Source organism: Pseudomonas yamanorum (assembly GCF_900105735.1).
Taxonomy (GTDB): Bacteria; Pseudomonadota; Gammaproteobacteria; order Pseudomonadales; family Pseudomonadaceae; genus Aquipseudomonas; species Aquipseudomonas yamanorum.
The window spans coordinates 5513962-5744647 of the sequence record NZ_LT629793.1 but is presented as its reverse complement, the minus strand read 5'-3'; the positions used below and the strand labels follow the sequence as shown (position 1 = coordinate 5744647).

Annotated in this window: 173 protein-coding genes, 2 tRNA genes, 3 rRNA genes and 1 pseudogene (2 of these 179 running past the window's edge); 106 read left to right on the top strand and 73 right to left on the bottom strand. The window is 61.4% G+C overall.

The genetic code is table 11. From position 1 onward, the window contains the following. Together BLU46_RS27000 and BLU46_RS26990 are read left to right on the top strand one after the other, a co-directional pair. Positions 1-447, top strand: partial view of a TRAP transporter large permease gene (locus tag BLU46_RS27000; protein ID WP_093207948.1) — the 3' portion only. Its footprint begins 834 nt before the window's first position; only the last 447 of its 1281 coding nucleotides appear in the window; its start codon lies off the left edge, out of view; the stop codon is at positions 445-447. A gap of 128 nt (positions 448-575) precedes the next feature. After that, a complete protein-coding gene (locus BLU46_RS26990; protein ID WP_093207945.1) occupies positions 576-1433 on the top strand; it encodes an aldose 1-epimerase in 858 nt (285 codons plus the stop codon). Positions 1434-1568: 135 nt separating this feature from the next. Here BLU46_RS26990 and BLU46_RS26985 read toward each other — a convergent pair whose 3' ends face one another. From BLU46_RS26985 to ercA, 5 genes are all read right to left on the bottom strand, one after another. Further along, positions 1569-2714: an HlyD family secretion protein gene (locus tag BLU46_RS26985; RefSeq protein WP_093207942.1), complete on the bottom strand. Its 1146-nt coding sequence runs from the start codon at positions 2712-2714 to the stop codon at positions 1569-1571. After that, positions 2711-4369 (bottom strand): MFS transporter, encoded by a 1659-nt coding sequence (locus tag BLU46_RS26980; RefSeq protein ID WP_093207939.1) that lies wholly within the window; start codon positions 4367-4369, stop codon positions 2711-2713. Before BLU46_RS26980 ends, BLU46_RS26985 begins: the two co-directional genes overlap by 4 nt. Before the next feature lie 572 nt (positions 4370-4941). Next, positions 4942-6420, bottom strand: coding sequence for a DASS family sodium-coupled anion symporter (locus tag BLU46_RS26970; protein WP_093207934.1), 1479 nt, complete (start codon positions 6418-6420; stop codon positions 4942-4944). Positions 6421-6499: 79 nt separating this feature from the next. Further along, complete coding sequence (locus BLU46_RS26965; protein WP_093207931.1) at positions 6500-7870, bottom strand: ATP-binding response regulator; 1371 nt, start codon at positions 7868-7870, stop codon at positions 6500-6502. Next, on the bottom strand, positions 7854-9017 hold the full coding sequence (gene ercA, locus BLU46_RS26960; RefSeq protein ID WP_093207928.1) for an alcohol dehydrogenase-like regulatory protein ErcA: 1164 nt from the start codon (positions 9015-9017) through the stop codon (positions 7854-7856). Before ercA ends, BLU46_RS26965 begins: the two co-directional genes overlap by 17 nt. Positions 9018-9254: 237 nt before the next feature. Between ercA and BLU46_RS26955 the strand changes: the two genes are divergently transcribed. Further along, positions 9255-9920, top strand: a complete 666-nt coding sequence (locus tag BLU46_RS26955; RefSeq protein ID WP_093207925.1) for a response regulator transcription factor — start codon at positions 9255-9257, stop codon at positions 9918-9920. A 12-nt stretch (positions 9921-9932) separates the two neighbouring features. Here BLU46_RS26955 and BLU46_RS26950 read toward each other — a convergent pair whose 3' ends face one another. The 3 genes from BLU46_RS26950 to BLU46_RS26940 are packed head-to-tail and all read right to left on the bottom strand — an operon-like array spanning position 9933 to position 12390. Then, positions 9933-10748, bottom strand: a complete 816-nt coding sequence (locus BLU46_RS26950; protein ID WP_093207922.1) for a sulfite exporter TauE/SafE family protein — start codon at positions 10746-10748, stop codon at positions 9933-9935. Between the two features lie 9 nt (positions 10749-10757). Continuing rightward, the gene (locus tag BLU46_RS26945; RefSeq protein ID WP_093207919.1) at positions 10758-12002 is read right to left on the bottom strand and encodes an FAD/NAD(P)-binding oxidoreductase; all 1245 of its coding nucleotides are present in this window, start codon (positions 12000-12002) and stop codon (positions 10758-10760) included. Positions 12003-12054: 52 nt separating this feature from the next. Further along, positions 12055-12390: an ArsR/SmtB family transcription factor gene (locus tag BLU46_RS26940; RefSeq protein ID WP_010166774.1), complete on the bottom strand. Its 336-nt coding sequence runs from the start codon at positions 12388-12390 to the stop codon at positions 12055-12057. A gap of 86 nt (positions 12391-12476) precedes the next feature. Between BLU46_RS26940 and BLU46_RS26935 the strand changes: the two genes are divergently transcribed. Further along, positions 12477-13340 carry an MBL fold metallo-hydrolase gene (locus tag BLU46_RS26935; RefSeq protein WP_093207916.1) on the top strand — a complete coding sequence of 288 codons (864 nt, stop codon included), beginning with the start codon at positions 12477-12479 and terminating at the stop codon, positions 13338-13340. Between the two features lie 136 nt (positions 13341-13476). Here the strand turns inward: BLU46_RS26935 and bkdR are convergent, their stop codons facing one another. Then, entirely contained in the window at positions 13477-13962 is a 486-nt protein-coding gene (bkdR, locus tag BLU46_RS26930; RefSeq protein WP_003212855.1) for a Bkd operon transcriptional regulator BkdR, read from the bottom strand. A gap of 195 nt (positions 13963-14157) precedes the next feature. Here bkdR and BLU46_RS26925 point away from each other — a divergent pair, with 195 nt between their 5' ends. The 5 genes from BLU46_RS26925 to BLU46_RS26905 all read left to right on the top strand — a co-directional run bounded on the left by BLU46_RS26925 (position 14158) and on the right by BLU46_RS26905 (position 20388). Beyond that, the gene (locus tag BLU46_RS26925; protein WP_063028550.1) at positions 14158-15393 is read left to right on the top strand and encodes a 3-methyl-2-oxobutanoate dehydrogenase (2-methylpropanoyl-transferring) subunit alpha; all 1236 of its coding nucleotides are present in this window, start codon (positions 14158-14160) and stop codon (positions 15391-15393) included. Position 15394: 1 nt separating this feature from the next. Next, the gene (locus BLU46_RS26920; protein ID WP_010166768.1) at positions 15395-16453 is read left to right on the top strand and encodes an alpha-ketoacid dehydrogenase subunit beta; all 1059 of its coding nucleotides are present in this window, start codon (positions 15395-15397) and stop codon (positions 16451-16453) included. Next, positions 16454-17743 (top strand): dihydrolipoamide acetyltransferase family protein, encoded by a 1290-nt coding sequence (locus BLU46_RS26915; RefSeq protein WP_093207914.1) that lies wholly within the window; start codon positions 16454-16456, stop codon positions 17741-17743. A gap of 3 nt (positions 17744-17746) precedes the next feature. After that, positions 17747-19126 (top strand): dihydrolipoyl dehydrogenase, encoded by a 1380-nt coding sequence (gene lpdA, locus BLU46_RS26910; protein WP_093207912.1) that lies wholly within the window; start codon positions 17747-17749, stop codon positions 19124-19126. Between the two features lie 242 nt (positions 19127-19368). Next, positions 19369-20388, top strand: coding sequence for a branched-chain amino acid aminotransferase (locus tag BLU46_RS26905; RefSeq protein ID WP_093207909.1), 1020 nt, complete (start codon positions 19369-19371; stop codon positions 20386-20388). Positions 20389-20527: 139 nt separating this feature from the next. On the opposite strand, the gene BLU46_RS26900 is transcribed toward BLU46_RS26905, so the two are convergent. Next, on the bottom strand, positions 20528-21424 hold the full coding sequence (locus BLU46_RS26900) for a GNAT family acetyltransferase (protein WP_093207907.1): 897 nt from the start codon (positions 21422-21424) through the stop codon (positions 20528-20530). A gap of 288 nt (positions 21425-21712) precedes the next feature. Between BLU46_RS26900 and ctlX the strand changes: the two genes are divergently transcribed. From ctlX to BLU46_RS26865, 7 genes are all read left to right on the top strand, one after another. Beyond that, positions 21713-22639, top strand: a complete 927-nt coding sequence (gene ctlX / locus BLU46_RS26895) for a citrulline utilization hydrolase CtlX (RefSeq protein ID WP_093207904.1) — start codon at positions 21713-21715, stop codon at positions 22637-22639. An 11-nt stretch (positions 22640-22650) separates the two neighbouring features. Further along, positions 22651-23697: an ornithine cyclodeaminase gene (locus tag BLU46_RS26890; RefSeq protein ID WP_063028540.1), complete on the top strand. Its 1047-nt coding sequence runs from the start codon at positions 22651-22653 to the stop codon at positions 23695-23697. 355 nt (positions 23698-24052) lie between these two features. Next, positions 24053-24832, top strand: a complete 780-nt coding sequence (locus BLU46_RS26885) for an ABC transporter substrate-binding protein (RefSeq protein ID WP_063028538.1) — start codon at positions 24053-24055, stop codon at positions 24830-24832. A 160-nt stretch (positions 24833-24992) separates the two neighbouring features. Next, entirely contained in the window at positions 24993-25694 is a 702-nt protein-coding gene (locus tag BLU46_RS26880; protein WP_093207901.1) for an ABC transporter permease, read from the top strand. After that, positions 25691-26404 (top strand): ABC transporter permease, encoded by a 714-nt coding sequence (locus tag BLU46_RS26875; RefSeq protein ID WP_063028534.1) that lies wholly within the window; start codon positions 25691-25693, stop codon positions 26402-26404. Before BLU46_RS26880 ends, BLU46_RS26875 begins: the two co-directional genes overlap by 4 nt. A gap of 3 nt (positions 26405-26407) precedes the next feature. Then, on the top strand, positions 26408-27253 hold the full coding sequence (locus BLU46_RS26870) for an ABC transporter ATP-binding protein (RefSeq protein WP_207198363.1): 846 nt from the start codon (positions 26408-26410) through the stop codon (positions 27251-27253). Between the two features lie 12 nt (positions 27254-27265). Then, positions 27266-27763, top strand: coding sequence for an Lrp/AsnC family transcriptional regulator (locus BLU46_RS26865; protein WP_003208571.1), 498 nt, complete (start codon positions 27266-27268; stop codon positions 27761-27763). Positions 27764-27880: 117 nt separating this feature from the next. On the opposite strand, the gene BLU46_RS26860 is transcribed toward BLU46_RS26865, so the two are convergent. The 4 genes from BLU46_RS26860 to BLU46_RS26845 all read right to left on the bottom strand — a co-directional run bounded on the left by BLU46_RS26860 (position 27881) and on the right by BLU46_RS26845 (position 31949). After that, positions 27881-28714, bottom strand: a complete 834-nt coding sequence (locus tag BLU46_RS26860; RefSeq protein ID WP_093207898.1) for a TIGR03915 family putative DNA repair protein — start codon at positions 28712-28714, stop codon at positions 27881-27883. Further along, positions 28711-29931 carry a putative DNA modification/repair radical SAM protein gene (locus tag BLU46_RS26855; protein ID WP_017476886.1) on the bottom strand — a complete coding sequence of 407 codons (1221 nt, stop codon included), beginning with the start codon at positions 29929-29931 and terminating at the stop codon, positions 28711-28713. The genes BLU46_RS26860 and BLU46_RS26855 overlap by 4 nt, the downstream gene beginning before the upstream one ends. A 68-nt stretch (positions 29932-29999) precedes the next feature. After that, positions 30000-31337, bottom strand: coding sequence for a lysine N(6)-hydroxylase/L-ornithine N(5)-oxygenase family protein (locus BLU46_RS26850; protein ID WP_063028530.1), 1338 nt, complete (start codon positions 31335-31337; stop codon positions 30000-30002). A 129-nt stretch (positions 31338-31466) separates the two neighbouring features. Next, complete coding sequence (locus tag BLU46_RS26845; protein ID WP_093207894.1) at positions 31467-31949, bottom strand: sigma-70 family RNA polymerase sigma factor; 483 nt, start codon at positions 31947-31949, stop codon at positions 31467-31469. Between the two features lie 323 nt (positions 31950-32272). On the opposite strand from BLU46_RS26845, the gene BLU46_RS26840 reads away from it, so the two are divergent. The 3 genes from BLU46_RS26840 to BLU46_RS26830 are packed head-to-tail and all read left to right on the top strand — an operon-like array spanning position 32273 to position 36836. Then, entirely contained in the window at positions 32273-33439 is a 1167-nt protein-coding gene (locus BLU46_RS26840) for an efflux RND transporter periplasmic adaptor subunit (protein WP_063028526.1), read from the top strand. Further along, positions 33440-35413, top strand: a complete 1974-nt coding sequence (locus BLU46_RS26835; RefSeq protein ID WP_093207892.1) for a MacB family efflux pump subunit — start codon at positions 33440-33442, stop codon at positions 35411-35413. It abuts the gene before it with no gap. Between the two features lie 7 nt (positions 35414-35420). Next, positions 35421-36836, top strand: a complete 1416-nt coding sequence (locus BLU46_RS26830; RefSeq protein ID WP_093207889.1) for an efflux transporter outer membrane subunit — start codon at positions 35421-35423, stop codon at positions 36834-36836. A 46-nt stretch (positions 36837-36882) separates the two neighbouring features. Here BLU46_RS26830 and pvdP read toward each other — a convergent pair whose 3' ends face one another. Further along, the gene (gene pvdP / locus BLU46_RS26825) at positions 36883-38508 is read right to left on the bottom strand and encodes a pyoverdine maturation tyrosinase PvdP (protein ID WP_063028520.1); all 1626 of its coding nucleotides are present in this window, start codon (positions 38506-38508) and stop codon (positions 36883-36885) included. Positions 38509-38706: 198 nt separating this feature from the next. On the opposite strand from pvdP, the gene pvdM reads away from it, so the two are divergent. The 6 genes from pvdM (at position 38707) to BLU46_RS26795 (ending at position 56333) form a co-directional block, all read left to right on the top strand. After that, positions 38707-40077: a pyoverdine-tailoring dipeptidase-like protein PvdM gene (gene pvdM / locus BLU46_RS26820; protein ID WP_093207886.1), complete on the top strand. Its 1371-nt coding sequence runs from the start codon at positions 38707-38709 to the stop codon at positions 40075-40077. A gap of 23 nt (positions 40078-40100) precedes the next feature. Beyond that, a complete protein-coding gene (gene pvdN / locus BLU46_RS26815; protein WP_093207883.1) occupies positions 40101-41414 on the top strand; it encodes a pyoverdine-tailoring periplasmic protein PvdN in 1314 nt (437 codons plus the stop codon). A 111-nt stretch (positions 41415-41525) separates the two neighbouring features. After that, on the top strand, positions 41526-42386 hold the full coding sequence (gene pvdO, locus BLU46_RS26810) for a dihydropyoverdine dehydrogenase (protein WP_093207880.1): 861 nt from the start codon (positions 41526-41528) through the stop codon (positions 42384-42386). A gap of 151 nt (positions 42387-42537) precedes the next feature. Continuing rightward, entirely contained in the window at positions 42538-44193 is a 1656-nt protein-coding gene (locus BLU46_RS26805; RefSeq protein ID WP_017476876.1) for a cyclic peptide export ABC transporter, read from the top strand. A gap of 45 nt (positions 44194-44238) precedes the next feature. Next, positions 44239-47628: a non-ribosomal peptide synthetase gene (locus tag BLU46_RS26800; RefSeq protein ID WP_093207877.1), complete on the top strand. Its 3390-nt coding sequence runs from the start codon at positions 44239-44241 to the stop codon at positions 47626-47628. 11 nt (positions 47629-47639) lie between these two features. Continuing rightward, positions 47640-56333, top strand: a complete 8694-nt coding sequence (locus BLU46_RS26795; RefSeq protein WP_093207874.1) for a non-ribosomal peptide synthetase — start codon at positions 47640-47642, stop codon at positions 56331-56333. Positions 56334-56458: 125 nt separating this feature from the next. On the opposite strand, the gene BLU46_RS26790 is transcribed toward BLU46_RS26795, so the two are convergent. The 3 genes from BLU46_RS26790 to BLU46_RS26780 form a co-directional block, all read right to left on the bottom strand. Further along, on the bottom strand, positions 56459-58882 hold the full coding sequence (locus BLU46_RS26790; RefSeq protein ID WP_093207873.1) for a TonB-dependent siderophore receptor: 2424 nt from the start codon (positions 58880-58882) through the stop codon (positions 56459-56461). Between the two features lie 186 nt (positions 58883-59068). After that, positions 59069-62230: a non-ribosomal peptide synthetase gene (locus BLU46_RS26785; protein ID WP_093207870.1), complete on the bottom strand. Its 3162-nt coding sequence runs from the start codon at positions 62228-62230 to the stop codon at positions 59069-59071. Continuing rightward, complete coding sequence (locus BLU46_RS26780) at positions 62227-72528, bottom strand: non-ribosomal peptide synthetase (RefSeq protein WP_093207867.1); 10302 nt, start codon at positions 72526-72528, stop codon at positions 62227-62229. The genes BLU46_RS26785 and BLU46_RS26780 overlap by 4 nt, the downstream gene beginning before the upstream one ends. 175 nt (positions 72529-72703) lie before the next feature. Between BLU46_RS26780 and BLU46_RS26775 the strand changes: the two genes are divergently transcribed. Continuing rightward, positions 72704-72991, top strand: coding sequence for a type II toxin-antitoxin system HicA family toxin (locus BLU46_RS26775; RefSeq protein WP_093207864.1), 288 nt, complete (start codon positions 72704-72706; stop codon positions 72989-72991). Beyond that, complete coding sequence (locus tag BLU46_RS26770; protein ID WP_093207861.1) at positions 72988-73344, top strand: type II toxin-antitoxin system HicB family antitoxin; 357 nt, start codon at positions 72988-72990, stop codon at positions 73342-73344. The genes BLU46_RS26775 and BLU46_RS26770 overlap by 4 nt, the downstream gene beginning before the upstream one ends. Here the strand turns inward: BLU46_RS26770 and BLU46_RS26765 are convergent, their stop codons facing one another. After that, positions 73345-74517 carry an MFS transporter gene (locus BLU46_RS26765; protein ID WP_093207858.1) on the bottom strand — a complete coding sequence of 391 codons (1173 nt, stop codon included), beginning with the start codon at positions 74515-74517 and terminating at the stop codon, positions 73345-73347. Positions 74518-74651: 134 nt separating this feature from the next. Here BLU46_RS26765 and BLU46_RS26760 point away from each other — a divergent pair, with 134 nt between their 5' ends. Beyond that, entirely contained in the window at positions 74652-75236 is a 585-nt protein-coding gene (locus BLU46_RS26760; protein WP_093207854.1) for a TetR/AcrR family transcriptional regulator, read from the top strand. 636 nt (positions 75237-75872) lie between these two features. Here the strand turns inward: BLU46_RS26760 and BLU46_RS26745 are convergent. From BLU46_RS26745 to BLU46_RS26725, 5 genes are all read right to left on the bottom strand, one after another. Then, positions 75873-76814 carry an IS110 family RNA-guided transposase gene (locus BLU46_RS26745; RefSeq protein WP_093200084.1) on the bottom strand — a complete coding sequence of 314 codons (942 nt, stop codon included), beginning with the start codon at positions 76812-76814 and terminating at the stop codon, positions 75873-75875. Positions 76815-77169: 355 nt separating this feature from the next. Beyond that, positions 77170-78681 (bottom strand): MDR family MFS transporter, encoded by a 1512-nt coding sequence (locus BLU46_RS26740; RefSeq protein WP_093207851.1) that lies wholly within the window; start codon positions 78679-78681, stop codon positions 77170-77172. After that, positions 78671-79801 carry an HlyD family secretion protein gene (locus BLU46_RS26735; protein WP_093207848.1) on the bottom strand — a complete coding sequence of 377 codons (1131 nt, stop codon included), beginning with the start codon at positions 79799-79801 and terminating at the stop codon, positions 78671-78673. The genes BLU46_RS26740 and BLU46_RS26735 overlap by 11 nt, the downstream gene beginning before the upstream one ends. After that, positions 79798-81246 carry an efflux transporter outer membrane subunit gene (locus BLU46_RS26730; protein WP_093207845.1) on the bottom strand — a complete coding sequence of 483 codons (1449 nt, stop codon included), beginning with the start codon at positions 81244-81246 and terminating at the stop codon, positions 79798-79800. The genes BLU46_RS26735 and BLU46_RS26730 overlap by 4 nt, the downstream gene beginning before the upstream one ends. 114 nt (positions 81247-81360) lie before the next feature. Further along, positions 81361-82104: an AraC family transcriptional regulator gene (locus tag BLU46_RS26725; protein ID WP_063028491.1), complete on the bottom strand. Its 744-nt coding sequence runs from the start codon at positions 82102-82104 to the stop codon at positions 81361-81363. 161 nt (positions 82105-82265) lie between these two features. Here BLU46_RS26725 and BLU46_RS26720 point away from each other — a divergent pair, with 161 nt between their 5' ends. From BLU46_RS26720 to BLU46_RS26710, 3 genes are all read left to right on the top strand, one after another. Next, on the top strand, positions 82266-83066 hold the full coding sequence (locus BLU46_RS26720) for an SDR family oxidoreductase (RefSeq protein WP_093207840.1): 801 nt from the start codon (positions 82266-82268) through the stop codon (positions 83064-83066). Further along, positions 83059-84885: a glycoside hydrolase family 15 protein gene (locus BLU46_RS26715; RefSeq protein WP_093207835.1), complete on the top strand. Its 1827-nt coding sequence runs from the start codon at positions 83059-83061 to the stop codon at positions 84883-84885. Before BLU46_RS26720 ends, BLU46_RS26715 begins: the two co-directional genes overlap by 8 nt. Positions 84886-85083: 198 nt before the next feature. Then, the gene (locus tag BLU46_RS26710; protein WP_093207832.1) at positions 85084-85545 is read left to right on the top strand and encodes a cysteine hydrolase family protein; all 462 of its coding nucleotides are present in this window, start codon (positions 85084-85086) and stop codon (positions 85543-85545) included. 79 nt (positions 85546-85624) lie between these two features. On the opposite strand, the gene BLU46_RS33395 is transcribed toward BLU46_RS26710, so the two are convergent. Beyond that, a complete protein-coding gene (locus tag BLU46_RS33395) occupies positions 85625-85759 on the bottom strand; it encodes a hypothetical protein (protein ID WP_257626732.1) in 135 nt (44 codons plus the stop codon). 113 nt (positions 85760-85872) lie between these two features. Between BLU46_RS33395 and BLU46_RS26700 the strand changes: the two genes are divergently transcribed. Continuing rightward, positions 85873-86781, top strand: a complete 909-nt coding sequence (locus BLU46_RS26700) for an alpha/beta fold hydrolase (protein WP_093207829.1) — start codon at positions 85873-85875, stop codon at positions 86779-86781. On the opposite strand, the gene BLU46_RS26695 is transcribed toward BLU46_RS26700, so the two are convergent. The 3 genes from BLU46_RS26695 to BLU46_RS26685 all read right to left on the bottom strand — a co-directional run bounded on the left by BLU46_RS26695 (position 86759) and on the right by BLU46_RS26685 (position 90638). Next, positions 86759-88954 carry an ATP-binding protein gene (locus BLU46_RS26695; protein WP_093207826.1) on the bottom strand — a complete coding sequence of 732 codons (2196 nt, stop codon included), beginning with the start codon at positions 88952-88954 and terminating at the stop codon, positions 86759-86761. The genes BLU46_RS26700 and BLU46_RS26695 overlap by 23 nt on opposite strands. Further along, on the bottom strand, positions 88951-89538 hold the full coding sequence (locus tag BLU46_RS26690) for a biliverdin-producing heme oxygenase (RefSeq protein ID WP_093207823.1): 588 nt from the start codon (positions 89536-89538) through the stop codon (positions 88951-88953). The genes BLU46_RS26695 and BLU46_RS26690 overlap by 4 nt, the downstream gene beginning before the upstream one ends. 131 nt (positions 89539-89669) lie before the next feature. Beyond that, on the bottom strand, positions 89670-90638 hold the full coding sequence (locus tag BLU46_RS26685) for a GlxA family transcriptional regulator (RefSeq protein ID WP_093207820.1): 969 nt from the start codon (positions 90636-90638) through the stop codon (positions 89670-89672). Positions 90639-90729: 91 nt separating this feature from the next. On the opposite strand from BLU46_RS26685, the gene inhA reads away from it, so the two are divergent. Beyond that, positions 90730-91410: an isonitrile hydratase gene (gene inhA / locus BLU46_RS26680; RefSeq protein WP_063028476.1), complete on the top strand. Its 681-nt coding sequence runs from the start codon at positions 90730-90732 to the stop codon at positions 91408-91410. On the opposite strand, the gene BLU46_RS26675 is transcribed toward inhA, so the two are convergent. Together BLU46_RS26675 and BLU46_RS26670 are read right to left on the bottom strand one after the other, a co-directional pair. Next, the gene (locus tag BLU46_RS26675; protein ID WP_093207817.1) at positions 91407-91748 is read right to left on the bottom strand and encodes an antibiotic biosynthesis monooxygenase family protein; all 342 of its coding nucleotides are present in this window, start codon (positions 91746-91748) and stop codon (positions 91407-91409) included. The genes inhA and BLU46_RS26675 overlap by 4 nt on opposite strands. A gap of 27 nt (positions 91749-91775) precedes the next feature. After that, positions 91776-92405: a LysE family translocator gene (locus tag BLU46_RS26670; RefSeq protein WP_063028472.1), complete on the bottom strand. Its 630-nt coding sequence runs from the start codon at positions 92403-92405 to the stop codon at positions 91776-91778. 94 nt (positions 92406-92499) lie between these two features. On the opposite strand from BLU46_RS26670, the gene BLU46_RS26665 reads away from it, so the two are divergent. The 17 genes from BLU46_RS26665 (at position 92500) to BLU46_RS26585 (ending at position 114427) form a co-directional block, all read left to right on the top strand. Further along, a complete protein-coding gene (locus BLU46_RS26665) occupies positions 92500-93825 on the top strand; it encodes an aminotransferase-like domain-containing protein (RefSeq protein WP_093207815.1) in 1326 nt (441 codons plus the stop codon). A 304-nt stretch (positions 93826-94129) separates the two neighbouring features. Beyond that, positions 94130-94432 carry a DUF6124 family protein gene (locus BLU46_RS26660; RefSeq protein ID WP_017476852.1) on the top strand — a complete coding sequence of 101 codons (303 nt, stop codon included), beginning with the start codon at positions 94130-94132 and terminating at the stop codon, positions 94430-94432. 129 nt (positions 94433-94561) lie between these two features. Next, entirely contained in the window at positions 94562-95077 is a 516-nt protein-coding gene (locus BLU46_RS26655; RefSeq protein ID WP_093207812.1) for a sigma-70 family RNA polymerase sigma factor, read from the top strand. Then, a complete protein-coding gene (locus BLU46_RS26650) occupies positions 95064-96023 on the top strand; it encodes a FecR domain-containing protein (RefSeq protein ID WP_093207809.1) in 960 nt (319 codons plus the stop codon). Before BLU46_RS26655 ends, BLU46_RS26650 begins: the two co-directional genes overlap by 14 nt. 105 nt (positions 96024-96128) lie before the next feature. Then, positions 96129-98615, top strand: coding sequence for a TonB-dependent siderophore receptor (locus tag BLU46_RS26645; protein ID WP_093207807.1), 2487 nt, complete (start codon positions 96129-96131; stop codon positions 98613-98615). Positions 98616-99060: 445 nt separating this feature from the next. Next, entirely contained in the window at positions 99061-100500 is a 1440-nt protein-coding gene (locus tag BLU46_RS26640) for an undecaprenyl-phosphate glucose phosphotransferase (RefSeq protein WP_093207804.1), read from the top strand. Then, complete coding sequence (locus tag BLU46_RS26635; protein WP_063028460.1) at positions 100500-101960, top strand: mannose-1-phosphate guanylyltransferase/mannose-6-phosphate isomerase; 1461 nt, start codon at positions 100500-100502, stop codon at positions 101958-101960. The genes BLU46_RS26640 and BLU46_RS26635 overlap by 1 nt, the downstream gene beginning before the upstream one ends. After that, complete coding sequence (locus BLU46_RS26630) at positions 101960-102871, top strand: glycosyltransferase family 2 protein (protein ID WP_093207801.1); 912 nt, start codon at positions 101960-101962, stop codon at positions 102869-102871. Before BLU46_RS26635 ends, BLU46_RS26630 begins: the two co-directional genes overlap by 1 nt. Before the next feature lie 29 nt (positions 102872-102900). Beyond that, on the top strand, positions 102901-103665 hold the full coding sequence (locus BLU46_RS26625) for a polysaccharide biosynthesis/export family protein (protein ID WP_017476845.1): 765 nt from the start codon (positions 102901-102903) through the stop codon (positions 103663-103665). 14 nt (positions 103666-103679) lie between these two features. Next, a complete protein-coding gene (locus BLU46_RS26620) occupies positions 103680-105671 on the top strand; it encodes a GumC family protein (protein ID WP_063028456.1) in 1992 nt (663 codons plus the stop codon). Then, positions 105671-106861, top strand: a complete 1191-nt coding sequence (locus BLU46_RS26615; RefSeq protein WP_063028454.1) for a glycosyltransferase — start codon at positions 105671-105673, stop codon at positions 106859-106861. The genes BLU46_RS26620 and BLU46_RS26615 overlap by 1 nt, the downstream gene beginning before the upstream one ends. Then, a complete protein-coding gene (locus tag BLU46_RS26610; RefSeq protein WP_093207798.1) occupies positions 106851-108179 on the top strand; it encodes a GH39 family glycosyl hydrolase in 1329 nt (442 codons plus the stop codon). Before BLU46_RS26615 ends, BLU46_RS26610 begins: the two co-directional genes overlap by 11 nt. 8 nt (positions 108180-108187) lie before the next feature. Continuing rightward, positions 108188-109405: a glycosyltransferase family 4 protein gene (locus BLU46_RS26605; protein ID WP_093207795.1), complete on the top strand. Its 1218-nt coding sequence runs from the start codon at positions 108188-108190 to the stop codon at positions 109403-109405. Then, on the top strand, positions 109396-110499 hold the full coding sequence (locus BLU46_RS26600; protein WP_093207792.1) for a glycosyltransferase family 4 protein: 1104 nt from the start codon (positions 109396-109398) through the stop codon (positions 110497-110499). The genes BLU46_RS26605 and BLU46_RS26600 overlap by 10 nt, the downstream gene beginning before the upstream one ends. A gap of 2 nt (positions 110500-110501) precedes the next feature. After that, the gene (locus BLU46_RS26595; RefSeq protein ID WP_093210199.1) at positions 110502-111929 is read left to right on the top strand and encodes an O-antigen ligase family protein; all 1428 of its coding nucleotides are present in this window, start codon (positions 110502-110504) and stop codon (positions 111927-111929) included. A 2-nt stretch (positions 111930-111931) separates the two neighbouring features. Continuing rightward, the gene (gene murJ, locus BLU46_RS26590) at positions 111932-113347 is read left to right on the top strand and encodes a murein biosynthesis integral membrane protein MurJ (protein WP_093207789.1); all 1416 of its coding nucleotides are present in this window, start codon (positions 111932-111934) and stop codon (positions 113345-113347) included. 15 nt (positions 113348-113362) lie between these two features. Beyond that, a complete protein-coding gene (locus BLU46_RS26585; protein ID WP_167410152.1) occupies positions 113363-114427 on the top strand; it encodes an acyltransferase family protein in 1065 nt (354 codons plus the stop codon). A gap of 113 nt (positions 114428-114540) precedes the next feature. On the opposite strand, the gene BLU46_RS26580 is transcribed toward BLU46_RS26585, so the two are convergent. Next, entirely contained in the window at positions 114541-115122 is a 582-nt protein-coding gene (locus BLU46_RS26580; protein ID WP_093207786.1) for a DUF4174 domain-containing protein, read from the bottom strand. Between the two features lie 164 nt (positions 115123-115286). Beyond that, a complete protein-coding gene (locus BLU46_RS26575) occupies positions 115287-115907 on the bottom strand; it encodes a glutathione S-transferase N-terminal domain-containing protein (RefSeq protein ID WP_063028440.1) in 621 nt (206 codons plus the stop codon). A 70-nt stretch (positions 115908-115977) separates the two neighbouring features. Between BLU46_RS26575 and BLU46_RS26570 the strand changes: the two genes are divergently transcribed. After that, the gene (locus BLU46_RS26570) at positions 115978-116193 is read left to right on the top strand and encodes an AbrB/MazE/SpoVT family DNA-binding domain-containing protein (RefSeq protein ID WP_003208231.1); all 216 of its coding nucleotides are present in this window, start codon (positions 115978-115980) and stop codon (positions 116191-116193) included. Here the strand turns inward: BLU46_RS26570 and BLU46_RS26565 are convergent. After that, positions 116190-116768, bottom strand: coding sequence for a GNAT family N-acetyltransferase (locus BLU46_RS26565; RefSeq protein WP_093207783.1), 579 nt, complete (start codon positions 116766-116768; stop codon positions 116190-116192). The genes BLU46_RS26570 and BLU46_RS26565 overlap by 4 nt on opposite strands. 72 nt (positions 116769-116840) lie before the next feature. Continuing rightward, a complete protein-coding gene (locus tag BLU46_RS26560; protein WP_093207780.1) occupies positions 116841-119198 on the bottom strand; it encodes a DNA polymerase II in 2358 nt (785 codons plus the stop codon). A 230-nt stretch (positions 119199-119428) separates the two neighbouring features. Here BLU46_RS26560 and BLU46_RS26555 point away from each other — a divergent pair, with 230 nt between their 5' ends. The 6 genes from BLU46_RS26555 to BLU46_RS26530 all read left to right on the top strand — a co-directional run bounded on the left by BLU46_RS26555 (position 119429) and on the right by BLU46_RS26530 (position 127207). Further along, the gene (locus tag BLU46_RS26555) at positions 119429-121663 is read left to right on the top strand and encodes a TonB-dependent receptor (protein WP_093207777.1); all 2235 of its coding nucleotides are present in this window, start codon (positions 119429-119431) and stop codon (positions 121661-121663) included. Positions 121664-121857: 194 nt separating this feature from the next. After that, on the top strand, positions 121858-122739 hold the full coding sequence (locus tag BLU46_RS26550) for a LysR family transcriptional regulator (protein WP_003208237.1): 882 nt from the start codon (positions 121858-121860) through the stop codon (positions 122737-122739). Positions 122740-122859: 120 nt separating this feature from the next. Then, positions 122860-123966: a tartrate dehydrogenase gene (locus BLU46_RS26545; RefSeq protein ID WP_093207774.1), complete on the top strand. Its 1107-nt coding sequence runs from the start codon at positions 122860-122862 to the stop codon at positions 123964-123966. A 2-nt stretch (positions 123967-123968) separates the two neighbouring features. After that, positions 123969-125417, top strand: a complete 1449-nt coding sequence (locus tag BLU46_RS26540) for an aldehyde dehydrogenase family protein (RefSeq protein ID WP_093207771.1) — start codon at positions 123969-123971, stop codon at positions 125415-125417. Between the two features lie 32 nt (positions 125418-125449). Next, on the top strand, positions 125450-126208 hold the full coding sequence (locus BLU46_RS26535; protein ID WP_008434578.1) for an SDR family oxidoreductase: 759 nt from the start codon (positions 125450-125452) through the stop codon (positions 126206-126208). Positions 126209-126235: 27 nt separating this feature from the next. Then, positions 126236-127207: a cyclase family protein gene (locus BLU46_RS26530; protein WP_063028426.1), complete on the top strand. Its 972-nt coding sequence runs from the start codon at positions 126236-126238 to the stop codon at positions 127205-127207. A 49-nt stretch (positions 127208-127256) separates the two neighbouring features. Here the strand turns inward: BLU46_RS26530 and BLU46_RS26525 are convergent, their stop codons facing one another. The 3 genes from BLU46_RS26525 to BLU46_RS26515 form a co-directional block, all read right to left on the bottom strand. Then, positions 127257-127724 carry an SRPBCC family protein gene (locus tag BLU46_RS26525; protein ID WP_063028424.1) on the bottom strand — a complete coding sequence of 156 codons (468 nt, stop codon included), beginning with the start codon at positions 127722-127724 and terminating at the stop codon, positions 127257-127259. A 92-nt stretch (positions 127725-127816) separates the two neighbouring features. Next, positions 127817-129709 carry a penicillin-binding protein 2 gene (mrdA, locus tag BLU46_RS26520; protein WP_010166602.1) on the bottom strand — a complete coding sequence of 631 codons (1893 nt, stop codon included), beginning with the start codon at positions 129707-129709 and terminating at the stop codon, positions 127817-127819. A 196-nt stretch (positions 129710-129905) separates the two neighbouring features. Then, on the bottom strand, positions 129906-131321 hold the full coding sequence (locus BLU46_RS26515; RefSeq protein ID WP_093207769.1) for an aldehyde dehydrogenase family protein: 1416 nt from the start codon (positions 131319-131321) through the stop codon (positions 129906-129908). A 101-nt stretch (positions 131322-131422) separates the two neighbouring features. On the opposite strand from BLU46_RS26515, the gene BLU46_RS26510 reads away from it, so the two are divergent. Further along, on the top strand, positions 131423-132313 hold the full coding sequence (locus BLU46_RS26510) for a LysR family transcriptional regulator (protein ID WP_093207766.1): 891 nt from the start codon (positions 131423-131425) through the stop codon (positions 132311-132313). A 77-nt stretch (positions 132314-132390) separates the two neighbouring features. On the opposite strand, the gene rrf is transcribed toward BLU46_RS26510, so the two are convergent. The 5 genes from rrf to BLU46_RS26485 form a co-directional block, all read right to left on the bottom strand. Then, positions 132391-132506: ribosomal RNA gene (rrf, locus tag BLU46_RS26505) — 5S ribosomal RNA — on the bottom strand. A 170-nt stretch (positions 132507-132676) separates the two neighbouring features. Continuing rightward, positions 132677-135570 (bottom strand): 23S ribosomal RNA (locus tag BLU46_RS26500). A gap of 236 nt (positions 135571-135806) precedes the next feature. Next, positions 135807-135882, bottom strand: a tRNA-Ala gene (locus BLU46_RS26495). 30 nt (positions 135883-135912) lie between these two features. Further along, positions 135913-135989, bottom strand: a tRNA-Ile gene (locus BLU46_RS26490). Between the two features lie 82 nt (positions 135990-136071). Next, positions 136072-137608 (bottom strand): 16S ribosomal RNA (locus BLU46_RS26485). Together the 16S, 23S and 5S rRNA genes with 2 tRNA genes alongside form the textbook arrangement of a ribosomal RNA operon. 699 nt (positions 137609-138307) lie before the next feature. Here BLU46_RS26485 and rhtA point away from each other — a divergent pair. Further along, a complete protein-coding gene (gene rhtA, locus BLU46_RS26475) occupies positions 138308-139195 on the top strand; it encodes a threonine/homoserine exporter RhtA (RefSeq protein ID WP_063028418.1) in 888 nt (295 codons plus the stop codon). A gap of 167 nt (positions 139196-139362) precedes the next feature. Then, a complete protein-coding gene (locus BLU46_RS26470) occupies positions 139363-139644 on the top strand; it encodes a hypothetical protein (RefSeq protein WP_017476825.1) in 282 nt (93 codons plus the stop codon). Between the two features lie 12 nt (positions 139645-139656). Here BLU46_RS26470 and BLU46_RS26465 read toward each other — a convergent pair whose 3' ends face one another. Further along, positions 139657-140217, bottom strand: a complete 561-nt coding sequence (locus BLU46_RS26465) for a TetR/AcrR family transcriptional regulator (protein ID WP_063028416.1) — start codon at positions 140215-140217, stop codon at positions 139657-139659. Positions 140218-140304: 87 nt separating this feature from the next. Here BLU46_RS26465 and BLU46_RS26460 point away from each other — a divergent pair, with 87 nt between their 5' ends. Next, the gene (locus tag BLU46_RS26460) at positions 140305-141036 is read left to right on the top strand and encodes an SDR family oxidoreductase (protein ID WP_076016655.1); all 732 of its coding nucleotides are present in this window, start codon (positions 140305-140307) and stop codon (positions 141034-141036) included. 35 nt (positions 141037-141071) lie between these two features. Then, positions 141072-141662, top strand: coding sequence for a 2-hydroxychromene-2-carboxylate isomerase (locus BLU46_RS26455; RefSeq protein WP_093207764.1), 591 nt, complete (start codon positions 141072-141074; stop codon positions 141660-141662). Here BLU46_RS26455 and BLU46_RS26450 read toward each other — a convergent pair. The 3 genes from BLU46_RS26450 to BLU46_RS26440 form a co-directional block, all read right to left on the bottom strand. Beyond that, on the bottom strand, positions 141659-143467 hold the full coding sequence (locus tag BLU46_RS26450) for an aminopeptidase P family protein (RefSeq protein WP_093207761.1): 1809 nt from the start codon (positions 143465-143467) through the stop codon (positions 141659-141661). The genes BLU46_RS26455 and BLU46_RS26450 overlap by 4 nt on opposite strands. Before the next feature lie 36 nt (positions 143468-143503). Continuing rightward, positions 143504-144664 (bottom strand): cysteine desulfurase family protein, encoded by a 1161-nt coding sequence (locus BLU46_RS26445; protein ID WP_063028407.1) that lies wholly within the window; start codon positions 144662-144664, stop codon positions 143504-143506. Positions 144665-144892: 228 nt separating this feature from the next. Beyond that, positions 144893-145162, bottom strand: coding sequence for a DUF547 domain-containing protein (locus BLU46_RS26440; protein ID WP_076016660.1), 270 nt, complete (start codon positions 145160-145162; stop codon positions 144893-144895). A 397-nt stretch (positions 145163-145559) separates the two neighbouring features. On the opposite strand from BLU46_RS26440, the gene msuE reads away from it, so the two are divergent. The 4 genes from msuE to BLU46_RS26420 are packed head-to-tail and all read left to right on the top strand — an operon-like array spanning position 145560 to position 149628. Further along, positions 145560-146123: an FMN reductase gene (gene msuE, locus BLU46_RS26435; RefSeq protein WP_063028405.1), complete on the top strand. Its 564-nt coding sequence runs from the start codon at positions 145560-145562 to the stop codon at positions 146121-146123. 9 nt (positions 146124-146132) lie between these two features. Next, complete coding sequence (ssuD, locus tag BLU46_RS26430) at positions 146133-147278, top strand: FMNH2-dependent alkanesulfonate monooxygenase (protein WP_003210130.1); 1146 nt, start codon at positions 146133-146135, stop codon at positions 147276-147278. Between the two features lie 47 nt (positions 147279-147325). After that, positions 147326-148513, top strand: a complete 1188-nt coding sequence (locus BLU46_RS26425; protein ID WP_063028403.1) for an acyl-CoA dehydrogenase family protein — start codon at positions 147326-147328, stop codon at positions 148511-148513. 11 nt (positions 148514-148524) lie between these two features. Beyond that, positions 148525-149628: a sigma-54 interaction domain-containing protein gene (locus BLU46_RS26420; RefSeq protein ID WP_010166567.1), complete on the top strand. Its 1104-nt coding sequence runs from the start codon at positions 148525-148527 to the stop codon at positions 149626-149628. Here the strand turns inward: BLU46_RS26420 and BLU46_RS26415 are convergent. Next, positions 149620-149982, bottom strand: a complete 363-nt coding sequence (locus tag BLU46_RS26415; protein ID WP_063033929.1) for an antibiotic biosynthesis monooxygenase — start codon at positions 149980-149982, stop codon at positions 149620-149622. The genes BLU46_RS26420 and BLU46_RS26415 overlap by 9 nt on opposite strands. Before the next feature lie 90 nt (positions 149983-150072). On the opposite strand from BLU46_RS26415, the gene soxR reads away from it, so the two are divergent. Then, positions 150073-150522 carry a redox-sensitive transcriptional activator SoxR gene (gene soxR, locus BLU46_RS26410; RefSeq protein ID WP_093207759.1) on the top strand — a complete coding sequence of 150 codons (450 nt, stop codon included), beginning with the start codon at positions 150073-150075 and terminating at the stop codon, positions 150520-150522. A 125-nt stretch (positions 150523-150647) separates the two neighbouring features. On the opposite strand, the gene BLU46_RS26405 is transcribed toward soxR, so the two are convergent. The 3 genes from BLU46_RS26405 to BLU46_RS26395 are packed head-to-tail and all read right to left on the bottom strand — an operon-like array spanning position 150648 to position 153340. Then, positions 150648-151418, bottom strand: coding sequence for a MetQ/NlpA family ABC transporter substrate-binding protein (locus tag BLU46_RS26405; protein ID WP_076016645.1), 771 nt, complete (start codon positions 151416-151418; stop codon positions 150648-150650). A 29-nt stretch (positions 151419-151447) separates the two neighbouring features. Beyond that, a complete protein-coding gene (locus tag BLU46_RS26400; RefSeq protein ID WP_063028397.1) occupies positions 151448-152113 on the bottom strand; it encodes a methionine ABC transporter permease in 666 nt (221 codons plus the stop codon). Between the two features lie 3 nt (positions 152114-152116). After that, positions 152117-153340: an SfnB family sulfur acquisition oxidoreductase gene (locus BLU46_RS26395; protein WP_093207756.1), complete on the bottom strand. Its 1224-nt coding sequence runs from the start codon at positions 153338-153340 to the stop codon at positions 152117-152119. 235 nt (positions 153341-153575) lie between these two features. Between BLU46_RS26395 and BLU46_RS26390 the strand changes: the two genes are divergently transcribed. From BLU46_RS26390 to BLU46_RS26375, 4 genes are all read left to right on the top strand, one after another. Next, positions 153576-154037, top strand: coding sequence for a VOC family protein (locus BLU46_RS26390; protein WP_063028393.1), 462 nt, complete (start codon positions 153576-153578; stop codon positions 154035-154037). Between the two features lie 238 nt (positions 154038-154275). Next, positions 154276-155151, top strand: a complete 876-nt coding sequence (locus tag BLU46_RS26385) for an alpha/beta fold hydrolase (RefSeq protein WP_093207753.1) — start codon at positions 154276-154278, stop codon at positions 155149-155151. Between the two features lie 98 nt (positions 155152-155249). Next, positions 155250-156554, top strand: a complete 1305-nt coding sequence (gene dctA / locus BLU46_RS26380) for a C4-dicarboxylate transporter DctA (RefSeq protein WP_003207293.1) — start codon at positions 155250-155252, stop codon at positions 156552-156554. 172 nt (positions 156555-156726) lie between these two features. After that, a complete protein-coding gene (locus BLU46_RS26375) occupies positions 156727-157641 on the top strand; it encodes a LysR substrate-binding domain-containing protein (RefSeq protein WP_197680870.1) in 915 nt (304 codons plus the stop codon). On the opposite strand, the gene BLU46_RS26370 is transcribed toward BLU46_RS26375, so the two are convergent. The 3 genes from BLU46_RS26370 to leuC form a co-directional block, all read right to left on the bottom strand. Continuing rightward, positions 157622-158857 carry an MFS transporter gene (locus tag BLU46_RS26370; protein WP_093207749.1) on the bottom strand — a complete coding sequence of 412 codons (1236 nt, stop codon included), beginning with the start codon at positions 158855-158857 and terminating at the stop codon, positions 157622-157624. The genes BLU46_RS26375 and BLU46_RS26370 overlap by 20 nt on opposite strands. 214 nt (positions 158858-159071) lie before the next feature. Then, positions 159072-159686 carry a 3-isopropylmalate dehydratase small subunit gene (gene leuD, locus BLU46_RS26365; RefSeq protein ID WP_063028386.1) on the bottom strand — a complete coding sequence of 205 codons (615 nt, stop codon included), beginning with the start codon at positions 159684-159686 and terminating at the stop codon, positions 159072-159074. Beyond that, complete coding sequence (gene leuC / locus BLU46_RS26360; RefSeq protein WP_093207746.1) at positions 159683-161104, bottom strand: 3-isopropylmalate dehydratase large subunit; 1422 nt, start codon at positions 161102-161104, stop codon at positions 159683-159685. Before leuC ends, leuD begins: the two co-directional genes overlap by 4 nt. A 251-nt stretch (positions 161105-161355) precedes the next feature. Here leuC and BLU46_RS26355 point away from each other — a divergent pair, with 251 nt between their 5' ends. From BLU46_RS26355 to BLU46_RS32945, 9 genes are all read left to right on the top strand, one after another. Further along, entirely contained in the window at positions 161356-162558 is a 1203-nt protein-coding gene (locus BLU46_RS26355; protein WP_093207743.1) for a PepSY-associated TM helix domain-containing protein, read from the top strand. Continuing rightward, on the top strand, positions 162555-163094 hold the full coding sequence (locus BLU46_RS26350; RefSeq protein WP_063028380.1) for a hypothetical protein: 540 nt from the start codon (positions 162555-162557) through the stop codon (positions 163092-163094). The genes BLU46_RS26355 and BLU46_RS26350 overlap by 4 nt, the downstream gene beginning before the upstream one ends. Then, entirely contained in the window at positions 163091-163420 is a 330-nt protein-coding gene (locus BLU46_RS26345) for a hypothetical protein (protein ID WP_063028378.1), read from the top strand. Before BLU46_RS26350 ends, BLU46_RS26345 begins: the two co-directional genes overlap by 4 nt. Then, on the top strand, positions 163417-163977 hold the full coding sequence (locus BLU46_RS26340) for a DUF6162 family protein (protein ID WP_093207740.1): 561 nt from the start codon (positions 163417-163419) through the stop codon (positions 163975-163977). The genes BLU46_RS26345 and BLU46_RS26340 overlap by 4 nt, the downstream gene beginning before the upstream one ends. 25 nt (positions 163978-164002) lie before the next feature. Then, the gene (locus tag BLU46_RS26335; protein WP_093207737.1) at positions 164003-164923 is read left to right on the top strand and encodes a metal ABC transporter substrate-binding protein; all 921 of its coding nucleotides are present in this window, start codon (positions 164003-164005) and stop codon (positions 164921-164923) included. Beyond that, entirely contained in the window at positions 164920-165666 is a 747-nt protein-coding gene (locus tag BLU46_RS26330) for a metal ABC transporter ATP-binding protein (RefSeq protein ID WP_093207731.1), read from the top strand. The genes BLU46_RS26335 and BLU46_RS26330 overlap by 4 nt, the downstream gene beginning before the upstream one ends. After that, positions 165663-166562 (top strand): metal ABC transporter permease, encoded by a 900-nt coding sequence (locus BLU46_RS26325; RefSeq protein ID WP_029300631.1) that lies wholly within the window; start codon positions 165663-165665, stop codon positions 166560-166562. The genes BLU46_RS26330 and BLU46_RS26325 overlap by 4 nt, the downstream gene beginning before the upstream one ends. Then, a complete protein-coding gene (locus tag BLU46_RS26320) occupies positions 166562-167509 on the top strand; it encodes a metal ABC transporter solute-binding protein, Zn/Mn family (protein ID WP_093207728.1) in 948 nt (315 codons plus the stop codon). Before BLU46_RS26325 ends, BLU46_RS26320 begins: the two co-directional genes overlap by 1 nt. Positions 167510-167642: 133 nt before the next feature. Continuing rightward, complete coding sequence (locus BLU46_RS32945; RefSeq protein ID WP_373568948.1) at positions 167643-167792, top strand: hypothetical protein; 150 nt, start codon at positions 167643-167645, stop codon at positions 167790-167792. A 149-nt stretch (positions 167793-167941) separates the two neighbouring features. On the opposite strand, the gene BLU46_RS26315 is transcribed toward BLU46_RS32945, so the two are convergent. The 5 genes from BLU46_RS26315 to BLU46_RS26295 all read right to left on the bottom strand — a co-directional run bounded on the left by BLU46_RS26315 (position 167942) and on the right by BLU46_RS26295 (position 172693). Then, positions 167942-168166 (bottom strand): MbtH family protein, encoded by a 225-nt coding sequence (locus BLU46_RS26315; RefSeq protein ID WP_003209001.1) that lies wholly within the window; start codon positions 168164-168166, stop codon positions 167942-167944. Between the two features lie 80 nt (positions 168167-168246). Further along, a complete protein-coding gene (locus BLU46_RS26310; protein WP_093207726.1) occupies positions 168247-169647 on the bottom strand; it encodes an aspartate aminotransferase family protein in 1401 nt (466 codons plus the stop codon). 150 nt (positions 169648-169797) lie between these two features. Further along, positions 169798-170571, bottom strand: coding sequence for an N-acetylmuramoyl-L-alanine amidase (locus BLU46_RS26305; protein ID WP_093207723.1), 774 nt, complete (start codon positions 170569-170571; stop codon positions 169798-169800). A gap of 122 nt (positions 170572-170693) precedes the next feature. Then, on the bottom strand, positions 170694-172013 hold the full coding sequence (locus tag BLU46_RS26300) for an ATP-binding protein (protein WP_017479473.1): 1320 nt from the start codon (positions 172011-172013) through the stop codon (positions 170694-170696). Next, entirely contained in the window at positions 172013-172693 is a 681-nt protein-coding gene (locus BLU46_RS26295; RefSeq protein WP_003209011.1) for a response regulator, read from the bottom strand. The genes BLU46_RS26300 and BLU46_RS26295 overlap by 1 nt, the downstream gene beginning before the upstream one ends. A gap of 175 nt (positions 172694-172868) precedes the next feature. Between BLU46_RS26295 and dsbD the strand changes: the two genes are divergently transcribed. The 3 genes from dsbD to dsbG are packed head-to-tail and all read left to right on the top strand — an operon-like array spanning position 172869 to position 176205. Beyond that, positions 172869-174599: a protein-disulfide reductase DsbD gene (gene dsbD, locus BLU46_RS26290; protein ID WP_063028364.1), complete on the top strand. Its 1731-nt coding sequence runs from the start codon at positions 172869-172871 to the stop codon at positions 174597-174599. Continuing rightward, positions 174599-175468 carry a TlpA disulfide reductase family protein gene (locus tag BLU46_RS26285; RefSeq protein ID WP_063028362.1) on the top strand — a complete coding sequence of 290 codons (870 nt, stop codon included), beginning with the start codon at positions 174599-174601 and terminating at the stop codon, positions 175466-175468. The genes dsbD and BLU46_RS26285 overlap by 1 nt, the downstream gene beginning before the upstream one ends. Continuing rightward, positions 175444-176205, top strand: coding sequence for a thiol:disulfide interchange protein DsbG (gene dsbG, locus BLU46_RS26280; RefSeq protein WP_093207721.1), 762 nt, complete (start codon positions 175444-175446; stop codon positions 176203-176205). Before BLU46_RS26285 ends, dsbG begins: the two co-directional genes overlap by 25 nt. An 873-nt stretch (positions 176206-177078) precedes the next feature. Here the strand turns inward: dsbG and BLU46_RS26265 are convergent. Together BLU46_RS26265 and BLU46_RS26260 are read right to left on the bottom strand one after the other, a co-directional pair. After that, positions 177079-190023 carry a non-ribosomal peptide synthetase gene (locus tag BLU46_RS26265; protein ID WP_093207718.1) on the bottom strand — a complete coding sequence of 4315 codons (12945 nt, stop codon included), beginning with the start codon at positions 190021-190023 and terminating at the stop codon, positions 177079-177081. A 62-nt stretch (positions 190024-190085) separates the two neighbouring features. Beyond that, on the bottom strand, positions 190086-190844 hold the full coding sequence (locus tag BLU46_RS26260) for a thioesterase II family protein (protein WP_093207715.1): 759 nt from the start codon (positions 190842-190844) through the stop codon (positions 190086-190088). 277 nt (positions 190845-191121) lie between these two features. Here BLU46_RS26260 and BLU46_RS26255 point away from each other — a divergent pair, with 277 nt between their 5' ends. Continuing rightward, entirely contained in the window at positions 191122-191673 is a 552-nt protein-coding gene (locus BLU46_RS26255) for an RNA polymerase factor sigma-70 (protein ID WP_017479481.1), read from the top strand. An 848-nt stretch (positions 191674-192521) separates the two neighbouring features. On the opposite strand, the gene BLU46_RS26245 is transcribed toward BLU46_RS26255, so the two are convergent. The 3 genes from BLU46_RS26245 to BLU46_RS26235 form a co-directional block, all read right to left on the bottom strand. Then, the gene (locus BLU46_RS26245) at positions 192522-193535 is read right to left on the bottom strand and encodes a GNAT family N-acetyltransferase (RefSeq protein WP_093207712.1); all 1014 of its coding nucleotides are present in this window, start codon (positions 193533-193535) and stop codon (positions 192522-192524) included. 66 nt (positions 193536-193601) lie between these two features. After that, on the bottom strand, positions 193602-194390 hold the full coding sequence (locus BLU46_RS26240) for a substrate-binding periplasmic protein (protein WP_081253104.1): 789 nt from the start codon (positions 194388-194390) through the stop codon (positions 193602-193604). A gap of 99 nt (positions 194391-194489) precedes the next feature. After that, entirely contained in the window at positions 194490-195113 is a 624-nt protein-coding gene (locus tag BLU46_RS26235) for a TetR/AcrR family transcriptional regulator (protein ID WP_017479484.1), read from the bottom strand. Between the two features lie 155 nt (positions 195114-195268). Here BLU46_RS26235 and BLU46_RS26230 point away from each other — a divergent pair, with 155 nt between their 5' ends. The 8 genes from BLU46_RS26230 (at position 195269) to ppnP (ending at position 205275) form a co-directional block, all read left to right on the top strand. Next, positions 195269-197047, top strand: coding sequence for an acyclic terpene utilization AtuA family protein (locus BLU46_RS26230; RefSeq protein WP_093207709.1), 1779 nt, complete (start codon positions 195269-195271; stop codon positions 197045-197047). Between the two features lie 12 nt (positions 197048-197059). Continuing rightward, on the top strand, positions 197060-197932 hold the full coding sequence (locus BLU46_RS26225) for an SDR family oxidoreductase (protein ID WP_063028348.1): 873 nt from the start codon (positions 197060-197062) through the stop codon (positions 197930-197932). A 3-nt stretch (positions 197933-197935) separates the two neighbouring features. Beyond that, positions 197936-199552: a geranyl-CoA carboxylase subunit beta gene (gene atuC, locus BLU46_RS26220; RefSeq protein ID WP_093207706.1), complete on the top strand. Its 1617-nt coding sequence runs from the start codon at positions 197936-197938 to the stop codon at positions 199550-199552. A gap of 71 nt (positions 199553-199623) precedes the next feature. Beyond that, positions 199624-200781: a citronellyl-CoA dehydrogenase gene (atuD, locus tag BLU46_RS26215; RefSeq protein ID WP_093207703.1), complete on the top strand. Its 1158-nt coding sequence runs from the start codon at positions 199624-199626 to the stop codon at positions 200779-200781. After that, positions 200778-201551 carry an enoyl-CoA hydratase/isomerase family protein gene (locus BLU46_RS26210; protein ID WP_093207700.1) on the top strand — a complete coding sequence of 258 codons (774 nt, stop codon included), beginning with the start codon at positions 200778-200780 and terminating at the stop codon, positions 201549-201551. Before atuD ends, BLU46_RS26210 begins: the two co-directional genes overlap by 4 nt. Before the next feature lie 842 nt (positions 201552-202393). After that, complete coding sequence (locus BLU46_RS26200) at positions 202394-204328, top strand: acetyl/propionyl/methylcrotonyl-CoA carboxylase subunit alpha (RefSeq protein ID WP_093207697.1); 1935 nt, start codon at positions 202394-202396, stop codon at positions 204326-204328. A gap of 71 nt (positions 204329-204399) precedes the next feature. After that, complete coding sequence (locus BLU46_RS26195) at positions 204400-204942, top strand: exonuclease domain-containing protein (RefSeq protein ID WP_063028338.1); 543 nt, start codon at positions 204400-204402, stop codon at positions 204940-204942. A gap of 48 nt (positions 204943-204990) precedes the next feature. Next, positions 204991-205275, top strand: a complete 285-nt coding sequence (gene ppnP, locus BLU46_RS26190) for a pyrimidine/purine nucleoside phosphorylase (protein WP_003183665.1) — start codon at positions 204991-204993, stop codon at positions 205273-205275. A gap of 65 nt (positions 205276-205340) precedes the next feature. On the opposite strand, the gene BLU46_RS26185 is transcribed toward ppnP, so the two are convergent. Together BLU46_RS26185 and BLU46_RS26180 are read right to left on the bottom strand one after the other, a co-directional pair. After that, positions 205341-206147: an MOSC domain-containing protein gene (locus BLU46_RS26185; protein ID WP_063028336.1), complete on the bottom strand. Its 807-nt coding sequence runs from the start codon at positions 206145-206147 to the stop codon at positions 205341-205343. A gap of 39 nt (positions 206148-206186) precedes the next feature. Further along, positions 206187-207122, bottom strand: a complete 936-nt coding sequence (locus BLU46_RS26180) for a chemotaxis protein CheV (RefSeq protein WP_017479493.1) — start codon at positions 207120-207122, stop codon at positions 206187-206189. A gap of 552 nt (positions 207123-207674) precedes the next feature. Here BLU46_RS26180 and BLU46_RS26175 point away from each other — a divergent pair. From BLU46_RS26175 to BLU46_RS26165, 3 genes are all read left to right on the top strand, one after another. Then, positions 207675-208121 carry a hypothetical protein gene (locus BLU46_RS26175; RefSeq protein WP_063033928.1) on the top strand — a complete coding sequence of 149 codons (447 nt, stop codon included), beginning with the start codon at positions 207675-207677 and terminating at the stop codon, positions 208119-208121. A gap of 320 nt (positions 208122-208441) precedes the next feature. Next, positions 208442-209335, top strand: coding sequence for a sensor histidine kinase (locus BLU46_RS26170; RefSeq protein WP_093207694.1), 894 nt, complete (start codon positions 208442-208444; stop codon positions 209333-209335). Continuing rightward, positions 209332-209991 (top strand): response regulator transcription factor, encoded by a 660-nt coding sequence (locus BLU46_RS26165; protein ID WP_093210198.1) that lies wholly within the window; start codon positions 209332-209334, stop codon positions 209989-209991. Before BLU46_RS26170 ends, BLU46_RS26165 begins: the two co-directional genes overlap by 4 nt. Here BLU46_RS26165 and yegS read toward each other — a convergent pair. Then, positions 209953-210877 (bottom strand): annotated as a pseudogene (yegS, locus tag BLU46_RS26160) (lipid kinase YegS); the annotation flags it as partial. The gene BLU46_RS26165 and the pseudogene yegS sit on opposite strands and share 39 nt — an antisense overlap. A gap of 176 nt (positions 210878-211053) precedes the next feature. Between yegS and BLU46_RS33090 the strand changes: the two are divergent. The 3 genes from BLU46_RS33090 to BLU46_RS26150 all read left to right on the top strand — a co-directional run bounded on the left by BLU46_RS33090 (position 211054) and on the right by BLU46_RS26150 (position 214860). Next, positions 211054-211230, top strand: coding sequence for a hypothetical protein (locus BLU46_RS33090; RefSeq protein WP_003219760.1), 177 nt, complete (start codon positions 211054-211056; stop codon positions 211228-211230). Positions 211231-211302: 72 nt separating this feature from the next. Next, on the top strand, positions 211303-213462 hold the full coding sequence (locus BLU46_RS26155) for a mechanosensitive ion channel family protein (protein ID WP_093207692.1): 2160 nt from the start codon (positions 211303-211305) through the stop codon (positions 213460-213462). 51 nt (positions 213463-213513) lie between these two features. Next, positions 213514-214860: an amidohydrolase gene (locus BLU46_RS26150; RefSeq protein WP_063028326.1), complete on the top strand. Its 1347-nt coding sequence runs from the start codon at positions 213514-213516 to the stop codon at positions 214858-214860. A 755-nt stretch (positions 214861-215615) separates the two neighbouring features. Here BLU46_RS26150 and BLU46_RS26140 read toward each other — a convergent pair. Both BLU46_RS26140 and BLU46_RS26135 read right to left on the bottom strand, forming a co-directional pair. After that, positions 215616-216791, bottom strand: a complete 1176-nt coding sequence (locus BLU46_RS26140; protein WP_093206837.1) for an integrase core domain-containing protein — start codon at positions 216789-216791, stop codon at positions 215616-215618. A gap of 224 nt (positions 216792-217015) precedes the next feature. Beyond that, positions 217016-217729, bottom strand: a complete 714-nt coding sequence (locus BLU46_RS26135; RefSeq protein WP_010166446.1) for a UTRA domain-containing protein — start codon at positions 217727-217729, stop codon at positions 217016-217018. A 351-nt stretch (positions 217730-218080) separates the two neighbouring features. Here BLU46_RS26135 and BLU46_RS26130 point away from each other — a divergent pair, with 351 nt between their 5' ends. The 6 genes from BLU46_RS26130 (at position 218081) to BLU46_RS26105 (ending at position 223440) form a co-directional block, all read left to right on the top strand. Beyond that, positions 218081-219148, top strand: coding sequence for an ABC transporter substrate-binding protein (locus BLU46_RS26130; protein WP_093207688.1), 1068 nt, complete (start codon positions 218081-218083; stop codon positions 219146-219148). Between the two features lie 187 nt (positions 219149-219335). Next, the gene (locus tag BLU46_RS26125) at positions 219336-220142 is read left to right on the top strand and encodes an alkaline phosphatase family protein (RefSeq protein ID WP_093207685.1); all 807 of its coding nucleotides are present in this window, start codon (positions 219336-219338) and stop codon (positions 220140-220142) included. Then, entirely contained in the window at positions 220139-220984 is an 846-nt protein-coding gene (locus BLU46_RS26120) for an ABC transporter permease (RefSeq protein ID WP_003219748.1), read from the top strand. Before BLU46_RS26125 ends, BLU46_RS26120 begins: the two co-directional genes overlap by 4 nt. Next, positions 220971-221771, top strand: a complete 801-nt coding sequence (locus BLU46_RS26115) for an ABC transporter permease (RefSeq protein ID WP_063028323.1) — start codon at positions 220971-220973, stop codon at positions 221769-221771. The genes BLU46_RS26120 and BLU46_RS26115 overlap by 14 nt, the downstream gene beginning before the upstream one ends. Further along, on the top strand, positions 221768-222757 hold the full coding sequence (locus BLU46_RS26110) for an ABC transporter ATP-binding protein (RefSeq protein WP_003219745.1): 990 nt from the start codon (positions 221768-221770) through the stop codon (positions 222755-222757). Before BLU46_RS26115 ends, BLU46_RS26110 begins: the two co-directional genes overlap by 4 nt. 29 nt (positions 222758-222786) lie before the next feature. Further along, entirely contained in the window at positions 222787-223440 is a 654-nt protein-coding gene (locus BLU46_RS26105; RefSeq protein ID WP_003219744.1) for an HAD family hydrolase, read from the top strand. Between the two features lie 872 nt (positions 223441-224312). On the opposite strand, the gene BLU46_RS26090 is transcribed toward BLU46_RS26105, so the two are convergent. Then, positions 224313-225275 carry a zinc-binding dehydrogenase gene (locus BLU46_RS26090; protein WP_093207682.1) on the bottom strand — a complete coding sequence of 321 codons (963 nt, stop codon included), beginning with the start codon at positions 225273-225275 and terminating at the stop codon, positions 224313-224315. 138 nt (positions 225276-225413) lie between these two features. On the opposite strand from BLU46_RS26090, the gene BLU46_RS26085 reads away from it, so the two are divergent. Both BLU46_RS26085 and BLU46_RS26080 read left to right on the top strand, forming a co-directional pair. Beyond that, the gene (locus BLU46_RS26085; RefSeq protein ID WP_172834552.1) at positions 225414-227495 is read left to right on the top strand and encodes a carboxy terminal-processing peptidase; all 2082 of its coding nucleotides are present in this window, start codon (positions 225414-225416) and stop codon (positions 227493-227495) included. Between the two features lie 112 nt (positions 227496-227607). Continuing rightward, positions 227608-229386 (top strand): bifunctional diguanylate cyclase/phosphodiesterase, encoded by a 1779-nt coding sequence (locus tag BLU46_RS26080; RefSeq protein WP_093210197.1) that lies wholly within the window; start codon positions 227608-227610, stop codon positions 229384-229386. Position 229387: 1 nt separating this feature from the next. Here BLU46_RS26080 and BLU46_RS26075 read toward each other — a convergent pair whose 3' ends face one another. The 4 genes from BLU46_RS26075 to BLU46_RS26060 all read right to left on the bottom strand — a co-directional run. Then, a complete protein-coding gene (locus tag BLU46_RS26075; RefSeq protein ID WP_093207679.1) occupies positions 229388-229774 on the bottom strand; it encodes a tetratricopeptide repeat protein in 387 nt (128 codons plus the stop codon). Then, positions 229774-230145 carry a hypothetical protein gene (locus tag BLU46_RS26070; RefSeq protein WP_010166435.1) on the bottom strand — a complete coding sequence of 124 codons (372 nt, stop codon included), beginning with the start codon at positions 230143-230145 and terminating at the stop codon, positions 229774-229776. The genes BLU46_RS26075 and BLU46_RS26070 overlap by 1 nt, the downstream gene beginning before the upstream one ends. After that, complete coding sequence (locus tag BLU46_RS26065; RefSeq protein WP_063028315.1) at positions 230142-230480, bottom strand: helix-turn-helix domain-containing protein; 339 nt, start codon at positions 230478-230480, stop codon at positions 230142-230144. The genes BLU46_RS26070 and BLU46_RS26065 overlap by 4 nt, the downstream gene beginning before the upstream one ends. 97 nt (positions 230481-230577) lie before the next feature. Further along, positions 230578-230686 carry the end of a YkvA family protein gene (locus BLU46_RS26060; protein WP_093207676.1) on the bottom strand. 347 nt of this gene lie beyond the right edge of the window, so only the last 109 of its 456 coding nucleotides appear in the window; its start codon lies beyond the right edge, outside the window — the gene reads right to left on this strand; the stop codon is at positions 230578-230580.

Here is a 230686-nt window from a genome sequence, read left to right as displayed (position 1 = left end):
GTGATGATCCTGATCGCGTTCGCCGCCAGCTTCGGCTACATCATGACCCTGATGCAGATCCCGGCGAAAATCACCACGATGTTCCTGACCCTGTCGGACAACCGCTATGTGATCCTGATGTGCATCAACGCCATGCTGCTGTTGCTGGGCACGGTGATGGACATGGCGCCGCTGATTTTGATCCTCACGCCGATCCTGTTGCCGGTCGTGCTGGGCATCGGCGTCGACCCGGTGCATTTCGGCATGATCATGCTGGTGAACCTCGGGATCGGCCTGATCACCCCGCCGGTGGGCGCGGTGCTGTTTGTGGGGGCGGCGGTGGGCAAGGTCAGTATCGAGAAGACCGTGAAGGCGCTGCTGCCGTTTTATGGCGTACTGTTTCTGGTGCTGATGGCGGTGACCTACATTCCGGCGTTGTCGTTGTGGTTGCCCGGGCTGGTGTTATGAACTGATCGTTCCCACGCTCTGCGTGGGAACGCCGCCATGGACGCTCTGCGTCCGCTCTTAAAACCGTGACGCAGAGCGTCACAGGATGAATTCCCACGCAGAGCGTGGGAACGATCAAGGGTGCGCTGATGCTTGAACTCGAAGACAACCTCACCCACCTGACGCTGGCGCCAGCGTTGGGTGGCAGCCTCGTCAACTGGACCGTGCGCAGCAGCGGCGAACCCTTGCTGCGCCCTACCGATCAACAAGCACTGGCCACCGGTTTGCCGGGCAAGCTGGGGGGCTTCCCGCTGGCGCCCTGGTCGAACCGGGTGGCCGAGGGTGGCTTTGATAACCCGTCTGGGTGGTTGGCACTCGAACCCAACAGCCCGCTGGACCCGCTGCCGATTCATGGCAGCGCCTGGCAGCAGGCGTGGCACGTGGTCAGCCAGGCGCTGGATGAGGTGGTGCTGCAACTGGACAGCAGAACCCCCTTTGCGTATCGCGCCGAGCAGCGGGTTCAGTTGAAGGACGGCAGGTTGAGCATCACGTTGCGCGTCACCCATCTGGCGGAAAAAGCGGCGTGGCATGGGCTGGGATTGCATCCGTATCTGCCCCGCAAGCCCGGCACGCAATTGCAGGCCAAGGCTGGGCAAGTATGGATGAGTGATGCATCGAAATTGCCGACAGGCCTGGCTGCCGTGCCCGCCGAGTGGGATTTCCAACAACTCAAGTCGTTGCCCGAGGCGCTGGTGGACAACGGTTTTTGCCAGTGGGACGGGCGCTGCGTCATCCAGCAGCCAGACTTAGGTTACACCCTGGAATGCCAGGCCACCGGCAGCGACTACTACCTGCTGTACTGCCCGCCGGGGCTGGATTTTTTCTGCTTCGAGCCGGTGAGTCATCCGGTGAATGCCCATCACCTGCCGGGCAGGCCGGGGTTGAAGCTGTTGGAACAGGGCCAGTCGGCAGAACTGAGTTTCAGCCTGCAATACAGCTCCCTCTAGCGACACAAAACCCATGTGGGAGCTGGCTTGCCTGCGATGCAGGCAACTCGGTCTTTCAGGTACACCGAGGTGATGCCATCGCAGGCAAGCCAGCTCCCACATTGATTGCATTCCACAATGGAGACTTCCGGTGTGTCAGGGCGGGGTGTTTTTGAGGCGCCCCGCCGTGTCGATACTCACCACCACCGACAACCCCGGCCGCAGCCGTTCACTCTGCTCCTGCCCCGGGTCGACGGTGATCCGCACCGGCACTCGCTGGGCGATCTTCACAAAGTTGCCGGTGGCGTTATCCGCCTGCAACAGGCTGAACTCCGACCCGGTCGCCGGCGAAATACGCTGCACCGTGCCGTGAAACTTGCGATGGTCCAGGGCATCCACGGTGAAGGTCACCGGCTGGCCGACCTGCACGTTGTCCATCTGGGTTTCTTTCATGTTGGCAATCACCCACAGCTGGTTCGGCACCAGCGCCATCAACTGTGCGCCGCTGTTGACGTAGGCCCCGAGGCGCACGCCAATCTGGCCCAGTTGCCCGTCACGCGGGGCGATGATGCGGGTGTTCGACAGGTCGATACGCGCCAGTTCCACCGCCGCATCGGCATTGGCCACCGCCGCCTCCAACGAACCGCGATTGACGATCACTGTCTGCAAATCCTGCCGGGCGATTTCCAGGCTGGCCTGGGCCTGGGCCACGGCTGCGATGGTTTGCGCATTGGCGGCACGGGTCACGTCCAGATCGCGCTTGGACACCGAACCGTCGCTGATCAACTCTTCGTTGCGGCGCAGGTCAGCGGTGCTCTTGCGCGCCTGGGCCTGACTGTCGGCCAAGGCGGCCTGACGCAGCTTGATGGTCGCCTCGGCACTGTTGCGTTGCTGCACCACATTGGCCAGGGACGCCTGCTGCACCGCCAGTTGCGCCAGGGCCTGATCCAACCGCTGCTTGTAGATGCGGTCATCGAGGCGCACCAGCAAATCCCCGGCCTTGACGTACTGGAAGTCCGTCACCGGCACTTCATACACGTAGCCGCTGAGCTGCGGCCCGATGATCGTCACCTGGCCACGCACCAGGGCATTCTCGGTGGTTTCCACGGCGCTGCTGAAGGGCGGCAATTGCCAGGCGTAGAGCACGATCAGCACGCCGATAATCGCAATCGCGGCAAAGCCCATGGAAGAGATGATGCGCACCCGCAGGGAGCGCGGTTCGGTGGCCGGCATGCTCGGCGGCGCGGTGCCTTCCGGCGTGGAAGCGATGGCGTTGGTGGTGGTCGTCGTCGGTTCGGTCATGAAGAAAGTGCGCCGCTGGGTTGAACGGGAGGCGCTGCACTGGCGGCAGCTTTAGTGGTACTCATCAGCCAGAGGCTGCGGATAAAAATCCAGATCATGGTGAGTATGGCGATGATCGCGATCAGCATGAATACATCGTTATAGGCCATCACATTCGCCTCGCGAGTGGCCGCGGTGGCCAGGCTGCGAATCCCCATCAGGTTACGCAACTCAGGGTCGGCGATCACCCCGCCATAGGCCGAGCCGCCACTGGCTACACGCGCTGCCACACGCGGGTCGAGCAAGGTCAGGTGTTCGACGATCATGCTGGAATGGAATTTTTCCCGCACGATCTGGAACGTACCCAGCAATGCCGCGCCGATCAGGCCGCCGAGGTTCTGGCAGATCCCGAACAACACCGAGAAACTCACCAGGTTCCTGGGGTTGGTCAGCACGTTTTTCGTGCCCAACACCATGGTCGGCCCGAGGAAGAACGTGCCGCCAAAGCCTAGCAGGAACTGGCTGATGTACATGTTTTGCGGGCGCGTGAGGTTGCTGGAGAAGCTGTCCATTACCGACCCTGTGGCCATGAAAGCCAAGGAGATGATCAATGGCATCAACAGGTGCGCCGGGTTGATGGTCAACGCGCTGACGGCAAGGCCGGCAATCGCTCCCGCCAGCATCACCCAGTACAGCGTGCGCATCTGCTCGTTGCTCATGTTCAGCATCTGCATGAAGCCCACGGCGCCGGTGGACTGCTCCGAAAGCACCATGCGAATCAGCACCACCGCCAACGCCAGGCGAATCATTGCCCCGCTGCCGAGCCAACGGGTCATCAGCAACGGGTTGGAGCGGTTATGTTCGATGGCCAGGCCGGCCATGATCAGCACCAGCGAACAGGCCGATGCGACGCCGATCCACGGGGCTTCCAGCCACCAGTCGATACGCCCCAGGGACAGCACGGCGCAGAGCAAGGCGACGCCGGTGGCGAGGATGGCGAAGGTCAGGAAGTCGAGTTTTTCGAAGGTCTTGAAGCGGTCGCCCGGGGGCAACTTGAGCAGGAATACACAGCCCAGGCAGGTCAGGGCCATGCCCAGTTCGAACAGGTAGAGGCCGCGCCATTCGGCGATTTGCAGCAGGTCTTCGGAGAACAGTCGGGCCAGGGGCAGTGCCAGTTGCGCGGTGCCCAGGCCGAGGACCAGGGCCTTCATCCGCCATTTCGCAGGGAAGGCCTGGATCATGTAGTACAGGCCCAGGGAGCTGAGGGCGGCGCCGACCATGCCGTGGGCCGCGCGTACGGCGATGGCCGAGCTGAGGTCGTTGACGAACAGGTGGCCGAAGGTGACCAGGGCGTAGAGCACCAGGAACACTTCGGTGAAAGCGCGCAGACCAAATTGCTGGCGGAACTTGACCAGCAGCAGGTTCATGGAGACGTTGGTCATGACATAGGCGGCGGGGAGCCAGGCCATTTCTGCGGTGGTGGCGCCCAAGGCGCCTTGCAGGTACACCAGGTTGGCGATCACCAGCGAGTTGCCGAGACCGCCGGTGATTGCCACCAGCACGCCGACCAAGGCGTATGCCCAGCGTTTGCGGGTGGAATGCAGCGGCGTCGACGGCGAGCCCGGCAGGCTCGGGCGCTCGTGGGGCTGCCAGGTGTGGGGGGTGTATTTGTCCATTCGGTGGCCTTGATGACCGGCGTTCGGGGCCGGCGGAACGGTTACTCAGGGAGTAGTAAACCTGAGTGGAGTTCAACTTGCCATCTTGGGAGGGATTTGGGCGGTTGGGGTGTATATCCGTTGCTGCGGTAACGGCGGCTTATGGTTCCGCTCTTACAGCGGCTCACTTTTGAACAGCGCAAAAGTAAGCAAAACGCTCTTGCCCCATCACTCGGCACCTGGCTTAGGCTCGGTGTGCCCGCACTCCGGCATTACGAAGCGGGCACGGTCAAATGTGGGAGCTGGCTTGCCTGCGATGGCATCACCTCGGTGTGTCTGAAAAACCGAGTTGTCTGCATCGCAGGCAAGCCAGCTCCCACAGAAAAGCAGAGCTGCATCAGCTTCAGATTTGGCTTTCGCTCTGGATTTTGTCTTTGCTTTTAACACTCAAGCCGGCCGGGAGGCCGCTGTGCTCTTGCTTTTGATCTTGATCTGACTGCCCCAATAAGCCCGAGGCCGAACGCAGGCAGTGCGGAGCGGGTAAACCGGCAGGACGCCGTTACCTAAATAACGGATATGTACACCTACCCCCCTCAAACCCACCCCAACCAACTCCAATACGTAGCCGCAAACACCAACATCAACCCATACCCAATCAACGTCACCAAAATCCCGACCTTGGCAAACTGCCGCGCCGTAAACGTGCCGGTCCCCAAACACACCATGTTCTGCGGCGCATTGATGGGCAGGATAAACCCGTAGCTCATCACAAACCCCAGCAACATCGTCATCCCCAGCCGACTGAACTCCCCGGGCAGCGTCTGCAACACCGCAATCAAAATCGGCAACAACGCCGAGGTCAACGCCGTGGCACTGGCAAACCCCAAATGAATCACAATCAAAAACGCCCCCAGAATCGCAAACACCCCCAGCGGCCCCACCTGATCCAACCCGGTATGCGCCACCACCTGCGCACCCAGCCACTGCCCCGCCTGGGTCGTCAGCAACGCCGTACCCAGGCTGATACCCACCCCGAACACAATCACCGTGCCCCACGGAATCCGCGACTGCACATCCTTCCAGGTCATCACCCCAATCCCCGGCATCAGCAAAAACACCAACCCGGCGTAGGTCGTCGAAGTCGTATCAAAGCTGTGCAGTCGTCCCTCGGTGGCCCACGCCAGCAAGAGCAATACCGACACCGTCAGCAACCGCTTCTGCGGCCCCGTCATCGGCCCGATATCCACCAGCGATTGCGCCACCGCCTCCTTGCCCCCGGGAATGCTGTCACTCTCCGGCGGCAGCAGCTTCAACACCAAAAACAACAACACCGCCGACATGATCACTGCCCACGGCGCCCCGGCGATCAGCCAGTCGATCCACGACACCCGCTGCCCCAGCATCTTATCCATGAAGCCAACCGTCAGCAGGTTCTGCGCCGCCGCCGTCTGAATCCCGACGTTCCAGATGCTCGTGCCCTGAGCCACGACGATCATGATCCCGGCCGCGATATTCGAACGCTTGTCCACGCCGAACGCCGCAACCACCCCCATCATGATCGGCACCACACACGCACTGCGCGCCGTCGCGCTGGGCACCACCAGGCTGAGGAGGATGGTCACGGCAATTGCCCCGACGAGAATTCCCCGCGTGCTGGTCCCCACGCGCGTCAGGGTGACCAATGCGATGCGCCGGTCCAGGCCGGTATGGGTCATGGCTGCCGCGATAAACAACGCACCCGCCACCAGTGCCAATGCCGGGTTGGAAAACCCCGTCAACGCCATGCTGATGGCTGGGCTGGAGCCGATCAGGTGCGTGGGGTCTTGCAGCGACGGCGCAGTACCGAGCAAAAAAGCCATCAATGAGGTGATCATGATCGCGCTAGCCTCATAAGAGACCGCTTCGGTGATCCACACCACCACCGCAAACGCGAGGATCGCCAGCATCCGGTGCCCGGCCACCGGCAAGTCGGCCGGCAACGGCAACAGCAACACGCCGACCATCACCAGCACGCCGGCCACCAGGCCCAGGGGCAACTTGAATGAAGCAGCAGTTGTTGCAGGGGCACTCATGGGGTTCTCCGTCGGCCTTTAAATCAGGCCCACAGCATGAGGCAAAGCGTCACGCCCGGTGTTGACGGGTATCAAGTGGCTAGGCCAATAGCTGGGTCAACACCGCCCGCAACTTGCCGGGTTTGACCGGCTTGTTGAGCAATGGCGCATCCAGCCGCTGCAAGGCACGGCGGCATTGGTCGGTGCGGTCGGCGGTAATAATCACTGCCGGAATCCTGCGGCCAAAATGCTCGCGCAACTGGTGCACCACCTCACTGCCCACCACGCCATGGTCCAGGTGATAGTCCGCGAGAATCAGCTCCGGTGCCCTGCCCTGCAACGCAACCATTGCGCCTGCCTGATCGGTCGCAGTGACCACCTCGCAGCCCCACTGCCCAAGCAGCGCGCTCATGCTGTCGAGGATGCTGACTTCGTTGTCCAGCACCAGCAGGCGGCGCCCCGGCAGCGGGTTGCCGGTGCTCGGTTGCGCGGCCACCACGCTGATGGGCAGCGGCATGTCCTCGCTGATGGGGACTTCGATGCTGAACATCGAACCGCGCCCCGGCCACGAACGCACCGCCACCGGATAACCGAGGACCTCGGCGATACGCTCGACAATCGCCAACCCCAGTCCCACGCCCTTGCGGTCGGCGGCGCGGCCTACGTCCAGTTGATTGAACTCCAGGAAGATGGCGTCCAGACGGTCCGCCGCAATTCCGCGCCCGGTGTCCCACACCTCCAGGCGCAACCGCTCACCCCGGCGGCGGGCGCCCAGCAGGATGGTACCCGCGCTCGTGTAGCGGCAGGCGTTGCTGAGGAAGTTGCGCAGGATCCGCGTCACCAGCCGCAGGTCGGTGTTGATTGCGTAACGACCTGTATGCGCCCTCAGGTTCAGCCCGGACGCCGCGGCCACCGACTGGAATTCCGAGACCAGCGGTGCGAACAGTTCGTCGAGACGGTACAGGGCGATGTCCGGCTTGACCGCCGCTTGATCGAGCCGCGAAATATCCAGCAAGTCGGTGAGCAAATCCTCGGCGCCTTCCAGGGCCTGGTGGGTGCGCTCCACCAACACGTGTTCGACGCTGGGCAAGTTGCGCTCACGCAGGGTGGAGATCAGCAAGCGCGCGGCGTTGAGGGGTTGCAGCAGGTCATGACTGGCGGCGGCAAGGTATTTGTCCTTGCTGCGGTTGGCGGCCTGGGCGGCATCCCGGGCATCGCGCAGGTCCTGTTCGATCTTCTCGCGCTGGGCGATTTGCTGTTGCAGGTTGCGGTTGGCTTCCAGCAACTCGTCGGTACGCGCCGCGACCCGCTGCTCCAATTCGTCGTTGAGGCGGATGTAGCGATTGCGCTCGGCTTCCAGCTCGTCGAGGCGCGCGGTCAGTTCGGGGTAATGACTCTTGCGCGCCGAGTGGTTGCCCAGCCCCAGCAGCCCCGCGAGTGCCCGTTGCTGATCGTCAGAGAGCTTCGCCATAGACGACCTCGACGTCACGCTGGCTGGATTCACGCGGGTTGGTGAGGATGCACGGGTCGTGCATGGCGTGCTGCGACAGAAAGGGAATGTCCGCCACTCGAATCCCATGCAGGCCGAGGGTTTCATGGAAGCCGATCGCATGCTTCAAGGCGATCAAATGGTCCACCAGCCGGCCGCAGATTTGCCGGTGGTTGAGGCCCCGGCAATCAATGCCGAAGGTCTCGGCAATCACCTTGAAACGCTCCGGTGCCGCGCTGTAGTTGAACGCCACCACATGTTCCACCAGCACCGCGTTGCACAGGCCATGGGGCAGGTCGAGAAAGCCTCCAAGGCTGTGGGACATGGCATGCACGGCGCCGAGGATCGCGTTGGAAAACGCCAGCCCGGCCTGCATGCTGCCCAGCATGATTTTCTCCCGCAGGGCGATGTCGCCGGGGTTGGCGATCATCTGCACCAGGTTGCCATTGATCAGACGCATGGCTTCCAGCGCGTGGGGATCGGTCAGCGGGCCGTGGCCGGTGGACACGAAGGCCTCGATGGCATGCACCAGCGCATCGATGCCGGTACAGGCCGAGAGAAACGGGTCCATGCTCGCCGTGGTTTCCGGGTCGATCAGTGAGACATCGGGCACCACCGCCTTGCTGACGATGGAGAACTTCATGCGCTCCTGCTGGTTGGAAATGATCACGAACTGCGAGACATCCGCCGAGGAGCCAGCGGTCGTCGGGATCAGGATCAGCGGCGGGCTCGGCACGCGGATAGTGTCGACGCCTTCGAATTCGAGGATGCTGCAGCCATGGGCGACCACGATGCCGATGGCCTTGCCGCAGTCCATCGGGCTGCCGCCACCGACGGCGACGATCACGTCGCAATGGTTTTCACGGTAGACCTCGGCGCCGAGCATCACTTCTTCAACCCGGGGGTTCGGCGAAACGGCGGTGTACAGGCAGTAGTCGATGCCGATGGCTTGCAGGCTGGCCTCGACATCGGCCACCCAGCCGACAGCAACCACGCCGGGATCGCTGACCACCAGCACCTTGCGCGCGCCAAAGGTCTTGGCATAGTTGCCTACGTTGTGCCGGCAGCCGGCGCCAAAGATGATTTCAGGGGAAACGAATTTACGCAGGAGACTCAGGTTCGGGCTCATTGGTAAGCCTGTTTTTATTATTCTGGAAGATGCACTCCACACTAACCCATCCGGCACTGAATGCAATCAGACCAATGGGTAGCCCTGGAACCGCGACGCACGGCACGATCTACTACTTTGGTACTGATTCCCCTCTCTATCGTCGCATTCCCAAGGGATCGAGACTGGCATGTAATGGGCGCATGCCCCTATGGATCGGACCTGCTTGAATAAGCAAAAATAATAAGGCGAACGTCCATGTACAAAATTCTGATAGCCGACGATCACCCACTGTTTCGCGAGGCGATCCACAACGTCATCAGCGACGGGTTCCCGGGCAGCGAAGTGATGGAAACCGGCGACCTGGACAGCGCCCTGGCCCTGAGCCAGGAGCACGACGACCTGGATCTGATCCTGCTGGACCTGAACATGCCGGGCATGCACGGCCTCAATGGCCTGATCAACCTGCGCAACGAGTCGCCGACGATTCCGGTGGTGATCGTGTCTGCCGAGCAGGACAAGCAGGTCGTGCTGCAAGCCATCACCTATGGCGCGGTGGGGTTTATCACCAAGTCCTCGCCCAGGCTGCAGATGACCGAAGCGATCCAACAGATTCTCAACGGCAATGTGTATTTGCCGCCGGAGATTATTCGCAGCCAGAAAATCGGCGGGCAACGGCGCATGAATGATTGCCTGGGGCTTGCGCCGGAGCTGCTGCAAGCCCTGACCCGCAAGCAATTGCTGGTGCTGGAACGGATGACCAAGGGCGACTCGAACAAGCAAATTGCCTATAGCCTGGATATTGCCGAGACCACCGTGAAGGCCCATGTCTCGGCGATCCTGCGCAAGTTGAACGTGCACAATCGGGTGCAGGCGATTCTCAGCGCCGGGGACATCGACTTCGGTGCCTACCTGCGGCGCTGATACCCGTGCATTTCAAGGCACCTGCATGAGGGCCCGAAACAGCATGCCCGCCGCCACCAGTACACACAGGGTGGCAAAACCCACCTGCAAGGTGCGCGCGTTGATCACCGAGCACAGGCGCCGCCCCGCCAACATGCCGACAATGCTCGAACCGATAAACACCCAGCCCATCGGCTCGATATTGACCCCGGCATGAAACGCGCCGATCACACCGATCAACGAGATCAGGCTGATCACCATCAGCGAGGTGGCGACGATGCCGCGCATCTGCACATCGGTCAGTTGCTTGAACGCCGGCACGATCAGGAAGCCGCCGCCCACACCGAGCAAGCCCGAGACCGCACCGGTCACTGCGCCGAGGGCCGCCAGTGTGGCGGTGCATTTAGCGGTCCAGGAAAAGCGTCCGGTCTGTTGATTGAGCATGCAGTTCTTCTGGCCCCACGACGCGGTGCCATGGTCGCTCGGCCCGGCCTCAAGCTTCTCCCGTTGCAGCATGCGCCAGGCCACCAGCACCATCAGCGCGCTGAACAGGCCCATCAGGACTTTCTCAGACATCTGATGGGCGAAGAACACCCCCAGCGGCGAAAACAGTGCGCCGAGCAGCGCAATCAGCAGCGCCGCGCGGTAACGCACCAGGCCATGGCGCAAGCCATCGATAGCCCCCACGGCGGCGGCGGCACCCACCGCGAACAACGACACGGGTGCGGCCTGGGTCATGGTCAACCCCAGCCCCAATACAAGAGCCGGGACACCAAGAATGCCGCCCCCGGCGCCGGTCAGGCCCATGACCAACCCCATCAACACGCCCAGAAAACTTGCCAGCAGCATAGGGTTGCCTCAATCCACCTTGGCCAGACGGGTCAGCCACTCGCGGCCCTTGAGCATGCCGTTCCAGTAGAACCACGGCAGGAAGCTCGCCTTGAGAAACCACGCCGAACGCCGTGCCACGGTCGGGTCGAGGGGAAAGGTCGGCAGCAACTTGCCGCCATAGCCGAACTCTGCCAGCACCACCTTGCCCTTCTCCACGGTCAGCGGGCAGGAGCCATAGCCGTCGTACTTGAGGGGCAAAGGAGCCTGTTTGCGCAGGGCCAGCAGGTTTTCCGCCACCACCACAATTTGCTTGCGCACGGCCGCTGCGGTCTTGGCGTTGGTGGTGGAGCACACATCGCCGAGGCCGAAGATGTGCGGGTAGCGCAGGTGTTGCAGGCTATGGGGGTTGACTTCGCACCAGCCGGCGGCATCAGCCAAGGGGCTGTTGCGGATAAAGTCCGGGGCGACCTGCGGTGGGACGACGTGCAGCAGGTCGAAGGTTTTCTCTTCGACGCGCACATTGCCTTCGGCGTCCTTGATCTCGAACCAGGCCTTGCGCGCGGGGCCGTCGACCTTGATCAGGTTGGAGTTGAACGCCAGTTGTGCGGCGTACTTTTCAACGTACTTCATCAGCGGCGGGACGAAGGTGGCCACGCCAAACAAGGCGGCACCGGCCAGGTTGAATTCGACCTTGATGTTTTTCAGGTCACCCTGCCGGAGCCAGTGATCGCATGACAGGTACATGGCTTTTTGCGGGGCGCCGGCACATTTGATCGGCATGGCCGGCTGGGTGAACAGCGCCTTGCCATTTTTGAGTTGCTGCACCAGCTGCCAGGTGTAGGCGGCGTGCTCGTAGCTGTAGTTGGACGTTACGCCATGCTGGCCGAGGGTCTCTTGCAGGCCTTCGATCTTTTCCCAGGCCAGGCGCAGGCCCGGGCACACAATCAGGTTTTTCCAGGTCACTCGCTGGGCGCTGTCGAGCACCAGGGTGTGCTCGTCGGGCAGTAATTCGCTGACGGCCGCCTGGATCCAGGTGACGCCGTTGGGCAGCACGTCGGCCATGGGGCGCACGGTCTTTTTGACGTCATAGGCGCCGCCGCCCACCAAGGTCCAGGCCGGCTGGTAGTAGTGGTGGTCGCTGGGTTCGATCAGGATGATATTCAGGTGCGGGTCGCGCTTGAGCAGGCTGGCCAGCAGGCCGATGCCTGCCGAGCCGCCACCGATGACAACGATATCGCCACTGATGGTAGGTCCCCAGTGTTGGTCGTTCATGGTCTATGGCCTTTCTTTTAAAAGTGCACACAAGGGTCGTTGCCGTACGGCGTCACGCCCAGCTTTTTATCACGGCGCCGCAATACAGCCCGGACAGCGTCTTCATCACTTGAATCACTTCGTGGCTGGCAAGCCCGTAGAAAATGTATTTGCCTTCCCGACGGGTGGCCACCAACCCTTCGTCCCGCAGGATGCCCAACTGTTGAGACAGCGTTGGTTGACGCACACCGGTCATGGTTTCCAGCTCGCCAACGTTGCGCTCGCCCTGGGTCAACTGGCAGAGAATCAACAGCCGGTCTTCATTGGCCAGGGCCTTGAGCAAGGCGCAGGCCTTGGACGCGGAGGCACGCAATTGCGCGACTTCGCCTTCACTCAGGTTCGATTCCATTTGCGTGTGGCTCTCTCTGTCACTTAAGCTCAAAACATTATGTGTAAACGTAAAGTGATTGTAACTACTTATTTGGGACAACCGTCATGCCAGCGTTGATTCAATCCTTTCTGGACGAGGCGTCGTCGACCTACACCTACGTCGTCTATGAAACGGACGGTGGCCCGTGCGCCATCGTTGATTCGGTGCTCAATTACGACCCGGCCTCCGGACGCACCGGTACCGACCAGGCGGACAAGGTGGTCGCGTTTGTGCGCGAGCATGGCTTACAGGTGCAGTGGTTGCTCGAAACCCATGCCCATGCGGATCACTTGTCGGCGGCGCCGTATTTGCGTCGGCAGTTGGGGGGCAAGATCGCGATTGGCGAGTCCATCAGCAAGGTGCAGGGGGTGTTCAAGAACCTGTTCAACCTGGAACCGGAGTTTCGGGTGGACGGGTCGCAGTTCGACCATCTGTTTGCGCCGGATGAGGTGTTTCACATCGGCAACCTGAAGGCCCAGGCGCTGCATGTGCCGGGGCATACACCGGCGGACATGGCTTACCTGATTGATGACCAGTTGATTCTGGTGGGCGACACGCTGTTCATGCCGGATGTGGGCACGGCGCGCTGCGATTTCCCCGGTGGCGATGCGCGCCAGTTATACGCGTCGATGCGCAAGTTGTTGGCGTTCCCGCCGCAGACCCGGTTGTACGTGTGCCATGACTATCCGCCTGAAGGACGCGCCGCCAAGTGCCTGACCACAGTGGCTGAACAGCGGGCAGGCAATATTCATGTGCATGACGGGGTGGATGAGGCGGCGTTTGTCGAGATGCGCACCACTCGGGATGCCGGGTTGGGCATGCCGACGCTGTTGTTGCCGGCGATCCAGGTGAATGTGCGGGCCGGGGTGATGCCGCCGGCCGAAGCCAACGGTGTGGTGTATCTGAAGATTCCGCTCAACCAGCTTTGAAATGCACTGCCAATTGGGGGAGCTGGCTTGCCTGCGATAGCGGTGTGTCAGACAGCGCATCTGGTGACTGATACTCCGCCATCGCGGGCAAGCCCGGCTCCCACAGTTGAGCTGTGTTGTTTATGAACAGGGTGTATTAACCGAGATTGATGCCGTTGGCCGGTAGTGGCAGTGCGGTTTTGTAGCGCACTTGCTTGAGGGCAAAACTGGAGCGGATGTTGGCGACACCCGGGACCTTGGTCAAAAAGTCCATCATGAAGCGCTCCAGGGACTGGATGGTCGGCACCAGCACCCGAATCAAATAGTCGGGGTCGCCGGCCATCAGGTAGCACTCCATCACTTCTGGGCGATCCGAAATCGCCCCTTCGAATTGCTGCAATGCCAATTCGTTCTGCTTTTCCAGGCTGACGTGGATGAACACATTGACGTGCAGCCCCAGCAGGTCGGCGTCCAGCAGCGTCACCTGGTCGCGAATCAGCCCCAGTTCTTCCATCGCCTTGACCCGGTTGAAACACGGCGTGGGCGACAGGTTGACCGAGCGGGCCAGGTCGGCGTTGGTGATGCGGGCGTTCTCCTGAAGGGCGTTCAGAATGCCGATATCGATACGGTCCAGTTTGCGCATGAGACAAAACCACCTGTTTATTATGTTTATGCAGTTTTTTTATCCCCAAATGATCTCCAACGCAACGAAACAGAGATAAATATTCTCCTGAGCCGAGCCTATGATTGTTGTAGGACAAGATTTCTCCTATCCGGAGACGGATTGTCAGCTACCGCGCCCACTACAAGAAATTCACAAGATAGAGCGTAGAAAGCCATGACTCAGCAGTATGAACCACTGCGCCTGCACGTCCCTGAACCCTCAGGCCGCCCAGGCTGCAAAACCGACTTTACCTACCTGCGCCTGACTGACGCAGGCACGGTGCGCAAACCCCCAATTGACGTAGAACCCGCCGACACCGCCGACCTGGCCAAAGGCCTGATTCGCGTGCTCGACGATCAGGGCCAGGCCCTCGGCCCGTGGGCTGAAGGTGTGCCAGTCGAAATTCTGCGCAAGGGCATGCGTGCCATGCTCAAGACCCGGATCTTCGACAACCGCATGGTGGTCGCCCAGCGTCAGAAAAAAATGTCGTTCTACATGCAAAGCCTCGGCGAAGAAGCCATCGGCAGCGCCCAGGCCCTGGCCTTGAACATCGACGACATGTGCTTCCCCACCTATCGCCAGCAAAGCATCCTGATGGCCCGGGAAGTGCCGCTGGTGGACCTGATCTGCCAACTGCTGTCCAACGAGCGCGATCCGCTCAAGGGCCGCCAGTTGCCGATCATGTACTCGGTAAAAGACTTCGGCTTCTTCACGATTTCCGGCAACCTCGCCACCCAATTCGTACAGGGCGTGGGCTGGGGCATGGCCTCGGCGATCAAGGGCGATACCAAGATTGCCTCAGCCTGGATCGGCGACGGCGCCACCGCTGAATCCGACTTCCACACCGCCCTCACCTTCGCCCACGTGTACCGGGCGCCGGTCATCCTGAACGTAGTGAATAACCAGTGGGCGATCTCCACCTTCCAGGCCATCGCTGGCGGTGAAGCCACGACCTTTGCCGGACGCGGCGTAGGTTGCGGCATCGCCTCCCTGCGGGTGGACGGCAATGACTTTGTCGCGGTGTACGCCGCCTCCGCCTGGGCCGCCGAACGCGCCCGCCGCAACCTGGGGCCAACCCTGATCGAGTGGGTGACCTACCGTGCCGGCCCACACTCCACTTCCGATGACCCGTCCAAATACCGTCCCGCCGACGACTGGAGCCACTTCCCGCTGGGCGACCCGATTGCCCGCCTCAAGCAGCACCTGATCAAGATTGGTCAGTGGTCCGAAGAGGAACACGCGACGGTGAGTGCCGAGCTTGAAGCGGAAGTGATCAAAGCCCAGAAAGAAGCCGAACAGTACGGCACTCTGGCCGGTGGCCAGATTCCAAGCGCCGCGACCATGTTCGAAGACGTTTATAAAGAGATGCCGGAGCACTTGAAGCGCCAGCGTCAAGAGTTGGGGATCTGACATGAACGATCACAACAACAATATCCAGCTGGAAACCGCCATGACCACCACGACCATGACCATGATCCAGGCCTTGCGCTCGGCCATGGATGTGATGCTTGAGCGCGACGACAATGTGGTGGTGTTCGGCCAGGACGTCGGTTACTTCGGCGGCGTGTTCCGTTGCACCGAAGGCTTGCAGAACAAGTACGGCACCTCGCGGGTATTTGACGCACCGATCTCCGAAAGCGGGATCGTCGGCGTGGCGGTCGGCATGGGCGCCTATGGCCTGCGGCCGGTGGCCGAGATTCAGTTTGCCGATTATGTATACCCCGCCACCGACCAGATCATTTCCGAAGCGGCCCGCCTGCGTTACCGCTCGGCCGGCCAGTTCACTGCCCCACTGACCATGCGCATGCCGTGCGGCGGCGGCATCTACGGCGGCCAGACCCACAGCCAGAGTATTGAAGCGGTGTTCACCCAGGTCTGCGGCCTGCGCACGGTGATGCCGTCCAACCCTTACGACGCCAAGGGCCTGCTGATCGCTTCCATCGAAAACGATGACCCGGTGATCTTCCTCGAACCCAAGCGCCTGTATAACGGCCCGTTCGACGGCCACCACGACCGTCCGGTAACCCCGTGGTCGAAGCACCCGCAAGCGCAAGTGCCGGACGGTTACTACACCGTGCCGCTGGACGTGGCCGCCATCGCCCGCCCGGGCAAGGACGTGACCATCCTTACCTACGGCACCACCGTGTATGTGTCGCAAGTCGCCGCTGAAGAAACCGGCATCGATGCTGAAGTCATCGACCTGCGCAGCCTGTGGCCGCTGGACCTGGAAACCATCGTCAACTCCGTGAAGAAAACCCGTCGCTGCGTGATCGTTCACGAAGCCACCCGTACCTGCGGGTTCGGTGCCGAGCTGGTGGCGCTGGTGCAGGAGCATTGCTTCCACTACCTGGAAGCGCCGATCGAGCGCGTCACCGGTTGGGACACCCCCTACCCGCACGCGCAAGAGTGGGCGTATTTCCCTGGCCCGACCCGAGTGGGCGCGGCTTTGCATCGGGTTATGGAGGTCTGAATGGGCACGCACGTTATCAAGATGCCGGACATTGGCGAAGGCATCGCAGAAGTTGAATTGTCGGTATGGCACGTCAAGGTCGGCGACTTGGTGGTAGAAGACCAGGTGCTGGCGGACGTGATGACCGACAAGGCCATGGTGGACATTCCCTCGCCGGTGCACGGCAAGGTGATTTCCCTCGGCGGCGAGCCGGGCGAAGTCATGGCGGTGGGCAGTATTTTGATCAGTATCGAAGTGGAAGGCGCGGGCAATACCAGGGAGTCGGCGTTGTCGGCAGTGGTTGAAGAGGTCGCGCCTGCGCCTGCACCGGCTCCTGCACCGAAAGTCGAAGCCAAGGCCGCGCAGGTGGTTGAAACCAAACCGGCCGCCAAACCTGCGGTGGCGGCTGCGCAAGCGCCCGTGGCCCGCGAGGCCGATGACCGCCCGCTGGCCTCCCCGGCCGTGCGCAAACATGCGCTGGATGCTGGCATCCAGCTACGACTGGTCCAGGGCTCAGGCCCGGCCGGCCGGATTCTGCATGAAGATCTGGACGCTTACTTGCTCCAGGGTCCGGCGCAAAATTCCGGTGCCTCCAACCCGTACGCCGAACGCAACGACGAGCAACAAATCCCGGTGATCGGCATGCGCCGCAAGATCGCCCAGCGCATGCAGGACGCCACCCGGCGTGCCGCGCATTTCAGCTACGTCGAGGAAATCGATGTCACCGCCCTCGACGAGTTGCGCGTGCACCTCAACGAGAAACACGGCGCCACCCGCGGCAAGCTGACCCTGCTGCCGTTCCTGGTGCGGGCCATGGTCGTGGCGCTGCGGGACTACCCGCAGATCAACGCGCGTTATGACGACGAAGCCCAGGTCATCACCCGCCTCGGAGCGGTGCATGTGGGCGTCGCCACCCAGAGTGATGTCGGCCTGATGGTCCCGGTGGTGCGTCACGCCGAAGCCCGCAACCTGTGGGGCACGGCGGAAGAGATCAATCGTCTGGCGAATGCTGCGCGCAATGGCAAGGCCAGTCGCGATGAGCTGTCGGGTTCGAGCATTACCCTGACCAGCCTGGGCGCATTGGGCGGGATCGTCAGCACCCCGGTGCTGAACCTGCCGGAAGTGGCCATCGTCGGCGTCAACCGCATTGTCGAGCGGCCGATGGTGATCAAGGGCCAGATCGTGATCCGCAAGATGATGAACCTCTCCAGCTCCTTCGATCACCGGGTGGTCGATGGCATGGACGCGGCGCAATTCATCCAGGCCATTCGTGGCCTGCTCGAACAACCCGCCAGCCTGTTCCTGGAGTAACCCATGTCTCAAACATTGCACACCACGCTGCTGATTATCGGCGGCGGGCCTGGCGGTTACGTGGCAGCGATTCGCGCCGGCCAACTGGGCATCCCGACCATCCTGGTGGAAGGCCAAGCGTTGGGCGGCACCTGCCTGAATATCGGCTGCATTCCGTCGAAGGCGCTGATTCATGTCGCCGAACAGTTCCAGCAAACCGTGCACCACAGCCAGGGTTCGCCGCTGGGCATCGAAGTCGATGTGCCGACCCTGGACATCGGTAAAAGCGTGGAATGGAAAGACGGCATCGTTGACCGCCTGACCACCGGCGTCGCGGCGCTGCTGAAAAAGCATAAGGTCCAGGTCATTCATGGCTGGGCCAAAGTCGTGGACGGCAAGACCGTCGACGTCGGCGACCAGCGCATCCAGTGTGAACACCTGCTGCTGGCCACCGGCTCGAAAAGCGTCAACCTGCCGATGCTGCCGATTGGCGGGCCGATCATCTCCTCCACCGAAGCCCTGGCGCCAAAACGCATCCCTAAACGCTTGATCGTGGTGGGTGGTGGTTATATCGGCCTGGAGCTGGGGATTGCCTATCGCAAGCTCGGCGCCGAGGTCAGCGTGGTTGAGGCTCAGGACCGGATCCTGCCGGCCTACGACGCCGAACTGACCCAACCGGTGGCCGAATCCCTGAAGCAGTTGGGGGTGAAGGTGTTCCTGAAACACAGCGTCACCGGCTTTGAAAACAACACCCTGCAAGTGCGCGACCCCAGCGGCGAGACGCTGTCGCTGGAAACCGACCAGGTGCTGGTTGCCGTTGGTCGCAAACCCAACACCCAGGGCTGGAACCTTGAAGCCTTGAACCTGGACATGAACGGCTCGGCGATCAAGATCGACAGCCGTTGCCAGACCAGTATGCGCAACGTGTGGGCCATCGGCGACCTCAGCGGTGAGCCGATGCTCGCACACCGCGCCATGGCCCAGGGCGAAATGGTGGCGGAACTGATCAGCGGTAAATCCCGCGAATTCAACCCGGCCGCAATCCCGGCGGTGTGCTTCACCGACCCGGAACTGGTGGTGGTCGGCAAGACCCCGGACGAGGCCAAGGCGGCCGGGCTGGACTGCATCGTGTCGAGCTTCCCGTTCGCCGCCAATGGCCGGGCCATGACCCTGGAGTCGAAAACCGGCTTCGTGCGGGTAGTGGCGCGCCGCGACAATCACCTGATCGTCGGCTGGCAGGCGGTGGGCGTGGGTGTCTCGGAATTGTCCACGGCCTTCGGCCTGAGCCTGGAAATGGGATCACGCCTGGAAGACGTGGCGGGCACCATCCACGCCCACCCGACCCTCGGCGAAGCGGTACAGGAAGCGGCCCTGCGGGCCCTGGGGCATGCATTGCACCTTTGAGACCGCGGTGGCGCCATCGCAGGCAAGCCAGCTCCCACAAGGGATCGGCATTCGACAGGGCAACACGGTCGAATGTGGGAGCCGGGCTTGCCCGCGATGACGGTGGATCGGCCAACCAGGATGTCGAATGGTCCACCTACCCCGCTCCCACACAAGCCAAGAATGAAGTATTGTTGCGCCCATCCAGAAATAAACCATAAGCCTGCCTTCGACCAGGCGGTTGACAAAAGATAGAGGGTGTCATGGGTAACGAAAGCATCAATTGGGACAAGCTGGGTTTTGACTACATCAAGACCGACAAGCGTTTCCTCCAGACCTGGAAGGACGGCGCCTGGCAAGAAGGCACCCTGACCGACGACAACGTGCTGCACATCAGCGAGGGCTCCACCGCCCTGCACTACGGCCAGCAATGCTTTGAAGGCCTCAAGGCCTACCGCTGCAAGGACGGTTCGATCAACCTGTTCCGCCCCGACCAGAACGCCGCGCGCATGCAGCGCAGCTGTGGTCGCCTGCTGATGCCACAAGTGCCAACCGACGCCTTCATCGAAGCCTGTAAAGCAGTAGTCCGTGCCAACGAGCGGTTCATCCCGCCGTACGGCACCGGCGGCGCGCTGTACCTGCGCCCGTTCGTGATCGGCACCGGTGACAACATCGGCGTGCGTACCGCGCCGGAGTTCATCTTCTCGATCTTCTGCATCCCGGTGGGCGCCTACTTCAAGGGCGGCCTGACCCCGCACAACTTCCTGATCTCCGGGTACGACCGTGCCGCACCGAACGGCACCGGCGCAGCCAAGGTCGGTGGCAACTACGCCGCCAGCCTGATGCCTGGTTCCCTGGCGAAAAAAGCCAACTTCGCCGACTGCATCTACCTCGACCCGGCCACCCACTCGAAAATCGAAGAAGTCGGCTCGGCCAACTTCTTCGGGATCACCCACGACAACAAGTTCGTCACCCCGAACTCGCCGTCGGTGTTGCCAGGCATCACCCGCCTGTCGCTGATCGAGCTGGCCAAATCCCGCCTGGGCCTGGAAGTGGTTGAAGGCGACGTGCTGATCGACAAGCTGTCGGATTTCAAGGAAGCCGGTGCCTGCGGTACCGCTGCCGTGATCACCCCGATCGGCGGCATCGAGTACAAAGACAAGCTGCACGTGTTCTACAGCGAAAAAGAAGTCGGCCCGGTCACCCAGAAGCTCTACAAAGAGCTGACCGGCGTGCAGTCCGGCGACGTTGAAGCGCCTGCAGGCTGGATCGTCAAGGTATAAGCAACACTGCAAAACCAAACTGTGGGAGCGGGCTTGCTCGCGAATACGGAGTGTCAGTCGACAGATTTATTGACTGATACACCGCATTCGCGAGCAAGCCCGCTCCCACATTTGATTTCAGTGTTTGGAAAACCGACGTTCAGGCTTTATCCGTCGGGATGTTTTCCAGGATCTTCTTGCCCATGCTGATACGCGGCTCAGCGCCATAACCCAACGCCTCATAAAACCCCATCACCGCATCATTGCCGCTGGTGATCTGCAAGTTGATCTTCATGCAGCCCAACGCAGCCAGCGCCTGCTCCGCATGCCGCACCAGCGAAGCGCCCAGGCCCTGGCGACGGTAATCGTTATGCACCGCCACCGAATACAGCCAGCCGCGATGCCCGTCGTAGCCGGCGAGAATGGTGCCGATCACCGCTTTCTTGTCGGTAGCCACAAAGAACAACCCATCGTTGACCGCCAGCTTCTTGTCGATCGCCAGGCTCGGCAGGTTATGCGCCGCGTCATAACCAAACGCCGCCTGCCACAACGCCACCACCTGCGCCCGATGCGTACGGTCCCGATAGGCGCCGATGGGATGACGGGATGACAACCCCTTCTCCATCACCAGCGTGCGCTCATTGCCATGGTAGACATCGCGCACCGTGTGGAAACCCAGCTTGGTGTAGAACGGCTCGGCCGTGAGCGAAGACGGCACATGCAGCGTCGTCACTCCCGCTTCCCGGGCGCGCAACTCGAGTTCAATCATCAGCAAACGCCCGATGCCCTGCCCTTGCAGCGCCGGATTGACGAACACCGAGCGCACCACATTGCCATCGAGGGCCGCTGTCGCGACGATGACTTTATCTTGCGTCGCCACCAGCACCGTTCGGCGAGCAAGCAACCCCAGGACCGCCTCGGGGGTAAAGTTGCTCGCCACCCGCGCAATCACATCAGCCGGATAATCCCGGGCATTGCTGTCATGCAGGGCCGCCAGAATGACCTGGCTGATGCCCTCGGCATCGGAGGTTTGGGCGAGACGAACTTCAGTGGGCATGGGCACTCCTTAATGACGGACTCAATTCCTGCAGCGCCCCCATACTAATGTGGGAGCTGGCTTGCCTGCGATAGCGGTCTGTCAGTCAACGCTTGATTGGCTGATACACCGCTATCGCAGGCAAGCCAGCTCCCACATTTTGATCTCCACTCACCTCCACAGCCGATTCGGCTGCCCCACCCCACTTTTCAGCTTTCCCGGCTGAGCCGCCCCCTCACTTCAGCCGGGATTCTTCCTTCACACCGCACAAAATAGCTTCACTGCCCAACCCCATGGACCCGTGCACCCATGCAAACCACCAATACCGTCCTGATGATCCGCCCGGCGCACTTCGCCTTCAACCCGGACACCGCGATCAACAACCGCTTCCAGCGCGCGCCCCTCGACCCATTGGCGGCACAGCAGAAAGCGCTGGAAGAGTTCGACGGCTACGTCGACACCCTGCGCCACCACGGCGTGGAGGTGCTGGTGGTACAAGACACCCCCGCTCCCCACACCCCGGATTCGATCTTCCCCAACAACTGGTGGAGCAGCCACGCCGACGGCAGCCTGGTGCTGTACCCGATGGAAGGCCAGAACCGACGACTGGAGCGCGACAAGGGCGTGCTGCAAGTACTGGAGCAGCGCTTCGCAATCAAAAACACCATCGACTTCAGCCACCTCGAACAACAGAACATGTTCCTCGAAGGCACCGGCAGCATGGTCCTCGACCGCCAGCACCGCATCAGCTACGCCTGCCATTCCGGGCGTACTCATCAGGACGCCCTGCGCCAGTTCGCCGAACGCCTGGACTACCAACTCTGCGTATTCCACGCCGTCGACCGCTACCACGCGCCGATCTATCACAGCAACGTGATGATGAGCGTCGGCCGCGACCTCTCCGTGGTGTGCCTGCAAGCCGTGCCCGATGACCGCGAGCGCCAGGCCCTGGAACGCTCCCTGCGGGACACCGGCAAAGACATCGTCGCCCTGGACTTCGACCAGCTGGAAGCCTTCGCCGGCAACATGCTGGAAGTCCATGACCGCGACGGCCAGCCGCTGCTGGTGATGTCGGCCAGCGCCTGGGGCTCGCTCAAGCTCGCCCAGCGCCAGCATGTGGAACGCCACACCCGGCCGGTGGTGGTGAACATCGACAACATCGAACGCATCGGCGGCGGCAGTGCCCGCTGCATGTTGGCCGAAGTGCATCTGCCAACCCGCCCCTCATTTCAATAAGGAGTCTTCCCATGACCCGCTATATCGACGTCAACGACTTGAGCTACCTGGTTTCGCAAAAAGGCCTGCAAACCTGCATCACCGAGATGGCCGAGTACATCCGCGCCGACTACCTGCGCTGGCAGGACTTTGAAAAATGCGCACGCCTGGCCAACCACTCGCCCGAGGGCGTGATCGAGCTGATGCCGGTCTCCGACGCCTCGCTGTACGCCTTCAAATACGTGAACGGCCACCCGAAAAACACCCAGAGCGGCATGCTTACGGTGATGGCCTTCGGTGCCCTCGGCGATGTGGACACCGGCAAACCGGTACTGCTGGCGGAAATGACCCTGACCACCGCGATCCGCACCGCCGCCACCTCGGCCCTGGTAGCGCGCTACCTGGCCCGGGACAACAGCCGCAGCATGGCGTTGATCGGCAACGGCTCCCAGAGCGAATTCCAGGCCCTGGCCTTCCACGCCATGCTGGGTATCAATGAGATCCGCTTGTTCGACATCGACGCCAAGGCCACCGCCAAGCTGGCCGCCAACCTCAAAGCCTTCCCGGCGATCAAGGTGGTCCTGGCGGGCAGCGTCGCCGAAGCCGTAAAAGGTGCCGACATCGTCACCACCGTCACCGCCGACAAAGCCTACGCCACCATCCTCACGGACGAGATGATCGAGCCGGGCATGCACCTTAATGCCGTCGGCGGCGACTGCCCGGGCAAGACCGAGCTGGACCGACGAATCGTCGAGCGTGCCCGTGTGATCGTCGAGTACGAACCCCAAAGCCGCATCGAAGGCGAAATCCAGCACATGCCGGAAGATTCGCCGGTCACCGAGCTGTGGCAAGTGATCAACGGCCAGGCCCCGGGCCGTGAAAATGCGCGCCAGGTCACCCTGTTCGACTCGGTGGGTTTTGCCATCGAAGACTACTCCGCCCTGCGTTACGTGCTGGACGTGGCCAAGGCGCTGGACGTGGGCAGCGAACTGGAACTGGTACCGGACCTGGCCGACCCCAAGGACCTGTTTGCCCGCCTGGCACAAGCACCGGCCGCACAGCAGAAAAAGCGCGCCTGAGATCGCTCTGGCCTGCTGCTTTGCGTGAGCAGCAGGCCGGAAAAACCTCACCGACAAGCCGATTTAGCGGGTGCGACAGCCGTTTCCGCTGTAGCTCGCGTTTTAACAGCACATTCCGCGCGCCTCGGCGGGGGTAAACGACACAAAAAACGCACCATCTTGAAGCATTCTCTCTGACAACAAACAGCCCAATGTGGTTAGGGAGCTTGCTCCCGCTGGAGTGCGTAGCGCTCCCAGGATTTTGGGACCGCTGCGCAGCCCAGCGGGAGCAAGCTCCCTCGCCACAAAAGCCTCTACACCTTAGCGTCCCGTTTTCTACTGCCCTGACATCAATTACAAAATATAGGGAATACACATGACTCCGCTCCGATCACTTTTCGCTGCGCTGCTCCTGCCATTGGCCGCCACCGCTGCCCAGGCTCAGGAATGGAAAGAAATCCGCTTTGGGGTCTTCCCCGAATACCCACCGTTTGAATCCGTTGCCGCCGATGGCAGCCTGCAAGGTTTCGACATTGACCTGGGCAACGCCATCTGCGCCAAGCTTGAAGTCAAATGCGTGTGGGTCCACAACGAATTCGACGGCATGATCCCGGCCCTGCGCGCCCGCAAGTTCGACGCCATCATGTCCTCCATGGCCGTGACCCCGGCCCGCCAGAAAGTCATCGACTTCAGCGACCGCCTGTTCCTCAGCCCGACCTCGGTGATCACCCGCAAAAGCGCTGACTTCGGCGACACCCCGGAATCCCTGAAAGGCAAACAGGTCGGCGTGCTGCAAGGCTCGCTGCAGGAAGCCTACGCCCGTGCACACCTGGCCAAGCTCGGCGCGCAGATCAAGGCTTACCAGTCCCAGGAGCAGAACTACGCCGACCTGCAAAACGGTCGCCTTGACGCCACCCTGACCGACAAGCTCGAAGCCCAGCTCAACTTCCTGTCCAAGCCTGAAGGCGCCGACTTCAAGACCGGCCCGGCCTTCAAGGACCCGACCCTGCCGCTCGACATCGCCATGGGCCTGCGCAAGAACGACAAGGAGTTGGTGGAGCTGATCAACAAAGGCATCGCCGCCGTCCAGGCCGATGGCACCTACGCACAGATCCAGAAGAAATACTTCGGCGATCAGGATATCTACAACGAGTAACGCCTCATGTGGGAGCGAGCTTGTGTGGGAGCAGGCTTGCTCGCGAAAGCGGTGGGTCAGTCACACATGTATTGACTGAAACTCTGTCTTCGCGAGCAAGCCCGCTCCCACACAAGCTCGCTCCCACAGTAAAACTCTGCGCGCCATCGAGATACTTCCCATGAATGAATTCCTCAACTTGCAAGGCTTCGGCCCGTTGCTGGCTCAGGGTGCCTGGATGACGGTCAAGCTGGCGTTCCTGGCGCTGCTGCTGAGCCTGTCCCTGGGACTGATCGCCGCCGCTGCCAAGCTCTCCAGCGTCAAGCTGCTGCGGGTACCGGCCACGCTCTACACCACGCTGATCCGCAGCGTCCCGGACCTGGTGCTGATCCTGCTGATTTTCTACAGCCTGCAACTGTGGCTCAACGACCTGAGTGAAATGCTCGGCTGGGCTTACTTCGAAATCGACCCGTTTACCGCCGGTGTCATCACCCTCGGGTTTATCTACGGTGCGTATTTCACCGAGAACTTTCGCGGGGCAATTCTCAGCGTACCCGCCGGCCAACTGGAAGCCGCCACCGCCTACGGCCTGAGCCGCTGGCAGCGCTTTCGCCTGGTGCTGTTCCCGCAACTGATGCGCTTTGCCCTGCCGGGCCTGGGCAATAACTGGCTGGTGCTGCTCAAGTCCACGGCGCTGGTGTCGATCATCGGCCTGTCGGACCTGGTCAAAGCCGCGCAAAACGCCGGCAAGACCACCAACGACCCGCTGTATTTCCTGATCCTCGCGGGCCTGGTGTACCTGGTGATCACCACCCTCTCCAACCGCATCTTCAAACGCCTGGAACGGCGCTACAACTTGGGCATCAAGGGGATGGCGCGATGATCGAACTGATCCAGCAATACGGCCTGGCCTACCTGTTCACCGACGGCAACGGCTTTTCCGGGGTAGCCATGACCCTGTGGCTGTTCATTATCTCGGTGGTGCTGGGCTTCTTCCTGTCGATCCCGCTGGCGATCGCGCGGGTGTCGGAACACTTCTGGGTTCGCTGGCCGGTGGAGGTCTACACCTACCTGTTTCGCGGCACGCCGCTGTATATCCAGTTGCTGATTTGCTACACCGGCCTCTACGGCCTGGAGGTGGTGCAGGACAACGCCCTGCTCAACCAGTTTTTCCGCAATGCGCTGAACTGCACGCTGCTGGCGTTTGTACTGAATACGTGCGCCTACACCGTGGAAATCTTTGCCGGGGCGATCCGCAACATCCCCCACGGCGAAATCGAAGCTGCCAAGGCCTACGGCCTGCACGGCTGGCGCCTGAACCTGTTTGTGGTGGTGCCCGCCGCACTGCGCCGTGCACTGCCGGCCTACAGCAACGAAATGATCCTGATGCTGCACGCCACCTCCCTGGCGTTCACCGCCACCATCGCCGACATCCTCAAGGTGGCCCGCGACGCCAACGCCGAGACGTTCCTGACGTTCCAGGCCTTCGGCATCGCGGCCCTGTTGTACATGCTGCTGTCCTTTGCACTGGTGGGCCTGTTTCGACTGGCCGAACGTCGCTGGATGCGTTTTCTTGTTCCTACCCGAGGCTAACCCATGAATCAGTCCGCGCAGGCCCTGGCCGCTTATCCCACCGATGTACGCCCTGCCACCCAACCGGTCGCCGTGGCAGAAAACGCCAACGTCAAACTCCAGGTCGAAGGCCTGCACAAACGTTATGGCGAACATGAGGTGCTCAAGGGCGTCTCACTGAACGCGCGCAATGGCGACGTGATCAGCCTGATCGGTGCCAGCGGCTCCGGCAAAAGCACGATGCTGCGCTGCATCAACTTCCTCGAACAGCCGGACGCCGGGGTCATCACCCTCGACGGCATCAGCATCGAAATGCAACCAGGCCGCGCCGGCACGCGGGCGCCGCACCAGGCGCAATTGCAGAACCTGCGCACCCGCCTGGCCATGGTGTTCCAACACTTCAACCTGTGGAGCCACATGACCGTGCTGGAAAACATCACCATGGCCCCGCGCCGGGTGCTCGGCGTAAGCGCCGCCGAGGCGGAAAAACGCGCCCGCCTGTACCTCGACAAGGTCGGCTTGCCGGGCCGGGTGGCGGATCAATATCCGGCCTTCCTCTCCGGTGGCCAGCAACAGCGTGTGGCCATCGCCCGGGCCCTGGCGATGGAACCGGAGATCATTCTGTTCGACGAACCCACCTCGGCCCTCGACCCTGAACTTGTAGGAGAAGTCCTTAAAGTCATACAGACGCTGGCGGAGGAAGGTCGTACCATGCTCATGGTCACCCACGAAATGGGCTTTGCCCGTCAGGTGTCCAGCCAAGTGCTGTTCCTGCACCAGGGCCGCGTCGAGGAGCAAGGCGGAGCCGAAATCCTCGACCAGCCGAACAGCGAACGCTTGCAGCAATTTCTTTCCAACCGATTGAAGTGAACACCACACACCATGGATACCAAGGCCACCGGACCGAACGCCTCACCTGTGCTGGACCGCATCGATGAAGCCATCATCGATGTATTACGGCACCAGGGACGCATCACCTACGAAAAACTCTCGTCGCTGGTGCACCTGACGCCCAGGCCGTGCCTGGAACGGGTGCGCAAGCTGGAGCGACGCGGGGTCATCCGGGGTTATGGGGCGATCATCGACGTGCAGATGGTTTCGCCGGGGCTGTCACTGCTGGTACTGGTGGCCCTCTCCAACCAGAGCGGGCGCTCGGCGCAGAAGGCGTTCGAGGCCTGCGTCAAAGCCTGCCCGCAAGTGTTCGAGTGCCAGTTGATCAGCGGGCCGTTCGACTACAGCCTGCGCATGCGCTGCCGGGACATGGAGCACTATCGGGTGTTGACGGAAACCTGGTTGAACAATGATGAATTGCACATCGATAAGTTGGTGGCGCATCCGGAATTGGCGGTCGTAAAAAACACCGCCACCGAACTGGCCTAATCCTCACTTCCCGAAACACTGAAGATCAAATGTGGGAGCTGGCTTGCCTGCGATAGCATCACCTTGGTGTAACTGAAACACCGAGTTGTCTGCATCGCAGGCAAGCCAGCTCCCACATTAACCATGCCCGCTTGAGATTTTTTTACCCGGCTTGGCCCCAATCATCTTCGCCTGCCCATCCCGCTGCTTGCCCGTACGCGCCTCGCTGATCAACCCTGGAATCAACTTGCCCTCCGGCAGATTCTTCCAGAACCGGCTTGGCAAATGCCCTTCCATCACCTTGGGATTCAACCGCGCCGGGTTAAAGATATGGCTGTAGTACGTCAGCCACATCGCACTGTGGGGATCCTCGACATTTTGCGCCAACGCCTGCCATTCCAACGGGCATTGCCGCCGATGAATCAACTGCTCCCCGTCGTAATAAACCCCGTCCAGCGGCGTCGCGATCATCCAGCGATGACGCCCCATGCGCCCAACAAAATGCTGACTGGCCACCTTCAAGATGTCGTGGGCCGGCTCATGCCACGCCACGTACTCCGGCAACTCCGGCCCCGCCTCTGCCGGCAACGCGATAAACCGCACAAACGCATGCAGGTGATGAGCCTCGCGCTGCACCTGCTTGATCCGTCGCTGCAACTCGCTGCCCAGCTTGTCCCCCGACATCATCGCCGTGCGGTCCCCATAGCTGACGCGCCATAACACCTCATACAACAGGCTCCAGCGCTGTTCACCGTGATAACACGCGGCAGACTCCAGCAGCTCCAGCAGCGCCTTGGGAATCCGCGCCTGGAACGGCCCGCACTCGGCCGGGTACTGCTCGTCCGTGGCAAACAGGTCCGCCACCTCGGCCACGCCCCAACTCACATGGCTGGGATCAATCTGATGGCTGAGCAACCAGCGCGCCTGCTCGCGCCAGGTGCTGAACAGGTTGTCGCATTCCAGGCTGATCATCCCCACAGCCCCATTTGCTGCGGCTGCGGACGGTCGCGCAGTTGTTCGCGCAGCAGCACGCTGGTGCTTTCCGCTTGCTGCGGGTGATAGTCACTGGTGATGAAAAACGGCTTGGCCTTGGCGAGCACACAACGCATGCGCGCCAAATCCTCGAAGCGGATCTTGCGCTGGCGACGCAGGTCCACCAGCCGCTGAGTGGTGCGCAGGCCAATCCCGGGAATGCGCGCGATCAAGGTCGGCTCGGCGCGGTTCAGGTCCAGCGGGAACACCTCGCGGTGCTCCAGGGCCCAGGCCAGTTTCGGGTCGATATCCAGGGCCAGGTCACCCGGCCCTTCAAACAGCTCATTGGCACTGAACCCGTAGCTGCGCAGCAGGAAATCCGCCTGGTACAAGCGGTGCTCGCGCATCAGCGGCGGCGCGGCCAGGGGCACGCTTTTCGGGCTGTTGGGGATCGGGCTGAACGCCGAGTAATACACACGGCGCAGTTTGAAATTGCCGTACAACGCCTCGGCGCTGTGGAGGATAGTGCTGTCGTCGGTGTCATCGGCGCCGACGATCATCTGCGTGCTCTGCCCGGCCGGCGCGAAACGCGGCGCGCGGGGTTCGTTGAGCACGGTCTGTTCACCGGTGTAGATGGTCTGCATCGCCTGCTTGATCGAGACGATCTGCTTCTCCGGCGCCAGGGTTTGCAGGCTCTTGTCCGTCGGCAACTCGATATTCACGCTGAGGCGATCGGCATACCGCCCCGCCTCGGCAATCAGCGCCGGGTCGGCTTCGGGAATGGTCTTGAGGTGGATATAGCCACGGAAGTCATGCTCTTCCCGCAGGAGCTTGGCGACCCGCACCAGCTGCTCCATGGTGTAGTCGGCCGAGCGGATGATGCCGGAGCTGAGAAACAGCCCGCTGACGCAATTGCGCCGGTAGAAATCGAGGGTCAGGGTCACCACCTCCTCCGGGCTGAAGCGTGCACGGGGCACGTCGCTGGAGCGGCGGTTGACGCAGTATTGGCAGTCGTAGAGGCAGAAGTTGGTCAGCAATACCTTGAGCAAGGACACACAGCGACCGTCGGGTGTATAGCTGTGGCAGATGCCCATGCCATCGGTGGAACCCAGCCCCGCCTTGCCTTCCGAGCTGCGCTTGGGCGCGCCGCTGCTGGCGCAGGAAGCGTCGTACTTGGCGGCGTCGGCAAGGATGCTGAGTTTTTCGATCAACTGCATGGGGCTTCTACCGATACTGGTTTTTTGTACAGTATCAGCAGCCACCCCCGCGGTTCAAGTGCAGCCTGTCAGCTGGCGGTGGCCAGCAACAGGTCCTGCACCGAACGGCTCTTGCCGCGGCTGCGGTCGTGCTCGTACAGCGACGCGGCAATCTCGTCGGCACGGATCGGCAGGATCGACAGCAAGGTATCGCTCAAGCCATGGCTGGCCTGGCTGAAGCCCTGCATGTAGATGCCGGCCTTGCAGCGCTCGTCGGTAACAATGCGGTAGTCGCGGCTGACTTCAAAGTCGCCCATATAGTCCGCCAGCGGTGCCAGCAACTGCCGGTGCATCTGGCGCTCGTACCCGGTGGCCAGCACCACGGCGTCGTAGTGATTCAGACTGGTTTCGCCGGTGGCGTTGTTGCGCAACGCCAACTCCACACCCAGTGGCCCGGCCGTGGCTTTTTCCACGGTGGTGAGGGTACGGAACGCGTGACGGGCGATGCCGGAGACTTTCTGGCGGTAGAAGATCCCGTAGATACGCTCGATCAGGTCCAGGTCCACCACCGAGTAATTGGTGTTGTGATACTCGTTGACCAGGCGCTCGCGCTCGCTGCCGTTCTGCTGGAACACCAGGTCGGTGAACTCCGGCGAGAACACTTCGTTGACGAACGGGCTGTCATCGGCAGGCTTGAGGGCCGAGCCGCGCAGGATCATGTCCACCTGCACCGACGGGAAGCTGTCGTTGAGGTCGATAAACGCCTCGGCTGCGCTCTGGCCACCACCGATAATCGCGATGCGCATCGGCTTGCCGTCAACACACGGTTGCTGGGCCATGCGCTCCAGGTACTGGGAGTGATGGAACACCCGCCCGTCATCCTTGAGCGCCTTGAACGACGCCGGAATACGCGGCGTACCACCGGCGCTGACCACCACCGACCGGGTAGTGCGCACATGCTGTTCACCCTGGGCATCCCGGGAAATTACCCGCAGCGCCTCGACCTGCTGCTGATGCAGGATCGGCTCGATGGCCAGCACTTCCTCGCCGTAACGGCTTTGCGCCTGGAACTGCCCGGAGACCCAGCGCAGGTAGTCGTTGTACTCCATGCGGCACGGATAGAAGGTGCCCAGGTTGATGAAGTCCACCAGGCGGCCGTGGGCTTTCAGGTAATTGACGAAAGAATACGGGCTGGTGGGATTGCGCAGGGTCACCAGGTCCTTGAGGAAGGAAATCTGCAATTCACTCTGGGCCACGAGGGTATTGCCGTGCCAGCGGTAGTCGGCCTGCTTGTCGAGGAACAGCACGTCCAGTTTGCCCTGGGCTTTCTCGCGTTCCTGCAGGGCGATGGCCAACGCCAGGTTCGAAGGGCCGAAACCGATACCGATCAAGTCGTGAACGGCGGGCGATGCAATTGCCTGTGTCATTCCAGTGTCCTCTGGATAAGCCCCGTGGCGGTGTGGGGCGGGAAAGCCTCAGAGACCTGAAGGCTAAACAACAGGTCATGTGTTGATAGGAGACGAGGACAATGAAAAAAAATTTAGCTACCGCTGGAATCAGTGCGCATCCCACTCACGCATGCGCACCCGGCAATGCTTCATGGCATTGACGATATGTTTTTCCACCAGCGCGCGGGAAATATTCAGGCGCTCGGCGATTTGCACATGGGACAGCCCCTCCAGCTTGCGCAGCAGGAAGCTGTCGCGGCACAGCACCGGTAGCTCGGCCAGGGCACGCTCGAGCATGTCCAGGCGCTGACCGTGATCGTGGCTGTTATGAGGTGACGTCGTACAGTAACGCTCTTCGCTGTCGAGCACTTCCAGTGGCTCATCCTGGCGCAAGGCGTTGCGCCGGTGACCGTCGATCACCAGATTAAGCGCCGTGCGATACAAAAACGCCCGCGGCTGCTCAATCGGAGTCGTACTGGCACGCGCCAGTACCCGTACATAAGCGTCATGCACCACATCTTCGGCCACCTGACGGTTGCCTAGCTTGGCGTTAAGGAAACACACCAGCTCGCGATAGTAGTTTTCCAACATGACTCCCAACCGCCTGGAGGGCGGTTTGTCGTTACGCCATATCGAACGCCTCGCTGATACGATGGCGGCACGATGATGGCAAGTGCGAAGGTGCGTAATTTATAGTAGTTCTCATATAGATTTAAAGCGCCCCATGGATTTGTCGGAAAGTTTTTCTTGCTGCTATACCTGTAACCCTATGTGTCTTCACTTAAATTCCCATGCCGCTGCACCGTTTAATGGACAGTTTCCCGTGCCTGCCGCCTAAGAGGCAGTTTTGCGCTGCGGCCCTGTTTTGACCGCATCCTGAACCACGGGCCGATTTCCATTGGCCGGAATACTGCATGAAACGTCCCCGACAGACCCGCCGTGCTCTGCTTGTATCGCTTTGCCTGATTCCCGTTGTCGGCTTCACTGCCTGGCAATTCGTTCCGCCGGGCCGGGACAACCTCGCCACCGTTGAAGTCAGTCGAGCCGACATAGAAAGTAGTGTGACAGCCTTGGGCACCCTGCAACCACGACGCTACGTGGATGTCGGGGCGCAAGCGTCCGGGCAGATACAAAAGATCCACGTCGAAGTCGGCAGCGAGGTCAAGGAAGGCCAACTGCTGGTGGAAATCGACCCCTCTACACAAAAAGCCAAACTTGACGCCGGGCGCTTCTCCATAGAGAACCTCAAGGCCCAGTTGCAAGAACAACAAGCCCTGCACGACCTGGCACAGCAGAAATACCGCCGCCAACAGACACTTGCCAACGGGGGTGCGACCCGCGAAGAGGACGTGCAGACCGCCCGTGCCGAGGTGCGCGCCACCCAGGCGCGTATCGCGATGTTTCAGGCGCAGATCCGCCAGGCCCAGGCGAGCTTGCGCAGTGACGAAGCAGAACTGGGCTACACACGCATTTATGCGCCGATGTCCGGCACCGTGGTCGCAGTGGATGCCCGAGAGGGCCAAACCCTCAATGCCCAGCAACAAACGCCGCTGATATTGCGAATCGCCAAGCTATCGCCCATGACGGTCTGGGCCGAGGTCTCCGAGGCCGACATCGGTCACGTCAAACCTGGCATGAACGCTTACTTCACCACCCTGAGCGGCGGCACGCGGCGCTGGAAAAGCTCGGTACGCCAGATACTGCCGGTGCCCCCCAAACCACTGGACCAAAGCAGCAAAGGCGGCGCAAACCCATCAGGCAAAGGCAAGGGCGGCGTGGTGGTGCTGTACACGGTTCTACTGGACGTCGACAACGCTGACCACGCCTTGATGGCAGAGATGACCACCCAAGTGTTCTTTGTCGCCAACGAGGCGCGCAACGTGCTGACCGCTCCCATCGCCGCTCTGCAGGACGGCCAGCAAGCCGATCGGCCACAAGTGCGCGTAGTCGCCAGCGACGGCACGATCCAGACGCGCGAGGTGCGCACCGGCATCAGTGACCGGCTGCGGGTGCAGATTCTCGACGGCTTGAATGACGGCGACCATCTGCTGATCGGTCCTGCTGACGGCGCAGGGGGTTGAATGCGCACGCCTCTGATCGATCTGCGCGACATTCGTAAATCCTATGGTGGTGACGACAGCCCGCTGGTCGAGGTACTCCGGGGGATCGACATGTCGATCCACGCCGGGGAATTCGTCGCCATCGTAGGCGCTTCCGGCTCCGGAAAGTCGACCCTGATGAATATCCTCGGGTGCCTTGATCGGCCCACATCAGGCGACTACCTGTTCGCCGGGGAAAATGTCGCCCAGCTGGACAGCGATGAACTGGCCTGGCTGCGCCGCGAGGCATTTGGGTTCGTGTTTCAGGGCTACCACCTGATCCCCTCGGGCTCTGCCCAGGAAAACGTCGAGATGCCCGCGATCTATGCCGGTACCCCGGTGGCCGAGCGGCATGCCCGAGCCTATGCGCTGCTCGAACGCCTGGGGCTCGGCGAGCGGACTGGCAACCGCCCACACCAACTCTCCGGCGGCCAGCAACAACGGGTTTCGATTGCAAGGGCGCTGATGAACGGCGGCCATATCATTCTCGCCGATGAACCGACGGGGGCCCTCGACAGCCACAGCGGCGCCGAGGTCATGACACTGCTCGATGAACTGGCGAGCCAGGGCCACGTCGTCATCCTGATTACCCACGACCGCGAAGTCGCCGCGCGCGCCAAGCGCATCATCGAGATCCGCGACGGCCTGATCATCAGCGACAGCGCCGCCGACAATCCCGGCGTGCAGCACTCAGCCAACCCAGGCGCCCTTCAGGCCATTGACCTGCGCCGACGCCTGAGCGACGGCAGCGAGGCCAGCGGCGCCTGGAAAGGCGAATTGCTGGACGCGGTCAAAGCCGCGTGGCGGGTGATGTGGATCAACCGCTTCCGCACCGCCCTGACCCTGCTCGGCATCATCATCGGTGTTGCCTCCGTGGTGGTCATGCTGGCGGTGGGTGAAGGCAGCAAGCGTCAGGTCATGGCACAAATGGGCGCGTTCGGCTCGAACATCATTTACCTGGGTGGTTACGCCGCCACCCCGCGCGCACCCGAAGGGCAAGTGACCCTGGACGACGTTGCCGCCCTGGCCACCCTGCCCCAGGTCAAGATGATAATGCCCATCAACGGCCGCGAGACCATGGTGCGTTACGGCAATGTCGACCATGTGATGTACACCGGTGGCAACGGGGTGGATTTTTCGGCCATTTTCAACTGGCCGGTGGTCCAGGGCAGTTTTTTCACCCAGGCCGATGTCGACGCCGGGACCGCGGTGGCAGTGATCGGCAAGAAAGTCCGGGAAAAAGTCCTCAAGGATGTGGCCAACCCCATAGGCCAATACATCTTGATCGAGAACGTGCCATTTCAGGTCGTAGGTGTGCTCGCCGGCAAGGGCGCAAGCTCCGGCGAACAAGACAGCGATGAACGTATTGTGGTGCCCTACTCGGCAGCCAGCTTTCGGTTGTTCGCCACCCACACGCCTGAGTACGTGGTCATCGCCGCCGCCGACGCACGCAATGTCAAACAGACAGAACGAGCCATCGAGCAACTGATGCTGCGCCTGCACGGTGGCAAGCGTGACTTTGAACTGACCAATAATGCCGCGATGATCCAGGCCGAGGCCAGGACCCAGAATACCCTGTCGTTGATGCTAGGCTCGATTGCCGCGATTTCCTTGCTGGTGGGCGGTATCGGGGTGATGAACATCATGCTGATGACGGTACGCGAACGCACGCGTGAAATCGGCATTCGCATGGCCACCGGCGCTCGCCAGCGAGACATCCTGCGCCAGTTCCTGACCGAAGCCGTGATGCTCTCGGTCGTCGGCGGGATAGCCGGCATCGGCCTCGCCTTGCTGGTGGGCGGCATTCTGATTCTCAGCGAGGTAGCGGTGGCCTTCACCGGGCTGGCGGTACTCGGCGCTTTTGCCTGTGCGCTGGTGACCGGCGTTGTCTTCGGCTACATGCCGGCCCGCAAGGCTGCCCGGCTCGACCCAGTAACGGCACTGACCAGTGAATGATCAAACGATGAAAACGCCCCTGCACCTGTTTTCCCTTTGCCTGTTGCTCAGTGCTTGTTCGGCCACAGTGCCGCCAGCGCAGAACGGGGTGCAAGCCCCTGACAATTGGCATTCGCCGAGCACTCAAGGCACGGCCCTGCAGAGCGCCCAATGGTGGACCACTTTTGGTAGCCCGGAACTGGACCGCATCATCGCACAGGCACGCAGCACCAGCTTCGATCTGGCAGCCGCCGTCGCACGCGTTCGCCAAGCCCAGGCTGGTGCGGCCATCGCCGGCGGCCCGCTGCTGCCAGAACTGAAGGGCGCGCTGAATGCCAGCCGCGAAAAACTCCTGCGAGGCAAAGGCTACAGCCAACTCGATGCCACGGATGACAACAAGGCCGTGGACTATTTCGATGCGACCTTAAGCGCCAGCTATGAAGTCGACTTCTGGGGCGGCCGTCGCGCCGCCTTTGACAGCGCTGTGCTGGGCGTGCGCGCCAGCGAATTCGACCGGGTCACCGTGGAGCTGACCCTGCTCGGCAGCGTCGCCGATACGTATGCCCAAACCTTGTCGCTGCGCGAACGCAGCCGAATTGCGGCGCTTAACCTGGCCAATGCACAAGCCGTCCTGAAGCTGGTGCAGACTCGACATGACGCCGGGAGCGCCACCACCCTTGAGTTGGCGCAACAGAAAAGCCTGGTAGCCGCCCAACAACGCCAACTGCCACTGGTACAGCAACAAGCTGAGGGGGCCCTGATCACCCTGGCCGCCCTGCTCGGCCAACCGGTGCAAAACCTGACGCTGGAAAGCAAAGACCTCAATCAACTGAACTGGCCGAGCATCGGTGCCGGCCTGCCCAGTGAACTACTCAGTCGCCGCCCGGACATTGCCCGGGCCGAAGCCCAGCTCGCCGCGGCCCAGGCTGATGTTACCGTCGCCCGGGCAGCCATGCTGCCCACCGTGACCTTAAGCGCAAACCTCGGCTCGGGCGCCAGCACCGCCTCAGACATCCTGCGCAGCCCTTTCTATAACCTGACAGCCGGGCTGGTGGCGCCAATCTTCAACAACGGACGCCTGAGCGCTGAGCGCGACAAGGCCAGCGCCCGTCAGGAAGAGCTGCTTTACAACTATCGCGGGGCGATCATCAACGGCTTTGCCGATGTCGAACGCGCACTGACCGACATTCGCGGTATCGACCAGCAGCGACAATGGCAACAGGAAGAACTGAACCAGGCGCAGATCGCCTTCGATATTGCCCAGAACCGCTACCAGGCGGGCGCGGAGGACTTGCTGACCGTGCTTGAGACCCAACGCACGCTTTACGCAGCCCAGGACCTCAATGTGCAACTGCGCTTATCCCGCGTGCAAGCCAGCATCGGGCTGTACAAAGCCTTGGGGGGTGGGTGGACGGTACCGACGGAGCTGAGCAGCAACCGTTAGTACCGGAGGATCATCGGGTGGGATCCGCGCGCCCACCCTGTGCAGATCAGAGCAACCGCTGCGTGAGCTTCAGGTGCCGGGCGTACCAGGGTCGTTTCGGAACACGCTTGAACAGGTTCCCCAGGTTTTTTTCATCACCAAAGGTAATGCGCAGCGCGAGCTTCATGGTCTCTGGGTCCATTTCCATCGACTTGCCGGCCTGCAGGCCCGGTGTCGTACTGCAACCATGGGTCACCGGGCCCAGCCACGGATCACCCACGTCAACCCAACGTCCCTGGGCAAACCACGGCACGCCATTGACTTCCATCCGCGTAACTTCCCCGGGGTGAAAGCGCTCGTGGGCGCGGAACCAGTCTTCCACACGATCATCAATCCAGCCGTGGAAATGCCAGAACACCGGGCTGACATGGGATGAAAACGGGTCGCCGAGAAAATCGTTCTCAGGCCGGAACCAGCGCGCGGAAAAGTCCGCCGGATCACGTGCCATCGGTACCGGCGCACCATTGGAAGGATCACGGGGTACCGACGCCCAGCGCATGTGTAACCAGTCGTGCAAGCCCAGTTCAATTTCCGAACCAAACTGCCCAAGGCTCAATGTCGAAAGATAACGAGGGTCCCGATACTGCGACTCCCAGACCTGGAAGTTACTGTGATAGGTCTCGGCGGCTTTGATGTCGCTGACCCACTGGGTGTATTCATCATCACCCTCGGCCATCCAGGTCGGCGGCAAGGCAAAGCCATCATGGTTGTCGAAATACCGCGCAAAGCCCTGGCGATCACGCTCCAGCTCGGGCTGAGGCATCGGAAAACTCGGCCACGACGGGAGATCCTGCATTGATCTCGCGGTAGTGAGCATGTGCCGATGCATGAAAAAAAAGTCGACGCCTGATCCGTTGCGATCCTTGCGTGGACCACGGGCGTCACGCTCCTGGTCGCGTGGACCAGGCTGCCAGCCGATGCCTCGAAGGGCACCGCGCTTTTCTTCGGACAAGGTATGCCACTTGTCCCGCGAGGCATGCCACAACTGATGGAATAGCCGATGCTCCGGAGCGATCAGCCATGCCAGCAACGTCGGATTCAGGCCAATACGCTCGCGAGCTTCGGGGAATGTGCGCTTGATGGCGATAAAACGGTTCTCGCTCTCCGCAAGCATCAGTGGACGATGCAGGTCCATTATCACGCCGCTGAGGGTGCCGCTGCCGGCATTGCCGAAATCGGCCCAGACTTCGTCCAGGGTCACAATGAACTCATAGTCCGGCACGCCCCCGGCGCTGTCGCGATTGACCAGGCGCCAGCGAACCTGCGCCGGGTTTGCCGGCACCAGGTCGCCAACCACCCGATAGCGCGGCTGAGCGTCGGCCCGCAAGCCCTGCGCAGTGTCGAGAAAACCGCGCAAGCCACGACCACGATGCGCGACATCGAGAAACAGCTGTAAACCGTCAAGGGGCAAGCCGGCCAGGCCCGCATCGCGCCCTTCGAATCGAACGTCCCAGACCCCCCTCAGGTTGTTGGCAAGCTGCTGCCCCGCAAGCGTCGCCAGATCGACGGTGGCCTCACCTGGCGTGATCGGCTCGTCCACGCGCGTAAGCTCACGATGCCCGTAATAAGCTGCAGGAACGGCGGCACCGGTCAGCGCCAGGCCCGCGAGGAACCATCGTCGAGAAATCGTCATTGCCCTACCTGTTAACCATCAAGCGTGTCAGCCATGAAGCCGGCTTTATCCAAGCTAGAACGTTTGTTGCACGGCAAAATTTAGCGCCACCGTGACCGCGTGTTGGGGAGCCTAAATTTCCATCGCCCCGACTCGTTCTTCCCAGATAGCAAAGGCCCCGGTGCCTGCACTTCGAAGGCGAACCTGACTGAGATGGCAATGAAAAAACCTCGTTCGAAAAAGGCTCTCTACCTAGGCCTGCCCCTGGCATTGGCCGTGACCGCCGCTGCCGGCTTTTTCGTCTGGGACTACGGGTTCAGGAACAACCCCGGGTACCCTGTCAAAGTCATGAAGCAAGCCGATGAGCTGCAAGACCGGATCATTTCGTTCGATAGCCACATCACTTTACCGGTGACATTCGGCACCGCAGGAAATGAAGCCGATAAAGACGGCGGCGATCAGTTCGACCTGATCAAGGCCGCACGCGGACGCCTGTCGGGAGCCGCCTTGACGATCTTTGGCTGGCCGGAAATCTGGAACGGCCCCAACGCGCCGCACAAGCCCACCGCCGGCTTCGTCGACGGCGCGCGCAACGAACAGGAAGTACGCTACAAAATCATCAGCGCCATGGTGCGCGACTTCCCCGAGCGGGTCGGCATTGCCTACACACCCGACGATTTCCGCCGCCTGCATGGCGAGGGCAAGTTTGCGATCTTCATCAGCATGCTCAACGCCTACCCACTGGGCAACGACCTGAACCAGCTGGACCTGTGGACCGCCCGGGGCATGCGCATGTTCGGCTTCAGCTATATCGGCAACAACGAATGGGCCGATTCCTCGCGACCACTGCCATTTTTCAACGACTCGCCGGACGCCCTGGACGGCCTCTCCGAGATCGGGAAACAGGCAGTCAAGCGCCTCAACGACCTGGGTGTGATCATCGACGTGTCGCAAATGTCCACCAAGGCCCTGGTTCAGGTGAGCCAACTGAGCCGGGCACCGATGGTTGCCTCGCACTCGGCACCACGGGGCATCGTCGACATCCCGCGCAACCTCAGCGACAAGGAACTGCAACTGATCAAGAACAGTGGTGGCGTGGTCCAGGTAGTTGCCTTTCCGGCCTACCTCAAGCCGCTGAGCCAGGGCACCCAGGACAAGCTCAATACCCTTCGCGCCAAGTTCGACCTGCCACCCCTGCCCAACCTCGCCATGGCCTTGATGCCCGGTGACCCGGTAATTGCCGTGTGGCCCGAGCAGCGCTTTGGCGCATACGCAAAAGGCTTGTACTCGACCCTGGATGACGAGCCGCTGGCAACCCTCAAGGACTTCGCTGACGCCATCGACTACACCGTGAAGAAAATCGGCATCGACCACGTCGGCATCAGCTCGGACTTCAACGACGGTGGCGGCCTCAAAGGTTTCAAGGACGTCAGCGAGATCCGCAATGTCACCGCCGAACTGATCCAGCGCGGTTACTCCGAGGCCGATATCGCCAAGCTCTGGGGCGGCAACTTCCTGCGAGTATGGGGCCAGGTACAAGCCCTGGCGGCCAAACCCGGGCAAGCGTCCAACCCAGCGACCCAACCATGAATTCGCAACCAGGAAAACCCGCCGTGGACGATCGAAGAAGTTTCCTCAAGAAAGCCGGCCTGCTGGCCGCCGGACTGCAATTGCAGGGCTGCGTCTCGGCAACTGCCAGAACGGACGGGGCCGCCGCCATAACCGGTAGCACTCGCCCGGCAACCCCGGACGACTGGCAGCAGGTACGGGGTCAGTTCAACATCGATACCGATTGGACTCACCTCGCCGGTTTCCTGATCACTTCGCACCCTCGTATGGTGCGCGATGATATTGCCGCCCACCGGGACCGCATCGACCGCAACCCCGCCGAAGAGATGGACTACCTCAACATCTGGCGCCACGAAGATGACTCCCGGGCCTGGGCGGCGCGCTATCTGGGAGTCCAGACACCTCAGATCGCGTTGACCGGCAGCACCACCGAGGGCATCGGCCTGATCTACAACGGCCTGGTGATCCACCCTGGCCAGGAGGTACTGACCAGCGAGCACGAACACTACGCCACCAAGGGCGCCCTGAGTTTTCGCGCCGAACGGGACGGCACCCGAATCAAGACCATCCGCCTGTTCAAGGACCCGCACACCGTCACCGCCGACGAAGTGCTGGACACGCTCTCGCGCAATATCAGCGCCAAGACCCGAGTGCTGGCCATGACCTGGGTGCACTCGGGCAGCGGGATAAAAATGCCCATTGCCGAGATCGGCAAACTGGTGGATGAGCGCAACCGCTCGCGCGGCGAAAAAGACCGGATTATCTTCTGCGTCGACGGTGTCCATGGCTTTGGCGTGGAGAACGTCAACTTTGCCGACCTTAATTGCGACTACTTCATGGCCGGCACCCACAAGTGGATATTCGGCCCTCGCGGCACCGGTATCATCTGCTCGCGCAACCCGCAGGTGCAGGACCTGATCCCGACCTTTGAAAGCTTCTCGGCCAGCGAAGACTTCGGCACCACCATGACACCCGGCGGATACCATGCCTTCGAGCATCAGTGGGCGTTGCGCAAGGCGTTCGAATTCCACCTGCAATTGGGCAAGGATCGGGTCGCCACGCGTATCCATCAGCTCAACAGCGAGCTCAAGGAACATCTGCAGCAAGTTCGCGGGGTGCAACTGGTGACACCGGCAAGCACCGAGCTGTCAGCCGGATTCACCTTTTTCAGGGTCAAGGACGTGGCACCGGAAACCGTCGCGCACTACCTCAAGGCCAACAAAGTGATCGCCGACGCCACGGATCGCGATGTCGGCCCATTGGTGCGCACAGCGCCAGGCCTGCTCAATGACAGCGCACAGTTGCAACGTGTCGCACGACTGCTGGCCGAGGCGCCGTTCAATCGGAAGACGGCATAAGTCCAGAGCCCGGCCTACGGCGCAGCAGCTCGCGCATCAACCCGCCTGCTGCGCTAAATTTTACCTTGGCACTCTCGTTTCAATAGCACTTGTCGCTATCGGAAAGAGCCCATGCCCACACTTCGCGTCTACTTGCCCGCCGCCATTTTGAGCTGCCTGTTGCCACTGGCTGCACAGGCTGCCAGCCCACCGGCACCAGGGAGTACTTTCAAGGACTGCAAAGACTGCCCGGAAATGGTCGTGCTGCCAGCCGGCAGCTTCACCATGGGCACTCCGGAAGGCGAGGTCGGCCGGGAGCCGGACGAAGGCCCACTGCACACGGTAACCTTCGCCAGGCCCTTGGCCATGGGCAGGTTCCAGATTCTGGCCAGCGAGTGGGAAACCTATGTGCGCCAGTCCGGCAACCGCACTCCCGATGGTGACGCCAACGACGGCTCCGATTGCAAGGCCGGCAAGCCCGGCTACCCACAAAGCGCACGGCAACCTGCAGTGTGCATGGGCTGGGATGACGTGCAGCAGTATGTTGCCTGGCTGTCGAAAAAGACCGGCAAGCACTACCGCCTGCAATCGGAAGCAGAGCGCGAGTACGGCGCCCGCGCCGGCAGTACCGGCCCGTTCCCGTTTCCCTTCGACGCCGAAGGCCAGTACAGCATTGCCAAGCACGCCAACACCTACGGCCCGGCCGATGGCTTCACCTACACCTCGCCCGCCGGCAGTTTCCCGGCCAATGCCTTCGGCCTGTACGACATGCACGGCAACGTCTGGGAATGGACCCAGGACTGCTTCAACGACAGCTACAACGGCGCGCCCGCCGACGGCAGCGCATGGATGACCGGTGACTGCGAAGTCCACCAGATTCGCGGCAACGACTGGAGCAGTGCTCCAGTGTTCTCACGCTCCGGCAACCGCAACCACACCATCCCCAACGACCGCCAGAACTGGCTGGGCTTCCGGGTCGTCCGGGAGCTGTAACCCCTCCAGGTCGTCGACGTACAGGCGGCGACCTTCCCTCCCCCCAGTTCATCGATCGCCCGCCGCTAAATTCGGGCCCTTTCCCTTCGTTCCATAAAGGTTCGCCCCCCACGGGCCACTGCAAAACCCCCGACGCCGAGGAATGTTTCACATGACTGCCAAACCCCGCAGCGCCATCCGCGAAGTGCTCAGCCTGCTCAGGCCCTACTGGGTCACACTGAGCATCTCCATTGCCCTGGGCATCCTGGGTGGCTTGTGCGTTACCGCGCTGTTGGCCACGATCAATACCACCTTGCATACCGAAGGCGGGTTGAATTCCAGCATGGTCCTGGCCTTCGCCGGTTTCTGCGTACTGGGTCTGGTCAGCTCGATCATCTCCGACATTGGCACCAACTACGTTGGCCAACACGTGATCGCCCGGCTGCGCAAAGACCTGGGGGCCAAAGTCTTGTGCGCCCCGGTCGAGCAGATCGAGCGTTACCGTGCACATCGGCTGATCCCGGTACTGACCCACGACGTCAATACCATCAGCGACTTTGCCTTCGACTTCGCCCCGCTGGCGATTTCGTTCACGGTGACCCTCGGCTGCCTGGGCTACCTGGCCATGCTGTCCTGGGAGATGTTCCTGCTGACCACTGTGGCAATTATCCTCGGCAGCGCCGTGCAGTACCTCGCCCGGCAACTCGGTATCAAGGGCTTTTTTGCCGCCCGGGAATCTGAAGACGAACTGCAAAAGCATTACAACGCCCTGAGTGCAGGCGCCAAGGAACTGCGCATCCATCGCCCCCGTCGCTCGCGCATGTTCAGCCACCGCATCGAAGGCACCGCCAACAAAATCCGTGACACGCACATCCGCTCGATCAATATCTTCGTGATCGCCAAGACCCTTGGCTCGATGCTGTTTTTTGTGGTCATCGGCCTGGCACTGGCCCTGCAATCCTTCTGGCCCAGCGTCGACCAGAAGGTCATGAGCGGCTTTGTGCTGGTGCTGCTCTACATGAAGGGGCCGCTGGAACACCTGATCGGCACACTGCCCATCATCAGTCGCGCGCAGATCGCGTTCCGGCGGATTGCCGAGCTCTCGGAACAGTTTTCATCGCCGGAACCACACCTGCTGATCAATGACCAGCCGCAGGCCAGGCAGAGCGTCCAGAGCCTGGAACTGCGCAACGTCAGTTACGCGTTCCCGGCGGTGGAAGGCTTCGAACCGTTCAAGCTGGGCCCGCTGAACCTGAGCATCGAGCAAGGGGAAATCCTGTTCATCGTCGGCGAGAACGGATGCGGCAAGACCACCATGATCAAGTTGCTGCTGGGCCTGTACACCCCGCAGGAAGGTCAGATCGTGCTCAACGGCAAGGCCGTGGATGCACACAGCCGCGACGACTATCGCCAACTGTTCACGACGATCTTCTCCGACTACTACCTGTTTGACGAACTGGTTCAGGGCCAGCACGGGCAACAACTGCCCGCCGATATCGATCAGTACCTGGAGCGCCTGGAAATCGCTCATAAGGTCAGCGTCCGCGACGGCGCGTTCACCACCACAGACCTGTCCACTGGCCAGCGCAAGCGTCTGGCCTTGCTCAACGCCTGGCTCGAAGAGCGCCCGGTGCTGGTGTTCGATGAATGGGCTGCAGACCAGGATCCGACCTTCCGACGGATTTTCTATACCGAGCTTTTGCCGGACCTCAAGCGCCTGGGCAAAACCATCATCGTCATCAGCCATGACGACCGTTACTTCGATGTCGCCGACCAACTGGTGCGCCTGGAACTGGGCAAGGTGATTCAGGCCAGCAGCCTGGCCTGACCCAAACGCCAACACTCGACCCTGACTCAACGCCCGAGACACGCAATGACTGCCATTCATGATATTCAAGACGACGAACTGCTGGCCCTGCTGCTGGGCGATGAGTCCACCGACACCGCACGCATCCGCCCTCGCAATACAACAGAGCCGGCGCCACTGTCCTACGCGCAACAACGTTTGTGGATCGAACAGCAATACGATCCCCAGAGTAGCGCCTATAACCTGCCACGGGCATTCCTGCTCAAGGGCCAACTGCATGTCCAGGCCCTGGAAAGCGCCCTGTCGCAAGTGATGGAGCGCCACGCGGTGTTGCGTAGTCGTTTCATCGAAATCAATGGCCAAGCGTTCCAGCAAGTGGATCCCGAGGCACAGCTATGCCTCGACTATCAGGACCTGCGAGCCTGCTCGGCGGCCGAACGCCAGGCCTTGCTGGAGCAGCAGATTCAGGCCGAGACCACTCTGCCCTTCGATCTCAGCCAGGCACCCTTGCTCCGGGCGCGCCTGCTGCAACTGGGGGATCAGGAACATGCGCTGCTGATTACCCTGCACCATATCGTTTCCGATGCGTGGTCCAACGCGATCCTGGTGCAGGACCTGAGCGAGGCTTACCGTATCGGCACCGGCACCAGCGATCTGACAGCCTTACCCCCACTGGCGGTGCAATACGCTGATTACGCCCAATGGCAGCGCGACGGCCAAACCGGCGGGCTGGACCTGGAAAGCGGCATCGCCTACTGGAAAACCTACCTGGGGGATGACTTCCCCGTCCTGGAATTACCCACCGACCAACCCCGCCTGAAGACCACGGGGCAACCTGCTGCCTACGCCCATATCGACCTGCCCCAAACGCTTAAACAAGGGATCGACGCACTGTGCTCCCGGGAAGGCATTACGCCGTTCGTACTATTATTGGCCGCCTGGCAGATCTTGCTCAGCCGTTACAGTGGCCAGACAGATTTCTGTGTCGGTGTACCCAACGCCACCCGCCATCTGGAAGAAACCCAGGGGCTTGTTGGCTGTTTCGTCAGCACCCAGGTTTACCGGGTGCGCCTGGAGTCGCGCATGAGCGCACAGGAGTTGCTACGCCGCTTGCGCAAGGAATCCCAGGCGGCCTTGCAGCATGCCGATATTCCGTTTGAAGTGCTGCTGGACCATCTGTCCTTCGAACGCAGCGCCGAGCATGCGCCGATTTTCCAGACACTGTTCAACTGGCGGGTCGAGGACTACACCGCCGAGGCGTTACAACTGGGTGACCTGGCGTTGGAGTTTATCGACAGTGACCTGCCACTGGCCAAGTTTGACTTGTCGATCGACGCCGGCAGCCGCCGCGACGGTTATTACGCCAGCCTCGAGTACAACGCCGAGCTATTCGACGCAGCCACTATCGAGCGCATGGCGCTGCATTGGCAAAACCTGATCCTGGCCATCTGTCAGCAGCCAGAACAGGCCATTGGCGATCTCGCCCTGCTGGATAGCGCTCAGCGCAAGCAGATGCTGGTGGACTGGAACCCGCCCCACCTGACTCTCGACGCTCCCTCTGTGCAGGTGCGCATAGAAGCGCAAGCCGCCCTGGCACCGGATGCCGTGGCATTGCTGCTCGGTAGCAAGCGCCTGAGCTTTGCCCAACTGAACCAACAGGCCAATCGCCTGGCCCATCGGTTGATCGCCGAAGGCGTGGGCCCGGACGTGCGAGTCGGCGTGGCCTTCGAGCGCTCGATGGAAATGGTCATTGGCCTGCTGGGGATTCTCAAGGCGGGCGGTGCCTATGTCCCCCTGGACCCGGAGTATCCTGCAGACCGACTGAGCTACATGATGCAGGACAGCGGTATCAGCCTGCTGTTGACCCAGCCGGCCCTGCACGAACGTTTGAGTATCCCGGCCCACATCAACGTGCTGGACCTAAGGCTGGATGACCCTGCCCTCGCCGCCTTCAGCAATGACAATCCACCCGCCCGCGTGGCACCGCTGAACCTGGCGTACGTCATCTATACATCGGGTTCCACCGGCCAGCCCAAGGGCGTGGACATCAGCCACGAGGCGCTTGCCGGCCACACGGACGTCGCCATCGGCTACTTCCAGTTGACCTCGCAAGACCGTGTGCTGCTTTTCTCATCGTTGAACTTCGACGGGTTCATTGAACAACTGTTTCCCGCGCTGTGTGTCGGTGCCGGGGTGATCATTCGCGGCAACGAGGTCTGGGACAGCGAAAGTTTCTACCGCGAAGTGATCGACAACGGCATGACTGTGGCCGATCTGAGTACAGCCTACTGGTTCCTGATCGCCCAGGAATTTGCCCGCAAGGGCCCCCGTGACTATGGGCGCCTGCGCCAGGTCAGCGCCACCGGCGAGGCCATGCCCCCAGAAGGCGTGAAACTGTGGGCCCAGGCCGGGCTGCAGCAGGTGCGCCTGCTCAACACCTACGGGCCGACCGAAACCACCGTCACCGCAAGCTTCCTGGAATGTGCCGAGTACGTCGCAGGGACGCGGGCGTTGCCGGCGCTGATGCCTATTGGCAAACCGCTGGGCGGGCGCTGCATGTACGTGCTGGACGGCAATCTTGAGCCCGTGCCGGCCGGAGTCGTCGGTGAGTTGTACATCGGTGGTCCGTTGCTGGCTCGTGCCTACCACGATCGCCCGGCACTGACCGCCGAACGGTTTGTGGTGGATGCCTTGGGCGATCAACCGGGGGCTCGCCTGTATCGCACCGGGGACCTGGTGCACTACCGTGCAGACGGCGTTATCGAGTACATCGGCCGCGCCGACCATCAGGTCAAGATTCGCGGTTTCCGTATCGAACTGGGTGAGATCGAAGCGCGTTTGCTGCAGTGCGCCGAGGTGCGCGAAGTGCTGGTGGTGACACTCAACGGTGCCCATGGCAAGCAGTTGGCGGCGTACCTGGTACCCACCGATCCAACGCTCGCCGGCGCCGACCTCGACACCCAGAAAGCGCGCCTGGGCGAGGTTCGCGCCCAACTCAAGGCCAGCCTGCCGGACTATATGCAACCGACCTTCTGGGTACTACTACCCCGGTTGCCCCTGACCCCCAACGGCAAACTCGACCGCAAGGCCCTGCCTGCGCCAGACCCCGCCCAGGCACACAGCGACTACGTGACCCCGGCGACGCCACTGCAAAGCCAACTTGCCGGCATCTGGCAGGAAGTGCTGAAAGTCGAGCGCGTCGGCCTGCATGACAACTTCTTCGAGCTGGGCGGTCACTCGCTGCTGGCTACTCAGGTGGTGGTGCGGGTGCGCGAGCAGTTGGGGGTCGAGTTACCCGTTCGCGAGCTGTTCAGCGCGGACCACTTGCTGGACCTCGCCGAAAAGGTACTGGCCCTGAAGTCGGCCGCCAACCCACTGCAGGACGAACTCGCCCGAACCCTGGCGCTGCTCAAGAGCCTGTCCAGCGACGATATTGAAGACCTGATTGCTCAATAAGGAATTTTCGCGTGCAAGAGTTACTAGCGTCCGTCGGTTCGCTTTCGTCCAAAGAACGCAAAGCGCTGGCGACATTGCTCAAGCGCCAGGGCATCAACCTGTACAACGTCGCGCCGATCTTCAAGCGCAATGGCGAAGAACCAGCGGTGTTGTCCTATGCGCAACAGCGCCTGTGGTTTTTCTGGCAACTGGATCCTCACAACACCGCCTTCAATATTCCGGCGGCCTTGCAACTGGAGGGCGTGCTGGACGTTGAGGCACTGCGATGCAGTTTCGAGGCATTGATTGCCCGTCACGAAAGCCTGCGTACCACCTTCCGACAGGATCAGGCCCAAGCCGTGCAAGTGATCCATCCTGCCGCAAGGTTCACCTTGAGCGTGGAAAACGCCACCGCGTTACCCGCTGCCGGGCACGCGGAGCATATCCAGGCTTTTGTCGAGCGCCTGGCGAGCCAACCCTTCGACCTGGAACAAGGGCCCCTGTTGCGGGTCAGCCTGCTGAAGCTTGCCGACGACGACCACGTGCTGGTGGTCGCCATGCACCACATCGTCTCGGACGGTTGGTCGGTGCCAATCATGATCGAAGAACTGATCGCCCTCTATCAGGCCCATGTGAATGGAACCGAGGCCAACCTGCCGGCTCTCTCCGTTCAATACGCCGATTACGCCGCGTGGCAGCGCCAATGGATGGAGGCCGGCGAACAAGAACGTCAACTCGACTACTGGAAAGACCAACTGGGCACCGAGCAACCGGTACTGCAATTACCCGCAGACCGCCCGCGCTCGGCGGTGCAAAGCCAGGCAGGTGCCGACTGCGAAATCCTCGTCGAACCAGCACTGGCCAGGCAGCTCAAACAACTGGCAGCGCAGCACAATTGCACGCTGTTCATGGTGCTGCTCGCCTCGTTTCAAGCGCTGCTGCACCGCTACAGTGGCCAGGCGCAGATTCGCGTCGGGGTACCGGTGGCCAACCGTACCCGCGCTGAAGCAGAACGCCTGATCGGCTTCTTCGTCAACACCCAAGTGCTTCAGGCAGAGATGAACAGCCAGACGCGCTTCAGTGATTTACTGGCGCACGTCAAGGACGCGGCCCTTGGCGCCCAGGCTCATCAGGACCTGCCATTCGAGCAACTGGTGGAAGCCCTGCAACCGGAACGCAGCCTGAGCCACAGCCCGCTGTTCCAGGTCATGCTCAACCACCAATATGAAGACGCCGGCGTTGCTCCGGCGATTGCGGGCCTGAAGGTCAAGAACCTGAGCTGGGAACGCCGCACTGCCCAATATGAATTGACCCTCAACACCATCGAAAACGAGCAGGGCCTGAGCGCCACCCTGAGTTACGCCACCGACCTGTTCGATCGGACAACCGTCGAACGGATCACCGGCCACTGGCTGAACGTGCTGCAGGCTGTGTGCCGTGACCCCGCCCGCCCCATCGGTGAATTGCCGTTGCTCAGCGCCGCAGAGAAGCAGGTGCTGCTGCAGGACTTCAACCGCAGCCACTACCACGGCGGCCACCTTGAATGCGTTCATCAAACCTTCGAAGCCCAGGCCGCCCGTACCCCGGACGCCGTGGCACTGCTGTTTGGCGAGCACACCCTGAGTTTTGGCGAACTCAATCGCCGGGCCAATCGCCTGGCGCACAAACTGGTGGAGCTGGGGGTCAAGCCCGAGGTATTGGTGGGCATTGCCCTTGAGCGTTCGCTGGATATGGTCATCGGCTTGCTGGCGATTCTCAAGGCCGGTGGCGCCTACGTGCCGATGGATCCGGAATACCCTCGCGAACGCCTGGCCTTCATGATCGAAGACAGCGCGATCACCCTGCTGCTTACCCAAAGCCGGCTGCTTGAGGTGCTGCCGATTCCGCCAGGCGTCAACTGTGTGCTGCTCGACCAGGACAGCGGCTGGCTACAAGCCTTGAGTGACCGCAACCTGCCATGCCGGGTCCGACCCGAGAACCTGGCGTACATGATCTACACCTCCGGTTCAACCGGGCGTCCCAAAGCAGTGTGTGTCGCCCACGGCCCGCTGACCATGCACTGCCAGGCGATTGGTCAGTTGTATGAGATGACGGCCGAAGACTGCGAGCTGCACTTCATGTCGTTCGCCTTCGACGGTGCCCACGAGCGCTGGTTGACCACCCTGACCCACGGCGGCCGCCTGCTGATCCGCGACAACAGCCTGTGGTCGGTGGAGCAGACCTATGCCGCCCTGCACCAGCACCACGTCAGCGTCGTCGCGTTCCCGCCGGTTTACCTGCAACAGCTGGCGGAGTACGCCGAACAGTTCCCGGTACCGCCTCCGGTGCGCATCTATTGTTTTGGTGGCGACGCAGTGCCCAACGCCAGTTTCGAACTGGTCAAGCGCGTGTTGCAACCGCAGTTCATCATCAACGGCTATGGACCTACCGAAACCGTAGTCACGCCGTTGATCTGGAAGGCCAGCCGCGATGAAAGCTGCCAGGCCGCCTACGCGCCCATCGGCAAGATCGTCGGCGCACGCACAGCCTACGTGCTGGATGCCGATCTGAACCCGGTGCCCCTGGGCAGTGCCGGCGAGCTTTACCTGGGGGGCGAAGGCCTGGCCCGGGGTTACTACCAGCGCCCGGACACCACCGCCGAGCGTTTCGTCGCCGACCCGTTCAGCCGCGGCGGCCGCCTGTACCGCTCCGGCGACCTGGTACGCCTGCGTCCGGACGGTGTCACCGAGTACTTGGGCCGGGTTGACCACCAGGTGAAGATCCGCGGCTACCGTATCGAGCTCGGTGAGATCGAAGCACGCCTGCAAGACCACCCCGCCGTCGGCGAAGCCGTGGTAGTGGCAATGGACGGGCCCACCGGCAAGCAACTGGTAGGCTATATCCTGCCACTGGATGTGAAACTCAGCGTGGCGCCCACCAAGGATCAGGAGTTGCTGCGGGCCGATATCAAGGACCGTCTCAAGACCAGCTTGCCGGACTATATGCTGCCCAAGCACTTGGTGCTGCTGTCACGATTGCCGCTGACGCCCAACGGAAAGCTCGATCGCAAAGCCCTGCCTGCTCCAGACTTCAGTGTGACGCAACACGCCTATGTGGCACCGCAGACAGACACCCAGCAGCGCCTGGCGCAAATCTGGGAAGAGGTGCTCAAGGTCAAGCAAGTGGGTCTCACCGACAACTTCTTCGAGCTGGGCGGTGACTCGATCATCTCCATCCAGGTGGTCAGCCGTGCCCGCCAGGCCGGGATCCGCCTGACACCCAAGGACGTATTCCAACACCAGACCATTCACGGCCTGTCCAGCGTCGCACAGGCCGTTGATACCCGGACTCTGGAGCAAGGCCCAGTCACCGGGGCTTCGCCCCTGACTCCGATCCAACAGGTTTTCTTTGCCGAACCGGTGCCCGAGCGCCAGCACTGGAACCAGTCGATCCTGCTCAAGCCTGCATTGCCGGTGGACGTGACCGCATTGACCACGGCCCTGGCCCATCTGGTGGACCATCACGATGCGCTGCGCCTGGGTTTCGAATGCAACGACGGCACATGGCAGGCCACTCACCGCCCCCACCGCGAAACACCCCTGCTCTGGCAGCGCGAAGCTGAGAATGCCGAAGCCCTGCTCGCGCAATGCGATGAAGCCCAACGCAGCCTGGACCTGCAGCACGGTCCGCTGCTGCGGGCGCTTCTGGTGAACCTCGCTGACGGCAGCCAGCGCTTGTTATTGGTGGTCCATCACCTGGTGGTCGATGGCGTGTCCTGGCGGATCCTGCTGGAAGATCTGCAAACCCTTTACGCCGCCCTGCAGCAAGGCCAGGCTCCGAACATGCCGGGCAAGACCAGCGCCTTCAAGGCCTGGGCAGAACACTTGCAAGGTTATGCCCGTGGCACCGCCCTGCATCAGCAGATGCAGTACTGGCAAACGTTGCTGCAGGACGCCTCGGACGAGTTGCCAGGCGCCCGGCGTGATGCCGATATGGCCGGCAGCAACGGGCATTTTGTCAGCACACGACTCGACCCGCAGCTGACCCGTCAATTGCTGCAAGAAGCGCCGGCCGCCTATCGAACCCAGGTCAACGACTTGCTGCTGACTGCACTTGCGCGAGTGATCTGTCACTGGACCGGACATCCTTCGGCGCTGATCCAGCTCGAAGGCCACGGCCGCGAGGACCTGTTCGAAGGCCTTGACCTGACCCGCACCGTCGGCTGGTTTACCAGCGTTTTCCCGGTCAAGCTCACGCCGGCTCAGCGTTTGTCCGACTCCATCAAAACCATCAAGGAACAACTGCGCCACCTGCCCGACAAAGGCCTGGGCTATGGCGCACTGCGTTACCTTGGCGACGACAGCACTCAGCAGAAGCTGCGTGCCCTGGCCAGCCCGCGAATCACCTTCAACTACCTCGGGCAGTTTGACCAGAGCTTTGACGAACACGCCCTGTTCAGCCCGGCTGCCGAAGACAGCGGCGACAACCAGGACCCCAGCGCCCCTCTGGATAACTGGTTGAGCATCAACGGGCAGGTGTACGGCGGTGAATTGCAACTGAACTGGACGTTCAGCCGGGAGATGTTCGAGGAAGCCCAGATCCAGCAACTGGCGGACCACTATCGTGAGGAATTGCACAGCCTGGTTCGCCATTGCCTGGAGCCGCAGAACGGCGCCGTCACACCTTCAGACTTCCCGTTGGCGTCCTTGTCCCAGGTCCAACTGGACGCCTTGGCCCTGGACGCCCGACAGCTCGACGACGTCTACCCTCTGTCCCCGATGCAGCAGGGCATGCTGTTCCATTCGGTGTACGAGGGCCAGGACGACACTTATGTCAATCAGTTGGCCGTGGACATCCAAGGATTGGACGCTGAAAGGTTCATTCACGCCTGGCAAACAGTGGTCGAGCGCCACGATATCCTGCGTAGCGGGTTTCTCTGGAAAGATGGCTTGGCGCAACCGTTGCAGGTGGTTCACAAACACGTGAGTCTGCCGGTGAGCCAACTGGACTGGCGTAACCGCGCTATATCCCAGAGCGCATTGCAAGCCCTGGCCCGTGTTGATCGCGAACAAGGCTTCGACCTGCAGCAGGCGCCGCTGCTGCGCCTGACCCTGGTGCACCTGGAGGGCAACACCTGCCACCTGATCTACACCAGTCACCACATCCTGATGGATGGCTGGAGCAACTCGCAATTGATCGGCGAGGTTCTGCAAAGCTATGCCCGGCAACCGCTGGAGCCGCTGAACGGACGCTTCAAGGATTATATCGGCTGGCTGCAACGTCAGGATCACGCTGCCAGCCAGGCTTTCTGGACGCACCAGTTGCGTGACCTGAACGAACCGACCCGAGTGGCCGCTGCCTTTGGCCGCAAGCACCAGGATGTGACCCGGTCGCGGACTCACGCCGCGCACCTGCACCGCCTCGATGCCACCAGGACGCAGGCCCTGGAGCTGTTCGCCCGGGAACAGAAGGTGACACTCAACAGCATCATTCAAGCGGCATGGCTGGTTCTGCTGGCCCGCTACAGCGGCCAGGACACAGTAGCGTTTGGCGCAACGGTAGCGGGTCGCCCAACAGACCTGCCCGGTGTGGAAAACCTGCTGGGGCTTTTCATCAATACCTTGCCGATCGTCGCCAGCCCGCAACCGAACCAGAGCGTGGCTGCATGGCTGGCCGAGGTCCAGGCACACAACCTGAACCTGCGCGAGCACGAACATACGCCGCTGCACGAAATCCAGCGCTGGTCGCCGCTCGGCGCACAGGCCTTGTTCGACACTCTCCTGGTATTCGAAAACTTCCCCGTGGCCGAAGCCTTGCAGCAAGCCGCGCCAGAGGCGCTGGTGTTTGGCGAGGTCAGGGACTTCGAACAGACCAGTTATCCGTTGACCCTTGCAGTCTCCCTGGGTGAGCGGCTGTCGCTGAGTTTCGAATACAGCTGCGCCGATTTCGATCCGCAGACCATCACCCACATTGCCGAGCATCTGGACACGCTGTTACTGCGCATGCTCGCCGACCCGAACCAACCACTGGGGCAACTGCACGCCCTGCCCCATGAGCAGCATCAGACTCTGATCAGCCAGGCCCAGGGTGGCACCGTCGATTATTCGATGACGACCTGCGCCCATCAATTGATTGAAGCCCAGGCCGAGAAAACTCCCGGGGCGATAGCCATCGTCCTTGACGACCAGCACCTCACCTACGGCGCCCTCAACGCTCGCGCCAACCAGCTTGCCGGCAAACTGCGTGCACTGGGGGCCGGCCCCGACCGGCTGGTGGGCCTCGCGGTTGAGCGATCGCTGGACATGGCCGTGGGCTTGCTGGCGATTCTCAAGTCCGGGGCCGGTTACGTACCGCTAGACCCGACTTACCCGCCAGACAGGCTGAGCTATATGCTCGCCGACAGCGGCCTGCAACTGCTGCTGATCGAAGACCCGTTGCTGCAACGCATGAGCATTCCGGCGACGGTGCGTACGTCAAACCTGACCGATGATCTGGACACCTACAGTGCCGAGAATCTGGTGCACAGCGTCGCGCCGCAGAACCTTGCCTACCTCATCTACACCTCTGGCTCCACCGGCCAGCCCAAAGGGGTCGCGATTAGCCACGGAGCACTGGCCGAATTCTGTGCCATTGCCGGCGACTACTCACAACTGAGCGCCGAGGACCGCGTGCTGCAGTTCGCGACCTTCAGTTTTGACGGGTTCATCGAGCAGTTTTATCCACCGCTGTGCCGAGGCGCCCGCGTTGTCCTGCGAGGCAACAGCGTATGGGACACAGCCACCTTCTACGAACAGATCCTGCGGCATGGCATCAGCGTCGCCGACCTGCCTTCAGCCTACTGGCACCTGTTCGCGCTGGACTGTGCGGCAGCCGGACCACGCAACTATGGCCAACTGCGACAAATTCACGTCGGTGGCGAAGCCATGTCGGTGGAAGGTTTACGACACTGGCAAGCTGCCGGCCTTGGCGCTGTACGGCTGCTCAACACCTATGGCCCCACCGAAGCAACGGTGGTGTCGAGCACGCTGGAGTGTTCCAACCTGGACCTGGACAGCCTGTCCGAGCATGGCATTCCCATCGGTCGCGCCTTACCCGGCCGCAGGATGTACGGGATGGACAAAGACTTATGCGCCGCCGCCATCGGCACGGTCGGCGAACTGTACATTGGCGGCGCCACCGGGCAGGCGCGAGCCTACCATCAGCGTGCGGCCCTGACCGCCGAGCGCTTCGTGCCTGACCCGTTCAGCAGTGCGGGCGAACGCCTCTACCGTACCGGCGACCTGGTGCGCCATCGCGCCGACGGTAACATCGAGTATGTGGGACGCAGTGATCATCAGGTCAAGATTCGAGGATTCCGTGTCGAACCGGGCGAAATCGAGACGTGCCTGCAACGCTGCGAGGGGGTTCGCGAAGCGGTGGTCATCGCCGTCGATGCTGCGACCGGTAAACAACTGGTGGGCTACGTGGTGCCAACCGAGTCCGCAAGCGCTGCCGGCGATGGCGCCTTGCACGAGGTCCTGCGTGCGCACCTCAAGGCACACTTGCCGGCGTACATGACGCCGGGCCAGTTGGTGATCCTCGCCAGGCTGCCCCTGACCCCCAACGGAAAACTTGATCGCAAAGCCTTGCCGCCCGCACAAACCGCTGTCTCGTCTGCGCCACTGGCAACCCCACAGACCGCCTTGCAACAGCAAATGGCGTTGATCTGGCAGACCGTGCTCAAGATCGACCAGGTTGGCTTGCACGACAACTTCTTCGAACTGGGCGGCCACTCGCTGCTGGTACTGCAAGCGGTAAGCCTGATCAACCAGACCTGCGGCAGCCGTCTGAGCCTGCACGATTTCATGAGCCACCCTACCCTTGACGCGCTGTGCCAGAACCTGCAAAAACCGTCCAGGCAACTGGCGGTGCGCCTCAATCAGCATCAGGGCCCACAGCCACCGCTGTTCTGTTTCCATCCGATCTTCGGCATGGTTCATAGCTACCAGCCACTGGCGGCGGCACTGGGTGAACAGACGGCGGTATACGGCATTCTCTGCGAGGCCTTTGTCGATGGCGCCTGGAGCAACACCACCTGGGCACACCTGATCGAGTTGTATGTGCGCAACGTTCGCGAAGTGCAACCCCATGGACCCTATGCCCTCGCCGGTTGGTCGCTGGGGGGCAATCTTGCCATGGAGGTCGCCCATCGCCTGGAAGCCGAAGGTGAGAAGGTCGACTTCCTGGGCTTGATTGATGCGCCACCGCCGGCGGCCGTGCGTCCGTTCTGGCAGGCGGTTGAAGCACTGGAAACACCGCCCCTGGAGCGCAACGCCCTGGAGCTGTTCAAACGTTTGTCGCCGCAGCACGCGGACTCGGCTGAGCGCTGGCATCAACAGTTGCCGGCCGGAGAACGTGAAGCGTTGTTCATGGAATGGGCCAAGCGGCAATTGAAGGACGATCCCGAACAGTTAGCGAGCCTGCTGTTGGGCGAGCGCGAACTGAGGCTGGGGGAGCACGTCAGCGTGAAACTGGGAGAACTCGCGCACGACTTCGAGTACCGCCCACTGAAGGCTGCACTGCATTGCTGGTGGGCTGGCCGGGATAAATCGCCACAGCTGGTCGGCCTCCTGGAGGCACAACTCAAGGAGGCCTTCGGCGAACAATGCCTGGCGCTGTCGATGACCCTGGACAGCGATCACGAAGGCATTGTCGGTGCACCGTCGCTGCTCCAGTCCCTGAGCCAGTCGCTGCTCGACACGCGTTGACCTACAGCACACGGGCGGCATTGATTAAGCTGCCGCCCGTGTGTTCCCCCACTCTGACAGAGACTTTCCAGCCCACAAAAAAAAAGCCCCCGCACGGGTCGGTGCGGGGGCTTTTTGGTGGGTGCTTAGAACTGGTACTTGAGACCCACCATCACATTGCGTGGATCACCGCTGAAGTAGCTGTTATAGAGGCCATAACCGCTGTAGTACTGGCGATCGAATACGTTGTTGAGGTTGACCGATGCGCTCAGGTGTTTATCGATATCGTAGCGTGCCAGCAGGCCCACCACGGCGTAGCTGCCTTCCTTGGCTTCGGCTGGCAAGTCTTCATTGACGAAGTACGTCCGGCCCTGCCATGTGACGTTACCGCCCACGGTCAGGTCCTTGAGCTGCCCCTTGAGCTTGTAGCTTGTGGCCAGTTTGAACTGACGTTCCGGGCGCTCGGGACTGATGCGCTTGTGCTGCTCATCACGAGGCTGAGCGTAGGTATAACCGGCGAGCACTTGCCAACCTGGCAACACTTCACCGGAAGCCTGCAGTTCAAAGCCCTTGGTGGTATTGGTCACGCCTTCGTAAGCGTCCCTGCCGTCTTCGGTGCTGCCGACGTATTGGGCGAAGTTGTCCTGCTTGGTCTTGAACACCGCGATACTGGTATTGAGCGCACCGCCGTAGAACTCGGATTTCAGACCCGCCTCGTAGTTCTTGCCCGCCATCGGTTCGAGGACTTTACCGCTCATGTCGATGTTGCTTTGCGGTTCAAAGATGTCTGTGTAGCTGACATAGACCGAGTGCTGTTCGGTCAGGTCGTAGACAACGCCGGCGTAGGGGATGACCTTGCCGGTTTTCTTCGCGTCGTCACGGTCCGGGTTATCCGGGCTGGAGTTGGAACCCAACTCGCCTTCGCGTTTGTAATTGACGACGCGGGTGCCGAGGATCACCGAGAGTTCATCGGTAGGCTTGAACCGGGCCGCAGCGAAACCACCCACCTCCTTGATGTGGTAATCCTGGGTGCTCCAGCTGGAGTAAGACGTCGGCCGCGCCGGGTTATTGCCCCAGGTGTCGAAGTCCACGTAGATCCGGTCGGCGTTTTCCGAAAAATACTCGGAACGACGGTTGCTGACGTTCAGCCCCAGCATGAGGTCGTGAGAACGTCCGAACAGAGAGAACGGCCCGGTGGCGTACGCGTCCACGGAGTCAGTATTGATGGTGTAGGTCTTGTGGCTGCGGAACACCTGAGCCTGTCGAGTCTGCTGGTCAGGAAACGGCCCCCAGCCCACAAGGTTGCCCTGCATCTGTTCGGTGTCACCCTTCCAGTGGCTGGCTTCAACCCGCAGCATCCAATCATTGTCGAAACGCTGCTCGACACCCCCAAAGTACTTGGTGCTCTCACTGTCACCGTACGCCCATTTGGCCGCCGGGTTCTTGGAACGGGAAAAATCGGTGCGGTTGCCATCGGAATAGAACAGCGGCAGTTGGCCAAAGCTCGACCCGTTGGAGTTGATCTTCTGATAGTCGATCCCGCCGTAGACCATGGTGTTGTCGTTGAGGTCGGCCTCGCCAATGGCGTAGAACACGTTTTTCTTCGACGAGTAATAGTCGATGAACGAATTGGCATCGTCGTAGGCAGCCACCACCCGGCCGCGCAAGGCACCGTTTTCCGACAGCGGGCCAGAAAGATCCATCTCGGTACGGTAGCGATCCCAGGTTCCACCGCTGCCGGAGACATATCCCTGGAAATCCTTGGTCGGACGTTTACGCACCAGGTTGACGACACCCGCCGGGCTGCCGACTCCACTCATCAGACCGGTCGCGCCGCGGACCACTTCCACGCGGTCATAGATGGCCATGTCGCGCACACCCAGGCCATTGGTGTTGGTGGTGAAGTCAGAGGTCGGAACGCCGTCGTACTGGAAGTTGTTCAGGCCAAAGCCACGGGAGTAGAAGTTGTAACGCTCGGTGTCATCATGCATGACCGCCACACCGGGGGTTTGCTGCAACACATCAGAAATAGTGCCCAGCCCCTGATCCGTCATTTGTTGACGGGTGATCACCGTGACCGACTGCGGCGTTTCACGTAACGTCAACGGCAATTTGGTCGCGGTGCTGGTAGCGCCGGTGGTATATGAGCCCGAGTTCTCGGTGGTTTCACTCATGGCCACAGCGCCGATTTTCGTTGCGCCCAGCTGCAACGCACCGGTCTCGCCCGCACCGCTGAGCAGCACGGTATTGTCTTCAATCGTGTAGGAAATCCCGGTGCCGCTGAGTAGCTTCTGCAATGCCGATGACACATCCAGATCGCCGTGCAGCGCCGTGGCACGTTTGCCCTGAACCAGATCAGGGGAGTAGAGAATCTGCCGACCTGATTGCTGCCCCAGCTCGCGCAAGGCGCCTTCAAGCGATTGCGCCGGAATGTTCAGCTCGGCGGCAGCCAGCGAACCGGACATGCCCAGGGACAGGCTCAGCACCGCGGCGGTGAAGGGTTGCGGACGCCCCTTTAATAAGTCCAAAGCCCGCTGCAGCGAGGTTTTGTTGTGTCGTTCAACAGACATCGATATGCCCTTTCAGAGTAGAGAACTCAGCAGAAGTTAGCGCGAATGAGAATGCTACTTGTTTGATATCAGTCATAAGACGTGCCACCGCGACGAAACCGGAAGGTTTTTGCTGAAAAAATTCATTTAAGTTTTAGAGCGCTGAAAAGCTGCCTGGCCGTCTCCTTGACGGCCAGGCAGGACACGTCAGGCAGTGGCGGAAGGTCGCGACCTGGCGAGCAGCGCCTCGCGTTGTTGTGGCGACAGGCTGTTGAGTTTCATCCGTACCTGAGCGGTGCGTTCCAGTGCACCGGGAGCAGCTTCGTTGCGTGTCAGGGCAATCGCCAATTCGGAAACACTCGGATGGTCAAACACCACGCCGGGATGAACGTCCAGCTGCAATTGCTTGCGCAACGCCGACACCAGTTTGATCACCAGTAACGAGTGCCCGCCGAGGGAGAAGAAATTCTGCTCGATGCTGAGCCGCTCGACCCCCAACAACTGCGCCATGCCTTCCGCCAACAAGGTCTGCAACGCGGTACTTGGCGCCACATAGACCTGCGCCGCCAGCAGCGACTCGGGTGCCGGCAGGCCATGACGGTCCAGCTTGCCATTGGCCAAACGGGGCAGATGCTCCAGGGCAAAGAAATGCGCCGGTACCATGGCGCCCGGAAGGCTCGCATTGAGCTGCTCACGCAGCACGTCGAGCCAACCTTCGGCAGGCGTCCCTTGCGCCTGGACATACGCCACCAGTTGCACATTGGCCTCATCACCTTCGTACGCACGCCAGGCAGTAACCACTGCCTGGGCGACAACCGGCTGCGCCAGCAGCGCTTGCTCGACTTCCGCCAACTCGATACGGAAACCACGCACCTTAACCTGATGATCACGACGACCTACCAGTTGCACACCGCCTTGAGGCAAATAGCGCCCGAGGTCGCCACTGCGGTAAAGGCGCTCACCGGGACGGTACGGGTGCTGGATAAAGGCTTCGCTGCCATGCCCATTCAAATAGCCACGCGCCACTTGCTGACCGCCGATATACAACTCGCCCAACGCCCCCTGCGGCACCTCACGCAACTGCTCGTCGAACAGGTAGACCTCGCACCCGTCGAACACCTGTCGCAATGGCACACCGTGGCTCAGGTCGCTGGCACTGTCGAGGGGCTGATAGAGCACGCCCACGGTGGTTTCGGTGGGACCGTAGTGGTTGAACAGACGACACGTCGGCGCGACCTGGAAGATCAGCTCCACCAGACTCGGCGCAATGGCCTCGCCCCCCAGTATCAGGGTCGCCGGCAAATAACGACTGTGTTTGTCGAACAATGCACTGAGGTGCGACGGCACGATTTTCAGGCAGTCGATCTGATGGCCCTGCATAAACCCGGCAAAGTGCCCGGCTTCTTGCAGGTCTTCATCGCGGGCGATGTGCAGCGGGGCTCCGTGCAGCAAGGCGGCAAACAGCGTGGTGTGCCCCAGGTCGGCGGCCACCGTGGAAGTCATGGCAAATGACGTGCAATCAGCCAGCCCCAGCGCAGCGGTGGAAGCCAGCACGTAGTTGAGCAATTGCCGATGTTCGACCACTACGCCTTTGGGTGTACCGGTGCTGCCAGAGGTAAACAGCACATAGGCGGCCTGGTTCGCCGAGACCGGGGCCCAGTCAAAGACCACATCGCGGTCAATCTCAGGCAGTTGATCCACCAGCAGCACTGCCGCCGAATGCCCCTGCCCACGAGCCCGGTCAGTGACCGTCAACACCGCGCCGGCCTGCTCAATGATCAACGCCTGACGGGCTGCCGGCCATTGCGGATCAATCGGCACCCACGCCGCACCGGCGCGCCAGACAGCGAGCAACGCTACCACCAGGTCCAGCGAACGGGGCAACGCGAGGGCCACGACCTGTGTCGGCTGCACCCCGCTGAGGCGCAAGTGGCGAGCCAACTGTTCGACACGATCGGCCAGCGCCCGATGCGTCAGTTGCTCACCGGCAAAGCTCAAGGCCAGTGCTTGCGGCGTGCGCTCTGCCCACTGGGCAATCAACTGCGGCAGGCTCGGACCCTCCAGGGTCAATGGCAGGCCGATGCACTGTTGCTGGCGCGCGCGCTCTCGTGCACCGATCACCGGCAGATCGGCGAGCGCAGTATCGGGAGCCGCCGCCAGGCCGTGCAACAAGGCCTGGTACTGTTCCAGCAAGCCGTCTATCGATGCCTCGTCATAGAGCAGCGGATCAAACCGCAGTTGGATGGCGTGTACCTGCTCTTGCGCCTCCATCAGGCGCAGCTCCAGTTCAAACGGCGCCACCGCGTCGTCCACGGCCATGACCGCCCAGTTACCGTAGTGTGGCGATTCAGCCTCGCAAGCAACGCCAAACAACTGGTGCTGCGTGCTCGACGGTGCCTGCACCGACCAGTGCTCCTGCCAGGTCAGGTGCGCTTGCGCCTGCGCTTCAAGTTCCGGCAGCCAATGCCCGAGGCTGTGTTGCAGGGGTACGTCGATGACCAGGGGCAGGGTTTTCTCGAACACGCCCACGCACTCGGCGAAAAACTCGTAGTCCTGCCGGCAATCGTGACGCCAGCCCACCTGCATCTTTGTCTGCCCGCCAATACGTGCCAACAGAACCCACCAGGCCGCTTGCATGACCCGGGCAACCGGTTGCCCCAGCGCTTGAGCATAGCCGGTGAGAGCCCGTTGCAACGCTGGTTCAAGGGCAGCCCGTAACGTTTGCCCGGCCTGCAAGCGAGCCACACCGTTGTGTCGATAGGCCAGGGCCGGCGCGTTCGCCGAGCCCATTTGTCGCCAATAGTCGCGACCGCTCGCCGCGTCTTCGTCCTGCTCCATCTCCCCACGCCAATCAACGTACTGCGCGTACTGCCCGGCCTCCGGATCCAGCGCACACGATTGATCGGCCACATAAGCCTGATGCAACGCGGCGCAAAGCACCCGCAACCCGTTGCGGTCGCTGAGTAAGGCCGAAATGCGCAACGCCAGGCCATGGTGCTGTTCGCCAAACCGGCAGGCATGCAGCACCGCAAGCGTCGGCGCGTCTTCGGCAAAACCGAGTTGTTGCTCGGCGCGCATCTGCGCTTCGAAGGCCCCCCAGCCTTGGGCGGCGGGCTCGATCCGTAAAGGCCAGCCCGAACGTGGCTCCAGGGTCTGGCGCACGCCCCGATAGGTCGGCACCCGCAGTAAACGGGTCGCCAGAATGGGTTGGTCGACCAGCACTTGATCGGCGGCGCGCTGCAACCGCGCCAGGTCCAACGCCCCGCGGACCTCGATCAACAGCAGCAGCGCATGATGTTTATCGCCCACCGCGTCATTCAAGCACGCTTGCTGTTCCGGGCTCAGGGCCTGGCCGTAAGAGGTACTCATTGTCCGGCCTCCACTTCCAGTGCCCGAAGCAACGGTTGCTCCCGGGATGCTTGCAGCGCTGAACGATCGAACATGTCGCCCATCGCCACGACGATCTTGCGTGGGCCTTCGAACGGGTCACGGGCATGCGCTGCAAGCATATTGTCCATCAACACCACATCGCCTTTTTGCCAGTCGAAGCGCACCGCACATTCCTCGTAAAGCTCACCGATCAACGCCATGACCTCATCTTCAATTGGAGTGCCATCGCCGTAATAGACATGCCGGGGCATGTTGTCGATGCCGAACAGGCCGATCAGGTCGTCGCGCACATCCGCGTCCAGACAATAGATATGGTGCAACTGCACCTGATTGAAGAATGAGCGCGCCCCTGTCAGCGGGTGGGTGATGACCGCAGGGCAACGCGTGCGCGTCTGCAACTCATCGTTGTCCAGCCACACCCATTCGATACCGGCTGCCAGGCAGCGGGCCTCAACCTCCTGGCGGTCGTCAGTCTTGAAGAAATGCCGCCACGACACGTCGAGCTTGTCGGTGAAAGTGCGCACATACAGCAGGCCTTTTTCTTCGAACTTTTGCAGCAGTTCGGTCGGCAACCGGCGGCACATCTCCCGGCAATCGACAATCGGCGTGGCACCGCCCACCGGCGACGGCAGCTCGCAATAAAACATTTGCTTGCGCGGCCAACGGTCCTGGTGCGAACTCTCGTTGTGGAACAGGATCATTTTCTTTTCCGGGTACGGCGTGGAGCGGTAAGTGTTCTTGCCCCCGTCCTTTTTCGGCAGGTCGCCATAGTTGCCGTAAAGCCCCGGCTGCAAGGCTTCGGCAAACTGCTCGAATTCCTCGATGCCGTTCAATGCAAAACCACGGAACAGAATGCTCGCATGGCTGGCCAGCTTTTCCTCGACCAGGGCCCGGTTGGCTCTCACCCATTCGATAACGTCCAGGCCACTGTCCGCAGGCTGTGCCAGCAGCGGGAAAACCTGGCCTTCGCGTAACGCGCGAAATTGCACCTGAGGCCCGTTGGCCGGCGCCGTTGGTGGCCCCTTCTTGAGGAACTTATTGAGCTTGTCGAACTTCTTGCTCGCGACCTTTTCCGTGGCAGGCGCTGGTGGTGCAACAGACATGACGAATTCTCCGGACAGTGTGTGTCGGTCCTGCACCGCCTGCTCAAGAATGCCGATCCAGCTGCGCATCATCATTTCGATGCGTTCGCGCCGGAACAGGGCGACGGCGTACGACCAATTACAAACAAGGCTATTTCCAAGCTCTTCAACGAACAGGCCCATCTCGAATTTCGAGTGGCGCTCTTTTAGTTCCAGTGGTTCCAGCACCAGGTCGTCGACCCGCAAGGTCGCACTGGGCGTGTTGTTCATCACAAACAACACCTGAATCAGCGGATTGATACCTTTGATACGTTCCATGGCGCAGGCGTCGATGATCAGGTCGAGCGGCAGTTCCTGATGCTCGAACGCGGCCAACGCGTTGCGGTTAAGCGTCTGCACGTACTCGCTGAAAGGCTGCTGCGGTGTCAGGCGCGAGCGCATCGGCAAGACGTTGACGAAGAAGCCGATCAACCCTTCCAGGGCCTGTTGCTGACGCCCCGCCACGTCCGTGCCAATCACCAGGTCGGTGGTGTCACAGGTGCGGTGCAACATCAGTTGGAACGCAGCCAGCATCAACAGGTACGGGGTGCACCCCAACTGCTGGGCCAGCGCCTTGATCGGTTCGTAGAGCGGCGCTTCGAGGCGCAGTTCCACGCTGTCACCGTCATGGCTCGCTTGGGCAGGCCGTGGGTAATCCAGGGGCAACGGCAGGTGTGAAGGTGCACCGCTCAGGGTTTCCCGCCAGTAGTCGGTGTCTGCCGCAAGCCAACCATCACTCAGCAGGTGCTGCTGCCAGAAGGCATAGTCGAGGTATTGCACGGGTAAAGGCGGCAACGGTTCCGGGCTGCCGCCGTACAGCGCAATCAACTCCTGCACCAGCACCGCCATCGACCAACCATCGGAGATGATGTGGTGCATCGCGAACAGAATCAGGTGCTCCTGTGGGCCATGCCGCAACAAGTGCACCCGCAGCAACGGCACCTGTTCCAGGTCGATACGTTCGGCGCCGCAGTCAAGCAGCCATTGCTGCTGTGCCTGCGCACGTGCCTGGGAATCCAGGCTGCTGATGTCGAGCACGCGAATCGGCAAATCGACGTGTTCGGCCACCCGCACCAGCGGGTTACCGTCGTCGTCTTCGTGATAGCTGGTACGCAGAATCTCGTGGCGTTCGATCAATTGCGCAAAGCTGCGCTGCAAGCGTTGCAGGTCCAGTTCGCCGTGTACGGTCAGCGCTGCGGGCAAGTTATAGGCCGCGCTGTCTGCGGAAATACGCTCAACCAGCCACAACCGCTGCTGCGCCAGGGAAAGCGGCAACACCCCCACTCGGGGCACCGTCACCAGGGGCGGTAATACCCGTTGGGGTTGGGCCAGGGCGCGACGCTGCTCCAGGCGTTCAGCCAGGGCCGCCAGTTGCGCACATTCAAACAGGTCGCGCAGACGCAGGGTGTCGAGCCCTTCGGCATGTGCACAGGACACTACCCGCGTGGCCAACAGCGAGTGCCCGCCCAGCTCGAAGAAGTGATCCCCCAGGCCCACTTGCTCAACCTGCAAGACCTGCTCCCAGATACCCGCCAACTGCCGTTGCAGGGTCGTGACCGGAGCCTGGTACGCATCGCGCCCCTGATTCAGGTCCGGCACTGGCAGGGCCTTGCGGTCCAACTTGCCATTGGGGCTCAACGGCATATGTGACAACAGCGTCAGGTGTGTGGGCACCATGTAATCAGGCAGCAAAGCCTTGAGATGCTGACGCAGCCCATCGCGCCAGGCGCTCTGTATCTCCGCCTCGGCATGCACCAGCGCTGATTCGCGAGGCACCAGCCACGCCGCGACCTGCAAACCACCGGGGCCTTCCAGGGTCATCACCAACGCCTCGCGCACGCCGGGGTATTCCTGCACCCGCGCTTCGATTTCGCCGAGTTCAATACGGAACCCGCGAATTTTCACCTGATGGTCGGCGCGACCGACGTACTCGATCACCCCGTCCGCGCGATAGCGCGCCAGGTCGCCGGTACGGTACAGACGGCCAGCTCCGAATGGGCTCGGTACAAACTTCTCAGCACTCAAGGACGGGCGGTTGAAATAGCCACGCGCCAGCAACTCTCCGCCGATCAACAACTCACCAACCACGCCCACCGGCACCGGATTGAGGGCGTCATCCACCAGGTAAATCGAGCGTCCGTCGAGCACCTTGCCAATGGGCATCACCAGGGGCAAGGCCGCAGCGCCGGAAACATAGTCCGCACAGTCCAGTGCCGTGGCGGTGACGGTTGCCTCGGTAGGACCGTAGGTGTTGTACAGCGCCAAATGCCCCAGGCCAGCTTCTCGCCAGGCCAGCAAGCCTTCCGGCGGCATCGCTTCTCCGCCGGCGTGTACCTGGCGCAAACGCCCGTAGCTGCGGGGCCCCTGAGTGGCGAAATCGCGGGCCAGCATGTGCCAATAGGCCGTGGTCACGTCGACCACACTGATGCCATGGCGAATGACCTGCTGGTAGAACGTCTCGCTGTCCCACAGCTCACCACCACGCAGCACCACACACGCGCCTTCGCACAACGCCGGGTAAAGCTGTTCGACAAACCCGTCAAAGTTGAAGGTACCGAACTGCAAGACACAGTCGTCGGCGGTCAACTGGAACACCGCTTTCATGACCGCGGTGTGCCGCGCCACTGAAGCATGGTTGATCCCCACGCCCTTGGGCCGGCCGGTGGAGCCCGAGGTGAACATGACGTAAGCGAGGTTATCCGGATGAGCCAGGTTCGGCAGGTCCAGCGTGGGATATTCCGCCAGCCATTGCTCGCAGGTGTCCACGCACAACACCTCGACACCGGCCGGAATGGGCAAGTGTTCCCGCAGCGCAGTCTGGGTAAGCAACAACTGCAAGCCACTGTCCTCGATCATCCAGCCCAGGCGCTGGGCGGGATATTCCGGGTCCAGGGGCACATAGCCGCCGCCGGCTTTCAAAATCGCCAGCAGGCCGATGATCATGTCCAGCGAACGGCCCACGGCAACCCCGACCAGAACGTCCGGGCCAACACCCAGTTCACGGAGTTTGTGCGCCAAGCGGTTGGCACGCTGGTTCAGCGCCGTATACGACAGTCGCTGGTCATCCAGGACCAGCGCCGGCGCATCACCGCGCGCCGCCACCTGAGCCTCGAACGCCTGATGCACGCACAGTGCGGCAGCCGTCGTGTCGGCGGGGTTCCAATCGTGAATCATGACCTGATGCTCGCCGGCCAGTAGCGTCGGCACTGCCCCAAGGGGCTGCCGGGCATCACTGACAAACTGCTCCAGCACATGGCGCAGGTGGCCGAGCAAACCGTGGATACTCGGTTCGGCAAAGCGCTCGCGCTGATAGCCCAGGCTCAGTGACAGCCGATCACCGCTGTAGACGGTCAGCGCCAACGGGTAGTTGGTGTGTTCGTGGTTTTGCGCGCCACTGAAGCGCAGGCCACCAGTGGCACCTTGCTGCAAACTCTGGGCAACCGGGAAGTTCTCGAATACCACTATGCTGTCAAACAGGGCTTCACCGGCAGAACCCGCCCAACGCTGGATATCGTACAGCGGGGTGTGTTCATGTTCGCGCAAGCCCAGGTTGAGCGCCTGGACCTGCTGAATCCACTCACCCACCGATTGCTCCACGGAGGGCTCGGCAATCAGCGGCAAGGTGTTGATGAACAGCCCGACTTGCCGCTCGATGCCTGGCAATTCGGCCGGACGCCCCGATACCGTGGTGCCCAAGGTCACACAGCGCTGGCCGGTGTAACGCTGCAGCAGCAACAGCCAGGCGGCCTGCACCAGGGTATTGACGGTGACCTTCTGCTCACGGGCAAACTCGACCAAGCGCAACGAAGACGAGGCGTCCAGCAGCAGGTCGAGTTCAGCGTAGCCCTGTCCGGGGCATTCCTGGCGCGCCATGGCCGAGGCCAGCAGCGTCGGCCCGTCCAACCGGCCCAACCGCTCCATCCAGAAGGCCTGACTGGCCTCGGCGTCCTGGCGTTGCAACCAATCGATGTACTGGCGAAAGCGTACGGGAGGCGCGAGTGGGTGCTCGCCGGCGTACCGCGCGAGCATTTCAGCCAAGAGCTGGGCGTTGCTCCAGCCGTCCATCAGGATATGGTGGTTGGTGTAAACCAGGTGATACCGCTGCTCATCCAGGCGAATCAAGGTCAAGCGCATCAACGGCGCCTGGCTCAGATCAAAGCCTCGCAGGCGATCCTGTGCGGCGAACGCCTGAGTGTCCTGCACGGCGGCGTCGCGCCAGTCGAGGACCTCCAGCGGCAACCTGACCGTACGATGCACCACCTGCAGCGGCTGCTGGCTGCCGTTTTGCCAGATAAAACCGGTGCGCAGGATGTCATGGGCATCCAGGGTCGCCTGCCATGCCGCGCGAAAACGCTCTACCTCCAGGCCATCGACATCAACGGCCAACTGATTGACATAGGTGTCGTCCCCCTGCTCGTAGAGGGTATGGAACAGCATGCCTTGCTGCATGGGTGACAACGGGTAGATATCGTCGATGGCCGGCCCGGCCAGCGGCAGCCCGTCGAGTTGCTGCTGGGTCAGGTTCGCCAGCGGGAAATCAGACGGCGTCACCTGTCCGGCAGGGGTCCGGCAGCAATGGTCGATCAACGCCGTGAGTTCGGCGACGTAGTCGTCGGCCAGGCGCTGGATCGTCGACACGTTGAACATGTCGCGGCTGAAGCCCCATTGCAACGACAGCTCGCCGCCATACACCTGGCCTTCCACGGTCAGCCAATTGGCCAGCGGAGCCTGGGGATCCTGGGCCTGCCCACTGCCCTCCTCAGAGGGTATAAACAAAGCGTTCTGATCGAACTGACGATCAAACTGGCCGAGGTAGTTAAAGGTGATGCGCGGCTGCGGCAGGGCCGCTAACGCAGCGCCGACCCCAGGCTCGGCAAGGTAGCGCAGCACGCCGTAGCCAATGCCTTTGTCCGGCACCGCACGCAGTTGCTCCTTGACCGCTTTGATCGCGGCCGGCAGGTTTTCGCCCGGCGTCAGGTTGACCGGGAACAGGCTGGTGAACCAACCCACGGTACGGGTCAGGTCCAGGCCTTCGAACAGGTCTTCGCGGCCGTGGCCTTCCAGCTGAACAAGGGTGCTGCCCTGCCCGCTCCAGCGGCACACCACACGTGCCAATGCCGCCAGCAGCAGGTCGTTGACTTGGGTGCGATAGGCGGCGGGCGCGTGGGTCAGGAGCTGACGCGTCGTGTCGGCATCCAGGGTGCTACTGACTTTCTGCTCCAGGCAGTGATGCAGGGCGCCTTGAGGATTATCGCAAGGCAAGTCCACCGACGGAGCGTGCCGAAGGCGCGCCTGCCAATCTTCAAGCTGTGGCAGGAAGCGCGGAACGGCGTCTTGCAGTCGAGCGGTCCAGGCTTGATAGGACGTGGTCTTGCCCGCCACAGCCGGCACGCTACCGTCCCGCAAGGCGCGATACATCTGCTGCAAATCATCCAGCAACACACGCCAGGACACACCGTCCACCACCAGGTGATGGATCACCAGCAACAGGCGCTGGGTTTGATCGGGCATCTGTACCAACAGCGCCCGCATCAACGGGCCGCGGTGCAGATCGAGGCTGCGCTGGGCTTCGTCACACAGGCCGGCCAGGGCCTCATGACTGTCGGCCTGACGCTGCCATAACAGTGATGCGTCGTCAGGCCCGCTGTAATGCTGCTGCCATCCCTCGGCACCCGGCTGATAGCGCAGACGCAGGCCATCATGGTGGTTGACCAATTGCTCCAACGCAGCGTCCAGGTGCGCCGCCGCTATCGGCTCGCGCGGCACCAGCAACAACGACTGGTTCCAGTGCTGACGCTGGGGGATGTCCTGGGCGAAAAACCACTGCTGCACCGGGCTGAGAAAAGCCGGACCGTGGGCAGCGCCCTGGTCGATGGCGGTGTGCGTGCGCAGGCTGGCGACTTGCGCCAGGCTACGCAGGGTCTGGTGCTGGAACACGTCCTTGGGGCTCAGGCCGATCTCGGCCTGGCGTGCCCGGCTGACCACTTGCATGGAGACGATCGAGTCGCCGCCCAGTTCGAAGAAGTTGTCGTCCAGCCCCACGCGCGCAACCCCGAGCACCGCTTGCCAGATCGACGCGAGGGTTTTTTCCGTGTCGCTGCGGGGCTCGACGTGTTGCCGGGCCGGTTGTGAACTGTCGATGGCCGGCAGGGCCTTGCGGTCGAGTTTGCCGTTGGGGGTGAGTGGCAAGTGTTCCAGGAACAGCAAGTGGTTGGGCACCATGTAAGCCGGAAGCACCTGTTTGAGCGCAGCCTTGAGGGTTTCGCGCAAGGCTTCCTGAGCCTCGGCATCACCGGGCAAACGTGGGTCGGTGGGCACCAGATAAGCCACCAGTTGCTGGCCGCTCGGGCTGTCCTGGGCCAGTACCGCCAACTCGCGTATTGCGGGCTGGCGCAACAGCTGCGCCTCGATTTCCCCCAGCTCGATACGGAAGCCGCGCACCTTGACCTGATGGTCGATGCGCCCCTGGTACTCCAGCACGCCGCCGTCCTGATAACGTACCAGGTCGCCGGTGCGGTAGAGACGTTCGCCATCGTTGGAGAACGGGTTGGGTACATAGCGCTCGGCCGTCAGCGCGGCGCGTCCGAGGTAGCCGCGGGTGATCCCCGCGCCCGCCAGGTAGAGTTCGGCGCAAACACCCTGGGGCACAGCCTGCAACTGGGCATCCAGCAGGTAGCTGGCGGTATGGTTGATGGGCCGGCCAATACTCGGCTGGCCCCCGGCGGTACGCCGGGTGTAGGTGGAGTAGGTGGTGTCTTCAGAGGGCCCGTAAAGGTCGTAGACATGTTCGACGCCAGGCTGTTGATACAGCGCCTCCACCAAGGTCTGTTTCAGCGGCTCGCCGGCCAGGTTGATGATGCGTACAGAGGGAGGAATCTGCCCGGTGCGCTGGAGCGCGGCAATCGCCGATGGCACCGTGTTGATCAAGCGAACCCGGTCGCGGGCCGGCAGGTCGGGCAGCTCCAGGGCGTTGCGGGCGATGATCAGCGAGCCGCCGGCGGCCAGGGTCACAAACAGTTCCCACACCGACAGGTCGAAACACACCGAGGTCGAGGCCAATACACCCTGCACATCCTCACGGCTGTAGACCCGCTGCGACCAGTCGATCAGCGCCAGCACGTTGCGATGGGCAATTGCCACGCCCTTGGGCTTGCCGGTGGAGCCCGAGGTGTAGATCACATAGGCCAGGTTGTCCGGGGTTACCGCCGTGACCGCTTCGGTGACAGGCCATGGCGCCAGCAGCGATACCGGATCGTCGAGCAAAATCACTTGGGTATCGGGGATGATCGGCAGGGTGGCCGCCACCGCCTGTTCGGTCAGCAGCAGCAAGGCGCGGCTGTCTTCGAGCATGTAGGCCACGCGCTCGGGCGGGTAGTCCGGGTCCAGCGGCACATACGCGCCACCGGCCTTGAGCACTGCCAGCAGCGCCACCAGCAACGCCTCGGAACGGACCATCGCCACGCCGACGCGCACCTCTGGTCCCACTCCGTGCTTGATCAGCAGATGGGCTAACTGATTGGATTGCTGATCGAGTTGCTCATAGGTCAGCTCACGGACGCCAAAGGTGACCGCCAGTGCCTGCGGAGTTTGCCGCGCCTGCTCGGCAATGCGCTGATGGATGCACTGCGCCTCGGGGAAGCTGTCGTGACGGGGATTCCAGTCATGCACGATGCGCTGGTATTCGTCTTCGTCCAGCAGCGGCAAATCGCCGACCGCTTGACGGGGATCGGCCACCATCCCCTGCAACAGTCGCAACCAATGGCGCGCCATGCGCTCGATGGTGGCCGGGTCGAACAGGTCATCGGCGTAAGTCAGTGCGGCATGCAGGGTGCCGGACTGTTCATAGGTGTCCAGTGTCAGGTCGAATTGCGTAGTACGGCCTTGCCCTTGCACCAGGCTCAGTTCCAGACCTGACGCGGTGCTGACCGTGGAAATATCCGCCACCTGTGGCTGGTGGTTGTACATCACCTGGAACAGCGGTGTGTGGCTCAAGCTGCGCTCGATATTCAGCGCCTCCACCAGCCGTTCGAAGGGCAGGTCCTGGTGGGCCTGGGCGCCAAGGGCCGCTTCCTTGATGGCTGCCAGCAGTTCGTCGACAGGGGTTTGCCCGTTCAATTCAGTGCGCAGTACCTGGGTGTTGACGAAGAAACCGATCAGCCCTTCGATCTCGCTGCGGTTACGGTTGGCAATCGGCACGCCAACCCGAATATCGCCCTGACCGGTGTAGCGGTGCAGCAGCACGTTGAACGCGCCCAGTAGCAGCATGAACAGGGTCACTTGATGCTGCTGGGCACAGGCGCGCAATTGCTCTACCAGCCGGGCGTCGACTGCGAAGGCATGACGTGTACCGCGATAGCTGGGCATGGCCGGACGAGGGTGATCCGTGGGCAGTTCCAGCACCGGATGCTCATTACCCAGGCGCGCCTGCCAGTATTCCAACTGGCGGGCCTGCTCCCCCGCTTCCAGCCAGCGGCGCTGCCACAGGGCGTAGTCGCTGTACTGGATCGACAGGGCCGGCAACCGCGGCTGCTCATTGCGCTCATGGGCGTCATAGCAGCGAATGAACTCGTCGATCAGCACGTTCATCGACCAGCCATCGGAAACGATGTGGTGCAAGGTCAGCAGCAGCACGTGTTCCTGCTCGGCCAGCTTGAGCAAGTGCACCCTCAGCAAAGGGCCGTTGGCCAAGTCGAAGGGCAGCAGCGCCTGGCGGGTGGCGGCCTGTGTCACCGCCTGCTCGCGCTCGGCTGGCGCCAGGGCGCTGAGGTCTGATTGCTCGATGGCCAGCGGCGACTGTGCGGCCACTTGCAACAGACTATCATCCGCCTGGCGCTGGAACACCGTGCGCAAAGTCTCATGGCGGGCCACCAGGCTGGCGAACGCCTGCTCAATCGCCGGCAGGCTCAACGCCCCTTTCAGCCGCACCGCCCCCGGCAGGTTATAGGCGCCACTGGCAGGGTCCAGTTGCCACAGAAACCACATCCGCTGCTGCGCGTAGGACAGCGCCTGCCGGTCCTCGGCCTCCACTCCTGCAGGAATCGGAAACCGCGAGAACTCCACCCCTTCCCTCTGCAGCGCCTGGAGGAACATCTGGCGTTTTTCCAGGGGCAACCCGATAAACCGGCGAGCAAGTTTCAAGGAGTCTTCAGCGTTCATTTCTTGGGATCCGGGGCAATAGGCAGGAAGCACAAAGGCACGTCGTCCCTATAAAACGAATCTGGAGGGGAAAAATTAGCGGGGGATTTGGGGCGCAGGCAACGGTGTCATCAAGGGTTACATCAAACACCGAGCGGCTCGGCGAGGCTGTCCTATCATTGACTCAATCCATCAATTGCAACTACATTTAGTTACAGGCAAGGATCGCCGTGTCGAAAAAAATGAAAAGCTGCTGGCCAAACTGCTCAATGAACAATCGGCCTTTACCTGGCCCGAACTGGTAACGCTGCTGCGGCGACTGGGTTACACGCAAATCGAAGGGGCAGGTAGCCGGGTCAGGTTCGACATAGGCGACCCCAGTGCAATGATCACCCTGCACAAGCCTCACCCCGGCAACGAACTGAAACACTACATTCGGCGCCAAATCATCGAACAATTGAAATCAGGAGAACTGATTCAGTGAACAACCAGCTGAAACACAAAGGCTACATCGGCTCCATCGAAGCCAGCATCGAAGACAACTGCCTGTTCGGAAAGCTGCTTTTCATCAAGGCCCTGGTCAGCTACGAGGGCAAAACCGTCGCTGAACTGGAAGCCGCCTTTTGCACCGCCGTGGACGACTACATCGAGACCTGCCAGGCCCTTGGGCAAACACCGGAAAAGCCCTGCAAGGGTTCGTTCAACGTCCGTGTCGGCCATGACCTCCATTTGGCCGCCGCCCTCGCGGCGACCCGGCAAAAAGTCACGTTGAACGATCTCACGCGGCAGGCGCTGAACGAATTCCTGCAACATCGCGGCGCACTGGTGACAGGGTAATCACCCCAACCGCCGATATCCCAACACCGCCGCCCCCAGCACCACCGCCCCCGCCGCCAGCGCCACCCAGAACCCGCTGGGGGCGCCGAAGTTGTCGATCATCCAGCCGGAACTGGCGGCGCCAATGGCCACGCCGATGCTCAGGCCGGTGATCAGCCAGGTCATGCCTTCGGTCAGGCGGCTCGGCGGGACGATTTGCTCCACCAACGCCATGGACACGATCAATGTCGGGGCGAAGAACAGCCCAGAGATGAAGATCGCCGCCGCCAACCCGGGAATGTTCGTCACCAGCAGCAACGGCAACGTCGTGATCGCCGTGGCCACGCCGCAGTACAGGAACTGGCGCGGCAACGGGGCTTTCAACTTGAGTGCACCAAACGCCAGCCCGGCCAGGCACGAACCAATGGCGTACACCGACAGCACAATGCTCGCGGCGGCTGGCTGGCCTTGATGCTGGGCGAAGGCGACGCTGACCACATCCACCACCCCAACGATGACCCCCATGGCCATCAACAACACCATCAGGATCAACACCGAGGGCGAGGCAATCAGCCAACGGCCCTGTTCGTCGTGGTGTTCATGCACCGGTGGTTCGGTCTGGCGTTGCAGCACAAAGGCGGTCACGCCCACTGCCAAAAACAGCGCGGCAATCAACGGCCCGGCTTCGGGGAACAACAGCACGCACAAGCCCACCGACACCGGCGGGCCGATAATGAACACCACCTCGTCGAGCACCGACTCCAGGGCAAACGCGGTTTGCAACTTGGGCTGGCCGCGATACAGCTCGGTCCAGCGCGCCCGCACCATGGCCGACATGTTGGGCATACAACCGGCCAGGGCAGCGAAGATGAACAGCGTCCACGTCGGCGCCTGCAAGCGGGTGCAGAGCAACAGCAGCAACAACGCACCGCCGCCGATGGAAGCCGCCACCGGCAACACCCGGCCCTGGCCATAACGGTCCACCAGCCGCGAGACCTGAGGCGCACAAAACGCGGTGGCCAGGGCGAAGGTGGCCGTCACCGCACCTGCCAATCCATAACCGCCGTGCACTTGCGGCAGCATAGTGATCAAGCCGATCCCGGTCATGGAGATCGGCATGCGGGCGAGCATCCCCGCCAATACAAAAGCCCTGGAACCTGGCGCCTGGAATAGCTCGGCGTAGGGGTTTGCCATGGTGTGTAACCTCTTCCTGAGCGCCCTGAAATTTGCTATTCGAGGTATTCGGGGCAAAATACATACGGTGCGTATGTGAAAAATCATGCGCAACATACGCGCCGTATGTCAATCGTCTATTGTGAGCCTTACCCATGAGCCGAGCCCGTGCCGACATGATCGAAGACACCCGCGCCCGCCTGATCGCCAGCGCCCGTCACGCCTTCGCCACGCAAGGCTACGCCCAAACGTCGATGGATGATTTCACCGCCCGCGCCGGTCTGACCCGGGGAGCGTTGTACCATCATTTTGGCGACAAGAAAGGCTTGCTGGCGGCGGTGGTTGCGCAGCTGGACGGTGAAATGGACGCGAGCCTGCAGCGTATTTCGGAACAGGCCGATCACCCTTGGGAAGGGTTTTGCGAACGCTGCCGGGCCTATTTGCGTATGGCTCAGGATCCCGAGATCCAGCGCATTGTGCTGCAAGATGCACCGGCGGTGTTGGGCGCAACCGACCAGCAGCAATGCGTGGACTCGCTGCGCCAGCTGCTCGATGACCTGATGCAAGCGGGCCTCATCGAGCAGGCGTGCAGCCAGGCGTTGGCGAGGCTGATCAATGGCAGCTTGGTGAGCGCATCGTTGTGGATCGCCCAGGATGGAGACTCGGGTGCGCGGCTGGAAGAAGCCTTGCAAGGGCTGGAGTTGTTGCTGCGAGGTTTGAAGCCCAAAGCCGTTCGCTGAACAAGTGCGGGGGGAGTTGTCAGGATCAGATGGGGGGCATATCCGTTATTCAGGTAACGGCCACCTATGGTTCCGCTCTTACAGCAGCTCACTTTGGAAAAGCCCGAATGCCGGCCCAGCCCAAAGTAAGCAAAGGGCTCTGCCCCGCCTGTCGGCACCTCGCCTAGGCTCGGTGTTCCCTCACTCCGGCATCGGGCTGAATGGGGCAGTCAGATCAAAAGCAAAAGCACAGCGGCCTACCGGCCGGCTTGAGTGTTAAAAGCCAGATCAAAAGCCAGAGCGAAAGCAAAGCTGCTTTTCTGTGGGAGCTGGCTTGCCTGCGATGCAGACAACTCAGTACATCAGGTACACCCAGTTGATGCCATCGCAGGCAAGCCAGCTCCCACATTTTGACCGTGCCCGCTTTAGATTTTGATTTGGCTTTTGCTCTTCAACACTCAAGCCGGCCGGTAGGCCGCTGTGCTCTGGCTTTTGATCTTGATTTTGATCTTAGGCGCCCCGTTAAACCACGCTGGCCGAACGCAGGCTTTGGAGCGTGGGTAACCCGGCAGGACGCCGGGTTAGCCGTCCTGGGCCAGGGATGGCCCATGACGGCGGCCCACGGTCCAAAGCCGGAGTGAGCAACCGTGTCGAATCTCAAGCCATTTCAGCGAAATGTTTTTGATCTCGGACCATCGCATTCAGGATCGTCAGCAGCTTTCTCATGCATGCAACCAGCGCCACTTTCTTCGTCTTCCCTGCAGCAAGCAGACGGTTGTAGAACCTCTCGATCACCGGGTTATGGCTCTTCGAGGACAAGACAGCCATGTAAAGCACACTTCGCACCTCAGCTCGACCACCCCATATCCGTCTACGTCCTTTGTACAGGCCGCTATCGCAGTTAAAAGGGGCCACACCAACCAATGCAGCCACTTGTTTGCGATTCACTTTGCCTAGCTCAGGAACCATCGCCAGCAGCGAAAGTGCGAGCACATTGCCAACACCTGAGACCTCGCGCAGCAAATCATAATTGGCCTTCCAGGCCGGCGAAGCTTTGATCGCTTCGTGCAAGTCATCGTCTGTACTTTTAAGACGCTTTTGAAGCCAGACGATATGTGCCTTGATATCCCGTCGAAGCGCCTTGAATACCGCCTGTTTCAGTCGAGACTCCTCCGCCACGATCATATCGATAAGCTGACGGCGTCTAGTCAGTAGATCTGCCAGTTCACGAGCGTGTTCATCTGGCATCTCCCGAATTTCGGGTTTGACCGCCTGAGCAAACTCCGCAATCACCTGGGCATCCAGAGCGTCGGTTTTAGCCAGCCGTCCGGTAGCCTTAGCGAAATCACGGACCTGACGGGGATTGACAACAACGACTGGTAATCCAGCAGCGCAAAGCTCGGCAGCGGCAAGCCGCTCATATCCGCCAGTTGCTTCCAGCACCACTAAAGCGGGCATCTGAGCCTTGAGATGCTTAGCTAAACGCTGGATATCTTCTGGAGTATTGAAAAACTGCTCGACTTGGCCAGTAGTGCTGACGAATGAGTCGAGCTTGTTTTTGGAAACATCAATTCCGACGAACGCAGAGTCATGGTCCATGGCGTTTTCCTCACGTCCAACCTTGCAGAATCGGGCTTTACGCCCAGGCAACCGTTCGGACTAGTTTAGAAAAGAACCTGCTTCGACCCATGCTCACTCACGATCTTGAAATCTGAGGGCACCACGGTCTGAAGCAGGTGAAAATAATCTTACAAGGGCACACCGAGCCTAGGCGAGGTGCCGAGTGGTGGGGCAAGAGCGTTTTGCTTACTTTTGCGCTCTTCAAAAGTGAGCCGCTGTAAGAGCGGAACCCATATCAGCCATTACCCAAATAACGGATATGTACTCAGCCCCCCCAAACCATAAAAACAAACCCGAAACATTGCACTCACTTGAGTCAACCACAACATCGGCCCTAGGTACGCCGCAACATCAACGCCGCCACCGCACAGGCCGCCAACGCCACACAGGCCAGAAAGAACGCATCACTGTAGGCCATCAAAAACGCCTGATGGCGCACACTCTGGTCCAGCAGACTCAGCACCACCTGATGCTCCGGCAACTGCTCCTGCAGCACCCCGTGACCGGGAAGTTGCTGTTGCAGGGCCGAGTCAAACAGCGTCACCGACTCACCGATGCGCGCCGAATGCACCCGCTCACGCACCACCACCAACTGCGCCAGCAACGCTGTTCCAACGGCGCCCCCCAGATTGCGCAACATCGAGAACACCGCCGACGCCGACCCCGCCTGCGCCTTGGCCAGCCCATGCACGGCCAGCACCGACAACGCCACCATGATCAACGGCTGGCCCATGCCCCGCACCACGATCGACGGCACGATCACATTGCTGGCGCTGTCCGCCGACAGGTGTGCACCCATCCAGCAGCCCAAGGCCATGATCGCGAACCCTGAAGCCACCAGCATTTTTGCACTCACCCACTTCATCAACCGCGGCAGGAACGGCGCCATGATCAGTTGCACCAGCCCATACGCAATCAAGCTCACGCCAATTTCACTGGCGTTGTAGTGCTGCAATTGCGACAGGTAATTGGGCACCAGAAACACCAGTCCATAAGTGCTGGCGCCGAAGATAAACATCGCCACGCTGGCCACGCCAAAGTTGTAGTGCCCCAACAGCCGCAGGTTGATAAAGGCATGCTTGCCCCACAACTGACGCGCCACAAACCCGATCAAGCCAATCACTGCCAGCAGCGTCATCCACACGATAAAGGGCGAGCCGAACCAGTCCTTGCGCCCGCCCTCCTCCAGCACGATCTGCAACGCGCCCAGGCCCAGCACCATGCAGCCGATGCCCAGCCAGTCGCCCTGGCGCAACAGGCCCAGCTTCATCGGCTGGCGGTCGATGGACCATGCCACCGCCGCCAACAAAGCAATCCCCGGGAACAGTTGCAGGTAGAAGATCCAGCGCCAGGAATACGCGTCGGTCAGCCAGCCGCCAATCGACGGCCCGGCGGCCTGGGCCACGCTGTTGGCCAGGCTGAACAAGGCCATGCCCAGCGGGATCTTGCTGGCCGGCAGCTCAGTGATGATCAACTGGAATGACAACGGAATCAGCACCGCGCCGGCCGCGCCCTGCACCACCCGGATCAGGATCATCACTTGCAGGTTGGGCGACAGCGAACACGCCACCGACGCCACCAGGAATACCCCCGAGCCCCACAGCATCACCCGGCGCAGGGAAAACACCTGCACCAGCCACGCCGTGAGGGGAATCATGATGATTTCCGCCACCAGGTAAGCCGTGGAAATCCACGAGCCCTCCTCAAAGGTCGCGCCCAATGCGCCTTCGATTTCCGGCAGCGCGGCGCTGGTGACGTGCACGTTCATCCCGGCCATGAAGCAGCCGAACAGCCCGCCGATCACCGCAACCCAGGCGCGAAACGGCACACGCCCTTCAGCCTCCATGGACATGCTCCTGGCTCGCGGCAGGACGAGTGTCGACCGTGGCGATGACCGACATGCCCGGCAGAACCCGCGATTCGCCAGGCTCCAGGCGGATTTTCACCGGAAACCGCTGGACGATTTTGGTGAAGTTGCCGGTGGCGTTGTCCGGCGGCAGCAAGACGAACACGGCACCGGAGCCAGGGGCGATGCTTTCCACTTTGCCGTGCCACTGCGCGCCGGCAAAGCTGTCCACCGCGATCTCCACTGACTGCCCCGGCGCCATGTGCTGCAGCTGGGTTTCCTTGTAATTGGCAATCACATAGGCCTGCTCCACCGGCACCAACGCCAACAATGGCAGGCCGGGCATCACGTATTGCTGGCGACGAACCTTGCGCTGGCCCACCACGCCGTCGAAAGGCGCGCGAATCTCGGTGTCCTTCAACGCATTACCGGCCAGGGCGAGATTGGCCTGGGCCTCGCCGATGCGTGCCTGATGCTCGACGATTTGCGCCTGCGCCTGTTGCCGGCGCGCCTGCAACACCTGCAACTGCGCCTGCTGCCGCGCAACTTGGGCGCGGGCTTGTGCCAGGGCCGCCTGGGCTTTGGCCTGGCTGGCACTGACGGTTTCGAGGTGCTGGGCGCTGGCCACCTGTTGTGCGACCAACTCACGATAACGCTGATAATCGAGTCCCGCGCGCCGGGCCTCGGCCTCGCCACTGCTCAACGCCGCCTTTGCCTGGGCAATGCGTTGCTGCTGCTCACCCATTTGCGCATCGAGGGTTTGCAGCGAGGCCTGTTGCGCCGTCGCGGCCGCCTGTTCCTGCTGCAACTGCGCCTGGGCGCTGTTCAGGCGCTCGGTGAAATCCCGGTCGTCGATACGCACCAGCACATCGCCGGCCTTGACCGGCTGGTTGTCTTCCACCAGCACCTGGGCCACATACCCGGCGATCCGTGGGCTGATGGCGACCCAATCAGCGCGTACATAGGCATCATCGGTTTCTTCCAGAAAACGCCCCCACTGCCACCAATACCCGGCAAAGGCTGCCAGCCCCAGCAACGTAGCGAGGGAAGCCGTGGTCACCAGGGCGCGACGATGGCGTTGCATAACGGTCAGGCGAATCGGTTCAACAGCCTGGTTCATGGCTTGGCTCCATTGACAGCGACAGATAAGGGGGCGGTTGGATCGTCACGCTGCCAGCCGCCACCGAGGGCCTGGAACAGGTCGATCTGGCGATTGATCAGGCGCAGGTCGGACTCGGCCACGCGGGCCTCAAGGCCCACCAGGCTGCGCTCGCTGTCCAGCAGTTGCAGGGCGTCCAGCGCGCCGGCGTGGTAGCCACGGGAGGCCAGGTCGAAGGCGCGGCGGTTGTTGTCCAGCGCGGTGGCCAGGGCCTCGCGCCGCTGCTGTTCGCCCTGGTACAAGGCCATGGCCTGCTCGACCTGCTTCAACGCGTTGAGCACCGTGCCGTCAAACTGCGCCAGGGCCTGGCGTGCTTCGGCCTGGCTCTGCTTGACCCGCGCCTGGGCGATCTGCCGATTGGGAAAGCGCCAGGACACCAGCGGCCCGACGGAATACACCGTCGCGTAGCGGTCACCGAGTTTGCCCAGGCTGCTGGCGGATGAACCGAGCATCGCGCCAAAGGTAATTCGCGGGTAAAGCTCGGCCCGCGACAGGCCCACCGTCAAGGTCGCCGAGCGCAGTTGCCCCTCGGCACGGCGAATATCCGGCCGCCGCTGCACCAGTGACCAGCCCTCGCCCACCGGCAACGCGGCCTGCAACTGCGGGCTGTTGGCACAGCTGCGCGGTGTGACCTGCTCGGGCGGCAACCCGCTGAGCACGGCCAACTCATACAATGCGCTGCTGCGCCGGGCCTTGAACATCGGCAGCGGTGCACGGGTTTCTTCCAGCAGGCCTTGCAAGCGAGTCAGGTCCAGGTCCGTCGCCGCGCCAGCCTTCTGCAGCTTTTGCGTGACCGCGACGCTCTGCTCCAGCAACTGCACCGAGTGCACCTGCACCTGCTCCTGCAATCCATAAACACAGACCTGGGCATACGCGCGGGCCGTCTGCGCGGCCACCGTCACCCGCAACTCGTCTTCCAGCGCCCGCGCCACCTGGGCATCGGCCCGTGCGGCGGCAATGCGATAACGCACCTCGCCCCACAGGTCGAGGGTGTAGCTCAGGGAAAACTCAGGCGTGTGGCTCCATTCGGCACCGGCATGACCGTTGGTGGCCTGGGCCAGGGTCTGGTCATCCCGGCTGCGACCGTAGGCCAGGCCATAGTCCAGAGAGGTGGACGGCAGGCGCTCGCCGTCCACCTGCTCCAGCCGCGCCAGCAACGCGTCGACATGGGCGGCAGCGGCTTCAAGGTCTTTATTCTGGCGCAAGGCCCGCGCCATCAGGGCGTCCAGTTGCGGGTCGCGGTACAGCTGCCACCAGCGGGCGGGCAACGCCTCCGCCGACTCGACGGATAGCCTCGGCGCGGGCTGCGCCGTGACGGTCGACGGCTGGCCGGACACGCCACTGCACCCGGTCAGCACACTCAACAGGGCGATGGGCATCCATGGATGAAAAGATGGGCTGTGCATCACAAGGCTCGCTCAAGAAGGAGCCTTGCAGATTAGGCAGGTGGCCTGTCCGATTCGCCCGCGTCAGGGCCATGTATCGTCGCTAAACGGACAATAGCGTTACTCGACGCAACACTAAGCCCCCGGCCGGAAATGACTCGGCGGATACCCCAACGACTTGCGAAACATCGCACTGAACGCACTCGGGCTCTGGTAACCATGCTCCAGCGCCACCTCTAAAATCGACACGCCCTGGGCCAGCAGTTTCAAGCTCAAGGCCAACCGCGCGCGCTTGCGCCATTCACCGAAACTCATGCCCAACTCCCGCTGGAACACTCGGCTCAGGGTACGGGCGCTCATGTTCAGGCTGTCGGCCCAGGATTCCAGGCTGCTGTCGTCAGAGGGGTTGCGGATGAAATGCGTGCACAGCCTGGCTAGGCGTACTTCGCCGGGCACCGGCACGTGCATCGCCACCACCGGCGCGGCGAGCAGTTCCATGCGGATCAACTCGATCATGGCCTGCAGACGCGGGCTGTGGTGCCCGGCAATCTGCGTGGCGGCGACGATCAGCTCCCGCAGCAACGCCGACACTTCGATCACCTGGCAGGTGCGCCCCAGCCCCGGCTCGGCCTCGGGCAACAGGAACAGCGTGCGCATATGCACTTCGCCGGCCATGCGGATTTCGTGCGGGGTTCCGGCCGGCACCCACAGCGCATGCCCGGACGGCACCAGCCAACTGCCCTGGGCGGTGCTCACCACCATCACCCCGGACACGCCATGGATCAGCTGCGCCTGGGCATGGCAATGGGGGTGCACCACGTCGTCGTTGCGGTAATTGTCGGCATAGGCTTCAAGCCAGGGGCGGGGTTGGCGGTTCATCGGATCAGGTCTCGCATCAATCAGGCGTTGATTCTAGCGAAAAGTCCTGTGGCATAAACGATAGATATAGACAGCCATCGTCGCATTCCAGACAGCCGGTGAACTTGTGGCCCACCCTGTCAGTCAGCTAATTGGGCACTCTGAAAAAGGTTGGGTGGGCGATGCGCATTTCATTGGATCAACAGGTGGCGCTGGTAACCGGTGCCAGTTCCGGAATTGGCGCGGGGGCCGCCAAGGCTCTGGCGGAGGCTGGAGCTGCCGTGGTGCTGAACTACAACGCCCAGGCCGCGCCGGCTGAAGCACTGGCGGCGCAGATCAATGCCAACGGTGGCCGGGCGATTGCGATTGGCGCCGACGTGTCGAAAGAGGCGGATGTCGAGCGCCTGTTTGCGCAAACCCTTGAGGCGTTTGGGCACCTGGACATTCTGGTGGCCAACTCGGGCATGCAGAAAGACGCCGCTGCCGTCGACATGACCCTCGACGACTGGAACGCCGTGATCGGCGTCAACCTCACCGGCCAGTTCCTCTGCGCCCGCGCCGCCTTGCGCATCTTCAATCGCCAGGGCATCCGCGAAGGGGTGTCCCGGGCCGCCGGGAAAATCATCCACATGAGTTCGGTGCATCAGGTGATTCCCTGGGCCGGCCACGTGAATTACGCCGCGTCCAAGGGCGGTGTGGAAATGCTGATGCGCACCTTGGCTCAGGAAGTCAGCCAGCAGCGCATCCGCATCAACGGCGTTGCGCCGGGGGCGATCCGCACGGCCATCAACCGCGCCGCCACCGAAGGCACGGCCGAGGTGGAGCTACTCAAATTGATTCCCTATGGCCGCGTGGGTGACGTCGAAGATGTCGCCAATGCGGTGGTGTGGCTGGCCAGTGATGCCTCTGACTACGTGGTGGGCAGCACCCTGTTTATTGATGGCGGCATGAGCCTTTATCCGGAGTTTCGTGGCAATGGTTGATCTGAAAAACGAACCACAAAGTGCCATTGATGCCCACGGCATCATCGGCGACATGCGCAGCGCGGCGCTGGTGAACGATAAGGGCAGCATCGATTTTTTCTGCTGGCCGGAGTTCGACAGCCCTTCGATCTTTTGCTCGTTGCTGGACTCCCCCGCCGCCGGCATCTTTCAGCTCACCCCGGACCTGCCCGACGCCCGGCGCGAGCAAATCTACCTGCCGGACACCAACGTGTTGCAAACCCGCTGGTTGAGCAATGAGGCGGTGGTGGAAATCACCGACTTCCTGACGATTAGTGAGGAAGTCGACGACCTCCCCATCCTGATTCGTCGGGTACGGGTGGTCAGCGGCAAGGCGCACATCCATATGCGCTGCGCGGTGCGCCATGACTACGCCCGCGCCCAGACCCGGGCGACTCAAGATGACGGCGACGTGTTGTTCGAGGCCGCAGACCAACCCGGCCTGCGCCTGGCTGGCAGCCACGCCATGCAGCTGGAAGGTGATGCCGCCGTGGCAAGCTTTGACCTGGGCCAGGAAGAAGGCGCCGAATTTGTCCTCGGCGGCCTGGACGATGTACGGGTCAAAAACGACTGCACCGACCTGTGCCTGGAGCGCACCCTGAAGTTCTGGCGCGGCTGGATCGCCCAGTCCAACTACCGTGGGCGCTGGCGCGAGATGGTCAATCGCTCGGCCCTGGCCTTGAAGCTTTTGACCTCGCGCAAACACGGTGCAATCCTCGCCGCCGCCACCTTCGGCCTGCCGGAAACACCCGGCGGCGAGCGCAACTGGGACTACCGCTACACCTGGATCCGCGACGCCTCGTTTACCGTCTACGCCTTTATGCGCCTGGGGTTTATCGAAGAAGCCAACGGCTACATGCGCTGGTTGAAAGGCCGGGTGGGTGACTGCTGCGATCAGCCGATGAAAATCAACATCCTGTACGGCATCGACGGCCGCCAGGAATTGCCGGAAACCGAGCTGAGCCACCTCAGCGGCCACGGCGGCGCGCAACCGGTACGCATCGGTAACGAGGCCTACGACCAGGTGCAACTGGACATCTACGGTGAGCTGATGGACGCCGTATACCTGGTCAACAAATACGGCGAAGCCATCTCCCACGAGGGCTGGAAACACACGGTGGAAGTGGCCGACCAGGTCTGCGAAACCTGGAACCACAAAGACGTCGGTATCTGGGAAATGCGCGGCGAGCAGCATCACTTCCTGCACTCAAGGCTGATGTGCTGGGTGGCCCTGGACCGGGCGATTCGCCTGGCGTCCAAGCGCTCGCTGCCGGCGCCGTTTGCCCGTTGGGACCAGACCCGCCAGGCGATTTATGCGGATATCTGGAGCAACTTCTGGAACGAAGAACGCGGCCACTTTGTGCAGCATATCGGCAGCACGGCACTGGACGGCTCAATGCTGTTGATGCCACTGGTACGCTTCGTCGCGGCGACGGACCCGCGCTGGTTATCAACGCTGGAAGCGATCCAGAAAAGCCTGGTGCGCGATGGGATGGTTTATCGCTACCGCAACGACGACAGCCAGATTGACGGCTTGCAAGGCACCGAAGGCGCGTTCGCGGCGTGCTCGTTCTGGTACGTGGAATGCCTGGCCCGGGCCGGGGAAGTGGAGAAGGCGCATCTGGAGTTTGAACAGTTGCTGCGCTATGCCAACCCGCTGGGGTTGTATGCCGAAGAGTTTGATAACCAGGCACGGCATTTGGGGAATACGCCACAGGCGTTGAGCCATTTGGCGCTGATCAGCGCGGCAACGTTCCTGGACCGGAAGTTGAGTGGGGTGAAGACGGTGTGGCAGCCTTGAGGCTGAGCAAAATCTGAAGACAAATGAGTAACCCTGTGGGAGCTGGCTTGCCTGCGATAGCGGTGTTTCAGTCATTGATGTATGAGCTGATCCACCGCCATCGCAGGCAAGCCAGCTCCCACATGGACCGCGCCAGTCTTGGAGACGAGGTGTACCCGGTGCACAATGCGTGGTCCCTCGATCCCTGCCAGGATTCCAATGCACCAGGTTCTGCTGATCATCGACGTACAACCCTCTTTCAACCCGCCGGACTGGCTGGTGGACGGCATCAACGCCCTGCTGGCCCGCATGCCCTCAGTGGCCACCGTAGAGCGCCACGACGAAAGCATCACCCCGTTCGCCCGCCAACTTGGCTGGCAGCCGGCGCCCGACGACAACAGCCTGATCGCCGCCGACCATATCTTCATCAAACACGGCTACGCGCCCACGCCCGAGACCATCAGCCACCTCAAAAGCCTCGCGCCGGATCGAGTGCTGGTGTGTGGCATCCAGACTGATACCTGCGTACTCGCGGCCGGGTTTGCGTTGTTCGACGCGGGCTTGCAGCCAACGCTGATCAGCGATTTGACTGTGGGTTCATCGCTGGATCGCTCGGGGAAACTGGGCGCGGATTTGTGGCGGCATCACTTCAAACACGTCATCACCCACGCAGAGATTTAAGTCAGCCCCTCGCCACAGGTCATTTGGCAAACATCACCGTTACCACAAGGCGCGTATTGATCGGCGCTCTGCCCACGCATTACTCGGCGTCACTGCCGACCTGGTCGCCGACGGAAACATCAGTCACGTTAGGCGCCACGTTGTATCGCGGGCCAATGGAAGTCGAGGGCGGCGAGTGGATGTGCCAGATGCGCGACCCTTGGGGTAATTGCATCGGCTTGCGCCAGGCCGGTCTAGACAAGTCAAGCAATTGCAGCCTTTCGAACCACACTCCGTAACCGGTTTGGTCTACAGTTCCAACACTTTCCCTCCCCTCTTGGAGCCTCCATGCCCACCCTCCAAATCCGCACGCCCATGCTCGATATCGCCTACGAAGCCCATGGCCCGGAAGGCGGCGAGGTGGTGATTCTGCTGCACGGTTTTCCCTACGACCCTCGCGGTTATGACGAGATCGCTCCGGTGGTCGCCGCACGTGGCTGCCGGGTGCTGGTGCCGTACCTACGGGGTTATGGCCCGACGCGTTTTATCAACGATCAGGTGATGCGCTCCGGTCAACAAGCGGCGCTGGCCAAGGATTTGCTGGATTTCATGGATGCCCTCTCCATCGATAAAGCCACGCTGGTGGGCTATGACTGGGGCGGACGCGCGGCGTGTATCGTTGCGGCGCTATGGCCTGAACGGGTGCGAGGCCTGGTGACGGGCGATGGCTACAACATCCAAGACATTGCTGCGTCGATCAAGCCTCGGGCGCCGGAAACGGAGCATCGGCTGTGGTATCAGTTTTACCTTCATACCCAACGTGGTGTCGACGGAATGACCGCCAACCGGCGTGAGTTCTGCCAGTTGCTGTGGGCGCTCTGGTCGCCGTCGTGGGCCGAGGGGCCAAGCCTGTATGGCAAGACGGCACCTTCGTTTGATAACCCGGATTTTGTCGAGGTGGTGGTCCACTCTTACCGTCACCGCTTCATGTACGCGCCGGGTGATCCGGCCCTGGAAAGCATCGAGCAGGCGCTGGTGCAGCCACCGCCGATTTCGGTGCCGAGCATCTCGTTGTGCGGCGCCGATGACGGCGTAGGTCCGGCCCCGGTTGAAGATGACGACCTGGAAAATTTCAGCGGGTTTTATCGGCGCGAAGTGTTGGCCGGTGTGGGCCACAATATTCCCCAGGAAGCGCCCCAAGCGACCCTTGAGGCGATCTTCGAATTGCTGAGCCTCAGCCCCCGGCCGAGATCCTGAAGCTGAACACGCTGCCCTGCCCCAGCACGCTTTCAGCCCACAAGGTGCCGCCGTGGGCCTCGATGATGCCGTGGGAAATGTACAACCCCAGGCCGCTGCCGGTGGGGTTGCCCACGCGGGAGGTCCAGTAGCGTTCGAAGATATACGGCAACTGCGCCGGGTCGATGCCGACGCCGTTGTCGCACACCCGGAACAGCACCTCATCGCCCGCGGCCTCGGCAATCACCTCGATCACACCGCCCACCGGAGTGAATTTCAGGGCGTTGCCCAGCAGGTTGGAAAACACCTGGAACAGTCGCTCAGGGTCGGCCTGCACACACAGCCCGGGCGCGGCGCTCCAGGTCAGGTCGACACCCTTGGCTGCCGCCAGCGGCTGCCACATCGAGCAGATCTGTTCCTGAGTCGCGGCCACATCGAGCGATTGCAGCGAAACGCTGTAGCGCCCGGCCTCGATACGCGAGATATCCATCAGGTCTTCCAGCAGGGTGTTCATGCGGGACGTCGCGTTTTGCATGGTTTCAATCGCGGTGGCGAGGCGACGATTGGCCTTGCTGCCGTCAGCGGGCACCAGGCTGCGCATCATGCCGCATTGCATCAGCAGGATCGTCAGCGGGCTGCGCAAGTCATGGGAGACCACTGCCACCAGTTCATCACGCGCCCGTACGGCTTCATGTTCACGCTGCACCTGGCGCGCGAGGTCATGCTCCAGGGCATTGCGCCGCAGGCTCTCCACCGCCAGCAATTCCGAGAGCGACCAGTACAGGGCCTTGCCATCGACCTGCTGCTTCCATAGGTCAAACGACAGGCGCGGACTCAAGGTCGTGCTGCCCGGTTCTTGATGTTTGACCGGCTGGCCGCTCCACTCCACCGTGGACTTGACCTCCGGGCGAAACCACATCATTGCGTTGTCCACCGGCTTGGGCAGACAGAACGCCAACAGGCCGCTGGCGTGGGCCTGATAGGCCGCCGCCGGCGGGAAATCCACAGACAGTTGATGACTGTGCACCACGCCTTTGCCCTGCCCGCGCACCCACTGGTACAAGGCGTGGATTTCAGCACGTTTGGGGCAAACGCCGAACACATGCAGACGCTCTTCCACCAATATCGCCAGGCCACCGGCCGCCGCCAGGTTCAGCAACGTTTGCGCGTACGGCAGCAGGCTTTCCATCACATCGCACTGAACGGCCGTCATGGCCGCGACCAACTCTTCGACCATGGCGGCCTTGTCGCGTTGTTGGCGGCGCTCCTGCTGCTCCTGGAGCAACGTGATCTGCATCGACAACAACTGGCCGATGCTGGTGCACGCCGTTCGCAGTTCATGGGGCACACGCAACGGCTCACGGTGACCACAAGTGATCAGGCCCCAGAGCTGGTCGTCCTTGAGCAGCGAAATGCTCATGGAGGAACGCACGCACATGTTTTTCAGATAGTGACAGTGCACCGGCGACACGCTGCGCAATACGGCGAAGCTGAGGTCCAGGGGCTGGCCGTTGTCGGGGCGCAGGGCCGGCAGGATCGGCACCGGCTGGTACTCGGCGTCGGGAATCACGCGGATCCAGTTCAGCCGGTACAACTCACGAGCCTGGGGCGGGATGTCCGAAGCTGGGAAACATAATCCCAGGTACGGCTGCATGCCCTCGCTGAGGGCCTCACCGATGACCTTGCCATGGCCTTCCTGCTCGAAGCGGTACAAGGTGACCCGGTCATACCCGGTGAGGCTGCGAATCTCGGTGACGCAGGTCTGGTACAAACTTTCCAGCGTCTTGGCTGACTGCAAGCGGCGCAGCGTGCGGGCGAGTTGCCCCACGGCGCGGTGCTCAAGGGCCATGGTCCGCTCCAGCTCGAGAAACAGCAGCCCCTGATGACGATGCAGAAGGATGTCGTAGGCGTACCCATCAAGCGTCAGTTGATGCACCTCCTCTTCATCGGCGTCCAGGTCCGCCAGGGCACGGCTCACCTGCGCTGCGGCCTTGCTACCCAGCACACTGGCCAGCGCCTGGCCCGACGCACTTTCCGCGCCCAGGCCCAAAGCGACGGTCAGGTTGCTGCTGGCTTGCAGTACCTCAAGCGCCGGTTCGCTCAGCGTCAACAACAAGCCGTGGGGCTGGATCGATCCGGGAATGTGGATGGGTTCGTTGGCGCAGTCGTCTATCAGCGTATCGACCGTGCTCATCGCAGCACTCCGCAATGATCCAGCCACTGCTCGAAACAGAGGAAGGTCGACTCGGCAACCTCCACCGCTTCCAGGCGTTCGGCCGGGGATTGCAGCGGGTACAGGCAATCAAGAAAGCGCTGCCACAGTGCGCTGGTTTGTGCTCCGTACACATTCATGAACGCCCCGCCATTGATGGAGCCGACACCAATCTTGATCTCGATCAGGTTGCGCAACACCTGGCCACCGAGGGTTGCGCCTTCCAGCACGTAGAGGGCGCCCAAGGCCTGGGCCACGTTGGTGATGGCGGGCAGTTCGGAGCACAACGGCAAGGCGTCGATTTGCGAGTTTTCCAGGCCCAGCGCCCGCAAATCAGCCTGCAAGTACGGGGTTTTGCTACGCCGCCCCCATTCCAGGTCAGGGATGATTTCACCCCACGGCGCCAGGGCTCGCTCCAGCGGCTGATAGAAGCCGTAATAGGCGCTCATCAGCTCGCGGTACAGCGCCAGGTCCATGCGGGAAAACGGCAGACGGGTATCGAGGCGTCGGTGCAGCGCAGCGGTCGCCGCGCGTAGTTCGACAAGGACAGGAGGTAGTGAATTCATGAGCTGTGCGCACGCCGGGAAGGTTCAAAACCGCGACGTAGAGGCCTGGGATCAAGACACTGCGCAATGGACTGTGGGTAACATAGCACCTTGATACAAAAACGTACCTATTCGTTCAAGCAGGCCCTGCTTCAACCGGGGGCGCAAAACCGTTCGCGGTAGGCCTGGGGCGTGATCGACACCGCCCGCAGGAAGCTGCGGCGCATGGTTTCTTCGCAGCCAAATCCGCAGTGCACCGCAATGCGTTTGATCGACGCGCTACTGTCCGCCAACTGCCGGCGGGCGGTTTCCACGCGGATCAGTTCGACGGCCCGCGCGGGCGTCTGGCCGGTTTCGGCGCGGTAGTGGCGCACAAAGCTGCGCTCGCTCATGCCCGCCTGGGCGGCCAGTGTGGCAACGTTCAAATCGAGGGTCAGATGTTCGGCGATCCAGGCGTGCAACTCCGCAAAACGGCTGCCGCCCTTTTGCAGGGACAACGTCACGCTGAACTGCGATTGCCCACCGGGGCGCTTGAGAAACACCACCAGGTGCCGCGCCACTTCCAGGGCCACGGCGCGACCCAGGTCCTCTTCCACCAGTGCCAGGCACAAGTCGATGCCGGCGGTCACGCCGGCCGAGGTCCACAGGTTGCCCTGCTGGATGAAAATCGGATTGGCTTCCACCGTCAGCTGTGGGTATTTGCGCGCGAGTTCTTCGCAGCGAGTCCAGTGGGTCGCCACGCGGCAGCCGTCGAGCAAACCACTGGCGGCCAGCAGAAAGGCGCCAGTGCACACCGAGGTCATGCGCCGTGACCGGGTGGCTTTTTGGCGCACCCAGTCCACCAACGCCGGGTCTTCGGCGGCCCCGTACACGCCCCAACCGCCCGCGATCACCAGCGTGTCGCACGGCGCATCGGCGGCCGGCAGCGGCTCGGCCACCAGGGCCAGGCCCGCCGAGGTCATCACTGGCTCTGCCTGCGCGGCAATCACACTGACCGCATAGGGCAATGGCAAACCCTGCTGGCGCGCCAGGTCGTTGGCCGAGGCAAACACTTGCAGGGGCCCGGTGACGTCTAGGACCTGCACCTTGGGAAAGGCGAGCACGTTGATGACTTTGGGCATGATTGGCGTAATTCGTGGGCTCAATGGCGTATGCGCCAAAGACTAGGTGACTAGAGTGAAGCCGTCCATCCCTTTATCAGGAGCAGTCCCCATGACCTTGCAGATCGGCTTTTTGTTGTTCCCCGGTATCCAGCAACTGGACCTCACCGGGCCTTACGACGTATTGGGATCGCTACCGGATGTGAAGCTGCATCTGGTGTGGAAGGACCTGGCGCCCGTGACCGCCAGCACCGGTCTGGTGTTTACCCCCAGCACCACCTATGACGAGTGCCCGAGGCTGGATGTGATTTGCGTACCTGGCGGCTCGGGCGTCGGGGCGTTGATGGAAGATGAGCAAACCCTGGCGTTTCTCCAGGCACAAGCCCAGACCGCGCGTTACGTGACCTCGGTGTGCACCGGCTCCCTGGTGCTGGGTGCGGCGGGCTTGCTGCGAGGGCGTCGCGCGACCACCCACTGGGCCTACCACGACCTGCTCGCCCCGCTGGGCGCGATCCCGGTGCAGGAGCGCGTGGTGCGTGACGGTAACCTGTTGACCGGGGGCGGGATCACCGCCGGGATCGACTTTGCCCTGACCCTGGCGGCCGAGCTGTACAGCGAAGCGGCAGCGCAACTGGTGCAGTTGCAGATTGAATATGCACCTGCCCCGCCGTTCAATGCAGGCCGGCCGGAAACCGCGCCGCCGCATGTACTGGAGGAAGCCCGCAAACGCACCGCCGAGTCGCGCAAGACACGAGGTGAAATCGTGGCACGGGCGGCGGCGCGGCTGGGTTAAGCATTCGCATGCCCGTGGCGGTCGGCGGGCACCAGATGCCCGATCGTTCCGTCCCCATAGGCCCGCTCCACTTTGGAAATCACCACGTGATAGCCGCCGTACCACCGGCGGTACAGACGCTTGGCTTCCAGATGGGTCGGGTGGCTGGCAAAGGCGCGGATTGACGCTTCATCACGCCAGTAATAACTGGCGTTGATCAAACGCCCATCCGCCGAGCGCCACGACTCGGCCCCCACGTATCCCGGCAGCCTTGCCGCCAGTGCGTCGATCAAATCCGTGAGGCGCTGGAACTCGTCATCCCGTTCACCAGGCTTGTAGATAAAGGCTGCGATGTACATGGGTAACGTCCTTTTATAAGTGGGATTTCACGTCGGGCGAGACATCAATGCCAACCGTACGGCCAGCACCATCAGTACGGTCGCCAGGCCCCATTTCTGTAAGCCTGCGCTGCCCGATTTGCCGGCAAAAAACCGGCTGAGCGCCCCGCCGAAGATCCCCAGCACGGTATGAAATACACCGCTGATCAATGTCAGGATGATCCCCAGCACCACCAGTTGCAGCGCGATGGGCCCCGCCTTGGGGCTGACGAACTGCGGCAGGAACACCATGAAAAACAGCAACGCCTTGGGGTTGAGCAAACTGTTGAGCATCGCCCGCACAAACACCCGGCCCAGCGGCACGCGGCTGACGTGGGCCGTGTCCAGGGCGGGCGTTTTCTGCAGGGTCTTGAACACCAGCCACAGCAGGTACAACACCCCGGCGTAGCGAATCAGGTCGAAGGCCGGCGGCCAACTGGCGACCAGTGCGGTCACGCCGGTCGCGGTCAATGCCGTGAGCAGCAGGTCCGCCACGCTGATGCCCAACCCGGACGCCACGCCGCCACGCCAGCCATAGGTCACGCCGTGGCTGATGACGAAAGCCATGTTCGGCCCCGGGGATAACAACAGCAGCAGGACTGCGCCAGAGAAAACAGCCAGGGTTGCGAGGTCGATCATGCTCAAGCCATCCACCGGGAAAGCCTGTAGATTAATCAGCTCACCTGATACAAACAAAAAATTGATCTAGATACGCTTTACACGGGAACGCACCATGGCTCAGGTCCGCTACAAACTGATCGTCGATGAACTGGCCACGCGGATTCGCGTCGGAAAATTGCCGCCGGGCACCCAGTTGCCGACCGTGCGCAGCCTGATGAACAGCCATCGCATTGCTCTGGCGACGGCGTTGCGGGTGTACAGCGAGCTGGAGGCCAGTGGTCTGGTAGTGGGCGAGCCAGGGCGCGGCACGTTTGTGCGCGATACCACCCTACTGCGAGGCATGGGCCTGGTTCAACAACCGCTGCAACCGGGCACCGTGGACCTGAGCCTGAACTACCCTTCGCTGCCCGGCCAGGCCGAAATGCTGCGAGACGGTTTGCGCGCCATCGCCGCCTCGGGCGACCTCGATGCCCTGCTGCATTCTGCCCCTCAGGGTGGCCGCGCCCATGAGCGGCAGACGGCGGCGCGGCACCTGCGTAATCGGCAGATTCGCGTAGGTGGCGAGCAGGTGCTGATCGTCAACGGGGCGCAGCAAGGTCTCTCTGTCAGCCTGATGGCGTTGCTGCAACCGGGGGATGTGTTGGCGGTTGATGCGCTGACGTATCCCGGGTTGAAAACCCTGGCCCAGTCCCAGCGCATAGACCTGGAGCCTCTGCCGCAACCGGCTGGCCATACTGATCTGGATGCACTGGAGGCCTTGTGCAAACGGCGCCCGGTACGGGCGTTTTACTGCATGCCCACCCTGCACAATCCGCTGGGCACGGTGATGAGCGAAACCGACCGCCAACGCCTTGCAGTGTTGGCTGAGCACTACGATTTTCTACTGATCGAAGACGGCGCCTACGCCTTTCTCGCAGAGCCCGCCCCCAAGCCGTTGTTCACCTATGCGCCGTTGCGCACGGTGTACGTGTCCGGCCTGTCGAAGAGCGTAGCGTCGGGGTTGCGGGTAGGGTTTATCGTGGCGCCCCAAGCGTGGGTACCGGCGCTGGAGCAAGCGATTCGCGTCTCGACCTGGAGCACACCGACGCTCACGGTGAACCTGGCGTGCCGTTGGATCGAGTCCGGCGCGGTGGATACGCTGGAGGAACAGAAGCGTCAGGATGCGCGCCAACGCCAGGCGCTGGCCCGGGAGGTATTGCGAGGGTGTGAGGTGATTGCGCATCCGGCGTCGTATTACCTGTGGCTGGTGTTGCCCGAAGGTCTGCGGGCGGATGCTGTGGTGGCCGCGCTGGAGGGCCAGGGTGTGCGCGTCACCAGTGCAGAGCCGTTCGCCTGTACAGCCCATGTGCCGCATGCGTTGCGGGTGGCGTTGGGGTCGATTGATTTGGCGACGTTGAGATTAGCCTTGAGGAAAATTCGCGAGACAATTCGGATATGAATAAAGGGCCAGCAGGCTAAATCCCTTTGATTTGCGGGACGTTTCCGAGACAATCTTTCGGCCTTGTGCCTGTCGGAACCGGTGGCTAGTCTTCGCCCCTTCACTGCTCATCAGTGAACGGGTTTAGTCGCCCGAACCTTCACAAGGCGCATGGTTTCATCATGAGGTTTTATGGTGGCTGTGCGCAGGGCACCTTCGGGTGCGCCGGATTTTCCTTGTGGCCGGTCGACTAACCTGCGTACAGCCGCCACCCATCGTTTAGTCGCGATGGGGGCCGGCTCCTGGTCTCATAAGGAGTTACACCATGAATAAAGCCGTCCCCGACCCACCCAGCGACCTGCTGAAAAACCGCGCCGCGTTCAATCGCGCACTCGAACACTACCTGCCTTCCCAGGGCTTCCACACCGTCAACGAAGACCTGAGTTTCGAAGACGCCCTGCTCTACACCGCGAGCCTGCTCAGCAGCGCCTCGGCCACCGCCCTCGACTGCGGCGAACTGCTGCAAAGCCCCGAGCGGGCGAAGTTGTTGGCGGTGTGGCATTTGCTGGAAATTGCCAAGACCACCGTCGACCGCTCGATTGAGTGTTTGCACCTGCGCAAGGCTTAGCCGCAACCCCGTCAAGCCTGTGTGGGTTTGTGCATCCCGCCAAATCCACACGGCAACGATTGCCCAATCCTCTGGCCAGCGCATAGAATGCGAACCGTTATCAATTAAGACGCCCGCGCCAGGATGCCCATGTCGAGCGACCACCCACTGGACCATGCCGCCATCGGCCAGCTCTACCATGCCCATCATTCCTGGCTGCGCGGCTGGTTGAGCCGGCGTACGGGCTGCCGTGAGCACGCCGCCGACCTGGCGCAGGAAACCTTCGTGCGCCTGCTCAATGCGCGCAAGCAGCAAGCCTTGCTGCAACCCCGCGCCTACCTGAGCAGCATCGCCCGCAGCCTGATGATCGACCAGTATCGCCGCCGCGAACTGGAGCGTGCCTATCTGGAGAGTCTCGCCCATTTCCCGGAAGTCGAGGTGCCGTCGGAAGAAACCCGCCTGCTGATCCTCGACAGCCTGGAGCGCATCGACCGCCTGCTGGACCAACTCAAGCCACGGGTGCGCGAAGCATTTTTGCTGGCGCAACTGGACGGCCTGACCTGCCAACAGATCGCCCTGCGCCTGGGGGTGTCCAAGGCCACCGTGGAGCGCGACCTGGCCAAGGCACTGCACGCCTGTTATCGGTTGCGTTATGCCGAAGGCTAATCCGCCATTGGTGGACCAGGCGATCCAGTGGATGATCAAGCTGCGGTTCAATATTGCCGATGACGCCACCACGGCCGCCTTCGAACGCTGGCTTGAAACCAGTGGCGATCACCAGCAGGCCTGGCAACGGGTCTCGTCGATGAGTGACGAGTTTGCGCAGTTGCCGGCACAGGTCGGCCGCCATGCCTTGCAAGGTGCCCGCCAACGCATCAGCCGCCGTGAAGGGTTGAAGTTGCTCGGGCTGTTCGCCGGTGCCGCAGGGTTGACATGGTTCGGCCGCGACTACACGCCATTGCCCGGCCTGCTGGCCGAATACCGCACCGCTACCGGAGAGCGGCGTTGGGTAGCCCTCGACGATGGCAGCCGTATCCAGCTCAATAGTGCCAGCGCCATCGACACAGTCTTCAACACCGAAAGGCGTCTGGTGCAGTTGCGCCAGGGTGAAATCCTGATCGACATGGGCGCCGACGGTAGCGCGCCACGGCCCTTCTGGGTGCAAACCCGCGACGGTTATCTGCGCGCCTTGGGCACCCGGTTCATGGTGCGCGAGGAGCCCCACGGCACCTTGCTCGCCGTGCAAAAAGGCAGCGTCGCGGTATTCGCCGACAGCCATCAGGCCAGCGCACGTGGGGTGATACAGCCCGGCGAGCAGATGCTGTTTGATCGAAACGGCTTGCGTCCACCCGCCACCACGGGCCTGGATCCCTGGGCCTGGAGCGACGGTGTGATCAGCGCTCACAACATGCGTCTGGACGATTTCCTCGCGGAGCTGAGCCGTTACCGCAATGGGCTGGTGCGCTGCAGCGAAGCGGTCGCCGGCCTGCGTGTGTCCGGGACTTACCAGTTGGACGATACCGATCAGGTCCTGACCCTGGTGGCACAGGCACTGTCGGTGAACATCACCTATCGCAGCCGTTATTGGGTGACCGTCGCAGCTCGTGCATGACCTCCCGAAAATAAATGAGGTGAATTCTCATCTTCGCTCGACCTGTAAGGAAAGGCCGATCAACAGGCCGATTCTGTCCACTTCCTTCAGGAGCATTCCGCGATCATGCAAGCGTTCCCCTCCAAGCGTTCTCCCCTCAAGCATGCGGTGCACGCCGCCCTGCTCGGTGCCTGCCTGAACGGCAGCGCCCTGCCCCTGGCCGTCATGGCGCAAACGCCTGCCAGCGACACCCAGGCCCGTGACTGGAACATCGCACCCGGCCCATTGGCCACGGTGCTCGACCAGTTTGCGCGCCAGGCGAGTATCAGCCTGTCCTATGACGCCACCAGCGTCGCCGGCAAGACCAGCCCCGGCCTCAACGGCGCGCTGGACAGCCAACAGGCTTTGAGCCAATTGATCCAGGGCCAGGGCTTGCAAGCCCAACGCCAGAGCAACAACACCTGGCTGCTGTTGCCGCAAGTCGCGGACACCGGCGCGCTGAACCTGGGTGCCACCACCGTGACCGGCGAACACCTCGGCGTCACCACTGACGGCAGCGGTTCCTACACCACCGGCGCGGTGACCATCGGCAAGGGCGCCCACAGTCTGCGGGAAACACCGCAATCGGTCAGCGTCATGACCCGCAAGCTGATCGACGACCAGAACATCACCACCATCGATCAATTGCTGGAACACACTCCGGGCATCACCACCTACGACTCACCTATGGGTGGCAAGTATTTCTATTCCCGTGGTTTCAAGATGCTCGGCCAATACCAGTTCGACGGTGTGCCGTTGGACATCGGCAAAGACTACGTACAGGCCGACAGCTTCACCGCCAACATGGCGATCTATGACCGGGTGGAAGTGCTCAAGGGCGCAGCCGGCATGCTCAAGGGCGCCGGCACCGCCAGTGGTGCGGTGAACTTCGTGCGCAAGCGGCCACAAGACAAACCCACCACCAGCCTGTCGCTGTCTGCCGGCACCTGGGACAACTACCGCGCCGACGTCGATACCGGCGGCCCGCTCAATGACAGCGGCACCGTACGCGGCCGCGCCGTGGTCAGCCAACAGAACCGTGGCTCGTACATGGACGTCTCCAAGCGCCAGGACCAAGCTGTCTACCTCGCACTGGATGTTGACCTCTCGCCCGACACCACCCTGGGCATCGGTGCCAGCTACGAAGATGTCGATGCAACGCCCTGCTGGGGCGGTGTGCCGCGCTACAGCGACGGCAAGAGCATCGGCCTGAGCCGTTCCACCTGCCTGGGCCAGGCCTGGAACGACTGGCAGAGCCAACGCACTACGCTGTTTGCCGACCTCACCCACCACTTCAACGACGACTGGCAACTCAAGGTCACGGCGGTGAACAGCCGCAACCTGCAAGACATCAAATACGCCGCCAGCCAAGGCACCGTGAAGTACGGTGATCCGGCGCCAACCGCCGAGATGTACGCCGCGCTGTTTGACTACGACCACCGGGATTTCGGACTGGATGCCTACCTGGACGGTAAGTTCGAAGCGTTCGGTTTGCAGCATGAACTCATCATCGGCGCCAATGGCAGCCGTGGCACCCAGGACGATGTCTACGCGATCCGGAGCCTGCCCGACCGGCAAAGTATCTTCCTGCCCAACCACCACTTCCCGCAGCCCGCCAACGATACCTTCTGGCCCAACATGTACCGGGGCGGCACCGTCAAGGAAACCGCCACCCAGTACGGTACCTACGCCACTTTGCGCCTGAGGCTGGCCGAGCCATTGATGGTGGTGCTCGGCAGTCGCGTCAGCTGGTTCGAAAACCGCCGCCAGTCGAATAACCTCGCCTGGGGCGAATGGGCCCTGCAGGACGCACGCACCAAGGAAACCGGTGAAGTCACGCCGTTCGCCGCGGTGATCTATGACCTCGACGACAACCTTTCGGTGTACGCCAGCTACGCCGATATCTTCCAGCCACAAAGCTCCAACGCCACGGTGACCGGCGCCGCCCTCAAGCCCAAAATCGGCGAAAACTACGAGCTGGGCATCAAGGGCGAATGGTTTGAGGGGCGCCTCAACAGCTCGCTGGCATTGTTCCGCGCTATCGAGAAAAACGCCGCCGAAACCGACTACACCACCCAATGCGGTACCTCGGCAGACGGCTATTGCTACACCGACACTGGCAAGGTTCGCGCACAAGGTGTCGAAGCCGAGTTGAGTGGCGAGTTGCTGGAACGCTTGCAAGTGGCGGGCGGCTACACCTACACCCAGACCAAGAATCTCAACAACATCAACAGCGCCGCAATTGGCGCGGTCGCAAACAGCTACGTGCCGCGACACATGCTGCGCTTGTGGGGCGATTATCAGCTGGACGGAACACTGTCGAAATGGAGCGTCGGCACCGGCGTCAACGCCCAGAGCAGCAACTACCGAATTCAAGGCATCAAACTGGAACAAGCCGGTTATGCGGTATGGAATGCGCGGTTGGCGTACCGGGTCGATGACACATGGACGGTGGCGCTGAACGGTAACAATCTCTTCGACAAAAATTACTATCAGACGGTGGGAACGGCCGACTGGGGTAATTTCTACGGCGAACCGCGCAACTTCACCGTCAGTTTGAAAGGCAATTTTTAAGGTTAGTACCGCCTCAATGTGGTGACGGACTCACGTCCTCACCACTCGTCGCTTGTCCCCGAAAAACCCCGCGTCCTACCTCCGTCAAAAAAAGGTTTTCCTCCCCGGCAGGAAATTTCCCAAATTTGTTCCTACACTCCAAAACGCCAGCATTTTGTTCTCGAAGAACCCGAGAACCCGACCTAGACAGTCAACAATTTGTCACGTAGATGATTAGATAATGTGTCTAGATCGATACCCTTATAAAAAAGTCAAAACCTTGACGAACAATGAAAAGAGAACCATCATTTAGCCATTACCCCGCAAATTCCCTGCAAATAGATAGGTAATTGCGTATTACCCAGCGAAGCAAGCCGTTCGTCTGGCGCCACTTATAAAGCAAGCCCTGCCTTTATGGATGAGCAGCCGAACAAGGAAGCCCTGGTGTGCAATGAGGGATGTTTTTATGCGCGAGAAGTCGTCCGTCGACAGCCTGTTTTTGACCCGGGCCGGTTTTATTGAATTTTTTGTCGTTTTCGTAAAGTTGATGCACGGTCTCACCGCTGTTTTTCCGGCACTGATCCTGCTGTTTTATCCGGAACCGATGGCCTCCGAGTTGCGCGCGCACTTTCTCGGCTTGCTGCTGTTCTTCGCGATAATGACGATTATTTTGTTCCAGGCCATGGGGGTTTACTCCGAGGAGTTGTTCAGCAACCGCCTGCGGTTTCGCACCATGCTGGTGGCCTGGTCTTCGGCGTTTTGCATCCTGCTGTTCATGTACCAGATTCTGCAGATGTTCCCGCAGTTGAGCCCGCGCAACCTGGTGTTCTGGTTTATCACCAGCCTGGCGCTGTTCGGGGTGGAGCGGATGGTGATGCTGCGCCTGTTTCGCAACCTGATGGCGAACGGCAAATACCTGCAGCGTACGGTGATCCTCGGCTTCACCGACACCGCCGTGCACGTGGCCGACCACTTGCAACGCAACGGTGATATCCGCTCCGGCCTGATCGGTTTTATCGACGACCGCACCGAGCGCATCCCCAAGGAATTGAGCAACCTGCCGCTGCTGGGAAACACCCGCGACCTGGAAAAGCTGATCCGCTCCGAGCAGGTCAATCAGGTGATGATCACCCTGCCCTGGGCCGCCGAACAGCGGATCAACGGGCTGGTGAAGCGCCTGCGGCAGATGTCGGTCAACGTCATGCTGGTACCCGACATGGCCGCCCTGCGTTACGGCCACAGCCGCATCACCGATGTGGGCGGCATCCTGATGTTCAACACCTCCCATGTGCCGCTGCGGGGTTGGTCGCCGTTTATCAAGCGCTGCGAAGACCTGATCCTGGCGACCCTGGGGCTGGTGGCGTTGTCGCCGATCATGCTGGTCACGGCGATAGCCATCAAGCTCGACTCCAAAGGCCCGGTGCTGTTTCGCCAGAACCGTTTTGGCTACAACGACAACGTGATCCGGGTGTTCAAGTTCCGCTCGATGTACGCCGAGATGAGTGACTTCAACGCCGACCGCCAGACCACTCGCGGCGACCCGCGCATCACCCGCGTGGGCCGGTTTATTCGCAAGACCAGCATTGATGAGCTGCCGCAGTTGTTCAACGTGCTGCTGGGCAACATGTCGATGGTCGGCCCGCGGCCCCATGCCACCGCGACCAAGGCGGCCGGGGTGCCCTACGAAGTCGCCGTCAGCGAGTACAGCTCGCGGCACCGGGTGAAACCGGGCATCACTGGCTGGGCGCAAATCAACGGCTATCGTGGTGAAACCGACACCCTGTTCAAGATTCAGAAACGCGTTGAATACGACTTGGAGTACATCTCGAAGTGGTCGGTGTGGTTCGACTTGTACATCGTTTTCATGACGGTCCCAGCCGTCCTTTCGACCAAGGAAGTCTATTGATGAACACCCTCAACGGCTTGATTCCCTGCATTATTTCCGGTGGCTCGGGCACCCGGCTGTGGCCGGTGTCACGGCAGAACATGCCCAAGCCCTTCATGCGCATGCGTGACGACCAGAGCCTGTTGCAGAAGACCTTCCTGCGGGCCAGTCACTTGCCGGGCGTGGAGAACGTGCTGACGGTGACCAACCGCGAGATGCTGTTTCGCACCCTGGATGACTACCGCGTGGTCAACAAGACCCACCTGGCCCTCGACCTGCTGCTGGAGCCGTTTGGCCGCAATACCGCCGCCGCAATCGCCGTGGCCGCCCTGCATGTGCAGGAGAATTTCGGCGGCGAGGCGCAGTTGCTGGTGATGCCCGCCGACCACCTGATCCTCGATGAAAGCGCCTTCGCCGATGCCGTCACCCAGGCCCGCGAATTGGCAGAGGCCGGCTACCTGGTGACGTTCGGCATTCAGCCCGACCACCCTGAAACCGGCTTCGGCTATATCGAACAAGGCGATGCACTGGGCCAGGGTTTCCGGGTCAAGCGTTTCGTCGAGAAGCCCGACCTGGCCACCGCCCAGGGTTATCTGGACGGCGGCAAGCACCTGTGGAATGCCGGGATGTTCTGCTTCAAGGCAAGCACATTGCTCGACGAGCTTGCGCTGCACGCCCCCGCCGTACTGGACGCCGCGAAAGCCGCCCTCGACCACAGCCACAGCCTGAATAACAACAACTGCCGCCAGCGCGAATTGAACGCTGAAGGCTTCGGGTCGGCGCCCGATATATCGATTGACGTGGCGCTGATGGAAAAATCCGCGCAAGTGGCCGTGGTGCCCTGCGACATCGGCTGGAGTGATATCGGTTCCTGGGACGCGGTGCGCCAGCTCACCCCGAGCGACGCCAATGGCAACCAAGTGAATGGCGAAGCGATCCTGCACGACGTGCATAACTGCTACATCGACTCCCCCAAGCGCGTATTGGGCGCGGTGGGCGTGAGCGACCTGATCATCGTCGACACCCCGGACGCGATCCTGATTGCCGACGCCAACCGCAGCCAGGACGTGCGCTACATCGTCGCCGAGCTCAAGCGCCAGAACCATCCGGCCTTCAGCCTGCACCGCACCGTGACCCGGCCGTGGGGCACCTACACCGTGCTGGAAGAAAGCAGCCGCTTCAAGATCAAGCGCATCGTGGTCAAGCCACGCGCCTCGCTGTCGTTGCAGATGCACCATCACCGCAGCGAGCACTGGGTCGTGGTCAGCGGCGCGGCGATGATTACCAACGGCGACCGTGAATTCCTGATCAACGCCAACGAATCCACCTACATTCCAGCCGGGCACAAACACCGTCTGACCAACCCCGGCATCATCGACCTGGTAATGATCGAAGTGCAGAGCGGCGAGTACCTCGGGGAAGACGACATTGTGCGTTTTGACGACATCTACGGCCGGGCTCCGGCCGAAGTGAAGCAGTGATGCGTACCGCCCTGATCATCCCGACCCGCAACGCAGCCGGCCACCTCGACCGGCTGCTGCCGGCGCTGCGCATGCAAACCCTGCAACCGGACGAAACCCTGGTGGTCGACAGCGCCTCCAGCGACGACACCGTGGCGCGTTTTCGCGAGTTCGGCGTACGGGTCGAAGTGATCGATGCCAAGGACTTCAACCATGGTGGTACCCGCCGCTGGGCCAGCGAACAAGTCGACGGCGACGCGCTGATCGTGATGACCCAGGACGCGATCCCCGCCGAACCCGAGACGTTCGCCAACCTGGTGGGCGAACTGGAACTGGACCCGCTCAACGGCGTCGCCTATGGCCGCCAACTGCCGCACCCGGATGCCGGTGTGCTGGGGGCCCAATCACGCCACTTCAACTACCCGCCGCAAAGCCGCAGCAAAAGCCTGGCTGATGCGCCGGAGCTGGGGATCAAGACCTGCTTCAGCTCGGATTCTTTTTCGGTGTACCGGCGCAGCGCCCTGCAAGCCGTCGGTGGCTTCCCCGCGGATGTGATCGGCAGCGAGGACGCCTACGTCGCCGCCCGCATGCTGCTGGAAGGCTACAAGGTGCGCTATGCCGCCACCGCCCTGGTCTATCACTCCCACGATTACCGTCTCATGGATGAGTTTCACCGCTACTTCGACATTGGCGTGTTCTACGGCCGCGAGCCGTGGATTCGCCAGGCTTTTGGCGATGCCGGCGGTGAAGGTAAACGCTATGTACTGGCTGAGCTTCGAGCTTTACGCGAAGCCGGTGCATTGCACCGCGTACCCGAAGTACTGGTGCGCAGCGCGTTCAAATTGCTCGGCTACCGGCTGGGCCATCTGGAGCGCCAGCTCCCCCTCGCCCTCAAGCGGCGCATCAGCATGTTCCCCGGTTATTGGAGGTGAGCATCATGACCTACAGGAAGACCCCTTTGATGAAACGAACCTTGCTCGTCCTGGCCATGATGGCATTGGCCGCCTGCAATACGCCCGCGCGGATCGTCGCGCCCGATGGCAAGACGGTGAACGAGGGCAAGCAGGCCCTCGATCGCATGGCCCAGTTGCCGCCGGCGGTGGAGCGGATCCGCATCGGCGACCAGCTGCGGATCGTCCGCGATGCCGGGGAAATGCCGACCCTGTCGGCGTTCAACGTCAGCACGATTTACGAGCTGACGCTGTACACCGTGCAGAACGACGGCAAGATCAACTACCCCTTCCTGGGGCCGATCCAGGTGGCGCGGCGCACGCCGGCGGAAGTCGCCGCCGAGCTGAGCCAGAAACTCGCACCGGTGTATCGCGAGCCTCGGGTGACGGTGAACATCAACCAGGCGCCGGGTAACACGGTGATCGTCGGCGGCGCGGTGTTAAACCCGTCGGCTATTTCCATCGCCACCGCCCCGACCATGGAGCAGGCGATTCTCGGTGCCGGCGGCGTGAGCTCGGTGGGCAACGCGAGCATGGTCGCCCTGCTGCGTGAAGACGGACAAGGCGTTTACCACGCCTACTTCCTCGATTTCAGCCAGTACCTGAAGAACGGCGCACTGGGCCGCAAGCCCGTGGCGCTGCAACGCGGTGACGTGGTGTTTGTACCCAAGTCCAACGTCGGCGAACGGATCCAAGGCGTGGACACTTACCTGAACCAGCTGATTCCCTTCACCAAATCCATTGGTGTGGGCTACAGCTACACCACGAACCACTAAAGGAGCGACATCCCATGATCGAGATCCGTTCTTTTCGTGATCTTCTGCGTCTGTTCTTCATCTTCAAGCACGAGTTCAAACTCGCGGCGCTTGCCGCGCTGGTGATCATTTTGCTGGGGGCGTTCCTGCTGCCGGCCAAGTATGAATCCACCGCGCGGTTGCTGGTAAAACCGGGGCGTGACTCGACGATGCCGATCGAGGTCGACAACCGTCAGCCGATCGTCATGCCGAGTACCCAGCGCGACCCGATTGTCGACGAAGAACGCCTGCTGACCGGGCGCCCCATCGTGCGTGCCGTGGCCGAGCATTACCTGGACGTGATGGACAAGATGCAACCGCCGCAAGGCGTGTGGAAGCGCACCAAGTGGTACGTCAAGAAAGGCATCAGCTCAGTATTCGACGGTGTGCGAGTCGTGCTGGAAACCGTCGGCATCGTCGAAGAAACCACCCCGGTGGAACGCCTGGCGAAAAGCCTGGAGAAAAACTTCGACGTGACCCACGCCATTGGCTCCACGGTGATGGACATCAGCTTCACCTGGGATGATCCGGAAATCGCCCAGGCGGTGGTCAAGGACTGGGTGGAAACCTACATCGAAGAGCGCACCCAGGCGTTAGGCCGCAAGAGCCTGTACGCGTTCTATGAAGGCCAGGTGTCTTCCAGCGCTGCCCAGATCAAGAGCTACAAGGAGCAGATCCTTACGCACTTGAACGAGATCGGCGCGTCGAGCATCACCGATCGCCTGGAAGACTTGTCCGAGCGGATCAACGTGCTGCGTGGCGAAGTGTTCAACTCCACTCGGCTGATCGCTTCCTCCGACGTGGCGTTGCAGAGCACCCGTGACCAACTCAAGGGCCAGCCCAAAGAGGTGACCACGGTTCGCCAGATCGCGTTGAACCCGCAACAACAAGACTTGCGTCGCCTGCTGAACCAGAAGCTGCTGGAAAAAGCCGACATGATGCGTACCTATACGGATAACGCGCCGCCGGTCAAAGCCCTGGACGCTTCGATCCGTGCCATGCAGGCCCAGGTCGCCGGTGAAAGCGACACGGTGCAAAGCTCCGAGAACCGTGCGCCGAACACCCTGGAAATCCACTTGCAACGGGTACTGCTGGATGAGACCAGCCGCAACCAGTCGCTGCGGACGCAGTTGGTGCAACAGCAAAAACAACTGACGGAACTGGAAGCCCAACGCAAGGACGCCCTGGCCATTGAGCCGGAACTGGCGCGCCTGGCCCGTGAGCTGAACGGCACCGAGAAAAACTACGCGCTGTATGTCGACAGCCTGGAAAAATCGCGGATCGACCGTGAACTGGACAAGAGCCAGATCAGTAACATCGCGGTGATCGAAGAAGCCACCCTCAACCCTGGGCGCGTCTTCCCGAAAACCCTGCTGATGCTATTGCTGGCGATTCCGTTCTCCATCGTGGTCGGGCTGCTGGTGATCTACCTGTGCTACCTGCTGGATCAGCGGATCCACGACGGCGGTCTGGTGGAAGGCAAGTTCGGACTGCCGCTGTGGACCACGCTGCCGGAGCTGGATACAAGCACCGCGCAAAGCACCAACGCCTTCAACGCGAGCATTTATCGCCTGTATGGCTTGCTGCCGCTGGAGCGTATTGCCGAACAGGGCCTGACCCTGGGGCTGACCTCGGCGCGACACGGTGAAGGCGTGAGTTTTGTGGTCGAGCAGTTGCGCCAGTTGCTGGAAGAGAACGGCGTGCGGGTACGGGTCGGCGGGATTGAGCCGGCGATTCCGGGCCAGGTGGTCTTGCTGGATGCCTCGGCACTGCTGGACAACCGTGACGCGTTCATCAACCTGCGCCGTGCCGACCTGATCGCGCTGGTGGTGGAAGCGCAGAAAAGCACGGTACCGGTGGTGGAACACGCCCTGTCGATCCTCACCACGGCGTTCGGCAAGGTCGATGGCATCATCATCAACCGCCGCAAGTTCGAGGTGCCGGTCAAGGTGCTGAAAACCATCGCCAAATACCGGGGTTCGTTCTGATGCGCATCGCCCTGCTCGCTCCCCTGCCGCCGGAAAAGAACGGGATCGCCGATTACGCGAACCACTTCAAGACGGCACTGGAGCAACTGGGCGTCGAGGTGGCTACGCCCTTGACGGGCGTGGTCGGCAGCACGGCGTCGATCAAGCAAGCCATTGCCGGTTTCGACTGGCAGGGGGTTGATCTGGTCCACGCCGAGCTGGGCGGAGGGCGGCTGGGGGAGTTCCTGGCCCTGCGCGAATTGCGCAAGGCCTACCCTGCGCTGCCGTTGACCGCCACGGTGCATGACCCGGAACGCATGGTCTGGCGGCGCGAGCAACTGCCCTTTCCGCTGAACCTGCTGGAATCCTTGCCCAGCCCATTGCCCCAGGCGGCGGTGGTGCTGGCCGATCCCTTGACCCTGCGTGAAGAACGTCACGTCGCCCAGGGCCTGACCCGGCTGGTGACCCTCACCCGCTTGGGCGCCGACTGCCTGACGGCGCGCATGCAATTGCCCGTCGGCAAGGTGGCGGTGATCAACCACGCCAACCTGGATATCCCGCCCGTGGCCTTGCCGCCACTGGACACGCTGCACCTGCTGTATTTTGGTTTTATCTACCGTGGCAAAGGCATCGAAGACCTGTTGCAGGCCCTGGCCGCCGTCTTCGAAAAAGCCCCCGAATTGCGTGACCGTGTGCGCCTGACTCTGGCCGGTGGCACTGCCGCCGAAATGGCGTTTGGCGCAGGCGGCAATTACCTGGAGCAACTGAACAGCCAGATCGCCGAACTTGGCCTGGCAGGCTCCATCGACTGGCGGCTGAATTTGCCCGCCAGCGAAATCCCGCAGACGATCCAGGCGCACCATGTGATGGTGCTGCCGTATCGCGAATCGAAAAAACTCGGCCTGCTGGGCCGCCAGCGTGGTACCAGCGGTGCATTGTCGTGGGCCGCCGCCTGTGGGCGCGGCGCAATCACCTCGGATGCCCGGGCGTTCGCCGAGGAAGTCGCCAGCGGCAATGGCGCCATCTATCCACAAGGCGATGTCGCCGCCTTGAGCGAGCAACTGCTGCTGCTCGCACGCAACCCGCAAATGGCCAGGGACTGGGCCGAACGCGCCGCCGCGATTGGTCGTGAACGGCTGTGGCCGTTGACGGCGCAGAAGTTCGCGACACTGTTTAGTGAAGCCATTGCAGGAGGCAACCATGGCACGTAAACGGACTTACCTGGCGACCCTCGTGGTCGTCGCCGCACTGGGCCTGACCGCCTTTCTCTGGGGCCGCCCGGCCGATGCCGAGAGCCATGTGCTCAAGGGCAACAAAGAGATCGTGTGGAAAGATTTTCTGGGGGTGAACGCGCAGTTCCTGTGGTTCAGTCCCGAGCGTTATCAGAAGCAGATCGACCGCCTCAAGGCCCTGGGCCTGGAATGGGTGCGCCTGGACCTGCATTGGGACCAACTGGAAACCGCCGAGAACCAGTACAACGTCGCGACCCTTGATGAGCTGGTGAACAAGCTGCAGCAGAACCAGATCAAGTCGGTGTTCTACCTGGTGGGTTCGGCGAAGTTCGCCACCACCGCGCCGGCCTCCTCGCCGTATCAGGACCAGTTCCCGCCCAAGGACCCGAGTATCTTCGCCAACCGCATGGCGTTGCTGGCCCAGCGTTACCCCAGCGTGGACGCATGGCAGGTGTGGAACGAGCCGAACCTGCTGGGTTTCTGGCGCCCCGTCGCCGACCCGGCCGGCTATGCGAACCTGTTGCAAGTCACCGCAGCCGCGCTGCGGGTGGTGAACCCGAACAAACCGGTGGTGGCTGCCGGCATGGCGTTTTTCAGCGAAATGCCCAACGGCCAGAATATGCTCGACGGGCTGCTGCAACTGGGCGTGCCGAGCCTCAATACCATCATGTCCTATCACCCCTACACCCAATTGCCCGAAGGCAACACGCCGTCGAACCTCGACTTTGTCGAAAAGACCAGCGCCCTCAACCAGAAACTGCGGGCGGCCGGGGTGAGCACCCTGTGGAGCACCGAGTGGGGCTGGTCGAACTATAAAGGCCCGAAAGAGGTGCAGGACTTCATCACCACCCAAGGCCAGGCCGACTACATCGTGCGCCGCGTTGCGCTGATGAGCGCGCTGGATTTCGACAAGATCTTCCTGTTCACCCTGAGCGACCTGGACCAGCGCGCCAGCGTGCGTGACCAGAGTTATGGCTTGCTCGACATCGACGCCAACCCCAAGCCGTCGTATACCGCGTTGCAGAATTTCCTGCAGGTGAGCGGGCCCAAGTTGACCCCCGGCGATCCCCCCACTGCCGACCAGTTGCCCGATGGCCTGTTCAGCATCGGCTGGACCCGTGCCGACGGGCGCAAGGTGTGGTTTTTCTGGTCGGCCCGTGGCGGCAGCGCGCACTTGCCGGGCATGACCACCGCCACCTTGTATGACCCCTTGCGCGGCACCGAAACCCCCTTGAGTGGCACCAGTGGACTGGACGTACCGGTCAAGCCGAACCTGCAAATTCTGTTATGGGATTGAAGCCACCCATGCGCATCCTCTGGATCCTGCCCTACTCGCCTTGGCCCGCTACCAGCGGTGGCAAGACGCGCCAGTTTCATTTGCTGCGCAGCCTGGCTGCGCGCGGGCACCGGATCACCTTGCTGTTGCATGACAAACACGCGGTTTCGCTGACGGATCGCCAGGTGCTGGAAGCCTTTCTGGAACAGGTGATCATCCTGCCGCGCCGCCCGCTGCGCAGCCTGAAGACCCTGCTTGCCGGCCTGTTTGCGCCCTACCCGTTGCTGGCCAGTGTGAATGGCCTGTCGGGTGAACTGCAGGACACCTTCGAGCGATTGCTGACCGAGCATTGGGACGTGGTGCAGATCGAACACACCTACGCCTTCCAGCCTTACGAAGCTGCGTTGGCCCGTCGCTCCCAGCCGTTTGTGCTGACCGAACACAATGTCGAATCGTCCCTCGGCGCCGCGACTTACGACCGCCTGCCGGGCTGGGCGCTGCCGTTCATTCGCTACGATCAGTGGCGCTATGGCCGCTGGGAACGTCGGGTGATGCGCCAGGCTGCGCAAGTCGTGGCGGTGACTGAGGCCGACGCCCAGACCCTGGCGCAGATCGCCGGCAAACCTGTACCGGTGGTGGTCAACGGCGTGGATTGCACGCACTTCGCCGCCGCCCACCCTGACCCGACGACCCGCCGCGTGCTGTTTCTCGGCAACTACGAATACGCACCCAACGTGGATGCCATCGAGTGGGCACTGGATGAAATCCTGCCGAAAGTCTGGGCCCGCTGCCCCGACGCTCGCATGAGCGTCTGCGGCTTCGGCATGCCGGAAAGCTGGCGCGAACGCTGGAAGGACGGGCGCATCGAGTGGCAAGGCTTTGTGCCCAACCTGCTGGCCCTGCAATCGAGCTGCTCGATATTTTTGGCGCCGTTGCGCCATGGTGGCGGCTCCAAGCTGAAGGTGCTCGAAGCCCTGGCCGCCGGCCTGCCGCTGGCGAGCACCGACCAGGGCGTGTCTGGCCTGGACCTGGTCGAAGGCCTGGACTACCTCGGCGGTCAGACTGCCGACAGCCTGGCCGACGCCGTGGTGCGCCTGCTGCAACAGCCTGAAGTCGCAGCCCCGATGGGCGAAGCCGGTCGCGCCTATGTGCGCCGCGCCCATGACTGGAGCGTCGCTGCCAGCCAGTTGGAGCAGGTGTACGCCCAACTGTTGCCCCTGAACCAAAAGGAGCCGGCATGCGCGTAGGCCTCGATTACCGTACCGTCGGCACCTCGCCGCAATCAGGCATCAGTCGCCAGGTGTACGCCCTGGAAGATGCCCTGCGCGCCATGCCCGGCATCGAGCTGGAACGCTTTACCGTCGCGCCGCTGGGCGATGAGCTGCGCCTGAATGCCCATTGCCCGGACTGGGGCTGCGCCAAGACCGCCATGCACCAGCCCCATCAGCGCCTGCGTTTCGAGGCAGGGTTCTTGCCCAAGGCCCTGCGCGATGAGCACATTGATGTGTACATCAGCACCTTCAATATGGGCCTGCCGCTGCCGCCCAAACCCAAAGGCCTGCGTACCGTGGTGCTGCTGCATGACCTGTTTCAGATCACCCTGGACAACTACCACGCCAATCGCCTGAAGGCGATGATCTACAAGGCCTGTGATCGCCTGTCCATCACCTATGCGGTGCACACGGCCGACCGGGTGTGGACGCCTTCGCAGTACAGTGCCGATGAAACCGCGCGGCTGTTTCCCAAGGCGGCAGGCAAGATTCGTGTGCTGCCTAATCAGGTGGCGGGCTTTGCCGGACTGCCGGCGGACCTCTCGGGCCGACAATTGCCTGAGGGTTTCTGGTTGCTGGTGGGCACCCGGGAATTGCGCAAGAACGTGCCATTCCTGGTGGAGGCCTGGCAGCAGGCGCGCCGCCAATCCCCCAGCGTGCCGGAACTGGTGTTGGTGGGCAGCCTGGAGCACCTGCCCGAAGCGCAACGCAACTACCCGGGAATACGTGCCTTGAGCGGCGTCTCCGACGCTGAATTGCACGGGCTCTACCGCAAGGCCTCGCGCCTGTGGCAGCCTTCCTACGCGGAAGGCTTTGGCTTGCCGGTGATCGAGGCCCTGAGCGTCGGCACTCCGGTGGCGGTGGCCAGCGGAACCTCGCTGGATGAAATCACCCCGCCGCTGGCACCACGCTTTTCACCCACCGACGGCGCGGCGCTGGTGCAATTGATGCTGCACCTGGCCGACCAACCCGTCGAACAACCACCTGAACAGTTACGCAGCTGGGCCGAACGTTTCAACCACCAGGCCTACCGTCGGCGCCTGGCCGAACTGATCGAGGAATTGAATTGAGAATCTCACTGGGTAGCCTCGTCGCCATCGTCTTCGGCCTGCTGTTTGGTGGGTTGATCCTGTTCCTTTCTCCGGCCAAGGCCGTACTGGCGGTGATCGGCCTGGCCGCTGCCGTGACGATTCTGCGGTTCCCGTTCTGGGGGCTGCTGCTGTTCGCCCTGGTGGCGACGTTCATGCCCTACTCCACCCTCAACCTGGGGATTCGCAGTACGGTCAGCGAGGCACTGATCGCCCTGACCTGGGCGGCGGTGATCTGGCACGGCTTCCTCTCGCGCATGCCCGCCGTGCCATCGCTGTCGCGGCGCCCCACCGACCGGATGTTGATGTGGCTGATGATCTTCACCGTGGTGCCGTTTATCGTCGGCCAGGTGAGCATTACCGCCGAGGCCAGCGGCCTGGCGAACTGGTTGCGCTGGTTGCTGAACCTGTCGGTGCTGTTCCTCGCCGCCAAGCTGCTGGTTGAGCAGAAAAACCGCGAAGCCCTGGTGATCGCGCTATTGCTGGGCACGCTGGCGATGCTGGTGTTGTCCATCGGCGTGTTTATCCGCTCGCGCTCGGCCTCGGGCATGTTGCCGATCCTGACACTGATGAACTACGGCAGCCTCGACACCCTGTCCCTGGGCCTGGGCGCCATGGCCTCGCGGATGGGCTCGCCGTGGATGCACCCCAACGCCACCGGCGGGATCATGGCCTTGCTGCTGCCGTTGGCGTTCTGCTACGGCATCACCAACACCGGCTGGAAACGCGGGCTCGGCCTGGGCGTTGCCTGCCTGGGCGCGGCGGCCTTGCTGTTGGCCAGTAGCCGGGGCGCAATGGTCAGCCTGGCGCTGGTACTGATCTGGATGGCGTCGCGTCGGGTCCCGTACACCGGGCGCTTACTGATGATCGGCCTGGCATTGGCGGCGGCGCTGGTGGTGTCATATCCACCGCTGCAGGAACGCCTGGCGACGATCTTTTCGGCCCAGAACGCGAGTACCGAAGTGCGCTTTGACGAATACCGGATGTTCCCTCAGGCCGTGGCCAGCTACCCGCTGGGCATTGGCTTCAAGGTTGACCCTCCGGTGCCGGGCACGCACCTGCTGGGGATCTCCAACCTGTGGCTGAACTTCGTCTACAAGACCGGCGTGATCAGCATGCTGCTGTTTATCGCCGTGACGTGGCGCTGGTGGCGTGAGTCCCGGCCGGAAATCGGCCCGATCCGCCTGACCAAGGACAACGCGATCTGGCTGGGCAGCACGGCGGGGATTCTGTCGGCGCTGGTCAGCGGCTTTTTTGACCACTACTTCAGCTTCGCCCTGGTGATGATTGCGTTGTTCTGGCTGATGGTGGGGATCAACGTGCTGGAGGCTCGGCGGTTGTTTCCGGCGCGTCTGCCAAAGGTCAAGACCGTGACGCATCGCAAGCCTGTGCTCGATAGCGTCGGGCCCTAGGGATGCTCGGATCGGCGTTTTGGTTGACCCTGGCGACCTTGCTGGGGCTGTGCCTCGGGTTTGCCCGTGAGTGGTTGCTGGTGGCGGCCTGGGGTGCGGGCGAACGCAGCGATGCGTTTCTGATCGCGCTGTTTTTGCCGGAAGCGTTGCGCATGTCCCTGGCCGGTGGCGTGCTGAGCGCCGCCGCTTTGCCGCTGTACCTGCAACGCAAGGACGGCGAGCGCCTGGACTGGCTGGCGGTGCTGTTCCCTGCGCTGCTGCTGATTGCTCTGGTGACCAGCCTGCTGTTGACGCTGCTGGCGCCGTGGCTGGTGCAATTGCTCGGCCCGGGGCTGGCGGCAACAGCCACCAGCCTTGCCAGCAGCAACTTGCAGATCCTCGCCTGGAGCGTGCCGGGGCTGATGCTGCATGCGCTGTTCAGTATTCCGTTACAGGCCAACGAGCGCTTTGTGGTCGCGGGGCTCGGCTCGTTGCTGTTCAACCTGCCGCCCGTGACCTACCTCGCCCTCGCCGGCACCGCCACGCAACCGCACTCGCTGGCGTTGGCCTGCCTCACCGGCAGCCTGCTGATGCCCCTGGCGCTGTTGCCGTCGATGTTGCGCCTGGGCTGGCGGCCGTGGCGGCTGCGGGCTTCGACCCTGGAACTGCGGGAGCTGGGCGGGCGCATCGGGCCGCTGTTGCTAAGCAATGGCGCGAGCCAGGGTCTGGCATTGATTGAACGGCTGGTGGCGTCGTTGCTGGGCGAAGGCGCCGTGACCTGGGTCAACCTGGCTCGCAAGTTGATGAACTTGCCACTGATTGCGCTGATGAGCCTCAACCAGGTGCTGCTGGGCATGATGAGCCGCCGTCAGGGCGACGAGCGCCTGGCCCTGCTCAAGCGTGGCCTGGAAACCGCCAGCCTTCTGACCTTGCCCGCAGGCGTCGGCCTGGTGGCGGCGGCGCCGAGCCTGGTGGCGTTGCTGCTGCCGAAGCAGTCGGTGGATTCGCCGTTGCCACTGCTGCTGGCCTGGTTTGCCGTGCCGCTGGTGTTCGGCGCCTGGAATGCCCTGTTGGCGCGTTATGCCTATGCCGCCGGCGATACGCGCCAGCCGCTGCGTTGCGAGTTGCTGGGCAGCCTGGTGAACGTGGTGCTGCTGGGTTTGCTGCCGTTTGTGTTTGGCCTGGCGGGCATTCCGCTGGCCGCCCTCGCCGGGGTGCTGTGCACCGCGTTGCTGCTGATGCAGCGCCAGGGCTTGCTCGGCACCCTGCCCTGGAAGCGGCACTGGTTGCTGAGTGGGCTGGTGATGGGCATGGCAGCGTTGGTGTTGTTTCGGGTTCAAGGTATTTGGCTGCAGTTGGGGTTGAGCACCCTGGCTGGGGCCGTGGTGTTGCTGGGCATGGGCCTGTGGCTCAAGCCGTGGCGCAAGGCAGATTTATAGAGTGGGAGCAGTCAGGTGAAAAAACGCTGGATTCAAATGGATATTGCCAAGGGCATTGGCATCCTGATCATTGTGTTCGGGCACAGCTGGTTTGTCGCCAGTTCCCTGGACTTGCTGTACCCGCTGCTGGCGGTATTTATCCTGCCGTTGTTCTTCTTTCTCTCCGGGGTGTTCTTCAAGCCTGAACAACCCTTTGTCGAGATGGCGGTGCGCAAGGCCGATGCACTGCTCAAGCCGTTCTTCTTCACCATGCTGGTGTACATCCTGATCCGCGACCTGCTGCGCGGCCAGGCACTGCTGCCGGACATCGGCGGCGTGCTGTATGCCTCGGTGGACACCATTCCATGGCAGGCGCTGTGGTTCCTGCCGCACTTTTGGGTGGCGATCCTGTTCGGCTGGGTGATGCTGCGGCTGATGCAGCGCCTGGGCCTGTCGCTGGCCATGAGCTGTGTGGTGATCACCCTGCAACTGATGCTCGGGATCTGGACCCTGCCGTGGTTCTGGCAGGTGCCGGTGACCGTCGGCGGACAGACCTGGACGATGCCGGGGCTGCCGTTCAGCATTGATGTGACGTTGATCAGCAGCACCTATTTCATCTTTGGTTATCTGCTGCGGGACGTGCTGCGCCGCCACCAAAGCTCGTTGCTGACGCTACTGGGAGCCATGGCGTTGTTTGCGGTGGTGTTCATCTACAGCTGGGACACCATGGACCTGGCACAGCGGCGTTATGACCACTGGCTGTGGACCAGTTTGTTGGCGGTGATCGGCGTGTATGTGTGCTGGGCGCTGGCCGGGGTGATGATGGTGTCGGGGCTGCTGACGCGGGCGATGACGTACATCGGGCAGTCGACGCTGATTCTGTTGATCTTCCACGGGGAGATTCAGCACAAGACCGTGGACTTGATGGAGCGGCTGGGGTTGCACCCGCTGTTGTCGGCGAGCATCGGGCTGGTGATCGCGGTGGTGGTGCCGTTGATGATCGGCGAGGTAATCAAGCGGGTGGCGTTCTTGCGCTTCTTCTACTTCCCGTTCCCGGTGCGCAAGGCGCCGGCGGTGGCCGGTGAAAAGCCTGGAGTTTGAGACCTGATGTGGGAGCTGTCGAGCTTTAGCGAGGCTGCGATGGCATCACCGCGGTGTGCCTGAATTACCGAGGTGATGCTATCGCAGGCAAGCCAGCTCCTACAGAAAAACGCTCAATCATCCAGTGCCGGTTGAGGTGCTGGATGCTTGGTGTTCTTGCCAGCCTTGGCGCCAGGTTTGCCAGGCGCCGGGGCCGCGGGCTCAGGCTCGGCCGGGGCGGCAAGGTCCTTCTCAGCCTGGGGCATCTGGTCAATCGCGGTGAAGAAGTCTGCAAGGTTGAGGGTGTCCGGTGGCACGGTCTTCTCAAGTTTTTTCTCGCCGTCCTTGCCCATCAGAATCACTTTGGTGCCACTGCCGGCGCCCAATTTGAGTGCCCGGATCAGCGCGTTGGTTTCAGGCGGTGCGAGCTTCTTGTTGTCCTTCGCGTCCTTGGCGAACTTCTCGCCTTCGGCACCGATGCTGCCGAAGGATACGGTGTAGAGCACCATGTTGCGCTCTTCAAAGGACTGCTTGTTGGAAGGCTCTTCCAACTGTTTCTTGAGGGTGGCCAACGTCGGGTTGCCGGAGTCGAGTTCCACCACCACCAACGGGCGTGACTTGCCCAGGTCCTGCTTGAGCGGATTGAGATCATCCGCGGCCAGCAGCGGCCCCGTAAAAGCCATCAAGGTAGCCAGGGTCAGCGACCGGATGAGCATGCACACCTCCTTTGAATTCCATGCAGGGTTCTTGAGTTTCATGTCTGCGACAGTCAAATTCAAGGATGATTCCTACGCCAGCTTCAGAAAGCGTAGGTCAGGACGTCCGCGACGCAAGGCGTTTAGCCACCTTAGGCCTCATTGTTTCATCTGATTGCGAAGCCTTATAGCGGCCAATGCCGGGCAAATACCGGCGCCACGATGGGGTCGACATCCACCTTCGCCAGCACCCGCGCAAATTCGGGCCGCGATTGTTGCAGGGCCTCACGTCCTCCCGCCCATCGCGACACCGCCGCCGCCATGATGCCCAATGCATTTGGAACCTGTTGCGAGGTAACCAGCTGGTCGGCAAATTGATCGGCAAACACCTCCCAGGCCCCATGCAGGCGGCGACGGGTCCCGCTGATCAACTGTTCATGCTGCTGCGCATCGGCGCTGTCAGTCCAGCGTTCCGGATAGTCGATGATGCCAATCGCCGAATAACAGTTCGCGGCGATGTACACCAGGCCGCGAATGACCTGGGCGGGCTCCTCGGGTAGCAACTCTGAGGCGGGAAATTGCAGGCCCAGGTGAATCAGGATCGCCGCGCTTTCGGTCAACACGCTGCCGTCGGGCCGTTGCAGGGTGGGGATTTGTTTGAGCGGATTGATCTGCGCCAGGGCCTCGCTGCCCGCGCTGTCTTCCCAGGAGCAGGCGTCGACCTGGCGCCATTCGACACCGCAACGCTGCAGGGCGATTTCGATGATGCACGAGCCGGTGCCTTGGGTTCCGTAAAGGGTGTACACAGTGCTGAGCCTCCTGGCAGTGGGTTGAGGTGTTAGGCTAGGCCGTTCAATCGTTCAACGGGAAACTATCATGCACAGTAAACGCGTCACGATCGAAGACTGGGACGGCGACGGCGCCATTCGCCTGCCAGACGAAGCCTTGCAGGAATTGGGGCTGGATGTGGGCGACACGCTGTACATCGTCGAGACCTATGTGGGCACGCAGAAAGGGTTCGTGTTGTCGACCACACCGAAAATTGCCGACCGGATGGATGAGCTGGTGGAAGAGCTGAGCCATAAGCCCTAGCGGGCCAGCCGGGCCAGCAACCCCGCCTTCACCTGCGGCCATTCCGGATCAATGATGCTGAAGCGCACCGAGTTGCGCTTGCGGCCATCGGGCATGATGCGCTCGTGGCGCACGATCCCTTCCTGTACCGCGCCGAGGCGCAGGATCGCGGCCCGGGACTTTTCATTCAGTTCATCCGTCGTGAATTGCACCCGCACACAGTCCATGACTTCAAACGCATGGGTCAGCAGCAGCAGCTTGGCCTCGGTGTTGACTCCGGATTTCTGCACCGACTGGCTGATAAACGTGTGGCCGATCTCCAGCTTGCGGTTGACCCGGTCAACCTTCCAGAACCGGGTGCTGCCCACCACTTCACCGGTGTCACGGCGCACGATCACAAACGGGATCATGGTGCCCGCTTCACGCCCGGCCAGGGCGGTGTCCACGTACTTATCGACGGTGTCGGGGCCCGGCACGTTGGTCACCTTGAGATTCCACAGTTGCCCGTCGGCGGCGGCCTGTACCAAGGCGGCCGAGTGTTCGCGTTGCAGGGGGCGGAGTTCGACCGTGGTGCCGGTCAGGGTGATTTCAGTCATGGGAGCGCTGCGCCGTCTGGTGGTCATCAGTGGCTAAGATTGCAGGCTCTGGCCAGTGCAAGGCAAGCCGTTTTAGAACAAGCCCATCTGGCCACCCACCAGGGTGCCGAAGTCGTCGTTTACGAACGGCAGGATCGCATCCGCCACCGGTTGCAGCTGCCGGGTGACATAGTGGTCGTAGTCGATCGGTGCCTGGCGCACTTCCAGCGGTTCGGGGCCGTTGACGCTGATCACGTAGCTGATCCAGCCACCGTTCTGGTACTGGCGTGGGCGACCCTGGCGGTCGTTGTATTCGTCGGCCAGCCGCGCGGCACGCACGTGGGGCGGCACGTTGCGTTCGTAGTCGCCCAATTGCCGGCGCAGGCGTTTGCGGTAGATCAGCAATTCGTCGAGTTCACCGCTCAAGGTGCGACGTACGTAGTCGCGTACGTAGTCTTGATGAGGCTGGCGGTGGAAGATCCGCTGGTAGAGTTCCTGCTGGAATTGCCGAGCCAGGGGCGACCAGTCGCTGCGCACGGTTTCCAGGCCTTTGTAGATCATTTCTTCGCTGCCGTCGGCACGAGTGACCAGCCCGGCGTAGCGCTTCTTGCTGCCCTCCTCCGCGCCGCGAATGGTCGGCATCAGGAAGCGGCTGAAGTGGGTTTCGTATTGCAGTTCCAGGGCGCTTTGCAGACCGAATTCATTCTGCAGGCGTTCACGCCACCAGCTGTTGACGTGCTGCACCAGGTCCAGGCCGATGCGCGTGGCGTCCTCCTGGGAGTGGGCGCTGCCGAGCCAGACGAAGGTGGAGTCGGTGTCGCCGTAGATCACTTCATAACCCCGGGCTTCAACCAGTTCGCGAGTCTGGCGCATGATCTGGTGGCCACGCAAGGTGATGGACGACGCCAGCCGCGTGTCGAAGAAGCGGCAACCGCTGGAACCGAGCACGCCGTAGAAGGCGTTCATGATGATCTTCAGTGCCTGTGACAGCGGCGCGTTGTGTTCGCGCTTGGCCACTTCGCGGCCTTCGGAAACCCGCGCGACAATCGACGGCAGGCAATGCCGGGTGCGGGAAAACCGCGCCCCGCGAAAGCCTTCCACTGACTCGCTGTCTTCGGGGTGACGCAGGCCTTCGATCAGGCCCACCGGGTCGATCAGAAAGCTGCGGATGATCGACGGGTAGAGGCTTTTGTAGTCGAGCACCAGTACCGATTCGTAGAGGCCCGGGCGTGAGTCCATGACAAACCCGCCGGGGCTGGCCTGGGGTGGTTTGTCGCCCAGGTTCGGCGCGACGAAACCCTGGCGGTGCATCAGCGGCATGTACAGGTGGGTGAATGCCGCCACCGAACCACCGTTGCGGTCCGCCGGCAAGCCGGTGACGCTGGCTCGTTCGAGGAGGAATTTCAGCAGCTCGGTCTTCTCGAAAATCCGCGTGACCAGCTCGCAGTCCTTGAGGTTATAGCGCGCCAGTGCGGGCTTGTCCTCGGCGAACATCCGGTTGATTTCGTCCATGCGCTGGTACGGCGTGGAGATTGATTTACCTTCGCCAAGCAAGGTCTGTGCGACGTTTTCCAGGCTGAAGGATTCGAAACTCCAAGTGGCCGAGCGCAAGGCTTCGATGCCGTCGATGATCAGTCGCCCGGCTGCCGCCGCGAAGTAGTGGTTGCGGCTGCCGTGTTCGCGCCAGCCCATGGCGTCGCCGCCACGGCCCAGCAGCAGCGGCACGTTCAGGCGCTGCGCATGCTCGTGCAGGACCCGCAGGTCGAACTGCACCAGATTCCAGCCGATGATCGCGTCGGGGTCATGAGTGGCGAGCCACAGGTTCAGGCGTTCGAGCAGCTCGGCGCGGGTGTCGCAGTAGTCGAGCTTGAAGTCCACCGCATCGGTCTTGTTGGGCGGGCCGAGCATGTACACCTGGCGCTCGCCGCAGCCTTCCAGGGCGATGGAATACAGATCGCCCTGGGCGGTGGTCTCAATGTCCAGCGACACCAACTTGAGGGGCGGGCGGTAATCCGGCGCGGGTTTCATCTGCGCCTCCACCAGCATGCCGCCCTCGCCCGCCGTACCGCCAAACCACACCGGCGCGGTGATGAAGCGTTCCATCATGTAGCGATCGGGTGGGCGCACATCGCCTTCGTAGACGTCGATGCCGGCTTTTCGCAGGCGCTTTTCCAGGTCCATCAGTTGGCGATGTTGTTTGGTGTAGAGGCCCAGCACCGGGCGATGGTGGAAGTCGCACAGCGCCAGGTCGCGCAACTCGATACCGCGTTCGCCCTTGAGCTGCACCTCGGCGGGTCTGCGATGGGCCTGTGGGATGAACATCACGGAGGTCTGCACCGGCAAGCGCACACACCTTGGGCCCTGATCGGTGGCCAGCCAGAAACTGACCTCCGTGCCCGCCGGGGTGTCGCGCCAATGCCGGGTCAGGACAAACCCCTGCTGTAAATCCACCTTGCCGCACCTCAAGAATCGCTTTCAGGGCGTGATTCTACTCGGCCTGTGACAAGGCGCGGCGATTTAACAGAAACAGCCTACGTGAATGCTGACAGTAATCTCACAAACTTGTTGCAGGATATTAATGACAATTACTATCATTCGCACCGGAGTCGTATTCGCGCAGCGGGGATGCGCAACGTTGTTGCCCTTTTCCTCACAGTGACGGTTCGCCGTCAGGATCGACCATGCCCACCTCCACCCGTTTTGCTGTGCCGTTTCGCCCGACCCTGCTCGCCCTTTGCTGCTCTCTGAGCCTCACCGCTCACGCCGCCACTCCAGAAACCACGCAGGATGCGAACAACAGTCAGGACGGCAAGGCTCTGGAATTGGGTGCTACCACCATCAGCGCCGACGCACCTACGCCCAACGCCCTGCCGCCGGTGTATGCCGGCGGCCAGGTCGCTCGCGGGGGGCAACTGGGGGTGCTGGGCAATCAGGACATCATGGACGTGCCCTTCAGCATGTCGTCCTATACCGAAAAACTGATTCGTGACCAGCAGGCCGAAAACGTCGGTGATGTGCTGCTCAACGATTCTTCCGTGCGCCAGGCATCGGGTTACGCCAACCAGGCCCAGGCTTTTGTGATCCGTGGCCTGCCGCTGAACGGCGACGACATTTCGTTCAACGGTTTGTACGGCATTCTGCCGCGCCAGATCATGTCCACCGACGCCCTGGAACGGGTTGAAGTGTTCAAGGGCCCCAACGCCTTTATCAACGGCGTGACGCCCGGCGGCTCCGGGATTGGCGGCGGTGTGAACCTGCAACCCAAGCGCGCCGATGATGTGCCGTTGCGCCGCTTCAGCACCGATATCAGCAGCGATGGCCGGGTCGGTGAACACCTGGATATCGGCCAGCGCTTTGGTGAAGACAATCGATTTGGCGCGCGTGTGAACATCTCCCAGCGTGAGGGTGATACCGGGATCGACGACGAGAGCCAGCGCTCGAAGCTGTTTGCGGTTGGCCTGGATTATCGCGGCGATGCACTGCGTTTGTCGGGGGATTTTGTCTACTCGAAACAGCAGATCAATGGCGGTCGCAACACCGTGCTGCTGGGCAAAAACCTGACCCATATCCCCGACGCGCCTTCGGCCGACACCAACTACGCGCCGAGCTGGGGCACCAGCAGCCTGGAAGACACCTTCGGCATGTTGCGCGCCGAGTACGACCTCAATGACAACTGGACCGCCTACATCGCCGGCGGTGCCAAGCACACCAATGAGATTGGCCGTTACTCCTCGGTCACGTTGAATGACACCCTGGGCAATGCCACCGTCACCGGCTCACGCATCGCCCACCAGGAAGACAACACCAGCCTGATGGCAGGCTTGAACGGCAAATTCCAGACCGGCGCTGTCAGCCACAAGCTGAACTTCGGGTTGACCGGGATCTGGGCCCAGACGCGCAACGCCTATGACTTCGACCTCAATGGCCACGCCAGCAATATCTATAACCCGGTGGACGTTGCCGAACCGGTCAAGGGCAGTTTCGTGGGCGGTGACCTGAACGACCCAGGCATCACCGCCAAGACCTTCGCTCGCAGTGCAGCGGTCTCGGACACCCTAGGTTTCATGGATGATCGCTTGCTGGTGACCGCCGGTTTGCGCCGCCAGGAACTGGTGGTTCAGGGCTTTGCCTACGGTACGGGCACTCGCACCGCCGATTACGACAAGTCGATCACCACACCGGTGTACGGCCTGGTGTTCAAGCCGTGGGACCATGTGTCGTTCTATGCCAACCATATCGAAGGCCTGGCCCAGGGCCCGACCGCTCCCCAGACAGCCGGCACAGCCCCCATCAGCAATGCCGGCCAGGCCTACGCCCCGGCGCGCTCGAAACAGACCGAGGCCGGGGTCAAGGTCGACATGGGCACCTACGGCGCAACCCTGGGTGTGTACCGCATCGAGCAACCCACCGATGGCTACTCACAACTCAGCGCCGACGGTTTAAGCGCCACCTATGTTCGCCAGGGCGAGCAGGTCAACAAAGGCGTGGAGCTCAACGTGTTCGGCGAGCCTATCGCAGGGCTGCGCCTGTTGGGCGGTGCGACCATCATCCACACCGAAGTCAACGGCACCCAGAACGGCGCCAACGACGGCAATCGTGCCATCGGCGTACCGAGCTTCCAACTGAATGCCGGCGTGGACTGGGATGTACCGGGCCTGCAAGGCGTGACGGTGAACGGTCGGATGCTGCGCACCGGCGGCCAATACGCCGACGCGGCCAACAACCTCAGCCTGCCCGCCTGGAACCGCTTCGACGTGGGCGCCCGCTACACCTTCAAGGTGGAGCAGCGTGACGTCACCCTCGGCGCCACTGTGGAGAACGTAGCCAATACCAAATACTGGGAATCGGCCCTCGGCGGTTACTTGACCCAAGGTGACCCGCGCGTGGCCAAGTTGTCAGCCAGTATCGACTTCTAACCCCAGTCAATGGGGGAGCTGGCTTGCCTGCGATGCCGGAACCTCGGTGTGTCAGATGCACCTCGGTGATGCGATCGCAGGCAAGCCAGCTCCCACAGAAAAGCAGATCTGCCTTCACCCGGGTGTTTGCCGGGCATTGGACAGCCGAACGCCAACTGCGTAGTTTCCCAACCACTGCGCACAAGGACCCCGGCATGTCCCCCGACCTCACTTCCATCGAGCTGTTCCTCAAGGCGGTCAAGCTGGGCAACCTGTCCCGGGCGGCCGAGCAATCGCATCTATCCCTCTCTGCCGCCAGCCGGCGCCTGTCGCTGCTGGAGCAGCACTTCAAGGTCGCCCTGCTGACCCGCACTTCGACCGGCGTTTCACCGACGGCGGCCGGCGAAGTATTGGCCCAGCATGCGCAATCGATCCTGCGAGCGGTGGACGGCATGCACGCCGACCTCGCCGACTACGCCAAGGGTGCCACCGGCCGAGTGTGCCTGTACGCCAACAGTTCGGCGATGAGCCAGGAACTGCCGCGCCAACTGACCCAGTGGAACACTTTGCACCCGGGCATCCGCCTGGATATTCGCGAGGAGCGCAGCCGGGAGATCCTCCAGGCCGTGCGCGAGGGTGTGGCGGATGTCGGCATCGTCACCACCCGCCCCAGCGAAGAGCTGCGGTTCGAGCCCTACTGCCAGGACCGCCTGTGCCTGCTCGTGCCCAATGACCACCCATTGAAAATGCGCCATGCGCGCTTCGAGGATTTGCTCGGCTACGACTTCGTCGGCCTGGAAGACAACGCCGCTATCACCCCGTTGATTACCGAAGCCGCCGCTGCGATCGGCATGCCGTTGCGGCTGCGGGTGCAGGTGCGCAGTTTCGAAGCGGTGTGCCGCTTGATCGCCGCAGGTCAGGGTGTGGGCGTGTTGCCACAGGGTGCAGTGCAGATTTTCCGTAAGGAGATGGCCTTGCGCTTTATCGAAATCGACGACAGCTGGGCCGACCGGCAGATGTACCTGTGCATGCGCAAGGAACAGCCGTCGCTGACTAGCCTGGCGCTGTTCGACTACCTGAGCGCCAATCCTGCGTAAACCTTCGGCCTTCGAATTTTGCGAAGGCCGATTCCACAATTAGCAATTCCCCTGTTGTCACAGCTGTGCCAAGAATGCCCCCGCCAGACCTTCCTATAAAAACAAGACAGGAGACACGGCGTGTCCCAATCCCACACCCGCCCCACCCACCGCATCGCCGTGATCCCCGGCGACGGCATCGGCCGCGAAGTGGTGCCCGAAGGCCTGCGGGTACTGGACGCTGTCAGCCGGCGCTTCGGTATTCACTTTCACTTCGACCACTTTGCCTGGTGCAGCGAACACTACCTGGCTCACGGCACGATGATGCCCGACGACTGGGCCGAACAGATTGGCGGCCATGACGCGATCTTCTTCGGCGCTGTCGGCGCGCCGGACATCATTGCCGACCACACCGCCGTGTGGGAATCGCTGCTGAAGATCCGCCGCCAGTTCGATCAATACGTGAATATCCGCCCGGTGCGTCTGATGCCTGGCGTGCCCTGTCCGCTGGCCGGCCGTGTGCCGGGTGACATCGACTTTATCGTGGTGCGGGAAAACACCGAAGGCGAATACTCCAGTGTCGGCGGGCGCATGTGGGAAGGCACCTCGCGGGAAATCGCAGTGCAGGAGTCGATCTTCTCCCGGGAAGGCGTGGACCGCGTGGTGGATTACGCCTTCAAACTGGCGCAACAGCGGCCCCGGAAAAACCTGGTGGCAGCGACCAAATCCAATGGCATCTCCATCACCATGCCGTTCTGGGACGAGCGGGTGACCGAGATCGCCCGGCGCTACCCGGACGTGAAGACGGCCAAGTTTCATATCGACATTCTGTGTGCGCACTTCGTGCAGCACCCCGACTGGTTCGATGTGGTGGTGGCGTCCAACCTGTTCGGCGACATCCTTTCCGACCTTGGCCCGGCGTGCACCGGCACCATTGGCATTGCGCCGTCGGCCAACCTTAATCCCGAGCGGCGTTACCCGTCGCTGTTCGAGCCGGTGCACGGTTCCGCGCCGGATATTGCCGGGCTCGGTGTAGCCAATCCCATTGGGCAGATCTGGTCGGCCGCGCTGATGATCGAGCACCTGGGCGACGGTGATCCGCTTTATCAGGAAGCGGCGGCAACCATCGTGTCCGCCATCGAAACGGTGCTTGCCGAAGGCCCGCGCACCCGGGAAATGGGCGGCGGCGCCAGCACTGTCGAAGTGGGTCGCGCCATCGCCGAATGCGTGGCAGGGAACAGGAGCTGAACATGACCAACGCACATTACATCGCCAACCAATGGCTGGCATCGACCTCGCTGGAAGACATTCCGGTGATCGACCCCAGTACCGGCGAAACCTATTCGAGCATCGCCCGTGGCACAGCCGCCGATATCGAGGCGGCGATCAGCGCGGCGCGCCTGGCACTTGGGGAAACCTTCGATGGCCCGTGGGGCCGGTTGTCTGCCGTGGATCGCAGCCGTTTGCTGGCCAAGCTCGGCATGGCGGTGCTGGAACATCATGAAGAGCTGGCGCAGATCGAGGCGCGGGACACCGGTAAGGCATTGAAAGTCGCCCGCGCCGATGCCACTGCCCTCGCCCGCTACTTCGAGTACTACGCCGGTGCCGCCGACAAACTGCACGGCGAAACCCTGCCGTATCAGGCTGGCTACACCGTATTGACCGTACGCGAACCTCATGGTGTGACCGGGCATATCATCCCATGGAATTACCCGATGCAGATCTTCGGGCGCAGCGTCGGCGCTGCGTTGGCGGCGGGCAATGCGTGTGTAGTCAAGCCGGCGGAAGATGCCAGTTTGTCGTTGCTGCGCCTGGCGGAGATTGCTGCCGAGGTGGGCTTTCCGGCTGGCGCGATCAATGTGGTGACCGGTTATGGTTATGAAGCCGGCGCAGCGTTGTGCGCACACCCGGGCATCGATCACATCTCGTTTACCGGTTCCACTGCCACCGGCACCGCCGTATCGAAAGCCGCCGCCGAGCGCCACTGCCCGGTGACGTTGGAACTGGGCGGCAAGTCGCCGCAACTGGTGTTCGCCGATGCCGATCTGGAGGAAGCGTTGCCGGTGCTGGTCAATGCCATCATTCAGAACTGCGGGCAAACCTGCTCAGCCGGCAGCCGCTTGCTGGTGGAACGCAGCATCTACGAAAGCCTGCTCGCGCGCCTCAGCCAGCGTTTTTCCGAGTTGCGTGCCGGGCCTTCAGCGCTGGACCTGGACATGGGCCCGCTGATCAATCAGAAGCAGCAACGCCTGGTGCGGGAGTTTATTCGCGAGGCCGAACTGGCCGGGATCACCGTCGCCGCACGTGGCGCGGTGGTGGCCGAGGCTGGCAGCGGCGGGTATTTCCAGGAGGCGGTGCTGTTTCGCGATGTGCCGCCAGACAGCCGCCTGGCGCAACAGGAAGTGTTCGGCCCGGTGCTGGCCGTGATGCCTTTCGACGATGAAGCCGAAGCGATTCGCCTGGCCAACGGCACCGAGTTCGGCCTGGTGGCCGGCGTGTGGACCCGCGACGGCGCGCGACAAATGCGCCTGGCGCGCACGCTGCGTTGTGGCCAGGTATTCATCAACAACTACGGAGCCGGTGGCGGCGTCGAACTGCCATTCGGCGGCGTGAAGGCCAGCGGTTATGGCCGGGAAAAAGGCTTCGAAGCGCTGCTGGGCTTTACCACCTTGAAGACTATTGCGATCAAACACGGTTGATTCCTCACAACAACAAGAACGGAGAACACACCATGCGTTTAGCCAATAAAGTCGCGATCGTCACCGGCGCCGGCTCGGGGTTTGGCGAGGGCATCGCCAAGACATTTGCCCGCCAGGGTGCCAAGGTCATCGTTGCGGACATGAACGCCGTGGGCGGTCAGCGAGTGGTCAATGAGATTGCCGAAAGCGGCGGCCATGCGCACTTTATCGAGGTCAACGTGGCCAACGATGAAAGCATGGGCGCGCTGCTGCGCGGCACACTGGAGCAATTCGGTGGGCTGGACATTGTCATCAACAACGCCGGTACCACCCACCGCAACCGGCCGATGCTGGAGGTCGATGAGGCCGAGTTCGACCGGGTATTTGCAGTCAACGTCAAAAGCATCTTCTTGAGCGCCAAGCATTTTGTGCCGCACTTTCGCGGCCAGGGCGGCGGAGTGTTCGTCAACATTGCCTCGACGGCAGCGATCCGCCCGCGCCCGGGACTGGTCTGGTATAACGGCAGCAAGGGCGCAGTGGTGGTCATGAGCAAGACCATGGCGGCAGAGTTGGGGCCGGACAATATCCGCGTCAACTGCGTGAATCCGGTGGTGGGTGCCACGGCATTGCTCAGCGAATTCATGGGCGTGCCGGACACCCCGGAAAACCGCCAGAAGTTCATGGCGACCATTCCCCTGGGGCGCTTTTCCACCCCGCAAGATGTGGCCAACGCCTGCCTGTACCTGGCGTCGGACGAAGCGGCGTTCATCACCGGCACCTGCCTGGAAGTCGATGGCGGGCGCTGCGTGTAACTCACTCTCACAGGGACAGGAATTGCTATGTGTGATCTTCATAATAAGAACGAGCCGAACACCCGGGAATTGCTTGAAGGCCTGCCAAAGAATTGGGGTAAATGGGGACCGGACGACGAAGTCGGTGCCCTCAATTACCTGACTGAAGCCGAAGTGCTGCGGGGCGTCGCCTCGGTGCGACAGGGCAAGACCTTTACCCTGCAAGTGCAGATCGGCCACCCGGGCGGTGACCCGATGTGGCCGGCGCGCAACCCGTCGATGCGCTTCAACACCCTCGACCACAGCCATTACCACTTCGGCAAACAGCCGCACATGACCGGTGGCGCGGCGTATTCCGACGACGTGATCTTCATGCAGTTGCAAGGCTCGACCCAGTACGACGCCCTCGGCCACGCCTGGTACGACAATCAACTGTGGAACGGCTACGACGCCCAGACCACCGTCGGCGGCATGGCCAAGGCCAGCGTATTGGCCATCGCCGAACGCGGCGTGGTGGGCCGTGCGGTGCTGATCGATATGGCCCGCCATCGCGGCAAGAAATGCCTGGGCCGTGGCGAAACCTTCAACCACCTGGACCTGCTCGACGCCGCCAAGGCCCAGGGCGTGACCATTGAAAAGCGCGACATCCTGATCATCCGCACCGGTTCCATGGGGGCGTTTTATGAGCTGGGCAAGACCGAGTTCTTCAAAGACCTGATGGAGCCGGGGCTGACCTACAGCCGCGAGCTGGTGGAATGGTTTCACGAAATGGAAATCCCCAACCTGGTGACCGACACCATCGCCAACGAAGTGATCACCGACCCGGTGTCCGGGGTGCAGATTCCGCTGCATTGCGCGCTGATGCGCAACCTGGGAATCGCCTTCACCGAGATTGTGTTACTGGAGGAACTGGCCGCCGATTGTGCGGACGACGGCCAGTGGAAATTCCTCTACACCGCTGCCCCGCTGAAGATTGTCGGGGGCAGTGGCGCACCGGTGAATCCGGTGGTGATCAAGTAGACGCTCAGTCTCAGTGGCGAATTTGCGAATCGCGAACTCGCCACTGGACTCAAGGCCGATGGGATTTCGCCAGGTACTCTTCGATGTTATTCATCTGATCGTCCCAGCCTCGGGAGTTCTTCTTGTAGGCCTTCTGGCGGCGAGCGTCCGGGATCGCATCGAAACCTGACTCCACCACCCGCAACAAGATGCCTTCGGCGTGATCCTCAAGGGTGAACTCCACCAGGGTTGGGGCTTCCGTGTCGTAATCCACCTCCTTGTCTACGGCGTAAGGATGCCAACTGAAAGAGAACCGCGCTTGTGGCTCAAGGCGCTCGATTTTCGCCTTCCACACCACGTGCTCGTAACCTGGATAAGTGATCGGGGCTTCAATGGCCCGCCCTGCGGCAAACTGCTTGCCCTTGAGGGCGATGCCAAACCAGCTGCCGAATTGCTCGGCGTCGGTCAGTGCATCCCAGACCCGTTGACGTGACGCGTTGAGCAGGACTTTACGTTTGATTTCATTTGATTCGTGCATGAGACACCTCCTGTATTGACAGTAGGCGACATCGACCAATGCGCAACCTTTGACAAGGTATAAGGCATGAACAGCGTCATGCCCTGAAGACCTCAGACGTGGGGATCACCCGGCGCCTTACTGGGCGTCGCGTATTGCGGCTTCAAATGGCCTTCCTGATCGAGCAACCAGGCGTCCATGATCTGACGCACCACCGGGCCCGCCACCCGGCCACCAGCCTCGCCGTTTTCAATCATCACCGAAATCACGATCCGCGGGTGCTCCGCCGGGGCGAAGCCAACGAACAAGGCGTTGTCGCGGTTGCGTTCCAGGGTCTTGAGACGGTTGTAACGCTCACCCTGCTTGATCGCCACCACCTGTGCGGTACCACTCTTGCCGGCAATCCGGTATTGCGCACCGGCTGCAGCCGCCCGGGCGATACCTCGTGGGTCGTGCATGACCAGTTGCATGCCGTGGTTGACCTGCTCCCAGTCGCGCGGGTCTTTGAGGACAACGTTGGGCATCGGGTTTTCATCCACTGGCGCCACGCCATTGATGGTCTTGGCCAGGTGCGGGCGGTTCCACACGCCTTTGTTGGCGATCAACGCAGTGGCCTGGGCCAGTTGCAGCGGGGTGACCTGCATGTAGCCCTGGCCGATGCCGAGGATCACGGTTTCACCCGGGAACCACGGTTGGCGTCGGGTGGCGCGCTTCCAGGCCTGGGACGGCATCAAGCCGGCCGACTCTTCGAACATGTCGAGGGAGACTTTCTGGCCAAGGCCGAATTCAGCCAGGTAGTCGTGCAGGCGGTCGATGCCCAGCTTGTGGGCCAGGTCGTAGAAGTAGGTGTCGTTGGAGCGCATGATCGCTGCGTCCATGTCTACCCAGCCGTCGCCGCTGTGGTTCCAGTTGCGGTATTTATGGTCGAAATCCGGGAGTTGGTAGTAACCCGGGTCGAACACGCGGGTCTGGGCGGTGACTACACCGCTGTCGAGGCCGGCGATGGCGACTTCCGGCTTGATCGTCGAGCCTGGCGCGTAGAGCCCGCGCAGCACGCGGTTAAACAGCGGACGATCAAGAGAGTCGTGAAGCGCTGCATATTCCTTGAAGCTGATACCGGTGACGAACAGGTTCGGGTCAAAGCTCGGCTTGCTGACCATCGCCAGGACTTCGCCAGTTGCCGGATCGAGAGCGACCACCGAGCCGCGACGGTCGCCGAGGGCTTCTTCGGCAGCTTCCTGGAGTTTGACGTCCAGGCTCAAAACGATGTTTTTGCCGGGGATCGGGTCGGTGTGCTTGAGCACTCGCAGGACGCGGCCCTGGGCGTTGGTTTCAACTTCTTCATAGCCCACGTGGCCATGCAGCTCGGACTCGTAGAAGCGCTCGATCCCGGTTTTACCGATGGATTGCGTGCCCCGGTATTCCACTGAATCGAGGGCCTTGGATTCTTTTTCGTTGATCCGGCCTACGTAGCCAATGGAGTGGGCAAAGTGCGCACCCAGCGGGTAATGGCGGACGAATTGCGGCTCGACATCCACGCCAGGCAGGCGGAATTCGTTGACGGCCAGCACGGCGATCTGTTCTTCGGTCAGCTCATAAAACAGCGTGACGGGGACGAAGGGATGACGCGCTTGCTTGAGCGCTTTATCAAATACGCCACGGTCCTCGGCAGGCAAATGCAGGAGGCTGACGATGGCGTCCAGCTCACCCTTGAGATCGGTGGTGCGCTCGCGGGTGATGGTCAGGTTGTAGCTCGGACGGTTGTCGGCAAGTACTACGCCGTTGCGGTCATAGATCAGGCCGCGGGTCGGTGTGATCGGCAGGACGTGGACGCGATTGTTTTCGGAAATGGTGGAGTGGTAGTCGTACTGCACAACCTGCAGGAAGTACATCCGGCCTACCAAGGCGCAGGTAATGCCGATTACCAGCAGCGCGCAGGCCAGCAGCCGCTTGTTGACCAGGCGGTTTTCTTTTTCGTGGTCCTTGATCGGTATTGGTTCAGGCATTTCTACAGCATCTCGTTGAATAAGGTCGACGCCGCTTCCTGCGGAGGAAAAATCAGTCCTTGTGAAAATGTGCTGCACCATACCAAAAATGCGGAAACACTTTGCATCGATTTCCCTGAACGGTGTGCTTATAGGGCCTGTTCATGCACTTTGGTTTGGGACGTTGACCTTATTCATACGTTTTCATGCTGAGGAATCAGCTTAGGATGGACTTGGGCTCCAGGAAGGCTTCCAGGCCAAATGTGCCGTACTCGCGACCAATACCCGATTGCTTGAAACCGCCAAACGGGGCCAATGGCTCATGGGCGAGGGTATTGATCAGGACTCGGCCTGCATCGATACGGCTAGCCAGCCTGCGGGCGCGTTCGGGATTTGAGGACAGGATGTACGCCTGGAGGCCGTAGGGGGTGTCGTTGGCTATCGTCAGTACTTCCTCCTCGGTCGCGTAGGTAATGATCGATAGCACCGGCCCGAAAATCTCCTCGCGAGCGATGGTCATTTGATTGGTCACGCGGCTGAATACGGTGGGTCTCACAAACCAGCCCGCCGTGATGCCTTCTTGCAGACCGGGGCCTCCCGCTAGCAGGTGAGCGCCCTCCTCGATCCCGATCTGAATGTAGCGCTGCACGCGCTCCCATTGTTTAAGGCTGACCATGGGGCCCACGGCCGTGGCTGGATCACGAGGATTACCGGCTTGTACTTTGGTCACTTCCTCGATCATCAGCGCTTCGATTTCAGCCAGGCGACTTTGAGGTACCAGGATTCGGGTGCCGGCGATGCAAGCCTGACCACTGTTCATGAAGCCGGCCTGGAGAGCCAGGGGCACGGCGGTTTTGAGATCCGCATCATCGAGAATCAGCACCGGTGATTTGCCGCCTAGTTCCAGAGTGACGCGCTTCAAGGTCTCGGCGCCGGTACGCAGGATGGTTTTGCCGACAGCCGTTGAGCCGGTGAAGGAGACTTTTGCGATGTCGGGATGGGCACTCAACACGGCACCTACGGTTTCACCACGGCCGGTGACGATGTTGAACACGCCCGCGGGCAGCCCCGCTTCATGGAGTGCGCGGGTGACGATGGAGGTCTGGATTGCGCTCATTTCACTGGGTTTGATCACAGCGGTACAGCCGGCGGCAAGCGCTGCAGCGAGCTTGCCGCAGATAAAACCGGCGTTGCTGTTCCAGGGCGTGATCAAGCCGGCCACACCCAACGGCTGCATGACCACCTCGGCAATGCCGATACGTCGAGAGAAGTTATAGTTCTCCAGTACCGAAGCGGCATCTTGCAGGACGCTGGCCGCGTGCTTGGCCATCCATCGCGCACGGGAAACCGGGGCGCCGTACTCCTCGATAATCGCATCGGTGAGTTCCTCCTCAATGGCTTCAACTGCGGCGTGCATGCGCTTGAGATAGTCGATGCGTACGTCTTTCGAGCTGTGGGAGAACTCGGTAAAAGCTCGCTTGGCGGCTGCGATGGCATCCAAAGCATCTTGTTCATTTGCCAATCGAACCTGGCCAATACTCTGGCCCGTAGCCGGATTGAACAGATTAAAACGCTCTTCGCCATGAGGTGTCACAAAGACGCCGTTGATGTAAATCCGATTGATGTATTGCATAGGTCCTCCGGGACACTGAGCTAGTGCGTCCTACGGTAAGTCACTATGATTGAGCTGATAAGCCGTACAAATCTGCATGAGTTGATGAGTGATTCAGGACAATGAATACATCCGGACTGAATGAACTGGAAGCCGTATTGGCAGTGGCGCGACATAGAAGTTTTCGTGCGGCGGCAACTGAATTAAATGTATCGACCTCGGCGCTGAGCCACTCTATTGCAGGGCTTGAAGCGCGGATGGGGGTGAGGCTGTTCAATCGCACAACCCGCAGTGTGTCGTTATCTGAAGTGGGTGCAGAGTTTGTCGAGACGATTACTCCGGCACTGTTGAGCATTCGCACTGCGCTGGAACAGGCGGGAAATCGCAGTGCGGAGCCGAGCGGCACCTTGCGCCTGAATACCTCAGCGGGTGCCGCAAAGCAGGTGATGCCGCTGCTGCTGGAGTATCTGCGGCGTTATCCGCGGATGAAACTGGATATCGTCACTGAAGGGCGATTGGTAGACATCGTTGCCCAGGGATTTGATGCAGGAATTCGTCTAGGTGACACCGTTCCTCAAGACATGATCGCGGTCGATATCAGCCCAGTCCAGCGTTTTGCGGTATTGGGCAGCCCGGACTATTTTGTCAGCAACCCCGTCCCCGCCAGCCCAATGGATCTGAAGGTCCATCAATGTATTCGTAGCCGAATGCCTGGCGGTGCGATCTATCACTGGGAGTTTGAGCGTCATGGCGAAGCGCTTGCTATTGAGGTACAGGGGGCTTTGACCCTGGATAATCCTAGCCTGATGCTTGAGGCTGCCAGGGCGGGGCTGGGCCTAACCTACCTTACGGAATGGAATGCCGCGGCTGATTTAGCGAAGGGGACGTTAGTGCGTGTGCTGGAGGAGTGGACGCCATCTTTTGACCCTCTGCGCCTCTATTATCCAGGAAGACGTCATGTGCCAGCGGGATTAAGGGCGCTGATCGGGTTGATCAGGGAGAAAGGATTTTAAACAGCATCGCTGTGAGTTTTCGACCGCCCAAAACAAAACCCCTGATTGCGTTAGCAATCAGGGGTTTCGGAATTTAATCTTGACGATGACCTACTCTCACATGGGGAAACCCCACACTACCATCGGCGATGCATCGTTTCACTGCTGAGTTCGGGATGGGATCAGGTGGTTCCAATGCTCTATGGTCGTCAAGAAATTCGGGTACTGAGTCGTGGCCAGTTGGCCTCGCTTCAGCAAATTGGGTATGTGATAGCTTCGGTGTTTTGTGAGTCTTTCGAACTTTCGGTTCGTTTCGTCTTCACACACCGCAATCTGGTCTCTTTCGCCTTTCAGCTTGGAGCATACAAATTGCTTGGGTGTTATATGGTCAAGCCTCACGGGCAATTAGTATTGGTTAGCTCAACGCCTCACAGCGCTTACACACCCAACCTATCAACGTCGTAGTCTTCGACGGCCCTTCAGGGAACTCAAGGTTCCAGTGAGATCTCATCTTGAGGCTAGTTTCCCGCTTAGATGCTTTCAGCGGTTATCTATTCCGAACATAGCTACCCGGCAATGCCACTGGCGTGACAACCGGAACACCAGAGGTTCGTCCACTCCGGTCCTCTCGTACTAGGAGCAGCCCCTCTCAAATCTCAAACGTCCACGGCAGATAGGGACCGAACTGTCTCACGACGTTCTAAACCCAGCTCGCGTACCACTTTAAATGGCGAACAGCCATACCCTTGGGACCGGCTTCAGCCCCAGGATGTGATGAGCCGACATCGAGGTGCCAAACACCGCCGTCGATATGAACTCTTGGGCGGTATCAGCCTGTTATCCCCGGAGTACCTTTTATCCGTTGAGCGATGGCCCTTCCATACAGAACCACCGGATCACTAAGACCTACTTTCGTACCTGCTCGACGTGTCTGTCTCGCAGTCAAGCGCGCTTTTGCCTTTATACTCTACGACCGATTTCCGACCGGTCTGAGCGCACCTTCGTACTCCTCCGTTACTCTTTAGGAGGAGACCGCCCCAGTCAAACTACCCACCATACACTGTCCTCGATCCGGATAACGGACCTGAGTTAGAACCTCAAAGTTGCCAGGGTGGTATTTCAAGGTTGGCTCCACGCGAACTGGCGTCCACGCTTCAAAGCCTCCCACCTATCCTACACAAGCAAATTCAAAGTCCAGTGCAAAGCTATAGTAAAGGTTCACGGGGTCTTTCCGTCTAGCCGCGGATACACTGCATCTTCACAGCGATTTCAATTTCACTGAGTCTCGGGTGGAGACAGCGCCGCCATCGTTACGCCATTCGTGCAGGTCGGAACTTACCCGACAAGGAATTTCGCTACCTTAGGACCGTTATAGTTACGGCCGCCGTTTACCGGGGCTTCGATCAAGAGCTTCGCGTTAGCTAACCCCATCAATTAACCTTCCGGCACCGGGCAGGCGTCACACCCTATACGTCCACTTTCGTGTTTGCAGAGTGCTGTGTTTTTAATAAACAGTCGCAGCGGCCTGGTATCTTCGACCGGCATGAGCTTACGGAGCAAGTCCTTCACCCTCACCGGCGCACCTTCTCCCGAAGTTACGGTGCCATTTTGCCTAGTTCCTTCACCCGAGTTCTCTCAAGCGCCTTGGTATTCTCTACCCAACCACCTGTGTCGGTTTGGGGTACGGTTCCTGGTTACCTGAAGCTTAGAAGCTTTTCTTGGAAGCATGGCATCAACCACTTCGTCATCTAAAAGATAACTCGTCATCAGCTCTCGGCCTTAGAATCCCGGATTTACCTAAGATTCCAGCCTACCACCTTAAACTTGGACAACCAACGCCAAGCTGGCCTAGCCTTCTCCGTCCCTCCATCGCAATAACCAGAAGTACAGGAATATTAACCTGTTTTCCATCGACTACGCTTTTCAGCCTCGCCTTAGGGACCGACTAACCCTGCGTCGATTAACGTTGCGCAGGAAACCTTGGTCTTTCGGCGTGGGTGTTTTTCACACCCATTATCGTTACTCATGTCAGCATTCGCACTTCTGATACCTCCAGCAAGCTTCTCAACTCACCTTCACAGGCTTACAGAACGCTCCTCTACCGCATCACCCGAAGGTGATACCCGTAGCTTCGGTGTATGGTTTGAGCCCCGTTACATCTTCCGCGCAGGCCGACTCGACTAGTGAGCTATTACGCTTTCTTTAAAGGGTGGCTGCTTCTAAGCCAACCTCCTAGCTGTCTAAGCCTTCCCACATCGTTTCCCACTTAACCATAACTTTGGGACCTTAGCTGACGGTCTGGGTTGTTTCCCTTTTCACGACGGACGTTAGCACCCGCCGTGTGTCTCCCATGCTCGGCACTTGTAGGTATTCGGAGTTTGCATCGGTTTGGTAAGTCGGGATGACCCCCTAGCCGAAACAGTGCTCTACCCCCTACAGTGATACATGAGGCGCTACCTAAATAGCTTTCGAGGAGAACCAGCTATCTCCGAGCTTGATTAGCCTTTCACTCCGATCCACAGGTCATCCGCTAACTTTTCAACGGTAGTCGGTTCGGTCCTCCAGTTAGTGTTACCCAACCTTCAACCTGCCCATGGATAGATCGCCCGGTTTCGGGTCTATTCCCAGCGACTAGACGCCCTATTAAGACTCGCTTTCGCTACGCCTCCCCTATTCGGTTAAGCTCGCCACTGAAAATAAGTCGCTGACCCATTATACAAAAGGTACGCAGTCACAGAACAAAGTCTGCTCCCACTGCTTGTACGCATACGGTTTCAGGATCTATTTCACTCCCCTCTCCGGGGTTCTTTTCGCCTTTCCCTCACGGTACTAGTTCACTATCGGTCAGTCAGTAGTATTTAGCCTTGGAGGATGGTCCCCCCATATTCAGACAAAGTTTCTCGTGCTCCGTCCTACTCGATTTCATGACTAAGAGATTTTCGCGTACAGGGCTATCACCCACTATGGCCGCACTTTCCAGAGCGTTCCGCTAATCTCAAAGCCACTTAAGGGCTAGTCCCCGTTCGCTCGCCACTACTAAGGGAATCTCGGTTGATTTCTTTTCCTCAGGGTACTTAGATGTTTCAGTTCCCCTGGTTCGCTCCATACACCTATGTATTCAGTGTAAGGTAACCATCTTATGATGGCTGGGTTCCCCCATTCAGACATCTCCGGATCAAAGTCTGTTTGCCGACTCCCCGAAGCTTTTCGCAGGCTACCACGTCTTTCATCGCCTCTGACTGCCAAGGCATCCACCGTATGCGCTTCTTCACTTGACCATATAACCCCAAGCAATCTGGTTATACTGTGAAGACGACATTCGCCGAAAATTCGCAATTACTCACAAATTTTACCTTAGCCTGATCCGTTACCAGTGAAAGTAACGTTCAGTCTATCTTTCTATCACATACCCAAATTTTTAAAGAACGATCTAATCAAAGACTAGAAATCAACATTCACCATCACAACGATGGAATGCTCATTTCTAAGCTTTCAAAACTTTCAGAAGCAGTAGTGGTGGAGCCAAACGGGATCGAACCGTTGACCTCCTGCGTGCAAGGCAGGCGCTCTCCCAGCTGAGCTATGGCCCCGTATTTCTACAGGCGTTTCCCACACAAAATTGGTGGGTCTGGGCAGATTCGAACTGCCGACCTCACCCTTATCAGGGGTGCGCTCTAACCAACTGAGCTACAGACCCAATTTCGGGCTGCTTCTTATCGTCTTCTTCAATGAATCAAGCAATTCGTGTGGGAACTTATGGAGCAGCTGATGTCGTCGATTAAGGAGGTGATCCAGCCGCAGGTTCCCCTACGGCTACCTTGTTACGACTTCACCCCAGTCATGAATCACACCGTGGTAACCGTCCTCCCGAAGGTTAGACTAGCTACTTCTGGTGCAACCCACTCCCATGGTGTGACGGGCGGTGTGTACAAGGCCCGGGAACGTATTCACCGCGACATTCTGATTCGCGATTACTAGCGATTCCGACTTCACGCAGTCGAGTTGCAGACTGCGATCCGGACTACGATCGGTTTTCTGGGATTAGCTCCACCTCGCGGCTTGGCAACCCTCTGTACCGACCATTGTAGCACGTGTGTAGCCCAGGCCGTAAGGGCCATGATGACTTGACGTCATCCCCACCTTCCTCCGGTTTGTCACCGGCAGTCTCCTTAGAGTGCCCACCATTACGTGCTGGTAACTAAGGACAAGGGTTGCGCTCGTTACGGGACTTAACCCAACATCTCACGACACGAGCTGACGACAGCCATGCAGCACCTGTCTCAATGTTCCCGAAGGCACCAATCTATCTCTAGAAAGTTCATTGGATGTCAAGGCCTGGTAAGGTTCTTCGCGTTGCTTCGAATTAAACCACATGCTCCACCGCTTGTGCGGGCCCCCGTCAATTCATTTGAGTTTTAACCTTGCGGCCGTACTCCCCAGGCGGTCAACTTAATGCGTTAGCTGCGCCACTAAGAGCTCAAGGCTCCCAACGGCTAGTTGACATCGTTTACGGCGTGGACTACCAGGGTATCTAATCCTGTTTGCTCCCCACGCTTTCGCACCTCAGTGTCAGTATCAGTCCAGGTGGTCGCCTTCGCCACTGGTGTTCCTTCCTATATCTACGCATTTCACCGCTACACAGGAAATTCCACCACCCTCTACCATACTCTAGCTCGTCAGTTTTGAATGCAGTTCCCAGGTTGAGCCCGGGGATTTCACATCCAACTTAACGAACCACCTACGCGCGCTTTACGCCCAGTAATTCCGATTAACGCTTGCACCCTCTGTATTACCGCGGCTGCTGGCACAGAGTTAGCCGGTGCTTATTCTGTCGGTAACGTCAAAACAGCAAAGTATTAATTTACTGCCCTTCCTCCCAACTTAAAGTGCTTTACAATCCGAAGACCTTCTTCACACACGCGGCATGGCTGGATCAGGCTTTCGCCCATTGTCCAATATTCCCCACTGCTGCCTCCCGTAGGAGTCTGGACCGTGTCTCAGTTCCAGTGTGACTGATCATCCTCTCAGACCAGTTACGGATCGTCGCCTTGGTGAGCCATTACCCCACCAACTAGCTAATCCGACCTAGGCTCATCTGATAGCGCAAGGCCCGAAGGTCCCCTGCTTTCTCCCGTAGGACGTATGCGGTATTAGCGTCCGTTTCCGAACGTTATCCCCCACTACCAGGCAGATTCCTAGGCATTACTCACCCGTCCGCCGCTCTCAAGAGAAGCAAGCTTCTCTCTACCGCTCGACTTGCATGTGTTAGGCCTGCCGCCAGCGTTCAATCTGAGCCATGATCAAACTCTTCAGTTCAAACATCTTTGGGTTTTTAAGAAACCCTAAACTTGGCTCAGCAATCGTTGGTTACATCTTTGATTTCTCGCGGAGTAACTTGTGATGCTGATAATCTTGTTGACTATCAGTCTGACTCCACAAGCACCCACACGAATTGCTTGATTCAGTTGTTAAAGAGCGGTTGGTTAAGATCTTTCATCTCAACCGAGGCGCGCATTCTACAGCAGCCTCATTTGCTGTCAAGTGATTATTTTCAGAAGTTTTCAAAGTTTCCTTTGTAACTTCAACCACTTGCGCTTCCGATCTCTCGTTAGCGGGAGGCGAATTCTACAGCGTTACACGCTGCTGTCAACACCTCTTTTTCTCCGCTTTCGACCGAGAAGATCGAACCGTTAATAGGGCTAAACAACACGTCCCTATCAACTCCTTCTGGGCTTCGATGATCTGAAGCAGCTCACTGTCGAAACCTACATAACTCTTTGTTTACCAAGGAGTTTTCCGTTTCGACTGCGCCGGAAGTGGGGCGAATTATAGACTTCCAGAATCTGCCGTCAACCCTTAATTTAGCTTTTCTATCAATCCATCCCGACAATCACAAAATCTACCTATATATAGAGAAATACGGCACACGTTGAGCAATATATTGCTCATCACCACACAGTTAAGCATCATAGCCACTTCTGCTTCTTTAAATACGACCTCGGACGAACACCCTCAATGACCACTTCACCCCGTAGCCTGGCTTCGACATTGTTTCCGGTCGGCCTGCTACTCATTGCCATGGCCTCCATTCAATCAGGCGCATCACTCGCCAAAAGCATGTTCCCCATTGTGGGCGCGCAAGGCACCACCACCCTTCGCCTGATTTTCGCCAGCGTGATCATGCTGCTTCTATTACGCCCATGGCGCGCCAAGCTCACAGCCAAGTCGCTACAGACCGTGATCGTTTACGGAATGGCCCTGGGCGGAATGAACTTCCTCTTCTATATGTCGCTGCGGACCGTTCCGCTAGGCATCGCAGTAGCCTTGGAATTCACCGGCCCACTGGCCGTCGCCATATATGCTTCACGGCGCGCTGTAGACTTTCTCTGGATAGCCTTGGCCATCATTGGCCTTCTGCTGCTGATCCCCATGGGAGCGGCCAGCAACGGCATCGACCTGACAGGCGCCGCTTACGCACTGGGCGCAGGTGTGTGCTGGGCACTCTATATTTTGTTCGGCCAAAAGGCCGGCGCTGACAACGGCGTACAGACCGCCGCCCTGGGTGTAATGATCGCCGCACTGTTTGTCGCGCCGATCGGAATCGTCCACGCGGGCGCGGCATTACTCACTCCCTCCCTGATCCCGATCGCCATTGGTGTCGCCGTTTTATCCACCGCCCTGCCCTACACTCTGGAGATGGTCGCCCTGACTCGCCTGCCCGCCCGCACATTCGGAACCTTGATGAGTATCGAGCCCGCATTCGGCGCCCTGTCCGGCCTGTTTTTCCTTCAAGAACACTTATCCTTGGCGCAGTGGCTGGCGATCACCTGCATTATTCTGGCCTCGGTTGGCGCAACCCTGACCATGCGTAACGAATCAAAGCCACTCGTTCCCGCAGATTGATTCAGGATTTGACGTAGCTCTGGCATTTGCCGCTCAATTAGGCCATGTTTAAACCGTAACCCAGTGTCACTCATGGAGAATTTAGATAAGGACATCATGAACGCTACACTCGAGAGCGAGTAAAGCCAGCTTCGTGCAGCTAAGCGGGGCGGCTATTAAGGATAGGAATGAAGCGAATTTTGATGCTGTTCATGATTGTGGCAATCGCAGGTTGTGCCGCGACTACCAAGACCGAAGTGAAGCGGGGAAAGAAGGGACTGCATATCAACTGCTCGGGCCTGTCCTCCTCCTGGGACAAGTGCTACGCCAGTGCAGCCAATTCATGCGGCGCCAAAGGCTATAAAGTCATCGCCAAGTCAGGCGACAACGCCGAAGACCCGGGCGACTACCCGTTCGGCCTCAACCCCGCCGGCTACACCAGCCGAAGCATGATAGTCATCTGCAAATAACTGTCGACGCTCTCACAGCCTCGACAGCTGTTGACTGAGCACATCGTAGTTCGATGACATGACCTGCGCCTGCACCTGCGGGCTGACCATCATCCGCGCCACCACCAGGGCGCCGATGCATTGCGACAGAATCGACCAAGCCAAATCCTCGCTGCCCAACGTTGCAGCCCAGCCCGCCTGCAATCGGCAAATCCAGTCCTGCGCCTGTTGGCGTACTGCCACATCAGACCGTGCAATCTCCGCCCCCAGGCTCGGCAACGCACAGCCCGCCTCCGACTGCTCCACATGGGCCATGCTCAAATAGAACTTCAAACAGCGATCCAGCCGCTCCCGACTCTGCACACCATTGCCATTCAAGCGTTCAAGGCTATGGCTCAATTCACGCTCGACAATCGAGCTGAACAATTCGTCCTTCGAGGCGAAGTGGCTATAAAAGGCACCGCCACTCAAGCCAATGGCTTTCATCAAGCCATCCACCCCGACGCTGGCAAACCCTTCTTTCTTCGCCAAGGCCGCACTGCTATCCAGCAGCTTCTCTTTGGTTTCCTGCTTATGACTGGCCGAATATCGCATCACTTCCCTCTCTGTTGTCCGCTTGACGCCTGTCGGATCGTAGCATAACGTTCGTTTGGCAAACGATCGTTTACTAAAGGATCTCCCATGACGAACAACAAGAAAATCGTACTGGTAGTGGGTGCCGGCGATGCTACCGGTGGCGCCATCGCCAAGCGCTTTGCCCGTGAGGGCTATGTCGCCTGCGTTACCCGGCGCAGCGCCGATAAACTGCAACCCTTGGTAGAAAGCATCCAGGCGGCAGGTGGAGAAGCGCATGGCTTTGCCTGCGATGCCCGCAAGGAAGAGGACGTTATCGCCCTGATCGAACAGATCGAAACCGAGTTGGGGCCCATAGAAGCCTTTGTCTTCAACATTGGCGCCAATGTGCCGTGCAGTATCCTGGAAGAAACCGCCCGCAAGTACTTCAAGATTTGGGAGATGGCCTGTTTCTCAGGCTTCCTCAACGCCCGGGAAGTGGCCAAGCGCATGGTCACCCGTAATCGCGGGACCATCCTGTTTACCGGTGCCACCGCCGGCTTGCGTGGCGCCGCCGGCTTTGCCGCATTCGCCGGAGCCAAACACGGGATCCGCGCACTGGCGCAAAGCATGGCTCGCGAACTGGGCCCGCGGAATATCCACGTCGCCCACGTGGTCGTGGATGGCGCCATCGACACTGACTTCATCCGCGACAACTTCCCACAAAAATACGCCCTCAAGGATCAGGACGGTATTCTCAACCCCGAGCACATCGCCGATAACTACTGGTACCTGCATAGCCAGCCACGAGACGCCTGGACCTTCGAACTGGACCTGCGCCCCTGGAATGAACCCTGGTAAGCACGCCCCATAACAATAAACAGCGAGTACCCAGCATGAGTAAAACCGTGGAGTTTTTCTTCGATCTCGGCAGCCCGGCCACCTATTTGGCCTATACCCAGCTTCCAGGCCTATGCGCGGCAACCGGCGCCCAGTTGATTTATAAGCCAATGCTACTGGGCGGCGTATTCAAAGCCACCGGCAACGCGTCGCCGGCCACCGTTCCCGCCAAGGGCCGCTACATGTTCCAGGACCTGGCGCGCTATGCCCAGCGCTACAACGTCACGCTCAAGTTCAATCCGCACTTTCCCATCAACACCTTGCAGCTGATGCGTGCGGTCACCGGCATTCAAATGCGCCAGCCCGAACGCTTTCTTGACTTCATCGACTGCCTGTTCCGCGCACTTTGGGTAGAGGGCCGTCACTTGGGAGACCTGTCCGTGGTGGCCACGGTGCTGGCCGAACACGGCTTTGATCCCGAAGAAATCCTGGCGCTAACCAATGATGACGAGGTCAAGGCTGCCCTCAAGGACAACACCGAACACGCCATCCAACGTGGCGTATTCGGTGCCCCCAGCCTGTTTGTCGGCAACCAGCTGTTCTTTGGCCAGGATCGCCTGGACTTTGTGCGTGAAGCGCTGAGCTAGATCGCGGCCGTACGCACCTGCAACCACTCCAGCGCAGCGCCACTGAGCAGCGGACTCAGGCGCTCGCGCACTTGCGCATGGTAGTCGTTGAACCACTGGCGCTCTTCCACCGTCAGCAGCGACGGCTCAAGGCAACGGGTGTCGATCGGGCATAGGGTGAGTGTCTCGAACTTGAGGAACTCGCCAAACTCGGTCTTGCCCGCTTCACGGTTCAACACCAGGTTCTCGATGCGCACGCCCCAACGGCCCGGACGATAAGTGCCCGGTTCGATGGACGTAATCATGCCCGCCTGCATCGCCGTTTGCGGCGCAGCGACGGCTTGGTACGCGATCACCTGGGGACCTTCATGCACGTTCAGGAAATAGCCTACGCCATGGCCGGTGCCGTGGCCGTAGTCCACGCCCTCCGCCCAGATCGGCGCGCGGGCGATGGCGTCCAGCAACGGCGAAAGAATACCTTTGGGAAAATGCGCGCGGGACAAGGCAATCACACCCTTGAGCACACGCGTGCAATCGCGTTTCTGCTCTTCGCTTGGCGTGCCGATAGGCACCATCCGCGTGATGTCGGTCGTGCCACCCAGGTACTGGCCCCCCGAGTCGATCAGCAGCAAACCATCGCCTTCGATCAGCGCGTGCTCTTCTTCAGTCGCGTGATAATGCGGCATCGCACCGTTGGCGTTGAACGCGGCAATCGTATTGAAGCTCAACGACACATAACCCGGACGACGGGTACGGGCCGCTGTCAGGTGTTCATCAATGGTCAGTTCGGTGATGCGCTCACGGCCCAACGCGCTGTCGAGCCAGGCAAAGAATTCACACAGGGCTGCGCCATCCTGCTCCATGGCCTGGCGAATATACTCGGCGTCCGCCAGGCTTTTGCGCGACTTGGCCAAGGTAGTAGGGTTCAGGCCTTCGATCAGCGTCACGCCACTGCCCAGGTTCTCCAGCAATCCAGCAGTCACCCGTGCCGGGTCGACCTGCACACTGGCGCCTGAAGGAATGTCCTTCAACGCCGCCGCAACTTCGCTGTAATCCCGCAGGGTCACGCCATCCTGTTCCAGCAAGGCGCGCAGCTCGGCGTCGATCTTGCTCAAGGCCACAAACAGCGTCGCCTGCTGCTGGCCAATCAAGGCAAAGGACACAAACACCGGATTGAACGAAACGTCGCCGCCGCGCAGGTTAAACAGCCAGGCAATGTCGTCCAGGGTCGCGATGAAATGCCAGTCGGCGCCCTTCTCCTTCAAGCTGGCACGCAGGGCTGCGAGCTTCTCGCCACGGCTGACGGTGGCCTGAGGCGGCAAATGCTGATAGATCGGCTGGTTCGGCAAGGTTGGGCGGTCTTGCCAGACTTCATTCAACAGGTCGATGTCCGTACGCAAGCGTGCACCACGTGCCTCCAGCTTGCTGCCCAAAGTGCGAGCTGATGCAACGGCCATGACCGCGCCATCCACGGCCACCACACCGCCTTCCGGCGTCTGTTCCGCCAGCCACTCCAGCGGCCCGGGCTGGCCCGGTTGCAGTTTGACCAACTCGATACCGCTGCCCTTGAGTTCCTTGGTCGCCTGTTCCCAATAGCGGCTGTCTGCCCATACACCGGCGAAATCCGCGGTGACAATCAGCGTACCCACCGAACCATGAAAACCCGACAACCACTGACGACCCTGCCAGTAACCCGGCAGGTATTCGGACAAGTGTGGGTCGGCCGACGGCACCAACAGGGCATGAATACCCTCGCGGCTCATCAGTTCGCGGGTGTGCGCCAGGCGCTGGGGAACCGTTCCATGGGTCAAAGGCTGTGTGCTCATCGTGTCTCCTGCTAACCACTAATAATTGTTATGGGGTCAAACGGCCCAGAAAGCCGGTGCGCTGGCCAGTGCGGCCTTGATCAGTTGTACCGCCTGATCGATGTCCTGCTCGGTGGTAAACCGCCCGAGGCTCAAGCGAATGGTGCGACCTGCGCTGCGGGCATCATGGCCCAGCGCCAGAAGCACATGAGACGGTGCATTGCTCGCCGAATTGCAGGCCGACGTGGCCGAGAAGGCAATGCCCGCGCTCAACGCGGCGGAATTGAACTCGCCCTCGCTGAACGTCAGGCTCAAGGTGTGGGGAATACGCTGGGTAAGGCTGCCATTGAGGCGCACCCCGGCAATCGTATTCAGCTGTTCCAGCAGGCGCTCGCGCAGGGCAACAATGGTCGCCTTCTCTTCGGCAAAGGACGCTGCCGCCAGTGCGAACGCAGTGCCCATACCGGCAATCTGGTGAGTCGCCAGGGTGCCGGAACGCAAGCCGCCTTCATGACCACCGCCGTGAATCTGCGCCAGCACTTTCTGCTGCGCACGTGGGCCGACGTACAGCGCGCCGATACCCTTGGGACCATAGAGTTTGTGTGCGGAAAATGACATCAGGTCCACCGGCCACTCAGCCAGGTCAATCGCGACCTTGCCCGCGCCCTGCGCCGCATCCACGTGAAACAACGCACCGTGTTCACGCACTCGCGCGCCAATCGCCTGGATATCGTTGAGGGTGCCCAGCTCGTTGTTCACCAGCATCAGCGACACGAGGAAGGTGTCCTCACGCAACGCTTCGCTCACCGCCTCGACGCTGATCAAACCTTCGGCGTCCGGCACCAGGTACGTCACCGCAATCCCGGCTTCCTGCAACTGGCGGGCGGTATCCAACGTGGCCTTGTGTTCAATCTGGCTGGTGATGATATGCCCACCGGCTACGCCCCGCGCCTGGGCGACGCCCTTGATGGCGAGGTTGTTGGACTCGGTGGCACCGGAGGTCCAGACGATCTGTGCCGGCTCCGCGCCGACCAGTTCAGCCACCTGGCCCCGCGCCTGTTCAACCGTTTGCCGGGCCTGTTGGCCGAACGCATGGGAACTGGACGCAGGGTTACCGAAGTTGGCGTTGAAGCCCAGGCACTCGACCATCACCTGGATGACCCGCTCATCCACCGGCGTGGTGGCGGCGTAGTCGAAATACAGCGGACGTTTATTCATGACGTTAAAGACTCGCAGAGCATGTTCCCGAGAACGACGTCTCAGGGGCAGCGATCAGGAAGGAAGATGGTTTACCTGATCCCGTGCCGTTAAAGAAAGACCACTTTATTTAAAAGTGCGTAGGAACTCTCCTGAAATTCAGCTTAACAGGCTCCGGGAAACGGATGGCAAACAAAAAACCCGAGGTTCCTGTGGGAAACCTCGGGCTTTTCAGACCTGGTCACTGACTCAACTGGGGCGACCGTGGAGCGTCATGCCGCGCTCGGCATTCATTTCACCCTGACGGTCGAAACCAAAGGTTTTCTGTGGCTGGCCGGTCAGTTCGGCTTTCTTCTGTTGGTATTCATCAAACGACAGGCCTCGACGGCTCAGGGCTTCCAGCGCCAGCTCCTTGCTCTCTTCCGCCGAGTAGGCACGCAGTTCAGGCGACGAATGTGTCGCGCAACCGGCAAGAACTGAGGTGACGAGCAATACGGAAATGGCGAGAAAACGATTCATGGCGAAGGTCCTGCGAAACGGGTTGAAGTCAATGAGCACAGGCTACTCCCGCCCCTGCACGGTGAAAAATCATCAGCCGTGATAGTCGCTATCAACCCTTGCGACACCTGTGATAGCCACGCCTTATATTCCATGCAGATCTATAAATATGGAAATACGTTCATTTACGGAATAAACACAACCCTCTATAAATGGCTTCAACGCTCACGCCACTGTTCGCCTGGCAACTGTTGCCCAGGCAACAGTCATTCAACAAAACACCAGGCAGACAACACCGTCATTTTCCAACACCTGGCCCACGACCCGCGCCAGTCAAGGCCTGCGCAGCTTGGTACAGCTCTTGCTCAAGTCCTGCTACTGCTCTTGCCCTGAGCGACTGTTGAAAAAGGAACTGTTGATGACCCGTCCACTGAATGTCGTTGCCCTCTCCGGCGGAACCTGGCGCCCGTCCCGCACCCTGGTGTTGACCCAGGCGGTGCTGGCCGAACTGGCCACTCAATTGCCGATCCAGACCACCCTGATTGAACTGGGCGACATTGCCCGGCCACTGGGCGGCGCACTGTCCCGCCAGGAACTGCCCGCCGACGTCGAGGCGCAACTGCACGCCATCGAACAGGCCGACCTGCTGATCGTCGCCGCCCCGGTGTATCGCGGTTCATACCCAGGCCTGCTCAAGCACCTGTTCGACCTGGTCGACCTCAACGCCCTGATCAACACCCCGGTGTTGCTGGCGGCCACCGGCGGCAGTGAACGCCACGCCCTGGTACTCGATCACCAACTGCGCCCGCTGTTCAGTTTCTTCCAGGCCCTGACTTTGCCCATTGGCGTGTACGCCACCGAGGCCGACTTCACCGACTACCAAATAACCAGTGAGCCCTTGAAGGCCCGCATTCGCCTTGCTGCAGAACGCGCCGCGCCGTTGTTTGCCGCGCATCCCACCTCTCTGCTGAAAATCGCTTAAGGATTTGTCATGGATGTTTTCTGGTTTCTGCCTACACACGGTGACGGCCATTATCTGGGCACCACCCAAGGCGCTCGCCCGGTCACCCTCAACTATTTGAAACAAGTCGCCCAAGCTGCGGACAACCTCGGCTACCACGGCGTGCTGATCCCCACCGGCCGCTCCTGCGAGGACTCCTGGGTCATCGCCTCGGCGCTGGTGCCACTGACCGAACGCCTGCGCTACCTGGTGGCGATTCGTCCGGGGATCATTTCGCCGACCGTCTCCGCACGCATGGCCGCCACCCTGGACCGCCTGTCCAATGGCCGCCTGTTGATCAACGTGGTGACTGGCGGCGACCCCGACGAAAACCGCGGCGACGGCAGCTTCCTCGATCACAGCGAACGCTACGAAGTGACCGACGAATTCCTCAAGATCTGGCGCCGCGTGTTGCAGGGCGAATCGGTGGACTTCGAAGGCAAACACCTGCGGGTGCAGAACGCCAAGGCACTTTACCCGCCGGTGCAAAAGCCGTATCCGCCGCTGTACTTCGGCGGTTCCTCGGACGCTGCCCACGACCTCGCCGCCGAACAAGTCGACGTGTACCTGACCTGGGGCGAACCACCGGCCGCCGTCGCGGAAAAACTCGCCGACGTGCGTGAGCGCGCCGCCCGCCATGGTCGCACCGTCAAGTTCGGGATTCGCCTGCATGTGATCGTGCGGGAAACCGAAGAAGACGCCTGGAAAGCCGCTGCCAAACTGATCGAACACATCAGCGACGAAACCATCGCCGCCGCGCAAAAATCCTTCTCACGCTTTGACTCCGAAGGACAGCGGCGCATGGCCGCCCTGCACGACGGGCGCCGCGACAACCTGGAAATCGCCCCCAACCTGTGGGCCGGCGTCGGCCTGGTGCGTGGCGGCGCGGGCACGGCCTTAGTGGGCAACCCCCAGCAAGTTGCCGAGCGGATCAAGGAATACGCGGACCTGGGCATCGAAAGCTTCATCTTCTCCGGCTACCCGCACCTGGAAGAGGCGTATCGCTTTGCCGAACTGGTGTTCCCGCTGCTGCCGGAACCCTACGCGAGCCTGGCCGGGCGCGGCGTCACCAACCTCACCGGACCGTTCGGCGAAATGATTGCCAACGACGTCCTGCCGGCAAAAGCCAAGGCCTGACTTGCCGTCTGCCGGGGTACGCCCCGGCACACCATGAGGAATCCCGCGTGACAGCCAAACCCAACAGCGTCCTGCCCTCACCGTTGCAGACAGCCAAAGTGCTGGCCGCCGAATTCGCCCTCACCGCCGTCGAACGCGACGAGCGCGGCGGCACACCCAAGACCGAACGTGACGCCCTGCGCCAAAGCGGCTTGCTGGCCCTTAGCATCCCCACCCAATACGGCGGCCTCGGCGCCCGCTGGAGCGAGACCCTGGAGATCGTTCGCGAGTTCGCCAAAGTCGACAGCTCCATCGCCCACGTCTTCGGCTTTCATCACCTGATGCTTGCCACCGTTCGCCTGTTCTCCCGCCCGGAGCAATGGCAACCCTGGTTCGAACAAACCGCGCGCAAAAACTGGTTCTGGGGCAACGCCCTCAACCCCTTGGACACGCGCACGGTGGTCAAGGCCTACAAAGGCTGGCGAGAATTCTCCGGCAAGAAGAGCTTTTGCTCCGGCGCCAGCGACTCGGAAATGCTGATCGCCTCAGCCGTGGATGAAAACGCCGGCGGCAAGCTGCTGATCGCCGCCATCCCCAGCGGGCGCAGCGGCATCACCCTGCACAATGACTGGAACAACATTGGCCAGCGCCAGACCGACAGCGGCAGCGCCAGCTTCGAACGGGTACGCGTGGAGGAGTCGGAGTTGCTCCTCGATCCCGGCCCGTTGAGCACACCCTTCGCCTGCCTGCGCCCGCTGATCGCTCAGTTGACCTTCACCCATATGTTCCTTGGCATCGCCGAAGGCGCCTTTGCCGAAGCCCGGAATTACACCCTGACCGAAACCCGGCCCTGGCATAAATCCACGGTGCAGGACATCCGCCAGGACCCGTATGTGCTCAACCACTACGGCGAATTCTGGGTCGCCCTTGAAGGCGTTCGACTGCTGGTGGAGCGTGCCGCCGAGCTGCTGGACCAGGCCTGGGCCAAAGGCCCGAGCCTCAGCGAAAGCGAGCGCGGCGAACTGGCCATCGCCATCGCCACCGCCAAGGTCGCCGCCACCCGCAACGGCCTGGAACTGTGCAGCCGCCTGTTCGAAGTCACCGGCGCGCGTTCCACCCACGCCTCCCTGCGCCTGGACCGGCACTGGCGCAACCTGCGCACGCAAACCCTGCACGACCCGGTGGACTACAAACTCCACGAACTGGGGGACTGGGCGTTGAACCAGTCCCTGCCGATTCCCACGTTCTACTCCTAGAAGAGGTGCCCATGCAGCTTTTAACCCTACCGCCCTCGCCCGCTCTTGCGACCTCGATCCGCGCCACGGCCCAGGTCTTCGAAGACCCGAAATCCCAGGCGCTGCTGGCGCACATCCAGCAAGTCGCGCCCAGCGAAGCCAGCGTGCTGATCATCGGCGAAACCGGCACCGGTAAAGAGCTGGTGGCACGCCATATCCACAACCTCAGCGCCCGGCGCAACCGTCCGTTCGTGGCGGTAAACTGCGGCGCGTTTTCCGAATCGTTGGTGGAGGCCGAGCTGTTCGGCCATGAAAAAGGCGCCTTCACCGGCGCCCTCAGCGCCAAGGCCGGCTGGTTCGAAGAGGCCGACGGTGGCACCCTGTTCCTCGATGAAATCGGTGATTTGCCGATGGCGATTCAGGTCAAGCTGCTGCGGGTACTCCAGGAGCGCGAAGTGGTGCGCCTGGGATCACGCAAAAGCATTCCCATCGACGTGCGGGTCCTGGCGGCCACCAACGTTCAATTGGAAAAAGCCATCAACGCCGGACATTTCCGCGAAGACCTGTACTACCGCCTCGATGTGGTGAGCCTGGAGCTGAGCCCGTTGCGGGACCGGCCCGGCGACATCCTGCCCCTGACCCGGCACTTTATCGAAGCCTACAGCCAGCGCCTGGGTTACGGACCGATCACTATCAGCCGCGAGGCCGAGCAGAAACTCAAAAGCTACAGTTGGCCAGGCAACATTCGCGAGCTGGAAAACGTGATTCACCACACCCTGCTGATCTGCCGCAACGGCGTGATCGAACGCGACGACCTGCGCCTGTCGAACATGCGCATCGAGCGTCAGGACGACAGCCAGCACGGCATCGACAACAGTGCTGAAGCCCTGCTGGAACGCGCCTTTCAAAAACTCTTCGAGGAACAGGCCGGCGCCCTGCATGAAAAGGTCGAGGATGCATTGCTGCGCGCTGCCTACCGCTTCAGCCATTACAACCAGGTGCACACCGCCAACCTGCTGGGCCTGAGCCGCAACGTGACGCGTACCCGCTTGATCAAGATCGGTGAGCTGGCCGTGAACAAGCGCCGCCCCGGCGAAAACGTACAGGGCGAGCGCATGCTGCACCTGTCAATTTAGGCGGCAGTGCAAGGCGTTGTCATGGCTGCGCTCGATACTGCGCAACACCTGGAACGAACCGAAGGTCACTGCCGTGGCCTGGTGGGCGCGTATCAGCGTCCAGAAATCTTCCTCACCGTGCTCAAAACACTTGAAGGCCGCCTCACCGTCCTCGCGGGAGCGCCATTGCAAGTAGCTGAGCACCCGGCGCCCATCATCGCTGACCTGCACGCTGGCGTTGATAAAGCCGCCGTGGTCCTGGGCCAGGCGCTCGCTTTGGGATGACAGGGCCGCTACCAACGCGGATTGCTGCTGAGGTTCGATCTGGAACTCGACCATCTGGGTGAAACTCAGACTCTTCTCTAATACCTGCATGAACATTCCCCTCTTACCGTAGGCACAATCTTGCGATTGGATGCCACGCAGGGTAAAACCTCTAGTTAAGTCAAGGTCAAGGGCTTTTTCATGGTCACCAAAGAACTCACCGTCGGCCAATTGGCAGCCCGTAGCGGCGTTGCCGTTACCGCCCTGCACTTCTACGAAACCAAGGGTTTGATCAAGAGCAGCCGTAACGCCGGCAATCAACGGCGCTACTCGCGGGACGTGTTGCGCCGGGTGGCGGTGATCAAGATTGCCCAGCGTTTGGGCATCCCTCTGGCGACGATCCATGAGGCACTGCAAACCCTGCCCGATGGCCGCACGCCCACCGCCGCTGACTGGAAGCGCCTGTCTGCATTGTGGCGTGAGGACCTGGACCGGCGCATCGACAAACTGATGCTGCTGCGGGACAAACTCAGTGGCTGTATTGGCTGCGGGTGCCTGTCGATAGAGGCGTGCCCGCTGCGCAATCAGGATGACGTACTGGGTGAACGCGGGCCTGGGGCACAATTGCTGGAGCCCAGCGTAAATCCCTGATAAGGAAACCCTATCAATGTGGGAGCGGGCTTGCTCGCGAAGGCGGCGTGTCAGTCACTCAATAAGTTGGCTGATACACCGCCTTCGCGAGCAAGCCCGCTCCCACATTTTGATCTCCATCAGACTTAGAAACCCGGAGCTATCTGGCCTTTATAGCGTGTCAGGATGAACTGGCGCACTTCATCGGAGTTCAACGCCTTGGCCAGTTTCTGGATGCCCGGGTCGTTGATGTTGTCCGGGCGCGCTACCAGATACTCGACGTACAGGCTCTTGCCCTTCTCGACGATCAACGCGCTGTTGGTGTCGATCCCCGCTTCCAGGGCGTAGTTGGCGAACACGAATGCCAGGTCCACCTGGCTCACCGAGCGAGCCAGCAACGCCCCTTCCAGCTCACGAATTTTCAGGTGCTTGGGGTTTTCGACGATGTCCCGTGGGGTGGCCAGGGTGTTGCTAGGGTCCTTGAGTTTGATCAAGCCGGCTTCATCCAGCAGCACCAGCGCACGGCCGGTGTTGACCGGGTCGTTGGGGATCGACACTGTGGCGCCGTCTTTCAACTCAGCGATGTTTTTGATCTTGGTCGAATAGGCACCAAACGGCTCGATGTGCACGCCAACCACCGGCACCAGATTGGTATGCCGGGTTTTGTTGTAGTCATCCAGGAAAGGCCGGTACTGATAGTAGTTGGCGTCAATGTTCTTCAGCGCCAGTTGTTGGTTGGGCTGGATGAAGTCGGTGAAGACCTTGATTTGCAGGTCCACGCCCTCCTTGGCCAGCACGGGTTTGACGAACTCCAGGATCTCGGCGTGAGGCACGGGCGTGGCGCCGACGACCAACGTCTCGTTGGCAAAGGCGTTGAAGGACAAGACAGCGGCCAAGATGGCCAGGGATTTTTTCATGGTTGCTCCGAAGGCATTAGTTATAGGAATCAACGGCGGCTGTAACGCGCCACCAAACGGTCACCGGTCATTTGCAGGGCCTGCACCAGCACCAACAGAAGCAACACCGTGACCACCATCACGTCGGTCTGGAAACGCTGATAGCCATAGCGAATTGCCAGGTCGCCCAGGCCACCGCCACCGATCACCCCGGCCATCGCGGTGTAGTCCACCAGCACAATCGCGGTAACGGTGACCGCTGCCAGCAGCCCGCTCCGGGCTTCCGGCAACAGCGTGTGGCGGATCACCTGCCAGGTGCTGGCGCCCATGGATTGGGTGGCTTCCACCACACCACGGTCGACTTCACGCAAGGCGGTTTCCACCAGCCGCGCAAAGAAAGGCGTACAGCCCACCACCAACGGCGGAATCGTGCCGGGCACGCCCAGGGAGGTGCCCACCAGCAAGGTGGTCAACGGGATCAGCACAATCAGCAGGATGATGAACGGCAGCGAACGCAGCACGTTCACCACCACCGACAGCACCCGATACACCACCAGGGTTTCGTGCAACTGGCGCTTGCCGGTAAGGAACAGCACCACCCCCAGCGGCAACCCCAACAGCACGGTAAAACCCAGGGCCGCAGTGAGCATGCTCAAGGTTTCCAGGCAGGCTTGGCCGATGTCGGCCCAGTAGATGTTTTTAAACAGCTCGGCCATGGTTCAGGACCAGTCGTGACGCGGTGGCTTGGCACCGTTGAGCAACCAGTTGCCCACCACGTGATACTTCCAGCGCACCGGGTCATGCAGGGTGTGCACACGGGCGTTGCGCCAGTGACGGTCGAAGTTGTGTTTCTTCAAAGTGGAACGGGTGCCGCCGAGTTCGAAGAGCTTGTTGCTGGCTTCGATGGCGATTTCAGTGGTCAGTACCTTGGCTCGGGCGACCGCTAGGGAAGCGTGGGCGACGTTGTCTTCATCGGGTGCCGGGCGCGCGGCGTCCAGGGCTTTTCCGGCGCGCTCCAGCAAGGCTTCCGCCGCTTCCAGACGAATATCCAATGCGCCCACCTGGATGATGGTCAGCGGATCTTCACTGGCTTTTTCCACCCCGGCATCAATCCACGGGCGGGCGAATTGCTGGACGAACTGCACCGTGTCACGCAGCGCGGCACGGGCAATGCCGACGTCGATGGCGGCGGTGGTCAATTGTGCGAAAGGGCCGGCAAGCGTCGGCGAATCGTAGGAGCGATGGGTAGGAAACAGATTGAAAGCCGGCACCTTCAAGTCATCGGCCAAAACCGTGCCGCTGGACGTGGTGCGCTGCCCCATGCTGTCCCAGTCGTCGACCACCACCAAGCCTTCAGTGCCACGGGGCACGAATGCCAACTGCGCATTTTGCTGTTCATCCAGCGCCAGCACCGCCAGCCAGTGGGCGTACAGCGAACCGGTGCAATACCCCTTGCGACCGTTGATCACATAGCCATCGCCTTGCGGGCGGATGGTCGCCTGGATGTCCTGGACGTTCTTACCGCCGGTTTCCGACAGTGCATTGGCAAACCGATGCCCTTCCAGCGCCAGGCGAAAAAAGTACGCCTGCTGCTCGGGGGTGCCCTGCAGACGGATGTCTTCCAGCAGGCAGTAATGGTTCTGCGGGATCTGACCCAGCGACGGGTCGGCCGCCGAGATGATCGCAATCACCTGGGCCAACACCGCGTAGGACACTTGGGCGCCGCCAAACTCGCGAGGCACGCTGATGCCCCACAGGCCGCTGTTGGAATACAGGTCGACCACTTCGACCGGCACCTGGCGGGTGCGGTCACGTTCGGCGTCTTGCTCCAGCAACACGGCGGCGACCCGATGGGCTACGGCCAGGGCCTGGGCCTCATCGCGGATCAGCTCGGCGTGGGGCGTGTGAATTGGGTAATCGGCAGATACAGGCAGTACAGACATACAACGCTCTCGGGCGAATGATTGACCTGAGCTATTGCAGCTTCTGTGCCTGAGGGCCCGGGCCGTCAAACTCAAGGGTTTGCGCCCACCCTGACCCCAATAATCCGTCCATGGCGCAGCAAACTGCCGGTTTGCTGTTGCCTGGCCAACACCTCGTCGGCTGCCCGCAGGCCACGGCACACGTGGCCTATAGTGAAAAGGCCGTCCCTCCATAACCACAATCAAGGAGAACGATATGAGCGTTAAACCCATTCCCGAGGGCTATCACAGCATCACGCCGTACTTGGGTATCGAAAAAGCCGCTGAGGCCATCGAGTTCTACAAGAAAGCCTTCGGCGCCACCGAAGTCATGCGCCTGGACATGCCCGACGGCAAGATCGGCCATGCCGAACTGCGCATTGGCGATTCGGCGATCATGATGGCCTCACCCTGTGGCGAGATGTCTTTTGGCAGCCCGGGAAAAGAACACCCCAGTGTGTGCCTGCATCTCTATGTGCAGGACGTCGACCAACAGTTCGCCCAGGCCATCAAGGCCGGCGGCACCGCGATTTCAGAACCCAAGGATCAATTCTACGGTGACCGCTCCGGGACACTGAAAGACCCATTCGGGCATGTGTGGTTTTTGGCCACTCGCAAGGAGGACTTGACCGAGGCGCAGGTTCGCCAGCGTGCCGAGGCGTTGTTCAAGCAAGGATGAAGTCGCCTGGGCGACACAACCCAACTGTGGGAGCTGGCTTGCCTGCGATGGCATCACCTCGGTGCGACTGATACACCTAGTTGCCTGCATCGCAGGCAAGCCAGCTCCCACAGTTGACCTGCACTGCCTGAAAGATCGGGCTTCAACACACTTCATGAACAACCCCTCCACGCTTTCCCCCTTGCCCCAGGCGTCGTGTGATTTCAGGATGCAGGCAATCATCACGAGGAGTCATTCCATGTTCGCCGGATTCCAAAAAGACCAGCGCCACGTCAACGGCGTGGACATCTGCTACCGCAAAGGCGGCACAGGTCCCGGCCTGCTCCTGCTCCACGGGCACCCGCAGACCCACGTCATCTGGCACAAGGTCGCCGAGCAACTGGCCGAACACTTCACCGTGGTCGCCGCCGACCTGCGCGGTTACGGCGACAGCAGCAAGCCCGCCGCCAATGACCACCACACCCACTATTCCAAACGCGAAATGGCCCGCGACGGCGTCGAATTGATGAAGGCCCTGGGCTTCGAGGAATTCTCGGTATTGGCCCACGACCGTGGCGCCCGAGTCGCCCATCGCCTGGCCCTGGACCACCCCAAGGCTGTACAGCGCATGGTCCTGCTGGACATCGCACCGACCCTGGCCATGTACGCCCAGACCGACGAAGCCTTCGCCCGCGCCTACTGGCACTGGTTCTTCCTGATCCGCCCGGCGCCGCTGCCCGAGAGCCTGATCGAAGGCAATCCGGAACTGTACCTGCGCAGCGTCATGGGCAGCCGCAGTGCCGGGCTCAAGCCGTTCACCGATGAGGCCTTCGCTGAATACCTGCGCTGCCTGAAACTGCCCGGCACCGCCACCGGCATCTGCGAAGACTACCGCGCCGCTGCCGGCATCGACCTTGAGCACGACCGCGCCGATATCGACAAAGGCAATCACCTGGAACTGCCATTGCTGGTGATGTGGGGCGCCGAAGGCACCGTCGGCCGCTGCTTCGACCCCCTCAAGGAATGGCAGAAAGTCGCGACCGACGTACGTGGCAAGGCCCTGCCGGCAGGCCACTACATCGCTGAAGAAGCCCCTGAACTGTTGCTCGGCGAAGTCCTGGCCTTCCTTCGCTGAGCCGTTATGAACCGCTGATCTGACCGATCCCGCCCCGCAGGCTTGAAACAGCCTGCGACGGGGTCTGCTTGCCCAAAAAACGTCTCGAGATAATAAAAATGACAATCAGAAAACTGCTGGGAACCCTGTATGTGCAAGTGATCATCGCCATTGTGCTGGGCGTGTTGATCGGCAACCACTGGCCCCAGGTGGGTATCGACCTCAAGCCGTTGGGCGACGGCTTTATCAAGCTGATCAAGATGATCATCGGCCCGATCATCTTCTGCACGGTGGTGTCCGGCATCACCAGCATGCACGACGTAAAGCAGGTGGGCCGCGTCGGCGGCAAGGCGCTGCTCTACTTTGAGATCGTCTCCAGCATTGCCCTGGTGATCGGCATCCTTGCCGCGCACCTGCTGCACCCGGGCGTGGGTTTCAACATTGATGTGAAAACCCTCGACACTTCGGCCATCGCCGGTTTTGTCGGCCAGGCCGAACACGGCGAAGGCGTCACCGGATTCCTGATGCATGTGATCCCCACGACCTTCTTCGATGCCTTCTCCAAAGGCGAAATCCTCCCGGTGCTGTTTGTGTCGGTGCTGTTTGGCCTCGGGCTGGTGATGATCGGCGAGAAGGGCCGGCCCTTGGTGGGCGTGATCAACCAGGCCAGCGAAGTGTTCTTCCGCATCGTCGGGATGATCAGCCGCGTAGCGCCGATCGGGGCCTTCGGGGCCATCGCCTTCACCATCGGCAAGTACGGCCTGGGTTCGCTGCTGCCGCTGTTGAAACTGGTGGGCACGTTCTACGTCACCGCGTTTTTCTTCGTCGCCGTGGTGCTGGGCAGCATTGCCCGTTATGTAGGGTTCAGCATCTTCAAGCTGCTGACCTACATCAAAGCCGAGCTGTTGATCGTGCTGGGCACCAGCTCATCCGAATCGGCCCTGCCGCAGCTGATCCAGAAACTCGAAAGCCTTGGCGCGTCCAAAGGCGTGGTGGGGATCGTGGTGCCCACCGGCTACACCTTCAACCTGGATGGCACCAACATCTATATGACCCTGGCGGTGCTGTTCCTGGCCCAGGCGACCAATATCGACCTGACGCTGGAGCAACAACTGACCCTGCTGGCGGTGGCGATGCTCACCTCCAAAGGTGCCGGTGCGGTGGTGGGTGCAGGCTTTGTCGCGCTGGCCGCCAGCCTCGCGGTCGTACCCACGGTGCCGGTGGCGGCGATGGTGTTGATCCTGGGTGTGGACCGGTTCATGGCTGAATGCCGCTCGCTGACCAATATCATCGGCAATGCCGTGGCCGCGCTGGTGGTGGCTGCTTGGGAAGGTGAACTGGACCGCGAGAAAATGGCGCCCATCGCCCTCAAGCATGGCCGTCATGCACGGGCCGCCGCCCAGGCGAAGATCGCCGCCGAGTAACCCTTAAACACCAATCCCCTGTGGCGAGGGAGCTTGCTCCCGCTGGGCTGCGCAGCGGCCCAAAAATCCTGGGAGCGCTTCGCACTCCAGCGGGAACAAGCTCCCTCACCGCAGAAGCTCCCTCGCCACACCGGTGCTATTCTGGCGGTTCATGCCGCCACGCCTGTTTCTGATGACTAACAAGAAAGATACCGTGCCTCTACCTGAAGACCTGCGGGTATTCCTGACCGTGATCCGCAAGGCCGGCTTTGCTGCGGCTGCCGACGAGCTGGGTTTGTCCCCGGCCTATGTCAGCAAGCGTATCCAGATTCTCGAAACCACCCTCGCCACCCGCCTGCTGCACCGCACCAGCCGCCGTATCGCCCTGACCGAAGACGGTGAGCGCGTGCAGCGATGGGCCGTGCGGATTCTCGAAGACTTCCAGCAACTGTCCGACGAGCTTTCCGACGCCCACGACAGCCCGCGCGGCCACCTGCACTTGTGCAGCAGCTTCGGTTTCGGCCGTAACCATGTGGCGCCAGCCTTGTCGCTATTGGCCGAACAATACCCGGACCTGGAGATTCGCCTGGACCTGTTTGATCGGGTGGTGGATATCGTCAGCGAGGGTTTCGACCTGGAGATTCGCGTGGGCGACGACATCCCCGGGCAACACATCGGTCGCCGGCTGGTGAGTAACCGGCGGGTGCTGTGTGCGGCGCCCGCCTACCTCGAACGCCGTGGTGTGCCGCAGCACTTGAGCGACCTGGAACAGCACGACTGCCTGGTGCTCAAGGAGCGCGACAACGCGTTTGGCATCTGGCACCTGGAGCGCGATGGCGTGCAGGACAGCGTGCGCGTGCGCGGCCCGTTATCGTCGAATAACGGCGAGATCGTTTTGCAATGGGCCCTGGACGGACGCGGCGTGTTGCTGCGTTCGATGTGGGACGTGAAGCCGCTGCTGGAGCAAGGGAAACTGGTGCAGGTGCTGCACGACTACACCCAGAGCGCCAACGTGTGGGCGGTTTACCCGACGCGGTTGGCCTACTCCGGGAAGTTGCGGGCGTGTGTGGAGTTTTTGCAGGAGCACTTCAAAGGGTTGTCGATCTGACGCCCCGGTGAGCCCTGAATCCCATCCATAACCCCATGACCACCAAGGCGCTCAACGGCAATCCATGGAACAACACAATCACCTGAGCCGGCGTCCACGTCAGGTAGAACGGCCCGACCACCAGCATGCCCATGCCGAAGCCGGCCATTTGAATCAGGGTCAATAAACTGAACAGCGGAAGGCGCAGGCTATCAGGCTCATTCTGGGCCCGGGAGATCAAGGCCACCTCGGACACACCGTCCCCCAGCCCTGCCCACACCACCAGCATCAATGCCAGCCAAAGCTCGGTTTGCTGGAAGGTCAGGATAAAGCCGCTGGACATCAGCGCTACGCCGGCCATGAACAGGCGCTCCATGCCTCGGTTGCCGCGGTTTTTTAAAACCGCACTGGCCAGGCGCGCGCCGACGAACTTGCCACACGCCCACACTGCCAGCAGATAACCCATGACGGTTTTTGCCGTGTCGGGAGAAATGTACTGGGACAGTACCGGCCAGCCGACGTTATGGGCAGCGCTGCCAAGCGTATCGAGCATGCTGATCAGCAACATGGCGGCCAGCACCGGCGCGCCCCGCAGCCCTTTCTTCAGCTCATGCCATTCCGCCGAGAGGGCCCGGTGCACGCCAACGGTGGCGAAGTACAGCCCGCGCAGCGGCAGGATCAGGCAAGCAGCGACGACATAGGTGCCAATGTTGACGGCAAACACCGCTTCAAATCCACCGGTGGCGATCAACAGTCCGGACAGCAAACTGCCGAAGACCGCACCGGTAGCGGCCGCTGAAGTGATCCACGCATTGGTGGAGACGCGCTGCTCGAGCGCCACCCAGGTTGGCAATTGACTGTTGAGGCCAATGGCAAACAGCGAATTGCACAAGCCGATCCCGAAGGCGATAAAGGGCAGCACGCTGAGCTGATGGGCCGGGATCAACAACAGCAGCGGCGTCAGCAACAGCGCCCGGGCAAGGTCCAGCCCGGCCAATGTGCCACGCCCGGCAAAGCGCCGGAAAAACGGGATGCCGAACAGACTGGCGACAATACCGCCGGTGACGCGGCATGCCAGAAAGAGACTGACAAACACCACGCTTTGGCTAAGCCAATAGACGTAGGTAGACAAGGCCACCATATTGAGGAACGCGCCAAAATCCGAAACGCCCCGGGCGAAGATGATCAGGCGGGCGTTTCGGGTCGAAAGCGCGAACTCGGGATTGCGGTTACACACACTGAAATTCCTTTTTCCGCGACGGGCCAACCTCCTTGTCGCGCCCCACTTAAGCTCACAGGTCTTGAAGTGTCAACTTGTGGGAGCTGTCGAGCTTTAGCGAGGCTGCGATGGGATCACCGCGGTGCACCTGCAGGAGCGCAGCGCCTGCATCGCAGCCTCGCTAAAGCTCGACAGCTCCCACCATTGATCTTGCTTGCCTTGAGTCAGTTAGTCACCCGAGCCAAGGATTGGCCGCCAGGTGCTCGCGCTCAAACGCCTTGATCTGCTCACTGCGCTGCAACGTCGTGCCGATAGCATCCAACCCCAACAACAACGCAGTCTTGCGCAACGTATCAATCTGAAACCCAATCACCTGCCCGTCAGCCAAAAGAATCTCCTGCGCCTCAAGATCCACACTGATCTGCGCCTGTTCAGGCTGACTCACCATCTGCCCCAAACGCTGCAACACCGCCTCCTCCAGCGTGATCAACAACACCCCATTACGCTGGCAGTTGTCATAGAAAATCCCCGCAAAGCTGCTGCCGATCAACGCGCGAATGCCCATCTGCTTCAAGCCCCACACCGCATGCTCCCGGCTGGAACCACAACCGAAGTTCGGCCCCACCACCATAAAGCTCGCGCCCTGCCACGCCGGCTGGTTCAGCACGAACTCCGGGTTAGGCTCGCCCGATGCCAAGAAGCGCAAATCAAAGAACAACCCGCGATCCAGCCCGTTACGGTCTATGCCCTTGAGAAACTGCTTGGGCATGATCACGTCAGTGTCGATATTGGCCGCCAGCATCGGTGCGGCCTTGCCGGTGATCCGGGTGAAGGGTTGCAGGCTCATGTGCGGTCTCCAAAGTGGCGAATATCCGTCAGGCGGCCGGTGATGGCAGCGGCGGCAACCATGGCCGGGCTCATCAGGTGCGTGCGGGCACCTGCGCCCTGGCGGCCTTCGAAGTTGCGGTTGGTGCTGGAGGCGCAGCGGTCGCCGGGTTCCAGCACGTCATCGTTCATCGCCAGGCACATCGAGCACCCGGACTGGCGCCATTCAAACCCGGCGTCGATAAAAATCGCGGCGAGGCCTTCGGCTTCGGCCTGGTCGCGTACTTCGGTGGAGCCCGGCACGATCATCGCCCGCACGTGGTCGGCCACGTGCTTGCCGCGCACGACGCTGGCGGCATCCCGCAGGTCTTCGATGCGGGCGTTGGTGCAGGAGCCGATAAACGCATGGCTGATGACGATCTCGCTCAGGGGCATGCCGGCTTCAAGGCCCATGTAGTTCAGGGCGCGGCGCATGTCCTGGCGCAGGATCAGGTCGCTGACGTCTTGCGGGTCCGGTACGCGGGCGCCGATGGGCGCGGCCTGGTCGGGGCTGGTGCCCCAGGTGACCATGGGCTCCAGGGCGGTGGCGTCCAGTTGCACTTCGAGGTCGAACACGGCGTCGGCATCCGAGTGCAGTTGGCGCCAACCCACGAGGGCGCGCTCCCACAACTCGCCCTTCGGCGCGCGGGGTTTGCCCTTGAGGTAGGCAAAGACTTTTTCGTCCGGCGCCATGAACGCACCACGGGCGCCCGCCTCCACCGCCATGTTGCAGATGGTCATCCGCGCCTCGACGCTCAGGGCATCAATGGTCGAACCGCAAAACTCAATGGCGTAGCCGGTGGCACCCGAAGCGCCGATCTTGCCGATCAGCGCCATGATCACGTCCTTGGAGGTCAGGCCGTGGGCCAGTTCGCCATCCACGGTCACGCGCAGGCTTTTCAGGCGTTTGTAGACCAGGGTTTGCGAGGCCAGCAAATGCTCGATTTCCGAGGTGCCGATGCCAAAGCCGAATGCGCCCAAGGCACCGTAGGTGGTGGTGTGGCTGTCGCCGGCGGCGATCACCATGCCCGGCAGGATAAAGCCCTGCTCCGGGGCGATCACGTGTTCAATGCCTTGGCGCTTGTCGAGGATATCCAACAGCTCAATTCCGAAATCCCGGCAGTTTTCCGCCAGGTACGACACTTGGCGCGCGCCGCCCGCATCCGGCATGGTCGCGATGCGCTTGGGTGTGGTGGGGTTTACATGGTCGACCACCGCCAGCGCCGTGCCGGGACGCCATACGCCACGGCCTGCCTCGCGCAAGCCGCTGAAAGCTTGCGGGCTGGTGTATTCATTAATGACCTGACGGTCGATATACAGCAGCACATGGCCCTGGTCATCCAGGCGGCACACCGTATGGGAGTCGATGTGTTTGTCGTAGAGGGTTCTGGCAGAAGTCATTATTGGGCTCGCTCAACGGTATGACTCCATCATAGGCAGCGCCCCTGCCCCATCAATCCCGCCTTGGTGATGACTCGAAACATGTTTCGTGTTGCATGAATGGCTATCCGAAACATTTTCTTTCATATCCACCTTAGGGTTTTGCATTTCTCATCCGTCTTAACTTAGATACAGCCGCTCGCGTCAGCAAAAGCTACGGGCGGCGTTTTCCGGGCCTTTACCGCCTCTCTCCGATCAAGACCCTCATTCACATGTCGAAGAAGTCACGCTCAAAACTCTGGTTTCTCGTGCACAGCTGGCTGGCCTTGCCCATCTGGTTCTTTGTGCTGATCGTCTGTGTCACCGGCACCCTGGCGGTGGTCAGCCAGGAAATCGTCTGGCTGGCCAACCCGGACATCCGCGCCAGCAAGCCGTCGGACGATGCCGAACCGCTCACCTACGACCAAGTGATCGGCGCCATCAAGCGCGCCGAACCCCAGGTGATCGTCGAGTCCCTGAGCCGTCCGGATGAGTCGCACTTTGCCCTCAGCGCCAACCTCAGCTATCCCGATGGGCGCTCGCTGGAGGTCTACGTGAACCCTTATACCGGGGTGATCCAGGGCATCAGCCCGGCGTTCAACTTCCAGGCATTTACCCGTGCACTCCACGGCTGGTGGCTGGTGCCCTTCACCAACGGTTACAGCTGGGGCTGGTACCTGGTGTCGCTGCTGGGCCTGCCGCTGTTGGCGTCGCTGGTCACCGGCCTTGTGATCTACAAACGTTTCTGGAAAGGCTTTTTCAAGCCGACCCTGCGCTTCAACCATGGCGCGCGGATCTTCTGGGGCGACTTCCATCGATTGAGCGGCATCTGGTCGATCTGGTTTATCGCGGTGATCTCCATCACCGGCACCTGGTTCCTGATCGAGGCGACCCTCAGCGATAACCAGATCACCATTTCCAGCGAACCGATCGTCCCGGCGATTGCCCGCGACAAAGTGCCAATGTCCGCAGCGGGCGTACCGGCACCCATGATTCCACTGGACGAGGCGATCAATATCGCCACCCAACGTATCCCGGGGCTCGAGGCCAGCTTTGTGAGCCTGCCCAGCAACGCTTACAGCCACCTGCGCATCGGCGGGCGTGGCTGGTACCCGCTGATGTTCCAGACCGCGGAAATCAACCCGTACAACGGCGAAATAGCCGTCTCGCACCTGCTGTCCGACCGTTCAGCCCTGGAGTTCGTCACCGAATCCATGCGCCCCCTGCACACCGGGGATTTTGGCGGCCTCTGGATCAAGCTGATCTGGGCCTTCTTTGGCCTGGTGTTGAGCATGATGGTCTTGAGCGGCCTGCTGATCTGGACCAAACGCACGGCCCTGGCGACCCTCAACGCCCTGAAACGTGAAGCCAAGGCATCCCGGCAACCAGCAAAAACCCAGGTCTTGCAGGCTGAAACAACGGAGGGCAATCAATGAACAAGTCCATGACGGTTCAACCGCCCTCGCCACTGCGGGCCTTCTGGCTCAAGTGGCGCTTCCACATCAATATCCTGCTGTTGCTGGTACCCCTGGGCTTTATGCCCAAGTACTTTGCCGACGCGGCGCTGTTTCGCGGCGACAGCGGCCTGGGCGAACGGGAAGTCGGCGAAGTACAGGTCGGTCCCTGGAGCCTGAAGCTCGCCGAGTTGCGCAACGAGCCGCCGCGCCCCGACCCGGCGGGACCGATGAAATCCTTCAATGCCGCCCTGTGCGCCACCTGCATCGACCAGGTCAAGGCGACCTACCTGCGCATCGGCAAGCCCCGCAGCCTGCGGGCCGCCGGGGTGATTTTCTTCGGTACCCCGTACCGCATGGGCGCCATGCTGCCGATCCCCGAACGCACACCACTGGACGCCGAAGTGTGGATCACCATGGAAGGCTGGGACGGCGCCATGCACCAGGCCTCCATCCCCTTGAGCCAGGCATCGCCGGCCACCATCGACTGGCTGAAAAAACGAGGAGTTAAACCATGACTTTGCCGCAACTGGCCCGTACCGTTGGCGCGCTGATCCTCGGTGCCGGCTTCAGCACCGTTGCCCTGGCCCACAACCCGATGTGCGAATGCAAGGAGATCCCCGGCGAGCAGATCCAGTGCACCGGCGGTTTCTCCGATGGCAGCGGCGCGCCGGGGGTGACCCTGGATGTGATCGGCTACGACGAAACCATCCTGGTGCCCGGCAAGCTGGGGCAAGACTCGACGCTGACCTTCAAGAAACCGTCCGCCGAGTTCTACGTGTTGTTTGATGCCGGCCCCGGCCACGTGGTGGAAATCGATCAAGCGGATATCCAGCCCCAATGAGCCGTACAACCCAAGTGGTGCGCCCGGCCGGTGCCGGGCACGAAACCCTGTATGTCCTGCTGTTGTGCCTGATCATCCTCGCCGTTGCCGGCACCGTGGTGGCCTTGCGCGGTGAAAGCCAGGAGATCGCCGCCGTGCCCAGCCACCAACTGGACGCCCGCCGCGACCTCAGCGCCGCCGAGCAAGGCATCTACGCCGACCTGCGGGTGACCCTGGATGAAATCCACCTGCTGCAGGAAGAACACAGCGCCCTGCCGACGCCTGAGCAACTGGCGGCGGAAGGCTTTGCGCCCTTCGCCCAGGACGCCAGTTCGGTGAGCCGCGGCGACCATCGTTGGCAGTTGTTGGACGCGGCCTACCTGGGCCTGAGCCAGACACCGGACCTCAGCGGTTCGCTGTTGATGCGCATCCGGGGCGCCGAGCCGGATATCTGGCTCAACCGCAGCGCCAACCTCACCGCCCCCTCCGACCTCACTGACCAGGCGCTGATCAGCGCGGGATGGCAGCAAGTGGTCGCGCAATTCGATGCCGGTGTCACCCGCCAGCATCGCCATTGAATTCACGCTGTAGCGAGAGAAGACCATGTCTATTTCATCTCCATTATTACGTCTGGTGCTGATCGGCCTGATTACCGTGCTGCTGGCCCCATTCGCGAGTGCCGACCCTGCCAAACGCCTGCGCATCGGCATCACCCTGCATCCTTATTACAGCTACGTGGCCAATATCGTCGGCGACAAAGCCGAAGTCGTGCCGTTGATTCCGGCCGGCTTCAATCCCCATGCCTACGAACCTCGTGCCGAAGACATCAAGCGCATCGGCACCCTGGATGTGATCGTGCTCAATGGTGTCGGCCATGACGATTTCGCCGACCGCATGATCGCCACCAGTGAGCGCCCGGACATCCCGGTGATCGAAGCCAACGCCAACGTGCCGCTGCTGGCCGCCACCGGCAACGCCGCCCGCGGTGCCGGCAAGGTGGTCAACCCGCACACCTTTCTGTCCATCAGCGCCTCGATTGCCCAGGTGAACAACATCGCCCGGGAACTGGGCAAACTCGACCCGGACAACGCCAAGACCTACAACCAGAACGCCCGGGCCTACGGCAAGCGTCTGCGCCAGATGCGCGCCGACGCCCTGGCCAAGCTCACCAGCGCACCCAACCCTGACCTGCGGGTGGCCACGGTGCACGCGGCGTATGACTACCTGCTGCGGGAGTTCGGCCTGGAAGTCACCGCCGTGGTGGAACCGGCCCACGGCATCGAGCCGAGCCCCAGCCAGTTAAAGAAAACCATCGACCAACTGCGGGAACTGGATGTGAAAGTGATCTTCTCGGAGATGGACTTCCCGTCCAGCTACGTCGACACCATCCAGCGTGAATCAGGCGTGAAGCTGTACCCGCTGTCGCACATCTCCTATGGCGACTACAGCGCGGAAAAGTACGAAGTGGAAATGACCGGCAACCTCAATACCGTGGTGCGAGCCATTCAGGAGTCCGGGGCATGACGGCGGCTGAACACTTGAGCGTGGCCAGCGTTGGCCCGACCCTCGACTTCAATAACGTGGCGCTGACCCTGGGCCGCACGGTGATCCTCGACGCGGTGAGCTTCCAGGTCCAGCCCGGCAGTATTCATGCGCTGGTGGGCCCCAACGGCGGCGGAAAGAGTTCGCTGATCAAGACCCTGCTGGGGCAAACGCCGCACGAGGGCCAGTTGAGCCTGCACTGGCCGGACGCACCCGGCACCATCGGCTATGTGCCCCAGGCGCTGGAGTTCGACCGGGGCTTGCCGATGACCGTCGACGACTTCATGGCTGCGATGTGCCAGCGGCGTCCGGCGTTTCTCGGGTTGTCCAAACACTACGCTGCCGCGATTGGCGACGCACTGGAGCGGGTTGGCATGCAGGACAAGCGCAAACGGCGCATGGGCGCGTTGTCTGGCGGGGAACGCCAGCGGGTGCTGCTGGCCCAGGGCTTGATCCCGGCGCCGCAATTGCTGGTGCTGGACGAACCGATGTCGGCGCTGGATGAAGCTGGCATCCAGGTGTTCGAGCGCCTGTTGAACGACTGGCGCAAGGCCGGGATCACCGTGCTGTGGATCGAGCATGACCTGGAAGCCGTCGGCCGCCTGGCTGACCGCGTTACCGGCCTGAACCGCCGCGTGCTGTTCGATGCGACGCCCAAGGAGGCGCTGACCCCGGACCGCCTGCTGACCCTGTTCTCCACCCACCCACGGAGCCCGGCCTTATGAGCTACGAAGCCTTTCGCTTGATGGTCCAGGGCTGGGCGTCTTCCGGGTATTTGCCGGAAGCGCTCGCCTATGGGTTTGTGGTCAACGCGCTGCTCGCCGGGCTGCTGATCGGCCCGGTATTGGGCGGTCTGGGCACGCTGGTGGTGGTCAAGCGCTTTGCGTTCTTTTCCGAAGCGGTGGGCCATGCCGCCTTGACCGGCGTGGCCGTGGGTATTCTGCTGGGGGAACCCTACACCGGGCCTTACGGCAGCCTGTTCGGCTACTGCCTGTTGTTCGGGATCCTGCTCAACTACTTGCGCAACCGCACCGGTCTGGCGCCGGATACCTTGATCGGCGTGTTCCTCTCGGTGTCCCTGGCCCTGGGGGCGAGCCTGCTGCTGATTCTGGCGGGCAAGATCAACGTGCACATCCTGGAAAACGTGCTGTTCGGCTCAGTGCTGACGGTGAATGGCAATGACTTGCTGGTGCTGGCAATTGTCGGCTCACTGGTGATGGCCCTGGCCCTGCCGCTGTACAACCGCATCATGCTCGCCAGCTTCAACCCGCAACTGGCAGCGGTACGCGGGGTGGCGGTGAAGACCCTGGACTATCTGTTCGTGATCCTGGTGACGCTGATCACCGTTGCGGCGGTCAAGGTCATCGGCGCGATCCTGGTGGGTGCGTTGCTGGTGATCCCGGCGGCTGCCGCACGCCTGTTGAGCCAGTCACTCAAGGGCTTCTTCTGGATCTCGGTGGTAATCGCCACCGTCAGCACCCTGTGCGGGATCCTGCTGCCAATCATCTTCGACCTGCCGATTCCGTCCGGTGCCGCGATCATCCTGGTCGCCGGTATCGCCTTCGCCCTCGCCGCCATTGCTCGCGGCACGGTCCCCAGCCTGAAAGGGAATCTTGGATAATGCGCCCGATGTTTCGACCACTGCTGCTGGCCCTGGCCATTGCCACACCGGCATTCGCCGCCGACGGCGTCAAGCCGCTACAGATCACCGCCAACCAAGGCATCGGCCATGCTGCCTTGAACAAGGCCCAGGCGACAAAGCCGGTGAAAGTCCTCGCCGCCTTGCCGATCACCTATGGCTTGGCGCAGGTGTTGCTCAAAGGCACCGACGTGCAGCTTGAACGCGCGGCACCGGCCAACCTGCCCGGCTCACGGCAAATCGCCTATTTCACCGGGCGCGGTGCGCAGGCATTGAACACCCTGGCACTGGACGCCGACGCGGCCATCGGCCTGCGCTCGTTGTGGCCGAATGACCCGCTGTACCCGGTGGCCCGGCGCAGTAACATCCGCATCGTCGAAGTCGACGCCGCCCGCCCGGTGGACGGTGGTTTGCCGGGAATTGCCGTGCAGCCGGGCGCCACCGACGGCCTGAACAGCCAGCCATGGCAGGCCAGTAACAACATGGGGCGCATGGCCGATGTGATGGCCGCCGACCTGAGTCGCCTGGCCCCCGAGGCCAAGCCGCAGATCGAGGTCAACCTGGCCGCGCTCAAGCAACGCTTGCTCAAGCTCACTGCCGACAGCGAGGCGCGACTGGCCAAGGCCGATAACCTGACGGTGGCCAGCCTGAGCGATCATTTTGGTTACCTCGTCAGTGGCTTGAACCTGGAACTGGTCAGCACCGATGCGCGGGCTGATACCGAGTGGACACCCGAGGCTTTGCAGCAACTGAGCGAAGGCTTGAAGGAGAACGAGGTGGCCGTGGTGCTGCATCATCGCAAGCCAAGCGATGCGGTGCAGGCGGCTGTCACGGCGGGTGGGGCGAAGTTGCTGGTGCTGGGCACCGATGGCGCCGACCCGGTGGCAGAGCTGGAGGGCAATGTGGATCAGGTAATCAAGGCGCTGTAACGCGCCTCTCACAGGCAAAACACAGTAAATGTGGGAGCGGGCTTGCTCGCGAAAGCGGTGTGACAGTCGACACATACAGTGACTGACACGACGCCTTCGCGAGCAAGCCCGCTCCCACATTTGGATCTGTGTTTTGCCCGAGGTCTGGGTCAACCCGCGAACCCGCAAGCCAAGCGATGCGGTGCAGGCGGCGGTCACGGCGTTGCTGGTGCTGGGCACCGATGGCGCCGACCCGGTGGCAGAGCTGGAGGGCAATGTGGATCAAGTGATCAAGACGCTGTAACGCGCCTCTCACAGGCAAAACACAGTAAATGTGGGAGCGGGCTTGCTCGCGAAAGCGGTGTGACAGTCGACACAGACAGTGACTGACACGGCGCCTTCGCGAGCAAGCCCGCTCCCACATTGGGTTTTATGTGATGCCCGAGACCTGGATCAGCCCGCCAACGCCTGGCTGTCCATCTTCTGGCGTAGGCTCAACGGGCGCATGTCGGTCCACACTTCTTCGATGTAGGCCAGGCACTCTTTCTTCATCCCGCTCTTGCCCACGGTGCGCCAGCCTTCCGGCACGGCCTTGTAGTCGGGCCAGATGGAATATTGTTCTTCATGGTTGACCACTACCTGAAACAGGATGTCTTCGCGGTCGAATACTGAGGTCATTGCTGTTCTCCGTCGGTGTAAGGCTGGCTGCGCACCACGCACAGCTGATGTAAGAAAGAACGTGCCAGCCCGGTAAAAAATTAGAGGCTGGCGACCGCTGCCGCCAGGGCGCGACCAAAGATCTCGGCCACACGGTCGATTTCTGCGGCGGTAATCACCAGCGGCGGCAGGAAACGCACAACGCTGCCATGGCGACCGCCCAGTTCAAGGATCAGCCCGCGCTTGAGGCATTCACGCTGTACCAGTGGCGCCAGTTGGCGATTCACCGGCGGATGGCCTTGGGTGTCGGGCGCACCGGCGGGGTCCACCAGTTCAACCCCGAGCATCAGCCCACGGCCACGAATGTCCCCCAACTGCGGGAAGTCGCGCTGCAAAATGCGCAGGTGTTCGCTGAGGCGCTCACCCATCGCCGCCGCGTGGGCGGGAATATCGTGGTCTTTGAGGTAGCGCATCACTGCCGAACCGGCGGCCATGGCCATCTGATTGCCACGGAAGGTTCCGGCATGGGCGCCCGGCAACCAGGTGTCGAGCCAGTCGCGATACACCACCACCGCCAGCGGCAGGCTGCCGCCGATAGCCTTGGACAACACCACCACGTCCGGGACGATGCCAGCGTGTTCGAAGGCAAACATCTTGCCGGTACGACCAAAGCCACTCTGGATTTCGTCAACGATCAGTGCCACACCGGCTTGTTCGGTAATACGGCGCAGGCCACGCAGCCAGTCGAGATCGGCCGGGATCACGCCGCCCTCGCCCTGCACCACTTCAACGATCACGGCTGCCGGCAGCAAAACACCGGCCTCGGGGTCGTTGAGCAGGTTTTCCAGGTAATGCAGGTTGACCTTGACCCCTTCCGCCCCACCCAGCCCGAACGGGCAACGGTAGTCGTAGGGAAACGGCAGGAATTGCACGCCATTACCGAGCAAGGCACCCAGCGGTTTTTTCGGACCCAGGCTGCCCATCAGGCTCAGGGCACCTTGGCTCATGCCGTGGTAACCGCCCTGGAACGACAACACCGTGCTGCGACCAGTGGCGGTGCGCACCAGTTTCAGCGCGGCTTCTACTGCATCGGTACCGGTTGGGCCGCAGAACTGTATCTTGGCTTCCCGCGCCAGCGCCGACGGCAACAGGCCGAACAGGTCCTGCACGAACTGATCCTTGACCGGTGTGGTCAGGTCCAGGGTGTGCAACGGCAATTCATCGCTCAACACCTGGCGAATCGCCTCGATCACCACCGGATGGTTATGCCCCAGCGCCAGGGTGCCGGCACCGGCCAGGCAGTCGATAAAGCTGCGGCCTTCGACGTCCTCGACGTAAATCCCGCGGGCGCGCTTGAGTGCCAGGGGAATGCGCCGAGGGTAGCTGCGAGCATTGGATTCCTGCTGGCGCTGGCGGGCCAGCAGCGGGGTTTCGTCGAACTGGTAGAGCGTTTCCGCAGGGACCGCTTGGGTCTCTTCAATACGGCTGGTAGCGACTGACATTTCCAGATCCCTCAATACGCTGATGATGGTGACCAAACTGCCAACCCGTTGGCGTCTGGCCCAAGGGCAACGCACGGATTTCCTGTTCTGGAAACGCATCAGCGAGCAGAGGATTTACACCTGTGGTCGTTAAAAACCGCTTTAGCGGATTTACCCGGCAACCCCGGTGTATTTTTCATTCAACGCATACAGGATTGCGCAGGTCTCTGCATCCAGCCGCCCGCTGTAGTCAGCGGGACGAAAATGCATCTGAAACGCGCGGACGCGCTGCTGAAAACCCAGGCGATTTTTCGCTGGGGCATAACCGTAGCGCTGAAACGCCCGTTCGGCTTCAACCTCCAGCGGCAGGCCGATGTCGAACCGGCGTTGATAGGCCATCTTGGCCGACTCATCGAACCAGGCACCCACCCCCACCTCGAACAGGCAGCGCCAAGGCAGCCGAGGGCCGGGATCGCTCTTGCGCCAATAGGCAATGTCCGAGTGGCCGAGGATGTCAGTAGGACCGATCGCCGGGTAACGCCCCTGAATGTCGCGAATCAGGGCAATCAACACGTCGATCTGTTCAGGCCCATACGCGGGAAAGGTAAACACACCAGCGTCATCCCGGGCCTGATTAACGATTTCAATCCCGATCGAGCAGCTATTGAGGTTGTCGCGACCGGCCCAGTGGCTGGCACCGGCATGCCAGGCACGCTGCGCTTCGTCCACCAGGCGGAACACCCGCAGTTCGTCGTAACCGGCGGCGCGGTAGCTGGCGTCATGGGGGTCAACCAACAGGTAGTGAGCACTGACACCGTCGCGGGTCAGCGTACGCAATGACGAGGCAAAGGGCGCTGCGGTGTAATGCACAATCACCTGGCGCACAGCTTCGCCATTGCGTGGGTTAAAGCTTTTTGCGGGAAACGTGGAATCGATGACCAACATAGGCGCTGTCCTTTTCAACACAGGCTGAGTCATTCAGCCCGTTCAAACACAAAAAAATGACCGCCATCCTGAAGCGTTGCGCTTGAGGGTGGCGGTAGCTATTTGTGCCGTGAAAAGAAAGTTCAGCGACGCAACGGCATGCCCAGGTCGACACGCATGCCATCTGCCTGGCTGTCGAATTTCAAGGAGCACGAGCAACGCTGCACAATCGCCTGCACAATCGCCAGCCCCAGGCCGCAACCGGGGCTGTTGCCATTGCGCCAGAAGCGTTGGGTCAGGTGCTGCAAGTCTTCGCTGGAAATCGGCGCGCCGTGGTCACGTACCCGGAACACCACATTATCGCCAGCGCTGGACACACTCAGTTCCACCCGGGTATCAGGCGGGGTGTGGCGCAAGGCGTTGTCCAGCAGGTTGCGCAAGGCGGCGACGGCCAGGCCCACCGGCATTTCCACCGGCTTTTCGGACAGACCGTCTGCCAGGATCAGGTCAATGCGCTGATTATCGCCGCCATTGGCGTCCTGGATCGCCAGTTGTGCGACCTGCTCGGCACTCGATTGCAGGCCGTCATCAAACGACAGGCTGCCTTCAACCCGCGCCAGCAGCAGTAACTGCTCGAGTGTGCGATGCAAGCGGTCGGCGCCCTCCTCGGCATGGGCCAGGGACTGGTCACGGGCGGCGCCTTCGGTCATGCGTGCCACTTGCAGGTGGGTTTTGATCGCGGTCAAGGGGCTGCGCAGTTCGTGGGCCGCGTCGCCGGTCAAGCGGCGTTCGCGCTCGATGGTCTTGGCGATGCGTTGCAGCAGTTGGTTCTGGGTGTCGAGCAGCGGTTTAAGTTCGCTGGGCAGCGGGCTGATCTGCAAGGGTTCGAGGGAGTCCGCACTGCGACGCATCAAGGCGTCACGCATGCGGTTGAGTGGCAACAGGCTCTGGCCGATCCCCAGCCACAACAGGCACAGGCAGCCCAGCAGCGCCACTCCCACCGGCACCGAAGCGGCCAGCAGGATCGACAGGTTCAAGGCTTCACGCTCCACCTGCCGGTCGGCGGTGGTGATAAACAAATCGCCACGGGACAGGGTAAAGCTGCGCCAGCCCACGCCGTCAATCATCTGGTCGCGAAAGCCGCTTTTGCGCGACTCCAGGCCCTGATCCGGGGTGGTGTGGCTGCGGGCGAGCACCACCCCGCGCAAGGAGCTGACCTGGCACGCCATGCCACCCGGTACATTCAATTGTTCGGCGCTGAAGTGCGCCCCCTCACCCGTGCTCGACAGCCCCGGCATCTGCTCCATCAGCCCCGCGACCATACGCGCCGACGCCACCAGGCGCTGGTCGAGGGAAAACATCATCTGGTTGCGCAGATCGTTGAGCATCCACGCGGCAGCCAGGGCCCAGATCAGCACAAAGGCCGCGCCGAGCTTGAAGGTCAGCCGCAGGCGCAGGCTCATCACGAAGCGTCCTCTCCACCGTCAGCCGGGCCCAGGCGATAGCCCAGGCCGCGCACGGTTTCGACGATGCCATTGCCGAGTTTGCGCCGCAGGTGGTGGATGTGCACGTTGAGGGCGTTGCTTTCCAGTTCGTCGTTAAGCCCGTAAACGCTGTCCTTGAGCTGCTCGCTGGAGAGTACCCGGCCGCGGTTTTGCAGCAGGGCCTGCAACAACGCCTGCTCGCGGCGGGAGAGGTCTACCGACTCCCCGCCCAACAGGGTTTCGCGGCTGCTGGGGTTGTAGGTCAGGCGCCCGTGTTCGATCAGGTTGACGCTGCGCCCGGCCACCCGGCGCAACAGGGTGTGCAGGCGCGCGGCGAGTTCGCGCAGGTCGAAGGGTTTCAGCAGGTAATCGTCGGCACCGGCTTGCAGGCCGTCGACGCGGTTGGTCACCGAATCCCGCGCGGTGAGGATCAGCACCGGGATCTCCAGGCCCTGGCTGCGCAATTGCTGCAGCAGCTTCAAGCCGTCTTCATCCGGCAGGCCGAGGTCGAGTACCATCACGTCGAACTCCGCCACCTTGAGCATCGCCCGGGCAGCGGCAGCCGTGCCGACGCGCTCGACGGTCAGCCCCTGGGCGCTGAGCCCGGCAACAATGCCGCTGGCGATCAGTTCGTCGTCTTCACAGACCAGTACGTGCATGGTGAACCCTTTGCAAAATGTGAAGGTGATTAAAAAGGGAGTGGATTAAGCGCACATTATGCCGCCAGCCCGCGTAAACCCGGATAATCCCTGCTGTCTAGGATAGCCCGGTTAATCATCGGTTAATCAACACCACACATTGTGTGTCCCACTTGCTTCGAACTAAGGCTTGATCATGCGGCATCTGTTTATCTTTCTGCTGGTAGTGTTTGCTGGATTCGCCCAGGCCGCTCCGGGCAACAATCCATTCGAGACCAAACCCGACTTCCTTCCGGTGGGCAAAGCCTTCACCTTTACCTCCGAGCGTCTGGCCTCCGGCGAAACCCAGCTGTATTGGCAGATTGCCGACGGTTATTACCTGTACCAGCAGCGCATGAAATTCGATGGCCTGGCCGAAAAGCCGACACTGCCCCAAGGCGAAGCCCACAGCGACGAGTTCTTCGGCGAGCAGCAGGTGTATCGCCAGGGCCTGGAAGTGAAGATTCCCCCTGGCGCCACCGGCCAGGTCAAACTCGGCTGGCAAGGCTGCGCCGATGCCGGCCTGTGTTACCCGCCGCAATCAATCACCGTTGACCTGGGTGGCAACCCCGCCGTAGCCGCCACCGGCCAGGCTCAGGACCAAAGCCTGGCCAGCGGCCTGCAACAGCGCAGCTTGGGCTGGAGCCTGCTGGTCTTCTTCGGCCTGGGCCTGCTGCTGGCCTTTGCCCCGTGTTCCTTGCCAATGTTGCCGATTCTCGCCGGCCTTGTGGTAGGCAGCGGCGCCAGCCCACGGCGCGGCTTTGCCCTGGCCACCAGCTACGTGGTGTGCATGGCGTTGATCTATGCCGCCCTCGGTGTATTGGCCGCGCTACTCGGCGGCAACCTCGCCGCCCTGCTGCAAACTCCCTGGATCCTCGGCAGCTTCGCCGCGTTATTTGTGATCCTGGCCCTGCCGATGTTCGGCTTCTTTGAACTGCAACTGCCGGCCTTCCTGCGGGACCGCCTCGACAACGTCAGCCGCAACCAAAGCGGCGGCAGCCTGGTGGGTGCCGGCGTGCTCGGTGCCTTGTCCGGCTTGCTGGTGGGCCCGTGCATGACCGCGCCCCTGGCCGGCGCCCTGTTGTATATCGCCCAAAGCGGTAACGCCCTGCATGGCGGCCTGATCCTGTTTGCCATGGGCATCGGCATCGGCGTACCGCTGTTGCTGCTGGTGACCGTGGGCAATCGCTTCCTGCCCAAGCCTGGCACCTGGATGAACATCCTCAAGGGCATCTTCGGCTTCCTGTTCCTCGCCACCGCCGTGCTGATGATTCGCCCGGTGGTCGGTGAAACCCTGTGGCTCGGCTTGTGGGGTGTGCTCGCACTGGTCATGGCTTATTGCGGCTGGCGCCTGGCCCAGGACTTCGGGCGCACCGCCATGCTGTTCGGTGCCGGTTCGCTGGTGCTCGGCCTCTGGGGCAGCGTATTGGTGATCGGCGCGGCCGGCGGCAGCGACGACCTGTGGCAACCGCTGAAAGTCTACAGCGGCTCGCAGGTGGCCGGTGCCCCCAGCGCCCATGAGGCCTTCATGACCATCAACGACCCCGCCGTGCTGCAAAGCCAGCTCGACAGCGCCAAGGCCCAAGGCCAATGGGTGCTGGTGGACTACTACGCTGACTGGTGCGTGTCGTGCAAGATCATGGAAAAACAGGTGTTCGGCAAACCCGAAGTCATGGACGCCCTCAAGGATGTGCGCCTGCTGCGCCTCGACGTCACCGCCGACAACGCCGCCAGCCGCGAGCTGCTGGGCCGCTACAAAGTCCCCGGCCCGCCGAGCTTCGTCTGGATCGGCCCTGATGGTGAAGAGCGCCGCGCCCAGCGCATCACCGGCGAAGTCGACGCCGCCGCCTTCCTGCAACGCTGGACCCAAGCCCGGGAAGCCCTCTGATGCTGACACTGACCATCGGCACCTTCGCCATCGCCCTGAATCACTTGCTGCTGATCACGGCGTTGATCCTCGCCACCCTGGTGGGCTGGCGGGTGGCCAAGCGCGGCGGCGAGAACCCGGAGTCGGTGCTGTTCACCCTGTTTCTGGTGGGCATGCTCGCCGCACGCGTCAGCTTCGTACTGATGTACTGGTCGTATTACCAGAATGACCCGTTGCAAATCGTCGACCTGCGGGACGGCGGTTTTCTCGCCTGGCCCGGCGTTATCGCGCTGATCCTCGGCGCCCTGATCTACGGCTGGCGCCGCCCGCTGCTGCGCAAGCCCCTGAGCGCAGGCGTGATCACCGGCCTCGCGTTCTGGGCCCTGACCAGCCTGTCCCTGACCCTCTACGAAAAAGGCACGCACCTGCCGGACATCACCCTGCGCAACGCCAATGGCGAAACCGTGCAACTGGCCGACTACAAGGGCGGCCCGCTGGTGATCAATCTGTGGGCCACCTGGTGCCCGCCGTGCCGGCGCGAAATGCCGGTACTGGAAAGTGCCCAGCGCCAACGCCCGGACGTGACCTTCCTGTTCGTCAACCAGGCCGAAAGCATGCAAAGCGTCGCCACCTACCTGGCGACCCAGGGCCTGAACCTGGACAACGTGCTGTTCGACGCCAGCGGCCGCCTGGGTCAGGCCGTCGGCTCCATGGCCTTGCCCACCACCCTCTTCTATCAACCTGACGGTCGCCTGATCAACAGCCACCTGGGCGAATTGTCCCAGGCCAGCCTGGCCCGCGCCATGGAGCGCTTCGAGCCGACCACCGCTAAACCGGCCCAGCCGGCTACCACAAGGAATTCGCCATGCTCCGCCTCCGCCACCTGCTGACCCTTTTGCCCCTGACACTGGCTGCCACCCTCGTCCAGGCTGAAGATTGGCCGGCGCCGATCAAGAACATTGAAGCCAAGGGTGCCAAGATTATCGGCAAGTTCGATGCCCCCAGCGGCCTCACGGGTTATGCGGCGCAATACCAGAACCGTGGCATGGCGTTGTACCTGACTGCCGACGGTAAAAGTGTGATCGCCGGCAACCTGTACGACGCCGACGGCAATGACCTGAGCACTGCGCCCCTGGAAAAGCTGGTGTATGCGCCGATGGCCAAGGAGGTCTGGGCCAAGATGGAACACAGTAGCTGGATCCAGGATGGCAACAAGGATGCGCCGCGCATCGTCTATTTGTTCAGTGATCCGAACTGCCCGTACTGCAATATGTTCTGGGAGCAGGCGCGGCCATGGGTGAAGTCGGGCAAGGTGCAGCTGCGGCATATGATGGTGGGGATTATTCGTGAGGACAGCCCCGGCAAGTCGGCGGCGCTGTTTGCAGCCAAGGATCCGCAGCAGGCCCTTGAAACCCATGAGGCTGCCGGTAAGGGCAGCAAGCTGCAGCCGCTGGAGAAGATCCCGGCGGATATCCAGGCCAAGCTTGATTCGAACATGAAGCTGATGGATGAGCTGGAGTTGTCGGCCACGCCGGCGATTTTCTATCTGGATGACAAGGGTGGGTTGCAGCAACAGCAAGGGGCGCCTTCGCCGGATAAGCTGGTGAAGATTCTCGGGCCGAAATAGTCTCTGGCTGGGTGGGGGGCATATCCGTTATTTGGGTGATGGCGGGTATTGGTTCCGCTCTTACAGCGGGTCACTTTTGAAAAGAGCCCAAAAGTAACCAAAAGGCTCTTGCCCCACCACTCGGCACCTCGCCTAGGCTCGGAGTGCCCTCACTCCGGCTTTGGACCGTGGGCCGCCGTCATGGGCCATCCCTGGCCCAGGACGGCTAACCTGGCGTCCTGCCAGGTTACCCACGCTCCAAAGCCTCCGTTCGGCCAGCGTGGTTTAACGGGGCGCCTAAGATCAAAATCAAGATCAAAAGCCAGAGCACAGCGGCCTACCGGCCGGCTTGAGTGTTGAAAGCAAAAGCACAAGCCAAATCAAAAGCGGGCACGGTCAATGTGGGAGCTGGCTTGCCTGCGATGGCATCAACTGGGTGTACCTGATGCACCGAGGTGTCTGCATCGCAGGCAAGCCAGCTCCCACAGAAAAGCAGAGCTACATCCGCTTCAGATTTGGCTTTCGCTCTGGATCTTGCCTTTGCTTTTAACACTCAAGCCGGCCGGGAGGCCGCTGTGCTTTTGCTTTTGCTTTTGATCTTGATCTGACTGCCCCAATAAGCCCGAGGCCGAACGCAGGCAGTGCGGAGCGGGTAAACCGGCAGGACGCCGGTTTAGCCGCGCCGGGCCATGGATGGCCCGTCGCGGCGGCCCGCGGAGCAATGCCGGAGTGAGGGAACGCCGAGCCCCAGCGAGGCGCCGACAGGCGGGGCAGAGCCCTTTGCTTACTTTGGGCTGGGCCGGCATTCCGGCTTTTCCAAAGTGAGCCGCTGTAAGAGCGGAACCATAAGCCGCCGTTACCTAAACAACGGATATGTACGCAAACCAATGCGCCCTACAACCCCTCCAACTCCGCCATCAAATCACTCAACCGATCCACCTTCTCCGCACTGATCTCATTCGCCGCAAGCCCGTCGATATACCCCGCCAACTCCTCCACCGTGCTGCATTCGAACATCGCCCGCAACGGCACATCCCGCTGCAGTGTCTTCTGCACGCGCGAAGCAATCTGCGTGGCCAGCAACGAATGCCCGCCCAGCTCAAAGAAATTATCCTGCACACCCACGCGCTCAACTTTCAGCACCTCGGCCCAAATCCCGGCCAATGTCTGCTCCAGCTCATTACGCGGCGCCAGATAATCCTGGCTGTGCAACTGGCCAATCTCCAGCGCCGGCAAGGCCTTGCGATCCAGCTTGCCATTGGCATTCAGCGGCAAACGGTCGAGCCACAGCCAATGCAGCGGCACCATGTACTCCGGCAACTCGACCCGCAGGCGTTGCTTGATCCGATCAAGGCGCTCGCCGGGATTCAACTGCGCATCCGCCGCCACCAGGTAACCCACCAGATGCTTGCCGTTGACGCCCTCCTGCACCCCAACCGCCGCATCCCGCACCTCCGGTTGTTCATGCAGGCGCGCTTCGATTTCACCCAACTCAATCCGGTAACCGCGAATCTTCACCTGATGGTCGATACGCCCGACGTACTCCAACACACCATCGCTGCGCCGACGCGCCAGGTCGCCGGTGCGATACAGGCGCTCCCCCGCCGCGCCAAACGGATTCGGCACAAACACCTGGGCGGTGCGCAGCGGATCGCTGACATAACCACGGCCCACGCCGGTCCCCGCCACGCACAACTCGCCGACCGCACCTTGGGGCACCAACTCCAGCGCACCATCCAGCAAGTACAAACGGTTGTTGTCGGTCGGCGTACCAATCGGCAGATAAGTGCCGCGGGTCGACGCCAGGTCGACGCGGAAGAACGCCACGTCGTCCGAACATTCCGCCGGGCCATACGCGTTGACCAGGCCAATCTGCGGATAGCGCAACAACCACTGGTGCGCCAGCTCCGGCGGCATCGCTTCGCCGGTCGGCAGCATCCACCGCAAGCCATCCAGGCTCATGCGATCCTGGGCAAGCATGCCCTGGATCAGCGACGGCACGCTTTCCAACACGGTAATGCCCTGGGCCTGGACGTGAGCGAGCAAGCCTTGTGGATCATGGGCAATCGCATTCGGCACAATATCCACCCGCGCGCCGAACAGCGGCGCGGCGAGGAACTGCCACACCGAGATATCGAAACTTTGCGAGGCGGTTTGGGCGATCACATCATTCTCGGTCAGGTGCAGATAAGGCACCTTGCTCAACTGGTTATTGAGCATGCCACGCTGCTCCACCATCACGCCCTTGGGCAAGCCGGTAGAGCCGGAGGTGTAGATCACGTAGGCAAGGTTATCCGGCGTGCTGTAGATCTCCGGGTTGTCCTCTAAACCCACCAGTTGCTCCCAGACCAGCAGCTTCGGCCGCGAGCCACAGGCGAACTCTTCCAGCAACACCTGCGCCTGATCGCGGCACGCCTCGGTGCACACCAGCAGTGGCGTGCGGCTCAGGTCAATGATCCGGCTCAAGCGCTGCGTCGGCAGCCCCGGGTCCAACGGCAAATAACCGGCTCCGGCCTTGAAGCTGCCGATGATCATGCCCAGCAAATCCAGATTACGTTCGGCCAGCAACGCCACCGGTTGATCCGGCCCGACACCGGCTGCGATCAATGCATGGCCCAGGCGGTTGCTGCGCCGGTTCAGTTCGGCATAGCTCCATTGCTGATCCAGGCAACTGGCGGCAATCCGCTGTGGATGCTGCTGCACCTGGGCTTCGAACAGCTCAACGTAGCTGCGCTCCAACGGATACGCCTGTTCGCTCTGGTTGCAGCCTTCCACCAGGAACTCACGCTCCTGCTCGCCAATCAGCGGCAAGTCGGCCATGTCGCCATGGAAGCCCTGTACCAGCGCCAGCAGCAGGCGCTTGAATTCGCTGAGCATGCCTTGCACGGTGGTCTCATCAAAATAGCGCTGGTCGTAGGACAGGTGCAGGCCCAGGTCATCGCCCGGATAGCACACGGCAGTCAGCGGGAAGTTGGTGTGGGTCCGCCCGGAATCCGAGGTGGCATTCAGGCTTTGCGCACGGTCCAGCACCGAGACTTCTACCGGGGCGTTTTCGAACACAAACAGGCTGTCGAACAGCGGCTGGCCCTTGGGCAGTTCGCTGTTTTCCTGGATGGTCACCAGCGGCAGGTACTCGTACTCGCGCAACTGCATATTGCTGTCGAGCAGGCCGCTCAACCATTGGCGCACGCTGCACTGCTGATCGTCCTCCGGCAGCTTGACCCGCAAGGCGATGCTGTTGATAAACAGCCCGACGGTGCGCTGCATCTCGGGCATTTCCACCGGGCGCCCGGCCACGGTGACGCCGAACAGCACGTCGCGATCGCCACTCAAGCGTCGTAGCACCAGGGCCCACGCTGCCTGGGCGAAGGTGTTCACCGTCAGTTGATGGGCCTGGGCAAGCTCGCGCAATTGCGCGCCGTCGCGCACATCCAAGCGGGTGTAGCAGTCGCCCACCACCATGCCGCCGCTATGGCCGGCGTGTTCCCGCAGGAACGGCCGGTCACTCGGAATCGGCGTGGTGCGCTCAAACCCTTGCAGGTTCTGCTGCCACCACTGGCGCGCCTCGGCGAGGTTCTGGCGTTGCAGCCAGGCGATGTAGTCGCGATAACGCGGTGGCGTCGCCAATTGCGCGTCGCGGCCTTCGCCGAGGGCCGTGTAGATGTCGAAGAAATCGTTCATCAGCAGCGAGCGGCACCAGGCATCGATCAGGATGTGGTGGTTGCTCATCATGAACCAGTAGCGGGCTTCGCCCACGCGGATCAGTCGCAGGTGGAACGGCGCCTGGTTGAGCAGATCGAAGCCGGCCTCACGCTCGCTTTTCAGCAACGCTTGCAGACGCGGTTCCTGTTCGCTTTCCGGCTCCTGGCTCCAGTCGAGGTACTCGATCGGCGTGCTGCCGGGCTTGTGGATAACCTGCAGCATGTCTTCGCCGACGTTCCAGCAGAACGAGGCGCGCAAGGCTTCGTGACGGGCAATCACCGCCTGCCAGGCCTGGGCGAAACGCTCGGGGTCCAGGGCGCTGTTGATGCGGTAGCGGTCCTGCATGTAATACAGGCCGGTGCCCGGTTCCAGCAGGGTGTGCAGCAGCAAGCCTTCCTGCATCGGGGTCAGCGGGTACACGTCTTCGATGGCTTTGGCCGGCACCGGCAGCGCGTCCAGTTGCCCTTGGGTGAGGTGCGCCAGCGGGAAGTCCGACGGTGTGAGACCGCCCGCGTCTTCCTTGAGGCAATGCTCGATCAGGCTTTGCAGTTCCGCCAGGTAAGCGTCCGCCAGTTCAGCGATGGTCTGGCTGTCGTGACGTTCGCGGCTGAAGGTCCAGCGCAGCACCAGTTCACCGCCGTACACCTGGCTGTCGACGCTCAGCTCGTTGGGCAGCGGCGCGTCCAGGTCATGGGCGATCCCGGCGGATTCGTCCAGCGGGTGAAAGAGTGCGTCAGCGCCAAAGCTCTGGTCGAACTGGCCGAGGTAGTTGAAGGTAATACTGGCGCTCGGCAACGCGGCCATGGTCTGGCGGCACAGGTCGTCAGCCAGGTAGCGCAGCACGCCGTAACCCAACCCTTTGTGGGGCACGCCGCGCAGTTGTTCCTTGATCGCCTTGATCGAGGCGCCCTGCCCGGCGGCTTCTTCGATATGCAACGGGGTCAGGCGCAACGGGTAGGCGCTGGTGAACCAGCCGACGCTGCGGGTCAGGTCGATCTCGTCGAACAGGGTTTCGCGGCCGTGGCCTTCTAGCTGGATCAGGGCCGATGCGTGGCCACTCCATCGGCACAAGACTCGGGCCAGGGCGGTCAGCAGCAAGTCATTGACCTGGGTGCGGTAAGCACTCGGCGCCTGTTGCAACAGCTGGCGGGTACGCTCGGCATCCAGGCGCACGCTGACGGTATCGGCATCGCGATTGCGCAGCGAACCTTGCGGGCGATCCACCGGTAGTTCAACGCCAGGACCGGCCAACTGCTGCTGCCACACGTCCAGCTCTTCACGCAGGGATTCGCTGCCGGCATAGGCCTGCAAGCGTGCTGCCCAGTCGCGCAGGGCACTGGTCTTGGCGGGCAGGCTGACGGGTTGGCCGTCGTTCAACTGGCGATACACGGTCTGCAAATCTTCCAGCAATACGCGCCAGGAAACGCCGTCCACCACCAGGTGATGGATCGCGATCAGCAGCCGGCGCTGGCCTTGCGGGCCGTCCACCAGCAGCGCGCGCAACAGCGGGCCGTGGGCGAGGTTGAGGCTGCGTTGAGTGTCGGTGAACAGCGCGATGCACTGCTCCATATCCGCCACCTGGGCTTGCAACAGCAGGCCACCTTGCGGCACTGCCAGGTGTTCGGCGTGCCATTGGGCGTCGCGCTGGGTGAAGCTCAGGCGCAGGGCGTCGTGGTGTTCCAGCACTGCCAGCAACGCTTGTTCCAGGCGATGGGGTTCGAGGGCCTGAACCGGCTCCAACAGCAGCGCCTGGTTCCAGTGTTGGCGCTCGGGGATGTCGGTGTCGAAGAACCAGTGCTGGATCGGGGTCAGCCCGGATGCGCCGGTCAGCACGCCTTGTTCGGCGATAACCTGCTCGGTGCGGGTCGCCACGGCGGCCAGGGTCTGCACGGTCTGGTGCTGGAACAAGTCACGTGGGCTGAAATGAATCCCCGCCTGACGCGCGCGGCTGACCACCTGGATCGACAGAATCGAGTCGCCGCCCAGCTCAAAGAAGTTATCGTCGAGGCCCACCTGCTGCACGTTCAGTACCGCACACCAGATCGCCGCCAGGGTTTGCTCCAGTTCGTTGCGCGGCGCCACGTATTGCTGACGATTCGCCTCGGGATCCGGCTGCGGCAAGGCGCGGCGGTCGAGTTTGCCGTTGGCGGTCAGCGGCATGCTGTCGAGGACGATCAGGTGCGCGGGCACCATGTAGTCCGGCAGCTGCGCTTTCAAATGCGCCTTGAGGGATTCACGCAGTGCACCGTGTTCTTCGTCGCTGACCAGGTAGGCCACCATCTGTTTGCCGCTCGGGGAATCCAGCGCCAACACCACTGCCTCACGCACCGCCTCGTGTTCCAGCAGGCGGGTTTCAATTTCCCCCAGCTCGATGCGGAACCCGCGAATCTTCACTTGATGGTCAATACGGCCAAGGTACTCCACCAGGCCATCGGCACGCTGGCGCACCAGGTCGCCGGTGCGATACAGACGACCGCCGTTCGTGACAAACGGATCCGCGACAAACCGCTCCGCCGTCATCCCCGGACGCTGGTGATAACCCTGGGCCAGGCCGGCACCGCCGACGTACAACTCACCCGTCGCGCCTTGCGGCACCAGCGCCAGATCCGCATCCAGAATGTAGGCCACACGTGCGCCGATGATGCTGCCGATCGGCACGCTGCCAGCGCCCTCCTCCAGTGTTTCCGGGGCAAGACTGGCGAGTGGCATCACCACGGTTTCAGTCGGGCCATAGGCGTTGAAAAACAGCGCCGGCTTGAATGCCGCGCGAATACGCTGCAAGTGCTCGCCGGTCAGGGCTTCACCGCCGGTGATGCACATGCGCACCGGCAAGGTCTGGTGTTGCGTGGCCAGCCATTGCGCCAACTGGCTGCCGTAGCTCGGGGTGAAACCGAGGATGTTGATGCGGTGCTGACGAATCAGCCCACAGATTTCTTCCGCATCCCATTGGCCCTGGGCCCGCAACACCACCTGGGCACCACTGAGCAACGGCACCAGCAAGCGTTCGGTGGCGGCGTCGAAGTTGATGGAATAGAAGTGCAGCTCGCAGTCATCCGGGCGCATGCCGAAGCGTTCGATCACCGCCTGGCAATGCATGGCGATTTCACCGTGGGACACCACCACGCCCTTGGGCTTGCCGGTGGAGCCGGAGGTGTAGATCAGATAGGCCTGGTGTTGCGGCAGGCTGATGAAAGGCAATTCGCTGGCCGGGTAGCTGGCCAGGGTTGGCAGGTCATCTTCCAGGCACCAGCGACCGACGCTGGCGGGCAGCTCGCCCAGCGCGTCGAACATCGCAGCGTCGCTGAGCAACAGGCCGATGCCACTGTCTTCGATCATGTAGTGCAGGCGGTCCAGCGGGTATTCCGGGTCCAGCGGCACATAGGCGCAGCCGGCCTTGAGGATTGCCAGCAGGCCGACGACCATTTCCAGCGAACGCGGCAGCGCCAGGCCGACCCGCACCTGCGGGCCCACGCCGCGCTCGCGGAGCATCCAGGCCAGGCGATTGGCGCGACTGTCGAGTTCGCTGTAGCTCAAGGTTTGCCCGGCGAAGGTCAAGGCCGGGGCGTCGGGGCGGGCCAGGGCTTGCTCGCTGAACAGGTGGTGAATGCACTGATCAAGACGATGCTCGCCGGCCTCCATGCCAAGGCTGTCTTGCAACGAGCGCTGCTCGGCCGCTTCCAGCAGCGGCAACTCACTCAGGCGCTGTTGCGGATCGGCAAGCAAGGCTTCCAGCAGGTTTTGCCAATGGGCGGCCATGCGCGCAATGCGCGGCTCGTCGAACAGGTCGGTGCTGTAGGTCAGGCAGCAACCCAGGCGATGGTCGAGGTCGGTGACTTCCAAATTGAGATCGAACTTGGTGGCGCGGGCATCGTTGGCCAGGTACTCGACGGTCATCCCGGCCAGAGTGCGGCTTTGCTGGAACTCCCAGCGCTGCACGTTGCACATCACCTGGAACAGCGGGTTGTACGCGGCGCTGCGGGGCGGTTGCAGGGCTTCTACCAAGTGGTCGAACGGCAGGTCCTGATGGGACTGGCCTTCGATCACGGTGTGGCGCACCTGGTCGAACAATTCACCGACGCCCATCTGCCCGTTGAGCTGGCAGCGCAGCACCTGGGTGTTGAGGAACGCGCCGATCAGCCCTTCGCTTTCCGGACGAATCCGGTTGGCCACCGGCGCACCGATGCGCAGGTCGGTCTGGCCGCTGTAGCGGTAGAGCAATACCGCGAGGGTGGCGGTCATGGTCATGAACAGGGTCAGACCACGCTCGGCGTTGAAGGCCCGCACGCGGGCAGCCAGGTCATCGCTCAAGTCGAAACGGTACAGCTCGCCCTGGTGACTTTGCACCGGCGGCCGCGGACGGTCGCCCGGCAGTTCCAGCAGCGGGTGTTCCGTGCCCAATTGCGCGGTCCAGTAATCCAGTTGGCGCTGGCGCTCGCCGGATTCCAGCCACTGGCGCTGCCACACGCTGTAGTCGAGGTACTGCACCGGCAGCGGCGCCAGCGGCGATTCGCGGTCGTCGATAAAGGCTTCGTACAACGCACTGAGTTCACGGGCAAAGATGTCCATGGCCCAGCCTTCGGTGACGATATGGTGCAGGGTCAGCACCAGGTAATGTTCCTGCTCACCGGCCTTGACCAGGCAGGCGCGCAGCAGTGGACCGGTCTCCAGATTGAACGGCGTGTGGGCTTCATGATCGGCCAGTTGCTGCACACGCTGTTGCCGCTCGGCCTCACTGAACGCCGAGAAATCCTGCCAATCCATGCGCACGCCGGTTTGCGCCGCAACCTCCTGCTGCGCCACGCCATTGATGCTCGGGAAAGTCGTGCGCAGGGTTTCATGACGCATGATCAAGGCCTGCAACGCCGCCTCGAAACGCCCAACGTCCAGCACCCCGCGAAAGCGCGCCATGCCGCCGACGTTATACGCCGGGCTGTCGGGTTCCATCTGCCAGAGGAACCACATGCGCTGTTGGGAATAGGACAGCGGCACCGGTTGGCTGCGGTCGACCTTGCCGATCGCCAGCTGTTGGTTGCGCTGGCCGGAGGCCTGGATCAGGCGGACCTGCTCGGCGAAAGCCCCCAACTCGCTGGCTTCGAACAATGTGCGCAGCGGCAGCTCGACATCGCAGGCCTGGCGGGTGCGGGAGATGATTTGCGTGGCCAACAACGAATGGCCGCCCAGGGCGAAGAAGTCGTCCCGCAGGCCGATGCGTGGCAGGGCCAGGACTTCCCGCCAGATCGCGGCGATTTGCTGCTCCAGCGCTGTTTCAGGTTCGACGTGTTCACGCACTTGCCACACCGGTTCCGGCAAGGCACGGCGATCCAGTTTGCCGCTGGGGCTCAGGGGCATCGCGTCCAGGCGCATCAATTGCGCCGGGACCATGTACTCCGGCAGCTCAGCGGCCAGGGCGGTTTTGACGTCCTGCTCATCCAGCGGTTCGTTGGCGGTGTAGTAACCGATCAACTGCGCACCGGCGGCCGTTTCCCTCACCAGCACCACCGCTTGGGCGATGCCATCAAGGGCCAACAGACGCGCTTCGATTTCTTCAGGCTCGACACGGAAGCCCCGCAGTTTGACCTGCTGATCCAGGCGCCCGAGGTATTCCAGCACACCGTCGGCGCTCCAGCGCACGCGGTCACCGGTGCGATACAGGCGCGCGCCCGCCTCGCCCAATGGGTCGGCGACAAACCGTTCAGCGGTCAGCCCCGCCCGCCCGAGGTAACCCCGGGCCAGGCCGATACCGCCGATGCACAGCTCACCCGGCACACCCGCCGGCAGTGGGTTGAACTGATCATCCAGCACCCGGCAAATCACATTGCCCAGTGGCCGGCCAATCGGCGAACGTTCTCCATCCTCCGCCTGGCACTGCCAGTGCGTCACGTTGATCGCGGTTTCAGTCGGGCCGTAGCGGTTGTGCAACTGCACTGCCGGCAACTGCGCCAACACCCGGTTGCGCAACTCGGCAGGCAGCGCTTCACCGCCGGAGAACAGGCGACGCAGGCTGGTGCATTCGGCGGCCAACGGTTCGTCGACAAACAGCTGCAACAGCGGCGGCACAAAGTGCAGCGTGGTCACGCCGTGTTCCTGCACCAGCTGGGCAATGCGATGGGGGTCGCGGTGCTCGCCGGGGCCCGCCAGTACCAGGCGGCAACCGGTGATCAGCGGCCAGAAACACTCCCACACCGACACGTCGAAACTGATGGGCGCCTTTTGCATCAGCACATCGGTTTCATCCAGCTTGTAGGTAGCCTGCATCCACTGCAAACGCTCGGCCAGCGCGGCATGGGTGTTGCCCACGCCCTTGGGCTGGCCGGTGGAGCCGGAGGTGTAGATCACGTAGGCGAGGTTGTCGCCGTTCAGGTGCAGGCCCGGCGCGTGGGTCGGCCAGCTTTCCAGCTTGAGGCTGTCCATGGCGATGACGCAGACGCCTTCAGCCGTGGGCAATTGCTCCAGCAGCGAAGTCTGGGTCAACAGCAGTTGCACGCCGCTGTCCTTGAGCATGTAGGCCAGGCGCTCGGATGGGTAATCCGGATCCAGCGGCACATAGGCACCGCCGGCCTTGATGATTGCCAGCAGGCCGATCAGCAGTTGCGGCGAACGCTCGGCGGCGATGGCCACGCACACGTCCGGGCCGACGCCCTTGTCCCGCAGGTAATGAGCCAGGCGGTTGGCCTGGGTGTGCAGTTGGGCGAAGGTCAGGCTGCCGTCCTGCCACACCAGCGCGGTGCGTTCCGAAACCTGTTGGTTGAGTTGTTCCGGCAGCCAGCTCTGCGCCGGTGTGCAAGGCGCGGCACTCCACTGGCGTTGTTGGGTGTGTTCGTCGGCGTGCAGCAGCTTCAGGTCACCGATGGCCTGTTGCGGTTGCTCGCAAATGGCTTGCAGCAGGTTGATGAAGTGTTCGGTCAACCGCTCGATGGTGGCGGCGTCGAACAGTTCGTCGGCGTAGTCGAAGGACAGGCTCAGGCGGCCGTTGCGGTCTTCTTCAGTGTGCAGTTGCAGGTCGAACTTGGCTTCGCGGCTATGCCACGCCAACTCGTCGGCGAGCAGGCCCGGCAAGCGGCGCAAGGCACTGAGGTCGCGTTGCTGGTGGTTGAACATCACCTGGAACAGGCCCTGCTCCCGGGCTCGCGGGAAGGCTTCCAGCAGTTGCTCGAAGGGCAGGTCCTGATGGGCCTGGGCGCCAAAGGCAGCAGTTCGCGTTGCAGCGAGCAGATCGGCAAATGGCAGGCGTGCATCCAGTTCAGCGCGCAGTACGAGGGTGTTGATAAAGAACCCGATCAGGCCTTGGGTTTCCTGACGTGGACGATTCGCGTTGGGCACGCCGATGCGGATATCGCGCTGGCCGCTGTAGCGATAGAGCAGGCTTTGGAATGCCGCGAGCAGCAGCATGAACGGGGTGGATTCGTGGGTTTGGGCGGTCTTGCGAATGGCTTCGCTGAGGCTCGCGGTCACACGCACGCTGTGGCGTGAAGCACTGCGAATATGCTGCGCCGAGCGCGGGTGATCGGTGGCCAGGCTCAGGGTTGGGTGGTCGTCACCCAGTTGTTGTTTCCAGTAAGCCAGTTGCCGCTGGCCCTCGCCCTCGGCCAGCCACTGGCGCTGCCAGCTGCCGTAGTCAGCGTATTGCAGGGCCAGCGCCGGCAACTCCAGGGTTTGGCCTTGGGACGCCGCGGCGTACAGGCGGGAGAATTCGTCGATCAAAACGTTGAGCGACCAGCCGTCCGCGATGATGTGGTGCATCGTCACCAGCAGTTGGTGGTCTTCGTCCTCCAGGCGCACCAACGTCACCCACAGCAGTGGGCCTTTCTCCAGGTCGAACTGGGTGCGGGCTTCATCTTCGCGGATCTGGTTGGCCCGGGCTTCACGTTCGGCGGTGGGCAGGTCGCTGAGGTCGATGACTTGCAGCTCGAAATCAGCCTGGACGTCGACCCGCTGGAAGCCTTGGCCATCGCGTTCAAAGAAGCGCGTGCGCAGGGACTCGTGGCGCTGGATCAGTTGCTGGAAGGTTGCGCGCACCGCGTCTTCATCCAGCTCGCCGCGCAAACGCAGGGCGCCGGGGATAGTGTAGGCGCTGCTTTGCGGGTCCAGCTGCCAGGTGATCCACAGGCGGTTCTGCGCGAGGGATTGCGGCAGGTCTTCCTGGCGTGACAGCGCATGGATCGCGCCTTGGGCCACGCCGCCGTCCTGCTGCAATTGCGCGACGCTGGTGGCGAAGGCAGCCAGAGTGGGCGCTTCGAACAACAGGCGCAGGTTCAATTCCAGGCCGAGGGTTTCCCGCAGGCGAGCGACGACCTGTGTGGCGCTGATGGAGTTGCCCCCCAGCAGAAAGAAGTGATCGTCGGCGGCGACCTGTGCCACCTGCAATTGCTCGCACCAGATCGCGGCAATCTGACTTTGCAGTTCGGATTGCAGGGCTGCATCGCCGACCTGCGCTGGCACACCGGGGAACTGCGCATAACTGTCGAGGCTGCCATCTGCCAACCGCGTGCGACAGGCCGAACGCTGCACCTTGCCGCTGGAAGTTTTCGGCAAGCCACCGGGGTTGAGCAATACCACCACGCTCGGCGCTTCCTGGCAGGCCTCGGCCACTGCTTGGCGAATCGCCTTGATCAGCGCTTCAGGCGGCAGGATTTTCTGCACGCTGCGGCTGATTTCGGCGGCGATGCCGATGCCTTCCAGGCCCTGGTCATTCACCGCGAACGCCGCGACCCGACCCTTGCGCACCACTTCCACTTCGCGCTCGATGGCTTGCTCGATGTCCTGGGGATACAGGTTATGACCCCTCACGATCAGCAGGTCTTTCAGACGGCCAGTGATGAACACTTCACCTTCGCGGATAAACCCGAGGTCGCCGGTCCGCAGCCAGGTACGGCCTTCGTGCTGGACGAAGGTCTTGGCGGTGGCTTCAGGATTGCGCCAGTAGCCGTGGGCGATGCTCGGGCCAGTGGCCCAGATTTCACCGACGGCATTGTCGGGGAGCGTCGCCAGGGTGGCGGGGTCGGCAATCAGCACTGCGTGTTCGGGCTGGCTGGTGCCGCAACTCATGATCGCCGCACCCTGCCCGGGCTCGGCGCGGTTGGCGGCCAAAGCCTGTTCGTCCAGGCGCAGGGCCGGGATGCCCTGGCCACGGGTGCCGCCGGCAACGAACAAGGTGGCTTCCGCCAAGCCATAGGATGCGAAGAAGTTATTCGAGGTAAAACCGCAAGCGGCGAACTTCTCGGCAAAGCGTTCCAGGGTGTCGAGGCGGATCGGTTCTGAGCCGGAATACGCCACGCGCCACTTGCTCAGGTCCAGGCGATCCAATGCCGACTCGCTGACCCGCTCGCTGCACAAGCGGTAGGCGAAGTCCGGGCCGCCGCTGATGGTGCCGCCGTACTCGCTGATCGCTTCGAGCCAGCGCAGGGGCCGACCGAGGAAGTAAGCAGGCGACATCAACACGCACGGCACGCCACTGAAGATCGGTTGCAGCAGCCCGCCGATCAGCCCCATGTCGTGGTACAGCGGCAGCCAACTGACGATCACGTCGTCGGGGTTCAGGTCGATGCCGAAGCCCCGGCGGATCAGCAGCTCGTTGGCCACCAGGTTGCCGTGGGTGACTTGCACGCCCTTGGGCAACGCGGTGGAACCGGAGGTGTATTGCAGGAAGGCGATGTCATCGTCTTGCAAGTTGGGCGCGACCCAATGGCTCGCGATTTCGGCACTGAGGCTGTCGACGCACAGCAACTGCGGTGCACCTTCGAGTTGCAGCAACGAATCCCCGAGGCTGGAGGTAGTCAGCAGCAACCGCGGCTCGGCGTCCGCGATGATCGACAGCAGGCGCTCCTGATGATGACGGCGAGTGGACTCCGGCGGGTAAGCCGGTACTGCGATGACACCGGCATACAGGCAACCAAAGAACGCCGCGACATAATCCGGCCCACTGGGGAACAACAGCACCGCGCGATCGCCCAACACGGCGTTGGCCTGCAAGGCCGCGGCGATGGTGCGGGCGCGCAGGTCGAGGTCGCGGTAACTGAGGACGACACTCTGCTCGGCCGTCTCGGCGAGGAAACGCAACGCCAGTTGATCCGGGGTTTGCGCGGCGCGGCGTTGAAGGGACTGGACCAGGGTGCGGGGAAGTTCGAAGGCGTCCATCATGGGGTTCCTGCCTGAAATCGGCTAACTGGGAAATCGGGGAATGTGTGGCCGGGGCAGCTTGTTCAGCCGGCGGCCCGGGCCATCTGCCGCGCGACGTCGTTGCGCCAGCGGGCCAAGTGTTCGTCGGCGTAACGCCGCACACAGCGCAGTACGGAGCTCTCGTGCTGCACCAGGAAGAAATGGTGTCCGTCGAACATGTCGAGGGAAAAACCGCTGGCGGTGTCCTGCTGCCAGTCCAGCAATTGATCAGCGCGCACCGTGTCCTGCTTGCCGCCGAATACGTGGATGGGCAGGCTCAGCGGCTCGCGCTCGCCGTACTCGAAACTGCCACACAGCAGGAAGTCGGCCCGCAGGATCGGCAGCATCAACTGCATCAGTTCGGCATTGGCCAGCACCTCTTCGCCGGTGCCCTTGAGTTGACGCAAGCGGGCGATCAGTTGCTCGTCGTTTTTCTCGATAGCGTATTCGCTGACATCGCGACGGGCCGGGCCGGCGGTACCCGACGCAAACAGCGCCAACGGCTGCGGTACACCGCGCTCACGCAGGGCATGGGCCAGCTCGAACGCCAGCAGACCGCCGAGGCTGTGGCCAAACAAGGCGTAAGGCTCGTCCAGTTCCGCGCTGATCTCATCAGCCAGTTGCGCGGCCAATGCCTTGATATCGCGCTGCAACGGCTCGTCCATGCGCATGCCGCGCCCGGGCAGTTCCAGCGGCCGCACCTGCAACCACTCGGGCAACGCCCGCCGCCAACGGCTGTAGACCATGGCGCTGGCGCCGGAATACGGCAGGCAAAACAGGCGTAATCGAGCCGGCGTGTTCATTTCAGACCACTCCCGCTCACACGATAAAAACCCATTTTGTCCTCCTCCAGGCGCTGATCCTTGGCCGGTTTGTTAACTGGCCTGTCACCCATGAGAACGGATGGCCCCTGGAAATAATTAGTCAGCGAGACGCCGTTCACACCTCTCGATAAAGCATAAGATTAGTTCGTCTTCTCATTTGACAATCATTATCATTAAGCATAATTTGTTGCCCGATGTGTAGGAGGCCTCAGCAAGGACGCCCTCCCCCAACCTCTTTTGCAGCAAGGTGATTTCCATGACGGAACAAGTATCCACAGGCAGGTGCGACTCACCCCTACTCCAGGCCTTCGTCGACAATCGACTGATCCTGGTCAAGATCGCAGCACGCATTACCGGCTGCCGCTCACGCGCTGAAGACGTGGTGCAAGACGCCTACTTCCGGTTGCAATCGGCCCCCACCATCACGTCATCGTTCAAGGCGCAGCTCAGTTACCTGTTTCAGATCGTGCGTAACCTGGCCATCGATCACTACCGCAAGCAGGCGCTGGAGCTGAAATACTCCGGCCCGGAAGAGGAAGGCTTGAATGTGGTTATTCACGGGGCTTCACCTGAGACGTCGCACATCAACTTTTCGACGCTGGAGAACATTGCTGATGCGTTGACCGATTTGCCTCAGCGCACGCGTTATGCGTTTGAGATGTATCGGCTGCATGGGGTGCCGCAGAAGGATATTGCCAAGGAGCTTGGGGTTTCGCCGACGCTGGTGAACTTTATGATTCGGGATGCGTTGGTGCATTGCCGGAAGGTTTCCGGGACTCATAGCGACACGTTTGCGCGGCGGGTTTGATTGGGTCTGCTGCTGGGTACATATCCGTTATTTGTGTGATGGCGGGTATTGGTTCCGCTCTTACAGCGGGTCACTTTTGAAAGGAGCCCAAAAGTAACCAAAAGGCTCTTGCCCCACCACTCGGCTCCTCGCCCAGGCTCGGAGTGCCCTCACTCCGGCTTTGGACCGTGGGCCGCCGCGATGGGCCATCCTTGGCCCAGCGTGGGTAACCCGGCGTCCTGCCGGGTTACCCACGCTCCAAAGCCTGCGTTCGGCCAGCGTGGTTTAACGGGGCGCCTAAGATCAAGATCAAAAGCAGATCAAGGGCACAGCGGCCTACCGGCCGGCTTGAGTGTTGAAGAGCAAAAACAAAAGCCAAATCAAAAGCGGGCACGGTCAAATGTGGGAGCTGGCTTGCCTGCGATGGCATCAACTGGGTGCATCTGGAAGACCGAGTTGTCTGCATCGCAGGCAAGCCAGCTCCCACAGAAAAGCAGAGCTGCATCAGCTTCAGATTTGGCTTTCGCTCTGGATCTTGCCTTTGCTTTTAACACTCAAGCCGGCCGGGAGGCCGCTGTGCTTTTGCTTTTGATCTTGATCTTGATCTGACTGCCCCATTCAGCCCGAGGCCGAACGCAGGCAGTGCGGAGCGGGTAAACCGGCAGGACGCCGGTTTAGCCGCGCCGGGCCATGGATGGCCCGTCGCGGCGGCCCGCGGAGCAATGCCGGAGTGAGGGAACACCGAGCCTAGGCGAGGTGCCGACAGGCGGGGCAGAGCGTTTTGGTTACTTTGCCGCTTTTGCAAAGTGACTCGCTGTAAGAGCGAAACCATAAGCGGCCATTACCTAAATAACGGATATACACCCAGGTCAAACCAACCCACACCGCTCAAAAAACCGCTCCCGCCCCAGGATCATCAACGCCGCCCGCTTATGCGGAAAATCAAACTCCTTCTCACAGTGGAAACACTGATTCTGCATATGCCCAATCATCTTCCCGTTATCCGCCCGAGGCTCCGCCACCACACGCTGCGTACGCGGATCATCAAGAAACAGGTAATGCACCAACGCCGACAACCAACTCGCCACCTTATGCGGCCCCCGGTGATGCTCCTCACCCACCAACATATGAATCCCGCGATCGTAATCCGCCACGTCATAGAACGGCGCAATCCGATCCTCCTTGGCCCAATACGCCTCGAAATACGCAAACGGCTCATCATCAAAACAGCCAATCAACGTCAACGCATGGGGATCCGCTTCCAGCTTGTCCAGATACTCCCGATGCTGCTCCAGGCTGCCACTTTCCTGCCAGAAATTCGCCACCCGCGTACTGTTCTGCCAACGATTGAATCGCGCCAGATCAACATCAATCTCAACCGTGCGCAGTGAAATCCAGGCACCCAACCGCGCATCAAAGCGCCGATAAACCTCACCCCGAGGCTTCGGCGCACGCGCGGGATGACGCTTACCGCCACTGATGATCATCTGCTGCGGATAAGTCCCGGTCACCGACTGCCCCAACCACGGCTGCGGCAATTGCCAGAACAACGTGCGCTCACAATAAAACTGCCCGGCAACTTCGGTCGCCACCAGCAACCCACTGCGCAACGCATCCTCAGGCGCATGCTCAAGTCGCCAAACCAGCCGCTGACGCCCAGGCTCTTTGACAAACAACCAGTAACAGGCCGCCCACAACGCCCGGGCAGCCGGCACAAGGCCGGGCTCCTGCAAATGCACCAACAGCTCATCACCCCGTTCAAGGCGCAAGCGAATCAGCGGCTGCCCCTCAAGGGTCAGGCTCAGACGGCTGTCAGTTTCATCAGCATTCAGGGCAGGCCCCGCCGGCAACGGCAGGACAGACAGGTCATTCAGATGGGGCATGGGATGGGCTCACGAATCGTCGACAGTTCAACAAGTGACGTGAGCCAAGGGCAAAAATTTAGACGATCACGGCACCGGCATCACATCGATGCGGTAAGGCTCGAAGATCTTCAGCAACTGGCCATTGTCCCGCAACTGCTTGAGCAGCCCGGCGAACGTCGCTCCCGTGATCGGCGCCTTGGGCCGCAGCAAAGCATAGTGGTGGTACACCTGGTCAATTCGCTCGGACACCAGGAACTGCCCCGCCGTGTCGGCATTGCGCGCCAAAAAATCACTGAGATAGGAGCGCGTCACCAGGGCGATGTCGGCCCGGCCACGGGCGACCATCAGCAGGTTGCTGTCGTGGGAATAGGTCAAGGTGGCGTTGAAGTGCTCCACCAGGTACTTGGGGTCGGGGTTGAAGTTGGCGAATGCGTAGTGATAGCCGCTGAACACCGCCAGCCGCTTGCCGGTCAGGTCGGTGAAATACCCTTGGTCGCGGCCAGGCTCACGCTGGGCGACGAAGATTTCGGCGTCTTCCAGGCCCATGTCGACTGCCGTATGGGGAATATCCTGCCAACCCCAGTTCGGATTTTCGAAGATCGCCATATCCACCCGGCCTTGCTGGAAGTCGCGAAACCGCCGGGGGATCGAGGTGGGCACCAGCACGAACTGGTAATCGGTTTGCAGGGCATTCAAGGCTTCCACCAGTTGCGGCAGCAACCCGGTGTCGGCGCCCTGCTCCGGGCGCACCGTATACGGCGGAAAATGCGCAGCACCGACCCTCACCAATTGGGCGGCCGAAGCCGGCATCAGCCACAGTGCGCCAAGTGCCAATATTGAGAGTCCTGCAGCCAATCGCCAGGGCGAAAACATCAAGGCACACACCGTCGAAAACTTTGATCCCGCTAAGCTAGGCGTTTTTGTCTAGCGAGACAACTTTCTGCCACACAATTAATAGCTTGCGCGAACGAACTAGTCAGCTTTCAAAACCATCAGCAAAGCTTCATCGGCCAGTTGCTCCAGGGTCATGCTGCCCTGGGCGCGAAACCAGGTGGTGGTCCAGGATAATGCGCCGGTCAGGAAGCGCCGGGTGATAAATACATCGCCCTTGATATAACCGGCCTCCTTGGCCTCACCCAGCACCTGCAACCAGATATCTTCGTAAATATCCCGCAAGGCCAGCACTTGGGCCTGGCCCTCGGCCGACAGTGAACGCCACTCATACACCAGCACCGCCATGGCCTCGCCGCTGCCACCCATGATCGACTGCAATTCACAGCGAATCAGCGCCAACACCCGCTCCCGCACGTTGGTCGCCTCGGCCAGAGAAGCGCGCATCAGGGCGGTGTTGTAGTGGATGGTTTCCTCCATCACCGCCCGCAGGATTTCGTCCTTGCTCTTAAAGTGATGAAAGATGCTGCCGGACTGGATCCCGACCGCGCCGGCCAGGTCACGCACGGTGGTGCGCTCAAAGCCCTTGTTGCGAAACAGGTGGGCCGCGGTTTGCAGCAACTTGCCACGGGCACTGTCGGGGTCGGTCAATTGGCCGGCATCGACCATGGTGCGCATCACCCGCAGGGCTTTTTGCTCATCCATGCTGCTCTCCTTAACTTCTGGTTACGTCTTGGGCGGCAATTTAGGCCGTGGCAGCCAACCAAGCAAGCGCTTGGGGCAAAGTTGTGACCAGAGTTTACAAACCAAGCGCTTGCTTGGTAGTGTGGGTGCCAGCAAACCAGAGGAAGGGACGCCCCATGAACAAGACGGTACGCATCGGCTGCGCCAGCGCCTTCTGGGGCGACACCTGCACCGCCGCTGCGCAGTTGGTAGAAGGCGGCGCGCTGGATTACCTGGTGTTCGACTACTTGGCGGAAGTCACCCTGTCGATCCTCGCCGGGGCACGGATGAAGGATCCCCAGGCCGGCTATGCCACGGATTTCGTCGAGGTGCTGACGCCACTGCTGGCGGATATCCAGCGCCAGGGCATCCGTGTGATCAGCAATGCCGGCGGGATCAACCCCCAGGCCTGCGCCGCCGCGTTGCAGGCGGCCTGCGACCAGGCGCAAATCCCGTTGAAGATCGCCGTGCTGCTGGGGGATGACCTGCAACCGCAGTTCAAGCAACTGCACGGCATCACCGACATGTTCAGCGGCGCGCCTTTGCCGCCAATGTGCGTGTCCACCAACGCTTACCTCGGCGCGCCGGGCATCGTGCGGGCATTGAAGCTGGGCGCCGACATCGTCATCACTGGCCGTGTGGTGGACAGCGCGGTGGTCAGCGCGGCGCTGGTGCATGAATTCAACTGGTCTTGGCAGGATTACGACCGCCTGGCCCAGGCGGCATTGGCCGGGCATATCATCGAATGTGGGGCCCAGTGCACCGGCGGCAACTTCACCGATTGGCGCGAGGTGCCGGACTACGAACACATCGGATTCCCGATTGTGGAGGTCAGCGCCGATGGCCAGTTCACCGTCAGCAAGGTCGACGGCACTGGCGGGCTGATCAGCGAACTGAGCGTCGCCGAGCAATTGCTGTATGAAATCGGCGACCCGCGCGCCTACCTGCTGCCCGACGTGATCTGCGACTTCAGCCACGTAAAGCTCCAGCAACAAGGCAAAAACCGCGTGCACCTGCACGGCGCCAAAGGCCTGCCGCCCACCGACCAGTACAAGGTCAGCGCCACTTACCCGGACGGTTTTCGCTGCACCGCCAGTTGCCTGATTGCCGGGATCGACGCGGTGGCCAAGGCCGAGCGGGTCAGCCAGGCGATCATCAGCAAGACCTCAGAGCTGTTCAGCCAGCGCGGCTGGGCGCCCTACACCGACGTCAACATCGAACTGCTGGGCAGCGAAGCCACCTACGGCCCTCACGCCCAACGTCAGGACTGCCGCGAAGTGGTAGTGAAACTGGCGGTGCGTCATCCGAGCAAACAGGCATTGGTACTGTTCGCCCGGGAAATTGCCCAGGCGGCCACCGGCATGGCGCCGGGGCTCACCGGGATCGTCGGCGGGCGGCCCACGGTGTACCCGCTGATTCGGCTATTTTCGTTCCTGATCGATAAAAGCGCCTGCCAGTTGCAGGTCGACTTTCTTGGCGAACGGCATCCCTACGAACTGCCTGTCGCCGAACCCTTGAACACTTCAATCGAGCGGAGTGATCCGCCCAAACCCCAAGGCCGTGCCGATGCCAACGTGCCGCTGGTCAAGCTGGCCGTGGCCCGCTCCGGCGACAAGGGCAACCACAGCAACATCGGGGTGATCGCCCGCGAGCCCGAATACCTGCCGTGGATCGCCGAAGCCTTGACCCCCGAAGTGATCGTCGACTGGATGAGCCACGTGCTCGACCCGATCCACGGCCGTGTCGAGCGCTGGTACTTACCCGGCAGCCACAGCCTGAACTTCCTGCTGGAAAACGCCCTGGGCGGCGGCGGGATTGCCAGCCTGCGCATCGACCCCCAAGGCAAAGCCTTCGCCCAACAACTGCTGGAAATCCCGATTGCCGTGCCACAACACATTGCCGATCAATTCACTTAAAGGACCCACGCCGTGGCCTTCGACTCGATCTTCAAAGCCGACTTGTTCCAGGGGCAAACCATCATCGTCACCGGCGGCGGCAGTGGCATTGGCCGCTGTACCGCACACGAGCTGGCGGCCCTCGGCGCCCATGTGATTCTGGTGGGGCGCAAGCCGGAAAAACTGCAAACGGTCGCGGCGGAGATCAGTGAAGACGGCGGCCGCGCCAGTTGGCAGGCCTGCGATATTCGTGATGAAGAAGCGGTGAAGGCGCTGGTCAGCCAGATCCTCCAGGAACACGGCCCGATTCATGGTCTGGTAAACAATGCCGGCGGCCAGTACCCCTCGCCGCTCGCGTCGATCAACCAGAAGGGTTTCGAAACCGTGCTGCGCACCAACCTGGTGGGCGGATTCCTGATGGCTCGGGAAGTGTTCAACCAGTGCATGAGCAAACACGGCGGGTCCATCGTCAACATGCTCGCCGACATGTGGGGCGGCATGCCGGGCATGGGCCACTCCGGCGCGGCGCGTTCGGGCATGGACAACTTCACCAAGACCGCCGCATTCGAATGGGGTTACGCCGGGGTGCGGGTCAACGCCGTGGCGCCCGGCTGGATTGCATCGAGTGGCATGGATACTTACGAAGGCGCGTTCAAGGCGGTGATCCCGACCTTGCGCGAGCATGTACCGCTAAAACGCATCGGCACCGAATCGGAAGTCAGCGCGGCGATTGTGTTTTTGCTCAGCCCCGCCGCCGCGTTCGTCAGCGGCAGCACCTTGCGCATCGACGGCGCCGCCAGCCTCGGCAGCCGCGCCTGGCCGCTGCACAAGGCGCAACCGCCGAGCGTGTCCTTTAATGGTTTCCACCGGGCTTATTTGCCGGATGTGCTCAAGGAGGAGAAATAAGCCATGCCGGTGATCGACTCGCAACTCGACGCCCACAGCCCGCAATTCGCGCAGAACCGCGAAGCACTGCTCACAGGCGTCAATCAACTGCACCAGCTGGAGCAAAACCTGCTGAGCAAGGCCGCCGAAGCCAAGGCCAAGTTCGACAAGCGCGGGCAGCTGCTGCCACGGGAACGCCTGAATTTGCTGCTGGACCCTGGCGCGCCGTTCTTCGAACTGGCGAGCCTGGCCGGCTACAAACTCCACGACGACAAGGACGGCAGCGCCGCCGGTGGCGGGTTGATCGCCGGCATCGGCTACGTCAGCGGCGTGCGCATGCTGGTGGTGGCCAACAACAGCGCAATCAAAGGTGGAACCATTTCCCCCTCGGGCCTGAAAAAATCCCTGCGCCTGCAACAGATCGCCATGGAAAACAAATTGCCAGTGGTGACGCTGGCGGAAAGCGGCGGCGCCAACCTCAACTACGCCGCCGAGATTTTCGTCGAAGGCGCACGCAGCTTCGCCAACCAGGCGCGGATGTCGGCCATGGGGTTGCCGCAGATCACCGTGGTGCATGGCTCGGCCACGGCGGGCGGCGCCTATCAGCCGGGGCTGTCGGATTACGTGGTGGTGGTGCGTGGCAAGGCCAAGCTGTTTTTGGCCGGCCCGCCGCTGCTCAAGGCGGCTACCGGCGAAGTCGCCACCGATGAAGAACTGGGCGGCGCCGAGATGCACGCGCAAACCGCCGGCACCGCCGAATACCTGGCGGAAAACGACGCTGACGGTGTGCGCATCGTGCGTGAGATCGTCAGCCTGTTACCGTGGGATGACCGCTTGCCGCCTGTGCCAAAGCGCGCTTATAGCGAGCCGTTGTACCCGATTGAAGAGCTATTGGGGCTGATCCCGGACGATCCGAAAAAAACCTACGACGTGCGCGAAATCCTCGCGCGGCTGGCTGATGGTTCCAACTTCCTGGAGTTCAAGGGCGAGTTCGACCCGCACACCGTCTGCGGCCACTTGCACATCCAGGGTCGCGCCTGCGGTTTTATCGGCAACAACGGGCCGATCACCCCGAAGGGCGCGAGCAAGGCCGCGCAATTTATCCAACTGTGCGACCAGAGCCAGACGCCGCTGCTGTTCTTCCACAACACCACCGGTTTCATGGTGGGTACCGAGTCGGAACAACAAGGCGTGATCAAGCACGGCGCGAAGATGATCCAGGCGGTGGCCAATGCCCGGGTGCCGAAATTGACCATCATCGTCGGTGGTTCCTATGGCGCCGGCAACTACGCGATGTGCGGCCGCGGTCTCGACCCGCGCTTCATCTTCGCCTGGCCCAACAGCCGCACCGCCGTGATGGGTGGCGCCCAGGCGGGCAAAGTGCTGCGAATCGTCACCGAAGCCAAGCAACTGAAAGACGGCCTGGTGCCCGACCCCAAGGTGCTCGACATGCTCGAACAGGTCACCGCACAGAAACTCGACAGCCAATCCACCGCGCTCTACGGCAGCGCGAACCTGTGGGACGACGGGCTGATTGACCCCCGGGACACACGGACCTTGCTCGGGTTTCTACTGGACATCTGCCACGAGGCCGAAGTGCGGCAACTACAGCCCAACAGCTTTGGTGCAGCGCGGTTTTGATGATCGTTCCCACGCCCCGCGTGGGAATGCAGCCCGGGACGCTCCGCGTCCCCATAGGGAGAACAATAAAAATGATCTTCACCCAGGAACACGAAGAACTGCGCCGCACCGTCCGTGGCTTTGTCGAGCGCGAGATCAACCCGCATGTAGATGAATGGGAAAAGGCCGGACGCTTCCCGATCCACGAGATCTTCCGCAAGGCCGGCGACCTCGGTTTGCTGGGCATCTCCAAACCGGAAAAATTCGGCGGCATGGGCCTCGACTACAGCTACTCCATCGTCGCCGCCGAAGAATTCGGCAGCATCCGCTGCGGCGGCATCCCGATGTCCATTGGCGTGCAAACCGACATGTGCACCCCGGCCCTCGCCCGCTTCGGCTCCGATGAGCTACGGGAGGAATTCCTGCGCCCGGCCATCAGCGGCGAACAAGTGGGCTGCATCGGCGTCTCGGAAACCGGCGCCGGCTCCGACGTGGCCGGGCTGAAAACCCATGCCCGCAAGGACGGCACCGACTATGTGATCAACGGCAGCAAGATGTGGATCACCAATTCACCGAGCGCCGACTTTATCTGCCTGCTGGCCAACACCTCCGACGACAAGCCGCACATCAACAAGTCGCTGATCATGGTGCCGATGAACACCCCCGGCATCAGCGTCAGCCCGCCCCTGGAAAAGCTCGGCATGCACAGCTCGGAAACCGCCCAGGTGTTTTTCGACGACGTGCGCATCCCCCAGCGCAACCGCATCGGCCATGAAGGCGCGGGGTTCATGATGCAGATGCTGCAGTTCCAGGAAGAACGTCTGTTCGGCGCGGCCAATATGGTCAAGGGCCTGGAGTACTGCATCGATAGCACCATCGAGTACTGCAAGGAGCGCAAGACCTTCGGCAAAGCGTTGATCGACAACCAGGTGATCCACTTCCGCCTGGCCGAGCTGTCCACCGAAATCGAATGCCTGCGGGCGCTGGTGTACCAAGCCACCGAGCAATACATCAAGGGCCAGGACGTGACGCGCCTGGCCTCCATGGCCAAGCTCAAGGCCGGGCGCCTGGGGCGGGAAGTGAGTGACAGTTGTCTGCAATATTGGGGCGGCATGGGATTCATGTGGGACAACCCGGTGGCCCGGGCTTATCGGGATGTGCGGTTGGTGTCGATTGGCGGTGGGGCGGACGAGATCATGCTGGGGATCATCTGCAAATTGATGGGCACCTTGCCGGGGAAAAAGTCGTGAATACGTTGTTGCTGGAGCCGCATAACGGGGTGTTGCATGTGACGCTCAATCGGCCTGACAGCCGCAATGCCATGAGCCTTGAGATGGTGACAGAGTTGCGTTCGGTACTCGCCGATGTGGCCGGGGATAAAGCCTTTCGGGCGGTAGTTATCAGTGGCGCCGGTGGGCATTTTTCGGCCGGCGGGGATGTGAAGGACATGGCGCGCGCTGGGACCACGGGTGGGTTGCAGGCGTTGAACCGGGCGTTTGGCACACTGTTGCAGGAGGTTGAGGCGCTGCCGCAGGTGGTGATTGTGGTGCTTCAGGGCGCCGTGTTGGGGGGTGGGTTTGGGTTGGTGTGTGTCAGTGATGTGGCGATTGCGGATCATCAGGCGCAGTTTGGGTTGCCGGAGACCAGCCTTGGGTTGTTGCCGGCGCAGATTGCGCCGTTTGTGGTGAAGCGTATCGGGTTGACTCAGGCGCGGCGGTTGGCTTTGACGGCGGCGCGGTTTGATGGGGTTGAGGCGCTGCGGTTGGGGTTGGTGCATTTTGTGGAGCACGATTCCCAGGCGTTGGCGGAGCGCGTGGATGAGGTGTTGGGGCAGGTTTTGCGCTCTGCTCCGGGGGCTAATGCGCGGACCAAGGCGTTGGTCTTGGCCAGTGGTGAGCAGGCTTTGGGGCCGTTGCTGGACCAGGCGGCTGAATGGTTTGCCGAGGCGGTTAGCGGGGAGGAAGGGGTTGAGGGGACTCAGGCTTTTGTGCAGAAGCGCAAGCCTCGGTGGGCGCGATGAATGGGGGGCATATCCGTTTCTGCGGTGATGGCCGCTATTGGTTCCGCTCTTACAGCGGCTCACTTTTGAAAAGCGCAAAAGTAAGCAAAACGCTCTTGCCCCACCACTCGGCACCTCGCTTAGGCTCGGTGTGCCCTCACTCCGGCTTTGGACCGTGGGCCGCCGCGATGGGCCATCCATGGCCCAGGACGGCTAACCTGGCGTCCTGCCAGGTTACCCACGCTCCAAAGCCTGCGTTCGGCCAGCGTGGTTTAACGGGGCGCCTAAGATCAAGATCAAAAGCAGATCAAGAGCACAGCGGCCTCCCGGCCGGCTTGAGTGTTGAAGAGCAAAATCAAAAGCTAAAGCGGGCACGGTCCAAATGTGGGAGCTGGCTTGCCTGCGATGGCATCACCTCGGTGTATCTGAAGAACCGAGGTGTCTGCATCGCAGGCAAGCCAGCTCCCACAGAAAAGCAGAGCTGCATCAGCTTCAGATTTGGCTTTCGCTCTGGATCTTGCCTTTGCTTTTAACACTCAAGCCGGCCGGGAGGCCGCTGTGCTCTTGCTTTTGATCTTGATCTGACTGCCCCAATAAGCCCGAGGCCGAACGCAGGCAGTGCGGAGCGGGTAAACCGGCAGGACGCCGGTTTAGCCGCGCCGGGCCATGGATGGCCCGTCGCGGCGGCCCGCGGAGCAGTGCCGGAGTGAGGGAACGCCGAGCCACAGCGAGGCGCCGACAGGCGGGGCAGAGCGTTTTGGTTACTTTTGCGCTTTTCAAAAGTGACCCGCTGTAAGAGCGGAACCATAAGCGGCCGTTACCGAAGAAACGGATATGTACCCGACAAGCCAAGGACCACCACCATGCCGATGTTCAACAAAATCCTGATCGCCAACCGCGGCGAAATCGCCTGCCGCATCCAGCGCACCGCCCAATCCCTGGGCTACCGCACGGTAGCGATCTACAGCGAAGCCGACACCGAAGCCCTGCACGTCCAGATGGCCGACGAAGCCATCAACATCGGCCCCGCCCCGGTCACCCAGTCCTACCTGAACATCGAAGCCATCCTCAACGCCGCCCACCGCACCGGCGCCGACGCCATCCACCCCGGCTACGGCTTCCTCTCCGAAAACCCCGACTTCGCCCGCGTCTGCGCAAACGCCGGCCTGACCTTCATCGGCCCCAGCCCCGAAGCCATCGAATTGATGGGCAGCAAACGCCTCTCAAAACTCGCCATGCTCAACGCCGGCGTCCCCTGCATCAAAGGCTACCAAGGCCCCGACCAGGACGACCCAACCCTGCAACAACAAGCCGCCCACATCGGCTATCCCCTGATGATCAAGGCCAGCGCCGGCGGCGGCGGTCGCGGCATGCGCCTGGTGCACAGCCCCGACACCCTGCTGGAACACCTGCGCACCGCCCGCTCCGAAGCGCAAAACGCCTTCGGCAGCGCCGAACTGATCCTCGAACAAGCCCTGATCGACCCCCGTCACGTCGAAATCCAGCTGTTCGGCGACACCCACGGCAACCTGATCTACCTCGGCGAACGCGACTGCTCGATCCAGCGCCGCCATCAAAAAATCATCGAAGAAGCCCCCTGCCCCGTCATGACCGGCGAGCTACGCCAAGCCATGGGCGAAGCCGCCCTCAAGGCCGCCCGCGCCGTCAATTACGTCGGTGCCGGCACCGTCGAATTCCTCCTCGACCGCAACGGCAACTTCTACTTCCTGGAAATGAACACCCGCCTCCAGGTCGAACACCCGGTCACCGAACTGATCACCGGCCTCGACCTCGTCGCCTGGCAACTGCACATCGCCGCTGGTGAGCCCATGCCCCTGCGCCAAGACCAAGTGACCCTCAACGGCCACGCCATGGAAGTGCGCCTGTACGCCGAAGACCCGGCCCAGGGCTTCCTGCCGCAAACCGGCGACGTGCTGCGCTGGGAGCCGGCGGCCGGTGTGCGCATCGATCATGGCGTGCTGGAAGGCCAACGCATCAGCCCGTTCTACGACCCGATGCTGGGCAAGATCATCGCCCACGGCGCCACCCGCGAAGAGGCTCGGCGCAAATTGGTAAGGGCCGTGGAAGACTGCGTACTGCTCGGCGTATCCACCAACCAGCGCCTGCTGGCCAGCCTGCTCAAGCATCCCCGGTTTGTCGCCGCTGACTTCAGCACCGGCTTTATCGCCGAGCATTTCAACGACATCGCCCGAACCCACGCGACCCACGAAGAATTGGCATTGGCCGCCGCGCTGTTTTACCAGCACAGCGCCAACGCTCACGCCAAGCCATTATCCGGCTGGCGCAACAACGCCAGCGTGCCGTGGCGTTATCAACTGGCCGAACAGGATGAGCCCCGGGCAATCAGCCTCACTGTGCTGGCGGACAATTGCCTGCAGGTCGACATTGATCAGCACGCCGTCGAAATACGCGACCTCACCACCGACGGACGCTGGGCCACCGCCGTGGTCAACGGCATTCGCCGTCGCATCGCCTACCACCAGCAAGGCACCCGGCTCTGGCTGCCTGGTGTGTGCATCGATAACCGCACACAAGCCGTTGCCGCCCGCCAGGCCGAGGCCGGCGACGGCACGGTCAAGGCGCCGATGGATGGGGCAATTGTCGAGGTACGGGTCAGCGAAGGCGATTCAGTTACCCAGGGCCAGCTATTGCTGGTGCTGGAAGCGATGAAAATGGAGCACCCCCTCAAGGCCGGCATGGGTGGTGTGGTCAAGCGAATCCAGGCGGTTGCGGGAGATCAGGTCAGGATCCGTCAGATTTTGCTGGAGATCGAGTAAGCCCTGGGCGGAACTAGCAGGCTTAGCTACGCTCTATCCCCATCAGGACGGGAAGAGTACGGGAACCTGCGATGCCTCATTGGCTGATTATTGATCTTGAAGCCACAACGGATGAAGGCGGGTGGCCCGTGACCGAGATGGAAATCATCGAAATCGGCGTGAGCCTGGTCAACCGCCAGGGCCGTGAGCTGGATCATTTCCAGCGTTTCGTGCGGCCGTTGCGCAGGCCGTTGCTGACGCCGTTCTGCCGCCAGTTGACCCACATCACCCAAGCGAACATCGATGCTGCCGCGCCGTTGAATGAGGTGTGGCCGTTGTTCGAACGCTGGCTCGGTCAACACCAGGCGCGCCTGGAAGGCTGGGCGAGCTGGGGCGACTACGACCGCCAGCAACTGGAGCTGGAGTGGCAGCGCCATGGCTTGAGCAGCGTGCTGGGCCAGACGCCCCACGTGAACCTCAAGCAGCGCTTCGCCAAGGCTCGGCGCCTGGACAAGCCTCTGGGGCTCAACGGCGCGCTGCAACTGGCGGGCATGCAGTTCCATGGCCAACAGCATCGGGCGCTGGAAGATGCGCGCAACACCGCACGGCTGCTGCCGTTGATTTTGCCCGCGTAGAAGGCATACTGGCCGACCTTTCTTGACCCTTTTTCCGAGGATTCGCCCATGTTTAAAGTCAACGAGTACTTCGACGGCACCGTCAAGTCGATCGCTTTCGGCACTGCAGAAGGTCCGGCGACCATCGGCGTCATGGCCCCGGGTGAATACGAATTCGGCACCGCCCAGCGTGAAATCATGCACGTGGTGTCGGGCGCGCTGACCGTCAAGCTGCCAGACAGCACCGACTGGGAAACCTTCGCCGCCGGCAGCCAGTTCAACGTGCCAGCCAACAGCAAGTTCCAGTTGAAGGTAGCGGTCGACACGGCTTACCTGTGCGAATACCGCGGCTGATCTTTACGCCGGCCATAAAAAATGCCCGTCTCTTGCGAGACGGGCATTTTTCATTTCAGGGTTGCTTACTCCAGGACAGTCACCGGCATACCGACTTCCAGGCGGCCCACCCCATCGTTGACCAGGTTCTGGCCGAACATCACATCGCCCTCGTGCTCACGATAGGTCTTGAGGGTGGCCAGCGGTTCACGGTCGGCGCTGCGTTCGCCGCTCGCCGGGTCGATGGTGGTCAGGATGCAGCGTGAGCAGGACTTGACCACGCGGAACTCTACATCGCCAATCCGTACCCGCTTCCAGCCGTCCTCGGCAAACGCTTCGCTGCCTTCGATCACCAGGTTGGGACGGAAACGCAGCATTTCCATGGGTCGACCGACCCGTTGGGACAAGTCATCCAGGGACGCCTGGCCGATCAGCAGCAACGGAAAACCATCGGCAAATGCAACCTTGTCATCGTCCTTGCCGTAGCCGGCCTCGGTGGTGCGCGCACGCGCCAGCGGCACTTGCACCAGGCGCGTGGGTTTGCCGATGAATTCGCTGACCCAGGCGCCCGCCTCATCACCGGCATCGGGCACGCGCAAGGTGTCGCGCCAGATGGTCACGCCGCGCAACTCGGCCTCGCTTCCGGGCAGTGGCACGTCGAGGGCAGGTTGGCCTTCGGCGCTCAAGGTCAGGCCACCGGCGCTATTCCACAACGCCGACAGCTGGCTCATTTTGGCCACGGCGCGCTGGGTCAGGAAACGCCCGCTGGCCTCATCCACCAACATCCAGCGTCGATCCCCGTCGAGCCCGAGTGTGTCCAGGCCAATCTGCTGCAAGGTTTCACCCTTGCCGGACTTCAAGGGGTATCGGTACAACGCGCTGAGACGAAGCATGGGCCTGCATTCCTGAGGGGTAAAGCCGTCACCCTAAGCTCAAGCCGGTACTTCGTCCAGCATCAGGCGCTGACGCACCACGTCCACCAACTTGTCGGGCTGGAACTTGGAGAGGAAGTTGTCGCAGCCGACCTTCTTCACCATCGAATCGTTGAAGCTACCGGACAACGACGTGTGCAACACCACGTACAGGCCACGCAGGCGCGGGTCATTGCGAATCTCGGTGGTCAGGCGGTAGCCGTCCATCTCGGGCATTTCGGCGTCGGTGAAGATCATCAACAGCTTGTCGGTCATCACCTGGCCGCTGTCGGCCCACCCCTTGAGCATGTTCAGCGCTTTGAGGCCATCGCTGGCAATGTGCATCTTCACCCCCAACTGGCCGAGGGTGTCACGCAGTTGCGAAAGGGCGACGTTGGAGTCATCCACCAGCAGCACTTCACGGCCGCGGGCGCGTTCCAGCACCGGGTCTTCGAGTTTCTCGCGGGAAACCTTGGCGTTGTAGGGCACGATTTCGGCGAGGACTTTTTCCACGTCGATGATTTCCACCAACTGGTCGTCGACCTTGCTGATGGCCGTCAGGTAATGCTGGCGCCCGGCACTCGCCGGGGGTGGCAGGATTGCCTCCCAGTTCATGTTGACGATGCGGTCGACACCGCCCACCAGGAATGCCTGCACCGAACGGTTGTACTCGGTGACAATAATGGTGCTGTTGGGCCCCGGAATCAGCGGACGCATGCCAATCGCCTGGGACAGGTCGATGACCGGCAACGTCTGGCCACGCAGGTTGACCACACCGCAGACAAACGGATGGCGCTGGGGCATCAGGGTCAACTTGGGCAATTGCAGCACTTCCTGCACCTTGAACACGTTGATCGCGAACAGCTGCCGCCCGGCCAGGCGAAACATGAGGATCTCCAGGCGATTCTCACCCACCAATTGTGTGCGTTGATCTACCGTGTCGAGAATGCCGGCCATTAAAGACTCCTGGGTTTAGCGGATGGATAGTGCTGGTCACTGAAGAGGGTTATCGGCGGCAAACGCCGGACCTTGACCCCCCACTAAAATGCCATGCAAATCCATTGATGTCACACTGACATCATGCTTTACTGAGCCAGCTTCAACACAACGCCTATCACCGCCGCCGCGTGACCGTAAAGTCAGCGCGAGGTTCCCCTATGTAAGGGATTCCCCTATCCACAATCAGGACCAACCTGATATTCGCGATATCTAATAGCCATTAATGTGACGCCATTCTCATTGCATGAATGGAGTCAGGCTTTTGTTTGCTATCGCAAGCCCGCGGCCTACGGGTCGTCCAGAGACTTACGTCTTGGCAACCGAAGAAGTTGTGCGAACAACCCTGAAGATTATGGGGGGCCCGGACGAGCCTGATCGTTATTCAAATAAATGTCCTACTGAAAAGTCGGATCTGACCTACAGATCTTCGTCATATTTCAGCGGTAGTTTTACGCCATTCACCCGGTGCGACATCTCATCATCCGACGGTATGTTATGGAGACTTGCATGATGAACGACGGCAAAGAGTGGCAACTTGCACTGCCCGAGTTCCTGCTCGAAGCGGAAATGTTGCTGGCCAAGTCTGAAGAATGCTTGAGCCACCTGCATTTGATCCGCAACGACAGCGACGCCATCGACTGCATGAAAGCCAGCCTGATCAAGCTCTCGGACAAGTCGGAAGCCTTGGCCCTGCGGGCGATCAGCGAGTTTTCACGGCATATCCAGTACCTGATCAGCAATGCCGCCAGCCCCTTGCAGCTGCATGACGAAGCACTTGATGCATTGCACAACTGCCTCACATTGCTGGCCTGGCAACTGGAGTTGATCGACACCAAAACCGGCAAACTCAGCCTGGATGAAACCGAACAAACCGTATTGATTGCCACCGTCGTCCAACACATCCCGCAAAGCGACTTTGGCTACACACAACAGCAACGCATGCCCTACGCCTTTTGAGTCCTCTTCGCATTTATCCGGCAAAAATGTCGCATTCAATCACTGCCTTATCCAAAAACGACAGCCACAACTAATCACAAATGACGTAGTCGTTAGCCGAAAAATATCAATAAGCCATTAACGACAATACCGATACAAAACAACTTCAATGATACAACTCCCCCACTCTTTGAACTCCGGGACTACCTCCCGAGGCGCAGCCGTGATTAATACGCCTCATCACGCTCGGCGAAAGGCGACCAACGGTAATAGTGGTGGTACCATGCCCCGCTCGAAGTGACTCAACTTCATGATGCATATAAACGTGAAATGCGCCTCCTATGTACGCCAGCCTGAAGTCACTCATCGCAAGGTCCGTGTCCCGAAGCAATGCACGCAGGATGACCCTCGCGCTCTGCCTGTGTTCGTGCCTGCTTAGCCTGTGGGCTTATGCACGCTCGGCCGAACTTCCTTTAGCCCTGCTGTTATTGAACCTGGCCACCCTGTTGGTGGTGGGCCTGCAACAGTGGCGCTCACGCAAGTCCATCAAGTTCCAGCCCCAGGAACTGGCCGAACGTCTGTTGCAGGTCCAGGAAAACGAACGGCATCGCCTGAGCCGTGAATTGCACGACGATATCGGCCAACTGTTGACCGCCGCCAAGCTGCAAAGTGAATGGCTCAAACGCCGCCTGCCGGAAGACCTGCAAGGCCATTGCGCAGTGCTGTGCAACACCCTGAACGAAACCCTGGCCAAGGTGCAGGACGTGTCGGCCATCCTCAATCCTCGTCAGTTGGCGAGCCTGGGGCTGGAGGCGAGCCTGCGGGCGCACCTGCTCAAGACCCTGGAAAACACCCAGGTAAACTGGAGCCTGGAATGCCATCAACGGCTCACCGGCATCCCGGAAGAAATGGCCGTTGCCGCCTTTCGCATTACCCAGGAAGCCGTCACCAACATGTTGCGCCATGCCCAGGCACGCAACCTGCTGGTGCGCCTGCAACGCCTGCCGGAAGGCCTGTCACTGTTTATCAGCGATGACGGCCTGGGCTTTTCGCCCGCCATCAACCCCGCCCAGGAAGGTCAACGGGGCATGGCTGGCATGTCCGAGCGGATTGATCAGTTGGGCGGCACATTGTCTGTCAATAGCCGGCCAGGCTTTGGCACAAGGATTGAAGCGCTTTTCCCCTGGGCGCCCCGTGCCCTCGAACGGGCCAACCCCCATAAGGTTCTAGAGTGACGTGCAACTTACTCCTGGTGGATGACCACTCCCTGATCAGGGCCGGCGTGCGTGCGCTGGTCATGGATATTCCCGGCTACGCGGTGATCGGCGAAGCGAGCGACGGCGCCCAGTTGCTGGAGCGCTTCGACGCGCTGCAACCCGACATCGTGCTGCTCGACCTGTCGATGAAACACACCGGCGGGCTCGACGCGCTCAAGGAACTCAAGCGCGCCTACCCGAAGAGCAAAGTGCTGATCCTGTCGATGCATACCGACCCGGAGCTGATCATGTGCGCCCTGGAATCCGGCGCCCATGGCTATCTGCTCAAGGACACCACGGCCAACGAGCTGGAACACGCGCTGCTGGCCTTGCGCAACAACGAACGCTACCTGAGCCCGGCCATCGCCCACACGGTGATCAACCAGGCGCTGATTCGCAATCAGGCCCAGGCCAACCCGCCGCCCCACAGCCATAACCTGACGGCACGCAAGCTGGAAATCCTGCGTTTGATCGTGCGCGGCAAGTCCACCCGGGAAATCGCCCATGGCCTGGGTTTGAGCATCAAGACCGTGGAAGCCCACCGTTCGCAGATCATGAAGCGCCTGCAGATTTTTGATGTGGCAGGCCTGGTGTTGTTCGCGGTGCGCGAACAGATCATCAGCCTGGACGATTAGTCAGCAACGGCGAATCCACCGGCAAATGCACGCGCAGCGCCTGGGGCAAGGCCGAAAAGTGCAAGTCATCACCCTGGAGCGGCTCGCCGTCCAGATTGATCGCCAGCCCTTCGGCGACCTTGATTTCGACCCACGGCAAACGCGCACGCACGAACATGTTGTCCAGGCCCCAACCGTCCGTCATCAGGCTACGCAGGGTGCCGACCACTTCCTGGGGCGCCGGCAAGATGCTGATATCCAACAAACCATCATCGGCCAGGGCACCGGGGCACAACACATGACCGCCACCGGCCTGGCGCCCGTTGCCGATACCCAAGGCCAGTAGCTCGCCGCGCCAGTGAAAGTCAGGGCCCTGCAATTCGCCGTAGGCCGCACGCAACTCGCTGAAGCGTGACAGGCCGGTGAACAGGTAGGCTGCGCCGCCGAGGACTTTCTTCAGGTCTTCGGAGGTGTTGGCGGTGACCTGGCTGCCAAATCCGCCGGTGGCCATATTAAGGAAGATCTGCCCACCCACCTCGCCCAGGTCGATGGCACGGGCCGGCGCGTCCAGCAAGTCCAGGGCCTGCCCAGGCTCCAGTGGCACACCGGCGGCGCGGGCAAAATCATTGGCGGTGCCGAGGGGCATCAGCACTAGGCTGGCCTCGGTCTTGGCCCGGGCCATGGCCTCGGCCACATCCCGCAGCGTGCCGTCACCGCCGCCGGCAATCAGCCGCGTGTAGCCATCGGCGAGGGCCTGATCGACAAACCGCTGGGCATCGCCACCCTCCCATGTCACCCGCACGGCCAACTCCCAACCCTGTTCGCGCTTGCCCTGCACTGCAGCCCGCACCTCTTCGTTGAGGGCTTGCTTGCCGTGCAGAATCAACAGTGCCTTGGGTGTGCTCATGGATGAATGCTCCTGGGTTTAAGGTTCCTGAGGGATGTTGACCGTGGCCAATCGAAAAAAAGCCATCGAATGTAGAAATTAACCGGGGTTTGTAGCGTTTCTGACACTGATCAACTCGCACTGGGCAAAATCGACCTAGACTTATACCTATTCCCACCCGACAAGGCCGTCGCACCATGATCACCATGTCCGCCTTCCACTCCATGCTCATCCCCATCCTGACCGGCATGATCCTCCTGGCCATCGGCTTCAACTTCCGCGACAAACCGATCGGTGTGTTCGGCATGTGGATCGGCATGCTGCTGATCCTCGGCACCGTGGTTTACAAGATCCTCGCCAAACTCGCGGAATGACAATCTCACTCGCATTGCACAGGACGGCCTCGTACACTCGGTCAATTCGTCGTTTTTAAGGTTGACCGCCTCGTGCTTGCCCGTCTGTTTGCCCTGCCCTGTTGCCTGCTTATCTGCCTGCTGACCCTGCTGCCCATGGCGCCTGCCCACGCTGTGAGCCTGCCGGGGCTGCTGGGCAGCAACACCAAAACCCAGCCGCAAGCCGACGTCCCGTTGGGCCAGTCCCTGGACGAGGTGATCAAGACCCTGGAGAACGACCAGCAGCGCACCAAGCTGCTGAGCGACCTGAAAAAGCTCCGGGAAACCACACAAAAGGCCCAGCCCGCCGCCGAACTGGGTGTGCTCGGTTTGATCGGCGGCACCCTGTCGAGCCTGGAGCAACAGTTCTCCGGCGCCGACAGCCCGATCAATCGCTGGTCCAGCGAGTTCGACCAGGCCAGGGACGAACTCACCGCACTGATGCTGCCGGCCAGTGAATGGCTGCCGATCATCTTTGCCTTTGCCATGATCCTGATGCTCTGGAGCCTGCTGGCAGCGATCCTGATCTGGCTCAGCCACCGGGTGCGCGAGCGCTTCGGCCTGACCGAAGAGCTGCCGCAGCACCCCAAGACCTGGGACCTGCTGCGCTTTGCCTTGCGCAAGCTCGGCCCATGGCTGATCGCGCTGGTGATCACCGTCTACATGAGTTACGCGCTGCCCTCGTCCCTCGGCAAATCCCTGGCGATGGTGCTGGCCTATGCGCTGGTGGTGGGCACCTGCTTCTCGGCGATCTGCGTGGTCGCGTTTTCCGTGCTCGACGGCCCACACCGCCATCGCGCGCTGTACATCCTGCGCCACCAGGCCTTTCGGCCGCTGTGGCTGATCGGCAGCTTTGCCGCCTTTGGCGAAGCCGTCAGCGACCCGCGCCTGGCCGAGAGCCTGGGCCAGCATTTGTCCCATGTCGCCGCGACCATCGCCAATGTCATGGCCGCGCTGTCCACTGGCGTTTTCATCCTGCGTTTCCGCCGGCCCATTGCGCACCTGATCCGCAATCAGCCGCTGTCCCGCCGCCTGACCCGCCGCGCCCTGAGCGACACCATCGAGATCGTCGGCACCTTCTGGTACCTGCCGGCGCTGCTGCTGGTGGGCATCTCGCTGTTCGCCACCTTCGTCTCCGCCGGCGACACCAGCACCGCCCTGCGCCAGTCGTTGTTGTGCACGGTGTTGCTGGTGCTGTGCATGGTGATCAACGGCCTGGTGCGCCGCCACTCCCTCAAGCCCCAGCGTGGGCACAAGCGCCATGCGCTGTACTCCGATCGCCTGAAAAGCTTCGTCTACACCCTCGCCCATCTCGTGGTGTGGCTGGTGTTTATCGAACTGGGCCTGCGGGTCTGGGGCCTGTCGCTGATCCGCTTTACCGAAGGCGATGGCCATGAAATCAGCGTCAAGCTGTTCGGCCTTGCCGGTACGTTGCTGTTCGCCTGGCTGATCTGGATCCTCAGCGACACCGCCATCCACCACGCCCTCACCCGCTCGCGCAAAGGCCTGGCCAATGCGCGTGCGCAGACGATGATGCCGTTGATCCGCAACGTGCTGTTCGTGACCATCTTCATCATTGCCGCCATCGTCGCCCTGGCGAACATGGGCATGAACGTCACGCCGCTGCTGGCGGGTGCCGGTGTGATCGGCCTGGCCATCGGTTTTGGTGCGCAGTCGCTGGTGGCGGACTTGATCACCGGCCTGTTCATCATTATCGAAGACTCCCTGGCGATTGATGACTACGTGGATGTCGGCGGGCACCTGGGTACGGTCGAAGGCTTGACCATCCGTACCGTGCGCCTGCGGGACATCGACGGGATCGTGCACACCATCCCGTTCAGTGAGATCAAAAGCATCAAGAACTACTCCCGGGAATTCGGCTACGCGATCTTCCGGGTGGCGATTCCCTACAACATGGAAATCGACGACGCCATCAAGCTGATGCGCGACGTCGGGCAGAAGATGCGCAACGACCCGTTGCAACGGCGCAATATCTGGTCGCCGCTGGAGATTCAGGGTGTAGAAAGTTTCGAGTCCGGCAGTGCGATTCTTCGCGCCCGCTTCAAGACCGCGCCGATCAAGCAGTGGGAAGTTTCGCGGGCGTTCAACTTGTCGCTCAAGCGTCACCTCGATGAAGCCGGGCTGGACCTGGCCACCCCGCGCTTGAGCGTGCAAGTAGTGACAGCGGCGGGGGGCGTGCAGGAGAAGGAATAAGCACGGCCCGGACGACGTCAGGATCAACAACAATAATCATGGAGAGTCCTTATGCGTTTGACCGGTCTTACACACCAATGGGTATTCGGCCTGCTGTGCGGTGTCGCCAGCAGTGCGGTCATCGCCGCCAGCAGCGGCCAGGACAGTGCCCGCGAAGAAATCGCCGCCCAGGCGAAAGTGCTGGAACCGGCCCTGCTGGAAACCCGGCGCGACATCCACGCCCATCCTGAACTGGGCAACACCGAAAAACGCACCGCAGAACTGGTGGCCAAGCAATTGCGGGAGATGGGGCTTGAGGTCAAGACCGGCGTCGCCCGCACCGGCGTGGTCGCAATCCTCAAAGGCGCCCTGCCCGGCCCGACCGTTGCCTTGCGCGCCGACATGGATGCGCTGCCGGTCAAGGAAGTGTCCGACCTGCCCTTCGCCTCGAAGGCCAAGGGGGTGTACCTCGATAAAGAAGTCGACGTGATGCACGCCTGCGGCCACGACGCCCACACCGCCATCCTGCTGAGTACAGCGAAAATTCTGACCGGCATGCGCGATCATCTGCCGGGCACCGTGGTGTTTTATTTCCAGCCGGCTGAAGAAGGCCCGAGCGACTTTATCCCCGATGGCAAGAACACTTGGGGCGCGAAGATGATGGTGCAGGAAGGGGTGATGAAATCGCCCAAGCCGGATGCGGTGTTTGGGCTGCATGTGTGGGCCGGTGTGCCTGCGGGGCAGATTGCGTATCGGCCGGGGCCTACCCTAGCGAGTTCGGATGACCTGCGGATCAAGATCCTGGGCAAGCAGACCCATGCGGGGCGGCCGTGGGACGGGATTGATCCGATTACTGTCGGGGCGCAGGCCATCGTTGGGTTGCAGACGGTGGTGAGCCGGCGTACGGACATTTCTTCGTTTCCGGCGGTGGTGAGTATTGGCACCATCAACGGGGGGACGCGGTACAACATCATTCCTGAGTCGGTGGATATGAGTGGGACCATTCGCTCTTACGACTATGGCATTCGCCAGAAGCTGCATGCGGATGTGCGGCAGACCGTCGAGAAGATTGCCGAGAGTGGTGGAGCGAAGGCTGAGGTGACGATCATTGAGAAGTACGATCCGACCATCAACAACCCGGCGCTGACCGAGAAGATGCTGCCGAGTTTGCGTTGGGCGGCGAATGGGGATGTGGTCAACGCCCCGTTAGTGGGTGGGGCTGAAGACTTCTCGTTTTATGCCAAGGAAGCGCCGGGGTTGTTTGTGTTTTTGGGGGTGACGCCGAGGGATCAGGATATGAGCAAGGCGGCGCCCAATCATAATCCGGGGTTCTTTGTGGATGAATCGGCGTTGGTGGTCGGGGTTCGGACGTTGGCTTCGTTGGCGACTGACTATTTGTATGCCAATGCGGGGGATTGAGGGTATATCCGTTATTTAGGTAACGGCCGCTTAGGGTTCCGCTCTTACAGCGGCTCACTTTTGAAAAGCGCAAAAGTAAGCAAAACGCTCTTGCCCCACCACTCGGCACCTCGCTTAGGCTCGGTGTGCCCTCACTCCGGCTTTGGACCGTGGGCCGCCGTCATGGGCCATCCATGGCCCAGGACGGCTAACCCGGCGTCCTGCCGGGTTACCCACGCTCCAAAGCCTGCGTTCGGCCAGCGTGGTTTAACGGGGCGCCTAAGATCAAAAGCAGATCAAGAGCACAGCGGCCTACCGGCCGGCTTGAGTGTGGTGAAGCAACAGCGAAATCAAAAGCTAAAGCGGGCACGGTCAAATGTGGGAGCTGGCTTGCCTGCGATGGCATCAACTGGGTGCATCTGGAAGACCGAGTTGTCTGCATCGCAGGCAAGCCAGCTCCCACAGAAAAGCAGCTTTGCTTTCGCTCTGGTCTTTGCCTTTGCTTTTAACACTCAAGCCGGCCGGTAGGCCGCTGTGCTCTGGCTTTTGATCTGCTTTTGATCTTGATCTGCGGGCCCCGTTAACCACGATGGCCGCAAGTAGGCACGGTGGAGCGGGTAAATCGGCAAGGATGCCGATTTAGCCGCGCCGGGCCATGGATGGCCCGTCGCGGCGGCCCGCGGAATCGGGCCGGAGTGCGGGCATGCCGAGCCTTAGCGAGGCACCGAGTGGTGGGGCATGTACGGGACAACCACATGGGTTACAAAAAAGTGCCTTCACATAGGTGACACTTTGATTGAAACATAACCGTTTTTTGCATCCCTAGCGTTTACTCGGCCCAAGATCACCGGACCGAAGATCACATTCCATATGCCATCACTGATCATCTCCATTCCGATGGTTTGATGGCTCAGCAAATTACCAACATAAATCCTTAGACCTGCTCGATTGATGATCCCACTACTGTCTGCCAGGTAACACTCGACATGACTCGCATAGCCCATCTCCGGCAACCGCTCCGGATAGACTCGTGTTGAAGGCATGTAACACGAGGCTGGCGTTTTCTGCCCAAGAGCCTCGTGTCCACGCTCGTAATTATAGTGCTGCACGAAGCGATCAAAGTGACGCTGCTGAGCATCCCACGCAACCGCCGGTGGTTGGGGTAACGTACTTTTCAGCGTCCTGTGCATACGTTCGTGGCGCCCGTTCTGATCAGGGCGGCCCGGTTCAATTCGCTCAGGAATGATCCCAAGTCGTAGCCACCAGATCGATAGCTGCGACAGCCCGGCACGGCCCGTGCTGGCAAACGGCACACCGTTGTCGGTACGGATGCGCTCAGGCAGCCCATATTCGCGGAAAACCCGCTCGAAGGTTTGCTGGGTTTCCTTGAAATTGGTGCTGGCCATACTCTCGCAGGCCAGTAAAAAGCGACTCGCGTGATCCATTATCGTCAACGGATAACACCACACACCTGCCCCTGTCAGAAATTGCCCTTTGTAATCAGCGCTGAAAAGCTGGTTGGGGATTTCTGCCTTACGTAAAGGCTTGGGATAGACAGCTACACGCGGGCGCAATTGCCGAGGCGTGATCAAATCAGCGGCCTTGAGGATGTTGTAAATGGTGGTTTTTGAGGGTGGGTTCTGCCCAGGAAAACGCCGTATCAAGTCGTTCTGGATCTTCTTCGGGCCGGGAACCGTTTCTCCAGTCGAACGCAATTCAATAATTGCCTGCCGGACAGCAAAAGGGACCACATACGTCTGATTGTGGCGGCTGCGACTTCGCTCTTCGAGGCCTCTGGGCCCCTCCGCTTTGTAGCGCTCGACCCATTTATAGCCAGTCTTGCGACTGATTTGATGGTCCAGGCACAGCTGGCTAAAGCTGTGCTCGTCCTCCAAATAGTCGGCGATGAACTTCACTCTGAGGTCCATAGGTTTCAGCTCTTTCCAGGGCATGGTCAGATCCTCGCGAAATCGACCCTGCCAGTTAAAAAACTGTTACCTATGTGCGTGAACTAATTTGTAACCCATGTGGGTGAGTCATACCGGCAAAGACCTTTTGGTTACTTTTGGGGCGTTTGCCAAAAGTGACCCGCTGTAAGAGCGGAACCATAAGTGGCCGTTACCGAAGAAACGGATATGTACACCGTCAAACCATCAACACATCCCGCGTCACCCCGTCAAACCACATCCACCCCCACATGAATCGCATCATGCCGCCAAAACTCCAGATCACAATCAATCAACCGCTCATGCTGATCATAATTAACCCGAGCAATCCGCAACCCCGGGCTCCCCACCGACACCCTCAACGCCGCCGCGGCCTCAACCTGCAATGACGTCGGCACAATCTCAAACCGCACCCGCCCGTAATGCAAGTCATACACCCGCGCATACAACTCCGTAATCGACTGATTCAAATCACACTCCAGAATCCCCGGAAAATACTGCGGGTTCAAATAGTGCTCCACATACAACACCAACCGCCCATCAATCCTGCGCCCCCGACAAATCTGGATCACGCTGGACAACGCCGGCAACTGCAACCACGCACACACCGCCGCCGAAGCCGGCTGCAACCGCGCCGAAATCACCTCGGTCGACGGCACCCGCCCCTGCGCACTCACCATCGCGTGAAAATGGCTGCGCTGCATCAAGTTGTAGGCAAGCCTGGGCGGCGACACAAACCACCCCCGCCGCTCCTCGCGATAAATCTGCCCTTGTGCCTCAAGTTGTAACAAGGCTTCCCGCACCGTAATGCGGGTGGTACCAAACAACTCGCTCAGCTTACGCTCGGCCGGCAGCTTACTGGCAGGCGCCAACAACCCATGGTCGATCTGCTCTTGCAGCGCCAGGCCAATGGTTGTCACCGCCTTGGTTGCCTCATCACGCATCAACGTTACCTATCTGGACTAGACCAGCACTATTCAGGTGCACAAAACGCCCTTTAAACGCGCCTCTACTATTGCGTGCAAGCCTAGGCATTGCACATGACCGACAGATGACAGCGCCTCGCGACGTTCTGCCACAAGACCTGCAATACATCGGCCAAGTCCAAGGCTTCCGGGCGGTTTGGCATGGTCTACGCTTACCCGGCAACCCCTCGTCCAGGCCAACAAAAAACGACATCGACATGAAACTGTCATCCGGCGCGCCTAAATTGGCTCGTGTATTGCTGACCTAGACCAACACCACCGCAAACGTCGATAAAAACGCAGCGTTGAAAACGCCCAAAGGAGCTTCGGATGAAACAGCTTTTCCTGGCATCACTGTTAGGCTCGACCATTGCCATGTGCACCGCCGCCATGGCTGCTGATACCGATCTAAAAACCCTCGAAGCCGCTGCGAAAGCGGAAGGTGCGGTCAACAGCGTCGGCATGCCCGATGACTGGGCCAACTGGAAAGGCACCTGGGACGACCTGGCCAAGATCTATGGCCTCAAGCACATCGACACCGACATGAGCTCGGCCCAGGAAGTCGCCAAGTTTGCGGCAGAAAAAGACAACGCCAGCGCCGACATCGGCGACGTGGGTGCAGCCTTCGGCCCGATCGCGGTGAAACAGGGCGTTACCCAACCGTACAAACCGACCACCTGGGCACAAGTCCCGGATTGGGCGAAAGACAAAGACGGTAACTGGGCCCTGGCCTACACCGGCACCATCGCCTTTATCGTCAACAAAAAACTCCTGCACGGCTCCGAAGCTCCGAAAAGCTGGGCTGACCTGAAGACCGGCAAATACAAGGTTTCCATCGGTGACGTGAGCACCGCTGCCCAGGCGGCCAACGGCGTACTCGCCGCCGCACTGGCCAACGGTGGCGACGAGAAGAACATTCAGCCGGCGCTGCTGATGTTCGCCGACATCGCCAAGCAAGGCCGCCTGTCGCTGGCCAACCCAACCATCGCCACCATGGAAAAAGGCGAAGTGGAAGTGGGCGTGGTCTGGGACTTCAACGGCCTGAGCTACAAGGCCAAGATGGCGAACCCGGATGACTACGTGGTGCTGATCCCATCGGACGGCTCGGTGATTTCCGGCTACACCACCATCATCAACAAATACGCCAAGCACCCGAACGCCGCCAAGCTGACCCGCGAATACATCTTCAGCGACGCCGGCCAGACCAACCTGGCGCGTGGCAATGCGCGGCCGATCCGTGCCGAGCACCTGACCTTGCCAGCCGACGTACAGGCCAAGCTGCTGCCTAACGAGCAGTACAAGAAAGTCACGCCGATCAAAGACACCGACGCTTGGGAGAAGACCTCCAAGGCACTGCCGCAGAAGTGGCAGGAAGAAGTCATCATCAATATGCAATAAGGCTTAACACGCCTGTTTAAGTGGAACGCGGTCAGTGTGGGAGCTGGCTTGCCTGCGATAGCGGTATGACATTCAGCAGTATTGTCGACTGACACACCGCTATCGCAGGCAAGCCAGCTCCCACATTTGATCGGTGTTCCAACCGAAAAACCGAGTCAAGCCTATTTGTTGCGGAGCCCCAGCCCCTATGAAGCACAACGTCATCCTTGTCGTGCTCGACGGCCTGAATTACGAGGTTGCCCGACACGCCATGGGGCACTTGCAGGCCTATATCGGCGCAGGACGCGCAGCACTGTACAAACTGGAATGTGAACTGCCGGCCCTGTCCCGGCCTCTGTACGAATGCATCCTCACCGGCGTCCCGCCGATCGAGAGCGGCATCGTCCACAACAACGTCTCGCGCCTGTCCAACCAGCGCAGCATTTTCCATTACGCCACCGACGCCGGTTTATCCACGGCGGCGGCGGCTTATCACTGGGTCAGCGAGTTGTATAACCGCTCCCCGTTCATCGCTGCCCGGGATCGTCATACCAGCGACCCGGCCCTGGCTATCCAGCACGGGCATTTCTACTGGAATGACCATTACCCGGACTCGCACCTGTTTGCCGACGCCGAAAGCCTGCGCCTCAAACACGCGCCGAATTTCCTGGTGGTGCACCCGATGAACATCGACGACGCCGGCCACAAGCACGGCCTCGACACCCCGCAATACCGCAACAGCGCGCGCTCGGCCGACATCATCCTCGCCGACTACCTGCAAGGCTGGCTCGACGCCGGTTACCAGGTACTGGTGACGGCCGACCACGGCATGAACAACGACCGCTCCCACAACGGCCTGCTGCCGGAAGAACGGGAAGTGCCACTGTTTGTGCTGGGTGATGCCTTCAGCCTCGACACCCATGCCACACCCAAGCAAACCGAGCTGTGCGGCACCGTCTGCGAGCTGCTGGGTGTGCCCCACGACAAACCTGTATGCCGGGAGCTGTTGAAGTGAATTCAGTGATCCGCGGCAAATGGCTGGCCGCCTTGTGCCTGGTGCCCTTCGCCATCTTCTTTATCGTGTTCGAGATCGCCCCGCTGGTGTGGGTGATGATCAGCAGCGTCCAGTCGGAAGAGTTCGGCTGGGGCCTGGCCAACTTCAGCAAGATCTTCAGTTCGAAGTTCTATATGCAGGCGATCCAGTACAGCCTGGAAATCAGTTTCTACTCCAGCGTATTCGGGATCATCATCGCCGTGCTGGGCAGCTACTCACTGCGCCGGGTGGACGGGCCGCTGCGCAATTTCGTGACCGCGTTCGCCAACATGACCAGCAACTTTGCCGGCGTGCCCCTGGCCTTCGCTTTCATCATCCTGCTGGGGTTCAACGGCAGCATCACCATCATGCTCAAGCAGGCCGGGATCATTCAGGACTTCAACCTGTACTCCAAGACCGGGTTGATCATCCTTTATACCTATTTCCAGATTCCCCTCGGCGTGCTGCTGCTCTACCCGGCCTTCGACGCGTTGCGTGAAGACTGGCGCGAATCTGCTTCATTGCTGGGCGCGGACGGTTGGCAGTATTGGCGGCATATCGGTCTGCCGGTGCTGACCCCTGCGCTGCTGGGCACCTTCGTGATCCTGCTGGCCAACGCCCTCGGCGCATACGCCACGGTGTACGCGCTGACCACCGGCAACTTCAACGTGCTGCCGATCCGCATCGCGGCGATGGTCTCCGGCGACATCTCCCTGGACCCGAATATGGCCAGCGCCCTGGCCGTGGTGCTGGTGGCGCTGATGACCGTGGTGACCGTGGTCCATCAACTGCTGCTCAAGAGGAGCTACCATGTCTCGCGCTGAACCTGGCTCGGCCGCCCTCTACCACCGCGTAGTGGTGTACCTGTTGTTTGCGATCCTGGTGCTGCCGTTGCTCGGCACCCTGGTCTACTCCATCGCCAGCAGTTGGTCGGCGACCGTCCTGCCGTCCGGCTTTACCTTCAAATGGTATATCCAGCTGTGGAGTGACCCGCGATTCCTGAATGCCTTCGGCCAGTCGCTGCTGGTGTGCGTCGGCGCGCTGATCTTGTCGGTGGTGCTGATCCTGCCGCTGCTGTTTGTGGTGCATTACCACTTTCCGAAACTCGACGCGCTGATGAACATCCTGATCCTGCTGCCCTTCGCGGTGCCGCCGGTGGTGTCGTCGGTGGGACTGTTGCAGCTCTACGGCTCGGGGCCGTTTGCGATGGTGGGTACACCGTGGATCCTGATCGGTTGCTACTTCACCGTGGCGCTGCCGTTCATGTACCGGGCGATCACCAACAACCTGCAAGCGATCAACCTGCGGGACCTGATGGACGCCGCCCAACTGCTCGGTGCCAGCACCTTCCAGGCGGCGTTCCTGGTGGTGCTGCCGAACCTGCGCAAGGGCTTGATGGTGGCATTGCTGCTGTCGTTCTCGTTCCTGTTCGGCGAGTTCGTGTTCGCCAACATCCTGGTGGGCACCCGCTACGAAACCCTGCAGGTGTACCTCAACAATATGCGTAACAGCAGCGGCCACTTCACCAGTGCCCTGGTGATCTCCTATTTCTTCTTCGTGCTGGTGCTGACCTGGGCCGCCAACATCTTGAACAAGGACAAAAGCCAATGAGCTTCGTCAGCGTCCAACACCTGCAAAAAGGCTACGCCGGCACACCGGTCTTCAGTGACATCAACTGCGAAATCGCCAAAGGCGAATTCGTCACCCTGCTTGGCCCGTCGGGCTGCGGCAAGTCGACCCTGCTGCGCTGCATCGCCGGCCTGACCTCGGTAGACAGCGGGAAAATCCTGCTGGACGGCCAGGACATCGTTCCGCTGAGCCCACAGAAACGGCATATCGGCATGGTGTTCCAGAGCTACGCGCTGTTCCCCAACATGACCGTGGAACAGAACGTCGCCTTCGGCCTGCGCATGCAGAAGGTCAATGCCGACGACAGCCACAAACGCGTGCAGGAAGTGTTGCAACTGGTGGAGCTGAAAGAACTCGCCGGCCGCTACCCGCACCAGATGTCCGGCGGCCAGTGCCAGCGCGTGGCCCTCGCCCGCTCCCTGGTGACGCGCCCGCGCCTGTTGCTGCTGGATGAACCGCTGTCGGCCCTCGACGCACGGATTCGCAAGCACCTGCGCGAACAGATTCGCCAGATCCAGCGCGAGCTGGGCCTGACCACCATCTTCGTGACCCATGACCAGGAAGAAGCACTGACCATGTCCGACCGGATCTTCCTGATGAACCAGGGCAAGATCGTGCAGAGCGGCGATGCCGAGACCCTCTACACCGCGCCGGTAGATGTGTTCGCCGCGGGGTTTATCGGCAACTACAACCTGCTGGACGCCGACAAGGCCAGCAAACTGTTGCAGCGCCCGATCACCGGGCGCATCGCCATTCGCCCGGAAGCCATCGAGCTCAGCCGCAGCGGCGAACTGGACGCGCTGGTGCGCAGCCACAGCCTGTTGGGCAATGTGATTCGCTACCGCATCGAAGCCCGTGGGGTGGAACTGGTGGTCGATGTACTCAACCGTTCGGCCGACGATTTGCACCCTGACGGTCAGCGATTGGCACTTTCCATCGACCCAAGTGCGTTGTGTGAAGTAGCCTGACGCACGATTTATTTGAGAGAGCGTGACTGATGGCTTTGGTAATTTTTGATCTGGACGACACCCTGATCCACGGCGACTGCGCCACCCTGTGGAGCGAGCAAATGGGCCGCTTGGGCTGGGTGGATGGCGAGTCGTTCATGCGCAAGAACGACGAACTGATGGCGGCCTACAGCCGCGGTGAACTGGCCATGGAAGACTTCATGGACTTCAGCCTGGAGCCGATGATCGGGCGCACGCCGGAAGAGATCGAGCACCTTGTTGAGCCGTGGGTGGAAGACGTTATCGAGCCGCTGATCTACAGCGAAGCCACCCGAACCATCGCCCAGCATCGCAAGAACGGCGACCGGATTCTGGTGATCTCGGCGTCGGGGACGCACTTGGTCAAGCCGATTGCGGCGCGTATCGGCATTGATGAAGTGTTGGGGATCGAGTTGGACGTTGCTCATGGGGTGTACAGCGGCAAGACCACGGGGGTACTGACGTACCGCGAAGGCAAGATCACCCGCCTGATGGAATGGCTGGAGCAGGAGGGTGAGCACCTCGACGGGGCGTACTTCTACTCGGATTCGCGCAATGATTTGCCGCTGTTGCTGAAGGTGGAGAACCCGCAGGTGGTGAATCCGGACCCGGTTTTGCGGGCGCATGCTGAGAAGGCTGGGTGGCCGATTCATCATTGGGTTTGACGGTTCGTGCTGGTTTGAGGTGAGTACATATCCGTTATTTAGGTAACGGCCGCCTATGGTTTCGCTCTTACAGCGACTCACTTTGGAAAAGCCCCAAAGTAAGCAAAGGGCTCTGCCCCGCCTGTCGGCACCTCGCCTAGGCTCGGTGTTCCCTCACTCCGGCATTGCTCCGCGGGCCGCCGCGACGGGCCATCCATGGCCCGGCGCGGCTAAACCGGCGCCCTGCCGGTTTACCCGCTCCGCACTGCCTGCGTTCGGCCTCGGGCTTATTGGGGCAGTCAGATCAAGATCAAAAGCAAGAGCACAGCGGCCTCCCGGCCGGCTTGAGTGTTAAAAGCAAAGGCAAGATCCAGAGCGAAAGCCAAATCTGAAGCGGATGCAGCTCTGCTTTTCTGTGGGAGCTGGCTTGCCTGCGATGCAGACACCTCGGTTCTTCAGATACACCGAGGTGATGCCATCGCAGGCAAGCCAGCTCCCACATTTGGACCGTGCCCGCTTTAGCTTTTGATTTTGCTCTTCAACACTCAAGCCGGCCGGGAGGCCGCTGTGCTCTTGATCTGCTTTTGATCTTGAGCTTAGGCGCCCCGTTAAACCACGCTGGCCGAACGCAGGCTTTGGAGCGTGGGTAACCCGGCAGGACGCCGGGTTAGCCGCGCTGGGCCAAGGATGGCCCATCGCGGCGGCCCACGGTCCAAAGCCGGAGGGCACACCGAGCCTAAGCGAGGTGCCGAGTGGTGGGGCAAGAGCGTTTTGCTTACTTTTGCGCTCTTCAAAAGTGAGCCGCTGTAAGAGCGGAACCATAGGCGGCCGTTACCTAAATAACGGATATACACCCAGCCAACTCCCCCCCAACACAAATGTCGCCTCTGAAATCAGACCAGGCTTTCGTCAATCACCAACACAAGTTTCCCGGAAATCTGATTAGTCGCCAGCTCAGCAAACGCAGCCTCAGCATCCTTGATCGGAAACGTCTTGGCCAATTGCGGACTCAAACGACCCTCGGCAAACAACGGCCAAACATGCTGACTCAAGTCACTGAACAGGTCAGCCTTGAACTGATCATCCCGGCTACGCAACGTCGACCCCAACACCTGCACACGCTTGGCCAACACCTGCGCCAGATCGATCTGCGCCTCCCGCCCCCCCATCAACCCAATCAACACCCAGCGCCCATCACGCGCCGCCAGCTTGAGATTCAGCGCCGCGTAATTCCCCCCCACCGGGTCAAGAATCACATCGAACGGTCCAAAATCCCTCAAGCCCTCGATGCCGTCAGTACGTACCACACCCCCCTGAGCCCCCAGCGCCTCACAGTACGCCAAGCGATCCGCCGACCCCACACTGACCCAACACGGGCTACCAAACGCCTTGCACAGTTGAATCGCCGCCGACCCCACGCCACTGGCGCCAGCATGCAACAGCACCTTCTCCCCAGGCTTGAGGCCCGCCAGCTGGAACAGATTCAGCCACGCAGTGCTGTACACCTCGGGCAACCCGGCCGCTTCCACCAGGGACACACCCTCCGGCACCGGCAGCACATGCCGCGCATCCACCACCACTTCTTCAGCCATCCCACCGCCAGCCAGCAAGGCGCAAACACGATCACCCACCTGCCACGACGAACCAGCGCCGACTTCGCTGATCACCCCGGAACACTCCAGGCCCAACACCTGACTGGCGCCAGGAGGCGGTGGATAGAGCCCTGAACGCTGTAATAAATCCGCCCGATTCAAGCCCGCAGCCGCCACACGAATGCGAACTTGGCCTACATCACATGTAGGACTCGGCTCGTCTTGCCACTCCACATGACCTTCAACGCCTTGCAATGCTTTCACAGTGCCTCCATAGTGAGTCTGGACTGAGCCCGTTGCTGTAGCGCCGGGCTTTTTGCATTATGCGACCGGCCCATATGGAACCGGCGACTTCAAAGACGGCCTAATATGCGTTATCAATTGCCCCCGCGTCGAATCAGCATGAAGCATCTGTTCCCCAGCACCGCCCTCGCTCTTTTTATTGGTATCGGCCTTCTGCCGCTATCGAGCAATACGTTCGCAGCCAACAGCTGGGACAATCTTCAGCCTGATCGCGATGAGGTGATTGCCAGCCTTAACGTCGTTGAGTTGCTCAAGCGCCACCATTACAGCAAGCCGCCGCTGGACGACGCTCGCTCGGTGATCATTTACGACAGCTACCTCAAGCTGTTGGATCCCTCGCGCAGCTATTTCCTGGCCAGCGACATCACCGAGTTCGACAAGTGGAAGACGCAGTTCGACGACTTCCTCAAGAGCGGTGATTTGCAGCCCGGCTTCACCATCTACAAGCGTTACCTGGACCGCGTCAAAGCGCGTCTGGACTTCGCCATTGGTGAGCTGAACAAGGGCGTCGACCAGTTTGACTTCACCAAGAAAGAGACCTTGCTGGTTGACCGCAAGGACGCTCCTTGGCTGACCACCGAAGCCGAACTGGACGACCTGTGGCGCAAACGCGTCAAGGATGAGGTCCTGCGCTACAAGATCTCAGGCAAAGACCCGAAGGCCATTCAGGAACTGTTGACCAAGCGCTACAAGAATCAGCTGGCACGTCTGGACCAGACCCGTGCCGAAGATATCTTCCAGGCCTACATCAACACCTTCGCGATGTCCTACGACCCGCACACCAATTATCTGTCGCCAGATAACGCGGAAAATTTCGATATCAACATGAGTCTGTCGCTGGAAGGCATCGGTGCCGTCCTGCAAAGCGATAACGACCAGGTGAAAATCGTACGTCTGGTGCCGGCAGGTCCGGCCGACAAGACCAAACAGGTTGCTCCGGCCGACAAGATCATCGGTGTGGCCCAGGCCGACAAAGAGATGGTCGATGTGGTCGGCTGGCGTCTGGATGAAGTGGTCAAGCTGATCCGCGGGCCGAAAGGCAGCGTGGTGCGCCTGGAAGTGATTCCGCACACCAACGCACCGAACGACCAGACCAGCAAGATCGTGTCCATCACCCGTGAAGCGGTGAAGCTCGAAGATCAGGCCGTCCAGAAGCAAGTCCTCAACCTCAAGCAGGATGGCAAGGACTACAAGCTGGGCGTGGTGGTGATCCCGGCGTTCTACCTGGACTTCAAAGCGTTCCGCGCCGGTGATCCGGACTACAAGAGCACCACCCGCGACGTTAAGAAAATCCTGACAGAACTGCAGAAGGAAAAAGTCGACGGCGTGGTCATCGACCTGCGCAACAACGGCGGCGGCTCCCTGCAGGAAGCCACCGAGCTGACCAGCCTGTTTATCGACAAGGGTCCGACCGTACTGGTGCGTAACGCCGACGGCCGTGTGGACGTGCTGGAAGACGAGAACCCGGGTGCCTTCTACAAAGGGCCGATGGCGTTGCTGGTCAACCGCCTCTCGGCATCCGCCTCGGAGATTTTTGCCGGCGCGATGCAGGACTATCACCGTGCGCTGATCATCGGCGGCCAGACCTTCGGCAAAGGTACCGTGCAGACCATCCAGCCGCTGAACCATGGCGAGCTGAAACTGACCCTGGCCAAGTTCTACCGGGTTTCCGGGCAGAGCACCCAGCATCAGGGCGTACTGCCGGATGTCGATTTCCCGTCGATCATCGACACCAAGGAAATCGGCGAGAGCGCACTGCCTGAGGCCATGCCGTGGGACACCATCCGCCCTGCGATCAAGCCTGCGGTAGACCCGTTCAAACCGTACATCGCACAGCTGAAAGCTGATCACGAAGCCCGCTCCGCCAAGGATGCCGAGTTCATCTTTATCCGCGACAAGCTGGCCCTGGCCAAGAAGTTGATGGAAGAGAAAACCGTCAGCCTCAACGAAGCCGACCGTCGTGCGCAGCACACCGACATCGAGAATCAGCAACTGGTGCTGGAGAACGCCCGCCGCAAGGCCAAAGGCGAAGCCCCGCTCAAGGAACTGAAGAAAGAAGACGAAGACGCGATCGCCGCCGAGCCTGATAAAACCAAGCCGGAAGATGATGCCTACCTGAGCGAGACCGGGCGCATCCTGCTGGACTACTTGAAAATCAGTAAGACGGTGGCCAAGCAGTAAATGATGGCAATTTAATGTGAACGCTCTCCGGAGTGTCATCAAATAGACATCATTCTGTCGTGAAATGAAGGACCTGCCCAAGCAGGTCCTTTTTTTTCGACCCGAGAAAATCATGACCATGACCGAACAGCTGAATGCATTGGGCTCAATCCTGGCTCAAGGCAGTTTGCACAGCCTGTTCCAGCCGATCATTTCTCTGTCCGAGCGACGCGTGGTCGGTTACGAGGCCCTCAGTCGTGGCCCGTCCAATAGCCCGCTGCACTCCCCTATCGCGCTGTTCTCCGTGGCCCGCCACGCCGGGCGCCTCAATGAGCTGGAGATGGTCTGCCGGGAAAGCGCCTGCCGGCGGTTCAGCGAACAAAAACTGCCAGGCAAGCTGTTCCTCAACGTCTCACCCGAATCCCTGCTGGAAACCGCCCATCAACCTGGCCGCACCCTGCAACTGCTCAGCGACTTTGGCATCCCGCCCAGCCAGGTGGTGATCGAACTGACCGAGCAAACCCCGACCGACGATTTTCAACTGCTGCAAACCGCGCTGCATCACTATCGCGCCATGGGGTTTTCGATTGCTCTGGATGACCTGGGTGCCGGCTATTCCAGCCTGCGGCTGTGGTCGGAATTGCGTCCGGACTATGTGAAGATCGACCGGCACTTTATCGACGGCATCCACCAGGACGCCCTCAAGCGCGAGTTTGTCGGCTCCATCCTGCAAATCGCCAAGGCCTCCCGGGCCCAGGTGATCGCTGAAGGCATCGAGCTGCCGGAAGAATTGGCGGTGCTCACGGAAATGGGCGTCGACCTGGTGCAGGGCTACCTGCTCTGCCGCCCCCAGGAACACCCGCCGCAGGAAGCACGGTTGATGTTACCCAAGCCTGACAGCGCCAACGTCGCACTGAACGACGAAGGCAGCGACCTCAGCGCCCTGCTCAACGAACAACCGGCCGTGGGCCAGCACACCGCCACGGCGCAGGTGCTGGAAGCCTTCCGCCGCCAGGCCAACCTCAATTCCCTGGCGGTGCTGGATGAGCGTGGCCATCCAATCGGCATCGTGCACCGGCACTCGCTGTCGGACGCCCTGCTCAAGCCGTTCGCCACCGACCTGTTCGCCCGCAAGCCCATCAGCCGCTTGATGAGTGATGACTTCCTCGCGGTGGAACTGAGCCAGTCCTTGCAGCAAGTCAGCCGACTGCTCACCAGCCGCGCACGCCAGCGGATCGAGGAAGATTTCATCATCACCCTCAACGGCGATTACCTGGGGCTGGGGCGGGTGATCGACGTACTCAAGCTGATTACCGAGCTGAAAATCCAGCAGGCACGCTATGCCAACCCGCTGACCTTGCTGCCGGGCAACGTGCCGATCCAGCAGTGCCTGACGCGGTTGTTGCAGCAACAACGCGAGTCAGTGATCTGCTACGTGGATATCGACAGTTTCAAGCCATTCAACGATATCTACGGCTATGGCCGGGGCGATGAAGTGCTGCTGTGCCTGGCGCAATGCCTGAACGACCGGGTAGACCCCAGCCGCGACTTTGTCGGGCATATCGGCGGTGATGACTTTTTACTGGTGCTGGGGCCGCAGGATTGGCGCAAGCGACTCAACCAGTTGCTGGACGACTTCCACACTCAATGCCGGCGCTTCTATCGCAGCGAGCATCTGGACGCAGGCTGTTTCGTTGCACTGAACCGCCAGGGCGTGCGCCAGGAGTTTGCGCTGCTGTCGCTGTCCATCGGCGTGGTGCATTTGTATCCACAGGCCTGTGGACAACTCGATGCCAGCCAACTGGCAGAACTGGCCTCGCAAGCCAAGCACCACGCGAAGAACGTGGCCGGCTACAGCATTCATGTGATCGACAGTCTGGAGTTGGGCCAGGCAGAAGCGGAGCCGCTCTAGATCAGAGTTGTTCCAGACGCATCTGCGCCAACGGGTGCCCGGCCCGGGCGGCGATTTTCCACCAGCGTGCCGCTTCCAGCGGATCCGGCGCCTTGCCAAGGCTGCCCGCGAGGCTCAACACCCCAATCTGGTAGGCCGCCTTGCCATCTCCGGCCTGGGCCGCAAGCCGCAACAGCCGCACGCCCTCTTCGCGAGCGCCAAGGCCCTTGCCGCGAAACGTCAGGATATGTCCGTAGAAACTCTGGGCCCCTACGTCCCCCAGATTGGCCATGCGTGCGAACTGGCCTTCAAGCCATTGCCAGCCACGCGGCTGTCGCATGAACCAGGACCAATGAAACAATTTGCGCGCCAGCCAATAACTGACATACGCCTTAAGCTTCCAAAACACTAAGCCTCCGCTGACTCGGGATAATCGTACTCAAACACGCGCACCACTTCCGATGCGTGCCACGACGCTGCGGCCACGCCATCGGACGGCCCGCAGAAACGTCCAAGACGCTCCACACATTCAAAGAAGCCGGTACGTGGCAGGCGGCTGGCGCCCTGGCTGATCACCAGGGAACTGCGCAGCGGCTGGTCGGCCTTGGCATCCAGCGCTGCCAGGTGTTCCAGCGCGGCCGTCAGGGTTTGCATCGCCGGCGTGGGAAATTGCAGGCGCTCCAGCAACGCGCGGTAGGTCAAGAGGTGGCGCTGTCGGCGCGCCTGGTCCAGCTCGTTGATTAACCCATCCCAATGCTGACGGCTGATGCGTACGCTCACGTTTCGTCCCTCCAACCTGCGACGCCCAATTCCCAAGCCAGGCTGCGGCGGATGGCTGCGTCCGGCTGGCGTTCACCACTTTCAATCAAGCCCAGGTAAGACGGGCTGATGCCCACTGTGCGCGCCAAAGCCTCGATGGCCAGGCCCTTGGCCTCGCGCAGGCTTCGCAGCTGCTCCAGGGGGCGCAGATCCGGTTCGGCGGTGGCTTGGCGAATGTTCGAAGCAGGAGATGTCGGCTGCTGCTGACCGGCGGCTTTTAACAGCGCCTGATACTGAGCCCAAGGCAGAACCGCATACTCGGGTTCGCCATCCTTTGTAATTATCTGAATATCCATGACTGCCCCGTAGGATCACAACACTTACTTCGTAAGTACTTTCCTTAGGAGTGTAATCCTAACAGCCACAAAGAGCGCAGGGGGATATTCGCAAGGTTCAGTTTTTTTTCAGGTGTTCCTGCGTCAGCAACAGAGGCGTCGCTGGCAGGCGCTCAACCACTGCGAGCTTCTCGGGGGCCTGACGCTCGCGCCAGGCGCGAAAAGCG

What these genes read in the sequence shown, in the direction of transcription:
- BLU46_RS26990 (WP_093207945.1), top strand. Translation starts at nt 576, where the DNA reads ATGCTTGAACTCGAAGACAACCTCACCCACCTGACGCTGGCGCCAGCG.
- BLU46_RS26985 (WP_093207942.1), bottom strand. Translation starts at nt 2,714, where the DNA reads ATGACCGAACCGACGACGACCACCACCAACGCCATCGCTTCCACGCCG.
- BLU46_RS26980 (WP_093207939.1), bottom strand. Translation starts at nt 4,369, where the DNA reads ATGGACAAATACACCCCCCACACCTGGCAGCCCCACGAGCGCCCGAGC.
- BLU46_RS26970 (WP_093207934.1), bottom strand. Translation starts at nt 6,420, where the DNA reads ATGAGTGCCCCTGCAACAACTGCTGCTTCATTCAAGTTGCCCCTGGGC.
- BLU46_RS26965 (WP_093207931.1), bottom strand. Translation starts at nt 7,870, where the DNA reads ATGGCGAAGCTCTCTGACGATCAGCAACGGGCACTCGCGGGGCTGCTG.
- ercA (WP_093207928.1), bottom strand. Translation starts at nt 9,017, where the DNA reads ATGAGCCCGAACCTGAGTCTCCTGCGTAAATTCGTTTCCCCTGAAATC.
- BLU46_RS26955 (WP_093207925.1), top strand. Translation starts at nt 9,255, where the DNA reads ATGTACAAAATTCTGATAGCCGACGATCACCCACTGTTTCGCGAGGCG.
- BLU46_RS26950 (WP_093207922.1), bottom strand. Translation starts at nt 10,748, where the DNA reads ATGCTGCTGGCAAGTTTTCTGGGCGTGTTGATGGGGTTGGTCATGGGC.
- BLU46_RS26945 (WP_093207919.1), bottom strand. Translation starts at nt 12,002, where the DNA reads ATGAACGACCAACACTGGGGACCTACCATCAGTGGCGATATCGTTGTC.
- BLU46_RS26940 (WP_010166774.1), bottom strand. Translation starts at nt 12,390, where the DNA reads ATGGAATCGAACCTGAGTGAAGGCGAAGTCGCGCAATTGCGTGCCTCC.
- BLU46_RS26935 (WP_093207916.1), top strand. Translation starts at nt 12,477, where the DNA reads ATGCCAGCGTTGATTCAATCCTTTCTGGACGAGGCGTCGTCGACCTAC.
- bkdR (WP_003212855.1), bottom strand. Translation starts at nt 13,962, where the DNA reads ATGCGCAAACTGGACCGTATCGATATCGGCATTCTGAACGCCCTTCAG.
- BLU46_RS26925 (WP_063028550.1), top strand. Translation starts at nt 14,158, where the DNA reads ATGACTCAGCAGTATGAACCACTGCGCCTGCACGTCCCTGAACCCTCA.
- BLU46_RS26920 (WP_010166768.1), top strand. Translation starts at nt 15,395, where the DNA reads ATGAACGATCACAACAACAATATCCAGCTGGAAACCGCCATGACCACC.
- BLU46_RS26915 (WP_093207914.1), top strand. Translation starts at nt 16,454, where the DNA reads ATGGGCACGCACGTTATCAAGATGCCGGACATTGGCGAAGGCATCGCA.
- lpdA (WP_093207912.1), top strand. Translation starts at nt 17,747, where the DNA reads ATGTCTCAAACATTGCACACCACGCTGCTGATTATCGGCGGCGGGCCT.
- BLU46_RS26905 (WP_093207909.1), top strand. Translation starts at nt 19,369, where the DNA reads ATGGGTAACGAAAGCATCAATTGGGACAAGCTGGGTTTTGACTACATC.
- BLU46_RS26900 (WP_093207907.1), bottom strand. Translation starts at nt 21,424, where the DNA reads ATGCCCACTGAAGTTCGTCTCGCCCAAACCTCCGATGCCGAGGGCATC.
- ctlX (WP_093207904.1), top strand. Translation starts at nt 21,713, where the DNA reads ATGCAAACCACCAATACCGTCCTGATGATCCGCCCGGCGCACTTCGCC.
- BLU46_RS26890 (WP_063028540.1), top strand. Translation starts at nt 22,651, where the DNA reads ATGACCCGCTATATCGACGTCAACGACTTGAGCTACCTGGTTTCGCAA.
- BLU46_RS26885 (WP_063028538.1), top strand. Translation starts at nt 24,053, where the DNA reads ATGACTCCGCTCCGATCACTTTTCGCTGCGCTGCTCCTGCCATTGGCC.
- BLU46_RS26880 (WP_093207901.1), top strand. Translation starts at nt 24,993, where the DNA reads ATGAATGAATTCCTCAACTTGCAAGGCTTCGGCCCGTTGCTGGCTCAG.
- BLU46_RS26875 (WP_063028534.1), top strand. Translation starts at nt 25,691, where the DNA reads ATGATCGAACTGATCCAGCAATACGGCCTGGCCTACCTGTTCACCGAC.
- BLU46_RS26870 (WP_207198363.1), top strand. Translation starts at nt 26,408, where the DNA reads ATGAATCAGTCCGCGCAGGCCCTGGCCGCTTATCCCACCGATGTACGC.
- BLU46_RS26865 (WP_003208571.1), top strand. Translation starts at nt 27,266, where the DNA reads ATGGATACCAAGGCCACCGGACCGAACGCCTCACCTGTGCTGGACCGC.
- BLU46_RS26860 (WP_093207898.1), bottom strand. Translation starts at nt 28,714, where the DNA reads ATGATCAGCCTGGAATGCGACAACCTGTTCAGCACCTGGCGCGAGCAG.
- BLU46_RS26855 (WP_017476886.1), bottom strand. Translation starts at nt 29,931, where the DNA reads ATGCAGTTGATCGAAAAACTCAGCATCCTTGCCGACGCCGCCAAGTAC.
- BLU46_RS26850 (WP_063028530.1), bottom strand. Translation starts at nt 31,337, where the DNA reads ATGACACAGGCAATTGCATCGCCCGCCGTTCACGACTTGATCGGTATC.
- BLU46_RS26845 (WP_093207894.1), bottom strand. Translation starts at nt 31,949, where the DNA reads ATGTTGGAAAACTACTATCGCGAGCTGGTGTGTTTCCTTAACGCCAAG.
- BLU46_RS26840 (WP_063028526.1), top strand. Translation starts at nt 32,273, where the DNA reads ATGAAACGTCCCCGACAGACCCGCCGTGCTCTGCTTGTATCGCTTTGC.
- BLU46_RS26835 (WP_093207892.1), top strand. Translation starts at nt 33,440, where the DNA reads ATGCGCACGCCTCTGATCGATCTGCGCGACATTCGTAAATCCTATGGT.
- BLU46_RS26830 (WP_093207889.1), top strand. Translation starts at nt 35,421, where the DNA reads ATGAAAACGCCCCTGCACCTGTTTTCCCTTTGCCTGTTGCTCAGTGCT.
- pvdP (WP_063028520.1), bottom strand. Translation starts at nt 38,508, where the DNA reads ATGACGATTTCTCGACGATGGTTCCTCGCGGGCCTGGCGCTGACCGGT.
- pvdM (WP_093207886.1), top strand. Translation starts at nt 38,707, where the DNA reads ATGAAAAAACCTCGTTCGAAAAAGGCTCTCTACCTAGGCCTGCCCCTG.
- pvdO (WP_093207880.1), top strand. Translation starts at nt 41,526, where the DNA reads ATGCCCACACTTCGCGTCTACTTGCCCGCCGCCATTTTGAGCTGCCTG.
- BLU46_RS26805 (WP_017476876.1), top strand. Translation starts at nt 42,538, where the DNA reads ATGACTGCCAAACCCCGCAGCGCCATCCGCGAAGTGCTCAGCCTGCTC.
- BLU46_RS26800 (WP_093207877.1), top strand. Translation starts at nt 44,239, where the DNA reads ATGACTGCCATTCATGATATTCAAGACGACGAACTGCTGGCCCTGCTG.
- BLU46_RS26790 (WP_093207873.1), bottom strand. Translation starts at nt 58,882, where the DNA reads ATGTCTGTTGAACGACACAACAAAACCTCGCTGCAGCGGGCTTTGGAC.
- BLU46_RS26785 (WP_093207870.1), bottom strand. Translation starts at nt 62,230, where the DNA reads ATGAGTACCTCTTACGGCCAGGCCCTGAGCCCGGAACAGCAAGCGTGC.
- BLU46_RS26780 (WP_093207867.1), bottom strand. Translation starts at nt 72,528, where the DNA reads ATGAACGCTGAAGACTCCTTGAAACTTGCTCGCCGGTTTATCGGGTTG.
- BLU46_RS26765 (WP_093207858.1), bottom strand. Translation starts at nt 74,517, where the DNA reads ATGGCAAACCCCTACGCCGAGCTATTCCAGGCGCCAGGTTCCAGGGCT.
- BLU46_RS26760 (WP_093207854.1), top strand. Translation starts at nt 74,652, where the DNA reads ATGAGCCGAGCCCGTGCCGACATGATCGAAGACACCCGCGCCCGCCTG.
- BLU46_RS26745 (WP_093200084.1), bottom strand. Translation starts at nt 76,814, where the DNA reads ATGGACCATGACTCTGCGTTCGTCGGAATTGATGTTTCCAAAAACAAG.
- BLU46_RS26740 (WP_093207851.1), bottom strand. Translation starts at nt 78,681, where the DNA reads ATGGAGGCTGAAGGGCGTGTGCCGTTTCGCGCCTGGGTTGCGGTGATC.
- BLU46_RS26735 (WP_093207848.1), bottom strand. Translation starts at nt 79,801, where the DNA reads ATGAACCAGGCTGTTGAACCGATTCGCCTGACCGTTATGCAACGCCAT.
- BLU46_RS26730 (WP_093207845.1), bottom strand. Translation starts at nt 81,246, where the DNA reads ATGCACAGCCCATCTTTTCATCCATGGATGCCCATCGCCCTGTTGAGT.
- BLU46_RS26725 (WP_063028491.1), bottom strand. Translation starts at nt 82,104, where the DNA reads ATGAACCGCCAACCCCGCCCCTGGCTTGAAGCCTATGCCGACAATTAC.
- BLU46_RS26720 (WP_093207840.1), top strand. Translation starts at nt 82,266, where the DNA reads ATGCGCATTTCATTGGATCAACAGGTGGCGCTGGTAACCGGTGCCAGT.
- BLU46_RS26715 (WP_093207835.1), top strand. Translation starts at nt 83,059, where the DNA reads ATGGTTGATCTGAAAAACGAACCACAAAGTGCCATTGATGCCCACGGC.
- BLU46_RS26710 (WP_093207832.1), top strand. Translation starts at nt 85,084, where the DNA reads ATGCACCAGGTTCTGCTGATCATCGACGTACAACCCTCTTTCAACCCG.
- BLU46_RS33395 (WP_257626732.1), bottom strand. Translation starts at nt 85,759, where the DNA reads ATGCAATTACCCCAAGGGTCGCGCATCTGGCACATCCACTCGCCGCCC.
- BLU46_RS26700 (WP_093207829.1), top strand. Translation starts at nt 85,873, where the DNA reads ATGCCCACCCTCCAAATCCGCACGCCCATGCTCGATATCGCCTACGAA.
- BLU46_RS26695 (WP_093207826.1), bottom strand. Translation starts at nt 88,954, where the DNA reads ATGAGCACGGTCGATACGCTGATAGACGACTGCGCCAACGAACCCATC.
- BLU46_RS26690 (WP_093207823.1), bottom strand. Translation starts at nt 89,538, where the DNA reads ATGAATTCACTACCTCCTGTCCTTGTCGAACTACGCGCGGCGACCGCT.
- BLU46_RS26685 (WP_093207820.1), bottom strand. Translation starts at nt 90,638, where the DNA reads ATGCCCAAAGTCATCAACGTGCTCGCCTTTCCCAAGGTGCAGGTCCTA.
- inhA (WP_063028476.1), top strand. Translation starts at nt 90,730, where the DNA reads ATGACCTTGCAGATCGGCTTTTTGTTGTTCCCCGGTATCCAGCAACTG.
- BLU46_RS26675 (WP_093207817.1), bottom strand. Translation starts at nt 91,748, where the DNA reads ATGTACATCGCAGCCTTTATCTACAAGCCTGGTGAACGGGATGACGAG.
- BLU46_RS26670 (WP_063028472.1), bottom strand. Translation starts at nt 92,405, where the DNA reads ATGATCGACCTCGCAACCCTGGCTGTTTTCTCTGGCGCAGTCCTGCTG.
- BLU46_RS26665 (WP_093207815.1), top strand. Translation starts at nt 92,500, where the DNA reads ATGGCTCAGGTCCGCTACAAACTGATCGTCGATGAACTGGCCACGCGG.
- BLU46_RS26660 (WP_017476852.1), top strand. Translation starts at nt 94,130, where the DNA reads ATGAATAAAGCCGTCCCCGACCCACCCAGCGACCTGCTGAAAAACCGC.
- BLU46_RS26655 (WP_093207812.1), top strand. Translation starts at nt 94,562, where the DNA reads ATGTCGAGCGACCACCCACTGGACCATGCCGCCATCGGCCAGCTCTAC.
- BLU46_RS26650 (WP_093207809.1), top strand. Translation starts at nt 95,064, where the DNA reads ATGCCGAAGGCTAATCCGCCATTGGTGGACCAGGCGATCCAGTGGATG.
- BLU46_RS26645 (WP_093207807.1), top strand. Translation starts at nt 96,129, where the DNA reads ATGCAAGCGTTCCCCTCCAAGCGTTCTCCCCTCAAGCATGCGGTGCAC.
- BLU46_RS26640 (WP_093207804.1), top strand. Translation starts at nt 99,061, where the DNA reads ATGCGCGAGAAGTCGTCCGTCGACAGCCTGTTTTTGACCCGGGCCGGT.
- BLU46_RS26635 (WP_063028460.1), top strand. Translation starts at nt 100,500, where the DNA reads ATGAACACCCTCAACGGCTTGATTCCCTGCATTATTTCCGGTGGCTCG.
- BLU46_RS26630 (WP_093207801.1), top strand. Translation starts at nt 101,960, where the DNA reads ATGCGTACCGCCCTGATCATCCCGACCCGCAACGCAGCCGGCCACCTC.
- BLU46_RS26625 (WP_017476845.1), top strand. Translation starts at nt 102,901, where the DNA reads ATGAAACGAACCTTGCTCGTCCTGGCCATGATGGCATTGGCCGCCTGC.
- BLU46_RS26620 (WP_063028456.1), top strand. Translation starts at nt 103,680, where the DNA reads ATGATCGAGATCCGTTCTTTTCGTGATCTTCTGCGTCTGTTCTTCATC.
- BLU46_RS26615 (WP_063028454.1), top strand. Translation starts at nt 105,671, where the DNA reads ATGCGCATCGCCCTGCTCGCTCCCCTGCCGCCGGAAAAGAACGGGATC.
- BLU46_RS26610 (WP_093207798.1), top strand. Translation starts at nt 106,851, where the DNA reads ATGGCACGTAAACGGACTTACCTGGCGACCCTCGTGGTCGTCGCCGCA.
- BLU46_RS26605 (WP_093207795.1), top strand. Translation starts at nt 108,188, where the DNA reads ATGCGCATCCTCTGGATCCTGCCCTACTCGCCTTGGCCCGCTACCAGC.
- BLU46_RS26600 (WP_093207792.1), top strand. Translation starts at nt 109,396, where the DNA reads ATGCGCGTAGGCCTCGATTACCGTACCGTCGGCACCTCGCCGCAATCA.
- murJ (WP_093207789.1), top strand. Translation starts at nt 111,932, where the DNA reads ATGCTCGGATCGGCGTTTTGGTTGACCCTGGCGACCTTGCTGGGGCTG.
- BLU46_RS26580 (WP_093207786.1), bottom strand. Translation starts at nt 115,122, where the DNA reads ATGCTCATCCGGTCGCTGACCCTGGCTACCTTGATGGCTTTTACGGGG.
- BLU46_RS26570 (WP_003208231.1), top strand. Translation starts at nt 115,978, where the DNA reads ATGCACAGTAAACGCGTCACGATCGAAGACTGGGACGGCGACGGCGCC.
- BLU46_RS26565 (WP_093207783.1), bottom strand. Translation starts at nt 116,768, where the DNA reads ATGACTGAAATCACCCTGACCGGCACCACGGTCGAACTCCGCCCCCTG.
- BLU46_RS26555 (WP_093207777.1), top strand. Translation starts at nt 119,429, where the DNA reads ATGCCCACCTCCACCCGTTTTGCTGTGCCGTTTCGCCCGACCCTGCTC.
- BLU46_RS26550 (WP_003208237.1), top strand. Translation starts at nt 121,858, where the DNA reads ATGTCCCCCGACCTCACTTCCATCGAGCTGTTCCTCAAGGCGGTCAAG.
- BLU46_RS26540 (WP_093207771.1), top strand. Translation starts at nt 123,969, where the DNA reads ATGACCAACGCACATTACATCGCCAACCAATGGCTGGCATCGACCTCG.
- BLU46_RS26535 (WP_008434578.1), top strand. Translation starts at nt 125,450, where the DNA reads ATGCGTTTAGCCAATAAAGTCGCGATCGTCACCGGCGCCGGCTCGGGG.
- BLU46_RS26530 (WP_063028426.1), top strand. Translation starts at nt 126,236, where the DNA reads ATGTGTGATCTTCATAATAAGAACGAGCCGAACACCCGGGAATTGCTT.
- BLU46_RS26525 (WP_063028424.1), bottom strand. Translation starts at nt 127,724, where the DNA reads ATGCACGAATCAAATGAAATCAAACGTAAAGTCCTGCTCAACGCGTCA.
- mrdA (WP_010166602.1), bottom strand. Translation starts at nt 129,709, where the DNA reads ATGCCTGAACCAATACCGATCAAGGACCACGAAAAAGAAAACCGCCTG.
- BLU46_RS26515 (WP_093207769.1), bottom strand. Translation starts at nt 131,321, where the DNA reads ATGCAATACATCAATCGGATTTACATCAACGGCGTCTTTGTGACACCT.
- BLU46_RS26510 (WP_093207766.1), top strand. Translation starts at nt 131,423, where the DNA reads ATGAATACATCCGGACTGAATGAACTGGAAGCCGTATTGGCAGTGGCG.
- rhtA (WP_063028418.1), top strand. Translation starts at nt 138,308, where the DNA reads ATGACCACTTCACCCCGTAGCCTGGCTTCGACATTGTTTCCGGTCGGC.
- BLU46_RS26470 (WP_017476825.1), top strand. Translation starts at nt 139,363, where the DNA reads ATGAAGCGAATTTTGATGCTGTTCATGATTGTGGCAATCGCAGGTTGT.
- BLU46_RS26465 (WP_063028416.1), bottom strand. Translation starts at nt 140,217, where the DNA reads ATGCGATATTCGGCCAGTCATAAGCAGGAAACCAAAGAGAAGCTGCTG.
- BLU46_RS26460 (WP_076016655.1), top strand. Translation starts at nt 140,305, where the DNA reads ATGACGAACAACAAGAAAATCGTACTGGTAGTGGGTGCCGGCGATGCT.
- BLU46_RS26455 (WP_093207764.1), top strand. Translation starts at nt 141,072, where the DNA reads ATGAGTAAAACCGTGGAGTTTTTCTTCGATCTCGGCAGCCCGGCCACC.
- BLU46_RS26450 (WP_093207761.1), bottom strand. Translation starts at nt 143,467, where the DNA reads ATGAGCACACAGCCTTTGACCCATGGAACGGTTCCCCAGCGCCTGGCG.
- BLU46_RS26445 (WP_063028407.1), bottom strand. Translation starts at nt 144,664, where the DNA reads ATGAATAAACGTCCGCTGTATTTCGACTACGCCGCCACCACGCCGGTG.
- BLU46_RS26440 (WP_076016660.1), bottom strand. Translation starts at nt 145,162, where the DNA reads ATGAATCGTTTTCTCGCCATTTCCGTATTGCTCGTCACCTCAGTTCTT.
- msuE (WP_063028405.1), top strand. Translation starts at nt 145,560, where the DNA reads ATGACCCGTCCACTGAATGTCGTTGCCCTCTCCGGCGGAACCTGGCGC.
- ssuD (WP_003210130.1), top strand. Translation starts at nt 146,133, where the DNA reads ATGGATGTTTTCTGGTTTCTGCCTACACACGGTGACGGCCATTATCTG.
- BLU46_RS26420 (WP_010166567.1), top strand. Translation starts at nt 148,525, where the DNA reads ATGCAGCTTTTAACCCTACCGCCCTCGCCCGCTCTTGCGACCTCGATC.
- BLU46_RS26415 (WP_063033929.1), bottom strand. Translation starts at nt 149,982, where the DNA reads ATGCAGGTATTAGAGAAGAGTCTGAGTTTCACCCAGATGGTCGAGTTC.
- soxR (WP_093207759.1), top strand. Translation starts at nt 150,073, where the DNA reads ATGGTCACCAAAGAACTCACCGTCGGCCAATTGGCAGCCCGTAGCGGC.
- BLU46_RS26405 (WP_076016645.1), bottom strand. Translation starts at nt 151,418, where the DNA reads ATGAAAAAATCCCTGGCCATCTTGGCCGCTGTCTTGTCCTTCAACGCC.
- BLU46_RS26400 (WP_063028397.1), bottom strand. Translation starts at nt 152,113, where the DNA reads ATGGCCGAGCTGTTTAAAAACATCTACTGGGCCGACATCGGCCAAGCC.
- BLU46_RS26395 (WP_093207756.1), bottom strand. Translation starts at nt 153,340, where the DNA reads ATGTCTGTACTGCCTGTATCTGCCGATTACCCAATTCACACGCCCCAC.
- BLU46_RS26390 (WP_063028393.1), top strand. Translation starts at nt 153,576, where the DNA reads ATGAGCGTTAAACCCATTCCCGAGGGCTATCACAGCATCACGCCGTAC.
- BLU46_RS26385 (WP_093207753.1), top strand. Translation starts at nt 154,276, where the DNA reads ATGTTCGCCGGATTCCAAAAAGACCAGCGCCACGTCAACGGCGTGGAC.
- dctA (WP_003207293.1), top strand. Translation starts at nt 155,250, where the DNA reads ATGACAATCAGAAAACTGCTGGGAACCCTGTATGTGCAAGTGATCATC.
- BLU46_RS26375 (WP_197680870.1), top strand. Translation starts at nt 156,727, where the DNA reads ATGACTAACAAGAAAGATACCGTGCCTCTACCTGAAGACCTGCGGGTA.
- leuD (WP_063028386.1), bottom strand. Translation starts at nt 159,686, where the DNA reads ATGAGCCTGCAACCCTTCACCCGGATCACCGGCAAGGCCGCACCGATG.
- leuC (WP_093207746.1), bottom strand. Translation starts at nt 161,104, where the DNA reads ATGACTTCTGCCAGAACCCTCTACGACAAACACATCGACTCCCATACG.
- BLU46_RS26355 (WP_093207743.1), top strand. Translation starts at nt 161,356, where the DNA reads ATGTCGAAGAAGTCACGCTCAAAACTCTGGTTTCTCGTGCACAGCTGG.
- BLU46_RS26350 (WP_063028380.1), top strand. Translation starts at nt 162,555, where the DNA reads ATGAACAAGTCCATGACGGTTCAACCGCCCTCGCCACTGCGGGCCTTC.
- BLU46_RS26345 (WP_063028378.1), top strand. Translation starts at nt 163,091, where the DNA reads ATGACTTTGCCGCAACTGGCCCGTACCGTTGGCGCGCTGATCCTCGGT.
- BLU46_RS26340 (WP_093207740.1), top strand. Translation starts at nt 163,417, where the DNA reads ATGAGCCGTACAACCCAAGTGGTGCGCCCGGCCGGTGCCGGGCACGAA.
- BLU46_RS26335 (WP_093207737.1), top strand. Translation starts at nt 164,003, where the DNA reads ATGTCTATTTCATCTCCATTATTACGTCTGGTGCTGATCGGCCTGATT.
- BLU46_RS26330 (WP_093207731.1), top strand. Translation starts at nt 164,920, where the DNA reads ATGACGGCGGCTGAACACTTGAGCGTGGCCAGCGTTGGCCCGACCCTC.
- BLU46_RS26325 (WP_029300631.1), top strand. Translation starts at nt 165,663, where the DNA reads ATGAGCTACGAAGCCTTTCGCTTGATGGTCCAGGGCTGGGCGTCTTCC.
- BLU46_RS26320 (WP_093207728.1), top strand. Translation starts at nt 166,562, where the DNA reads ATGCGCCCGATGTTTCGACCACTGCTGCTGGCCCTGGCCATTGCCACA.
- BLU46_RS26315 (WP_003209001.1), bottom strand. Translation starts at nt 168,166, where the DNA reads ATGACCTCAGTATTCGACCGCGAAGACATCCTGTTTCAGGTAGTGGTC.
- BLU46_RS26310 (WP_093207726.1), bottom strand. Translation starts at nt 169,647, where the DNA reads ATGTCAGTCGCTACCAGCCGTATTGAAGAGACCCAAGCGGTCCCTGCG.
- BLU46_RS26305 (WP_093207723.1), bottom strand. Translation starts at nt 170,571, where the DNA reads ATGTTGGTCATCGATTCCACGTTTCCCGCAAAAAGCTTTAACCCACGC.
- BLU46_RS26300 (WP_017479473.1), bottom strand. Translation starts at nt 172,013, where the DNA reads ATGAGCCTGCGCCTGCGGCTGACCTTCAAGCTCGGCGCGGCCTTTGTG.
- BLU46_RS26295 (WP_003209011.1), bottom strand. Translation starts at nt 172,693, where the DNA reads ATGCACGTACTGGTCTGTGAAGACGACGAACTGATCGCCAGCGGCATT.
- dsbD (WP_063028364.1), top strand. Translation starts at nt 172,869, where the DNA reads ATGCGGCATCTGTTTATCTTTCTGCTGGTAGTGTTTGCTGGATTCGCC.
- BLU46_RS26285 (WP_063028362.1), top strand. Translation starts at nt 174,599, where the DNA reads ATGCTGACACTGACCATCGGCACCTTCGCCATCGCCCTGAATCACTTG.
- dsbG (WP_093207721.1), top strand. Translation starts at nt 175,444, where the DNA reads ATGCTCCGCCTCCGCCACCTGCTGACCCTTTTGCCCCTGACACTGGCT.
- BLU46_RS26265 (WP_093207718.1), bottom strand. Translation starts at nt 190,023, where the DNA reads ATGATGGACGCCTTCGAACTTCCCCGCACCCTGGTCCAGTCCCTTCAA.
- BLU46_RS26260 (WP_093207715.1), bottom strand. Translation starts at nt 190,844, where the DNA reads ATGAACACGCCGGCTCGATTACGCCTGTTTTGCCTGCCGTATTCCGGC.
- BLU46_RS26255 (WP_017479481.1), top strand. Translation starts at nt 191,122, where the DNA reads ATGACGGAACAAGTATCCACAGGCAGGTGCGACTCACCCCTACTCCAG.
- BLU46_RS26245 (WP_093207712.1), bottom strand. Translation starts at nt 193,535, where the DNA reads ATGCCCCATCTGAATGACCTGTCTGTCCTGCCGTTGCCGGCGGGGCCT.
- BLU46_RS26240 (WP_081253104.1), bottom strand. Translation starts at nt 194,390, where the DNA reads ATGTTTTCGCCCTGGCGATTGGCTGCAGGACTCTCAATATTGGCACTT.
- BLU46_RS26235 (WP_017479484.1), bottom strand. Translation starts at nt 195,113, where the DNA reads ATGGATGAGCAAAAAGCCCTGCGGGTGATGCGCACCATGGTCGATGCC.
- BLU46_RS26230 (WP_093207709.1), top strand. Translation starts at nt 195,269, where the DNA reads ATGAACAAGACGGTACGCATCGGCTGCGCCAGCGCCTTCTGGGGCGAC.
- atuC (WP_093207706.1), top strand. Translation starts at nt 197,936, where the DNA reads ATGCCGGTGATCGACTCGCAACTCGACGCCCACAGCCCGCAATTCGCG.
- atuD (WP_093207703.1), top strand. Translation starts at nt 199,624, where the DNA reads ATGATCTTCACCCAGGAACACGAAGAACTGCGCCGCACCGTCCGTGGC.
- BLU46_RS26200 (WP_093207697.1), top strand. Translation starts at nt 202,394, where the DNA reads ATGCCGATGTTCAACAAAATCCTGATCGCCAACCGCGGCGAAATCGCC.
- BLU46_RS26195 (WP_063028338.1), top strand. Translation starts at nt 204,400, where the DNA reads ATGCCTCATTGGCTGATTATTGATCTTGAAGCCACAACGGATGAAGGC.
- ppnP (WP_003183665.1), top strand. Translation starts at nt 204,991, where the DNA reads ATGTTTAAAGTCAACGAGTACTTCGACGGCACCGTCAAGTCGATCGCT.
- BLU46_RS26185 (WP_063028336.1), bottom strand. Translation starts at nt 206,147, where the DNA reads ATGCTTCGTCTCAGCGCGTTGTACCGATACCCCTTGAAGTCCGGCAAG.
- BLU46_RS26180 (WP_017479493.1), bottom strand. Translation starts at nt 207,122, where the DNA reads ATGGCCGGCATTCTCGACACGGTAGATCAACGCACACAATTGGTGGGT.
- BLU46_RS26175 (WP_063033928.1), top strand. Translation starts at nt 207,675, where the DNA reads ATGAACGACGGCAAAGAGTGGCAACTTGCACTGCCCGAGTTCCTGCTC.
- BLU46_RS26170 (WP_093207694.1), top strand. Translation starts at nt 208,442, where the DNA reads ATGTACGCCAGCCTGAAGTCACTCATCGCAAGGTCCGTGTCCCGAAGC.
- BLU46_RS33090 (WP_003219760.1), top strand. Translation starts at nt 211,054, where the DNA reads ATGATCACCATGTCCGCCTTCCACTCCATGCTCATCCCCATCCTGACC.
- BLU46_RS26150 (WP_063028326.1), top strand. Translation starts at nt 213,514, where the DNA reads ATGCGTTTGACCGGTCTTACACACCAATGGGTATTCGGCCTGCTGTGC.
- BLU46_RS26140 (WP_093206837.1), bottom strand. Translation starts at nt 216,791, where the DNA reads ATGCCCTGGAAAGAGCTGAAACCTATGGACCTCAGAGTGAAGTTCATC.
- BLU46_RS26135 (WP_010166446.1), bottom strand. Translation starts at nt 217,729, where the DNA reads ATGCGTGATGAGGCAACCAAGGCGGTGACAACCATTGGCCTGGCGCTG.
- BLU46_RS26130 (WP_093207688.1), top strand. Translation starts at nt 218,081, where the DNA reads ATGAAACAGCTTTTCCTGGCATCACTGTTAGGCTCGACCATTGCCATG.
- BLU46_RS26125 (WP_093207685.1), top strand. Translation starts at nt 219,336, where the DNA reads ATGAAGCACAACGTCATCCTTGTCGTGCTCGACGGCCTGAATTACGAG.
- BLU46_RS26115 (WP_063028323.1), top strand. Translation starts at nt 220,971, where the DNA reads ATGTCTCGCGCTGAACCTGGCTCGGCCGCCCTCTACCACCGCGTAGTG.
- BLU46_RS26110 (WP_003219745.1), top strand. Translation starts at nt 221,768, where the DNA reads ATGAGCTTCGTCAGCGTCCAACACCTGCAAAAAGGCTACGCCGGCACA.
- BLU46_RS26105 (WP_003219744.1), top strand. Translation starts at nt 222,787, where the DNA reads ATGGCTTTGGTAATTTTTGATCTGGACGACACCCTGATCCACGGCGAC.
- BLU46_RS26085 (WP_172834552.1), top strand. Translation starts at nt 225,414, where the DNA reads ATGAAGCATCTGTTCCCCAGCACCGCCCTCGCTCTTTTTATTGGTATC.
- BLU46_RS26080 (WP_093210197.1), top strand. Translation starts at nt 227,608, where the DNA reads ATGACCATGACCGAACAGCTGAATGCATTGGGCTCAATCCTGGCTCAA.
- BLU46_RS26065 (WP_063028315.1), bottom strand. Translation starts at nt 230,480, where the DNA reads ATGGATATTCAGATAATTACAAAGGATGGCGAACCCGAGTATGCGGTT.